Consider the following 161,983-nt stretch of genomic DNA (forward strand, 5'->3'; position numbering starts at 1 on the left):
TTCCCCCATGATGTTCTCGGTCATCCGCGTCCGTGCGATGGGGGCGATAGCGTTGATGGCGATGCCGTTGCGGGCACCTTCGATGGCGAGAACGTGCATCATGCCGATGAGGCCCATCTTGGCCGCGCCGTAGTTGGCTTGACCGAAGTTCCCGAAAAGTCCGGTGCCGGAAGTGGTCTGAACGATCCGTCCGTAATTCTGTGCCCGCATGATCGGCCACACGGCCCGCGTCACGTTGAATGCGCCGGCGAGGTGTACCGATATGACCGCATCAACCTGCTCGGCGGTCATGTTCTTGAAAGCCGCGTCGCGCAGAATCCCCGCGTTGTTCACCAGAATATCGACCCGGCCGAAGGCGTCCATGGCCGTTGCCACGATCGCGGCGCCGCCGTCCTCGGTGGCCACCGAGTCCCCGTTGGCGACCGCGGTGCCGCCCGCGGCTGTGATCTCGTCGACCACGGCCTGGGCCGCCGACGTCGACGCGCCGCTGCCGTCCACGGCGCTGCCCAGGTCGTTGACCACGACGCGGGCACCGCGCCGTGCGAGCTCGAGGGCGTGACAGCGGCCAAGCCCGCCACCGGCGCCGGTGACGATGGCCACCTGGTTATCGAAAGTCATTGACTGCATAGGTGAGAGGTTACATTTACTCAATCGAGAGCAGTAATTTGCATTGGAGGGGACATCCATGGGCGGCCCGACTGAACTGCTGCCGCATGCGCGTCGGCGCGCCGAGGCGCTGCGGCCCCGGTACCGCGCCGCCGGCCTGTGGACCGGGGAACCGTTCGACATGGTGCGCTCCGCAGCCGCCCGGCATCCCGGCCGTCCAGCGGTGGTGGACCGAGGCGCCGAACTCACCTACGGCGAGCTGGACGAGCGCATCGATTCGGCCGCCGTGGCCATGGCAGACGCCGGTGTCGTGCCGGGCAGCGCGATCGTCTTGGTGGTCGGCAACGACGTTGACTCGGTGGTCGCGATCCACGCGGCGTTGCGGGCGGATGCGATGGTGCTGCTCGTGCCGCGTAGTGCCGGGGCCAAACACGTCGCCGACATTCTCACCCGCACCCGGGCGCGGCTCGGCGCGGCGCCGAACTGGACGGCGGTCTCCGAGCCGGAATTATCCGGGCTGTGCCGTTGGATCGAACTCGGTGCCGGTGAGCGCTTGGCCAGCGATCCGCCGCGCCCGGCGCGGCCGGCCGACGAACCATCCTTCGTGCTCTACACCTCGGGTACGACGTCTCGGCCAAAGGGCGTGATCCACTCGCTCAGCACATTGGCCAAAGCGTCGGCGAACTACATTGCGGCGGCGGGCCTGGGTTCAGAAGACCGGATTTTTCTGATCAGCCCGCTGGCGTCGGTCACCGGTGTCTTGCAAGCGCTGTTCATCGGACCGATGCTCGCAATACCGGTGATTCTCGAGGACCGTTGGAACCCGTCGGCGACGTGCGATCTGCTGGTCACCTCGGGTGCGACGTGGTACGGCGGTCCGGACCGGCTGCTCGACCGGATACTCGATGAGGCCGTGGCGCGCGACGCCGTCGTCCCGCTGCGGGCGGTTTATCTCGGCGGCACGACGCTGGACCGGCGGATCGTCGAACGCGTCGAAGACGAATTCGGCATCGTCGTCATGCGTGCGTATGGGTCCTCGGAGGCACCGGTAAGCACCTCCGGTCTGCGGGGCGAGTCGCGGGCGGTGCGCCATGCCGACGACGGAGTGGCGCTCGACGATGTCGAAGTGCGCGTCGGATCCGCGGCCGAATCCGCCGAATGCTGCATCAGGGGGCCGCACACGTTCCTCGGATACACCGACGCCGAGGACGACAAGATGGCGTTCGACGGCGACTGGTTCCGCACCGGCGATGTGGCGGACATCGTCGGCGACCGGGTGCGGATCGTCGGCCGCATCAAGGACATCGTGATTCGCAACGGGCTGAAGATCCCGGCGGCCGAGGTGCAGGAGGCCGTTTCTCGGATCGCCGGGGTCCGCGAGTGTGCGGCCTATGCGGTCGCCGACGACACCACCGGAGAGCGGCTGGCCATGGCAATTGTGCTCGAACCCGACGTCGATATCACTCTGGCCGAGGTCGCCGTCGCTCTCGTATCCGAGGGGATGCCGAAATACAAACTGCCGGAAGAACTCGTGCTGTGGGACGAGCCGCTTCCAATCAACGCCAACGGCAAGATCGACCGCGCGAAGCTTGACGAAGGGTCGGTCGGGCGGCGCCGTTTGCTCGCCGACCGTCTCGCGACTGCGGGATAACGGGCAGCCGGCGAAGCTTAGGCGCGTGCCGGGCGGAATACCGGTACGACGAATCCATCGCCGTCTTCGCGGAAGGCAACCATCAGATCCATGTCTGCGCGCAGGTCTTCGATGGCGCAATCCTCGACGACGGTCATCAGCCGTGGCCCCTCTTCGAGGTCCACCATTGCCAGTACGTACGGAACATGGGCGTCGAAGGGCGCGGCGTTCTGGTGGATGACGCTCCAGGTGTACAGCCGCGCGCGTCCGGTGGCCGGCGCCAATTCGACGTCCTCGCACCAACAGTGCGGGCAGAACGGCCGTGGGTACAACGAGGCCCGACCGCAGGACCGGCATCGGTTGACCGTCAATCTGCGGTCCTGCGCGGCCGCCCACCAGGCCTGTCCGTCGGTGTCGATCGTGGGCCGATCGGGTGCCGTCACTACTGCCTCCCGAGAATCATCGTGGCGCTGTGGGTGAAGAACCCGCCCATGGCGTGCACACAGGCCAACCGGGCCCCGCCGACCTGGCGCCGCCCGCATTCGCCTCGCAACTGCCGCACCGCCTCGACCATGAGGAACATCCCTCGCATACCGGGATGGCAGGAGGCCAGCCCGCCTCCGTCGGTGTTGGTCGGCAGCGCCCCGCCCGGGCGCAGCGCACCGGATTCGATGTACGGTCCCCCTTCGCCCTTGGCGCAAAAGCCCAGATCTTCCACGGTCAGCAGCACGGTGGACGTGAAGGAGTCGTAGAGCTGGCACACGTCGATGTCACCCGGGCCGACGCCCGCCTGCGCGAAGGCTCGCGGGCCCGAGCGGGCGGCGGCCGAGGTCGTGAAATCGGGCCATTGGCTCATGCTGACGTGGGATGTCGCGTCGGCCGACCCTAGAATCCAGATCGGCTCTTTCGCGCAATCCTTGGCCACCCGCTCGCTGGCCAGCACGACGGCGCCACCACCGTCGGTGCGCAGGCACACATGCTTGGAGGTGAACGGGTCGGCCAGCATCGGTGCGCTCGCCACGTCGGCCACTGTGATGCGGTCGCGCTCAAATGCGTTCTCGTTCATGGCCGCCCACTCGTGGGCGGCGACGGCGACTTCCGCCAGCTGGTCGACGGTCGTGCCGAATTCGATCATGTGTCGCCTGGCCGCCATGGCGTACTTGGCGATCAACGTCGCGCCGTACGGCGTCTCGTACTGCAGGACGCCTCCGGTGCCCATGGCGGCGGCGGACGGTCGCACCCGGCGCTTGACGTCCGAGCGCGCGGTCGATCCGTACGTCAACAAGGCGACCTCGATCTGCCCCGCCGCGATCGCTGCCGCGGCGTGACCGGCCATGACTTCCCACGAGGATCCTCCGACGTTGGTCGCGTCGACCCAGTCGGGGCGCAGACCGAGGTACTCGCCGACCTCGACCGGCGGAAGCAACGTCCCATGAGCGCCGAAACCGTCGACGTCGTCCTTCGTCAGGCCCGCATCGACGACCGCGCGCCGCGAGGACTGCGCCATCAGCGCCATGGCGGTCTTATCGGGAACTCGACCGCAGTCGGAAAGGGCTGCGCCCACGATAGCGACGCGATTCGGCGGCATAGCTCATGGTTATCACACCGCCGCCCGCTCGATAACGACAGTTCGCAGAAAGATGGAAACCGCATTCTCGGTCGGCTACCGTGAGCCTATGACGACGGCGCTGCGGGACGCCTTGCGAGGACACCCCCTGGTGCTGTGCCTGGCTCTGCTCAACTCACGCACCCCTGATGTTCCCGCGGTTGCGGCGGCCTGCGGGTACGACGCCGTTTATGTCGATCTCGAACACACATCCACGTCATTGGAAACCGCACAGATGCTCTGCATGAGCGCGCTCGGGGCGGGGATATCCGGTCTGGTGCGGGTGCCGTCGCACGACGCCAGCGTCATTGCCCGTGTGCTGGATGGCGGGGCAGTGGGAGTGATTGTCCCGCATGTGAATTCGAAGAGCGAGGCGGAGGCGGTGGTTCACGCCGCGCGGTTTCCCCCGCTCGGCCATCGATCGATATCGGGTCCCAACGCTGTCAGCGGATTCGGGCAGCGTCCGGCGACACAATTGGTCGAGGTGCTCGAACGGCGCACCGTCGTGGCCGTGATGATCGAGACTCCGCAGGCGGTCGAAGCTTGCGAGTCCATCGCGTCGGTGACGGGTTCGGTATAGATGGCTGTCGGCATCCGGTCCTCCTGAATGGGTTGGCTCACTGCGGCTATTGGTCGTCGTTCGTGCAAATCGGTTCGCGCGGTGACTCGCTCAGCCCGCGGAGCGCTTGCGCGCGCGTGGTGGCCGGAATAAAGTCCCTCGAACTGCTCAGTCGTTTCGTGGGGATGGGTTTGCGGTTCATCTCGGCGGGGACCGACATTGGGATGATGACGGAGGCGGCCACCACGCGCGCGCAAGCGCTCCGCGGGCTGAGCGAGTCACCGCGCGAACCGATTTGCACGAACGACGACCAATAGCCGCAGTGAGCCAACCCATTCAGGAGGACCGGATGCCGACAGCCATCTATACCGAACCCGTCACCGACACGATGGCGTGGACCGGGGCCGACTTCACGAGCAAGGAGGACTTCGCGTTCGACTTATCGGCCCGCAACGTAGCGGCTTTGGAATCGATCCTGGCCAAGACGGCGAACAAGGACCGAGACGACATCACGCCCGAGGACGCACGGCACCCGGATCTCGACGACGATCTGGCCCGGCTCTACCGGGAACTAATGTTCGGCAAAGGCTTGGCCTGCGTGCGCGGCTTTCCGGTCGAACAGCACTCGATCGAGGAACTCGAACGAATTTACTGGGCGTTCTGCACGCACCTCGGGTATCTCGTGTCGAACAACTCCTTCGGTCACCGGATGGTGCGCGTGCAGGAGGAGATCCTGCCGGGTGGCGTACAACCCGCCCGGGGCACCAAATCCCGGGCTGAGCTGGCGATGCACAACGACGCCGCCGACATCCTGTCGCTGCTGTGTGTGTATCCCGCGGCGCAGGGTGGGGAGAGCCAGTTCGCCAGCGGGCCTGCTGCGCACAACCGGGTTCTGGCGGAACGGCCGGATCTGCTCGAAGTGCTCTACCGGGGGTTCCCGCATCATCGCCGCAGCGAGCAGCCCGACGACCAACCCGACGTGACGCCCTATGACGTGCCCGTCTTCTCCCAAATCGACGGACGAATCTGCATCAACTTCACCTACAGCAGCATCCTGCCCGCGATGCACGCCCTGGGCCGTGAGTTCACGCCACAAGAGGTCGAGGCGGTGGATCTACTGCGCAACATCCTGGTCGAGCAGCAAGTCGAATTCCGACTGGAATCCGGCGAGGCCGCGGTGGCCAACAACTTCGCGATGTGCCATTCGCGGTCCGACTTCGTCAGCAGCAATGATCCGAAGAAGGCGCGCTGCTTCCTGCGGGCGTGGATGGAAGTGCCGCGCGAAGACCGCCGACTGCCGATCGGCCGTGAGTACTTCCACATGGAGAACAAGGACCTGCGCCTCGGATACGACGTAGTCGAGGGCCGCGACGGCGCCATCGCCCGCAACGACTACAAGAACGTCAACACCGAACTGGCCGAAATGTTCAAGGCGGCGCAGGCGAAACCCAAAGTCAAGAACACGTGAGCGTTCGTCCGCGTCTGGTTTACGAGCGGTGGACGGATCCCGTGGCCGGCGAGATCCTCGAAAATGCCGACGTCGACCTGGTCAAGCTCGACTTGACCGCGGCCGACACGGACAGCTGGGCCATCTTGGAATCCGCACACGGATACCAGGTCGCCACCCGCACGGACGTGGCCGGCTACGCCGGCGGTGCGCAGTGGCTGGCCGGGCCGGATTTGCTGCGACGGTGTCACAAGCTTCTCGCCGTGTGCTCGGCGGGCGCGGGGTACGACGTCATCGACGTGGACGCGTGCACACGCGCCGGAATCGCGGTGTGCAACAACTCCGGGCCGGGCGCGGAGGCGGTCGCCGAGCACGCGCTGGGCTTTATGCTCGACCTGGCCAAGAAGATCACCGCGGGAGACCGGATGCTGCGAGCCGGTTCCCTCAGCGATCGAATGGTCCTGCGGGGCAATCAGTTGATGGGCAAGACGCTGGGTGTCATCGGGCTCGGGGCGATCGGTGGGCGCCTGGTTGAACTGTGCGCGCCGTTCGATATGGAGGTCCTCGTTTTCGACCCTTACCTCGACGAGGCGAGCGCGCGAGCACGCGGGGTGCGAGCCGTCGCGCTTGCCGAACTGCTCGAGCGCTCGGACTTCGTCCAGGTGACCTGTCCGTTGACCAGTGAGACCGAGGGATTGATCGGCAGTCGGCAGTTCGCGGCGATGAAGCCGACAGCGTTCTTCATCACCACAGCGCGCGGACCCGTCCATGACGAAACCGCGCTCCTCGAAGCGCTCCGCACCGGAGGAATCGCCGGGGCGGGGTTGGATGTGTTCCATGAGGAACCACCGCGCCAGGAAAATCCGTTGCTGCAGCTTGCCAATGTGGTGGCGACGCCCCACACCGCGGGTATCACGGTCGAGGCCACGCGCGATATCGCCGTTGCCACGGCCACGCAGTGGCAGACGATCTTCGGCGGCGGTGTGCCACCACGGCTACTGAATCCCGATGTCTGGCCCCGCTTCTGCGACCGATTTCAAGACGCATTCGGATTTCGTCCCAGCGCCACAGGCGTTTTGGAGAGCGGGGGTCGGATCAGATGAGTCAGTACAAAACGATCGACGTCGAGGTGCGGGATCACACCGCTTGCGTGACCCTCAACCGCCCCGAGGTCCTCAACGCGATCAACGACGAGATGATCGCCGAACTGTCGATCGCATACTCGGAAATCGAACGTTCCCAACAGATCTGGACGGTCATCATTACGGGCGCCGGACGCGCCCTGTGCGTAGGCGCGGACGTCAACAAGGCGGCCGACCACGACATGGACAACGCGGCCGGAATCGACAACCAGGGCGAGCCCATCCTCAGCTCGATGCGCCAGTGGGACGCGCCCCAAGAGGCTACGCCGCCGTGGCTGCAGATGACCAAGCCGATCATCTGCGCCGTCAACGGCATCGCCTGCGGAGCGGGACTGGATCTCGTGACGACCGCGGATATCACCGTCGCGTCGGAGCACGCGACGTTGATGGATCCGCATGTCAGCATCGGCGTGACGTCCGGGCGCGAAGGGGTGCGGCTTGCCCGGATTCTGCCGCTGCCCGTCGCGATGCGGTTGATCTTGATGGGCAAGCACGAACGACTCGACGCCCAACGGGCCTACGACCTGGGTATCTTCACCGAGGTGGTGGCGCACGACTCATTGGTGGACCGGGCGTGGGAGATCGCCGGAATCGTCAATTCAAATGCGCCACTGGCGGTACGAGGTTCGCGGATGGCCGTGCGCAAGGGTCTCACGCTGCCCATCTATGAGGCCGAACTGCTCGCCGAGAACTATCGGATGAAAGTCGCGCTGACCAAGGACGCCGTCGAGGGGCCGCGAGCCTTCCTCGAAAAGCGCAAACCCGACTGGAAGGCGTTGTAGTACCCGCGATCCGAAATCCCCGGAGCCAGTTGTTCACACCATGCCGAAGAACGTTTTGGCGTTGGTGGACAACACCTTCCGCTTTGTCTCCTCGTCCAGGCCCTCCGTCGCCTTATTGGCGACCTCCAGGCTCCTCGGCCAGTTGGTGTCGTTGTGCGGGTAGTCGGTCTCGAACATCAGCTGGTCGGGGCCGACGAGATCGAGGATGCGGAAGGCGACCGGGTCGCCGAAGGTGGAGAAGTAGACGCGCCCCGGCACCTGATTGCTGGGCGGTTCGGTCAACAGGGGATGAATGCCGCCCCAGGCCCGACGGTCCTCCCAGACCTCGTCGACACGCTGCAGGTAGTAGGGAATCCAGCCGGCCTGCGCCTCGGCGAATGCGATCTTGAGGTCCGGAAATTGAACGAGCTTGGCGGAGAACAGCCAGTCGACCAACGCGATCGTGCAGTTGACCGCCATGAGCGCGCTGGTAACCACGTGCGGAGAGTCGGGCGAGGACTTGGTGAGTGAGGAACTCGACCCGATGTGCAACATGATGCCCACTTGGTTGCGCTCACAGGACGCGAAGAAGGGGTCCCAGTAGCCGCTGTGGATGGAGGGCAGGTCGAGACGGCTGGGTAGCTCGGAGAAGCACACCGCGCGCATTCCCTTGGCGGCAACCCGTTCGACCTCCTTGGCGGCGAGTTCGACGTCCCACAGCGGAATGATCCCCAGCGGGATCAGCCGCCCGTTCGAGCTACCCCCCCATTCGTCGATCTGAAAGTCGTTGTAGGCCTCGACGCAAAGTCTGGCGAGTTCCTTGTCCTTGCCGTAGAGAAAACGTTGGCCGCAGAAGCGGACCAGCGTGTTGGGGAAGCAGGCCGAGGCCTCGATGCCTGCGATGTCCATGTCCGCGAGCCGGTCCGCCGGGCGAAAGCAGCCCGGACGCATCTCGTCGTAGGTGATCGGGTCGGTGCTGAGCTCGTCGAGGTCGTAGCCGGCGGCGGCACTGATGAGGGGGATCGGGATGACCGCATCCTCGTAGTGCCAGATATCCGCGTCACGGCCGTCGGGATCCTCGACGAATGCGACATCGGACGTGACGCTCGGGTCCATGCGCCCCTTGGTGCGAACGATTCGCGGCCCGATGTCGCGGTAGCGCTCCGGCAGCCTGCTTGTCCACAGATCGGCCGGTTCCACCAGGTGGTCATCCGGCGAGACGATCAGAATGTCTGCACTCAACGCTGCACTCCTTCGACGGCCCGCGGCTTCAATTCGCGGCGCACTGATTCGTAGAGAGAATGACCGTTTCCACGGTACCGCATGCGATTCGATCCGAGGTACGCGGGGACGCTTGGCTGGCCAGGAACACCCCGCGGTGTCGCGCGCCTGGTAGGGCGCCATCGCGGCCGTGCCCGGAAAGCCTTCTCCGGCAGGGCGGCACGCGCGTCGACAAAACCCGACGGAGGATGGAAACCGTCAATCACGCAAAGCGGCAATCAACATACCCGGGTAGGTAGGACGCACATTTTCGCGTGCGGGCGAGTATTCTTGTTCGCACTATGCCTACGAAGAAGCCCGCCGGCCGCCCGATCGAAACCGGCTTGGAACTTGTTGACAACGACGTCGAGGTGCCCGGCACCTGGCAGCAACGCACGATCGAGCGGCGCCTGAGCACCGCGCGGGCGCGCGCCCTCGCCCGCAGTTCGCGGTTTCTGGCCACCGCCCTGGAGTTGGTGGAGGAGTCCGGTAAGGCCGACTTCACGATCCAGACGCTCATCGACCGGTCGAACCTGAGCTTGCGAGCGTTCTACCAACACTTCGCGGGCAAGGAAGAACTTCTGTTGGCGCTCTACGAGAACGTCACCAGTCAATTCACGGAGGACATCCGGCAGGAGGTCGCCGCGGCCGACGGCCCGATGGAGCAACTCGAGGCGTTCTGCAGGGGCGTCCTGTCCCGCGCGGAATCTTCGGAAGCGGTCGGTGGCCGGGTCATGACGATCTACAACCTCAGCCTGGAGATCGAGCGGCCGGATGACTTTGCCAAGGTGTGGGAACCCCACCAGAAGCTGCTGACGAAGATCATCACGTCGTGCGCCCGGGCCGGGCTGGTGCGCACGGACATGACCCCCGCCCAGCTGACCACGCTGCTGAACACCACCCTCACCGCGCTCGCGCAGATTGGCGTCTTCCACCTGGGTGGCGGCAAGGACCCCAAGCTGACGGAGGACCAGTTGTGGGCATGGTGCAAACAGGCCGTCACGCCGCCCGTCGACGGCGCCAAGGCCCGGCCCGCACGCAAGGCGGCGCCGCGCACCACCGCGGCGCGCCGGGGCAAAAAGTTAACGGGGTAGGCCGAGACCTCGCTGCGCGATGATCGTTCGCTGAATCTCGCTGGTGCCCGCGTAGATCGTGGTGCCCAGCGAGAACCGTAGGGAGTGTTCGAACCGCCCATGCTCTGGGGCGGTCGGCTCGAGATAGCTGCGCAAGCCGTCGGCGCCGACCAATTCGACCACATCTTGGCTGGCGCGTTCGAGCGCCTCGGTGCTGAACAGCTTGGACATCGGGCCCTCGGCCACCGGTATCTCGCCCTGTTCGTGCATCCATACGCATCGTCGCTGCAGCAGCATCGACACCTCGGTCTCCATGGCGACTCGGGCGAGCCGGCGCCGGACGTCGGACTTGGCGATGGGCGGTGCGCCATCATCGGATCGGGTGCTGGTGGCCCAGTGTTCGGCATGATCCAGCAGTCGGATCAGGTGCGGGCCCCACCCCGATGCGTGCTCGTAGCGCAGCGAAAGCCCCAGCACCTCCCAGCCAGCGTCGACTTCGCCGATCCGCCACTCGTCCCCGACGCGGACGTCGCTGTAGAACGTGATGTTGGTCCGTTCTCCGGAGAGAGTCCAGACCGCCTGTGCCTCAAAGCCATCCGAGGCGCAAGGCACGAGAAACATTGTCAGACCTTGGTGCTTGGGCTTGTCGGGGCTCGTGCGTGCGAGCAGGAATATGAAGTCGGCGATGTGACCGTTGGTGGTGAACATCTTTGAGCCGTTGATCACCCAATCCGCATCTTCGCCAGATCCGTCGCGGACCGCCTTGGTGGCGGCCGCCGCGACATCCGACCCGCATTCGGGCTCGGTGAAGCCCAGCGCGATGGTGATGTCGCCGTTGAGGGCCCCGGCCAGAATGCGATCCTTCAACTCGGGAGTGCCGATCTCGCGGATGATCGAGGCCACCATCCGCGTAGTTTCGGAAAGATATACCGGCGCGTCACAACGCATGAGCTCCTCTTTGAGGATCTGCTCGTCCCATGCATCGCGGTTCTGTCCGCCGAACTCGACGGGCCAGCCCGGGGCGAAATACCCCTTGTCGACGAGACCTTTGGCGAACTCGTCGTCGTGGGCGACGCCGCTGCGGTAGATGCGCTCCTCGAACTCGGGGCTCAACACGTTTTGAAGGTGGTTGCGGACGCCGTCGCGGAAGCTTGCCGTGTCGGCATCGAGGTGAAAATGCATATGCATGGGCCAATCTGTCGTCGCACGCAGTCAAGGACGGTGCGTGTGATAATGCTAATCTCAAATCTGAGAGTAACCATATCCGCTTGTGTGAGGGACGTACGGTCGTGGACCTGAGCTTGACGAGTGAACAGCGGCAGCTGGTCGATTCGTTCGCCGCGCTGTTCACCCGTGAGTCGACCTCCGAGCGCATCCGGGCGGCCGAGCCGTCGGGCTTCGACGCCAAACTGTGGAAGGCGCTGCTTGAGACGGGTGCGGTTGAGATGGCAGTCGGTGAGGCCGCTGGAGGATGGGGTGCCTCGGAACTGGAACTCGCGCTGATCGCCGAACAATACGGCCGGGCACTCGCATCCGCGCCCCTCATCGAAGCGCAAGTCGCCGCCCGCGCGCTGGCTGAGGCCGGCCATACCGGCGCCGGGCTGCTGAGCGAGGTCCTCGCGGGCGAGCGACTGGCCACACTCGCGCCCCGTCCCGCACGCGATGGGCGGTTGGAACTGGTCCCGGCAGGGGCGGTGGCAGACTACGTCATCGCCCTCTCGGAGGAACGGTTGCTGGCGGTGCCGGTCGGGGATAACCGGAAAGCGGTGGGAAACCTCGCGTCAATGCCCCTGGCTGACATCACGATTGGCTCAAACGCCGTTGTGCTCGCCGACAGGTCCGCGGCGCGCGAGCTGTTCTCACGGGCGCTCGACCTGTGGCTGACCATGACCGCCGTCGCATTGGCGGGCGCTGCCAAGAGGGCCGTCGAGATCGGCGTCGAATACGCCAGACAACGCCACGCCTTCGGCACCGCAATCGGTTCCTTCCAAGCCGTATCTCACCCGCTGGCCGACAGCGCCACCGCCGCCGACGGGGCCAGGTTGCTCGGGCTCAAGGCGGCATGCGCCTTCGCCGACGAGCCCGATCGCGTTCGCGAACTGGCCGGCATGGCCTTCGCATTCGGGTACGAGACGGCGCGCGACGCGACGCGACGCAGCCTCCACATCCACGGCGGATACGGGTTCGGTATGGAGGGTGACATCCAGTTGTACTACCGCCGGGTCCGCGGCTGGGCAATGGTCATCGGCGATCCCGCGACCGCATTGGACCGCGTCGCCGATGCGCGTTACGGCGCGGTCGCGGGCTGAGTGGGGCCCCGGGGAGCAAGGATCGCGAAGCTCAACGTCGCCCGTGCCGCGAGCCGGTCTCGACCCACGTCGAATACGTCGACACCGACCACGATCATCCTCTTTCCCGCGCGGAGCAGCGTGGCACTCGCGCGCGCGGGGCCCTCGACAATCGGTGCCAGGAAATGGATGGACATGTCCGCGGTGCCCGCCCCGCTACCCTCACCCGCGTGCTTGACGGCGAGTCGCCCGCCGGCCACATCGATGAGCGTGGCGACCAACCCGCCCTGCAACGCGCCGCGGTAGTTCACCAGGTCCGGGCGGTTGTGCAGGTCGACGACGACCGACTCGTCGGTATCGACCACGTCGTAGAAGGGCAGCTGGCCGAACAGGTGACCGGGGATGGTCACCCCCATCGGTTGGGGCGCAGGCTGGCGGGACGACGTGGCGCTCACGCGTCGGACCGGACCTGGTCCTTGGCCGCCAGCACAACCGGGGGAGCGGTTCGCCAGTCCGGTACCCCCTGGGCCTCCCCGGCGGTCGGAACCTTGTCCTCGCGGATCTGCGCCCAGTGTGAGTGATTCAGTTGATGCAACGAGAAACACGACTGCAGCGCGTTGAAAAAGCCCATGTTGTCAACGGACTGGTTTACCGATTCCTTGATCAGCAACGCCGCCATCGTGGGGACCTGGGTGATGCGCCTTGCCAGCTCGAGTGTGCGCTCGGGCAGCTCTTCGCGCTTGAAGATCTTGCTGACCATCCCGATCCGGTAGGCCTCTTCGATTCCGATCGCGTCGCCGGTCAGCATGAGCTCTTTGGTGCGCCGCGGCCCGAACTCCCACGGATGGCCGAAGTACTCCATGCCGCACATGCCCAACCGCGTACCGACCACATCGGCGAAGCGCACCTCTTCGCTTCCGACGATCAGGTCACACGCCCAGATCAGCATCAGTCCCGCTGAGAACACATCCCCATGCACCTGTGCGATGGTGATCTTGCGGAGGTTTCGCCACCGAAGGTTGTTCTGAAAGAAGTAGTGCCATTCCTGCAGCATGGTTCTCTCGGCGCCGTCGCGGGTCCCGCCGTTGATCGTCACCGTGGGGTGCTGGCCCGGCCCCGGACTGAATTCCGCGCGCGCCTGCTTGGAACCGATATCGTGACCTGACGAGAACATCGGGCCCTCGCCGGCGAGGATGACCACGCGGACGTCGTCGTCGGCCTCCGCCCGCGCAAACGCGTCGTCGAGTTCGACCAGCATGCCGCGATTCTGGGCATTGCGCTGTTCGGGGCGATTCAGCGAAATGCGAATGATCATGCCGTCGTCGAAGGTCTCCCACTTCAAGAATTCGTAATCGTTCACCATCGGCCCTGCTTCCTCATCCCGTCCGGTAATGGTGTTATCTCTATATGAGAAGATATGTTCTCACGCGGTGGCCGAACTCGGCCGGAAGGGGTGCCCATGGCGGAGGGCCAACGCAGGCCGCGGGTGATTCTTTGGGGTCCGGGCCAGGTCGGTGTCGGCGCGCTGCGCGCCCTCATCGCGCACCCGGGTCTGGAGTTGGCCGCCGTGGTCGTCCACGCCGAAGCCAAGGACGGCAAGGATGCGGGTGACCTATGTGGAATGCCGGCGACCGGCGTCATCGCCACGCGGGATGTCGATGCCGCCCTGACGACGGACGCGGACGTGGTGGCCTATTTCGCTTCGGGCGACTATCGCTACCGCGAGGCGGCGCAGGACATAGCGCGCTGCCTGCGGTCGGGTAAGGATGTGGTGTGCACCTCACTGGTGCCGATGTGTTACCCACCCGCGGCGGACAGGGAAACCGTCGGCCTGCTCGAGGAGGCGTGCGCCGAAGGCGGCACCAGCTTCTTCAACAGCGGTGTCGACCCCGGGTGGGCCAACGACGTGATCGCGCTGACCATGACGGGCTTCAGCAGCCGCGTCGACGGCATCACCATGCTCGAGATTTTGGACTATGGGCCCATCAGACAACCCGACATCATGTTCGACTTCATGGGTTTTGGCTGCCCCCCCGACCATCCGGCGCCGCTGTTCGACACCGAGCGCCTGGCTGCGTTGTGGGCACCCATCGTGCATCTCGTTGCCGACGGTGTTGGCCTGCCGCTCGATCGCGTCGACACCACCATCGAGAAATGGTTGGCGACAACCCGATACGAGGTCGCATCGGGATGGATCGAGCCTGGCACGGTAGGAGGCATGCGATTCAAGCTGGCCGGAATGGTGGGCGGCGAGGAGCGCGTCACGCTCGAACACGTCACCCGCATGGGAGAGGAAGCGGCACCGGACTGGCCGCGGCACCCGTCACCCCACGGGGGTTACCGGGTCATCATCGACGGCATGCCGACCTACACCGTCGACATCGAGATGCATGGCCGCGGAAATAACATGCGCGGCCTGACCTACGCGACCGTCATGCGCGAGCTGAACGCCATCCCCGCCGTGATGGCCGCGCCGCCCGGGTTGCTGTCGACCCTCGACCTGCCTCTGGTGACCGGCCCGGCCCGCGGCGGAACCTGGCGGGGCGTGCTGCCCGCGAAGGGGAAGCCGTGAGCGAACAGCGCATCGCCCGGACGTCGGCCGACGTGTGGGAGGTGATGCGCACGGCGTCGGCCGTCCGGCGCTACCTCGACGAACCCGTACCCGATGAGGTGATCGAGGCCTGCCTGCGGGCGGCCAGCTGGGCGCCGTCCGGAGGCAATCAGCAGCCCTGGAAATTCGTCGTGCTCAGATCGAGTAGCGTGCGCGACGTGGTCACGGCAGCGGCGCACCGGACATGGGATGTGATGACCGAGTTCTATCGGTTCGCGATGCCGGCGGACGAGGCTGACGACCCCAAATCACGCGTGCTGCGAACGATGGCCGAACACATGAGCGTCGGTGGCGCCGCGCCGGTGCTGGTGCTGTTCTGCGTCCAGCCGCAGCGGGGGACCACCGAACTCCAGCAGGGCGGGTCCATTTTTCCCGCCGTGCAGAACTTCTTGCTGGCGGCTCGCGCGCAGGGCCTCGGCGCCGCAATCACCCTGTGGCACGGGTCCTGCGAGGACCAGCTGCGCTCGATGGTCGGCATTCCCGGCGACTGGAAGATCGCGACGTTGCTGACGGTCGGCTGGCCCAAGGGCGGACATCATGCCGTGCGGCGTAAACCGCTGGACGAGGTCGCGGCCATCGATCGTTGGGACCGGCCTTGGCACAAGACAGGGGAGTGACAGTGGGATACCCCGAGATCTCGTTGTACCTGCGCACCTTTACCGATGGCCCGCAACATGATTGGCGGGCGACGCTGGCAATGGCACGGGCGATGGATGGTGCGGGGATCGACCGTGTGGTCGTCTCCGACCATGTGGTGTTCGGCGAGAAGCTGGAGGCATACGCCGACCCCTCGGTCGGTGGTGCGTCCGGCGGCCGCCAACCTACGGGGCCCGACGGCAGCTGGCTGGAACCGCTCATCGTGCTCACCGCGATCGCTGCCACGACCGAGCGGATCCGGCTGGGGACCTCGATACTGTTGGCCGCCCTGCGGCGTCCCGCGGTCCTGGCCAAACAGCTGGCGACGCTCGATGTGCTTTCCGGCGGTCGCGTCGATCTCGGCGTCGGGGTGGGGTGGCAACGAGAGGAATACGAGGCAGCCGGACTGTCTTTCGCACACCGCGGGCGGCTGCTGGACCACACCTTGGAGGTCTGCAAGACGCTGTGGACCGAACAGCGGGCGTCGTATCACTCGCCCGAACTGTCCTTCGACGCGATCCACCAGATGCCGAAGCCGGTGCAACCCGGTGGTGTGCCGTGTTGGATCAGCGGCACGGTGAACCGCAACGTCGCGCGGCGAATCGCGCGGTTCGGCAGCGGTTGGATTCCCTGGGGCTCGGCATTTGCCGACCTGCCCACCTCGATAAGCAAGATGAAGGACAGCGTCGTCGCCGCCGGTGGCGACGCCGGCAATCTGCAAGTCCAAGGTGTCGCGCGCGCAGTGAAGGGCGACGGCGGATCGATCGACTACCCGGCATCGGTCGCGTCGGTACCGGCGCTGGTCGCGGCAGGCGTCACCGATGTCCGCTTCACGGTGACGGTCCCAGAGGAGGGCGAACGAGCGGTCGAAGTCCTCTCGCCGCTCGTGGAGGCGTTCCGCGACGTCACGCGATGATGCATCGACGTCGCGGGATCGGGCAGGAATCGACGGTGCGGCATGCAGTTGCGTGATCACGCGGGATCCGCGAAACCCGCTGTGATTCTTCATCCTTCAGGGACGGCGGTGAGCTTCGCCGACCTCGAGGCCGGCGCCAACAAGCTCGCGCACTTCATGCGGCGATCGGGGTTGGCCGCCGGGGACACCATCGCCATCCTCATGGAAAACAACGAACACATCCACACAGCGATGTGGGCGGCCAAGCGCAGCGGTTTCTATTACACGCTGGTGAACACCAACCTGAGCCACTCCGAGATCGCCTACGTCGTTGCCGACAGCGGCGCGAAGGCCATCGTCTCCTCGCGGTTGATGCGCGATGCGTGCCGGGAACTGTCCGACCGGCTCGGGGATGGCCTGCCGGCCGTGGCGTTGATGGCCGACGACGACCTCCGGGGCTGGCTGCGCTACCCGGAATGCGTGGCCGCCGAACCCTCGACGCCGATCACCGATGAGCGTGACGGCCGGCTCCTGCAGTACTCCGCGGGTAGCACCGGTCGCCCCAAGGGGATCCGCCGACCGCTGACATCGCCGAACTCCGGCGTTTCGAAGGTGTCGACACCCGTTTTCGAGGCGCTCGGGGTGGGCCCCGACTCGGTCTACCTGAGTCCAGCCCCGACCTACCATACGGCGCCGGCCATGTGGACCATGGCGGCGCAAGCCGCCGGCGCGACAACGGTCCTCATGCAGAAGTTCGACGCCGAACAGGCCCTCGAATGCATTCAGCGACACGGTGTCACGCATGCGCAGTTTGTGCCGACGATGTTTGTCCGGATGCTGCGGCTGCCAGAAGAGGCCAGGACGCGCTACGACCTCTCGACGTTGCGACGCGTCGTCCATGCCGCCGCCCCGTGTCCGCCCGAGATCAAGCGGCAGATGATCGACTGGTGGGGCCCGATCGTGGACGAGTACTACGGGTCATCCGAGGGCGCCGGCATCTCGTTCATCCGTGCCGACGAGTGGCTCGCTCACCCGGGCTCGGTGGGCAAGCCACTTCTCGGCACGCCGCACATCCTCGACGACGACCGTAGCGAGCTCGGCCCTGGACAGATCGGTGAGATCTATTACGAGGGTGGTTATCCCTTCGAGTACCTCAACGACGAAGCCCAGACGGCGGCGGCGCGCAGTGCGCAGGGCTGGGTCACCGTAGGCGATGTCGGCTATCTCGACGACGAGGGCTACCTCTATCTCACCGATCGTCGCAACCACATGATCATCTCCGGCGGGGTGAACATCTATCCTCAGGAGACCGAGAATTGTCTGATCGGTCACCCGCTCGTGGTCGACGCCGCCGTTTTCGGCGTGCCCGATCCGGTGATGGGGCAGTCGGTGACCGCAGTGGTGCAACTGGCGGATCCAGGCCTGGCTTCCCCGGTTCTCGCCGAGGAGCTGATCGCTTGGCTGCGAAATCGGCTGGCGCACTACAAGTGTCCCCGCAGGTTGTACTTCGAGGAGTGCCTGCCGCGCACCGATGCCGGCAAGCTGTACAAGCGGGAGCTGGTCGAGAAGTATGCGGGTATCTCCGGAGGCTAGGCGATCGTCAAACAGGCCTGGTCGAGTCGCCAGGCATACCATCATTGAGCGCTTCGCGGCAGTGGACGCGACAGGGCTCAAAGCATCCGTGGCCCGCCGAAGCCCGGAACCGCCCCTACCGGGATCAGCGCCAGTATGACGGCGAGAAGGATGAAGGAACGCAACGCTTTTGGCGTGGGCTCGCGCTCGATCTCCGGCCTGCCCGCCGCTAAGAGGATGAAGACCACGCCGACATCGAACGTCACGATCGTCAACCAGCGGGTCCAGTCATAGCCGGTCACAAAAACTGGGCAGATCAACAGGAGCCCGCCGGCGACCCACGTCATCCGGCCCCGCAGCGCCTCGACAAACGTGCCGAGCGACACCCCCGATATGGCGCTGAGTCCCCACATGGTCAGCGCGAGGGCACCGGCGCCGAAGATCAGCGAGACCGTGAGACCGAGCATGCCGATGTGGCCGACGGCGCGGACAGCATCGCCGATTCCGTTGTCGTAGTTCGGCATCACGTTGCGGCACACCCAGTCGTGATAGTCGGTTCGAACGGATTGCCCGTCAACAACGTAGTGCAGCAGCGACGCCGGCGACGTGACCGTCGCGAACGGGTTGGGCATCACGTGACGGGGCACCGACGCACAAAGCTGAGCCGCGATGTCGTGGCGGCCGAAGGCCGCCACGGCGGCCGTCGTGCAGACACCCGGCGTCACCGCCAGCAGGGCGCCCGGGCCCCGGCCGTTTTCCAGCGCACCACCCAGGGCGACGATCGCCAACACGGCGCCCAGCGCGAACTGCAGCCCGATCGCCTCGTGTACCAGTGTCAGCGCCGCGATGGCGGCGCCGTAGGCCGCACAGCATGCCATCGCGATATTGCGGGAGCGCACCAACACCAAAGCGGAAGAAAACAACGCCAGGGCGGCCCCGCCGAACAGGTCCGGCCGGGCCGAGTACGCGGCGAACGGGACACCGAAGGGGAGCAACGGGATCAGCAACACAACCATCAGCCCGCGCTCTGACCGGCCGCGACCCAACAACACCACGCCCGCGACCGCTGCCAGACCGCACAGATAGACCGCCGTCGAGAGCCACCGCAAACCGAGCGCGACCGCGAAGTAATGTCCGGGGAGCAAGCGAACCAGTTCACCGGCGAGTCCGCGGCGGACGAACCCATGCGTGTAATCGGCGGCGTAGTACGACATCCAGTACACATCGAGCGGAACGACCTTGATCGCGAACCACAGGACGACCAGGGCCCAAGCCGCGATCGCGGCGGCGCAGGCCGCGTAGCGGCGGTGGTGTGCGCGTCGGTTCGGCTCGACGTCCAGGTTCACCATCCGGTCCGGCCTTCGTAGACGGTGGTGGCGGACAGCCGCAGGTCGGCCAGCGCGCTGCACGCGAGCTCGCGGGCGGTCGCCGCACTGTCGGCCCCGCTTCGGCAGGCGATGACGTTGAGAAACCGGCTACCGTTGAACGTTCCGGTGCTGCAGAACAATTGGCCATGGCTCTGCTCGATGCGGCGACGGGTGACGCCCTGCTCGGCCAGCCGGATGCAGACCTCGGCTGCGTCCGCACCGTCGATGCGGCCCACGGCGGCGTCGAGGTTCCCCAGATTCGAGCAGCCGACCGGAAGTTGGCCGGTCGACATGGCAACGCCTTCGGCGCGCCGGACCAGCCATCGTGGCGTGAACGGAATGAGCGGCAATCCGGCGAGCATTTCGTTGGGTTGCCGTTGCAGCGACGTCAGCAGCGTCTTGACATCCTTACGCACCCGGCTCAAGTCGCCGGCCGCCGCCGCTCCGTCGACGGTGAGCGTGATCGAGGTCAGCGCATTCGCCCGGTCGTCATCGGCGCTGCGGTCGCTGACCGGAAGCACGACCGTCACCGAGCTTCCGTCGGCGAGCACCCTGCCCATCCGGTGGGCCAGCCGGGCCGCGTATGCGACGAATAGGGCGTTGGCGGTTCCGTTTAGGGCGTGCGCGCGAGCTTCCCATGCGGCGGCGTCGGTTTGCAAAGTGACCGATGGCAGGCCCGCGCGCTCGTCGTCGGCCGGTGGGGGCGGACCTGGCCGCGGCATCGTGGGCGGAACCCGGGGACCGGAGGACGCCTTGAACAAGATCCCCAGAGTCGCGATCAGCGCGCGGATGACGCCCGGTACGGCGAGCGCCGCACCGGCCAGGTCCTCGACGACGGCGCGCGCTCGACTACGTGAATTAGGCTGTGGATAGCGATGTTTGCCGCTTTCCGCGTTGACCGCCTCGCTGATCGCCGCTATGAGGCCGAGCCCATCGACCACACAGTGTGATGCCACCAAGGTGACCGCCGCACCGCCACCGTCGAATGGCAGGACGCCAAGGTGGAAGGTGGGGCCGTGCTCGGGATCGACGGGCACCTGCGCGCGTCTTTCGACCCATGCACCGAGCGCCGACCGGGGTCGGCACGGTTCCAGCGCGATATCGGGTGAGCGGCGGTCGGCCACCCAGCGGTGACGCCCGAATGGCAGCGGCGAGCGCTCGATCCGCCGTCCGAGCAGGCCGGTGGCGAGATTGGCGCGGAAGACCCGCAATCGGTCGACATTCACGTCTCGGTCGTATATCCACGTGCACTGCACCGTACTGCCTTGACCGGTGGCGCGCAGCCGTAAGAATGCGGCCTGGTCCAGCAGTGCCAACCTCCGCGCAGCCATCCCGGCTTGGCTACGTCGCGACCCCGCGACACGTCTGCGTGTCCGGGTGCTGACATCGGGACCTCGCGTGGGAGAACGTAAATCCATCAGGTGCGGCTGTGCACCCCGGCGTCGCACACCCTCGTGAACTCGGCACGCATCGTATCGACATAGCGCTGGACGGACTCGCGGGCGACGTCGGTGCCCGGGTAAGCGACCACCAGTTGGGTCCCGGTGTGCATGCGATTGACCCACATGCACACCGTCTCCGACAGCCGGTTGTCGCCCCAGATGCCGGCCCGCAAACCATCGAAGTAGTCACCGAACGGCAGCTTTCGGATGTCGATGAAGGACAACATCGGGACGGGCCGGTCCGGAACCTCGACCTCGTCGGACGTCGTCTCGAGTAGGTGGTAGTAGGGCACCGCGCCGAGGGCCGTGTTGGTGTCAAAGGATGTCTGGGCAGCGATGACCACCTCGTCGAATGACGCACCGGCGGTGGGTATCGCCAACGGGACGAAACTGGCCAGCCACCCGACGGCCGCGGCGTGCGCGGGATCTCGCCGGTTGTCGAACGGGGTGAGGCCGAAGTAGGTGGGTGCGCCGGTCAACCGGTGCTCGGCCAGGGCAGCGCAGGCGAACACCCCACCACTGAAGCGGGCTCCCGCGGCGCGGCACACCGCCTCGAATCGCCGGCCCTGGTCGTCATCGATCAGGTCGAACACTTCGATGGCCCCTGGCGTATCGGCGGACGCCTCGCCCAGTTCCAGGGGAAATCTGGGGAGCAGTCCATTGTTCGCCGCGAGAAACGCCCGCCAACACCGAATTTCGGGCGAATCGACATCGAGGCTCGCAGTGAATGCGCGTTGCCGCGCGCTGTATTCGCGGTGGCTGGGTGCGGGTATCGGCACAACGGGTGACTTCCGCAGCGCGGAGAAATACGCCGTCTGAATGTCCAGGAAAATCACACCCGCCGACATGCCGTCGGCGCGCAGATGATCGACGGCAATGTAGATGGTGAAGCGGTCTTCGCCCTGGATGATTCCGAAGCTGAAGCAGTCCCATTGCAGCGGATCGGGCGTATCGAGAATCAGTTTGCGAATCTGATGCGGCGCCATTTCGCCGAGATCCGTTGCTTCCAACGTGATGGTCTCGGGGTCGGCGATAACGTGGCGAACCACCTCGTCGCCGTCGTCGAAGGCGAACCGGTCATGATAGGCGTCGTGCCGCCGCACATGGCTGTTCAGCGCGTGGGTCATCGCGTCTATGTCGCAGACGCCCCAAATCTCCCAGGCTCCTATGCACAATCGCGGGATATCGCGGCCGCGGTTGACCTGGCGTCGGTAATACCGAAGATGCTGCGACTGCTGATAACTGACCGCCGCCGGATGGTATTGCGCGTCGGCTGCCTGCTCGTAGGTGCTGGCGGTGGGAAACCACGATACGACGGTGCCCTCGGCTGTCCAGTCGTCAACCGTGCCCAGGAACATGCGCGACCTTTCCTCCGTCAGTAGGCGACGCCGGTCCGGATGACCTTAACGTGACCGTGCATTGGTTGCCGGATGAATTCGACCGCCGAGGGAATTGCGCACCACGAGCCCAGCAAGTGGCGCTGCCGCTAGCTGCGTGGAATGCGCAGAAGTGATTTGGCTCACGCTGGTCCGAGTTGACGCCGCGAAAGCAGTCAGAGCGTCGCGGGGCGCAGTCATTGAAGATTCTCCTCGGGCGTGACAATCGCACGAGAATGCAGAAGACTCGCCGATCGCCGTCGTCTTGCCGTGCGAGGTAACCGCAACGCGGATCGCATATTTCGCGCGCGGCTAACTCAAGATAACTAGTAAAAGCCTTTTACTCGACGCCTCGGCCCGACCATCCCCGGATAGCGGGCGCTATCGTGGCGATGCAATTCTTGTCACCCCCGGGCCTGCGGAACGGCGCCGCGATCACCATATCTCAGGTTCGGTTAAGGCGGAATAGTACCGGTCGAAGTAATCTTCTGCCCACGTCATCCATCGGACGAACGGGCCATCCAAAATGCGAAAGGGGCTGCCGCGGTCTCCCTTTGAGTGCGACCGAACCCGACGCGAACGCCCGAGAGATACCACGGCCGGGCTATCCCGATGTGCCGCAACGCCTTACATTCGGCCCAGCGCGCGCTGACGGAGCGGCTGGGAAGGTCGTACGCGTCCGGGCCGCCCTCTTTGCCGCGGAGGCACGCCGGCCAGGCGTCCCGGCACGGGAACCCTTCTGCGTGCTTTGCCAGACCTGGCTGTTGGCAACCGTTTTGGCCGCGAGCGGAAACGCCGGCGCAGGAAGACGATTAGCCACGGGTGTTGCCGAAAGTCAACGGTGGGATCGGAGACCCGTGAAGCCTTGACTCCATACATACAGTGTGTATGTTTATACATACGGTATGTATCTAGGAGGGTGAGGGATAGTGAGTGCCACGCTCGATGCCATTGCGAAGGAACGCGGAGTTGTTTTGGAGGTCTGCTCGGAATTGCCCGCTTCGATGTGGGCGAAGGACAGCGGATGTCCTGGATGGTCTGTTCAGGATCTGGTGTCGCACATGGCGTGTAGCTACTGGTTGGCGGTCGATCCATCGACGTTGCCCGATCCCGGTGGGCTGCCCGCCGAACGCGCCGCTGACCTCTATGTGGAGTCACGTCGCTGGATGACGCCCGCAGACGTCCTGGCCGACTACGAGGCAGTCAGTGCGCGAGGGCTGGAGTTGCTCGCCGCGGTGGAGGGCCAAGACGTCGAGATACCGATTGGGGACGTCGGAACGTATCCGGCCTCGGTGGTGCCCACCACCTTCGTCTTCGAGTCCTTCATCCATCTCCGGTACGACTTGTTCGCTCCGAATGGACCGTTGCAGTCGGATCCGCCCACGGTCGACGAGCTGCGGCTTGGCCCCACGCTCGACTGGATCGAGGCGGCCCTCCCGCAACAGAACACCCAGCTGCTCAACGCATTACGCACTGGAGTCGAGGTCCGGCTTGACGGGTTGTGTGCCCGAACCCTGCGGCTCGGCACCCGGGGCGATGTGACCGCGCGGATCACCTCCGATTCGCAAGCGTTCGTCCGCTGGGTCACTCAGCGCGGCACCTGGGACGGCCTGGCCGTCCAGGCGGACGGGGACCCGTCGGCTCTGGACATCGTCCGCCGGCTCAGGGTGTTCTGACCGACGCCGCCTCCCGCGGTGGCGCCTCCCGCCGCCTTCATACGGTATGTATGAGAATGCATACGGGGTGTGAAAGGTAAGGGTTGCATGGCGCAGGATGGTCGCCGGACACAGGCCGAGCGTGCCGCCGACACGCGGGGCGCATTGATCAGCGCCGCCCGTCCCCTGTTCGCATCGCTGGGATTCGCGGAGGCGTCCCTGGAGACCATCGTGCGAGACGCGGGTGTGACGCGCGGGGCCCTGTATCACCATTTCGCCGACAAGACAGAGCTTTTCGCCGCGGTTTTCGAGCAGGTGGAGGGCGAGATGGCCGCGCGCATGGTCGACGCCGTCGCGGCCGCGGGGCACACCGACCCGGTCGAGATCATGCGATTGTGTGCGGGCCTTTGGTTGGACGCGTGCTCCGATCCCGAGGTTCAGCGCATCGTGCTGCTGGAGGCGCTCGCGGTGCTGGGCTGGGAACGCTGGAGCGACATCGGGCATCGGTACAACATCGGATTCGTGACGGCGCTGCTGAATGACGCGATCGAGTCCGGCAGCATCCCGCGCCAGCCCGTTGAGGCGACGGCCCTAACCGTCATGGGGGCGCTGCGCGAGGCGACGCTTTACATCGCCCGCGCTGACGACCAGCGCCAAGCGCGCGCGGATGCCGGCGCGGTGATGGACCGGCTGCTGAACGCCCTGCGCGACAAGGACAGCTGACTCATCCGTTGTCAGCTTGGCGCTTGCCCGGCCGAAATCTGGCGCGCGATCGCCTTTTTGTCGATCTTGCCGATCGGGGTGGTCGGTAGCGATGCCATGGCGACCAGCACATCGGGCCGGGCGTGGGCGGCCGTGCCGCGCTGATCGAGGTGGGTGTTCAGTTCCGCCAACGTGACCGCCGTGCCGGTGAAAACGACTGCCGCGCAAATCTTCTCGCCGAGGTACGGGTCGGGCAGCGGCACCGCGGCCGCGGAGAAGATCGACGGGTGAGTGAGCATCTGCTCCTCGAGGTCCGCCGCGGAGATGGTTTCGCCGCCCCGGCAGATCACGTCCTTGACCCGTCCGGTGACCGTCAGGTACCCGTCGCGCCGCAGCCGGACCAGGTCACCGCTGCGGAAGAAGCCGTCCTGGTCGAAGCAGCGCTCGTTGTCGCGCTCGGCACGGTAGTAGCCGTTGAGCGTGTACGGCCCGCGCACCAGGAGCTCGCCTTCCTCGCCCGGCGCGACCGGTTCGCCGTCCGCGTCGACCACCCGCAATTCGTCCGCCACGCACAGCGGCCGCCCCTGGGTGTGGTCGACGACCTCGGGCGGATCGCCCGGGCGGGTGTAATTCAGCAGCCCCTCCGCCATTCCGAACACCTGCTGTAGCCCCGGCGTCAACGCGGCACGGATCATGCGGGCGTCGTCGGGCTCCAATTTCGCCCCGCCAACTTGCAAGAGCCGCAGGGACTTCGGCGTCACCGGCTCCCACCCGCAGGCCTGCGCCCACAGCTTGGCCAGGGCCGGCACCAGAGCGGTGACGGTGACGCCGTGGCGCTCGATGGTGGCGAAGGCGGCCTCGGGGCTGGGGTCGGTGCCGAACACAGTGGTGGCGCCCACCGTCATGGCGCCGAGCAGGCCGGGGCAGGCCAACGGGAAGTTGTGCCCCGCCGAGAGCAGCACCAGATAGACGTCGTCGGCGGTGAGCCGGCACACCTGTGCGCTCGCGGTCGCGTTGAACACGTAGTCGTCATGGGTGCGGGGGATGAGTTTGGGGGTGCCGGTGGTGCCGCCCGAAACGAGAAGCAAGGCAGGCGATCCGGGGTCGGCCGGCGGCGTCGGAGGTGGGGCGGTGGCCTGACCGCATAGTTGCGTCCACGAGGTGAACGAGCCCGGCTCACCGTCGACGATGACGTGGGCGAGCGTCGGGTGGTCCGCGACGAGAGCGCGCGCCATGGCGCGGTAATCGAAACCGTTGGCCGCGTCGGCGATCACCAACGCGGTGGCCCCGCTCACGGCGGCGAAGTGCCCCAATTCGGCCGCCCGGTGGCCGGGCAGACACATCACCGGGATGGCGCCCGCCCGCAGCAGCCCGAAGAGCGCCACCGCGAACTGGCAACCGTTCGGCAATTGCAGCAGCACCCGGTCGCCGGGCGCGATGCCCAGTGCCCGCAGTCCCGCGGCGGCGCGGCCGGCGCGCTCGTCGAGCCGCGCGTAGCTCAAGCCGAAGCCGTCCGCGGCGTCGAGCGCGGCGGTTCGGTCGGGCCAGCGCCGCGCGGCGTCGCTGAGGATGCTGTCCAAAGTGCGCCCAGTCCAGTAGCCGGCCGCCCGATACGCGGCGGCGCGGTCGGCGGGGAACGGCACAAACCCTTCGAGGGCCCCGGCCAGGGGTTGCCGTGCGTTCGCGGTCATCGAGGTCCTCAGGCGGGGGGCGTAGTAGCGGTGATTCGTGAGTAAGGATAGGGTAACCACCACAACTTAGGGCAGCCTGTGCTAATTCAGGGAGGGTTCGTGGTGCGTGCCTCGGCGCGCCCGGCAGACGTCCGGGCAGAGGTAGCCGAACTGCTGGGCGTCGGTGTCGACGACGTCCACCCAACCACCAACCTCATCGGTCAAGGGCTGGACTCCATTCGGATGATGACCCTGGCGGGTCGCTGGCGCCGTCAGGGCATCGCCGTCGATTTCGCCACGCTGGCCGAAACTCCCACCCTCGAGGCCTGGGCCAAGCTGGTGACCGCCGAGCCGGCGACCGAGCCAAGCGATCACAAGGCTGCCAGCGAGTCGGCGCCGGGGGCCGACGGCGAGCCCTTCCCGCTCGCCCCGATGCAGCACGCGATGTGGGTCGGCCGGCAGGACAGCCAGCAGCTCGGCGGGGTGGCCGGCCACCTCTACGTCGAATTCGACGGCGGCCCGATCGATCCCGCGCGGCTGCGTGCGGCCGCCAAAGAGCTGGCCCGGCGCCACCCCATGCTGCGGGTTGAGTTCCTGCCCGACGGCACCCAACGCATCGCGGCGGCCGGTGACGAATTCCCGGTCACCGTCGAGGACCTGCGCCACCTGGACGGCGACGGGGTCGATGCGCGGCTGGCCGCCATCCGCGACGCCAAATCGCACCAGCAGCTCGACGGCGCGGTGTTCGAGCTTGCCCTGACGCTGCTGCCGGGCGAACGTTCGCGCCTGCACGTCGATCTGGACATGCAGGCCGCCGACGCGATGAGCTATCGCACCTTGATGTCCGATCTTGCCGCTCTCTACCTCGGTCACGAACTGCCCGCGCTGAGCTACACGTATCGGCGCTACCGCGACGCGATCGAGGCGGAAGAGGCCCGGCCCCAACCGGCCCGCGACGCCGCCCGCGAGTGGTGGGCGCAACGCATCCCGCAGCTCCCGGACCCGCCGGCGCTGCCCACCACCGGAGACCGCGGTTCGCGTAGGAGCGCCCGGCTCTGGCACTGGCTGGACCCGAAGACCCGGGACGCGCTGTTTTCCCGCGCTCATGCCCGCGGGGTCACGCCCGCGATGACGCTGGCCGCCTCCTTCGCCAACGCCCTGGCGCGCTGGTCCACCACCTCGCGCTTCCTGCTGAATGTGCCGCTGTTCGGGCGCCAGCCTTTGCACCCCCAAGTCGACTCGCTGGTCGGCGATTTCACTTCGTCGCTGCTGCTGGATGTGGACCTCACCGGCGCGCGCACCCCGGTGGCGCGGGCCGGGGCCGTGCAGGACGCGATGCGGTCCGCCGCCACCCACGCCGCCTATCCCGGACTGTCGGTGCTCCGCGACCTCAGCCGCCATCGCGGCACCCAGGTGCTGGCGCCGGTGGTATTCACCAGCGCGCTGGGACTCGGCGAGCTGTTCAGCCGAGAGGTCACCGCCCAATTCGGCACACCCGCGTGGATCATCTCCCAGGGTCCGCAGGTGCTGCTGGACGCTCAGGTCACCGAGTTTGACGGCGGCGTGCTGGTGAATTGGGACGTCCGCGACGGCGTCTTCGCCCCGGGTGTCGTCGACGCCATGTTCGCCTACCACATCGACGAACTGCTCAGGCTGGCCTCCGCCGACGACAGCTGGGAGGCGATGGGGCCGCCGCCGCTGTCGGACGCCCAGCGCGCGGTGCGCGACGCGGTCAACGGCCGCACCGCCGAACCCAGCGGAGAAGCATTGCACGACGGGTTCTTTCGGCAGGCCGAGCAACAGCCCGACGCGCCCGCGATATTCGCCGGCTCGGGGGACGTCAGCTACGGGCAGCTGCGCGAGCAGGCGCTGGCGGTGGCCGCCGCGTTGCGCACGGCGGGTGTCGGCCCCGGCGACACGGTCGCGGTGATGGGCCCCAAGACCGCCGAGCAAGTGCCCGCGCTGCTGGGCATCCTGGGCATCGGCGCGGTTTACCTGCCGATCGGCGTCGACCAGCCTCGCGACCGCGCGGAGCGCATCTTGCACACCGGTGCGGTGCGCCTGGCCGTGGTGTGCGGTGGGCAGCGACTGAACCTGAAGGTGCCCGAGCTGTGCCTCGCCGACGTGCTGCGCGACGCGCAGCTCGCGCCCGAGATCCATCCGGCGAGAGTCGATCCCGCTGAGCTGGCCTACGTGTTGTTCACCTCGGGCTCGACCGGGGAGCCGAAGGGTGTCGAGGTGACTCACGACGCCGCGATGAACACGGTGGAGTTCATCGCCCGCCACTTCGACATCGGCCCGGCGGATCGATGCCTGGCCCTGTCCACGCTCGAGGGTGACATCTCGGTGATGGACATCTTCGTGACCCTGCGGACGGGCGGCTCGATCGTGGTGGTCGACGAATCGCAGCGCCGCGACCCCGACGCCTGGGCCCGGCTCATCGACACCCACCAAGTCACCGTGCTGCACTTCATGCCGGGCTGGCTGGAGATGCTGATCGAAGTCGGCCGCGGCCGGCTGTCTTCCGTGCGGGTGATTCCCACCGGCGGGGACTGGGTGCGCCCGGAGCTGGCCCGCCGGCTGCGGGCCGAGGCACCCAACCTACGGTTCGCCGGTCTGGGCGGAGCGACCGAGACACCGGTCCACAACACGATTTTCGAAGTGGCCGACCCCGACGCGCTGCCGGCCGACTGGACCGCTCTGCCCTACGGGGTGCCGCTGACCAACAACGCCTGCCGTGTCGTCAACGAGGCGGGTGACGACTGCCCGGACTGGGTCGCCGGCGAGCTGTGGGTATCCGGCCGCGGCATCGCGCGGGGCTATCGCGGGCGTCCCGATCTCACCGCGGAGCGCTTCGTCGAGCACGCGGGCCGCAGGTGGTACCGCACCGGCGACCTAGCCAGGTATTGGCCCGACGGCACCTGCGAGTTCGTCGGCCGTGCCGATCACCGGGTCAAGATCAGCGGCTATCGCGTCGAACTCGGCGAGATCGAGGCGGCGTTGCGCCGACTCCCCGGAGTGGCCATAGCGGTGGCGGCCCTGCTCCCGGGACCCGGGGGCTCGGAGATCCTGGCCGCCGCCGTGTGCCCCGAAATGTCCAGCGGTGCACAGCCGTCCGCCGAGGGGCTTGCGAAGCTGATGGCCGAACTCGTTCCCGCGCATATGGTTCCGCGCCACTTCGCACTCGTGGAGCGGATCCCGTTCACCAACGCCGGCAAGATCGACCGCCGTGCCGTCGCGCGCCACCTTGGCGCCGCGATTTCCGTGGCCGAGCAGCCCGGCTACCGTCCCCCGGCGACGCCGCTGGAATCGGCGCTCGCGACGCTGCTCGGTGACCTACTCGGCGCGGAGCGGGTGGGGCGTGACGACGACTTCTTCGCGCTCGGGGGTGATTCGGTGCTCGCCACCCAGGCCGTGGGCCGTATCCGCACCTGGCTGGACACCCCGAATGTCATGGTCGCCGACATCTTCGCCACGAGAACCGTGGCGGCACTGGCGAATTTGCTCACCGACCGCGAGCGGGACGACGCGCGGCTGGACCAGGTTGCCGAGCTGTACCTGGAAGTCATCCACCTGGACGCCGACGCGGTGCTGTCGGCCGGTCGACACACCGCGAAAACCGAGACGGCACAATGACATCCGACCCTGTGCTGAGCGTGCCGACGGAGTTCGCATCCTGGATCAAGCGGGTGTCCGGCGGGAGCGCACGCCGACGCGCCGGCGCGACCGTCGTGTTTCCGCACGCCGGCGCCTCCGCGGCAAGCTATCGGTCGGTGGCCGCCGCACTGGCCTTGGGCGGGGACACCTACATCGTGCAGTACCCACAGCGCGCGGACCGGCTCAGTCACCCGGCCCCCGACACAGTGCACGACCTCGCCCGGGGCCTGTTCGACGCGGGGCCGTGGAGTCGCGTCGCGCCGCTTCGGCTGTTCGGCCACAGCATGGGTGCCGTCGTGGCGTTCGAATTCGCGAGGATCGCCGAATCCCACGACACCGCGGTGCAGCGCCTGTGGGTCTCGGCCGGGCCCGCACCGTCGGCGGTCGCCACGATGCCGCAACTCCCCACCTCCGACGACGGCCTGCTCGCCGACATCGCCGATCTCGGCGGCACCGACCCCGAACTGCTCGCCGACGAGGAGTTCGCGGAGTTGTTGACGACCGCGGTGCGAGCCGACTACCAAGCGATCAATCGCTACGAGTGCGCTCCCTGCGTCCGCATTCGCGCCGACATCAGGGTATTGGGGGCGCGCGACGACCACCGCGTCGATCCGGCCGCGCTGCGGCTCTGGGAGAACCACACCGCGGGCGACTTCGAGTTGTTCCTGTACGACGGCGGCCATTTCTATCTCAACGAGCACATCGACGCCGTGGCCGAACGGGTGAACGCCGATGTCTGACAACAGGTTCGACGCGGCGGCCGATCCGGTCGTGATCGTCGGCATGGCCCTCGAAGCGCCGGGCGGCATCGACACCGCCGAGAAGTACTGGGAGTTGTTGTCGCGCGGCCGTGAGGCGCTGGGCCCGTTCCCCACGGACCGCGGTTGGCAGGTGAGCGAGCTGCTCGCCGGATCGCGGCGGAGCGGCTTCAAGGAAATCCATGATCGCGGTGGATTCCTCACGGGTGCAACAACCTTCGATCCCGAGTTCTTCGGCATCTCCCCGCGGGAGGCCGTCGCCATGGACCCCCAGCAGCGCGTCGTGCTCCGCGTCTCCTGGCGCGCGCTGGAGAACAGCGGCATCAATCCCGACGACCTGGCCGGGCACGACGTGGGTTGTTTCGTCGGCGCCTCGGCCACCGGGTACGGGCCGCAGATGGCCAATTTCTCGAAGCACAGCGGGCACCTGCTCGCCGGGACCGCGCTGAGCGTGATCTCCGGCCGGGTCGCGTACACGCTGGGGCTGGCCGGCCCGGCGCTGACGGTGGACTCGTCGTGCGCGTCCGCGCTGGCCGCATTCCACGTCGCGGTGCGGTCGATCCAAGACGGCGACTGCGACATGGCGCTGGCCGGCGGGGTGAACGTCCTGGGATCGCCCGGATTCTTCGTCGAATTCTCCAAGCAACACGCCCTCTCCGACGACGGGCACTGCCGCCCCTACAGCGCCCAGGCCAGCGGAACGGTGTGGGCCGAGGGGGCGGCGATGTTTGTGCTGCAACGCAAATCGGCCGCCTTGCGCGCCGGCCGCGAGGTCGTCGCCGAGGTCCGCGCCACCACCGTCAACCAAGACGGCCGCAGCGCCGGCCTCAGCGCGCCCAGCGGTGAAGCGCAGATTCGCCTGTTTCGCCGTGCCATGACGCAGGCCGGGATTCGGCCCGACGAGGTCGGCATGGTCGAGGGCCACGGCACCGGCACCCGCCTCGGCGACCGCACGGAACTGCGGTCGCTGGCGCAAACCTATGGCGACACGGCACCCGGTTGCGGCGCACTGCTCGGCTCGGTGAAGTCCAACCTCGGGCACGCCCTCGCGGCCAGCGGTGCGCTCGGGCTGGCCAAGGTCGTGGTCGCCGCCGAACACGGGGCGATCCCACCGACTCTGCACGCGGCGGACCCGAGCCCGGAAATCGACTGGGACAGCCAGGGGTTGCGGTTGGCCACGACCCTGACCCCATGGCCGGCGGTCGCCGGCCGACGGACCGCGGCGACGTCGGCCTTCGGCATCGCCGGCACCAACGCACACGTGATCGTCTCCCTCCCCGAGGTCGCGTGATGCTCGGATCCCCACTGCCCGACGGTCGCGTACCCGTGTTGCTCACCGCGCACGACGAAGAGCTGATCGTCAACGACGCCAGAGCGATCCTGGACTATCTGGACCGCACCGACGCGGACCCCGCGGCGATAGGGTCCAGCCTGCTGCGGCTGCGTCGGGTGCGGCGGCACCGTGCGGTCGTCCGGGCGGCCGACCGCGCCGAGCTCGCCGGCGGGCTGCTCGCCCTAACCCGCGGCGAAGAGCACCCGCTGGTGACCCGGTCCTCGCACGGTGTGGCGCCGTGCATCGCTTTCGTGTTTCCCGGACAGGGCAACCAATGGCAATCGATGGGAGCCGAGGCCTATCAACGACTTTCGGCATACCGGGCCGCGGCCGACCGATGCGCGCAGGCCTTCCTCGCTGCGGGACTGCCGTCGCCGTTGCCCTACCTGACCGGAGGGGACGATCGCAACTGGTCGCGGACCGAGATACAAGGAGCACAATTCACCCACGCGGTCAGCCTGGCCTACGAATGGCGATTCCACGGTGTGCTGCCCGCAATCACCGTCGGCCACAGCCTCGGCGAGGTCGCGGCCGCCTACGTCGCCGGGACGATCTCGTTGCCCGACGCGGTCGCCCTGGTCGGAGCCCGCGCCACCATCGTCGACCAGTTGGCGGGTCAATACGCCATGGTCGTGCTCGGGGCCGGGGTCGACGAGGCCGAGTCCCTGATCGCGGAAGCCGCGGGCTGGTTGGAAGTCTCGGCCGTCAATGGCCCCTCGTCGACCGTGGTGTCCGGAGACCGCGACGCCGTGGCGGCCGCCGTGTTGCTGGCCCGGCAGCGGGGGATGTTCGCCCATCAGCTGTCCGTGGACTACCCGGGACACACCAGTGTGCTGCGGCCGTTGCGCGCGCAGTTGACCGAGCGGGTTCCCCGCTCGGCCTTCCGGGACAGCCCGGTCAGATTCGTCGGCTCGACCTTCGGTGCCGAGGTGGGCAGCGGGGCGGACTTCTCTCAGTACTGGTACGAAAATCTCTGTAACACGGTGCGTTTCGATAAGGCGGTCACGGCGGCCCAGAAACTCGGCGCCACCACTTTTGTCGAGTTGTCCGCGCATCCTTCGCTGCTGTACCCGCTCGCGGACCTGATCGACGAGCGAACGAGCGTGGTCGCCGGCTCGGGCCACCGCGAGGGAGCCATCACCGACGTGCTGGCGAAAAACATCGCGACCGTGGCGACCGCCGATCCCGGCTGCCAGTGGGCCAACACCATGCCCGGCGGTGTCCGGCGGCCGCTGCGCGGGTTCCCCAACGCGCCCATGCGGGCGGTCCACCTGTGGGCAGCGCCCGAGCCGCTGATCGACACGGCACCGGCCCCTTCGCTCACCGTCGCCGTCGAGGCCTGGCAACCCGCCCCCCCATCGGACGCTGCGGGTGCCGACATCGGATTCTTCGGCCCTGACGCGGAGGACGCGTTGACGCGGAGGCTGATGGAAGCCGTTGACGCACAGGGCGGTTGCCGGGTGGTCGCGCCGCACGATGCGGAGATCGTCGCCGTCGTCACCCCCGGGCTCGACGAGCGCGACCCCGCATCGGCGATCGCGCAGATCGCCGGCCGGCCGGACGCGGGTCTGCCGGACTACGCCGCACTGATCGGCCCGCGCTGCCGGGCCGTCTGGCTGATCACCGCGGGCGGCGAGAGCATCGACCCGGACGACACCGACGTATCACCGGCACAGGCAGCACTCGGCGCGATGCATCGCAGCGCCGGCTTCGAATTCAGCGACCAGGCCTTCGGGCATCTCGACCTGCCGGGCCGCGACCTCGACGCGCGGAGCGCGCGCGCCGTCGTCGAGGTGCTGCTCGGTGAGGCGGCCGAGGTCGCGCTGCGCGGAAGTGAAGTAACGCGACGGTACATCCGGACGTTCCGGGACTGCCGCGACTCGGCGACCGGTCGGCCGCTGGACGCCGCCGCACTGGACAACGTGGTGATCACCGGCGGCAGCGGCGCCATCGGCCTGCAGTACGCGCGATACTGCATCGAACGGGGGGCGCGGACGGTCACGCTGCTGAGCCGCAACGGTCTCGACCGGGACGTACTGCGCCGGCTGACCGACAATCACGACACCGAGGTACGCGCCCTGCGCTGCGACATCACCGATCCGGTCGCCGTGGCCGAGGCCGTCAGGCACGCCGGCGCGGGGGCGTCGATGCTGATTCACACCGCCGGCATCGCCCAGGCGCGCTCCCTCGCCGCGCTGACCGGAACCGACGTGGCGACGGTGTGTGCCGCCAAGGTGCGTGGCCTGGCCCTGCTGGCGCAGCGGTGGCCGCTGCGTCCGGACTGCCGAATCCTGGCCTGCTCGTCGGTGTTCGGAGTGTGGGGTGGTCACCACCACGCCGCTTATGCCGCCTCCAACCGGATGCTGGACGTGCTGGTCGCCCAGCTGCGCCGCGGGGGTCACGACTGCGTGGCGATCCGGTGGGGACTGTGGCAGGCCGCGGGCGTCGTGGCGGCCGACGAGATAGCCCGCACCGAACGATCCGGTCTGACCGCGATGGTGCCCGACGCGGCGATCGAGGCCGGCTTCCACCGCAATGACGGCGATCCGCTGATCTTCGACGCGGATTTCGACCGGCTCGCGGTGTTCTTCGAAAGCCAGTGCATGCCAACGCCTTTCCGCGTGTCCCGCGGCAGCGACGGGGGAGCGGTCCACCCCGCCGCCAGATCGCTGGCCGACGTGGTGCGCGCGGACGTCGCCGCGACACTGCACCTGGACGACTCGGTCTCGATCGACGCGAGCGCACCGCTGATCGACCTTGGGGTGGATTCCTTGCTCGCACTGGATCTGCGTAAGCGGCTACGCCGGACGGTCGGACGCTCGGTTCCGGTGGCTCGCATGCTCGGCGGGATCACCCTCAACGAATTGATCGATGCGTTGCGCGCCGGCTCCGGTGAGCCGCGCGAAGGCGCGAAACCCGACGTTCGCGAAGCCAGAAAGGTTGGACTCCCCGCGTGACGGACACCACCCAAGCCGGCGCACGGCTCGACGACGAGCGCCTGGAATTGTTGCGCCGCAAGATCGCCGAACGCGGCCTGGCCAGCCCGCCCGCCGCTTCGCCCGTGGCGACCGCCGAAGGGCCGCGCATGTCGGTCGGACAGCACCGCATGTGGTTCGTGCAGTCGCTGGACCCCGACAGCGCGCTGCTCAACGTCTGTGTTTCCTATCGCCTCAGCGGCGCGGTCGACATCCAACGGTTGCGGCACGCGGTGGACGCTGTGGCCGCGCGCCATGCCCTGCTGCATACGACGTACGCCACGGGCGCCGACGGCGACCCGTATCCGGTCATCCGCGAAGAGCTGCGCCCGGAGTGGGCCGAGCACGACCTGTCGGACCTGACCGATCAGTCCCGGCGGTTGCGGCTGGACGTGCTGGCGCAGCGGGATTTCCGTCGGCCCTTCGACCTGGCCACGGATTCACCCCTGCGGGTCACCGTGGCGCGGCTCTCGGCCACCGAGCTGATGCTGTTGATCACCGTCCACCACGTCGCCTGGGACGATGCCTCGTGGGCGCCGTTTTTCGCCGACCTGACCCGCGCGTACGTCGATCCGGACGGCTTCGCCGACGAGCCCCCGCAGGCGGCCCCCCCGCCGGACGAAGCCGCGGATCCCGCCGCGGACCACGAATACTGGCGCCGCCAGATGGCGAATCTACCCGAGCCACTTGAACTTCCGGGTCCCAACGGATCGGTGGTGCCAAGCACCTGGCGGGCCCAACGCACCGCGATGCCGTTGTCGGCGGCCACCGTCGACCGGGCGGCGGCGCTCGCGCGGGAGACGGGCGCCACCCCGTACATGGTGCTGATGGCGGCGTTCGCCGCGTTGGTGCACCGCTACACCCAGTCGACCGACTTCCTGATCGCCGCTCCGGTGCTCAACCGCGGCGTCGGAACGGAATCGGCGATCGGGTACTACGGCAACACCGTGGTGATTCGGCTGCGGCCAGGGCCCCTTCAGACGTTCCGAGAGCTGCTGACCGAGACCCGGGACCGCGCGGTGGGTGCCTTCGCCCATTCGCGCGCCGACCTGGACTGGCTGGTCCGCGAATCCAATCCCGACCGCCGGCACGGCGCCGACCGGATGACCCGGGTGAGCTTCGGGCAGCGCGAGCCCGACGGCGCCGGTTTCTGCCCGCCCGGGGTGCGGTGCGCGCGCGGCGAGTTGCGCGGCCATTTCAACCAGCTGCCACTGAGTTTCATGGTCGAGCTGGACCGCACGGGCGCCGGATTGATCGAAGCCGAATACCTGGTGGAAGTTCTGGATCGGCAACTGGTCGACCAGCTGCTGCGGCACTACGCCGTGTTGCTGGACGACATGCTGACAAACCCCGACACGGCGCTGTCGGCGTGCGCGCTGATGAATACCGACGACGCCGCGTGGCTGCGCCGCGCCTCGACCGGCGACAGATTCGAAACCCCGCCCACCACCTTGCCGGCGCTGGTCGCCCGCCGGGCGGCGCTCTCACCGGCCGCCATCGCCGTCGTGTACGAGGGCCGCGAGTACACCTATCGCGAGATCGACGAAGAGTCGAACCGCTTGGCGCACTGGCTGATCGAGCAGGGCGTCGGCACCGAGGACCGCGTCGCGGTGCTGCTGGACAAGTCACCCGAATTGGTCATCACCGCGCTCGGAGTGCTGAAGGCTGGCGCGGTCTACCTGCCGGTGGATCCCACCTACCCCGAGGATCGGCTGACCTTCATCCTCGGCGACGCCGACGCCAAACTCGTGCTGCGCGAACCCATTCCCGGACTGTCGGAGTACCCGGCCACCGCGCCCAGCGAATTGATCAGGCCGCTGAGCCCGGACAACACCGCCTACCTGATCTACACGTCGGGTTCGACCGGGCTGCCCAAGGGCGTGCCGGTGCCGCACGCACCGATCGCCGAGTACTTCGTCTGGTTCGGTGACGAGTACCGCGTCGACGAAACCGACCGGCTCTTGCAGGTTGCGTCGCCGAGCTTCGACGTGTCGATGGGCGAGATCTTCGGCACGTTGATCATGGGTGCCCGGCTGGTGATCCCGCGGCCCGACGGGCTCCGCGACATCGGCTACCTGACCGATCTGCTGAGCCGCGAAGGCATCACCTCGATGCATTTCGTGCCGTCGCTGCTCGGTCTGTTCCTCTCGTTGCCCGGCGTCAGCCAATGGCGCACCCTGCGCCGAGTCCCCATCGGCGGGGAGGCCCTGCCGGGTGAGATCGCCGACAAGTTCCATGCCACCTTCGATGCGCTGCTGTACAACTTCTACGGCCCGACCGAAACCGTGGTCAACTGCACCAGCTACCCGGTGGAGGGCACCCAGGGCACCCGGGTGGTGCCCATCGGACGCCCGAAGATCAACACGCAGGTCCACCTCCTCGACAACGCACTGCGCCCGGTCCCCGCGGGGGTGATCGGCGAGATATACATCGGTGGAACGCATGTCGCGCACGGCTACCACCGCAGGCCCGGGCTGACCGCCGAGCGATTCGTCGCCGACCCGTTCACGCCGGGCGGCCGGCTGTACCGCTCGGGCGACCTTGCCCGCCGCAACGCCGACGGCGACATCGAGTTCGTCGGACGCGCCGACGAGCAGGTCAAGATCCGCGGCTACCGCATCGAGCTGGGCGAGATCGCCGCCGCCATCTCGGTCGACCCCAGCGTGGGGCGGGCGGTGGTGCTGGCCATGGACCTGCCGCGGTTGGGCAAGAGCCTGGTGGGATACGTCACGCCGGTGCCGGGAGCGGACCCGGAAACCGTTGACGTCGAACGGATCCGAGCCCGGGTGGCCGCGGCGCTCCCGGACTACATGACGCCGGCCGCCTACGTGGCGCTCGACGAGATCCCGATCACGGCCCACGGCAAGATCGACCGCGCCGCGCTGCCCCAGCCCCAGATCGCGGCGGCCGCCGAATACCGCGATCCGGTCACACCCGCCGAACGACGCATCGCCGCATTGTTTTCCGCGTTGCTCGGTCACGACCGAGTGGGGCTCGACGACTCGTTCTTCGACCTGGGCGGCCATTCGCTGGTGGCCACGAAACTGGTCACCGCGATCCGATCCGAGTGCGGGGTGGAGGTCGGCATCCGCGACGTCTTCGAACTGGCGACGGTAAGCGCGTTGGCCGAGCGGGTCGACCGGCTCAGTTCCGGCGAGCTTCGCCAGTCGCGGCCCAAGCTGATCGCCACGGCCCACGACGAGCCGATGCCGTTGTCGGCCTCACAGCTGCGCAGCTGGTTCGCCTATCGCGTCGACGGGCCAAGCTGGGTCAACAACATTCCCTTCGCCGCGAAACTGAGCGGGCCCTGGAACATGGACGCCCTGATCGCCGCCGTCGGGGACGTCGTTGCCCGGCATGAAATCCTGCGCACCTCCTACGTGGAGCTGGATGGCGTGCCGTATCAGGTGGTCGGATCCGCGGGTGACGTTTCCGTGCGCCGGGCCTCCGGCCCCGATCAAGCCTGGCTGCAACGGGAATTGGACGCCGAGCGCAGGCACTGCTTCGAACTGGACCGCGAATTGCCGATTCGGGTCGCGGTGCTGCGCACCGCCGATGACGCCGAGCACGTCCTGTCGCTGGTGGTCCACCACATCGCCTCCGACCACTGGTCGGCCGGGGTGCTGTTCGCCGACGTGATGACCGCGTATCGGGCCAGGCGGGCGGGGGAAGCCCCGGCGTGGGCGCCGCTGCGCGTGCAGTACGCCGACTACGCCGCGTGGCAGGGGGAGTTCCTCGGCGACGCGAGCGGTCAGGAGTCCGCTGTCGCCGCCGAGCAGCGCGAGTACTGGATCCGCCAACTGGCCGGGCTGCCCGAGGACAGCGGGCTGCGGCCCGACTTCCCGCGCCAGCGGGTGCCCAGCGGCGAGGGGGAGTCCGTCGACTTCGGCATCGACGCGACCACCCGCGCCAAGCTCGCCGAGTTGTCCCGCGAGCTGGGCATCACCGAATTCATGCTCTTGCAAACGGCCGTCGCGGTGGTGCTGCACAAAGCCGGTGGTGGGCTCGACATCCCGCTGGGCACCCCGGTCGCCGGGCGCACCGAGGCCGAATTGGATCAGCTGATCGGGTTTTTCGTCAACATCCTGGTGCTGCGCAACGATCTGACCGGCAACCCGACGCTGCGCGAGTTGCTGGCCCGCGCACGGGAAACGGCGCTGGCCGCCTACGCCCATCAGGACCTGCCGTTCGACCGCGTGGTCGACAGCGTCAGCCCGGTCCGTTCGTTGTCGCGCAACCCGCTATTCCAGGTGGTCGTGCACGTCCGCGACCACCTGCCCGCGACGCGCGTGATCGAGCAAGGCTCCGGCGAGGGCGAGCAAGACACGGTGTGCACCTCGCTGGACCCGGTCTTCGACATGGCGCACGCCGACCTCAGCGTCAACTTCTTCGGCACCGACGGCTCTGACGGCGGCGGATACAACGGCAATCTGATCTTCCGCACCGAGCTGTACAGCAGGGCCACGATCGAGCGATTCGCCGGCTGGCTGACTCGGGTGGTCACCGCATTTGCCGACAATGTCGACCAAAGTTTGCGCGACGTGCAGCTGACCGACGCCGCAGAGCGGCACCGCGTGCTGGAGCACTGGAGCCGCGGCGAGCGACCGCCGCACGACCGGCCGCGCACCATTGGGGAATTGCTGGAGCCCAGCCGAGGCTGGGGGACCGGGCGGATCGCGGTGCGCTGCGGCGATCGGCAGCTCGATTACCCAGCGCTGCACCGCCTTTCGGACCGCCTGGCGGCGTTGCTTGCCGCGCGCGGTGTCGGGCCGGGGTCGTTGGTCGGGCTGTCGATGCGGCGCGGCATCGACCTGGTGGTGGCGCTGGTGGCCATCATGAAGGCGGGCGGCGGTTACTTCCCCATCGATCCGGGCTATCCGCGGGCGCGCAAGCAGTTCATGCTCGACGACGTGCGGCCGCCGGTGGTGCTGGCCACGGCCGAAGCGGCGGACACCATCCCCGACGTAGCGGGCGTGGCCGTCATTTCGCTCGACGACGCGCAGGTGCGGGCCGCGCTGGAGAACGGAGATGCCGCTCGGCGGGAACTGCCGCCGCCGCACCCCGACGACCCGATGTTCCTGGTCTTCACGTCCGGATCCACGGGCAAGCCGAAAGGCGCGCTGGGCACCCATCGGTCGATGGCGGCCCGGCTGGACTGGCAGCTGCGGCACTACCCGCCCAGGACGGAGGACGTGCGGCTGGCGCAGGCCTCGATCACGTTCCTCGAGGGTGGCATGGAGATGCTGGCCGGCCTGGCGGCGGGGGCGACGATGATCCTCGCCGACGATGCCGAGCACCGCGACCCGGAAGCCCTCGGCGACTTGATGAGTCGGCACGGGGTCGCGCAGGTGACCGCGGTGCCCAGCCTGGTCTCCGCCCTGGTGGACAGCCGGCCCGACGCGGTGCGGGGGCTGTCCAGACTGGTGTGCGGCGGGGAACCGGTGAGCGCGTCGCTGCTACGACGGCTGGTGTCCGTGTGCGGCGGCACGGAGATCGAGCTGTTGAACAACATCGGCTCCACCGAGACGTCCGGCGCGGTATCCCGCGGGCGACTGGCACCGCCGAATCCGCTCGTGGGCAAGCCGGTTCCCGGGGCGGCCGCCTACCTGCTCGACGACGGGCTGCGGCCGGTGCCGGTCGGCGTCGTGGGCGAACTGTATTACGCCGGCGATCAACTGGCGCGGGGCTACTGGAAACGCCCAGGGCTGACCGCCACCCGGTTCGTCGCCGATCCCTTTGCGCTCGAATCGGGTTCACGTCTGTACCGCAGTGGCGACCTCGCCCGCTGGACCGAGGACGGCCAACTGGAATTCGTCGGACGGACCGACCACCAGGTCCAGGTGCGCGGTTTCCGGGTGGAGCTGGCCGAGGTCGAGGCTGCGCTGGCGGCGGTCGACGGGGTCGCCGCCGCCGCCGCACGCACCTGGGAGCTGAACGGCGGCACCTCCCTGGCCGGATACGTTGTGCCGCAACGGCCAATGGTCGACGACGCACAGAAGGCCTCGTTCGCATCGGAGGTGCGCGCCGCCATCGGCGCGACGCTGCCCGGCTATATGATCCCGTCGTCGTTGACCGTCCTGGACGCGCTACCCAAGACCGAGTCGGGCAAGCTGAATCGGCCCGGGCTGCCGCGGCCGTCCGTCACCACCAGCGGACAAACGGAGCCGTCACGCACCGACACCGAACGCGCGCTGGCCAAGGTGTTCGCCGAGCTGCTGTCGACGCCCGAGGTTGGTCGCTTCGACGACTTCTTCGCGCTGGGTGGGGACAGCATCCTGTCGGTGCAGCTCGCCGCGCGCGCACGGGCCGCCGGCCTGGCGGTGAGCCCGCGGATGATCTTCGAGAACCCGACGGTGCAGCAGCTGGCGGCCGCTCTCGACGGGCAGAACGACACCGAGCACGCCGACGACCGGTTCGAGCCGATGAGCACGTCCGGCCTTTCGGCCGACGACTTGGCTGCGGTGACGCAGCTCTGGTCGTCGCGCGACGGTACGCCATGACGGCCACCAAGGATGTCGCGCCCGACATCGAGGACGTGATGGCACTGAGCCCGCTGCAGGAGGGCTTGTATTCGCTGACCACGCTCGCCGAATTCGCCGACGGCGACGCCGACGACCCGTACGTGATCGGCATGGCCGCCGACATCTCCGGCACGCTCGACGTCGCGCTGTTACGTGATTGCGCGACAAAGATGTTGAGGCGGCACCCCAATCTGCGGGCCAGCTTCTTCAGCCGAGGGATCGCCCACCCGGTCCAGATCGTGCCGTCCAGGGTCGACCTGCCGTGGCGCACCGTCGCCGCGGCGCCCGAGGATGTGCAGGCGCTGGAGACCGGTGAACGCCGGCGCCCGTTCGATCTGGAGCGCGGGCCGGCCATCCGCTTCCTGCTCATCGAATTGCCTTGCTCTCGATGGCGTTTGGTGCTCACCGCCCACCACATCGTGATCGACGGCTGGTCGATGCCGGTGTTCGTCAACGAGATGATGACTCTGTATCGGGCCGGCGGGGACGTGTCCGCGTTGCCCGCCACACCGCGGCCCTACCGCGACTACATCGGCTGGCTGGCCGGCCGCGATCTGCAAGCCAGTCAACGGGTCTGGCGGGAGCACCTGGCCGGCCTTCCGGGCCCCACCCTGCTGTCGGCGGCGCTCGGCTCGGGCGAGGACCGGCGCGCCGGGTTGCCCCGCACCACCGAACTGCGGCTGCCGGCCGCGGCGACCGCCCGACTGGTCGACGGGACGCGATCCCGCGGGATCACCGTCAACACGCTGATGCAAATGGCGTGGGCGCTGGTGTTGTCCAGGCTGACCGACACCCACGACGTGGTCTTCGGGGTCACCATCTCCGGCCGGCCGCCCGAACTGACCGGCGTGGAGACCATGATCGGGCTGTTCATCAACACCGTTCCCATGCGGGTGCGGCTCGACCCGGCCGCAAGCGTCGGCGAGCAATGTCGCGCGGTGCAGCGTGACGCCGCGTTGCTGCGTGAGCACGGCTACCTCGGGCACGCCCAACTGCGCGCGCTCGGCGGCGTCGGGGAGATGTTCGACACCCTGCTGGTCTACGAGAACTTCCCCCTGGACGGACTGGCCGCGGGCGTCGAATTGACCGCAGGCGGTGCGACATTCCGGCCGTCCACCCTGCAAACCCTGTCACATTTCCCGATCACCGTCGCCGCGCACATCGAAGGCGGCGAACTGGTGGTGCTGGTCGAAGTGATCGACGGTGCGCTGGGCGCCGTTCCCGCCGCGGCCTTCGGCCGGCGGGTGCTGACCGCCGCCGAACGGCTGCTGCGGGATTGGGACCGGCCGCTGCGCCAGGTGAGCGTTCTCTTCGACGACGAGGCGGCCCCGCCGCGCGCCGCGGCCCCGCCCGCCCCGTCTGCGGTCGGCATCGACACGAGGTTCGCCGACGTCGTCGCCAAGACCCCGGACAACCTCGCGATCAGCTGGGCGGGCGGCACGATGAGCTACCGCGAACTGGACGCCCTCGCCAACGGCCTGGCCGCCCGCCTCGCGAACCGCGGCGTGCGGCCCGAAAGCCCGGTGGCCATTCGGCTTTCCCGGGGACCCTACTACATCGTCGCGATGCTGGCCGTGCTCAAGGCCGGCGGCATGTGCGTGCCCATGGAGCCGACAACACCCCCGGAACGGGTGGAATCGATCCTGCGTCAATCCGGCGCCGCGATCGTGCTCGACGAGGAGTCGCCGCTGGCCGGCGAACCGCCGGGCGCGGCCTTCCACCCGGTCGAAGTGTCGCCCGGGCAAGCCGCCTACGTCGTCTTCACGTCGGGCACCACCGGAGAACCCAAGGGAGTCATCGGAACTCACGCAGCCGTAAGCGCATACGCCGACGACCACCTGGACAACGTGCTGCGCCCGGCGGCCGCCCGGCTGGGCCGGCCGCTGCGCATCGCGCACGCGTGGTCGTTCGCGTTCGACGCCGCCTGGCAGCCGTTGGTCGCGCTGCTCGACGGTCACGCCGTGCACGTCGTCGACGAGCACACGCAGACCGATGCCGAGGCGCTGGTCGAGGCGATCGCCGAGCACCGCATCGACATGATCGACACCACCCCGTCGATGTTTGCCCAACTCGCGGCATGCGGTTTGCTGAGCACGGTGCCGCTGGCGGTGCTGGCCCTGGGCGGGGAAGCGCTCGGCAAGCCCGCCTGGAACCTCATCCGCGCCGAGTGCGCGCGCACCGGCATGGCGGCCCACAACTGCTATGGCCCCACCGAAACGACGGTCGAGGCGGTGGTCGCCGCCATCGCCGAGCATGACGACCCGTCGATCGGGCGGCCGACCGCGTACACGCGCGGCTACGTGCTGGACTCCGCGCTGCGACCGGTTCCGGGCGGCGTGACGGGCGAGCTGTATCTCGCCGGCGCCCAGCTGGCCCGCGGTTATCTGGGCCGCGCCGCCGAAACCGGGCAGCGGTTCGTCGCCGACCCGTTCGCGACCGGCGAACGCATGTACCGCACTGGCGATTTGGTGCGTCGGGCCCCCAACGGCTCGCTGGTATACGTGGGCCGCGCCGACGCTCAGGTCAAGATCCGCGGCTACCGCGTCGAGCCGGGCGAGATCGCGGCCGCGCTCGAATCGCATCCCGCCGTCCGGCGAGCGGGGGTCGTGGTGCGCCGGCGTCAAGGGGCCGCGCTGCTGACGGCCTACGTGGTCGTCGCCGAAGCGGCGCCCCGGCCGCCGACGGCGGCCGAGCTACGTACGATGCTCGGCACCCGGTTGCCGCGCTACATGATCCCTCAGCGCATCCTCGCGGTCGACGAGATCCCCTTGACGGTCAACGGCAAGCTGGACGAGGCCGCGCTCAGCGCCTTCGACGCCAACGAGCCGGATCCCGCCGAGGCCGCCCCCGCAACGCCGACCGAAGCCGCACTGGCCGAAGTGCTTTCGGAGCTGCTCCACCAGCCGCGAGTCGACGTCTCCGCGGATTTCCTGCAGCTGGGGTTGGACAGCATCACGGCCCTGTCGGTGGTCCAGGCGACCCGGGCACGGGGAATTGCCCTGCGCGCCAGGCTCGTCCTCGAGTGCGCCAACATCCGCGAATTAGCGGAGGCGATCGACTCCGAAACGGCCTCTGCCGCAAGCGATGCCGAAGAGGACACCGGACCCATGCCGGTGTTGCCCAACGGACGATGGCTCTACGAATTCGGTGAGCCGCGCCGCCTGGCGCAGACCGAGGCCATCCGGCTGCCCGACAACGTCACCCGCGAACAACTGGACGCCGCGCTGGCCGGCATCGTGAACGCCCACGAGGTGCTGCGCTCCCGCCTGGACCGGGCCGCCATGACCCTGGTTTCGGCACCGGACACCCACACCGGACTCATCGACGAGGTTGCGACCTCCGACGATCTGCGAGCGGTGATCCCCGCCTACGCGGCCGGGGCCGTCGACCGCCTCGACCCGGAGCGGGGGACGATGCTGGCCGCGGTATGGCTTCGGCCCCCGGCCGGGCCGAGCGTCCTGCTGCTGGCCGCCCATGTCCTTGCGATGGACCCGGCGTCCTGGCGGGTCGTCCTCGGCGAATTGGATTCCGCCCTAACGGCTTTGACCACCAGGCGTGCGCCCGCGCCGATCCGCGAACACACCAGCTACCGGCGCTGGGCCGCCGCCCTCATCGAGCGCGCTCACCGACTGGACACCGTGCAGTTCTGGGCCGCCCAGTCCGACGGCGACGATCCCGACCTCGGCGCCCGGCGGGTCGATCCGCGTCGCGACCGCGCCCGCGATCTGGACGTCCGCATGATCGCCACCGACGCCGACCTCACCCGCCGGTTACTGGGCTCGGGCCTGCCGATGCCCCACCTGTTGATCGCCGCCACGGCGGCGACGGTGACGCGGTGGCGGCGCTCGCGCGACCAGGCCACGCCACCGCCCCTGCTGGCGCTCGAAACACACGGGCGCGCCGACGGTCTCGTCGACGGCACGGGCACGCGCAGCATCGACACCGGCGACACCGTCGGGCTGTTGAGCTCCATCTACCCGATACGGGTGACGTCGACGGGCCCACGAGGCGCGGGGGAGCTGCTGGCGACGATCCCGGGCGATGGGCTGGATTACGGGTTGCTGCGCTACCTGCGCACCGACACCGCCGAGCGACTCGCCCCGCTGCGCCGGCCGCAACTGCTGCTGAACTACATCGGAGCCGCCCATGCCCACGGCGGCACCGCGTTGACGCTGGAGCGGGAGCTGCTGGCCGGGGTGTCGCCACAGCCCGAACCCGATCTCGCGGTCCGCCACGAGCTCACCATCGTGGCCGCCATGCTCACCTTCGACGGGCAGCGGGTGCTGGCCGCGCAGTGGCGCACGCTGCCCGACATTCTCAGTGACGCCGATGTCGCCGAGCTGCAACATCTTTGGATCGACTCGCTACGGGAGATGGCCCCATGAGCACACTTGCGATCCTCGGCGCGGGAGCCAAGGCGGTCGCCGTCGCGGCCAAGGCTTCCGTGCTGCGGGACATGGGTGTCGATGCCCCCGAGGTGATCGCCGTCGAACGTATCGGCGTGGCGGCGAACTGGCAGGCGAGCGGCGGCTGGACCGACGGCGCGCACCGGCTGGGCACCAGCCCGGAGAAGGATGTCGGGTTCCCCTACCGCTCGGCACTGGTGCCCCGCCGCAACGCCGAACTCGACGAGCGGATGACCCGCTATAGCTGGCAGTCCTATTTGATCGCCACGGCGTCGTTCGCCGAGTGGATCGACCGCGGCCGCCCGGCGCCGACCCATCGCAAGTGGAGCCAATACCTGGGCTGGGTGGCCGACCGGATCGGCCTCAACGTGGTGCACGGTGAGGTGGAACGGCTGGCCGTCAGCGGGGACCAGTGGACGCTGCACACCCACGAGACGACCGTGCAAGCCGACGCCCTGATGATCACCGGGCCCGGTCAGGCCGAGAAATCCTTGCTGCCCGGCAATCCGCGCATGCTGTCGATCGCCCAGTTCTGGGACCGCGCCGCGGGTCACGACCGGATCAGCGCCGAGCGCGTGGCGGTGATCGGCGGCGGCGAGACCGCGGCGTCGATGCTCAACGAGCTGTTCCGGCACCGGGTTTCAACCATCACCGTCATCTCGCCGCAGGTGACGCTGTTCACCCGCGGGGAGAGCTTCTTCGAGAACTCGCTGTTCTCCGACCCCACCGATTGGAGCGCGCTGACGCTGGCCGAACGCCGCGACGCGCTGGCCCGCACCGACCGCGGGGTCTTCTCGGCGAACGTGCAGGAGGCCCTGCTGGCCGACGACCGCATCCGCCATCTGCGGGGCCGGGTGGCCCACGCGGTGGGCCGCGACGGGCAGATCCGACTGACCCTGTCCACCAACCGCGGCAGCGAGAACCTCGAGACGGTGCACGGTTTCGACCTCGTCATCGACGGTTCTGGCGCCGACTCGCTGTGGTTCACGTCGTTGTTCGGCCAGGACGTGCTGGACCTGTTGGAGCTCGGCCTGGGCGGACCGCTGACCGCCGACAGCCTGCAGGAGGCGATCGGCCACGACCTGGCCGTCACCGACGTCGCACCCAAGTTGTTCCTGCCCAACCTCTCCGGTCTGACGCAGGGGCCGGGATTTCCCAACCTCAGCTGCTTGGGATTGTTGTCAGACCGGGTATTGGGATCCACGGTGGGTTCGGTGGGCCCGCCCCAGCACACGACAAGGAGACGCGATGAGCATCAACCCCTTCGATGACGAGAACGGCACCTTCTTCGTCCTCGTCAACGACGAGGATCAACACAGCCTGTGGCCGAGCTTCGCCGACAAGCCGGCGGGGTGGCGCGTGGTCTACGGCGAGGCGAGCCGCGCGGAGTGCCTCGACTACATCGAGCAGAACTGGACCGACATCCGGCCGAAGAGTCTCCGGGAATCGATCGAGCGACGCTCGTAACGGGCGGGCGGTGCGCGGCCGTAGCGTCGCCGTACCGTGACCGGCCCGAGACACAATCGCCGGTCACACCAGGCACACTTACACCTACTAACCGTGGTCACGCGGAACCGTGTGGGGGACAAGATCGCTGAGATCCCGCCATGGTGCATGCGTATCGAAGGGGGAACCGTGAAAACCATGAAGAGTATTGCCACCGGCGTGGCGGCGTTCGCCGTCTTAGGGGGAGCCGCCGGTGGCGTTTTCGTCGCGGCACCGATGGATCAGGTGCGGTTGGCCGCGCTCGGCGCGCCGCTCCCGCAGGACCCGCCACCGCCGCCGCCGGCCCCGGGCGCTCTTCCGACCGCGGAGCAGTTGTCGACCCTGTGCGACCAGGCGACCAATCCGGGCGTCTCGTACACCACCAAGAACAACCTGGTGGAGAACGGCATCACCCCCGACGAGGGCCACGTTGCCGATCACGATCTGCGAAAGGCCTACCGCAACGGCAACTTTCCGGAGACCTTCGCCGTGACGAACATCGCGCCGGCCGGCCCGAACATGGCCCAGGCCGACGTGGCGATCTCGGGTCCGAAGTTCGCCGGGCCGGTGGAAAAGCACCTGGTGTTCGTCAATCAGGGCGGCAACTGGGTCCTGCAGCACGACGCCGCCATCGCCCTGATCCAGGCCGCGACCGCGACCAACTAGCCGGCCGCAATTCTGGGCCGCCACACAGCTGGGGCACAGGTTCCGCCTGTTGTCTTCACATGGCGTGGCCGTAACGTAGCCATGCCGCCAGGCGAATCAACAGGAGTAGCAGGCGCGTTGACACCACGCCAGATGCGTGGATCCGTTTCACCAGGCGCGCCCGTCGAAGGGGGAACCATGAAAACCGTCAAGTTGCTCGCCACCAGCGCGGCAGCATTCGCCGTCATCGGGGGTGCGGCCGCCGGCGCGGTCTCCATCGCGCCTTCGATGGACCAGGTGCGGCTCGCAGCGATCGGTGCGCCGTTACCGCAGGATCCGGCTCCGGTTGCGGCCGCCGACCTGCCGACCGCCGATCAGCTGACCGGCGTGCTGAACAGCCTGGCCGACCCGAGCGTCTCGTTCGCCAGCAAGAGCAACCTGGTTCAGGGCGGCATCAGTGGCATCGAGGCGCACGTCGCCGACAAGAAGCTGCAGAAGGCGGCCAAGAACGGCGACCTGCCCCTGTCGTTCGGTGTCACGAACATCCAGCCGGCCGCGGCCGGCTCGGCCACGGCTGACGTCGCGGTCTCCGGCCCGAAGCTGACGTCACCGGTCACCCAGAACGTCACGTTCGTCAACCAGGGCGGCTGGGTGCTGTCGCGGGCGTCGGCGATGGAGTTGCTGCAAGCCGCCGGTCAGTGATCGCCGCGCAGGTCTAACCGCGCGATGCGGACGGGGTCGGCTAGCACGTCGATCGAGGCGATCAGGCCGTCGCGCACGACGAATCCCATGATCGCCGTCGCCTGCCCGGCGACGAAGATCACCGCGCCGGCCGCCCCGTTGACTGTCGCGGCGCGCACCTCGCGGTCCGGGCCCGCATAGCTGCGGGCCAGCTTGGCCACGGTGGGTGCACCCTCGGCGCGGAAGCCGGGGGTGCCGCGGCCGAAGTCCCCGCGCAGCACCACCTCGGGATCCAGCACCGCGACCAGGCGGTCGAAGTCGCCGCTGCGGCCCGCCGCGAAGAACGCGTCGACGGCCTCCCGCTGGGCGGTCGCGTCGCCGTCGGGGGACGGGTCGGCCTGTTCGATCCGCCGGCGCGCCCGGCTGGCCAGCTTGCGGGTGGCCTCCGGCGTGCGGCCGACGATGGGCGCGATCTGGTCGAACGGCACGGCGAACGCGTCGTGCAGCACAAACGCCAGGCGCTGCTCGGGCGGCAACGTATCCAGCACCACGAACAACGCCAGCCCGACCGCGTCGGCGAGCATCGCCCGGTGTTCGGGGTCGAACTCGCCGTCGGCTTCCACGATCGGGTCCGGCAGGACGGCGGCCAGGTCCTCCCGTCCGCGGGCCCGGCGGTCGCGGAGCATGTTCAAACAGATGCGGGCCACCACGGTGGTCAGCCAGGCGTCCAGATTGGCGATCCCGTCGGCGTGGCTTCCGCTCAGCCGCAGCCACGCCTCCTGCACGGCGTCCTGGGCGTCGTCGATCGAGCCCAGCATGCGGTAGGCGATGGCGCCCAGCTGCGGCCGCGCCGCCTCGAAACGCGCCGTCACCGACGCAGCGACGGTCACGTGTCACCGTGGGTTTCCGGCAGGGCGCAGACCCGGTCGCCCGAGAAGCCGGACGAGCCGATACCGAGCGCGAGGTTGAAGCGGGCCCGCAGGTTGCCCAGCGTGATGACGTGGGTGAGCCCGACGAGTTGGGCGGTGTCGAAATGCCCGCGCAGCGCATCGAAAAGCTCGTCGCTGACCTCGACGGGGGTGCGGCTGATCGCGGTGGCGTACTCGAGGATCAGCTTGTCGACGTCGGAGAAGCACGCGGCGTTCCGATAATCGGCCATCGCGAGCAGTTCCTCGTCGGTGATGCCCCACCGGCGGGCGATCTGCGAACCCAGGTCGATGCAGTACTCGCAGTGCACCGTCGTCGCCGCCTTGAGTTCCGCGAGCGCACGGTCGCGGGGGCGCAGGATGTCCAGCTTCGACTCGGCCTGCTCGAGCCTGCCGTACGCGTTGAGCAGCCGGGGGATGTGCGCGTACATCCGCAGCGGTTCCAGCATCCCGGCCGTTTCGAGCCCGGTCATCTGGGCCAGCTTGCGTTTGGTGAAGAAGAAGGCGATCTTGGCGCCCAGACCGGCGTCACGGTCCGAGACTCCTTGCAGCCGAGGCATGGCGGTCCTCCTTGAATGTCGTCCTCACCAAGTCGACACCCGGCGGTGCGCAAACGTGACCGGCTACCGCGGCGGCCCCGGCGCCATGTCCATGTCGAAGATCCGCGCGTGCAGCACCGTGCGGTTCCGCAGAGCCGCGCGGACCGCCCGGTGCAGGCCGTCTTCGAGGTAGGTGACGCCCTTCCACCGCACCGCGTGCGGAAACAGGTCGCCGTAGAACGTGGAGTCCTCCGACAGCAGGCGGTCCAGGGCGAGCACGGTGGTCGTGGTGACCAATTCGTCGAGCCGGATCTGCTGCGGCGGAATCTGGGCCCAATCCCGGTAGGACAGCCCATGCTCGGGGTATGGCTTGCCGTCGCGCACGCCCTTGAAAATCATCGCCCGATCTTCCCCGACGCGTCGCGATCACCCGACCGGTTCATGCTGGAAAGGCTAACCGGAAGAAGCGTCGCCAGCGCCGAAGCGTCGGTAATCGTTGCGGGTGCCGCCGACTGCCCGCCGCCGACCGCCCGCTGGTAACCGTTGGCGCGGCTCGGGACCCGTAAAATGGACCCGGTCAGCGCGGTGCAGGGAGGTGACAACGAGTGGGAAGTGCCGACGATCGGCGTTTCGAGGTGTTGCGTGCCATCGTCGCCGATTTCGTTGCCACCAAGGAGCCCATCGGTTCCAAGACGCTGGTGGAGCGTCATAACCTGGGCGTCTCGTCCGCCACCGTGCGCAACGACATGGCGGTGCTGGAGGCCGAGGGGTACATCACCCAGCCGCACACCAGCTCCGGGCGCGTGCCGACCGAGAAGGGCTACCGCGAGTTCGTCGACCGGCTCCACGACGTCAAGCCGTTGTCCTCCGCCGAGCGCAGCGCGATCCTGAGCTTCCTGGAGTCCGGCGTCGACCTGGACGACGTGCTGCGCCGGGCGGTGCGACTGCTGGCCCAACTGACCCGCCAGGTCGCCGTGGTGCAGTACCCGACGCTGACGTCGTCCACCGTGCGCCACCTCGAAGTGATCGCGCTGACGCCGGCCCGCCTGCTGATGGTGGTCATCACCGACACCGGTCGGGTGGACCAGCGCATCGTCGAACTCGGCGACGTCATCGACGACCACCAGCTGTCCCAGCTCCGCGAGATGCTCGGCCAGGCGTTGATCGGCAAGAAGCTTTCGGCCGCCTCGATCGCGGTGGCCGACCTGGCCGGTCAGCTCCGTGCCCCGGACGGCCTGGGCGACGCCGTCGGCCGCTCGGCGACCGTGTTGCTGGAGTCGTTGGTGGAACACACCGAAGAACGCTTGCTGATGGGCGGGACCGCAAACCTGACGCGCAACGCCGCCGATTTCGGCGGCTCGCTGCGCTCGATCCTCGAGGCCCTCGAGGAGCAGGTGGTGGTGCTGCGGTTGCTGGCGGCCCAGCAGGAAGCCGGTAAGGTGACGGTGCGTATCGGCCATGAGACGGCCGCCGAGCAGATGGCGGGCACTTCGATGGTGACCACCGCCTACGGCACCTCCGACACCGTGTTCGGCGGAATGGGTGTGCTGGGGCCCACCCGGATGGACTATCCGGGAACTATCGCCAGCGTCGCCGCGGTTGCCCTCTATATCGGCGAAGTCCTGGGTGCTCGATGAACGCGCACCCGCGGCACGCGCAGGCGCGGGATAAGGACCAGGTTTAGGAGAGTCAGGCGTGGCACGCGACTATTACGGGCTGCTCGGGGTGAGCAGGAACGCCAGCGACGCGGAGATCAAGCGCGCATACCGCAAGCTGGCGCGCGAACTGCATCCCGACGTCAACCCGGATGAGGCCGCGCAGGCGAAGTTCAAGGACATCAGCGTCGCCTACGAGGTGCTCAGCGACCCCGAGAAGCGCCGGATCGTCGACCTCGGCGGCGACCCGATGGAAAACGCTGCCGCGGGCGGCGGGTTCGGCGGCGGGTTCGGCGGCCTCGGCGACGTGTTCGAGGCCTTCTTCGGCGGCGGCTTCAGCGGCGGCGCGACCTCGCGCGGTCCGATCGGCCGGGTGCGGCCGGGCTCGGACTCGCTGCTGCGGATGCGGCTCGACCTCGAAGAGTGCGCCACCGGGGTGACGAAACAGGTCACCGTCGACACCGCGGTGCTGTGCGACCGCTGCCAGGGCAAGGGCACCAACGGCGATTCCGTGCCGGTCCCGTGCGACACCTGCGGCGGCCGCGGCGAGGTCCAGACGGTGCAGCGGTCGCTGCTCGGCCAGGTGATGACCTCCCGGCCGTGCCCCACCTGCCGCGGCGTCGGCGTCGTCATCCCCGATCCCTGCCACCAGTGCATGGGTGACGGCCGGGTCCGCGCCCGCCGGGAGATCAGCGTGAAGATCCCCGCCGGGGTCGGCGACGGGATGCGGGTTCGGCTCGCCGCCCAGGGCGAGGTCGGACCCGGGGGAGGGCCGGCCGGCGACCTGTACGTCGAGGTGCACGAGCAGGCCCACGACGTCTTCGTCCGCGAGGGCGACGACCTGCACTGCACGGTGTCGGTGCCCATGATCGACGCCGCGCTGGGCGCCACGGTCACGATCGACGCCATCCTGGACGGCATCAGCGAGGTCACCGTTCCGCCTGGCACGCAACCGAATTCGGTCATCACGCTGCGGGGGCGCGGGATGCCGCACCTGCGGTCGGGCACCCGTGGCGACCTGCACGTCCACGTCGAGGTGGTGGTGCCCACCCGGCTGGACCACCACGACACCGAACTGTTGCGTGAGCTGAAGGCCCGGCGCAGCCGCGACGTGCCCGAGGTCCGCTCGACGCACGCCGGCGGCGGCCTGTTCAGCCGGCTGCGCGAGACCTTCACCGGGCGCTAGCCGCCTCCCTTCGCCGAGCGTGGGGTCTATGGACGAATTCGGGGCGGTCTTCGTGTGTAACCCCCACACTCGTCGACGTTAGGAGCAACGCGATGGTCGCGACCCTCTTCTACGTCGATGCACTGCCCGACGTCGGTTCGTTGGCCGTTGTCGACGGTGACGAGGGATTTCACGCCGCCACCGTGCGGCGGATCCGCCCCGGCGAGCAACTGGTCCTCGGCGACGGCGCCGGCGGGCTGGCGCACTGCGAGGTCGAGCACGCCGGCCGCGACGGCTTGCGCGCCCGGGTGCTGAAGCGCTGGAGTGTCGCGGCCGGGCAGCCGCCCGTCACCGTGGTCCAGGCGTTGCCGAAGTCGGAGCGCTCGGAGCTGGCCATCGAACTGGCCACCGAAGCCGGCGCCGACGCATTCCTGGCCTGGCAGGCGGCCCGGTGTGTGGCCAGTTGGCAGGGTGCCCGCGTGGACAAGGGCCTGCGCCGTTGGCGCGCCGTCGCCCGTTCGGCGGCCCGGCAGTCGCGTCGGGCGCACATCCCGCCCGTCGACGGCGTCCTGTCCACCGCGGCGCTGGTCGACCGGGTTCGCGACGAGCTGCGCGCGGCAGGGGTGGTCCTGGCGTTGCACGAGTCGGCCGCCGACCCGCTCGCCCACGCCGATATCGCGGGTGCGGCTTCGCTGTTCCTTGTGGTGGGTCCCGAGGGCGGCATCGCGCCCGACGAGATCGCCGCGTTGACCGAGGCGGGCGCGGTGGCGGTGCGGCTGGGCCCCCAGGTGCTGCGGACCTCGACAACCGCGGCGGTGGCGCTCGGCGCGCTCGGCGTGCTCACCCCGCGGTGGGATACCGCGTCGAACCTGTAGTTTTGCGCGGCCGCCACCATGGGGTCCGCTGGATATGACCGGGGGTGGCGGGCCGGGGCGGTGGCCGACGCCCGGCCGGCGAATGGCGGCTGAAGGCTGACCAACGAGTGGCCCCGGCGTAGACTTAGGCAGCCGAGCAAACCACCGACAACCGAGAAAGCAGGCATCGAGAGCCACGTGACGCCCCGCGAGACCAGCGCTGTTGACGCAGCCGGAGGCCTCCAGGCCAACGCCCAAGTACGCAGCAGCATCGATGTTCCGCCCGATGTCGTCGTCGGCTTGTTGGGCTCGGCGGACGAAAACCTCCGCGCGCTGGAGCGCAGCCTGAACGCCGATCTGCATGTGCGCGGCAACGCCATGACCGTCTCGGGCGAGCCGGCCGACGTCGCGCTCGCCGAGCGGGCGATCTCCGAGCTGGTCGCGATCGTCGCCAACGGACAGCCGCTGACGCCGGAGGTGGTCCGCCACAGCGTCGCCATGCTGACCGGCACCGACAACGAATCGCCGGCCGAAGTGCTCACCCTGGACATCCTGTCGCGGCGCGGCAAGACGATCCGGCCCAAGACGCTCAACCAGAAGCGCTACGTCGACGCGATCGACGCCAACACCATCGTCTTCGGGGTCGGCCCGGCCGGCACCGGCAAGACGTATCTGGCGATGGCCAAGGCGGTCAGCGCGCTGCAAACCAAACAGGTGAACCGCATCATCCTCACCCGGCCGGCGGTGGAAGCCGGTGAGCGCCTTGGCTTTCTGCCGGGCACACTGAGCGAGAAGATCGACCCTTACCTGCGGCCGCTGTATGACGCGCTCTACGACATGATGGATCCCGAGCTGATCCCGAAGTTGATGTCGGCCGGGGTCATCGAGGTGGCGCCGCTGGCCTACATGCGCGGTCGCACCCTGAATTCGGCGTTCATCGTCCTCGACGAGGCGCAGAACACCACCGCCGAGCAGATGAAGATGTTCCTCACCCGACTCGGCTTCGGCTCGAAGATGGTGATCACGGGCGACATCACCCAGGTGGACCTGCCCGGTGGCGCCAGGTCGGGCCTGCGCTCGGCGATCGAGATCCTCGACAGCGTGGAGGACATTCACATCGCGGAACTGACCAGTGCCGACGTGGTGCGCCACCGGCTGGTCTCCGAAATCGTGGACGCCTACGCGAAATTCGAAGAGCCCGGGTTGGCGACCAACCGGGCGGCCCGGCGGGCCTCAGGCTCCCGCGGGCGCCGGTGATGAAGGCTGTGACTGGTTGATGGGCGTCCTATGAGCATCGAGGTCTCCAACGAGTCGGGCGTTGACGTTTCCGAAACCGAATTGATCAGCGTCGCGCGGTTTGTCATCGCCAAGATGGACGTCAACCCCGCCGCAGAGCTGTCGATGGTGCTGCTGGACACCGCGGCGATGGCCGACCTGCACATGCGCTGGATGGACCTGCCCGGGCCGACGGACGTGATGAGCTTCCCGATGGACGAGTTGGAGCCGGGGGGCCGGCCGGATGCCCCGGAGCCGGGGCCGTCGATGCTGGGTGACATCGTGCTGTGCCCCGAATTCGCGGCCGGGCAGGCCGACGCGGCGGGCCACACCCTGGGCCATGAGCTGGCGCTGTTGACCATCCACGGCGTGCTGCACCTGCTGGGCTACGACCACGGCGAACCGGACGAGGAAAAAGAGATGTTCGCCCTGCAGGACCGATTGCTCGAAGAGTGGGTCGCCGAGCAGGTCCAGGCCTACCAACAAGATCGCCAGCAGGAGCGGGACCGTCAATTGCTGGACAAGTCAAGGTATTTCGACAATTGAGCCGACTAAAAGCACTCGGGATCGCGGCCGCGGCCGCCGTCGCCCTGGCACCGGTCTCGGTGGTGGCCACCACGATCGGCGTCGCCGAGGCGGCCCCGTGCGCCGGCGGCGGGTCCAACCCGACCAGCTGCAACTGGTGCCAGTACCTGGTTGCGCAGTATCACACCTCCAACGTGTGCTCCCAGGACGCGCCGCCCCGCCGGGTTCAGCCGCCGCCGAGCCCGGTGCAGATTCCGGAGGTGCCCGCGTACGTGCCGCCGAGCACCGTTCCGGTGCAGGCCCCACCGCTCATCCCTCCGCCGAACCTGCCGCCCGCGAACGCCCTTCCGACGATCAATCCGCCGGGCCCCGACGCGTCGAGGAACGTCTCGGTGGTGGCTCCGCCCCGGGGGCTCGATGTTCCCGCCCAGGCGGTCGCGGCGGCCAAGGCCGCACCGCCGACGCGCGTCAATCCCGCCGACCCGCCGAAACCGCCGAAGCAGGTCGACTTCAACCAGCGGGTGCAGAACGTCGTCAGCACCCACCGGGAGAACGTCGACGTCCTGAAGGTCGACAACCAGCGGCTGGTCCGGCCCCGGCACTGGGACTACGTCGACTACGACGACGCCTTCCGCCGCCCGGCCCTGTACAACCCGCTGAACCAGGCGATGACGTTCCGCTACTCCTACGGCGGCGCCGACCGGGAGGCGTACCTGCCGCCCGGCGCCCGGATCGTGCTCGACGCCGCCACCGTCGGCGTCGTCCCCTTCACGGCGGTCGGTGACGGCTGGGTGGTCTCGGGCAGCTTCTACGGCGGGGGCTCGGTACCGCCGGACGGTTTCAACGGCCCGCCGCCGCCGGACTACAAGCCACCCGAGCCGCCGAAGCTCTACCAGAACGTCTTGGTCTCCGTGCCCGCCGCCAACCAGACGCTGGAGGTCGGCCAGGTGTCGGTGGTGGGCCGGGACGAGAGCCAACCCGGGGGTAGCCAAGACGTCTTCCTGCTCGACGACTCCACGTTGGCCTGGGGCCAGACCAACGACTCCAGCAGCAGCAGCAGCCAGATCAGCGTCACCAAGACCCAGTCGCTGCCGCACGCCGGACCCACCGACGACGGCAGCTTCCTGGTGGTGCTCGCGGTCCGCCCGCACGAGGATCCGACCCAACCCGCCCAGCCCTGGTGGCCCTCGGCGCTGGGCTATGGGGCATTGGGGGTCGTGGTGTGCCTTGGGGCCTGGGCCCTCAACCGAAAGCGGAGCGACGACGACGTGGAGCCGGTCACCACATCGAGGTCTTCCGGCAATTGACCGGTCTGTCCTGGCTGCTCGGCGCGATGGCGCTGATCGCTATCGGCGGGCTGTTCGCCGCGATCGACGCGGCCATCAGCACGGTGTCGCTGGCCCGGGTCCAGGAGCTCGTGCGCGAGGAACGGCCCGGCGCCGTGTCGCTGTCCGAGGTGATGGCCGAGCGGCCGCGTTACATCAACCTGGTCGTCCTGCTGCGGATCACGTGCGAGATCACGGCCACCGTGCTGCTGGTGCTGTTTCTGTACGACAACTTCGGTCTCACCTGGGCGCTGTTCGGTGCGGCGGCCACCATGGTGGTCATCAGTTTCGTGGTCATCGGGGTGGGCCCGCGCACCCTCGGCCGTCAGCACGCGTACTCCATCTCGTTGACGACAGCCGTTCCGCTGCGGCTCATCTCGTGGTTGTTGATGCCGCTCAGCCGGCTGCTGGTCGTCCTGGGTAATGCGCTGACGCCCGGCCGCGGCTTGCGCAACGGGCCGTTCGCGTCCGAGATCGAGCTACGCGAAGTCGTCGACCTGGCCCAGCAGCGCGGCGTGGTCGCCGCCGACGAGCGCCGGATGATCGAGTCGGTCTTCGAACTCGGCGACACCCCGGCCCGCGAGGTCATGGTGCCGCGCACCGAAATGATCTGGATCGAAAGCGACAAGCTGGCCAGTCAGGCGTTGAACCTGGCGGTGCGCAGCGGGCACTCGCGTCTTCCGGTGATCGGGGAGAACGTCGACGACATTGTCGGGGTCGTCTACCTGAAAGACCTTGTCCAGCAGAGCTTTCTCTCGGGTGACGGCGGCCGGGGCATCACCGTGGCCCAGGTGATGCGTCCGGCGGTGTTCGTGCCGGACTCCAAGCCGCTGGATACGCTGCTGCGCGAGATGCAGCGCGACCGCAACCACATGGCCCTGTTGGTCGACGAGTACGGCGCGATAGCCGGCCTGGTGACCATCGAGGACGTGCTGGAGGAGATCGTCGGCGAGATCGCCGACGAATACGACCAGGCCGAGACGGCGCCGGTAGAAGACCTGGGCGACAAACGGTTTCGCGTCTCGGCGCGGCTGCCGATCGAAGATCTCGGCGAGCTTTACGGGGTGGACTTCGACGACGATCTCGACGTCGACACCGTGGGCGGCCTGCTGGCCCTGGAGCTGGGCCGGGTTCCGTTGCCCGGGGCCGAGGTGGTCTCGCATGGCCTGCGGCTCCAGGCCGAAGGCGGCACCGACCACCGGGGACGCGTTCGCATCGGCACGGTCCTGCTGAGCCCGGTCGAGCCCGAGTCCAACGGCTCGGACGGGGAGAGCCCCTCGTGACGTCGAACGTCCGCCCACCGCGAACGTGCGGCCCGCGGCCAGCCACGGGTGCAAGGTCGGCGAGATGACCGAATTCCATTCCGGTTTCGTGTGTTTGGTCGGCAGGCCGAACACCGGCAAGTCGACGCTGACGAACGCGCTCGTCGGCTCCAAGGTGGCGATCACCTCGACGCGGCCGCAGACCACCCGCCACACCATTCGCGGCATCGTGCACCGGGAGAACTTTCAGATCATCCTGGTGGACACGCCGGGCCTGCACCGGCCGCGGACACTGCTCGGCAAGCGGCTCAACGACCTGGTGCGCGACACCTACGCCGAAGTCGACGTGATCGGCCTGTGCATCCCGGCCGACGAGGCGATCGGTCCGGGGGACAGGTGGATCGTCGACCAAATCCGTTCGACCGCACCGAAAACGACCTTGGTCGCCATCGTCACCAAGATCGACAAGGTGCCTAAAGATCGGGTGGCCGCGCAGCTGGTCGCGGTCAGTGAACTGGTCGGCGACTCGGCCGAGATCGTCCCCGTGTCGGCCGCCACCGGTGCTCAGGTGGATGTGCTGATCGACGTGCTGGCCGCGGCGTTGCCGGCCGGCCCGGCGTACTACCCCGACGGGGAACTGACCGACGAACCCGAGGAAGTCCTGATGGCCGAGCTCATCCGCGAGGCCGCCCTGGAGGGCGTTCGCGACGAGCTGCCGCATTCGCTGGCGGTCGTCATCGACGAGGTGAGTCCCCGCGCGGACCGCGACGACCTGATCGACGTGCACGCGTTGCTTTACGTCGAGCGCGACAGCCAGAAGGGCATCATCATCGGCAAGGGTGGGACCCGGCTGCGCCAGGTGGGTACGGCGGCGCGCGGCCAAATCGAGAAGTTGCTCGGCACCAAGATCTACCTGGACTTGCGCGTGAAGGTCGCCAAGAATTGGCAGAGCGATCCCAAACAGCTTGGCCGGCTTGGTTTCTGAAACAGACGCGGCGAACCGCGGCGTCCGGCTTCAGCTGACTGCGGCGACCCGCTGCGCCCGGCTTCGCCGCGGTTGCGATCGCCACCGCCGCGCTTGCGATCGCCGCTAGGCGAGCACGCGGATTGTCTGCAGCGACGGATCCGCCGCGTCGGGAACGTTCATGCCGGCGCGCACACCGGAACACAGGTAATCCAGCACCGCGTCGTTGAGCCGCTCGCCGGGCACCACCGCGGGAATCCCCGGCGGATACGGCGTGCACTGCTCGGCGGCAACCCGGCCCCGCCGGTGGGAACTTGCTCGACGCGCATCCAACTGTGGAGCACCAGATTGGTCCACGGCGAACGGATACCCGCCTTGCCCTCGGCTATGCGATCGCCTCGAGCAATGCGTGTTCGCGCACCGCCGCAAGCGAATTCAACTTTCGAGGATGTGCCGCTTACCGGTTCACCTTCGCGGCGGCGGGGTACCGGCTACCGGCGGCGCTCCCGTTTCGGCGTTCCACCACACCGTCGGTTGTTTGGTCGACCATCCGCACACGGCCTCGAGCTCAGCGGCCAGCGAGATCAGCATGCCCTCGCTGTTGGCCGGCCCCATCAGTTGCACCCCGATGGGCAACCCCTCGGAGGTGAACCCGGCCGGCACGTTGATCGACGGCCAGCCCAGCACGTTCCAGGGAAAGGTCAGCGGGCACGCGGCGATCATCGCGCGGTCGGTGCCGAAGCTGCTCAGCCGGTCGAAGGCGCGGGCCAGCGGTGGCGGTTGGGCGGTCGTCGGAGCCAGGACGACATCGACGATGTCGAAGATCGAACCCACCCGACGCTGCGCGGCTGCTTCGTGCCGCCGCGCGGTGCGCAGAATCGCCTGACCCAGCACATAGCCCATGCGCAGGTTGGCTACCGTGCGAGGGTCGAGCACCACCCCGTCGCCCAGCCGCTCCTCCCAGTCCCGCAGACCGGCGGTGGACCGGGCGAGGAAGTCCCACGACAGCCGCAGGCCGTAGTCGGGATTGCCGGGAACGACGGTGTGGCCGAGCAACTCCAGTTGCTTGGCCACGGCACGCGTCGCGGCCAGGATTTCCGGGTGCAGCTTGGGCCGGAAACCGGTGTACGGGAATCGGGTCGACAGCGCGATGTTGAGCGGTCCGGGTGCGATGCCGACATAGTCGGACGCGGTGATCGGGGGCGGCTTGTGCCGGTCCCCCTCGACGTTGCCCGACGCCGCGTCGAGCACGAGCGCCGCGTCGGCCACCGTGCGGGCCAATACCCCATTGACCGTGATGCCGTTGAACGCATCGGGCAGCGGCCAGGTGGAGATGCGGCCGCGCTGCGGCTTGATGCCCACCAGGTGCGTCCAGGCGGCGGGGATCCGGATGCTGCCGGCCCCGTCGGAGCCGAGCGCCGCGGTGACCAGCCCCGCGGCCACCGCGGCGGCGCTGCCCCCCGACGAGCCGCCGGGGGTGTGCCGTCGCGACCAGGGGTTGCGGGTGTGCCCGAAGCCGGGGCCGCTGGTGAAGGGCCACTGGCCGAGCTCGCAGGTGTTGGTCTTGCCGACGATCACCGCGCCGGCGGCCCTGAGGCGGCGGACCACCTCGGCGTCGTGGGTGGCGGGCGAGACGTAGCCCTCCGTGCCGTACGCGGTCGGCACTCCAGCAACGTCGACGTCGTCTTTGACCGCGATCGGGATGCCGAGCAACGGCGCCGTGTCCCCGGCTGCCCGTCGCCGGTCGGCCGCCGCCGCCGCGGCCAGCGCCGACTCGGTGAGCACCACCCGGAAGGCGTTCAGCGTCGGCTGGCTCGCATGGATGGCGTGCAGGGACCGCCGCACCAGTGTGACCGATGTCACGGACCGATTGGCCAGCTGATAAAGCAGGTCAGTCAACGTGGGCAGGCGCTGGCCACCGGATCCGAAAACGGACCCAGGACCTGACTCGGAAGCGCCAATCACGGGGTACGAGACTAACCGGCGCGGATACCAGCATTGTCGCGGCGGGGTGCAAAACTATTGTGATGCGGCTGTATCGAGACCGGGCTGTGGTTTTGCGCCAGCACAAGCTCGGCGAAGCCGACCGGATCGTCACCCTGCTTACCCGCGATCACGGCTTGGTTCGCGCAGTGGCGAAGGGCGTTCGTCGCACCCGCAGCAAATTCGGCGCACGCCTGGAGCCATTCGCACACATCGACGCGCAGCTGCATCCCGGCCGCAATCTCGACATCGTCACCCAGGTGGTTTCGATCGACGCGTTCGCCACCGACATCGTCAGCGATTACGGCCGCTACACCTGCGGGTGCGCGATGCTGGAAACCGCCGAACGCCTCGCCGGTGAGGAGCGGGCTCCCGCCCCGGCCCTGCACCGGCTCACGGTGAGCGCGCTGCGGGCGGTGGCCGACGGCCGCCGGTCCCGGGACCTGCTGCTGGACGCCTACCTGCTGCGCGCCATGGGCATCGCCGGATGGGCGCCGGCGCTGACCGAGTGCGCGCGGTGCGCCACACCGGGACCGCACCGGGCGTTCCATGTCGGCGCCGGGGGCAGCGTGTGCCCGCACTGCCGTCCGGCCGGTTCGACGACACCGCCGCCGGGCGTGCTGGACCTGATGTCCGCGCTGCACGACGGCGATTGGGAGTTCGCCGAAAAGGCCACGCAATCGCACCGCAGCTACGTCAGCGGGCTGGTGGCCGCGCACCTGCAATGGCACCTGGAGCGGCAGCTCAAAACGTTGCCACTGGTGGAACGGACGTATCACGTCGACCGCACCATCGCCGAACGACGCGCAGCAGCGCTGATCGAGCAGGATTTGGACTGTGGCTAGCAAGGCCGAGCGGAAGTCGGCGTCCGCCGCCTTCCCGCAGCTGCCTCCCGCCCCCGACGACTATCCGGTCTTCCCCGAAAGGTCGACCTGGCCGGTGGTATTTCCCGAGCTGCCGCTGGCCCCAGGCGGTGGCCCGAGCCGGCCGCCACAGCACATCTCGAAAGCGGCGGCGCCCCGGATCCCGGCCGACCGACTGCCCAATCATGTGGCGATCGTGATGGACGGCAACGGCCGCTGGGCCACCCAACGCGGGCTTACCCGTACCGACGGCCACAAGGCGGGCGAGGCGGTCGTCATTGACATCGTCTGTGGCGCAATTGAAGTGGGGATCAAGTGGCTCAGCCTGTACGCCTTCTCCACCGAGAACTGGAAGCGTTCACCCGAGGAGGTCCGTTTCCTCATGGGCTTCAACCGCGATGTGGTGCGCATGCGCCGGGTGAACCTCAAGACCATAGGGGTCAAGATCCGCTGGGTGGGTTCGCGCCCACGCCTGTGGCGCAGCGTGATCAATGAATTGGCGATCGCGGAAGAGATGACCAAGGACAACGACGTCATCACCGTCAACTACTGCGTCAACTACGGGGGCCGCGCCGAAATCGCCGAAGCCACAAAAGAAATCGCCCGCTTGGCAGCCGCGGGCCGGCTGAACCCCGAGCGCATCACCGAGGCGACGGTGGCGCAGCACCTGCAGCGACCCGACATCCCCGACGTCGATCTTTTCCTGCGCAGCTCGGGGGAGCAGCGGTCCAGCAATTTCATGCTGTGGCAGGCCGCCTATGCGGAGTACATCTTTCAGGACAAACTGTGGCCCGACTACGACCGCCGCGACCTCTGGGCTGCCTGCGAGGAATACGCTTCTCGCAATCGAAGATTCGGAAGCGCGTAGTGGGGACCGCAACGGGTCCTCACGGAGAGGATCCGATGCCATCACTGCAGGATCGTCTGGCGTCGGTGCTCGGCGAAGTCCTTCCGGTCGAGGAGGAAACCGACGGGGCCCTGACCGTGCGCCATCGGGGGACCATCGCCTCGTTACGGGTGGTGAACATCGCCGACGACCTCGACCTGGTGTCGTTGACGCAGGTCGTGGCGTGGGATCTGCCGCTGACCAAGAAGATCAGCGATCAGGTAGCCAGACAGGCCCGCGAGAGCAACTTTGGCAGCGTCACGCTCGTCGAGAAGATCAACGATAAAGCCGTGCAACGTAATTCGGGCAAGAGCGCTGCCAAAAGCGCCGACGTGATGCTGCGCTATAACTTTCCCGGCGCCGGCCTGAGCGATGACGCGCTGCGCACTCTGGTTCTGCTGGTGCTGGATTCGGGCGCCGGGATACGTCGCACGTTGACGGGTTAGGGCCCTAGGACACCGCCGATTCGGTCAGGGCGACGGTGACCGATTCCCGGCCGTTGTCGCCGACGCGGGTCCGCAGCAACGAGCCCAGGCGATCTCGATCGTGCCGAGCCGGTCGAGTCGAGTCGACGAACCGCTCGACGACCTCGACGAAGCGATCCGGGTCGTCCTTGAACGGCATGTGCCCCGAGTTTTCGAAGATCTCCAAGCGTGACCCGGGTATCGCGTCGTGGGCTCTCCGGGCATGGTCTACCGGGATCACGAAATCGTCCTCGCCCCAGATCACTTGCACCGGAATGGGTTGCGCCAGATAGCTTCGGTCCAGCATTGTCACGTACTGGCCGCGCCGGTCCACCACCGAACGCAAGGTGCGCGCGAACGCCGAGAGTGCGCGCGGGTCCCGGAAGCCCTCGAGCAGATTCACCACATCGCCGATGTCGTGCCCGAGGCTGGTGGGGCCCAGCACGGTCGCCATGGCCCGCCCGAACAGTCGCATCGCCGGCATCACGCCCGGAATGCGCAGCATGGCCAGGGCCTCGCTGCCCATCGGCATCGCCGCCAACCGCAGGGCCATGCTTACCTCCTGGGCCACGCCACCGCTGCTGACCAGCACGATGCGCTCGACCAGCTCCGGGTATTGATAGGCGAATTGCATTGCCACACCGCCACCGAACGAATGCCCGACCAGGGTGACGCGATCGATGTCAAGCGCGGCAAGCAGGTCTCGCATGCCGTTCGCGAAGGCCGCCAGGGAGTAGTCGGCGCGTGGTTTGTCCGATTCCCCGTGTCCCAGCAGATCCGGTGCGATCACCGTAAACCGCTGCGCAAGTTTGGCGTGTACGGGCTCCCATGACGTGGACTTGTCGCCGACGCCGTGGATCAGCAGCAGGGCCGGTCCCGACCCGGCGACCCGGAAGGCGCGCCGGTGGCCATGGATGGTGCGAAATTGCAGTGACGGAGCCCCGACGTCGCGCACGGGCCGCAGATGGGGCGATGGGTGGTTCCGCATGGTGCTCACTTCCCTGGAGTTCTTGCTTGGCTCGGCCCGTGGGCCACTCATCGGGTAGGAGCACGCGGCGGGCGCGTGTCGGACACTTTTTCTTCAGAACTTTTTTCAGACGTGCCGCGGTCGGTCGGCCCGGGTCAACCTACGACCCGCACTGTGAACACGTGCCGAAGATCTCGATGGTGTGGCTGACGTCGGAATAGCCGTGCTTGGCGGCGATTTGCGCCGCCCACTGCTCGACCTCGTGGTCGCCGACTTCGATGGTGGAACCACAGCTGCGGCACACCAGGTGGTGATGGTGATGCTCGGAACACCTACGGTAGACCGACTCACCGGTGTCGGTCCGCAGCGTGTCGACCATTCCCGCCGCCGCCATGGATTGCAACGTCCGGTAGACGGTGGTCAGCCCAATGTTCTCACCGCGGCGGCGAAGCTCGTCGTGCAACTCCTGCGCCGAGCGGAAGTCGTCGAGGGTGTCCATCAGCGTCGAAATCGCCGCTCGCTGCCGGGTCGAACGCACGCTCGTGCCGGTCAAAGCGTGTCCTCGCTCGCGTGCGCGACGGCGTCCACCACGATGTGCGCCAGGTGGTGGTCGGCAAGCCGGTACAGCACCTCGCGGCCGGACCGTTCGCCGGTGACGACGCCGGCGGCCTTGAGAATCTTCAGGTGCTGGCTCACCAGTGGCTGCGGCACACCGAGCGCGTCGACCAGCTCGTGCACGCAGCGGTGGGATTCGCGCAGCTGCAGCACGATGGCGATCCGCACGGGTGCGGCGAGCGCGCGCAGCAGCTCGCCGGCGGCGTCGAGGATCTCCCGCGGCGGCGGCACGGGGTAGTCGGCCAGTGCGCCGGACCCGGTTCCGCCGTGCTCGTGGGCCACCACGCTCAGGTCACCCGCGGTGGTCGGCATCGGGGAAGGCGGAGAGGGGGACATCGCCATGGGAGAGAGTCATCACCTCGGAAAGTGCCAGGTTGTGGGCGGGATCCGCCGGGAGGTCTCGCGGGCGGCCGACCTCCACTGTCACATGCATGATGACGCATGTCAAAGACCCCGGCGCCGATCGTTACCATGACTGATGCTCTGCGCGCGGCGGTCGATCGCCGCGCGTGCCCGATCAAACCCGGAAAGGGAGTGCACCACGCCGTGGCGTCCGTCATCGACACCGTAGTCAACCTGGCCAAACGGCGCGGCTTCGTCTTTCCCTCGGGCGAGATTTACGGCGGCACCCGCTCGGCGTGGGACTACGGCCCGCTGGGCGTGGAACTCAAGGAAAACATCAAACGGCAGTGGTGGCGGTCGGTGGTCACCGGGCGCGACGACGTAGTGGGAATCGATTCGTCGATCATCCTGCCGCGGCAGGTCTGGGTGGCGTCCGGCCACGTCGAGGTCTTTCACGATCCGTTGGTCGAGTGCCTGAACTGCCACCACCGGCATCGCCAGGACCACATGCAGGAGGCCTACGCGGCCAAAAAGGGGATCGACGACCCCGACACGGTGCCGATGACCGAGATCGTCTGCCCGGATTGCGGCACGAAGGGCCAGTGGACGGAGCCACGCGAGTTCAACATGATGCTCAAGACCCACCTCGGGCCGATCGAGACCGAGGAGGGTCTGCACTATCTGCGCCCGGAGACCGCGCAGGGCATCTTCGTAAATTTCGCCAACATCGTCACCACGGCGCGCAAGAAACCGCCATTCGGCATCGGCCAGATCGGCAAGAGTTTTCGCAACGAGATCACGCCGGGCAACTTCATTTTCCGAACGCGCGAGTTCGAGCAAATGGAAATGGAGTTCTTCGTCGAGCCTTCCACCGCGAAGGAATGGCACCAGTATTGGATCGACACCCGGCTGCAATGGTATGTCGATCTGGGTATCGATCCGGAGAATCTGCGGCTGTTCGAGCATCCCCCGGAGAAGCTTTCGCATTACTCCGATCGCACCGTCGACATCGAGTACAAGTTCGGATTCGCCGGCAACCCGTGGGGCGAGCTGGAAGGCGTCGCCAACCGCACCGATTTCGACTTGTCAACCCACGCAAAGCATTCCGGTGCCGACCTGTCCTACTACGACCAAGTCAGCGACACCCGCTACACCCCCTACGTCATCGAACCGGCCGCCGGTCTGACGCGGTCCTTCATGGCGTTTCTGATCGACGCCTACACCGAGGACGAAGCGCCCAACGCCAAGGGTGTGCTGGAGAAGCGCACGGTGCTGCGGTTGGACCCCCGACTGGCCCCGGTCAAAGCCGCCGTGCTGCCGTTGTCCCGACACGCCGACCTGAGCCCGAAGGCCCGTGATCTGGCCGCCGAATTGCGGGCATGCTGGAACATCGACTTCGACGACGCCGGCGCGATCGGGCGGCGCTACCGGCGCCAGGACGAGGTGGGGACGCCGTTCTGCGTGACCGTGGATTTCGATTCGCTCGAGGACAACGCCGTCACGGTGCGCCAGCGCGACGACATGACGCAGGATCGCGTCCCGATGAACGCCGTGGCCGACTATCTCGCCGCACGGCTCAAGGGCTGCTGACCGGCGGCTGTTCGCGTTCTCAGGACACTTGTCCGGTTAGTCGGCGCGCTCGCCACGCCGGGGTATTAAACGTTTGATAAAAAGCCGCTTCTGGGTAGCCGATTGGCTTAGGCTCATAAAGCGAATGTTGCTCACGTGTCTAGTCGGCATGGGTGGTGTCGGGTTCGTATGCGTGTAGTGGGTGCCGTTGACTCGGTCGGTGGGTTGGGGATGTCGTGATTCCAGCTTTTCTTTTCTTCCCCCCCGAGATCAACTCTGCCCTGATGTATGGCGGCGCCGGACCCGGCCCATTGTTGACGGCGGCCGCGGCCTGGGAATCATTGGCGGCTGACCTGGCGGCCGCGGCGGCGTCGTTTGAGTCGGTAGTGACGGGAGTGGCCTCCGGTCCCTGGACCGGTCCGTCGTCGGCGGCGATGCTGGCGGCGTCGACGCCGTACCTGCAGTGGCTGATCTCGGCGGCGGGGCAAGCCGAGATGGCGGCCGCCCAGGCGACCGCGGCGGCGGCGGCGTACGAAGCGGCGTTCATGGCGACGGTGCCCACGCCGGAGGTCCTGGCGAACCGCATCCGATTGCTCATGCTGATCGCGACGAACTTCTTCGGCCAGAACACCCCGGCGATCGCGATGACCGAGATCGAGTACATGGAGATGTGGGCCCAGGACGTGGCCGCGATGGTGGGCTATCACATCGGGGCGCAGACCGTGGCGGCGACGTTGCCGACGTTCAGCATCCCGCCGACGCTGCTGAGTGGCTTGGTGACGGCGCCGCTGAGCTTCGCGTCCCAGGCTTTCGGGGCCTTCTCGTCGCTGGGCACCGCATTCGTGTCCGAGCTGCAGTCGGTGTTGGGGGCGTTCTTCCCCGGCCTGTCGTCGGTGACGTCGTTGCTGTCGTCGATGCCGGTGACGACGATGACCGCGCTGGCGCCGATCGGGATGTACCCGGCGAGCGCGCTGATGTCCCCGATGATGGTGCTGGCTCACAGCGCGGGACCCGTCGCACCCGCGGCGGCCGGCGTCACCACGGTGGCCGCCGAAGTGCCGCACGCCGCCGCGGGCGGCGTCCAAGGGCTGCAGTCGGCCGGCGGGCTGGGCGTTGCGACCGCCGGGTTGGGCACCGCCCGGTTCGTGGGATCGATCACCGTCCCGCCGACCTGGGAGGGGTCGATGCCGGTGCCGGCGGTCTTGACCAGCCTTGCCGTGCCGGCCCTAGGCGCCCAACTGCCGACGCCGATCGCGACCGGGACAACGTCGTCCGCGCCGTCCGCGGCCTCGGGTTCTGCGCCGGCCATGGCCATGGCGGTCGACGATCGGGGCGCGGACGGCGACAAGACCGACAAGAGGGGACGCCGCGGCGGCGAGAACCCACACGTAGTGCAGTCGCGGCCCAAGGTGGTGCCGCGGACGAAGGGCGGCTAGGGCTGGCTCCGCGCTCTGGGCGAGCCAGGAGAGGCTAGCGTCGCTAGCCACCATGGGCTCGGCGCTCGGAGCGAATGCGCGGGACACCGTCGTCGTGAATCGCGCCAATTGGCAAGGGTTTTGCGTTCGGCCGGCGCGGTATTTATCGCGTCGGTCCACCCTCCACGGCTTGGGCCCGCAAGCCGCGCGTACGCTGCGCAGAAGCAAATCCACGTTTTTCCGGTATTTGCCCCAGGTTTGGCTTACGATGTGCCTGCTTGGTGTTATTGGGTTCGGCCACAGCGTCCGACAACGGCTGTGGAAGGGGGCAACATGCTTTTGCCTCTTGGTCCGCCGCTACCAGATGACTCGGTGTCGGCGGTTCGGGGTGAGTCGGGGATGCTCGGTGGCCTGTCGGTTCCGCTCAAGTGGGGCGTGGCCGTGCCGCCGGATGACTACGACCACTGGGCACCGAAGCCGGATGTGAGCGCCGACGCCATCGACACGGTGGCCGACGCCCCGGCCCCGGCCGTGATCGCGGAGACCAATCAGTGGAACGACTGGCAGCGGTGGGAAGGCGAGACGGAACCCCACTTCGAGATCCCGCGCACCGGCGGTGTGATACCGCATTCACCGGCCGCCGGCTGACCCTCTGGCGGCACGCGAGCGGTTCAGAATCGGCCGCCGCCACCCATGAAGCCGCCGCCGGACGACCCGCCGAATGACGTCGGACTCCAGCCGCCGAACCCTCCCCGCATGCCTCCACTGAGGACATTGCCGATGATGATTCCGCCAAGCATCGCGCCCATGTCGCCGCCCCCGCCACGAGTGACGGCGCGCTGAGCCGATTGCACGTCGGCATTCGCCAACGCCTGGGCCTGGGCGGCCAGCGTCGACGCCGCGTTGGCGTGGGAGATCGCGTCGGTTGGGCTGGTCGCCCGCTTGTCCCGCGCGGCCTGTAGGTGCCGTTGACCTTCGGCGAGCCGGGTGCGGGCCTCGGGGCCGACGCTGCCGCGGCGGGTGTCGATGTAGTCGGAGACCGCCCGCACCCGGGACTCGGCGGTGAACAGCGCCTGCTCCAAGGAGCGGTTGAGCTGCTCCGCGGCGGCCTGCTCCCGGGCCAGGGTGACCAGCAGCCCGTTGAGGTCGGCATCCGCCCTGGCCAACTGGGCGAACGCGCCCAGCGGGTCGGTGGATGCCCCGGCGCGCGCGACGTCGACCGCCCGGGCGGCCGCATCGCGCGCCGCGATCAGGTCGCCGGTGTGTGCGGGCATGTTGGGCTGCGCTTTGTGCAGTAACTCGTTGGCGCGCTTGATGTCCTCCTGAATGTCGGCCATCGTCGACGGCAGCCGATCGATGGCGTGCTGAATGTCGGTGGCCGCGTTGTCCACCGAGTCGAGTAGAGCCCGGGCCTGCCCGAGCGCGGACTCGGCCGCGCGGACGGCGTCCACCAAACCGGCCTGCCGGCCGCCGACGGCCTCGGCGGCCAAATCCCGGGCCGTGCTGATGTTGCGGTCGGCGAATGCCAGCCGCTCCTTAGCCGCCGTGGCGTTGCCGGACACCGAAGTCAGTGCGGCAGCGTCGAATTGGCCATGCAGCTCGGCCAGCCGCTGTTCCGCGGGATCGATGCGGGCGGTGAGCTCGACGTACTGCTGGGTGAGCGCGTCGAGCCGCGACGGTGCGTTGATCACCAGGTCGCGCAGGTTCTCGAAGGCCTCGGTCTGCGACTCCAATTCGCGGTCGGCGCGCGCTGCCGCCACGACTACCCGGGTGAGCAGCTCTCGGCGCTGCGCGGGCGTCTCGGGCACGCTGTCGTCGAGCTGCTGCCGGATCGAGAAAGCTTGGGACAGCGCGGCTTTGGCGTTGTCCACCGCCTCGGTGAACGGCCGGGTCCGGTCCGCGCCGAATTCGGTGATCGCCAGGTCGAGTTCGTTCGCGCTGGTCCGAACGGCGTTGTCGACCTCCACCACCAGCGCGCGTGACAGGTCGTCGAGGGCCTGCAGCGGCACGGAGGCCAGCGCATCGACGTCGGTGGGGTCGACCCGCCGGGCGGCGGCCAATTCGGCCGCACGCCGCCGACGACCGCGGTACCGCATGACCAACAGCAGGGCCGCCAGCGCGACGAGAATGACGGCCAGCGTGACCAGCAGGGCCACCCGGCCCGACGAGCCCGGCGACACGTTGAGCCCGTTCGCCGCCGCGACCGCCGCACCGCTCCAGTCGCCGTTGTGCAGGGCGGGTTCGATCTTGTTGTGCCGCAAGTCGTCGACTTGGCGTGCGTTGACGCTCTTGACCGTGGATGGCACCAGGAACGCGTACGCGCGGCCGGTGGTAGCGACGGCCAGCAGGGCGTCATAGTTGCTTAAATCGCTGGCACGCATCGTGTCCTGTGCCCAGCTCACCGCGCTCTGGCCGGAGAAGTCGTCGACGTAGACCACCCACAGCCGGATGTGGCGATCCGCGTAGAGCCTGCCCACCGCCGACGTGACCGCGGCGCGCCCGGAGTCCGAGAGGGCTCCCGCGTTGTCGGTGACATAGCCCGCCAGCCGGAAGGGCGGTTGCGCGTCGCCGGCGGGGGCCACGAGCAGGCCGCCGCCCAGACCGATCGCCAGGATCGTCGCGATCACGCCAAGCAGGCGAGCAGTGCGCATGACGCCAATTTAGCCTCGCGACAATGCCGGCAAATAGCGGTGCACGGGAGCGGTCCCTGCCCCGCAATCCCTGGCAGACTGTGCGTCGGTGACCACGAATCGGCAAGACCCTTACGACGACTTCGACCGTCAACGGCGGGTACGCGAAGCGCCGAAGACTGCGGGTTTGCCGGGGACGGAAGGCCAGCACCGCACCGACTTCGCCCGCGACCGCGCCCGGGTGCTGCACAGCGCCGCGCTGCGGCGGCTGGCCGACAAGACCCAGGTTGTCGGGCCGCGCGAAGGTGATACTCCGCGGACCCGGTTGACGCACTCGCTCGAGGTCGCCCAGATCGGCCGGGGGATGGCCGTCGGCCTGGGCTGCGACCTCGACCTGGTCGAGCTGGCCGGTCTCGCCCACGACATCGGCCATCCGCCCTACGGGCACAACGGCGAGCGCGCCCTCGATGAGGTCGCCGCCGACTACGGCGGCTTCGAGGGGAATGCCCAGAACTTTCGCATCCTGACCAGCCTCGAGCCGAAAGTGCTTGACGAACAAGGCAATAGCGCGGGGCTCAACCTGACCCGCGCATCGCTCGACGCGGTCACCAAGTATCCGTGGTTCCGTCGTGAACACAAGCGCAAGTTCGGGTTCTACGACGAGGACCGCGAACCGGCGGCCTGGGTGCGCGCCCGCGCGCCCGAGGGTCGGATGTGCCTGGAAGCGCAGGTGATGGACTGGGCCGACGACATCGCGTATTCGGTCCACGACGTCGAAGACGGCGTCGTCTCCCAGCGCATCGACCTGCGCGTGCTGGCCGACGACGACGAGGCGGCCGCGCTCGCCAAGCTGGGCGAGAGCGAATTCTCCAGGGTCAGCGCCGACGACTTCATGGCCGCCGCGGCACGGCTCTCGGGACTGCCGGTGGTCGCCGCGGTCGGCAAGTACGACGCCACACTGGCCGCCTCGGTCGCGCTCAAGCGGCTCACCAGTGAACTGGTCGGTAGATTCGCCTCGGCGGCCGTCGCCACCACCCGGGCCGCCGCCGGTCCAGGGCCGCTGGTGCGCTATCGGGCCGACCTGTTGGTGCCCGACCTGGTGCGCGCCGAGGTCGCCCTGCTGAAAATCCTGGCGCTGCAATTCATCATGTCCGATCCGCGGCATCTGGGTACCCAGGCCCTGCAGCGCGAACGGATCCACCGGGTGGCGCAGTGGCTGTATGCCGGGGCGCCGCAGACGCTCGACCCGGTGTTCGCCGCGGCGTTCACCACCGCCGCCGACGACCGCGCCCGGGTCCGGGTGATCGTCGATCAGATCGCCTCGTACACCGAGGGCCGGCTGGAACGCATCGACGCGCGCCAGGCCACCGGTTAGCCGCGCGTCATCCCTCGGCGGCGTCGCCGCCACCGCGGACTAGGCTGCCCGGCATGACCAAATTCAGCGGTATCGCCACCCTCGCGGTGGGGCTTCCCGTCGTCGCCATGACCGCCTGCAGTTCACCGCAACATGCGAGCACCCAGCCCGGCACCACCCCTCCGGTCAAGAGCGCCCCGCCGGCGTCGTCGGGCGAGACGACGACCGCGGCGCCCAACGGCGAATCGCTCAGCGCGCAACTGAAGACGCCGGACGGGCGGTCCGTCGCCACGGCGACGTTCGACTTCACCGGCGGGTACGTCACCGTAACGGTCAAGACGGTGGCCGGCGGCATCCTGTCACCGGGCTTCCACGGCCTGCACATCCATCAGATCGGCAAGTGCGAGCCCAACTCCGTCGCCCCGACCGGTGGTGCGCCCGGGAACTTCCTGTCCGCCGGCGGCCACTACAACGCGCCCGGGCACACCGGCAAGCCCGAAAGCGGCGACCTGACGTCGCTCGAGGTGCGTTCGGACGGCTCGGCCTACCTGGTCACCACCACCGACTCGTTCACCCGGGACGTGCTGGTGGGCGGCGAGGGCAAAGCCTTGATGCTGCACGGCGCCGAAAACACCGACAACGCCATGGAACGGGTGGCATGCGGCGTCATCGGAACGGGATAGCCGGCCGGCTCGGCGCTCTAGACTGAGCCGATGTCCAGCCCGGCAGGTTCGTGGGGTCACCGCCCGCGCGCGGGCGACGATGACGCCCGGCCCAGGGGCCGGGGCCGCATTCCCGATCGGGACATCGCCGCCATCCGCGAGCGGGTCCGCATCGACGAAGTCGTCGGCGACTACGTCCAATTGCGGCGCGCCGGTGCCGATTCCCTCAAGGGACTGTGCCCGTTCCACGACGAGAAGTCGCCGTCGTTCCACGTTCGCCCCAATCACGGACACTTCCACTGCTTCGGCTGCGGCGAAGGCGGCGACGTCTACGCGTTCATCCAGAAGATCGAGCACGTCACCTTCGTGGAGGCGGTCGAGTTGCTCGCCGACCGGATCGGTCACACCATCAGCTACACCGGGCCGGCGACCAGCGTGCAGCGCGATCGGGGCAGCCGCAGCCGCCTCGTCGCGGCCAACGCGGCAGCGGCGGAGTTCTACGCCGCGGCGCTGGAATCCGACGAGGCGGCCCCGGCCCGCCAGTACCTGACGGAGCGGAATTTCGACGCCGACGCGGCGCGCCGCTTCGGCTGTGGATTCGCCCCGTCCGGATGGGATTCGCTGACAAAGCATTTGGTGCGCAAGGGTTTCGAGTTCAAGGAGCTGGAAGCGGCCGGCCTGTCGCGGCAGGGGCGGCGTGGCCCGATCGACCGCTTTCACCGGCGGCTGCTGTGGCCGATCCGCACCGCGGCCGGCGAGGTGATCGGGTTCGGCGCCCGCCGGCTGTTCGACGACGATCCGATGGAGGCCAAGTACATCAACACGCCCGAGACGCTGCTGTACAAGAAGTCGTCGGTGATGTTCGGCATCGATCTGGCCAAGCGCGACATCGCCAAGGGGCATCAGGCGGTCGTCGTCGAGGGCTACACCGACGTGATGGCCATGCATCTGGCCGGGGTCACCACCGCGGTGGCGTCCTGCGGCACCGCGTTCGGCGACGAGCATCTGGCGATGCTGCGCCGGCTGATGATGGACGACAGTTTCTTCCGGGGCGAGCTGATCTACGTTTTCGACGGCGACGCGGCCGGCCGCGCGGCCGCGCTCAAGGCCTTCGGCGGCGAGCAGAACCTGGCGGGACAGTCCTTCGTCGCGGTCGCCCCGGACGGCATGGATCCTTGCGACCTGCGGTTGAAATCCGGCGATGGCGCGCTGCGCGACCTGGTGGCGCGGCGTACCCCCTTGTTCGAATTCGCGATCCGCACCGCGATCGCCGAGATGGACCTGGACAGCGCCGAGGGCAGGGTCGCCGCGCTGCGGCGCTGTGTGCCGATGGTGAGCCAGATCAAAGACCCCACGCTGCGCGACGAGTACGCCCGCCAGCTAGCCGGCTGGGTCGGCTGGGATGACGTGGCCCAGGTCATCGACCGGGTGCGCAGCCAGGCCAAGAAGTCGCCGGCCCCGTTTTCGACACGCTGACCGTCGAGAGCTTCACCCATCCCGGCTATGCCGCCGTGCGCGCGGCCATCGAGGCCGCCGGCGGAACGTCGAGCGGGGTCACCGGCGGGGAGTGGATCGACGCGGTGCGCCAGCGGGCCGGTTCGGACCTGACCGCGGGGCTGATCAGCGAGCTCGGAGTGGAGGCCGTCCAGGTCGACGACGAGAAGCTGCCGCGCTACATCGCCGGCGTGCTGGCCCGCTTGCAGGAGGTCTGGATGGGTCGGCAGATCGCCGAGGTGAAGTCCAAGCTGCAGCGCATGTCGCCGATCGAGCAGGGCGACGAGTACCACGCGCTGTTCGGCGACCTGGTCGCGATGGAGGCCTATCGGCGCAGCCTGCTGGAACAGGCTAGCGGCGACGATCTGACGATGTGAGGGCCTCGTCGGCCGCCCGTTCGTCGGCCGCCCGCTCCATGATGGCCGTTTGGTCGTCAAGCTCGGCGACGGTCACGAAGCCGGAGTCCGGGGAGATCCGGTTCGCGACCTTGCGGCGGCCCCCTTCGATCATCGACTTGGCCACGGGACTGCTGGTCAGCGCGCGATAGGTGCCGACGATCTGCTCGTAGCGGCGGCGCCCGGCCTTCGAGCCCAGCACGTAACCCAGCCCCAGCACCACGACATACCGGATCAAAAGCGTTCCTCCCGACTAGCGACCGTTCCATCCTGCCTCACCCGGCCCGGTGCGTGCGCGCCCGATCCGTCCTTATGCAGTTGGGCGCGGATATGCCAGTACGCTAGAGTCGTCCCGCGATCGTGTTGATCCCCTGTAGCTCAATTGGCAGAGCGTTCGGCTGTTAACCGATAGGTTCCTGGTTCGAGTCCAGGCGGGGGAGCAAGGCTCCGACTCAGTGTCCGGCGCTCTGGCCGCCGTCTCTCCGGTGCAAGGGCCTCCGGCTCCGAACTCCTCAACCAAGGCGCCAAAGGCCACCATCCGCCCGGGCGTCAGTTGGCCACGGCAGCGTCCGCGACAAGCGGTGACCGGTTCTCCCACCTTTCAGCGTCGAGCCTGTAAATCTGCAGCCAAAGCGCGAGTGCGGGCCTGCAGGGTTACAGCCTCGGCGAGCGGCGCGCATGCGCTGCGAGGCGTCTCATCGGAAAGCCGCTCACTCGTACGCCGGGGTCCATACCGCGTCGAGGACGGCCTGCCGCGGGTCGGCGTGCGTCCGCGTCGCCACCTGGTCGTCGACCGCGGCGTGATAGACGGCCTCGGCGACCGCCGTCGAGATGGCGCGCAAGTCCTTGACGTCCGGCAGCAACGAGTCCCCGCGAGCCGACGGACTTGCCTGTCGCACAACGGCTTTCGCTGCGGCCTGCAGCATTCCCTTGGTGAGCAGCCGGGCCCCCGCCACGATGATGCCCAGCCCGATTCCGGGGAACACCAGCACGTTGTTGGCCTGCCCGATCGTGTAGGTGGTGCCGTCGTATTCGATCGGTGCGACGGGGGTGCCGGTGGTGATCAGCGCCTTGCCGTCGGACCACTGCAGCACGTCGGCCGGCATGGCTTCCATTCGCGAGGTCGGGTTGGACAGCGGGAAGATCATCGGGCGCTCGCACGACGCGGTCATGGCCTGTACGACCTTCTCGGTGAAGGCGCCGAAAACGGTCGAGGAGCCCAGCAGGATCGTGGGGGAGGCGAGCTTGATGGCTTCCACCAAGCCGACCCGGTTCCCGGGAGTCACACCGAGCTGGGCACGGTTCTTCGCATAGGGCACTTGGAAATCCCGCAGATCGTCCATGTCGTCGAACAGCAGGCCCTGCCTGTCGATGGGCCAGATCTGTGCCGTCGCCTGTTCGAGGGTGGCGCCGTCGGACACCATGGCGTCACGGATCTGATCGGCCACCCCGATCCCGGCGGTTCCGGCCCCGAAGACGATGACCCGCTGGTCGCGCATCGGCACACCCGTGAGATGGCAGCCGCCGTACACGGCCGCCACGACCACCGCGCCGGTTCCCTGGATGTCGTCGTTGAACACGCAGTACTTCTCGCCGTAGTCGCGCAGGATCCGTCGCGCGTTCAACGGCCCGAAGTCCTCGAAATGCAGGATGGCCTTGGGGAACAGCCGGTGTGCGACCTCGATGTAGCGGTTGACGAACTCGTCGTACTCCTCGCCGCGGGCTCGCGCGTGCCGATTGCCCAAATAGAACGGATCCTGCAGCAGCTGCTCGTTATTGGTGCCGACGTCGAGGGAGACCGCGATGCAGCGGCGCGGGTCGATGCCGCCGCCGGCGGTGTACAGCGCCAACTTGCCCACCGCGATCTGGATGCCGCCCACCCCCCAGTCGCCGATGCCCAGGATGGCTTCGGCGTCCGTGCACACGATCAGGTCCACGTCGTCGGGCTCCAGCCCGAAGGTTTCGAACGCCGCCTCGATGTCGTCGGGCTCGTCGATGCTCAGAAAGAGCCCGCGCTGTCCGCGGTACTCGTCGGAAAACCGTTGAATGGCCTCTCCGACCGTGGGTGTGTAGACCACCGGCATCAGCTCGGGCAGGTGGTCTTCCAGCACCTTGTAGTAGAGCAGCTCGTGGCGGTAGTGCAACTGCTCCAGTAACAGGTTGCGGCCCAGATCTGTTGCCAGGCTTTGCAATTGATGCCAGACCCGGTCGGCCTGCTCGTCGAGCGTCAGCACCGCCGACGGAAGCCGTCCGGTCAGCCCGAGCTGCCGCCGCTGCTCGTGCGTGAAGCCGACTCCCCGGTTGAGGCTCGGCGCGGCGAGTGCCGGCGGGATCCGCGGTGCGTGTGCGTCGTACATCGCAATCTCACTTCCGGTGACTCGGCCCTGTAGGGCAACCGTAGCGTCGATCGCGGTGAACGCATCTTGAAGAGCGTTTGAAGCGCCGGCAGGGGCCGTCAGCCGCCCACCGCGACGCCCACGCGGCCAGTCGACCAGCCCGGCACCGGCGGCAGGCCCAGATGTTCGCGCAGCGTTGCGCCACGATATGCGGCGCGGAAGCTACCGCGTTCCTGCAACAGCGGTACCACTTTGTCGACGAACTCGTCGAGGCCGCGTGGCGTCAGATGGGGCACCAGGATGAAGCCGTCGCAGGCGTCCAACTGCACATGGCGATCGATCTCGTCGGCAACCTGCGCCGGTGTCCCGACGAACTGCTGGCGACTCGTCACCTCGATGATCAGTTGCCGGATCGACAAGTTCTCGGCCTGCGCGCGGGCCCGCCACGTCGCCGCGACGGTCTTCGGGTCGCCGTGGCGGACGCGTCCCCGGGTGATGTCGGGATTCTCGACGGGGTCGACGTCGGGCAGCGGCCCGTCGGGATCGTAGGCGGAGAGATCGATTCCCCAGACCTGCTCGAGGAAGGCGATCGCCGTCGGGCCGCTGACCTGCTGCTCACGGATGTGACGCGCGTGATCCTCCGCCTCCTCCGGGGTGTCACCCAGCGCGAACGTCGCGCCGGGCAGGACCTTCAGCTGGTCGGGGGCCCGCCCGTAGGCGACGGCGCGGTTCTTGACGTCGGCGTAGTAGCGCTGACCCGCCTCCAGCGATCCGTGCAGCGTGAATAGCGCATCGGCGTGCCGGGCGCCGAAGTCTCGGCCATCGCTGGAGTCACCGGCCTGCAGCAACACCGGATGGCCCTGCGGGCCGGCGGGGAGAGAGGCCACGCCGCGGACGTCGAACTGGGCACCGTGGTGTTCGACGATGTGGATCCGGGCGGGGTCGGCGTAGATGCCGGCATCGACGTCGGTAACCACCGCATCAGGCGCCCAACCGTCCCAGAACCGCCGGGCGACGGTGATGAATTCCTCGGCCCGTTTGTACCGGTCGGCGTGGTCGAGGAACCCGCCGCGGCGGAAGTTCTCCCCGGTGAACGCGTCGGACGAGGTGACCATGTTCCACGCCGCGCGGCCGTCGGAGAGGTGATCCAAGGTCGCGAATTGCCTTGCCACCTCGTAAGGTTCGTTGAAGGTGGTGTTGATGGTGCCGGCCAGGCCGAGCCGATCGGTGACGGCGGCGAGTGCGGCGAGCACCGTGAAGGTGTCGGGCCTGCCCACTACGTCGAGGTCGTGGATCTTGCCGCGGTGTTCGCGCAGCCGCAGCCCCTCGGCCAGGAAGAAGAAGTCGAACAGACCGCGCTCGGCGGTTCGGGCCAGGTGCACGAAAGATTCGAACGCGATCTGGCTGCCGGCGTCCGGATCGGACCACACGGTGGTGTTGTTCACCCCGGGAAAATGCGCGCCGAGAATTATCTGCTTGCGGCGCTTGATCGTTCGCGCGCTCATCCGGTCAGCCCCCATCGTTTGGCGATCAGCTCGTGCGAGCGCAGTCGATCGGTGTGCCGGTGCGTCACGGATGTGATCACGAGTTCGTCGGCCCCGCTCACCCGGCGCAGCAGTTCCAGCCGATCGGCGACCTCGTCGGGATTACCGACGAATTGCGTTGCGGTGCGGTCGGCCACCAGCTCGAGTTCGTCGTCGGTGAGGGGTTCGCAGAGGTCGGGATCGGGGTAGGGGATCGCGCCCTGCCCGCTACGGATGGAGTGGACCCAGCGGCCGTAGCCGGCCGCCAGGTGCCGCGCGGTGGCGCTGTCCTCGGCGACGACGACATCGGCGGAGACCACCACGTAGGGCCTGTCCAGCCGGGCGGACGGCCGGAAGGCGTCGCGGTAGGCGGCGATCGCGTCAAGGGCGGTGCCCGGCGTGATGTGGTAGCTCGCGACGAACGGCAGCCCGCGGGCACCGGCGACATCCGCGCTCTGGCCGCGGGTGCTGCCGAATATCCAGGGTGTCAGCTGCGCGCGTTCGCCTGGGACGGCGTGCAATTCGTGACCGTCGACGCTGTAGGTGCCGTCGAGCAGCGCTTCGATGGCGTCGATCTGCTCACCGAAGTCGGCGGGTTGCGCGCACGGCTGGGCGAGCACCGAGGCCTGGGCCCGCATCCGGTCGCTCTTCATCAGCGCCGTGGGGTCGAACGGCGCGGGGATGACGATGCCCTCGACGTCGGTCCACGGCCGAGGCGCCGACGGGGACGCCGCCGGCGGCGACGCGGCGGCCTCCGTGCGTCGCTGCCCGGATCGGCCCAGGCCCATGTCGATGCGATCCGGGTACAGCGCATCGAGAATGCCGAAGCTCTCCACGACCGCGATCGGTGTCGTGTGGCCGATCTGCACCGCGGCCGAGCCGACGCGGATGTGGTCGGTGGCCGCGGCGATCTGGCCGATCAGCACCGCCGGCGACGAGCTGGCCACCGCGACGAAGTGGTGTTCGGCGAGCCAGTAGCGCTTGTAGCCCCATCGTTCGGCGTGCTGGGCGAGGTCGATGGTGTTGCGCAGCGCCGTCGCGGGGTCGCACCCGGCGGTGATCGGGGACAGGTCGAGGATCGACAGCGGGGTCACAGTCACGGCGCCACCGCCGCGTAGCGGTTGGGTGCGGGAGCCAATTCGAGGCGTTCGCGCAGTGTTTCGCCGTCGCGGTAGGCGGTGCGGAACACTCCGGCACGCTGGAGCAGCGGCACCAGCTCATCGACGATCGCGGGCAGGTCGATCGCGTTGACCGCGGGCCGCAGTCGCACCCCGTCGACGCCGGCGTCCCGCCAGCGCAGGAGCAGATCGGCCAAATCGCTTGCGCTGCCAGCGAACACGTGCGCGTCGGAGGAGATGGCGGCGGGGGGCGTCAATGGGTCTTCCCCCAGCGAGACGACGAGATCGGCGTACACCTTCAGCGCACGCCCCGCCGAGCGCTCCGCTTGGGCGACCTCGTGCAAGATCGAGCGCAGCGAGTCGTCGTCGTGCGGGGTGATCAGCACGACGTCGGAGCCTGCGGCGGCGAAATCGTAGGCGCGCGACGCGTGCGCCAGCGCCAGCACCACCGGCTGGCCCTGCGGCGGCCGCGGGGTGATGGACGGGCCTTTGACGGAGAAGTATTTGCCGGCGAAGTCGATGTAGTGCAGCTTGTCGCGGTCGATGTAACGCCCGGTGGCCACGTCACGGATGACGGCATCGTCTTCCCAGCTGTCCCAGAGCCGCCGCGCCACCTCCAGGGCGTCGGCGGCCTCGTCGAACAGCTCGTCGGTGCCGGTTCGGGTGCCCCGCCCGACCAACGCGGCCTCGTGCGCGGTGGCGCTCACCCGCACCTGCCAGCCCGCCCGGCCGTGCGAGATGTGGTCCAGCGTCGCAATGGCTTTGGACACGTGAAACGGTTCGGTGTGGGTGACGGTCGCGACGGGCACCAAACCGATATGGGTGGTGACCGGCGCGATGCGCGCGGCGACCAGGACGGCATCCGCGCGGCCCGCCAACCGGCGGGGCGATATCTCGGGCCGCCGCCCCGGCTGAACATCGAAGGAGTCGTCGATGGTCAGGAAATCGAGCAGGCCCCGCTCCGCGACCTCGGCCAAGGCTGCCCAGTAGCGACCGCTGAGGTGTCCGCCGCGGGTGGCGTTGTGCGCGAAGGCGGACCGCCACGCGTGTGGGTGCCAGCCGTAGCCGTCCAGCGCAACGGCCAGATGTAGCTCGGTCATGGCACGCCTTCCGATTCGTTACTAACCCACTCTGCAACGCTCGGGGCGACAACGCATTCCATGCCCGCATTAAGTTCACCGTGAGTAATACTTCGCCGAGCTCACACCCGATGCACGTGCGGAAAGGCGTTCGACGACTTGATGATTCGAGGGCTAGGCGACTAGCGGCTGCAACACGGCCCGTAGGTCGCCCGCCTTCGGCACCCCGGCGCTCCGGTAGCGCTGACGACCCTCGGCGTCGAAGATCAATGTGGTCGGCAGCGACAACACCGACAGCCGCTTGGCGGCGGCGGGATTGGCGTCGATATCGATCTCCACGTGCGACACGTCAGGAAGATCGGCACAGACTTGGTCGACCACGCGGCGCACTGACGCGCATGGGCCACACCACACGGCGCTGAAGTGCACCACCGTCGGGCCCGTTTGTGCCAAGCCCAGGTCGGACGTGTCCGGCGGGGAATCGGGGCTGACTTCGCGCAGCACCCCGGAGCGCCGATTGAACATCGCGCCCGCCACGCTGGCGACACCCAGCGCCGCGACCAGCGCCGTCCCCGCGATGACGAGAGTGCTCACGTGGTCCTCAGATGGAGAAGTCTTCGCCGTGCCATACGCCGGCTTCCGGCGGCCTGATGACACGCTCGGACTGTTGTTGTCCGTCGTTGGCTGCCTCCAGCTTGGCTACCCGGGTGAGGAGCGACTGGAGACTGACGCCCACGAGGTCGGGCATCATCGAGTCGTCCGGGCTGCTTCGCCCGTGGCGGCTGATGACCTGTCCGGGTACCCCGGTGACCACGGCGCTCGACGGAACCTCTTTGACGACGACGGCGTTGGCGCCGATCCGGCTGTCGTCGCCGATCTTGATCGCGCCGAGCACCTTGGCGCCGGCGCCGATGATCACCCTGTCGCCGATGGTCGGGTGGCGCTTGCCGGTGTCCCGTCCGCTGCCGCCGAGGGTGACGCCGTGGTAGATGGTCACGTCCTCGCCCACCTCGGCAGTCTCGCCGATCACCACGCCGGTCGCGTGGTCGATGAACAACCCGGAGCCAAGGACCGCGCCCGGGTGGATCTCGACTCCGGTGAGAATGCGGACGACCTCCGCAAACGTCCGCGCGGCGAGCCTGGCGCCGCGATTCCACAGCCAGTGGTTGATCCGGTGCCCCCAGATCGCGTGCACGCCCGGATAGGCGAAGATCACCTGCAGCGTGGTCGGCCGGGCCGGGTCGCGCTCCCTGGCGGCCCGGATGTCACGTCGAATGTCCGCGAACATGGCTAATCCGCCAGGTCGGCGAAGAGCGGGGTGCTCAGATACCGCTCGCCGAAGCTCGGCAGCACCACCACGACCAGCTTGCCGGCGTTCTCCGGACGGCGGGCGACCTGCAGCGCCGCGACCACGGCCGCGCCCGATGAGATGCCGACCAGCAGTCCCTCCTCCCCGGCCAACCGACGTGCCATGTCCAGCGATTCTTCGTTGCCGACCTTGATGACCTCGTCCACCAGGTCCATCTCGAGTACCGGTGGGACGAATCCGGCACCGATGCCCTGAATCGGGTGCGGCCCCTTCTGGCCACCGGAGAGGACCGGTGACGCGGCGGGCTCCACGGCCACGAATTTCGCCGACGCCTTGCGCTCCTTGATGACCTGAGCGACGCCGGTGAGCGTGCCCCCGGTGCCCACCCCGGCAACGAAGAAGTCGATCTTGCCGTCGGTGTCTCGCCAGACCTCCTCAGCGGTGGTCTTGCGGTGGATCGCGGGGTTCGCGGGGTTCTCGAACTGTTGCGGGATGAAATACCGTTGGTCGTTCTTGGCCAGCTCTTCGGCTTTGGCGATGGCTCCGGCCATGCCTTCGGCGCCGGGCGTCAGCACGATCTCTGCGCCGAAGGCCCGCAACAACATTCGGCGTTCGGTGCTCATCGTGTCCGGCATCGTCAGCACGCACCGGTAGCCGCGCGCCGCGCACACCATCGCGAGGGCGATGCCGGTGTTTCCGCTCGTCGGCTCCAGGATGATCGTGTCGGGCTTGATCAGCCCCGCCTGCTCGGCCGCATCCAGCATGGCGACACCGATGCGGTCCTTGACGCTGTTCGCGGGGTTGAAGAATTCCAGCTTGGCGACGACGTCGGCGACCGCCCCTTCGGTGACCCGGTTCAGCCGGACCAGCGGCGTGTTCCCGATCAGTTGTGTGACGTTATCTGCGATGCTCATCTGTCTTCCTCAGGCGATGTCGGTACATGACTCGTCGGTCTGCCAGCTGATGTCGAATTCGATGGCCACGGCCGTGGGGACGGTCAAAGCAATGGGTGTGAATCGATGTGCCACTCCCTCCAGCGCGACGCCGGTCAGCACCCGTCCGGGGAGGCTTTCCGGTGCTGTCGCCGTGACCGTCGTTGTGGACGTACCCGGTGCGGGCCGGAGGTAAAAGTCCGCGCCCGCCTGCACAATGCCGACGATCGTCTCACCGTCGGAATCGACGAGCGTGTGTCCGTCGCCGACGTTGAGCGTCAACGGGATTGGCACTTGAAACGGTCCTATGAGCTCCGAATTGGCGGTTGCTTCGGTATCGACTAGTTGTGGTTCCACCGTATCGCGCGAGGCTTTGCGCGCCCCAGTGATCAGATAATTGTAGAGGTGCACAATTCGATCGGCATTGCGGTAGTGGCGGGAGCCGGTCAGCCAGAAGCGAACATGGTCGATTTTCGGATTGGCCGCGTCGGTCGTCGCGATCAAGCGGTAATGGCGATAGCCACGCCCGCCGCTGCCGTGGCTGCTGGCCGACAGCGTGCTGCCCACCCCGAGCGTGCGTCGATGACGGCCCCTGCCCGCGCCCACCGTCAGCTGCGAGCGCGAAATGTCTTGCCAGGCAACGCCGTCGGTGGACTTCTGTAGTTTCAAGCCGACCGCAGCATCGGCGTCCACCCACACCGAGTAACCGCCGAGTTGGGGTTCGCCGTCGAATTCGAAGGTCAACACGCGTCCGGCCGCCCGGCGTACCTTGACGGGTGCGTTAAGGGGCCGAGTATCCAGGGTCAAACCGTTGGTGAAATGCCAAACCGCGGCCTGGGTGGCGGCGATCGCCTCGTGTTCGCTGATGTGGGCCCGTCCCACGGGGTCGCCCGCGGCCCGAAGTTGCTCGCTCAATTCGGCCGTCGTGCGCATCGGGAAAGAGTTGCGCAGGATCCAGTCGACCTCGGCTTCGTAGTCGCGGCTGCGCAGGTGGGGCAGCGCCGACCAGCTGCCCAGACGGTAGCGGGATGGCTGATGAGGCGCGATGCCGAAGAAGTCCAAGGAATACGCGTGGAGGTTGGGATTGACCCTGATCAGGTCGGTGCGGGCAGAGCTACCATCGTCGAACACGACCGTGTCCACGGTATGGGAGTATGTGCCCCCGCGGTAGCGCGTCATCCGCGCGACTTCGGTTGCCGGCCTGACGAGGACCCGGTGGCGGGTCTCTACCGGCGCGGAGGCGCGGGTGGGTAGTGACATCACTGTCATGGATGGTTTTCTTCCTGAAAGTTTTTGCTGGCGAACGCGCGTCTGGGCCGGGGCGGTGGTAGCCCCATCGGTGGGCAGGGCGCGGGATTTCTACTGCGTCTTCAGAGCGTCAGGAAATCAACAACAGCGACAACAACAGCAGGCGGCGGTGCGCGAAGGAACGAAGCGCGGCTGAACGGCCTGTTGCATGGCCCCCACTATAGGCCCAGACGAATATCACTGTCAGATTGCGGTCGCTTTACGGCCCTTTAATTCAGCGCGGGAGTAATGCTTTGCGCCGCTCCGACAGTCTCCTAGGCTCGGCGCGCGAACCCGGTCACGGCGGGTGATCATGGACCTGCCGCACCACGCTGCAGCACTCGATCGAGCATGGAAGGACCACGATGACGTCGGCTCAAAGCGAGTCTCAGGCACTCGGCGATCTTGCAGCTAGACAGCTTGCCAACGCGACCAAGACCGTCCCGCAGCTTTCCACCATTACGCCCCGCTGGTTGCTGCACCTGCTCAGCTGGGTCCCGGTGGAAGCGGGCCTTTACCGGGTCAATCGGGTGGTCAACCCCGAAGGGGTCGCCATCAAGACCGAAGCGGGCGCCGGCACCGAAGAACCGCTGCCCGAGACATATGTCGACTACGAGACCAGCCCGCGCGAATACACGCTGCGAAGCATCTCGACCCTGGTTGACATCCACACCCGAGTCTCCGACTTGTACTCGAGTCCGCACGATCAGATAGCGCAGCAGCTGCGGCTGACCATCGAGACGATCAAGGAGCGTCAGGAGTTCGAGTTGGTCAACAGCCCCGAATACGGGCTGCTGGCCCAGGCGACTCCGGAGCAGACCATCCAGACGCTGGCTGGCGCTCCGGCACCCGATGACCTGGACGCGCTGATCACCAAGGTGTGGAAGACGCCCAGCTTCTTCCTGACTCACCCGCTCGGAATCGCCGCATTCGGCCGCGAGGCCACCTATCGGGGTGTGCCGCCGCCCGTGGTCAGCCTGTTCGGCGCGCAGTTCATCACCTGGCGCGGCATCCCGCTGATCCCGTCGGACAAGGTGCCGGTGGAGGACGGCAAGACCAAGTTCATCCTGGTGCGCACCGGCGAGGAGCGGCAGGGTGTGGTCGGCCTGTTCCAGCCGGGCCTGGTTGGCGAGCAGGCGCCGGGTCTGTCGGTGCGGTTCACCGGCATCAACCAGTCGGCAATCGCGACGTACCTGGTGACGCTCTACACGTCACTGGCCGTTCTCACCGACGACGCGCTCGCCGTGCTCGACGACGTCGCCGTGGACCAGTTCCATGAGTACAAGTGAGTATCGAGCGGTAGACGCCGAAAGCGACCTGCCCATCAGCGCCGCGGAACTCGCCGCGCTGGCAAGCCAGCTGTATGCGGCCAGCATCCGGCCGGGTCCCGACAGCCCGCCGCAGGCGGCGCCGGTCGCCCCGCGGGGCAGCGTGCCGGACGCCACGGCCGCGACGTCGGCCGGTCAGGCGGCCATCGGGGCCGCCGACGTGTATTCGGCGCCGGTCCCGGCGCTCGGTGTCACCGACATCTACCTTCCGGCTCCGACGTCGCGCGAACCCGAAACCCCGCCGCAGGCGGCGCCGGTCGCCCCGCGGGGCGGCGTGCCGGACGCCACGGCCGCGACGTCAGCCGGTCAGGCGGCCGCCGGGGCCGCCGACGTGTATCCGGCGCCGATTCCGGCGCTGGGTGTCACCGACATCTACCTTCCGGCTCCGGCGACACCGGAACCGAACGCCCCGCCGCAGACGGTTCCCGCCGCGCCCCGTGGCGGCCTGCCGGATACGACCGCCGTGCTCGGCGACTTCGTCGGTTTTGGCGTGCCGGGCCAGGGCGTCGTGCCGACCGTGCCCGGGGCGGTGGCCGGGGCGCCCACGGCGGTCCCCGCGGCTGCGCGTGGGGCGTCGCCGTACTCGGTGCCCTCCTGGGGGTCCGACGCGCCCCCGGTCCCCGACCTGGGCTGGTCGGACGGCGCCGCGCCAACGCCGGTGACGGCCGGAGGTGACGAGCACAATTACTCCTTCCTGAGCGTCGCCGATACGGTGCCGCGGCTGCCCGATGAGCACGAGGTGTTCGACGTCAACGCGATCCGGGCCGACTTCCCGATCCTGAAGGAGGTCGTCAACGGAAAGCCGTTGATCTGGTTCGACAACGCGGCGACCACCCAGAAGCCACAGGTGGTGATCGACCGGCTGTCGCATTTCTACATCCACGAGAACTCCAACATCCACCGCGCCGCACACGAATTGGCGGCCCGGGCCACCGACGCGTACGAAGAGGCCCGCGACACCGTGGCCGATTTCATCGGCGCGCCAAGCTCTGAGAACGTCGTGTTTGTGCGCGGGACCACGGAGGCCATCAACCTGGTGGCGCACGCGTGGGGTGGAAAGCATCTGCAGCCCGGTGACGAGATCGTCATCACTCATCTCGAGCATCACGCGAACATCGTTCCCTGGCAACTCATTTCGCAGAAAACCGGAGCGATCCTAAAGGTTGCGCCGATCGATGATGCCGGTAATCTATTGCTGAGCGAATTCGAGGAACTGCTCGGTCCTCGGACGAAGCTGGTGGCCGCCAGTCAGGTGTCCAACGCGCTGGGGACGGTGGTCCCGGTGGACGAGATCGTGGAATTGGGCCATCGCTATGGGGCTCGGGTGCTTATCGACGCCGCCCAATCGATTCAGCATCTGCCCGTTGATGTTTCCGAGCTCGGCGCCGATTTCCTGGTGTTTTCCGGACATAAGATCTACGGCCCCACCGGTATTGGCGCGCTCTACGGTACCGAGGAGGCGCTGACGGAGACGCCGCCGTGGCAGGGCGGCGGTCACATGATCGCCGACGTCACGATCGAACGCTCGCTATATCAGGGGCCGCCGACCAAGTTCGAGGCCGGCACCGGCAACATCGCCGACGCGGTCGGGCTGACCGAGGCGCTGCGCTATGTGCAGCGGTTGGGCATCGAACGCATCGCGGCCTACGAGCACTCGTTGCTCGAGTACGCGACGCCGCGCCTCGCCGACATTCCCGGTGTCCGTCTGGTGGGCACCGCGACCGAGAAGGCCAGCGTGCTGTCCTTCGTGCTGGCGGGACACGAGCCGCTCGAGGTGGGCAAGGCGCTCAACGCGGAGGGTATCGCGGTCCGCGCCGGGCATCATTGCGCACAACCCGCGCTCCGGCGCCTGGGACTGGAGGCCACCGTTCGCCCGTCGTTCGCGTTCTACAACACCTTCGAGGAGATCGACGTCTTCCTCCGGGCGGTGCGCAGGATCGCCGAGGGCGGCACCAACGTCGGCTGACGGCTCTCGCATGCGGCTAAGTGCCTGTGTACCAACCCAACACGCGCGATGTCAGCAACACGATGCCCAGCGAGACCGCGGCGACAACGGTGAGGCCGATGACCGCGACCACCAGCGGTCGCCATCCGGTGCGTGCGATCTGACGGATGTCGGTGTTGAGTCCCACGCCGGCGAAGGTCAGCAGGAACGCCCATTTCGACACGTTGGCGAGGTTGGCGGTCTGGCCCTTGGTCAGCCAGCCCGCGGTCGCGATCGCGGAGACCACCAGGAAGCCGAGCACGAACTTCGGGAACTTCTCCCAGACGAACGCGGCCTTGGCCTTTGCGCCGGGTGCGACCTCGTCGGCCTGGCCCCGAGCGGCCCAGTAGAGGGCGAAGCCCAGGACCACGAATCCGATCAGCGCGTTACGGGTCGACTTCACCAGTACCGCGATCTTGCCGGCATGGTCGGAGTACAGGTAACCGGTGGCCGTGGTCTCGGCGGTGTTGTCCACCGAAAGGCCTGCCCACAGGCCGAATTCGTGATCGTTGAGCCCGATCGCGTGGCCCAGCGGCGGCAGCACGAACAGCGACACCGCGCCCAAGGCCAGGATGGCCGCGATCGCGTAGCTGACATCGGAGTTGCGGGCCCGAATCGCGCCCTTGGCCGCCACGATGGCCGAGACCCCGCAGATGGACGTTCCGATCGCCAGCAGTGAGCCGAGCTTGCCCGACAGCCCGAACGCGCGCGCCGCGCCGATGATGATCGTTCCGGCGATCGTCATGTCCACCAGAATCTGCACCAGGCTGGCGCCACCGAGCTTGGCGATATCGCCGAGTACGAAGCGCGAACCCAGCGCGACAATTCCGACCTTGAGCCAGAATTCGTAGGTGAGCACGCCGGGCCGGAAGATGGGGTGCAGGCCGATGGTGTTGGTGATCAGCAGCCCGATCACGATGGCCCACAACACGTATTCGATGTCGGGCACGGTCCAGTGGTGATGTTTGGCCAGCGCGTTCCACCACACCTGGGCATACTTACCCAGCACCCCGACCCCGATAAGGAGCAGGATGCCCGGCACGTAGTCGAGCGGGCGGGTGCTGGTGAAAGTGGCCTCGGCCGACGTCTCGTCGGGCTCGGCGCGAAGGGTGCTCATCCGGGTCACCATGGGATCTTCGGAAGCGCGTTGGCCACAGCCAGCGCGACGATCACGCCGGCCACCGCGGTCGCCCACCAGTCCACCGATACCGATCGAACCCGTCTGGGCCGGCCGGTCCGTTGCCCGGTCTTTTCCTCGCGTCCGTCATTCGGACCGCTTTCACCCACAATGACCGCTCCTCGTTCGCCTTTGGCGGCCTAGGTGCCGCACGGCCGCTGACGGAATGGTGGCGTGTCGGGTGGCCCGGACCAAGTGATTAGCTCGCCCTGAATTTTGGGCGCGCCGCCGGCAGTGATCTCGGGCCGCGGTCAGGTTGGCAGGCCGAGCTTCTCGGCGTCCGCACGGTAGCGGTCCACCCACTCATCGGAGCGCTGGTCGGCCTGGCGTTCCAATACCGGTTCGGGGGCCAGCCGCGGGTCGAGGCCGAGCGCCTCCAGAATGGAGGCCACGACCTGAGTCAGGTTGCGCCACAACACCGGGTATGGGATCTCCATCGGGTTGACGCCTTCGTCGGCGAACCAATTCCGCCAGCCCTCGTTTTGGGCGCGCAGCATGGTGACGACGTGCGCGATCGCGCCGGCGTGATAGGTGGCGCGCGCATCGCGAGCCGGGTCCGGCCTGCCTCGCCACACCCGCGTCTGCACCGCTCGCCAGAACGACACCGCCTGCGAAATCACATCGGGCCGATGCACGTAGATGAAGAGCGGCTCTTCGCCCACCACGTCGGTGATGGCGGCCAGGAGACCGTCGCCGCTGCGATTCGGGAGATTCTTCGCACGGTTCAGCAAGAGTGGCGTCTGGTTCCACATCAGCTTGCCGCCCCAAATGCCGTTCGGCGTCCTCCCGACCGTGCGGATGTAGTCGCGCCAGATCTCGGGCGGCGCGAGGTCCGGTGTCCCGGCGTCGAGTGGGTCAAGCAGGCTCAGGATCGATTCGTCCTCCACGCCGGCGAACCACTCGCGCGGCTGGGGCGCCTGGCTGGTGGCGGGCAGGTATTGAAAGAACTCTTGCGGCTCGCCGGCGACGCCGGTCGCGCGCAGCGACTCGACCAGCAGCGTGCTGCCGCTCCGCTGGGACGCCAACACCAGGTAGGAGGACGGGGTATCGGTCACCCGAGTAAGCGTATCCGGGCGCAAATGCTGTTGCTATCGGTGCTTTTAGCCTCATCCTGAACGCAACCCTTGTTTTGAACACCGATAATCCGAACCGTGTCGCTTGGCGGCGATAGCCGAACGGGACGGTGGCCGTGGACGCTCAACTGGGTTGTTGGCAACGGAAGACTCGTCAAGCGACGAGTGGCCATTTAGCGTCTGCGCTGCCGAGGCGTTCCGCGAAATTTGTGACATTCACCGCATGCTGGCCCGCCCGGCTTCGCGCCCCGCCGGCCGGGCACCCGGCGGTCTGACATCTGTCGCCAAGCGAACGGGTGTCATTCTGGGGTTTTAGCTGTTCTCGTGTGCCGCGTATGCAGACGGCACGGGTCCTCTGCCGAGTCTTACTCGCCCTGGCCAATTTTGCTTCGTGTTGATTCCAACCCTGACGCGGTATTGGGTTTGCCCGTAAATTCCTCGCGTGATCTAGGCGCGCAAACGGACATCGCGGTCGGCGTGTAACAACAACCGGTGCTTTCGCGCTGGCTAATTGCCGGCGCATTAATTGCATTACGAGAATGGAACACGGGATTGGGCCACATGGACGGCGGTCGGGCGGAGCGAGCCTTGTGAACGGCTCCACCATCGCGAAGCCCATGAATGCGTTGGGCGAGTTCTTCCTACTCAGCGCCCAGGCGTTGGTCGCCGCGGTGCGGGGGCCGTGGGCGTGGCGGGAATTGCTGGAGCAGATCTGGTTCGTCGCGCGGGTGTCGATCTTTCCGACGATCATGCTGTCGATCCCGTACACGGTCCTCATCGTCTTCGTCCTGAACATCCTGCTGGTCGAGATCGGGGCCGGTGATCTGTCCGGCGCCGGCGCGGGCCTGGCGTCGGTGACGCAGGTCGGGCCCGTCGTCACGGCGATGGTTGTTTCCGGCGCCGGGTCTACCGCGATGTGCGCTGACCTGGGCGCGCGCACCATCCGCGAGGAAATCGACGCGATGAAAGTGATCGGCGTCGATCCGATTCAGGCACTGGTGGTTCCGCGCATCATCGCCGCCACGTTCGTCGCGGTCCTGCTCTACTCGGTGGTCGCGGTCACCGGGTTGACGGGGAGCTACGTTTTCGTGGTCTTCGTTCAGCACGTCACCCCCGGCGCTTTCGTCGCGGGAATGACCCTTGTCACGGGGCTTCCCCAGGTAGTGACTTCGCTGATCAAGGCCACGCTGTTCGGGTTGTCGGCGGGCCTGATCGCCTGCTACAAGGGCCTCTCGGTGGGCGGCGGTCCCACCGGTGTTGGCAACGCCGTCAACGAGACCGTCGTCTTTTCCTTCATGGCGCTGTTCTTCATCAACATCGTGCTCACCGCGCTCGGCGTGAAGGTCACCGCGAAATGACCGACGCAGCGCGGGAACCGTCGTGGATCATCAGCCTTGGCCCCAGGGCCACCGATTACGCCCGCAAGCTCGGTGAACAGACGGCGTTTTACGGCCAATCCCTGGCCAACATCGCCGACGCGGTACGCCGCTATCCGGGCGAGCTGCTTCGGCTGATCGCCGAGATGGGCATGGGCACAGGAGCTTTGGCAGTGATCGGCGGCACCGTAGGCATCATCGGCTTCCTCACCCTGACCACCGGCGCCCTGGTCGCCGTCCAGGGCTACGACACGCTGTCCAACGTCGGAGTCGAGGCGCTGACCGGATTTCTGTCGGCCTTCCTGAATGTTCGGATGATCGCGCCGTGCACCGCCGGCCTGGCCCTGGCGGCCACGATCGGTGCCGGCGCGACCGCGCAACTGGGCGCCATGCGGATCAATGAGGAGATCGACGCGCTGGAGGTGATGGGCATCCGCGCCATCACGTATCTGTCGTCGACGCGGATCATCGCCGGGATCCTGGTCGTCATTCCGCTCTACGCCGTCGCGGTGCTGATGTCCTTCATCGCGGCCAAGTTCCTGACGATTTACAGCTACGGCCAATCGCGCGGGGTATACGAGCACTACTTCTCCACGTTCCTGCGCCCCACCGACTTGTTCTGGTCGTTTCTGGCGGCCCTGACCATGGCGACGGGCGTGATGGTTGTGCACACGTACTACGGTTTCACCGCGACAGGTGGTCCCGCCGGGGTGGGGGAGGCCGTCGGGCGTTCGGTGCGGTCATCGATGATCGTCACGGCGTTTGTCTGCCTGGCGATTTCGTTGTCCGTCTACGGGCAGTCCGGCAACTTCAACCTGTCGGGATGACTGCATGAGCAATCACAGGGAGAGCGGCCCCGGGCAACGGAATCGTGTCCGCCGCAGCAGAATCGACCCGATCTGGTGGGCTCCGACTCTGTTCATCCTCATCGGGGCAATCATCGCGGTGACCGCGGGGGCGTTCTCCGGCAAATTCCAGGAAACGATCCCGCTGACGCTGGTGTCGGACCGGGCCGGACTCGTGATGGAGCAGGGCGCCAAGGTCAAGCTCCGCGGCGTGCAGGTCGGCCAGGTGGGCTCGATCGGCACCGACGTGAAAGCCGCTCAGCTGCAACTCAAGATGCAGCCCGGCCCGTTCAAGTATCTGCCGAGCAACCTCGAGGCGGAGATCAAGTCGACCACGGCCTTCGGATCGAAGTATGTCGACCTGATCGTGCCCGAAAACCCCAGCGCGACCCCGCTCAAGCCCGGCGCGGTGCTGCACTCGCGCAACGTGACGGTCGAAGTCAACACCGTCTTCGAAAACCTCCAATCGGTGGTCCATGCGATCGACCCGGCGAAGCTGAACGCGATCTTGTCGGCCTTCTCGGAAGCGTTGCGCGGCAAGGGCGAGCGGCTCGGCCAGGCCATCACCGGGGCGAACGACGTGCTGCTGACCGTCAACCCCCGCATGGACACCATCGACAAGGACTGGAGGCTGTTCGGCAAGACGACGGCGATCTACTCCGATGCCGCCCAGAACATTTTGTCGATTCTCGATTCGGCGGCGACGACCAGCAACACCCTGACCGAAAACCAGCGGTCGCTGGACACGCTGTTGTTGTCGGCGGTTGGCCTGAGCCAGACCGGCATCAACGTCATCGGCAGGAACGAATCCAACATCGTCCGATCGATCAACCTGCTCGATCCGACCACGGCACTGCTGAACAAATACTCGCCGACCTTCACCTGCTTGTTCCAGGGCGCGCAGTGGTACGTCGACCACGGGGGCCGAGACGCGTTGGGCGGCAACGGCTATTCGGTGATCTTGGACGCCGGGCTGCTGTTCGGTGACGATCCGTACCGGTACCCCAAGCACCTACCGAAAACCAATGCCACCGGCGGCCCGGGGGGCAAGCCCAGCTGCGGGTCGCTGCCCGACCCGAGTGCCAACTTCCCGGTACGTGCGCTGGTCACCGACACCGGATGGGGTGCCGCCCCGAACGAAATCCGCACCAACATGGCCACCGGTAACCCGTGGTGGGCGAACTGGTTCCCGACCACGAAGAACCCGCCCGAAGCGCCGCGCTACTTCTACCGTGGGGGACAACCGCCGCCGTGAAAAGACGAAAGATGTCCGCCATCATCGTGCGCATCGTGGCCTTTACCGCGGTGTGCGCGGTGTTCACATTCACGCTCGTCGCCGTCTTCGGCCAGTTTCGGTTCGAAGACCGCACCGGCTACCACGCGGTCTTCACGAACATCTCCGGCCTGAAGTCCGGCAACTTCGTCCGCATCGCGGGGGTAGAGGTCGGCAAGGTCGGGGACCTGCACCTGCAGCGCGACGGCACCGTCACCATCGGCTTCTCGGTGGACAAAGGCGTGCGCCTCACCGAGGGGACCAAAGTCGCTGTGCGCTATGAGAACTTGATCGGCGATCGCTACCTCGCGCTCGAAGAGGGGCCAGGCTCGCACCGGCTGCCGCCGGGCGCGACGATCCCGTTGGCGCGGACGTCGCCGGCGCTGGACATCGATGCGCTGATCGGCGGGTTCCGGCCGTTGTTCCGGGCGTTGGACCCCGATCAGGTCAACGCCCTGTCCGGTCAACTACTCCGGATCTTTCAGGGGCAAGGCGGAACCGTCGCTTCGGTGCTGGCCCAGACCTCGATGCTCACTTCGACGTTGGCCGGGCGCAGCGAGCTGATCACCGAGCTGATCACGAACCTGAACACCGTGCTGCACACCTTTGCCGTCCGCGACCGCGAGTTCTCCGACGGCCTGGACAAGCTGTCCCAGTTCGTCAACGGCTTGGCTCAGCGCAAGGATGAGATCTCCACCGGGCTCGCCTACGTCAACGCGGCGGCCGGGTCCGTCGCCAACCTGCTCGTCCAGGCCCGCCAGCCCATCAAGGACGTCGTGCACGAGACGGATCGCATGTCCGCGCAGGTGCTCTCCGACCGCGACTACGTCGACAACCTGCTCAAGCAACTTCCCGACATCTATCAGGTTTTGGCCCGGCAAGGCCTCAACGGCGACTACTTCGGCTTCTACTTCTGCGAGGTCCTGATGAAAGTCAACGGGAAGGGGGGCAACCCGATCTTCATCAAGCTGTTCGGCCAGCCGAGCGGGCGGTGCACGCCCCAATGACCAAGTCCAAAACCAAAGCCGGCGGGCGAAGCCCTTGGAAGATCGGCGCGATGGGTGTCTTCATCTTGGTGTGCGTGACGATCGCGGCCTTCAACTACGACAAGCTGCCATTTGTCAAGAACACCAACGACTACGCGGCCTACTTCTCGGAGGCCGGCGGCATCCGGGCGGGTAACTCGGTGCGGGTTTCCGGCATGGGCGTCGGAAGGGTCACCGGCATCAAATTAGAAGGCACAAAGGTCCGGGTGAGCTTCACCGTCCGTAACTTCATCACGTTGGGCGATCGCACGGAAGCCGCGATCAAGACCGAAACCATACTCGGCGCCAAGATGCTCGAGCTCACGTCACGTGGAGAAGGGAAGCTCTCGGGCACCATCCCGCTGGAACGCACCCATTCGCCCTACGACCTTCCGGATGCGCTCGGGGACCTGACGACCGAGATCAGCGGGCTGGACACCGCTCAGTTGTCTTCTGCGTTGACCACTTTGGCGGACACCTTCAGGGAAACGCCTTCGGAGGTCAGGCCGGCGCTGGAAGGCGTGGCCCGGTTCTCCGAGACACTGAACAACCGCGACGCCCAATTGCGCAGCCTACTGGGGAACGCGAACAAGGTCTCGACGGTGCTGGGCCGACGCAGCCAACAGATCGCGGCTCTGGTGGCGGACTCGAATGCGCTGCTGGCCGCGCTGTTGGACGAACGCGACTCCATCGACGCGCTGATGAACAATCTCACCGCGGTGTCACACCAGGTTTCGGGCCTCGTCGATGACAACAGGACTCAGCTGAAGCCCGCTCTCGACAAGCTCAACGGCGTGCTCGAGGTCCTCGACAATCGCAAACAGGACATTCAGGCGAGCCTGCCCAAGTTCAAACGCTACGCGATGTCGTTCGGCGAATGCCTGGGCTCTGGACCGTTTTTCAAGGCCTACGTGGCGAACCTGATCCCCGGCCAGATCAGCGGGCCGACGATCGACGCCCGCATGTACAACCGGTTCCTGGACCCCGAGCAGAAGCTGCCGTCGGAGTCGGTGGACCCGCCGACCGGGACGCCGCCCGTGCCGCCGGAGCAAGTGCCGCACCCGATCTGGTCTCAGCCCCCCTCGCCGGGTCCGGCGCCGGGCCCGCCGCCTGAGCCCGAGCAGCCGCCCGCGAACGGCCAACTGGGGGGACAGTGAAGATAAGCCGCCGCACTCTGCAACGACTGACCGCCGTCAGCCTGGTCGGTACCCTCGCCGTGGCTTCGTTCCTGGTCGGCTCGAAGCTGTGGAAGGAGGTCGAAAGGAACACCTACACGGCGTATTTCACGGAAGCCAACGGCTTGTTCGTCGGCGACGACGTGCGCATCCTCGGGGTCACGGTCGGGGTGATCGACAAGATCGAACCGCAACCCGGTAGCTCCAAGGTGACCTTCTCCGTCGACAAGCAATACGCCATCCCCGCCGACGCCCGCGCGGCGATCCTGTCCCCGTCGCTGGTGACTCCACGGGCCGTCCAACTCGTCCCCGCCTACTCGGGCGGCCCCAGACTGAGTCCCGGCGCGTCGATCCCGCTCGGCCGCACCGCCGTCCCGGTCGAATGGGATGACTTTCGCACGCAGCTGGAAAAACTGACCGACGCGTTGCAGCCCACCTCCCCGGACGGGGTGAATTCCCTCGGTGAGTTCATCAACTCCACCGCCGACAACGTGCGCGGCCAGGGCGACACCGCCCGCGACACCGTGATCAAGCTGTCCGCCGCGATCTCCGCACTCGGCGATCACGCCGACGACATCTTCAGCACCGTGCGCAACCTGCAGCTGCTGGTTTCGGCGCTGTCGTCCAGCAGTGACCTGCTGGCCTCGTTCAACCAAAACCTGGCCACCGTCACGACGCTGCTGACGAACACACCCAACGAAATCGCCAACGCGGTCAAGGGACTCGACGGCGCGCTGACCGATTTGCGCGACTTTCTGGCAGAAAACCGGGAAGCCATGGGCGTTACGTTCGACCGGCTGGCTTCCGTCACCACCGCCTTGAACGACAGCCGCATGGACATCAAGCAGATCCTGCACATCGCCCCGACGGTGTTCCAGAACTTCCTGAACATCTACCAGCCGGCGCAGAGCGCGATGACCGGCATCATCGCGCTGAACAACTTCGCCGACATCCCGCAGTGGATCTGCAGCTCGATCGAGGCGGCGTCCCGGGCCCGGCTCGACCGGGTCTCCAAACTGTGCTTGCAGTACATCAACCCGATCATCAAAAACCGTCTGTACAACTACATTCCGGCGGGGCTCAACCCGTTCGTCGGCACCCAGGCCCGCCCGAGTGAGATCACCTACAGCGAGGACTGGCTCCGGCCCGGGTATACGCCTCCCGCACCACCGCCCGATACACCCCCGCCGCCGCCGGCCGCCGAAGCAGCACCCGCGGAAGCGCCGCCGCCGCCGGCGCCGAGCGGCACGGTCAACTCGACGCAGGTGTTGCGGGACCTGATGCTCCCGGCGGGGGTCTCATGAAGCGGGCACTGATGGCGGTGCTGTGCCTCGTCTGCGCCACAACGCTTTCCAGCTGTGGTGGTTGGAAGGGGCTGAACTCGTTCACCCTTCCCGGGACTTCCGGCAACGGGCCCGGTGCGTACACGATTCAGGCCCAAATGCCCGATGTCGTCACCATTCAGGAAAACACCCGCGTTCGGGTTGACGACGTCAACGTCGGCAATGTGACCAAGATCGAGCTGCAGGACTGGCACGCGCTTGTGACCATGCGCATCAACGGCGATGTCCACCTGCCCGCCAACGCGACGGCCAAGCTGGGACAGACCAGCCTGCTCGGCTCGATGCATATCGAGCTCGCGGCGCCCAAGGACGAGCCGCCGGTCGGGCAACTGAAAGACGGTTCACTCATCCCGCTCTCGCGCGCGAGCATGTACCCAACCACCGAACAAACCCTGGCTTCGGTCTCAATCCTGCTCAACGGCGGCGGAATCGGTCAGCTGCAGGAGATCACGCGGGCGATCGCCAAGGCATTCGCCGGACGCGAGAACGAGATGCGCAGCCTGCTGCACCAACTGGACGAGTTCATCGCACGGACCAACGACCAGACCGACGACATCATCGCCGCAGCCGAGAATCTCAACTCGCTGGTCGGCCAGTTCGCGGACAAGGACGCGGTGGTCGACAAGGCTTTGACGACCGTGCCGAAAGCGCTGAAGGTGCTGGCCGACGAGCGCACCAAGATCGCCGACGCGATCGACCAGCTCGGCCAGTTCAGTGCCATCGCGGCCGACACCGTGCGCCAGAGCAAAGACTCTCTGGTCAACAACCTGCGTAATATCGCGCCGGTGCTGCGGTCGCTCGCCGATGCGGGACCGTCGCTGACCAAAGGGCTGGATGGCTTGGTGGCCTACCCGTGGCCGGCGTCGACGGCGAGGAATTGGTTCCGCGGTGACTACGCCAACCTCACCCTGATCGTCGATCTCACGTTGAGCCGCCTCGACACCGGGTTCTTCACCGGTTCACGGTGGGAGGGCAACCTCACCCAGCTCGAGCTGCTGTGGGGACGGACGATCGGGATGCAGCCCAGCCCCGCTACCGCGGGCAACCCCCTGACCTATCCATATCACTTCGGGGGGTACTGAATGCTGCGTCTGAATCGTCGAACCTGGATACAGCTGGCGATCCTGTCGTTGGTGACGGTCCTGTCTTGTGGCGCAATGGCTTTCAATTACATGAAGCTGCCCGAAACGCTTTTCGGGATCGGGGAGTACGTCGTCACCGTCGACCTACCCGAGTCGGGCGGGCTCTACCAGACGTCTGTGGTCACCTACCGTGGCACTGACGTCGGTCAGGTCAAGTCGGTCGATGTGACCGCGACCGGGGTTCGCGCGGTGCTCGCGATCAGGTCCGGCGTCAAGGTGCCCGCCGACGTCCAGGCGTCGGTGCACAGCCGCTCGGCCGTCGGCGAGCAATACATCGAGCTCACCCCCCAGCCCGGCAAGGACGGCGATCACGGTCGGGCGCTGCGAGCAGGTGATGTCATTCCCGCAGGCCGAGTCGACGTTCCCGTCGACATCGGACACCTGCTCGACGTGACCAACCGTGCGCTGCAGGCGATTCCGCGCGACAACCTGCGCACCGTGGTTGACGAGACGGATCGCGCGGTCGGTGGTCTCGGGCCCGAGCTGTCCAGGATCGTCGACGGGTCGGCGGCCCTGGCCATTGCCGGGGGGCAGACCGTCGGGCCGCTTGCCGCGTTGATCGACCAGACGCCTCCGGTTCTCGACTCTCAGATCCAAACGTCGGATTCGATTGCCCGGTGGGCGAGTCGAACCGCGGCGATCACCGCCCAGTTCAAGGCGCAGGACGCCGCCTTTCGGGACCTGTTGACGCAGGGGACCAACGGGGTGGAGGAAAGTCGCGCGCTGCTCGATCGGCTGTCGCCTGCGCTGCCGGTGCTGTTTGCGAACCTGGTCAGCCTGGGCGACATCGCCGTTGTCTACCGGCATGACATCGAACAACTGTTGGTGCTGTTCCCCCAGGGCATCGCGGCGATGGCCGCAATCGTCGTGCCCAGCTCGAACACCAAACAGGAGTACCGGGGTGCGCAGCTGGACTTCAACCTCAACATCAATCTGCCACCCCCCTGCACGACGGGATATCTGCCGCCGACTCAGCGCCGGTCGCCGGCCAACGTGGACGCGCCCGACCGGCCCGCCGCGGATCTGTTCTGCCGCGTGCCGCAGGATTCGGAGTTCAACGTTCGCGGGGTGCGCAACATCCCGTGTGAGAGCAAGCCGTGGAAACGGGCGCCCACGGTCGAATTGTGCGAAAGCGACGAAGAATACGTGCCGCTCAACGACGGCTACAACTGGAAGGGCGACCCGAACGCCACCTACACCGGGCAGGGCGTACCGATGTACCCGCCGGGACAAGACCCGCGGCTTCCACCGCCGCGGGGCACCGCGCAGCCGGCGCCTGCGCCGCCGCCGCTCGCCGTCGCCACGTACGACCCGGCCAACGGCGACTACATAGGCCCGGACGGGCGCCGCTACACCGAATTCGACCTGGCCCATCCGCGTGCCAAGAACTGGCAGTCACTTCTAGTGCCGCCGGCCTAAGTAAGGAGCAAGATGGCAAGACAGACCGATGAGCGGGTGACCGCCGCGGACGACAGTGAGCTGGCCGTCACCGCGGCAGCCGTCGACGAAGCAGGCGGCGAAAACGTCGACGATCAGGCTGACGAGATCGCCGGGGAGACAACCGAGTCGAGGGGCCGGCTGACCCGCTTACGGCACCGGATTATCCCGCGGCTATCGCACACCGGGCAGGCGTTGTTGGCCGGTGCCCTCGTCGTGGCTGTGCTGGCGGGATTGACCGGTTGGCTTGGCTTCCGGGCCTACCAGAAGCACGAGGCACAAGCACAGCGCGATCTGTTCGTGCAGGTGGCGCGTCAGGGCGCGGTGAACCTCACCACCATCAACTACACGGAGGTCGATGCCGACGTGCAGCGCATCATCGATCTGGCCACCGGAGCCTTCCGTGAGGACTTCGAGCAGCGAGCCAAGCCGTTCATCGAGGTCGTCAAGGCGGCGCAATCGAAATCGGAAGGCACCGTGACCGATGCCGGCCTGGAGTCGCAGCGCGGCGACGCCGCGCAGGTGCTGGTGGCGGTCGCGGTGAAGTCGCGGACCGCCGCCGGTGAGGAGGCGCCACGAGAGTGGCGCATGCGGATCGAGGTCCGGACGGTCGGTGACGATGCCAAAGTGTCGAACGTGGTGTTCGTGCCATGACGACGTTGAGTGAAACCCCCACGCACGATGAGGAACTGGTCGACGCCGACGACGCGAAGACGCCGGAGGACTCCGATGCAGTCGACATCGAGGAGGGCTCCGACGGCGAGACCGGCAGCACGCGGGCAAGGGCGCCGATCGCATGGTCCCGCGTTGTCGCGTACGCGGTGCTACCCGCCTTGGCGTTGCTGCTGGCGCTCGGCGCGGGCTACCTCAAGTGGGTGGTGGCCTCGTCCGATGACCTCGCGCGAGTGCGAGCGGAATCGGTGCGGGCCGCGAGCGAAGACGCCGTCGCCCTGCTTTCGTATAAGGCCGATTCGGTGGAGAAGGATCTGGCCGCCGCCCGCGAGCGGCTGACCGGCGATTTCAAGGACGCCTACACGGAACTGACCCGCCAGGTGGTCATTCCGGGCGCCAAGGAAAAGCACATCACCGCGGTCGCCAAAGTCAGCGCCGCGGCGCCCGTTTCGGTGACGGCGAACCACGCCGTGGTCCTGCTGTATGTGAATCAGACCGTCACCATCGGGGAGGGCGCTCCCACCGACACGCAGCCGGTCATCCGCGTGGCATTGGAGAAGGTCAACGGCCGATGGTTGGTTTCGCACTTCGACCCGGTGTGAGGGGAACGGCCATGAGATGGTTACGCGCGCTACCCGCGGCCGTGCTTCTCGCCGCGGCGGCGCTGCTGGCGCCCGCAAGCGCGCATGCCGACAACAAGCGGCTCAACAGCGCCGTCGTCTCCGCGGTCTACACCTTGCAACACCAGGCGGGCTGCACCAACGACGTCATCAGGGACAACGCGCTGACGCTGGCCGCCCAGTGGCACGCTGACGACATGATGAACAACCGAAACATCAATGACGACATCGGATCCGACGGGTCGACGCCGCAGGACCGGGCCAACGCCGCCGGGTTCCGTGGCAAAGCGTCCGAAACGATCGCGATCAACCCGGCCATCGCCATCAGCAGCCTGGAGCTGGTCAACCAGTGGTATTACAACCCCGACGACATGGCGATCATCCGCGACTGCGCCAACAGCTCCATGGGGGTGTGGTCCGTGAACAGCATGGACCGCACCGTGGTGGTCGCGATGTACGGGCAACCGGGCCCGCGCAATCGATGACAGGTCTAAAAGATTCCTGATGATCTTCGAACCGCCGGGCACGGAGTTGGTCGAGACTTCGCCACGCTTGACCATCGGCCAGCTGGCCGAATTGCGCGGCCTGGACCCGCAATTGCAACTGCTGGATGTTCGCGACTCCGACGAGACGATGCAGGGCATCATCCCCGGCGCGCGGGAGATTCCGCTGCCGAACCTGACGAACTCGCTTTCGGACTTGGATCCCACGGCGCCCGTGGTGGTCTACTGCGCCAGCGGCCGGCGCTCCATGGTGGCCGTTAGCGGGCTTCGGGCTTCGGGGTTCGACGACGTTGCGGACCTGGTCGGTGGCTTTGAAGCCTGGCAGGCTGCCGGGTTCCCGATCGCCATCGGCGATGAGATCGTTTCGGACACACCGCAGGTCGGCCCGCGGGCGGCCAAAGCGTTGGTCGACGCGGGCGCACTGCTGCTCGATGTGCGGGAGCAGGACGAATGGTGTACCGAGCACGCGCCGGCTGCGATGCTTCTCCCGGTCGGGCGCGTGCGCACTCGAGAGGATGAACTGCCTCGTGACCGCCGCATTGTCGTGGTGTGCCGCTCGGGGGGACGGTCGGCGGCGGTGACAGCGTTGTTGCGCCGCTCCGGTTTCGACGCGGTCAACCTGGCGGGTGGCATGTGCGCGTGGGCCGCCGCCGGGTTGCCGATCGTGAGTCACGGCGGCGACACCGGGCTGGTTGTCCAAAGGGAGGATCCCCTCAACTGCGAGACCTCGCTTCAGCAACTGATCGGGGGCGTCGTGACGCCCTCCGCCCACTTCTACGTTCGCAATCATTTCCCAACCCCGGTGCTCGATCCGCAGCTGTATCAACTCGCGGTCACCGGTTTGGTTGAGCGGCGCCTCTGCCTTTCCCTGGACGACCTATACCAGCTGCCGAAACAGTCGCTGGTCACCACGCTGGAATGCGCCGGCAACGGACGGCTTCACTTCGACCCGCCGGTCGACGGCGAGCAATGGGATCTCGGGGCGGCGAGCACTGCCGAATGGACCGGCGTCCGGCTGGTCGACATTTTGGACCGGGCGGGACTGTCCGCTGGCGCCCACGATGTCGTGTTCCGCGGCGCCGACTCGGGTCCGGTCGACGGCGCGAGCGGGCCGGTGCGTTTCGAGCGCGCCCTATCGGTTCGGGATGCCCGCGACGCCGGTGCGCTCGTCGCATATGCGATGAACGGCGAACCGCTCCCACTGCAGCACGGTCGTCCCGTCCGGTTGATCGTGCCGGGCTGGTATTCCGTCGCATCGGTCAAATGGCTGACCGAGATCGCCGTGGTGGACCGCCCATTCGAGGGCTTCTTTCAAACCAACCGGTATCACTACGAATGGGAGCGCGACGGCGATGTCGTGCGGGAGCAGGTTCGCCTGCAGCGGGTCCGCGCCCTGATCGCCCAGCCCCTCGACGGTGCCTCTGTAGCCGCCGGGGAAATCGTCGTGCGAGGAGTCGCCTGGTCGGGGGCGGCGATCATCGACCGCGTCGACGTCTGCGTTGGCGAGGACTCCTGGCAGCCGGCCCGTCTGATCGGCGAACCCCGCCGACACAGCTGGCAGTGGTGGGAGTTGTTCGCGCGCTGTGATCTTCGCGGGTCCACGACGGTGCGGGCACGGGCGACCGACGCGGCGGGCAACACGCAACCCGAACGACCCGAATGGAATCGGTTTGGCTACGGCGGCAACGCGATTCAGACGATCTCCATCGAGGTGCGATGAAACACGCGGGTCGAGATCAGCCCGACAGTTCCGACAAGACCTTGTTGACGTCGGAGGTCGCACCGCGGTTGTAGGGCAGTTTGGACAGCGCGGTGGCCATGGCGCAGGTGTTGGACAGCGCGGCGTAGGTCAGTCCACCCCCGATCAGGGCGGCCACCCACTTCAGCCGCGGCACCGCGACGCTGCCCAGAACGGACGTCAGGACCACCGATCCGGCGACGAGTCGGACCTGTCGCTCGAGTTCCCACCGCTGTGCGCCGCGGTTCACCTCGAAACCTTGGCCCTCCCAATCGGTGATCCCCTTTTCGAGGACCCGCCCGCTGGTCAATCCGGCGTTGCGCAACAGCGTCTGCGCCTGGGTCGAGCGTTGCCCGGAACGGCACACCAGCACGACGTCGTCTTCTTGCCCGAGCCGCCGAGCGATTTCCTCGCCGTGCTGATCCAGTACGTCGAGGGGAACGTTGAGGGACCCGGCGATGTGCGCGGTCTCGAACTCGGCGGGGGTCCGGACGTCGACGACCCATGGAGCTTTGGGTGATTCGATCAGCCTGCGCAGCTCGATCGAGGTTATCGGGTCGGTGGTCGGTGTGTTCATGATTGCTCCCGGTGCAGATTGGTGAGTTAGGGGGTTGTTATCCCGAGCTTTTCGGCGTTGTCGTACTCGTCATCGATGAGTACGACGTCCCGACCTTGACGGTCGAGCAGTGCGGCGGCGATCGATGCGCGGTAGCCGCTGGCGCAATGGATCCATAATTCGCGGTCCTCGGGAAGCTCGCCAAGTCGTTGGGGCAGTTCGTGCAACGCCACGTTGACCGCGTCGCGCACGTGGCCGCCGTCGAACTCGCCGGCTTGGCGGACATCAAGGACCAGGACACGCGCATCGTCGAGCGCCTCGACGACATCCTCGAAGCTCGCGACCCGATAGCTCCGCAGCTCAGATCCGGCAGTGAGCTCGCGGATGTCGCCGGTGGCGCTGCCGGTCAGCCGGTCGACGCCGATGCGGGCGAGCTCGCGCTGGGCCTCGGCGACCTGGTCGGCATCTTCTCCGATCAGGGTTAGTGGCGCGCCCCACGCGTAAAGCCAGCCAACGTAATTGACGAACGAGCCGGAGAACTCGAAGCCATATGTGCCGGCCAAATGTCCTGCCGCGAAAGCGGTCCGGTTGCGCAAGTCGACGACCCATTCGCCGGCGTCGATTCGCGCTCGAAGCTCCTCCGGGCGCACGGGCGCGACGGGGGAGAGGTCCGGTGCTTCTGGTCCCTTCCTGTTGATCACGCCCATGTGCGCGTAGTAGGCGGGATATGCGGAAAGCTCGGCCAGCAGTTGTTCGACGTAGTCCCGTTCGTCCTGGGTGAGTGCCGGATTGGTCTGGCGTTCGTCGCCGATCGTCGACTCGTCGCTGTCGGTGGGGGCGGCCGAACAGAAGCTGCCGAATCCGTGCGTGGGATAGACGGGTGTGCTCGCGGGCAACTGGTCCGCGAGCCGACGAACCGAGCGATACTGCAGCCGGGACAATTCGGCGGCGTGCTCTTCGCCGGCCAGGTCGGTCCTTCCGGTGCTGCCGAACAGCATCGATCCGCCGGTGAACACCCCGACCGTCTGGCCACCTCCGTCGCGGAGCACGTAGCTGACGTGGTGGTGCGTGTGCCCGGGCGTGGACAGCGCTTCGAGGTGGAGCCCGCCCGTGTCGATCCGGTCGCCGTCGCCGACGGGCCGGTGCGGGAACTCAACGTCTTCCCCGGCGGGAAGAAGGTATTCCGCGCCGGTGGCTCGGGCGAGCGCCAGGCCGCCGGTCACGTAGTCGTTGTGAATGTGAGTCTCGAGCACGTGGGTGATGCGCAGGGCTGCGGCCAACTCCAGCACACGGTCGATGTCACGCTGCGGGTCGATGACGACCGCGACCTCGCCGTCGCTCACCAGGTAACTGCGGTCGCCCAATCCCGAGGTTTCGATAACCGAGACGTCCACCATCGTTGTTCCAAGCTGTTCGATTTGCTCACGACCGACCCCTCAAAAGCTAGCGGCCAGCAAACCGGACGGCGCTGGGGTTCCGTCGCGTGCTGCGGGGGCGGTTGACAATCGTGATCCCCTGGTGTGGGCGTTGATAGCGCGCAGGCCACGCTCAAACTGCCATTGCGACCGCGTCGGGTGCGATTAGATCCCGCAAATTGGTTGGGTGCGCAGGCCGACGCCACTTTGAACCCCGGTGATTTCTTCTCCGCCCGATCGGACGAGAGCGGCGGGGGGCTAGCGACTGGACATCGAGTCGGCGTCGCCCGGGTAGACGCGTCGGCCGTCGGGCGCAAAGTCGCAAGCGCACCATTGGCCCCGGTCCTGTGGCCGCCGAAGCTGTGTGCCGCGCTTGCGCATCAGGTGCTGCTTGTACACCTTGTCGCGCTGCTGGGGCGAGAACGCGAAGTCCAAATTGATCGGTAGCCCCGCCCAGTCGACCTGGTCGCCGGGTTGGTCGTCGCCGGCCGCACGCCGCAGCCGGCACTGCAGCGGGCACACGGCCCGCACGGTGTCCTCGAGGGGCCCGTCAAAATCCAGAGCCACTACGTCCCTCCTCGGCGCGACCAATGAGTGAATGGTGCAGCGAGGTTGTTTCAGTGGCAGGTGCGTGACGTTTCCGTCGTATTACGAGTCGGGCGGAAGCACGGCGCCTAGTAGACGTCGCGGTGGTAGCGCTTGCCGGCGCTCAACGACCTGACGTACTCCTTCGCCGCGTCGGGGTCGAGGCTGCCGTGTTCGGCGGCGACCTCGCACAGCGCGCGGTCGACGTCCTTGGCCATCGGGTCCGCGGTCCCGCAGACGTAGAGTTGCGCCCCGTCCTGCAGCCAGCGCCACAGCTCCGCCCCACGGCTGCGCATCAGGTGCTGCACGTAGATCTTGTCGCGCTGGTCCCTCGAGAACGCCAGGTCCAGCTCGGTGAGCAACCCGTCGGCGTGCATCTGCTCGATCTCGTCGCGGTAGTAGTAGTCGGTGGCGGCGTGCTGCTCGCCGAAGAACAGCCAATTGGGACCGGTGTGCCCGAGCGCGCGTCGTTCCTGCAGGAACCCGCGGAACGGCGCGATGCCGGTGCCCGGACCGATCATGATCATCGGCGTATCCGGGTCGCCGGGGGGCCGGAAATTGCTCGATGGCTGCAGATAGACGGCGACGCGATCGCCGGGGGAGCGGTCGGCAAGGTAGGTCGAACAGACTCCGCGCCGCGGGACTCCCTGGAAGTTGTAGCGCACCGGCGAGACCGTCAGGTGGACCTCTTGGGGGCATTCCTTCGGGCTCGACGAGATCGAATACAGGCGCGGCTGAAGGCGTTTCAGCACCCTCAGCCACTCGTGGGCCGAGGCGGAGACCGGGTGCTGCGCCAGCAGGTCGATCGACTGGCGACCCCACGTCCAATCGGTCAGCGCGGCTTTGTTTTCCGGCTTCAGCAGCTCGGCGAGTTTCCGGTCGCCGGTGCGCTCCTGCACGAACCGCACCAGGTCCCGGCTGATGTGGGCGATCTCGATTCGCTCCGTGAGCGCCGAGCGCAACGACATCAGACCGTGCTCGCCGACCTCGACCGGGGTCTGCCCGTCCAGGCCCGTGACGGTCAGCCATTCATCGACTAGCTGGTCGCTGTTGCGCGGCCACACCCCGAGCGCATCGCCGGCCTCGTAGCTGATCGTGCCCTCGGGCACTCGAAACACCAACTGCCGCACGTCCTTTGCCGATTCCGGCCGGCCCAGCTTGATGTTCTGGGCCATGTCGGTGATCAGCGGATGCTTCTTGGTGTACCCGGCCGTTCTGGACCCGTCGGCCGGTCGGGGCGGCGCGGCGACCGTCGAGGTGGCCACGGCCGGCGCAACCCCGTCGTGGCCCACCGGTGCGGGCGTGCGGGACAGCGCATCGATGACACCGTCAAGCCACCTGGCCGCGGCGTCGTCGTAGTCGGGTTCGCAGTCGACCCGCTCGATGATGCGCGTCGCGCCGAGCTGGGCCAGCCGCTCATCGAGCTTGCGCCCATGACCGCAGAAGTCGTCGTAGTTGGAGTCGCCCAGCGCCAGCACCGCGTAGCGGGTGGCGGTGAACCGTGGTGCGGCGTCTGACGTCAACGCTCGCCAGAGCCCGGCGCCGTTGTCGGGCGGCTCTCCGTCGCCGGTGGTGCTGGTGACCAGCAGCAGCTGCCGCGTCGTCGGCAGTTCGCTCACCGGGAAGTCGTCCATGCTGTGCAGCGCGACGGGCAGCTGTTTCTCGCCCAGCCGCGCCGCGATGTCGGCGGCGAGTTCCTCCGCGTTGCCGGTCTGCGATGCCCAGAGCACGACGACGGGCGCGCGTTCTGCGGGTTTGGCTCCGGGCGGCTCGGTGGTCGGTGGCTTGACCGTGGGGGCCGGCGTTGCCCGCGTCGTGTCGTTGCGCGAGAACAGGCCCGCCAGCAGGCCATCCACCCACAGCCGGGTGCCCGAGTCGAAGGGAGCGCTCAGGGGCAGCGTTGGCACGCCGGACGCGCATCGACCGGCATCCGACCGAAGGGCGGTCAGCATTCCGGCGAGATAGGAGCGGCCGAGCTCATCGAATTCCGGCACGGGCCTTGTTGCCACACCGAGCAAGGCGGCGAGGGCATCGACCTGCGACACGCTGATTTTCGGTAGCTCCGTGGGCGCGGGTGCTGGTGCGTCGGCATCCACCGATGGCTGAGGTTCAGTGCCCCGATTCGCCACCGGGACGGCGACTTTAGCCAATGCGACGGCGCAGGCTTTGAATTCCGGCTGGTTCGAGATCGGGTCCACCGCGTCGTTGGTGACCGCGTTGATCGCGAGGTATTCGCCGAACAGGTCGTTCCAGTGGAACGGTGCGAAGCAGTTGCCGGGCCGCACCCGGTCGCTGATCGCGGCGGGCAGCACGGCGCGACCGCGGCGCGAAGCGATTTCGATCGCGTCACCCTCGGCGACGTGCAGCCGTGCCGCGTCGTCGGGGTGGATTTCGACGAAAGGCCGGGGATTGAGCTTGTTGAGCTTGGCGACCTTGCCCGTCTTGGTCAAGGTGTGCCACTGATGCGCCAAGCGACCGGTGTTCAACAGGAACGGGTAGTCGTCGTCGGGCATTTCCTCGGGCGGCAGGTGCGGGCGGGCGAAGAACGCCGCGCGGCCGTTCTCGGTGGGGAAGGCCAGCCGGGGAGTGCTGCCGTCCTCGCGGACCAGCCGGGCCTGACTGACACCGTCGTTGAGGTAGCGAATGGGGCTGCGGTCGCCGGCGCCCCCGGGTGCGCACGGCCACTGCAGTGGGCCCCGGCGCAGCCGCTCGTAGCTGACCCCCCGCAGGTCGTAACCGGTCTTCGGATTCGAGAACCGTTTGATCTCTTCGAAGACTTCCTCGGCCGAGTTGTAGCTGAAAGCGTCCGAGAATCCCATCTCGCAAGCGACCCGGGCGATGATCTGCCAGTCGGGCATCGCATCTCCCGGCGCCCTGACCGCCGGCTGGAACAGCGTCATGTTGCGCTCGGAGTTGACCATCACGCCCTCGGCTTCCGACCACAGGGCCGCCGGCAGGAGGACGTCGGCGTATTCGTTGGTTTCCGTTTCTCCGAAGGCGTCCTGCGCGATGACCAGCTCGGCGCGCTCCAGGCCGGCCAGCACGGTCCTGCGATTGGCCACGGAGGCAACGGGGTTCGTGCAGACAATCCAGCACGCCTTGATGTCGCCGCGGGCCATCCGGGAGAACATGTCGATGGTGCCGGTGCCCACGTCCGTGTGGAGCGTTCCCCGTGGGATGCCCCACTGGTCTTCGGTGAAGGCCCGGTCGACCGCGGACAGGACCGAGCGCTGTCCGGGCAATCCCGGTCCCATGTAACCCATTTCGCGGCCGCCCATCGCGTTGGGTTGCCCGGTGAGGGAGAAGGGACCGCTGCCGGGTTTGCAGATCGCACCGGTGGCCAGGTGCAGGTTGCAGATGGCGTTGGTGTTCCAGGTGCCGTGGGTGCTCTGGTTGAGGCCCATGGTCCAGCAGCTCATGAAGTTGTTGGCTTCGCCGATCATGCGGGCCGCCGCGCGAATGTCGTCCTCGGGAATCCCGGTGATGTCGCTGACCGCGTCGGGGGTGTACTGCTCCAGGAAGCTGGGCATCACCTCCCACCCCTCGGTGAACTCGGCGATGAATTCGGGATCGGTGTGCCCGTTCTCGACGATCAGGTGCAGCAACCCGTTCAGCAGTGCGAGATCGGAACCGGGGGCGATTTGGAGGAACAGGTCGGCCTTGTCCGCGGTCGCCGTACGCCGCGGATCGACCACGATCAGCCTGGCGCCTGCCTTGACGCGCTCCATCATCCGCAAGAAGAGGATGGGATGGCAGTCGGCCATGTTCGCGCCGATTACGAAGAAGACGTCGGCGTGGTCGAAGTCTTGGTACGAGCCGGGCGGCCCGTCGGCGCCCAGCGAGAGTTTGTAACCGGCACCGGCACTGGCCATGCACAGCCGCGAGTTCGACTCGATCTGGTTGGTGCCGATGAAGCCCTTGGTCAGTTTGTTCGCCAGGTACTGCGCCTCGATGGACATCTGGCCCGACACATACATGGCAAAGGAATCCGGGCCGTGCGCGTCGATGATCGCGCGTAAACGGTGCGCGGACTGGGCAATTGCCCGCTCGATGTCGACGGGCTCGAGTGGCTCGCCACGGTCGGCGCGCAGATGCGCCGATTCGATTCGTCCAGGCGCCCCGAGCAAGTCGGACGTGGTGGCGCCCTTGGTGCACAACCGGCCGAAGTTGGCCGGATGTTGTTTGTTTCCAACAGACTTCCCGATGTGGCGCCGGCCGCTCTCGGGGTCGGTTGTGACCTGCAACACCATTCCGCAGCCCACGCCGCAGTATGCGCACACGGTGTTCACGGCATCGTTGTCGGACGCCATGGACTCGGTGGCCACGCCTACCTTCCCTCCATTGAGCACAATGGGCTTACGTGAATGGTGCGACGAGGATGTTTCGGCACCGGGTATCGGGAGTTTCCCCCGTTTTACGGCTTCCTCTCACCGGCCTAAGCGCGTCCGTGAACTTTCGGGAATGCCGCATAACCCCAGGTCAAGACGGGTCATCATCGACCCGCCGACCCCGGTCAAGGCTACCCGCGGGGCCCGATGCCTGAGCTATCAGAACGGGGTCTCGGACCAAATAAACGGGACATTCACAGCCTTCGCTAAGCTCACCGAGTGCGTCAGCTGATTGTGATCCTGTTGATCCTGCTGGCCTCCGGTTGCGGCGGGCACCAAGCCAGTTCGCCGCCAACCCCATCCGAGACGTGCAAGGACTCCGACGGGCCGGCGCCCGCGACGGTGCAGCGGGCCATCGCGTCGGTGCCGATCACCATCCCCGGTAGCAGCTGGGTAGAAATCGCTCGGGGACATGCCAAGAAGTGCCGTCTGTATTGGGTGCAGATCATTCCGACCATCGCCAGCGAGTCCACCGGACAGCAGCTGCTGTTCTTCGACCACAACACGCCGCTGGGCCCGGCGACCCCGAATCCCAAGCCGTACATCACCGTCTTACCGCCGGCCGATGACACTGTTGCCGTTCAATACCAATGGTTGAAGGGCAACGATCAGCCGTGCTGTCCCACCGGCAGCGGGACGGTGAAGTTCGGGATCGGCCCGGACGGCAGGCTGAAGGCGCTCGGCCCGATCCCGAATCAATAGTGTTGTGTCACAACATGAGGGAGCGGCGACTCAGTTCGCGGCGACGTCGGCGAGGTTCTCCGGGTGCAGCATCTCGGCGTAGCGCAATTGCTCGGGGATTCCGAAACCGTCGACGAGCGTCTCCGCGTGCGGTCGCAGCGCGCGGCATCGATCGTTGATGCCCCGGGTAACTGCCTTGGCCCGCTCGGTGGACAGGTACCGATGCTCGATGTACCACGCCTTGTCGTCTTCGATGACCGAAAGCGCGTACAGATCGCAGAGGATGCCGAGCAGTTCGCGGGTTTCCTCGTGCGGGCAGGCATCGATGCCGGCGACGAACGCCTCGAGCACCACCCGGTCGATGTGTGCGGACGCCGCGTGTAAAACGTGGTCCTGCACCGCGTTGAACGCGTCGAACTCCGACATCTCCTTGGATTTTGCCTGCAGCCGACGGGCCACGGACGCCAGCAGATATTCCTCGCGGTCCTCGAACATCTTGATCTGCGTGCCGCGGTTGAAGAGGCTGCCCTCTTCCTCGCTGTCCTGCCGGGCATCCACGATCGTTTGGATAATCGTCTCTGCCGCAGTCCGTTTGACGACGCGCTCACCGACGGTGTTGGCGGCGAAGCGCACCCATTCGACGGGGCTCATGCTGCGGATGTCATCGGCGTAGGCCGTCAGCAGCTCCTTGGCCACCAACTGCGTCAGTACGTGGTTGTCGCCCTCGAACGTGGTGAAGACGTCGGTGTCGCCGCGCAGCGCGACCAACCGGTTCTCGGCCATGTAACCCGCGCCACCGCAGGCCTCGCGCGCCTCCTGAATCGCCCGCGATGCGTGCCAGGTGTTGGCCGCTTTCAGCCCGGCGGCGCGGGCCTCCAGCTCGCGCTGCTCGTCGGCATCCACCGCGTCCGCGGTCTGGATGTCGTGACACTTGCTGACCAGCTCGTTCTGGGCGAACTGCAACGCGTATGACTTCGCAATCAAGGGGAACAGCCGGCGCTGGTGCACCAGGTAGTCCATGATGAGCACTTCGGACTCGTCATCGGGCGCGCTGAACTGCTTGCGCTGCAACGCATATCGCGTGGCAATGTCCAGCGCGACGCGGGCGGCGGCGCCGGCGCTGCCGCCCACCGTGATCCGTCCGCGCACCAATGTGCCCAGCATGGTGAAGAACCGGCGGTTGGTGTTCTCGATCGGCGAGGTGTAGGTGCCGTCCGGCGCCACGTCGCCGTATTTGTTGAGCAGGTTCACCCGCGGGACCCGGACGTGGTCGAACACGATGCGACCGTTGTCCACGCCGGGGAGGCCGCCCTTGTACTCGCAGTCCGACGTCGTCACGCCGGGCAGGTCGTTGCCCTCCGCGTCGCGAATCGGCACCAGCACGCAGTGCACGCCGTGGTTGACCGGTTCGCCGTCCTCCGTCGTGATCAGCTGGGCGAATACCGCTGCCATGGTGGCCGTTTCGGCCGCCCCGCCGATGTAGTCCTTACGGGCGGTGGGCGTCGGAGAGTCGATGATGAATTCCTCCGTGGCCGGGTCGTAGGTCGCGGTGGTCTCCAACGACTGAACGTCGCTGCCGTGTCCGGTCTCGGTCATCGCAAAGCAGCCCCGCAATTCGAGGCTGATGATCTTCTTCACGTACGCCTCGTGGTGGCGCTCGGTGCCCAGATTTTCGACGGCACCGCCGAACAACCCCCACTGGACGCCGGCCTTCACCATCAGCGACAGATCCGACATGGCGAGCATCTCGATCATTGTGATCGCCGCACCGATGTCGCCGGTGCCGCCGTGCTCCTTGCGGAAGTTGTCGGCGGCGGCACCGAAGGCGGCCATGATCCTCATCTGCTCGGCCACCTTGGTGCGCGCAATCACGGTGTTCGGGGTGTAGTGCGGCCGGAAGAGGTCCTCGCTCATGGTGGACCGCAGCTGGTTCCTCGTGTCGCGCCAACGCCCGTCGAGGGCGTTGCGCAGCTGGTCGGCAATGGTGGTGGTCTTTGGCGCCATAACCCGACCGTATCCTGCGGCTCGCGCTGCGGGAATAACAACCCGACCCGTTTTCGCCGACGACACATCCGGGGCCGGGCCGTGCCCCGTTTTCACCCAGCCGACCGGATCGGCGATACCTTCTCCGGTATGGCACATCGGGTCCGCGCGGCGTGCGCGTTGCTCGCCCTGGCGCTCGCCGGCTGCGCGCCGGCGCACCCGCACGCCCCGGCGGCCCCGCCGCGGCCGATGTTGGCCTATCTCGGTCAGGCGCAGGTTCCGTTCAATGCGAGCTTCGACGGGACGGTCATCGGCGGTTTGTCGGCGCTGAGCTATGACGCGGGCCGTCAGCTCTATTACGTCATCAGCGACGACCGCTCGAAGAAGAACCCGGCCCGGTTCTACACCGTGCAGTTGTCCCTGTCGGACAGGGGAATTGACAGGGTCACCTTCACCGGCACCCGTCCGCTGCTGGACCGTACCGGTCAGCCCTTCCGGCCGCTCACCCTGGATGTCACGCCACCGGTCGTCCCGCCGGACCCCGAGGGCATCGCGTTCGACCCCGCCCGGCAGCGGCTGTACTGGTCCTCCGAGGGCGAACGGATCACCTCCGGGCCGGTGTTGCTCGACCCCTGGATCCGGACCGCCGCGCTCGACGGCGCCTACCTCGGCGAGTTCACCCTGCCGGCCAATCTGGCGATGTCCACGCAGAACGTGGGCCCTCGCCGGGATAAGGCTTTGGAGGGTCTGGCGCTGACACCCGACGGCCGGACGCTGTACGCCGCGATGGAGGACCCCGGTTACAACGACGGCCCGACCGGCGGCGACGGTCACCGTGTGCTCACCCGGATCACCAAATTCGACGTCGCCACCGGGGTACCGACCGCCCAGTACGCCTACCCGATGGAGCCGCCCGTCCCGCCCGCCGAACTCAACGGCGTCTCCGACCTGGTCGCGCTGTCGGACACGACGTTTCTGGTGATCGAACGGGCCGCCGCCACCCCGCCGACCGTGCGGATCTACCGGGCCGAGATCGGCTCCGCCACCGACGTTTTGGCGCTCCCGTCACTGGGCGCGGACGTGACCCCGATGAGCAAGACGCTGGCGGTCGACTTGTCCGCCACGCCGGGACTGTCGCCGCTGGACAATGTCGAGGGCATCACGCTGGGACCGAAGCTGCCCGACGGTCGCCAGTCGGTGGTGCTGGTCAGCGATAACAACTTCTCCCCGAGTCAGGTCACTCAGTTTCTGTTGTTCGCGATGTGAGGGTCCCGCGGCCGCAGCCGGTAGAGGGTGAAGCCGGCCGCCGCGACGCCGAGCAGGACAAGCATCGTCATGTCGAACAGCCACCAGCCGCTGTAGTGGGTCCACGTCTGGCAGTCGGCGGCCAGGGGGTCGACGCGGCGCAGGTTGGCGGTGGACGCCGATGCGGCGAAGCCCCAGCGGGCGGGGACGAACCAGGAGATCTGTTGCAGGCCCCACTTGCTCACCAGCTGAACGAGGCTCCCGTTGAAGAGCGCGGAGGCCAGGATCACCGGAAGCAGCAGCGGCAGGACTTCGCGCAACGACTTGCCCATGGTCGACAACGCCAGCCCGACCGCCGCGGACACGATGGCCGTCACCGCCACGCTCACGTACAGCTCGAGGGTGGCGTTGTGCAGCAGGGCCGCGCCACCCGCCGGTCCGCCCTTGTCGGCGATGACAATGGCGAACACGATGGCCGTCAGGATCGCCGCGGCGAGGCTGAACACCAGGATCTTGGCGGCCAAATAGGCCACGGTCGACAGCCCGAGCGCCTGCTCGCGGCGGAAGATGCGATGCTCGCGCACCACAGTGCGGATCGTCAGCGCGGTGCCGATGATCACCGCGGCGAGGTTGAGCGCGGCCAGGATCTCGATCGCTTCGTGCGGGTGGGCGTCGCCGGCATGGGGCCGGGTCAGGCCCGAATCGCCCGGGATCAGCAGCGTCAGACCCGCCAGTGCGAACGGCAGGAGCACCAGGAACCCGACGTAGAGGCGGTCGGCGAAGAGCAGCCGGACGTCACGACGGGCCAGCAGCCGGATCTGACGACCCAAGGGGGCTTCGGCGGGCGGCGGCGCCGGTGGCGCGATCTCGGGCGGCGGGGGAGCCGCCGGGGGACGGGCGCGAAATGCGCGGTGGACGCCGTCGGGGTCGGCGCTGACGCGGGCCAGCACTTGCGGCCAGTCGGCGGTGCCCAGCGCGGATTCGACGTGTGCGGGCGGCCCCAGGAACGCCGTCGTACCGGCCGAGCTCAGCGTCAGCACCTCGTCGCACAGGTCGAGGTTCGCCAACGACGTCGGCGACGACACGGCCGCCACCACCACGCAGCCAATGTCGGCCTGGCGCCGCAGCATCGCCATGACGTGACGTTGTTGCTCCGCATCCAGGCCGGCGGTCGGCTCGTCGACGACGAGCAGCGTCGGCCGGGTGAGCAGCTCGACCGCCAGCGCGGCACACCGGCGCACCTCGGGCGAAAGCTTGCCGATCCGGGTGGACCGGTGCTCCGAGAGATCCAGTTCCTCGAGGACTTGGCCGATCACGCGGTCGCGTTGCTCCGGTGAAACGTCCTGCGGCAGGCGCAGTTCGGCGGCGTACGCCAACGCCTTTTCGACGGTGAGCTGGCGGTGCAAGCGGTCCTCGGGCGAGACGATGCCGATGCGGGTGCGCATCGACGCCGGCTCCGCATGCACGTCGTGGCCGTCGACCGTGACGCGCCCGGAGCTGGGTTGCCGGGTGCCGGCGAGCAGCCCGAGCAGGGCGGAGTTGCGGTTGGCCGACGGCCCGACGACGACTGTGAACATGCCCGGACGCGCCGAGAACGAGATGCCCGACAACATGTCGCGCCCGTCTACCGTCAGCCCGAGCTGGTACGCGGTCACCCCGAGGGTGCGGGCCTCGGCTTTGAGCGGCAATCGATAAGTGGCATTTCCAGATTCCGCGGCGCCGACGGCCGCACGCGGAACGCGGAGTTTCGAGGTGATCATCCGCTCGATCAGGCCCGGTGCCTTCGCCTGCGCATCCGCCGCCAGGATCGGCTCGACTGGCGGTGGAACGGGCGGTGTCGGCTGCGGGTGGGCGGGACGTTCGGCCGCCGGCGGTTGCGGGGGCACCACGCGCATGCGCTGGGTCTCGCGCTCGGTCGGGGCCAGCGGGCTCGGCTCGCCCGGATGAGCGGGTGGCGGGGGGAAGGGAGGAGGCGCCGGGGCCTGCCGCGGCGGGTAAGCGGGCGGTCGAGGCGGGGTTTGACGAGGCGGGCCGGCCGGGTGAGCGATCTCGAAAACCAGCCGCGGACCGCGCTGCGGATCACCGACGCTGATCGCCTGGCCGTTGCGAATCGCGACGGTCGAGGCCCGTGCGCCGTCGACGAAGATGCCGTTGTGGCTCAGGTCGATCGCCACCCAGTGAGTGCCCGCGAACCGCAGCACCACCTCGGGGCGGGGCGCCGGGGGCGGCGAGGTCGGAGTTCCGAGGCGCTCGAGGGCGATGTCGCTGCCCGGGCCGTAGCCGACGATCACGTCGCGGCCGGGGGAGAAGTCGAATCGCGCCGACCCGACCCACACGGTCAACGGGGAGGCTCTGAAACCGGAAGCCTCGGGCCGCATGGCCGCCACCTTTCGTCGCACCGGTCAGATCGACCTAGTGTCTACCCGCCGGCCGTCGTCCATCCACGTGGGTCCGCCCGTCACAGCGCGTTGCGGCGCCCCGCCAGCGACGCGTTGTCGAGAAGCCGGCGCAAGACCTCGACCGCGTCGGTCAGCACCTGGCGGTCGCCCGGCTCGAGCAACGCCAGTTGCGGTTCGATCGCGGCGGCACGGTCGGCGCGAACCGCATTGAGCGTGCGCTTGCCCTGGGGGGTGATGCGGATGCGGACGGCGCGGGCATCCCCCGGGTCGACGGTTCGGGTGACCAGGCCGGCGTCCTCGAGCCGGCGCACCTGGGTCGTCATGGTCGGTTGTGAGCAGTGATCGACCGCCGCGAGGTCGCCGATCCGGGCTTCGCCGTGGGCTTCGATGGAGGCGAGCAGTCTGGCCTGCGCCGCCGGCAGCGGCATTTGGATGCGCTGGGTGGCCAGCCTGTTGAGCCGCGCCACCACGGCGAGCAGATCCGCTCCCAGCTGCTGGGCCTCGATGTTTGCGGTCTCGACAACTCTGTCCATGTGTCCATAGTTCCATAGCTTTGCTAAGCGAGGCGAAGACGCGCGGTCCGAATGGTGTCGGGAGTGTCGAGTGTGACGAACCGAGTTGGGACCACGGCCTGGCAGAATCGGTGAAGTGAAAGTCCGCCACCCCGTCCGTGCGCGCCGTCGGGGCGGACCTTTACATCCGGCGGAATTGGCCCAGGCCTCGGTCATGGGGGCGCTTTGCGCGGTGATCGCGATCATCGCCGGTGTCATCCCGTTCGCCCAAGGATTGGCGCTGCTGGGCACGGTGCCGATGGGGCTGCTGTCCTACCGTTACCGGTTCCGTGTGCTGGTGGCCGCGACGTTTGCTGCCGGAATGATCGCCTTCCTCATCTCCGGAGTGGGCGGCGCCGTGACGGTCGTCAACTGTGCCTACATCGGCGGCCTGACCGGATTCGTCAAGCGCAGGGGCAGGGGCACACCCACGGTGCTCGTCTCCTCCCTGATCGTCGGGGTCGCCGTCGCCGGGGCGACTGTCGGTGCGTTGGCCGTGCTGAACCGGTTGCGGCATCTGATCTTTGAGGTGATGTCGGCGAACGTCGACGGTGTGGTCGCGTTCCTGGACCGGGTGAATCTGCGATGGCTCGGCGCCGACGTCAAGCGGTGCTTCGACTTCGGGCTGCATTACTGGCCGTGGCTGATGCTCGGCTACGTCACTTATGGCGTCATGGTGTCGTCGTGGATCGGTTGGTGGGCGCTTTCCCGCCTGCTGGACCGGATGGGCAACGTGCCGGACGTGCACAAGCTCGACGCCCCGGACGAGCCGCCCGGCGCAGCGATCGGGCCCGTTCCGGTGCGGCTGGATAGGGTGCGGTTCCGCTACCCCAATGCCAGGCAAGATGCCTTGCGGGAGCTCAGCCTCGACCTTCAGGTCGGAGAACATGTCGCGGTCGTCGGCGCCAATGGGTCTGGCAAGACCACGTTGACGCTCATCTTGGCGGGCCGGCAACCGACGTCGGGCACGGTGCACCGCCCGGGCGCGGTGGGGCTCGGCATGTTGGGCGGTACGGCGCTGGTTCTGCAGCACCCGAAGAGCCAGGTCTTGGGAACCCGCGTGGCCGATGATGTGGTGTGGGGGCTGCCCCCGGGAACCGAGGTCGACGTCGACCATCTGCTGCAGGAAGTCGGTCTCGGGGGTTTTGCCGAGCGCGATACCGGCGGCCTGTCCGGCGGCGAACTGCAACGCCTCGCCCTGGCCGCGGCGCTGGCGCGGGAACCGGCGCTACTGATCGCTGACGAGTTCACCAGCATGGTCGACCAGAGGGGCCGAGAGGTCCTGTTGAACGTGCTGGCCGGCCTTCCCAAGCGGCATCGGACCGCCCTGGTGCACATCACGCATTTCGACAACGAGGCCGCGTCGGCGGACCGGACCATCAACCTGAGTGACTCCCCGGATAACACCGGCATGGTCGAGACGGTTCCGGCCCCGCTGCCTGCCACCGCGTTCCGGCGCGGCCCAAGCAAGCCGGTGCTGGAAATCGTTGGCGTCAGCCACGAATACAACAGCGGGACACCGTGGGCGAAGACCGCCCTGCGCGACATCAATTTCGTCGTGGAACAAGGCGACGGGATTTTGATTCACGGTGGCAACGGTTCGGGCAAGTCGACGCTGGCGTGGATCATGGCCGGACTGACCGTTCCCACGGTCGGCGCCTGCCTGCTCGACGGTGAGCCGATCCGGGATCACGTCGGCGCGGTGGCGTTGTCGTTTCAGACGTCGAGGCTGCAATTGATGCGCAGCCACGTCGGCCTGGAAGTTGCTTCGGTGGCGGGCTTTTCGCCCCACGACGAAGGCCGGGTGATCGCCGCCCTGGCGGCGGTCGGGCTGGAACCCGCGATGGCCAGGCGGCGCATCGATCAGCTCAGCGGCGGCCAGATGAGACGGGTGGTGCTGGCCGGACTCCTGGCGTGCTCGCCGCGCGTGCTGATCCTCGACGAGCCGCTGGCCGGGCTGGACGTCGGGAGCCAGCGCGGCCTGCTGCGGCTGCTGGCGGATCTTCGCCGTCACCGCGGGCTGACCGTCGTCGTCATCTCGCACGACTTCGTGGGCTTGGAAGCCGTCTGCCCGCGAACCCTGCACGTGCAGAACGGCGCCCTGCAAACGGTGTCGGCCAGCGCGACGGCCGGGGGTGTGTCGTGACCGCACCTTCGTCCCCGACGCGCGGCAAGGAGCGGCGCACCGCGCGCCCGGTGGTGCTGTTGGTTCCGGTGCCCGGCGGGTCCGCGATCCACAGCCTGTGGGCCGGCACCAAACTTCTCGTGGTGTTCGGTGTTGCGGTGTTGCTGACCTTCTACCCGGGCTGGGTGACGATCGGGTCGGTGGCCGCGTTGGTGATGACGGCGATCTGGATCGCCCACATTCCCCGCGGTGCGCTCCCGTCGGTTCCGCGCTGGCTGTGGGTCCTCATCGCGTTGGGCTTCGTGACGGCCGCGCTGGCCGGTGGTAGTCCGGTGGTGTCGATCGCGGGGGTTCACCTGGGGCTCGGCGGGGCGTTGAACTTCCTGCGGATCACCGCGTTGTCCCTCGTCCTGCTCGGTCTGGGGGCGATGGTGTCCTGGACGACCAATGTCGCCGAAATCGCCCCGGCGCTCGCGGTTTTGGGCCGCCCGCTCAAGCTGGTGCGGATCCCGGTGGACGAGTGGGCGGTGGCCCTGGCCCTGGCGCTGCGCGCCTTCCCGTTGCTGATCGAGGAATTTCAGGTGCTCTACGCCGCTCGTCGATTGCGGCCCAACCACATGGCACCGACGCGTAAGGCCCGGGTCAAGCAGACGGCCGGCAACTCGATCGACCTGGTGGCCGCCGCCATCGTGGTGACGTTGCGCCGCGCCGACGAGATGGGTGATGCGATCACCGCCCGGGGCGGCATCGGCCAACTCTCAGCCGCTCCGGCCCGGCCGAAAATGGCCGACTGGTTGACGCTCGCGGTGACCATCGCGGTGGGCGGTGCCGCGGTGGCGATCGAGACGATATTCCACCTGACTCGCTGATCGTTCGCGTAACGTGAGCGCGTGGCCGACATACGCCGGACTCGCTCGATCGCGGCCCGCATCGGCGACATCTGGGAAATCCTTGCGGACTTCGGGTCGATCAGTTCGTGGGCCGGCAACGTCGACCACTCGTGCATCCTGTTCTCCGGACCCAACGGATCCGCCGTCGGCACCGCCCGGCGCGTCCAGGTCAAGCGCGACGCGCTCGTCGAGCGCATCACCGAGTTCGACCCGCCCCGCGCCCTCGGCTACGACATCGAAGGCCTGCCCGCCCGACTCCGCAGGGTGTCCAACAGCTGGACGCTCGAATCGACCGCCGGCGACTCGGCCACCACCCTGGTCGCCCTCACCAGCACGGTCGAAATCGGGCCGCACGCAATGCAAAAGCTGGCCGAGCGCGCCCTGTGCCGCTTTCTGGCGCGACAGTCCGAACTGATGCTCGCCGGCCTCGCCGACCGATTGGAGCATGCCCGTGTCTGACCGCCCCGATGTCATCGTCATCATGACCGACGAGGAACGCGCGGTACCGCCCTACGAGGCCCCCGACGTGCTCGCGTGGCGCGATCGAACGCTGACCGGCCGCAAGTGGTTTGACGATCACGGTGTCAGTTTCACGCGGCACTACACCGGCTCACTGGCCTGCGTGCCGAGCCGACCGACCATCTTCACCGGGCAGTACCCCGACCTGCACGGCGTGACCCAGACCGACGGCATCGGAAAGACCGCCGACGACTCACGGATGCGCTGGCTGCGTGCAGGCGAGGTTCCCACGCTCGGAAATTGGTTCCGGGCGGCCGGTTACGACACCCACTACGACGGCAAGTGGCACATTTCGCACGCCGATCTCCTCGAGCCCCGGACCGGTCGGCCGTTGGCGACCAATGACGACAACGGGGTCGTCGACGCCGCCGCCGTGCGGCGCTATCTGGAGGCAGACCCGTTGGGCCCGTATGGTTTCTCCGGCTGGGTCGGGCCCGAGCCGCACGGGGCGGCGCTGGCCAACGCCGGTGTGCGGCGAGACCCGCTGATCGCGGACCGGGTCGTCGCCTGGCTGGCCGACCGCTACGCCCGCCGCCGCGCCGGCGACCCCGCCGCCTTGCGGCCGTTCCTCCTGGTGGCGAGCTTCGTCAATCCCCACGACATCGTGCTCTTCCCGACGTGGTCGCGGCGGAGCCCGGTCAGGCCGTCGCCGCTCGACCCTCCCGCGGTGCCCGCCGCGCCGACCGCGGACGAAGACCTGTCCACGAAGCCCGCCGCGCAGATCGCCTTTCGCGAGGCGTACTACTCCGGCTACGGCCCCGCGGCCGCGATCGACCGAACCTACACGCGCAACGCGCAGCGCTACCGCGACCTGTACTACCGGCTGCACGCCGAGGTGGACGGACCGATCGATCGCGTCCGGCGGGCCGTCACCGAGAGCGGTTGGGGCGAGGCCATATTGGTGCGCACCGCCGATCACGGCGACCTGCTCGGGGCCCACGGCGGTCTGCACCAGAAGTGGTTCAACCTGTACGACGAGGCCACCCGCGTCCCCTTCGTCATCGCGCGCGTCGGCGAGCGCCGCACGCGACCACGGCAAGTCACGGCGCCGACCTCGCACGTCGACCTGGTTCCCACGCTGCTGGCGGCCGCAGGCGTCGATGTCGCGGCGGTCTCGGCAACGCTGGCCGAGTCGTTCTCCGAAGTGCACCCGCTACCCGGACGGAACCTGATGCCCGTCGTGGACGGTGCGCCGGCCGACGAGACCCGCGCCGTCTACCTGATGACCCGCGACAACATGCTCGAAGGGGACAGCGGTGCTTCGGGATTGGCGCGCCGCTTGCAGCAGACGGTCAATCCGCCTGCGCCGCTGCGCATCCGGATCCCTGCACACACCGCCTCCAACTTCGAGGGGCTGGTTGTCCGCGTCGACGAGGCGACCGCCGCCGGTGCCGCAGGCCACCTGTGGAAGCTGGTGCGCACCTTCGACGATCCGAGCACCTGGACCGAACCGGGGGTGCGGCACCTGGCGGCCAATGGGCTTGGGGGAGAGGCGTACCGGACGTCTCCCCTCGACGATCAGTGGGAGCTGTACGACCTGACCTCGGACCCGGTCGAGGCGGTCAACCGCTGGGCCGACCCTGACCTGCACAGCCTGCGTCAGCACCTGCGGACGCAGCTCAAACACGCGCGGGCCGAATCGGTACCCGAGCGAAACCGGCCGTGGCCGTATGCGTCTCGCCGGCCGCCTAGATCACGTCCGTCACGGCTCAAGCGCCTCTTCCGCCGGCGGACGTAACGCCAGGGCGGAAACTCGGCCCGAATTGCGCCATGGCGTTACGCGCGCCGCGCCGCTAGGTGCGCATCCTGTCGATGAGGTTCGACAACACCACAATGCTTTCGCTGCGCTCGATGTCCGCGCTGGACCGGATGCGCTCGAGGGCGGCCTCCAAGTGCCGCATGTCGCGAGCCAGCACGTGCAGGATCGCGTCCGACGTGCCGGTCACCGTCGCCGCGCTGGCTACCTCGGGGATGTCGACCCAGGCGGCGCGCAGCCGGTCGGGCGCGATCGTGCCGTGGCAGAAGACCTGCACGTAGGCCTCGGTGTTCCAGCCGAGTGCGTTGCGGTCGACGACCGTGGTGAAGCCCTTGATGACGCCGGTGTCCAGCATCCGGTCGACGCGGCGCTTGACCGCGGGCGCAGACAAATTCACCTTCTCGCCGATTTCGGCGAACGTGGCCCGCGCATGCTCGGTCAGTTCGGTCAGGATGCGGGAGTCGGTCTCGTCGAGGCGCTCCATCGCCCTCCGTTTCGGTCGCGCGCAACAAATCGATGCCAGTGGCATTCTAGCGCAATAAACCAAGCATAGACACGCAACAGCTAGCGTTTGATTGTGTACCGAGGCGCCAATACCGTTGATTTATGACGGAACAGTACGTCGCGGCGCCCGCGCCCTCCCCGGCGCGACCGGGGCACATTCGAACGCCAACCGCCCGCCGCTACGCGATGACGCCGCCGACCTTCTTCGCGGTCGAGTACGCGATCAACCCGTGGATGGACACCTCGACGCCGGTCGACGTCGGGCTCGCGCACGCGCAATGGGAGGCGTTGCGCGCGACCTACCGCCGGCTGGGCCACCGGGTGGACGTGATCGAGCCCGCGGCCGGACTGCCGGACATGGTGTACGCCGCCAACGGCGGATTCATCGCCGGCGACGTCGCGATCGTCGCGAAGTTTCGATTCGCGGAGCGCGCCGGTGAATCGCGCGCCTATGCCGACTGGATGTCATCCATCGGGTACCGGCCGGTGTCCACCCGTCATGTCAACGAGGGACAGGGCGACCTGCTGATGGTCGGGCAAACGGTATTGGCGGGCTACGGCTTTCGCACCGACCGGCGCGCGCACCCGGAAATCTCCGCGGCGCTTCGCCTGCCCGTCGTTTCACTCGAATTGGTGGATCCGCGTTTCTACCATCTCGACACCGCGCTGGCCGTGCTCGACGACCACACGATCGCGTTCTACCCGCCGGCGTTCAGCGCCGCCGCCCAGGATCAACTGCAGGCGTTGTTCCCCGACGCGATCGTGGTGGGAAGCGCCGACGCGTTCGTCCTCGGCCTCAACGTCGTGTCTGACGGACGGCGCGTCGTCTTGCCCGCGGCCGCAACCGGATTCGCCGCGCAACTACGTGCCGCGGGCTTCGAGCCCGTCGGCGTCGACCTCTCTGAGCTCCTCAAGGGAGGCGGTTCGGTCAAGTGCTGCACATTGGAGGTCTTTCCATGACGATCCTCGCCCCGACTCCGACCGAAACCGATGCCGCCATCGAGCTGGTCGAACGCCATGCGGCGCACAACTATTCGCCGCTGCCGGTGGTGGCCGCCAGCGCGGAGGGCGCATGGATCACCGACGTGGAGGGTCGGCGTTACCTGGACTGTCTGGCCGCCTACTCGGCGGTGAACTTCGGCCATCGCAACCCGGAGATCACGGCAGCGGCCCACGCCCAGCTCGACACCGTCACGCTGGTGAGCCGCGCTTTCCATTCCGACACCCTTGGCCCGTTCTGCGCCGCTTTGGCCCGGCTGTGCGGCAAGGACCTGGTGCTGCCGATGAACTCGGGCGCCGAAGCCGTGGAGAGCGGTCTCAAGATCGCCCGCAAGTGGGGCGCCGACGTCAAGGGCGTCCCCGACGGTCGCGCAAACATCATCGTGGCCGACAACAACTTTCACGGTCGCACGATCAGCATCGTCAGCTTCTCCTCGGATCCCACGGCGCGGGACGGTTTCGGGCCGTTCACGCCGGGGTTCCGCTCGGTGCCCTTCGGCGACGCAGACGCGCTGGCGTGTGCGATCGACGACGACACGGTCGCCGTGCTGCTGGAACCGATTCAGGGCGAGGCGGGCATCGTCGTTCCGCCCGACGACTACCTGCCCGCCGTTCGCGCCGTGTGCAGCGAGCGCAACGTGTTGATGATCGCCGACGAGATCCAGTCCGGCCTGGCGCGTACAGGCCACACATTCGCCTGCGACCACTGGGGCGTGGTGCCGGACGTCTACCTGCTCGGTAAGGCGCTGGGCGGCGGCGTGGTCCCCCTGTCGGCGGTGGTCGCCGACCGCGAGATCCTGGGCGTGCTGCATCCCGGTGAACACGGCTCCACCTTCGGCGGTAACCCGTTTGCCGCCGCCATCGGCACCACCGTGGTGTCCATCCTGCGGCGCGGAGAATTCCAGGCCCGTTCGGCGGTTTTGGGGGCACACCTGCACGCGCGTCTGCGCGCACTGCTGGGTCACGGCGTGCTGGAGGTGCGCGGGCTGGGGTTGTGGGCCGGGGTCGACGTCGACCCGCGGCTCGGGACGGGCAAGCAGATCAGCCTTCGACTGGCCGACCGGGGCGTGTTGGTGAAGGACACGCACGGCTCGACGTTGCGGTTCGCGCCACCTTTGGTGATCGGCGAGCAGGAGATCGACTGGGCGATCGAGCAGTTCGCTTCTGTGCTGCGGGAGGCTGGCCCATAATCAGCTGATCGAGCAAGGAGGGGTAATTGCAACCCACGTCGATCAGTCTGAAGGAGCAGATGCTGCGGCGCCGACCGGTTGTCGGCACGCCCGTCGCGTACGGGGCCGCGGACCACCTCAAGCGGAGCATCGGCACTTTCCAGCTGACCATGTTCGGGGTCGGCTCGACGGTCGGGACGGGCATCTTCTTCGTCATGTCCCAGGCCGTGCCCGAAGCCGGCCCCGCAGTGATCCTCTCCTTCCTCATCGCCGGGGTCGCGGCCGGACTCGCGGCGATCTGCTACGCCGAATTGGCTTCGGCCGTGCCGGTTTCCGGGTCGTCGTACTCGTACGCGTACACCACCCTGGGCGAGGTGGTGGCGATGGGGGTGGCGGCCTGTCTGCTGCTCGAATACGGAGTCTCGACCGCCGCCGTCGCGGTCAACTGGAGCGGCTACCTCAACAAGCTGCTCGGCAACGTCTTCGGCTTCCAGTTGCCGCACGCGCTGTCGGCCGCGCCGTGGGATGCCAGGCCGGGCTACGTGAACGTGCCCGCGATCATCTTGATCGCGATGTGCGCGTTGCTGCTCATCCGAGGCGCCAGCGAATCGGCCAGGGTCAACACGATCATGGTGCTCGTCAAGCTGGGCGTGCTGATCATCTTCGTGATCGTGGCGTTCACGGCGTTCGACGCGCACCATTTCCACGACTTCGCGCCCTTCGGCGTTGCGGGAATCGGCTCGGCCGCCGGCACCATCTTTTTCTCCTATATCGGGCTTGACGCCGTGTCCACCGCGGGTGACGAGGTGAAGGACCCGCAAAAGACCATGCCGCGCGCGCTGATTGCGGCTCTGGTGACCGTGACGAGCGTGTACGTGTTGGTCGCGGTGGCCGCGCTGGGGACCCAGCGCTGGCAGGACTTCGCCGGGCAGCAGGAGGCCGGGCTGGCCACCATCCTCGACAACGTCACGGGCGGCAGCTGGGCCGGCACCATCCTGGCTGCGGGCGCGGTGATTTCGATCTTCTCCGTCACCCTGGTCACCATGTACGGGCAGACGCGGATCCTGTTCGCGATGGGCCGCGACGGCCTGCTGCCCACCCGATTCGCGCGGGTGAACACGCGCACGATGACGCCGGTGGGCAACACGGTGATCGTCGGCGTCGCGGCCTCCGCCCTGGCCGCCTTCATACCGCTGGACAAGCTCGCGGACATGGTGTCCATCGGGACGCTCACCGCGTTCGTCGTCGTCTCCGCCGGAGTGATCATCTTGCGCGTGCGCGAGCCCGACCTGCCGCGCGGCTTCAAGGTGCCCGGTTATCCTGTCACGCCCGTCCTTTCGGTGTTGGCGTGCGGATACATCCTCGCGAGCCTGCATTGGTACACCTGGATTGCCTTCGGTGGCTGGATCGCGCTCGCGTTAGTCTTCTACTTCGTGTGGGGCCGCCATCACAGCGCGCTCAACGCCGAAACGCTCGAGCGGGACGCGCTGTGACCGTCGTCGTGGGCTACCGGGCCGGCAAGGTCGGGCTCTCCGGGCTGCATCTGGGCGTGCGCATCGCGCGGACCCGCGGCACCTCGCTCACCGTGGCGACCATCGTGCCCAAGCCGTGGCTGACACCCTCGCGCGCCCGCGTCGACGCCGAGTACGAACTATGGGCCGACACCATGGCCGCGGAGTCGGCGAAGGAGGCCGCCCGGTTCATGGAAACGGTGGGCGACGGGATAGACGTCACGTACCTGCACCGCGCGCACGGATCGGTATCCGGGGGACTCCTCGAAATAGTCCACGAGGTGGACGCCGACGTGCTCGTGCTGGGGTCGTTGCCCAGCGGCGGGCGTGGGCAAGTGCTGATCGGCTCGACCGCCGACTGGCTGCTGCACGCCTCGCCCGTGCCGGTGGCGATCAGCCCGCGCAATTACCGCTCGCACCAAGGCACGTTGACCCGGCTCAGCTGTGCCTATTCGGCCACCCCCGACTCGGTCGACGTGGTGAAGCGCTGCTATGACTTCGGACAGCGATTCGGCGTGCCGGTGCGAGTGATCACCTTCGCCGTTCGCGGCAAGACGATGTATCCCCCGGAGGTCGGGCTCGAGGTCGAGGATCAGGTGCTGGCGGCCTGGGCCGCCCAGGTGCGCGACATCCTCGAGGAACTCAAGACCGACCAGATCGTGAGCGAAGACGTTGCGCTGCAGGTGGTTACCGGACGCAGCTGGAAAGAGGCACTGGCGAAGGCGGATTGGCAGGAGGGCGAGATACTCGCGCTGGGCACCCGGCCGCGCGGTGACATCCGGCGGGTCTTCCTCGGTTCGCGCAGCGCCAAGATCATCCGGGAGAGCCCAGTGCCGGTGCTGGTGCTGCCCGGCTAGCGCTGCGCCGCGGCGTTGGCGGCCGCTTGGGCCTTGCCCAGGGTGGTCGCGACATCGCCCCGGCCCAGGAACATTTCATCGAAGTACGGCCGCAGGGCGTCGTTGCCGGCCGCGAAGCCCGCACCGCCGGGTGCCGCGATGCGCGGCCCGTTGAGCACGGCGAAGAAGGGCGTGACGTCGACGCCCCGGGCGGCCCAGTAGTCGAAGTAAACCGGTTGGGCCAACAGGACCGCCGGGATGGCCGCGCCCTCGCGCCCGAGGAACTCGTTGCCCTCCTTGCTGCCCATCCAGGTCAGGACCTGACGCACCGCTTCGGGATGTTTCGTCGCGGCATTGCCCGCCGCCGCAATGCCATTGGTGACGCTCACCCGGCCCACCGGGCCGGCCGGCATCATCGTCACGCCCCAGCGGAAGCGGGCATCGCGGGCCACCGGCGCCAGGTTGTAGGTGCCGGATTGGAAGAGCGCCATCCTGCCGGCTAGGAACTGGTTGCGGGAGAAGTCCCCGTTGTCGTTGGTGTCCGAGGCGGGCGGCGCGACGTGGTCGTCGTTGATCAGGCCAACCAGGTAACGGAAGGCCCGCACCGCACCCGGATTGTCGAACGCGAACTGGTCGCCGCGCTGGAAAACGCCGCCGGCCGAACCGATGTAGTTGAGGTAGATGCCCTGCGGGTCGTTGGCGGCGTTGTAGCCCCACTGCCGAACCCGTCGGGCGTCGAAACCGGCTGTGTTTCCGGCGTGTCCGTCCGCGTCCACCGTGAGCCGGGCCAGCATGGGCCGCAACGTGTCACCGCCGTCAGCGCTCCACCGCAAACCGCTCAGCTGGGCCGGTTCGACACCGGCCGCGGCGAGCAGGTCCGCGTTGTAGTACAGCGCGATCCCCGCATCGGTCAGCTGCGGCACACCCCACAGCACGCCGCCGCGGGTGAATTGGTCGACGACCGCCGAATCCCACGCCGAGGCGGACCCTGGCTTGAGGGCGGCGCCGATGTTTATCAGCCGGCCGCTGTCGGCGTAGGCGGCCAGGTAAGCGTTGGAGAGCCAGAAGATGTCGTCGGCGCTACCGCCGGCGACATCGGTGCGCAGCGTGTCGAAGTACGTCGAATACGACACCACGCTGGTGTGCACCACGATGTCGGGATGCGCGCGGTTGAACGCCGCGAAGGACTGCCGGTAGGCCGCGGCGATCTGGTCGGCCCAGACCCGCACCGTCACGACGACCTTGCCGCCCGGGGGCTGACCGGAGTAGTCGAGCAACACCGCGGTCGCGCCCAACAGAACAGCCACCAGGGCGAGCGCCCCGGCCATCAGCGTCGACACGCGAGGCCGGCTCATGATGTGCGCCCAGATTGCCGTGGTGGTCGTAAGGCGCCGAAAATCACAGCCCTGACCGCAATCTCGATGCGCGGCCTGGTCATTTGAGCCCCGAGACGACGATCGAAGCGACGATGTGACGCTGGAAGACCACGAACAGCGCGATCAACGGGACGATGGCGACCGTCGTCGCCGCCATCACCAACGTCCACTGGGCGTTGAACCGCGATTGCAAGTCGGCCGTCGCCACCGTGAGCACCCGCCACTTGTGCCCGCTGGTGATCACCAACGGCCACATGAAGTTATTCCACTGCGAAACCACCGTGATCAACGTCAGAGCAGCCAGGACCGGCCGGCTGGACGGGATGACCACGTGCACGATGACGTCCAACGTGTTGGCGCCGTCCAGGTGGGCGGCGTTGACCAAGTCGTTCGGGATGATGCGAAAGTGCTCGCGTAGCAGGAAGATCGCGTACGGCGAGCCGAACATGAAGGGCAGCACCAACGCCCAGAACGTGTTCCGCAGGCCGAGTTGGGCCATCATCAGATACAGCGGCACCACCGTCACCGTCCCCGGCACCATCAACGTCGCGATGTACACCCAGAACAGCGCGTCGCGCCCGGGAAAGTCCAACCGCGCGAACGCGTATCCCGCCAGCACCGAAAAGGTCATCTGGCCCAGCAGGATCACGGCGGTCATCAACGCGGTCACGGCGGCCGCCCGGCCGAATCCGGCTCCGCCCAGGTCGGCGTAGTTGGCGAGCGTGAACGGCCGCGGCAGCTGCAGGGGCGTGCCCGTGGCGAACTGGTGCGCCGAGGTGAACGAGGTGAGCAGGCCAAGAGCGAACGGCGCCAAGGTGATCAGCGCACCGAGGATGAGCCCGGCGTAGATGACGAGCCGCCTAGGTGAGGTCATAGCTGATCCGCCGCCGGAAATACAGGTGTTGCACCATGGTGACGCCGATCAGGATGACGAACAACACCACCGCCATCACCGACGCGCGCCCGATGGCCGCGGAGCCGAACGCCTCGGCGTAGATGCGGTGGGCCACCAGGTCGGTGCTGCCGCCGGGCCCGCCGCCGGTCAGCGCGTAGACCATGTCGAAAACCTGTGCGGTGCTGACGATCCCCGTTACGAGGACGAAGAACGTGGTCGGCCGCAGCATGGGCAGGGTGATGCGCCAGAACCGTTGCCAGGCGGTCGCGCCGTCGGTGCGCGCGGCCGCGTGGATGTCGTCGGGGATGGCCAGCAAGCCCGCCAGGAACGACAGCGAGACGTATCCGACGTTCGTCCATACGACGACGGCCGAGACGAGCGGCAGCGCGAAGCTGGGGTCCGACAGCCACTCGATGCTGTGGCCCAGCAGGGTGCTGACGGCGCCGTCGGTGGGAGCAAGAATCCAGCGCCACAGCACCGCGATCGCCAGCGGGGCGCAGATCCAGGGCAACACGTAGAGGGTGCGGAACAGGCCGGTGCCGGGAAGCTGGCGGGCCAACATCGACGCGGCCAGCAGACCCAGCACCGTCTGCGCCGGAACCACGATCGCCACGAAGAGGGCGGTGACGATCAGCGAGTTGGCGAAGGTGCGATCGGTCAGCACCGACCGCCAGTTCGACAGGCCTACATAGTGCAGCGGCCCGAGCAGGTCCCATCGGTACAGGCTCAACCAGATCACCACGAGGATGGGCAGCAGCAAGAAGGCGAGCACACCGAACAGGCTGGGCGCCAGCAGGGCATAGCCCAGCGCGGTGGAGCGAGGCTGTGTCCTCCGGACGCCGCTGGCCATGGAGGTAATTAAAGCGGGCGGCGCCCGGGTTTGGGGTGAACGGCCGTTACGGTGGAACGGTGACACCGAACCGGGGGATCGATGCCGACTTCCTCAACCTGCCCCGCCATGAGCTGGCCGATGCCGCGCTGTCATCGGCCACCGCGGCCGGTGCCAGCTACGCCGACCTGCGGGTTCACCGCATCGTGTCCGAGATCATCCAGCTGCGCGATGGTGAGCTGGAGACGGCGGTCGTCAACCGCGAGCTCGGGTTGGCCGTGCGGGTGATCGTCGACGGCACGTGGGGATTCGCCTCGCACGCGGAGCTGGCGCCGTCGGTCGCGGCCGAGACCGCGCGGCACGCCGTGCAGGTGGCCACCACCCTGGCGACGCTGAACCGCGAGCGCGTCGAGCTGGCGCCTGAACCGGTGTACGCCGACGCCACCTGGGTCTCGAATTACCGGACCGACCCGTTCAGCATCCCGGTGGCCGACAAGATCGACGTGTTGGAGGACTACTCCGGTCGGCTGCTCAGTGCCGATGGTGTCGACCACGTGTCGGCCATCCTCACGGCCGTCAAGGAACAGTCGTTTTACGCCGACACGTTCGGGTCGTCGATCACCCAGCAGCGGGTGCGGGTGCAGCCCTCGCTGGAGGCGGTGACCGTCGACGCGGCGGCCGGCAGCTTCGACTCGATGCGCACGCTGGCGCCGCCGACCGGGCGCGGCTGGGAAGTGCTGGCCGGCGACGAGGTGTGGAACTGGACGGACGAGCTGGCGCAATTGCCGTCGCTGCTCGCCGAGAAGGTCAAGGCGCCCAGCGTGATCGCGGGGCGCACGGACCTGGTGATCGACCCGTCCAACCTATGGCTGACGATCCACGAATCCATCGGGCACGCAACCGAATACGACCGGGCCATCGGCTACGAGGCCGCCTACGCCGGAACGTCGTTCGCCACGCCCGACAAACTCGGCACCATGCGGTACGGCTCACCGGTGATGAACGTGACCGCCGACCGCACCGTCGACCACGGCCTGGCGACCATCGGTTACGACGACGAAGGCGTGGCGGCGCAGAGCTGGGATCTGGTGCGTGACGGCATCTTTGTCGGCTATCAGCTCGATCGGGTGTTCGCTCCGAGACTTGGACAACCGCGGTCCAACGGCTGCTCGTATGCCGATTCGCCGCATCATGTGCCGATCCAACGGATGGCCAACGTGTCGCTGCAGCCGGCGCGCGAGGACGTCAGCACCGCCGACCTCATCAGCCGTGTGCAGGACGGCATCTACATCATCGGCGACAAGTCGTGGTCAATCGACATGCAGCGCTACAACTTTCAGTTCACCGGCCAGCGGTTCTTCCGCATCCGCGACGGCCGCCTGGACGGCCAGCTGCGCGACGTGGCCTATCAGGCCACCACCACCGATTTCTGGAACTCGATGGAAGCCGTGGGCGGCCCGTCGACGTGGCGGCTCGGCGGCGCATTCAACTGTGGGAAGGCCCAGCCCGGTCAGGTCGCCCCGGTCAGCCACGGCTGTCCGTCGGCGCTGTTCCGCGGCGTCAACGTGCTCAACACCCGGACCGAGGGCGGCCGATGATCCGCGCCGGCGACGATGCAGAACGAAGCGATGCTGAGGAGCGGCGCCGATGATCAGCGCGCAGCATGTCGTCAACCTCGTCCTCGAGGAGGCCGCCAAGCTCGGCGGCGCGAGCGAGACCATGGTGCTCGTCACCGACAAGGTGGAGGCCACGTTGCGATGGGCCGGCAACTCGATGACCACCAACGGGGTTGCGGTCAACCGCAGCATCACGGTGATCTCGATTGTCCGCCAAGGATCCGGCGCGCGCATCGGCACGATGGTGTCGGCCGAGGTCGATCCCCGGGTGATCCCCGAGCTGGTGGCGGCGTCGCAGGAGGCGGCCCGCTCGGCGCCCGAAGCCGGCGATGCCGCGCCGCTGCTGGCCGACACCGGGGTGCCCGCCGATTGGAACGCGCCGGTGCCCGGCACCGGGCCCCTGGTGTTCGCCGATGTCGCCGACTCGTTGAGTCGCGGATTCGAAGGCGCCGACCGGCTGTACGGCTTTGCGCACCACAGCGTTTCGACGACGTTCCTCGCGTCGTCGACGGGGGTGCGCCGACGCTACACCCAGCCCGCCGGGGCGGTGGAGATCAACGGCAAACGCGGCGAGGCAAGCGCCTGGGCGGGTATCGGCACGCCCGACTTCGTCGACGTGCCAATGGATTCGCTGCTCGAGGAGCTGTCGATGCGCCTCGGTTGGGCCGAGCGCACCGTGGAGCTGCCCGCGGGCCGGTACGAGACGATCATGCCGCCGTCCACGGTCGCCGACATGATGCTTTACCTGGCGTGGTCGATGGCCGGCCGCGGTGCGCGAGAGGGCCGCACCGCCTTTTCGGCGCCCGGCGGCGGGACGCGGGTGGGGGAGCGGCTCACCGAGTTACCGCTGACGCTGTTCTCCGATCCGATGGCGCCGGGTCTGGCGTGCACACCGTTCGTCGCGGTGAGCAGCTCGTCGGAGACGATGTCGGTGTTCGACAACGGCATGGAGATCGGCCAGGTGGATTGGATCCGCGACGGCGTGATCAACGCGCTGGCCTACCCGCGCGCGACGGCCGCCAAATTCGACGCCGAGGTCGCGGTCGCCGCCGACAATCTGGTGATGACGGGCGGGTCGGCCGAGTTGGCCGACATGATCGCGGCCACGGAACGCGGACTGCTGCTGACCACGCTGTGGTACATCCGCGAGGTCGACCCCACCACGCTGTTGCTCACCGGGCTGACCCGTGACGGTGTCTACCTGATCGAGGACGGCGAGGTGAACGCCGCGGTCAACAACTTCCGCTTCAACGAGAGTCCCCTGGACCTGCTGCGGCGGGCCACCGAGGCCGGGACGAGTGAGAAGACCCTGCCCCGGGAGTGGGCGGACTGGGCCACCCGGGCGGCCATGCCGTCGCTGCGGATCCCGGACTTCCATATGTCGTCGGTGAGCCAGGCCCAGTAGGCGATTGCCGCTCGGCCGGCGGCGTTCTAGCGTGTGACGAATGGCGGCTCCGGTTTCGGTCCAAACAGATCATTTGGCGCGGTTGGTGGCCCTGTCTCCGGGCGCCCCGGCGGAGGCGCGCATCGCGGCGCTGATTCGGCGGGTCTGTGCCCAGACGTTGTCACTGCCGCCGCTGCCGGCGCCCGTCGAGGCGGGCGGGCCGGAATCGGACACCGAGGTCGTCGTGGCCGAGTTCGCCGAGCAGTTCAGCGCCGACGTGTCCGCGATCACCGGCGAGCAGCGGTCCCGGCTGGTGAAGCAGTTGGGCGACGGCGCCTTCGGCGTGGTGGTCTCGATGTATATCGCCGACTTCGTCCCGCGGGTGCGGGCGGGGCTGGAGGCTCTCGGCGTCGGCTCGGAGTACTTGGGCTGGGTGAACGGCAGCGTCGCGTGGGATCACACCACGAATCCGGCGAATCTGGTGTTCAACGATTTCTTGCCCGCGGTGGCCCGGATGCGCGCGCTCGACCCGGTCACCTCAGAGATGGTCCGGCTGCGCGGGGCGGCTCAGCACAACTGTCGGTTGTGCAAGTCGCTGCGTGAGGGCACGGCGCTGGACGCCGGCGGTTCGGAGACGCTCTACGACGAGATCGGTCGCTTCGAAGCCTCGCGGTTGCTCGACGACCGCGTCAAAGCAGCGCTGCGCTACACCGATGCGTTAATTTGGACCCCTGCGCACCTCGCCGTCGACGATGCCGCCGAGGTGCGCTCCCGGTTCTCGGATGCCGAGGCCGTCGAGCTCACCTTTGACATCATGCGGAATGCAAGCAATAAGGTCGCCGTCGCTTTGGGCGCCGATGCGCCCCGCGTCGAGCAGGGTACCGAGCGTTATCTGCTCGGTACCGACGGGCAGACCGTATTCAGCTGACTCCCGCCCGGGCTGCCACGGTCGACCGCCGCCCAGCCGCCAGCTGCGTAATCGCAGCTCAAAAAGCTTTTGGTTTGCGCATGCCGCCTCGGCTGGCGTGGATCGGACGACCGACGCAGGCCCGGTGCGAAGTAGCGAATGTTAACCATCCGTACACGGCCGCGCAAACAAAAGTTCTCCACTCGGGCCGCTGCTACTGGCTAAATTTATGTCCCGACACCAAAACTCATATGTGAACTCATATGTGCTGGTGATCTCAGATGGCAGCGCCGCCTGAGTTGACGACTATCGACCGCGTGACTGCAAGCCGTGGCCCGTTATCTCGGTTAGCAGTCACCACACGAAGGCTTGGTTGCGTCGGAGGGCGAGATCGCTCCCACGCAGAGGGAGGTCCGGAATGACAACCACCCGTTCGCGGTCGCGCATGCGAGCGTCATCGGTCTGGGCTGCCGGCGTCACGCTGGGGGCCTCGATGCTCGGCGGCGCGGTGCTGTCGGCACCGCAAGCGTCGGCGTCCTGCAATCTGAGTCCGAAAGACGACCAGTACATCCAGCTGCTCGCTCAGAACAAGATGGTGCACAACGCCGATTTCAGTGACTGCACCGAGGCCGCCGAAGGGCGGTGGTTCGCCGACCAGGTGCGCAACCACCCCAATCCCTTTGGGGAGGCGCAAGAGTTGGTCAACATGATCACGAACACGACCTCGATGAACCAAGCGCAGGCCGAGTGGGAGGTCGAGTCGGCCATCTACGTTTATGCACCCGACATGATCCCCAAGATCAAGGATCAGGCCGCGCACGCGGACTGGCCCAAAGAGTAGCGACTCGGGCTTCACCAGCTAACTCAATTTAGATTACCGATACCGCCCGTATCGGTGAGTTACGCACTGCATGTGATTGCTGATCGGCGGTAGTCATCGATCGCACGAGCGTTCTCCGCCGCGCAAAAAACCTTCAGCTCACCGAGGTTTTGGCTAACTGCTGTTCATTGATTGTTCGACGAACGCGTCGTTTGCCGCGTTTGGCGACGGTGGTACCCGACGTTTAGCGCGAAAGGACAGTTAGCAAATTCTACGAAGAGGGGGTCCGGAGAAGTGAGGATGACACGATCGCGCGAGCAGGTGTTGGCGGCGGGGGCCGCCGGGGTTGCGCTGGGAGCAGCGATGTTCGGTGGTGCTGTGCTAGGAGCGCCGCACGCGTCGGCGTCGTGCAACATGTCCCCGGCCGACGACCAGTACATCAAGCTGCTGGCGCAGAACAAGATGGTGCACAACGCCGACTTCAACGATTGCAGCGAGGCGGCAGAGGGACGTTGGTTCGCGAGCCAGGTACGGGCCAACCCCAACCAGTTCGGCGAGGCCCAGGAGCTGGTCAACATGATCACCAGGACCACGCCGATGAGCCAGAAGCAGGCCGAGTGGGAGGTCGAGTCCGCTATCTACGTCTACGCGCCGGACTTGATCCCGAGGCTCAAGGATCAGGCCGCGCGGCAAGCGCCCGGCCAGCCGGCGCCGATGTGATGCCCCGTCGAGCCCGCCGCCTTTTTCGAGGGCGGCGGGCTTCGAGCATGCCCGGCGGACGACGACCCCGAGTTGGGCTACGGTTTCCTACGGAACATCGCTAGGGGCGGTAGCTCAGTTGGTTAGAGCCGCGGACTCATAATCCGTTGGTCGCGGGTTCGAGCCCCGCCCGCCCTACTTCAGAGGTGTATGACCTCGGCTGATGTGTGACATTTCGTCTTCGGCTGATGGGTGACAGTGTTTCGGCTGATGCGTGACACCTACTTCGGTTGATCCGTGACACTCCCTGGATGAGGGAGTTGAGCGTGGCCGAGCAGAGGTATCAGGCCGTGCTGGCAGTGATCACGCGACGGGCTGTCGGTAGCAAGCTATTGCCTAGTCGTAATTCGCTACAACATATCCTTCATTCGGTGGCGGGGTCGGATGACGGCGACCGGCTATAGATCATGCAACGAAGGAGTTCCGGGTGTTCAGTGGACCGGCGGAAGACCTTCTCAAGATCCGGGAGCGGATCGACAGTTATTGCGATGCTGTCAGTCGGAGCGCACTCGACGATTACCTGGCGTGCTGGACCGAGGACGGCGCCCGGCTCGGGGAAGGCGGTGAATGTCGTGGCATAGCGGAGTTGCGCGCCCATTGGGACGGCATCTGGCAGGCCCTGTCGAAGATGGCGTTCATGGCGCAGGTCGGCGCGATCGAGGTCACCGGTGATGACGCACGTGCCCGGTCGTACTGCCTGGAGATCATGCAGTTTAGAGGCGGGGGCACGCGCCGCTTGATCGGAACGTACGACGACAAACTGCGGCGCGTCGACGGCCAATGGCTCTTCCGTGAACGCAACTACCGCGTCTTTCTCGTCGAGGATCCGACTGACCCGAAGGGTGAAGCGTGACCGATGTCGACACCATCGACCACTTCACCGACGTCCACCGGCGGCGGAATGTGCACCTCGGCGAAAGATTAAAAGGAGCGTCACGGTGAGCGGTCTGCGCATCGGCGTTATGCACAATACGATCAACTCACGGTTCGGGCCGAAGCCGCTGATTCAGGCCGATTACATGACGGGCTTGGCTGCGGGCTCCGACTCGTTTTGGGTGGCAGACCATCTCAATTCGGTCCTGCCGCCGTCAATGTGGAAAGCGGAGTACGTTGGCGCAGCCAAGATCATCCCCAAGATGGATGCGCATGTCGAGCCGTGGACGATGCTGGGCTATCTAGCCGGGCACAACAAGATCGGTCGGATGACGCTGGGTGTGGCGGTGACGGACACGGGCCGGCGAAACCCCGCCGTCACTGCGCAGGCCGTGGTGACCTTGCAGCACTTGACGCGCGGGCGCGCCATTCTTGGCATTGGGACTGGCGAACGGGAGGGTAACGAACCCTACGGAGTGGAGTGGTCGAAACCGGTCAGCCGCTTCGAAGAGGCGATGGCCACTATCCGCGCGCTGTGGGACTCGAATGGTGAACTCGTCAGCCGGGATTCGCCGTTCTTCCCGTTGCACAACGCAACGTTCGCCTTGACTCCCTTCAGGGGCAAGTGGCCTGAAATTTGGATCGCGGCCCACGGTCCACGAATGATCCGTGCCGCGGGCAAGTACGGGGACGGCTGGTTTCCCGGGACCACCCGGGCCGACGAGTACGCCAAGCAACTCAACGACTTGCGAGCGGCCGCGTCGGACGCCGGGCGCGACCCCATGTCGATCACCCCGGCCGGTATCCGGTTCATTCTCACCGGACGCGCACAGGACGAGATTGACGAGATTTTGGACTCCAACTTGGTGAAGCTGTTCGTCCTCAACTCATCGGCCGAGGATTGGGAAAGGCATGGCGCTAAACATCCGATGGGCCCGGAGTTCAAAGGGGTGCAAGACCTCATCCCGCAGTTGATCGACGAGGAGACTGCGCTCAAGTACGCGGCGGTGGCCCCCCGGGGGTTGGTGAAAGAGCTATTCGCGGTCGGGATGCCGGACGAGGTCGTCGATCAACTGGCGATGTTCAGGGATAGCGGTATGCAATGCCTCGTCGTCGGCAACATGGGCGCGCTGCATCCCAAGCTCTCGCGGAGTGCCGCGGCGATGATGCCGTACCTCAAGGTCCTACGGCGACTGAAGAAACTCTGACGGTCGAAGCCCAACGTCGCGTGGCCTAAAGGTGGGCCCTGTTGGGGGTCTGCCACTCGTGGCGTGGGGTATCGCTGAGCTTCTTTGCCCAACTGCGTTCGAATTGGTGAATCGATGGCCTTCAGAACCACATTCGCGCCTACATGCTTCTCAACGGCAGCATCGAAGCAGGCCTCGGCTTGGCGCCGCGCAGCGGCTGGTGTCTCGACTGGGTAGTTGAGATCCCGAGTCACCGCGTGGAATCGACCTTGGTCAACACCAGCGCGGCTTCGTTGTACGGAAACAGACGGTAGAGCATTTTTGATGGCCCCGTAACGATCGCTGCGCCCTCGGCCTTACCCACAAGACGAGGATTGATCAGCGCGGTACTCCTGCCGCGCCTGTGCAGTACCGCCTGTCCGCCGGCAAAAACATTCTTCACCCAGTCCGAATGCAGCCCGTACCCGATAAGGACGACGAAGCCATCGGGGGTGGGAAAGACCAAGAGCGGCGTTCGATAACGCCTGCCTGATTTGCGTCCGACATGTTCGAGCGTCCCTTGGTACGGAAGCCACGGCGTGATCGACCGAGCAGCTGGATTGGTGACTCGACGATTGAACTTGGCGACGGCCCTTGGCACCCGCATGGCTCCTCATCCTCAGCTAAGCGGGCACCAAGGCGCTAATGTCCTCGGGCTAGCAGCTGCGCATATCTTTCTGGTCCTCACCTCGGCGCAATGCGCGCTATCGTCTGCGAGTGACCATATCGACTCCGGTAAGCGCAGCGGTCGTGACATTGCTCGCGATGACGGCTGGGCTAACGGCGCCGGTCGGCGCCGCCGACCCGACACCCCAGCAGTCGCCGTTCCCGACAGGGAAGGCCGGCACCAGCATCCACGTCACGGAATACAGCGCCGCGACCGCCGACGTCACGCTCAACAACGCGACCTGGGTCTCGTCCGGCTGCACCGTTAGCGGAGGCGGCTGTACCGTCATCGAGCTCACCATCGTCGGCAAGTCCGACACACCGTTCAGCTACGGCGAGACCTACGTGACCGCCGCGTCTTCGCCATGGCGGCAAGACCCCTACCGCGACACCGAGGGCGGCTCATCCGGGGTTGACTATCAGAAGATCAACAAGACGCCGCCCCTGCGCTCGGGCAGTGTCGCCAACGGCCAGACCGCCCACGGATACATCGCCTACGACGGCAATGTCAAGCAGGGCGACGTCTACATCGAGTTCAATGACCCCAACGCTCCGGCGGCGCCCACCCCATTAGCGGGTTGGAAAGTGCACACCTAGCGGTTGCGGCCCGGCGGCAGTTGCAGCGGCGTCTCGCCGATGTCGAGGATAGAATTCCGGCGTCGGAGGTCCAGGCGGCCCCGATCGTGAAAGTCGGTGGTGCGGTGATCGAGTCGGGTAGCGACCGCGCGCTGGAGGTCATGCGTTCCGACGAGGAGGCGGCCAGGGGTTATCGGGAGTGGCTGGCTGCAGCGGAGCGGGCCGGTCAAAGAGTGCTGCGGCAGCCGGACGGTACCTATGTGTTGTGGCGGCGCGACGACGTCCTCGCGGCCATACGCGACGGCGAGGTATTCGCCAGCCGCCAGGGCGAGCTGATGCCCGGCAATCCGCCGTTCGGTCCGTACCGGAAGATCATGGTCGAGCAGTTGTTCACGCCCGGCAATTCGCGCGACATGCTCAGGCCCGTGCGGGTGATCGTGGAACGATGCGTCGACGCCGTCGCGGCGCAGCTGGACCGCTGCGACGGTGCGGGTGTCGCCGAGGTCGTCTGGCGCGCGGCATTCGTCACGGTCTGCGGGCTGCCGACCGACCTTGCCCCGGACGCGGTCAACGCGGAGCTGGTGGCCAAGATCCGCCGAGCGCCGCAGGGCGGCCCCGATGTGCTCAGCCTCCTGGCCACCGAACCGCTTTCCGACGATGAAGTGCTGGGACTGATGGCCTCGGTGGGCCGCGGCCTCATCTTCGCGTCGTTGGCTATCCGGGCCGGACTGGCGGTACTGGCGCGCCAGCCGATGCTGCAGCAGGAACTACGCGAACATCCGCACCGGCAACGCCGGTTCATCGAGGAGCTGCTGCGGTTGGACGGCGGGGCGAAGACCGTGTCCCGCATCACGAGTCGCAGCGTGACAGTCGGCGAAACGACGATCCCGGCCGGGTCTCGCGTCGAGTTGTATGTCGGATTCGTTCACCGCGACGAGGCTGACGAGATGTCCGGCCAGGACATCAAACTCGATGGCCCGCAGAGAAATTGGAGCTTTGGGGGAGGCCCGCACCGGTGCCCGGCGTCGCATCTCGCCCGGGACCTGCTGAGCGTTTTCTTCGAAGTATGGCTCGCCAAGATCCCGTTTTTCGGGTTCGACTGGGACAGCGGCGATGTGCCCAAGGCGTGGTATCCCAAGCCCTACAGCCCGTCGCCGAGTGAGGTTTTCGACGGTTGGTTCCCGGTTCACGTGCCGCTCAGGTGGCGACCGGAACGGTGACTTGGGCCGAGAGCGAGGCCGTGTGCAATGTCACCCTTGAAGCCGAGGGTGTGCGCCAGCGCCACGTACTGATCTGCATACGCCCGATAGCCCTGCGCGTCGTCCTGTGCTCGCGCCAGTAGAGCACGCATCTTCAGCAGGCGCGGTTGGTAGACCACAAACCCAGCTTCGACAGGAACTTCCGCCAAGGCCTCGATGGCGTTGTAAGCCTCGATCAGGTCCTCGTCGTTGCCCCCCCGAAGGAGAGATTCGACGAGAACGCTGGTGGCCGCACCGAGATATATCGCCGGTCCAGTTTGGCGCAGCTCAGTGATTACCCGACGCGAGAGCGCAATCGCGCCGTCGAGGTCCATTGTCCGGGCTTTGTCCGCCGCAAAGTGGAGGTCGATGATCGGTATGGTCCCCAGGATGAATCGCTCAGCCAACGCAGCAGATCGTGCTTCCGCGAGCAGCTTGAGGCCGGCCGGCCGATCAGCGCTGTCGTTGGCCACAAGGGCGATGCCACGTGCCAGTTGCGCTGCATGCACCGCGAAATCTTCACTGCATCATTGAGCGGTTCGCAGCGCCTCCGCGGTGTCTTTCAGTGCTACTGCGTCGGCCGATAACGCCCCGGTGGGGATACCCAACATGTACTTGAACATGACTATCGAGACGTACGTGGTCGGATCAACGCGAGCGAATGCCATAGCGTCGTCGAAGTCAGTCTCCCAATTCGGTTGTCCCAGAGCGCATCGCGCCGATGCCCGCATCGCCGTAGCAAACGCGAGAGGTGAGCCGGTCAAGAGATTGCCCTTGATGGGATCGCCGTCGGCCAGATCGATCACGCGCTGTGCCAGCTGCAGCGCGTCGGACATTTTGCAGGCCTCGTAATTGGCATAAATCGCGGGATAGAGCAATCCAACGGTCAGCTCCGGGCTGCCGATCGCATCTATCAGTCCGACGTACTCGGATATGAGGGGCAACGACTCTCGATTGCGAGCATGGGTCGCATGCTGCATCAGTAAGCCGGCCATACCCAAGGCCAGCGGCACCTGGGTATCGGAGGTTGCGCACAGGTCGCGCAGCTCCTGGAAGTCGGCATGGGCGACGTTACCGCCGGCCCTCCAGGCGCTGCCACACAGCAGGGCGCGAGGCGCCACGCGCATCACAGTTCGGTGGGGTTCGTCGGTGGGCATCAGGTCTGCCAACTTTTGCGCCTGTTGCCAACTCATACGCGCGGCATTGATGTCGCGATTCGTGAACCAGGTTCCGGCACGCATATGCCAGCCGAAAGCTTCACGGAGGTCCCCCGCTGCCTCGAGGTGGGCCGCGATCAACGCCGCATTCTCATCCAGCGCCATGGCGTTGCGTTGCTCGATAGCCGCGGCCAGGCGTCGATGAAGTTCTGCGCGAGGCAGTTTGAGCTGCGATTGGTAGGCCACCGCCTGGACCAGCGGGTGGCGGAACGCATACTCTGCTCGGGGCGTGAACCTCACCTGGTCGATGAGCTCCGCGTGGACGAGTTCGGCCAGTGCTGCTTGGGAGTGGCCGTCAGTTTCGCCCTGCACGATGGCCAGAAGTTCGGCGCTGAATCGAGATCCGATTACTGTTGCGGCGTTGAGTACTTGCTTTGCCGAGCTGGTCAATCGATCGATGCGCGATCCGATCGTCGCCTGCAGAGTGGGAGGCACGCTGACGTCGCCCACGTCCTGCTGCCGTTGATACGCGCCACGTTCGCCGACGATGACGCGTCGCTCGGCGTATTCGCGCACGATCTCTTGGACGCAGAAGGGATTTCCGGCCGATCGCTCGATGATGCGTTTCGCCAGCTCGCCGACAGACGGATCGGAGCCTATGAGCTCGGCTGTCATTGTTGATGCCGCGCAGTCGTCTAGGGGGTGGAGAGTGAATCCCCGGAAACCCGGTGCGCGCGTCAGGGGACCGTCGTACTCCGGGCGGTAGGTGACGACGCCCATCGACCCTGCCTCGGGGATTACTGTCAAGAAGTCCGCGAGCATGGCCTCGCTGGTCTCGTCGATCCAATGGGCGTCCTCGATGATGTAGAGAGCTGGGGTGCTCCGGGCCAGCGCAGCGGTTTTGAACAGTGCGGCTAGTCGTCGCCGCCGGGCGTCCGCTGAGACGTTGGGAACTGGCGCCTCCGGATCTCGGATGCCGAGCAGATCGTCGACCAGTACGAGATCTTCGGGGTCCGCTCCGGCGAGTTGAGTTCGCAGCGCCGATCGGGCGGTTACGGGGTCGCGTTCGTCTATTCCGAATCGGTCGCGGGCGAGGCGGCCGACTACCGTGAAGGCGATCGCGCTGGCATGTGACTCGCAGAAGGTGGAAAACACCCGCACGCCATTGGTTTGGGCGATTTTCACTAACTCGCGAGAGATCCGGCTTTTGCCGATTCCTGCTGGCCCCGAAATACCGACGATGCAGCCGCGCCCGTCGACAGTCTCACGTATGGCCGCTGTGAGGGCTTCGATTTCGTGATCTCGGCCGACAAGTGTGGATTCAATACGGGCTGCCAGCGGTTTCCTCTGAGCCATCGCTCGCAGGCGCCGTGCAGGGACGGGTTCCGATGCCCCCTTGATGGTCACCATCTGCGGATCGTCGAGCACGGTCACGTGTTCGACAAGGCGCGAGGTGACTTCGCTGAGCATGACGCCGCCCGGGGGAGCGGCCGCCTCCATCCGCTGGGCCATCCCCACCTGCACTCCAATCGCCGTGTAACTCGAAGGGCTGGAACCGATTTGGCCTACGACAACGTCACCGGAGTTCAGTCCGATCCGAAGCGAAAGCGTGACACCATCGCGGTGCTGCACTTCGTTGGCTAAGGTTGCCACTTCCGTCTGTATTTCTAGAGCTGCGATACAGGCGCGGATTGCGTGGTCTTCCAATGCGATCGGGGCGCCAAAGAGCGCCATGATGCCGTCGCCGGTGAACTTGTCGACCGTGCCGCCGTAGCGTTGAATGACTGCTCCGCATCGGTTGAAAAGTTCGCCCATAACGTCGTGCAGTCGTTCGGTATCCACAATGGCGGCCAGGTCCATCGAGCGAACCACATCGGCGAAGAGGACCGTAACCTGTTTGTGCTCGGCCGGTGTGGCAGCGACCTCGATCGGGGACCCGCAGGCATCGCAAAAGCGGGCACCGGCGCGAGGCTCGGTGCCGCACCCCCGGCATGCTGACCCCGTCATCTGATCATTTCCGCACTTCTCGAGGTGGCCGCCGTTCAAGCGTAACGGCCAGAGTGGCACTGGACAGTCGATCGAGACGCCTCATGCCGAACCACCGCAACCCGGTCGTACGTTTGCCGGGGTCGATAAAATGGTCGTTCATGCTCGGCGGGACCGAACAACGGAGCCCTTGACCGATGGTCACCATCCTGGCGTATACGTCGCCGGCCCAGGGGAACCTGTATCCGCTTGCTGCGCTACTGGTCGAACTTCAGCGGCGCGGTCATCGGATCGCGTTGAGGACCCTCGCTGCTGGCGTTCCCACCGGCCTCGAGCTCGGATTCGAGACGTCCGCGATCGATCCAAGGATCGAAGCAGCGGTTATGACCGACTGGATGGCTCCGAACACGCGAACCGCATTGAAGGTGGCCTTCGGAGTCTTCGGCCAGCGCGCGGCCTATGAGATCGAGGACCTGCGCAGTGCCATCGCGACCGCAAATCCCGATCTGCTAGTGGTTGACGCGAACTGCTGGGGAGCCGCTGCGGTGGCAGACGCCGGTCCCGTGCCGTGGGTGTCCTTCTGGCCGTTCACACCATTCCTGCGATCGCGTGGCACGCCGCCTTTTGGCCCGGGTTTGCGGCCGTGGCCCGGCCTGCTCGGTCGGCTGCGGGATGGGGCGCTCCGTCCCCTGGTGACCGCGCCATTCGAGCGCGCGCTGCTTGGGCCGCTGAGAGGGGTACGTGAGGCCGCAGGCGCGGTGCCGGTTCGCAGTGTCGACGAACTGCTCAGGCGCACACCATTGATGCTCGTCGCCACCGGCGAGCCGTTCGAATATGCGCACCCGGATTGGGGCGACTCGATCGAGCTGATCGGGCCGTGTGAGTTCGACCCGCCTGTTGCGCCGCCCCGTTGGCTCGATGACATCGACCGCCCCATCGTGTTGGTCACGACCTCGTCTGATCGCCAGGGTGACATCCGATTGCCGGTTGTCGCGATGGCAGCGCTGGCCGCCGAGCCGGTCCATGTCGTCGCCACCTACCCGGCGGGCGTGCCCGACGGCATCGCGGTGCCGGCCAACGCCACGGTGCGCGAGTTCGTGCCGCATCGAATGGTGCTGAGTCGCGCCGTTGCCGCGATCACCCACGGCGGGATGGGCAGCACGCAGAAGGCCCTCGCGCTTGGCGTCCCCGTATGCGCCGTGCCCTATGGCCGCGACCAGTTCGAGGTCGCTCGGCGGGTCGAGGTGTCCCACAGCGGAACGCGGCTACCTGCCAGGAAGCTCACCCCGGCGAGGTTGAAATCCAAGGTATTGCAGGCGATGTCAATGACCAGCGGCGCGCGGCGCGTCGCCGATGGATTCAAAGCAGCGGGTGGGGCCGTGCGCGGCGCGGACGTCATGGAGCGGCGCTTACTAGGGATTCGGTAATGATCTTGGCCTGCTCTGGCGGCTCACGCACGGTGGGCTTTTGCAAGGTTGGCGACGACTAGAGCCCAATATGGCCGCAGAGAGTGCGGGCCGGCCATGTCTGGCTTTTCGGGGCCAAGATCTTCCGACAGCGCGACCTGCGTGCGAGTCGGCGCTAATCGGTTTGTCAGGCTTTTCACATGAACGAACGGTGTCCCTGCGGCAGTGGCAAAGGCTATCGCGCGTGTTGCGGGCCGCTCCACGATGGCGAGCTACCGGCCCGAACGGCCGAGGAGTTGATGCGATCGCGGTATTCGGCCTTCGCCCGCGGTGACGCCGACTACCTGTTTCGCACGTGGCACCCGCGCACGCGCCCGTCCGACGTGACCATTGACCCGGCCATCACCTGGACCGGCCTGAAAGTGACCGACACGGCCGCGGGCGGCCCGGAAGACGATCGTGGGGAGGTGGAATTCACGGCCCGGTTCGAGTCCGCGGGCCGCGCCGGCAGCCTGCACGAGCGCAGTCGCTTCGAGCGCCGCGCCGGGCGATGGTTCTACCTCGACGCCGTGGCGGAAGAGGCATAGCCGCCGGCGCGCCGGGCAACAGCGCCGCCTCGCGGACTGACCAGGCAATGTTGAGCGAGTGACGGGACTCGAACCCGTGTGGACGGCTTTGCAGGCCGCTGCCTAGCCACTCAGCCACACCCGCACGACCGCCACCATGCCAGCGCAAGCGGCCGTTGCCCAGCCATTTCCTCGCTCCGATTATTTCGACGGATAGCAGTGTCCGCCCCAGCATGAGTGACGATAAGTTACCCATATGCGCGGCGTTCGCCTGATTAGTGCGGTCCTGACCGTCCTCACGGTGGGGTTCTTGCCGGCGGCCCCCGCCGGTGCGCAGCCGCCGTCCAAGCTCACCGATCACATCACCGACAGCGCCGGAGTTCTGACGGATCCCGGTCGGGCGGCGGTGAGCTCGGCGATCGACCGGCTCTACCGCGATCGGCACATTCAGCTGTGGGTGGTCTACGTCGACAATTTCTCCCGGTTCAAACCCGAGAACTGGGCCGACCGAACCCGCAACGCCAGCGGGCTGGGTGGCAACGACGTGCTGCTGTCGGTGGCCACGAACACCAAGCTCTACGCCTTCTCGGTGCCGCCGCAAGTGCCGGGCCTCACGGATGCCGAGCTGGACACACTGCGCAGCAAGCGAATTGACCCTGCGGTGAACGCGAAAGATTGGAGCGGCGCCGCGGTCGCCGCGGCCGACGGGTTGGACAAATCGGCGAGCACGTCGAAGCCGATCTGGCAGCTGATCGCGATCAGCCTCATCATCGTCGTGGTTCTGGTCATTGTGGTTCTCGCGTTCTACCGCGTGCGCCACCGCCGCGCCGCCCGTCGCGAGAGTCAGTCCGGCATCGAGGGGCGCGGCGACTCATCGAGGGACGCGCTGTCGAACGCGGACGCCCGGCTGCGTCAGATCACCGACTACGTCACCCGGCATGGCGCCAGCGTCGGCGCCGAGGCGCAGACTCGATTCCAAGAGGCCAAGCGGTATGTGGCGGCGGCGCACGCCAGGGAAGCAATTAACGCCGCCGAGGCGATCGCCTACGCGAACCGGGCATCAACGCTGGCCGCTCAGGCGCAAACGCTGGCGAACGCCGACGTATTGGCGGCACACCGTCGTCGGGGTGGTGGCACCGCAGCTAGACAATGACGGGTGGCATCACCGACCGCCTCAGAAGCACCCGCTCACATGGACTCGCCGTCCGCCCCCGACGCAGACATTCACGGGCGGCGGTGGGGGCGGAAAATCTTGCGGCAGTGGCGCATAGGCGTCCGGCGGTGGCACATTGGCGTTGACGGTGTCGGCAATGTTCGTGCACCCGCTCACTGAAACCCGTCGGCCGACGCTTGCGCACACGTCCGCGTTGGCCACCCCGGACGGCCGCACCACGGCGTACGTCTCAGGGATTGCGGCGAGGGCCAATACCGCTATCCCCCCTGCGGTCCACGACCGTGCCCTGACATTCATCGGCATCTCCTCGTTCTGACCGGCGGCGAATTAGGGGCCGCAACACGATTACGTGCCCGACCCGACTCAGGGAGTCGCGCCGCCCTGCCCGAGTAGCGGGGTCCACTGGCAACGCTGCCTGATATCGGCCAGTGGCTGACGGATGTTCTCAAGATCGGCCTGCTCCTGGGGGTTGGCGTTGAAGTACTGCTGCACCTCGTCGCGGATCTGGTCCTTGGGCCGATCCTGCAGGTCGGTGTAGAAGCCGTTCAAGTCCGGATGTGTGAACAGGTAGGTAGAGAGCGACGCGGCCACGCCAGCCGCGACGCCGGCGACGTCCGCCGCCGTGCAGTTGGCGGGTCGAGGCGCCGGATCAGCCGCGGCGGTCCCCGCGCCAGCGCATACCAGCGTGCCGCTGATCGCGCCTGCTCCGATCAGCCCGACCAGCAACCGGCGCGCTCCGTTCAAAGTGAGTCGAGGTGCAGTTGGCATGGTGTTAACTCTGGACCCGGATCGAGGTCGCTCACTCGGGCCGAAAGTCACTATTAGCGCGGCCAACCGTCACCCAGGGGCCGGAGACGGCGGACTGGCGGCCGGGGGCTGCAGACACCGCTTGGCGTCCGGGGCAATTCAGCTGGATGCGTCGGCGGGCAACAGCGAGCGAGTGATCCGACCGCTCTGGAAACGAATTTGATGTGCGGGACGGCGCAGTGCCTCAACCGCGGTGTCTGGGTGAACGATGACTCCGCCACCGGACGGAATCCCGAGCCCGGTGGCGGCTCCGTTCAGAGATTCGATCGTCCGCGACAGCCGAGCCCATTCGGTTCGCTCGTCGTGTGCGTCGACGACCATGGGAACGAGGTCGAACACGCCGAACAGCTCAGGTGCGGAAGATTGCGGCGTCTCGACGATTCCGTAGCGTCCCAGCTGGACCGCACCGGCCGAAACGCCCACCAGGAGCGCGCCGTGGGTATACCGGTCCAGAATCGCCCCTTTCATGCCGGTCTTCTCGAAGGTGTCCCAGCCCAGGCGCACGTCCCCGCCGGCGAGGATGATCAACTGGGCGCTCGCCAGGAAGTTGCGATCGTCGGGGCCGAAGGACGAATCGATCATGCGGCGAGTGGTGATTCCAATCGCATCCATGGCCGCCTCGAAGATCTCGTAGTACTCCGGACGATCTCCGTTGGAGGCGCCGATGTATGCGGCGCTCAGGGGGTTGGCTCGGGCCAATCCGTCGACGGCCGCCTCGAGGAGCAGCCGGTCCCGCTGTTTCCAAAAGAGCAGCTGACTGTCCGCCAGGAGATAGAGCGGTTGTTGTCGGGGCGCCGTGTCACCCACCGTCGGGCCTGATCGCGGTGACCTCGTCGAACCGCGCGAGGGCCGCGTCGAGGTCCGCCTCGTCGAAGATTTCGCAGCGGTCGATAAGGTCACCGTCGACCGTCTGGACTTCTATGCCCCGCCACTCGGCGTCGAACCCATCCTGTGAAACACCCTGAGCCACATGGGAGCAGACCATGCCGAGGTCAGTCAATCGATGGACGGCTTCGATGCGGAAGGTGAGGTCGGTGGTCAGTTGCCACAGCGAACGCAGGGATGCGTTCAGGCCGCCTTCCTCAAATATCCCCGGGCGTCGGTGATCGACATTCACCCAATCCGGCGTCGTCGGAAACAGCTCGCGCCGGTTCATCGCGGCGTAGGAGCCTGCGATGACCGACCAAGTGTGCGCGTGCGGGGCCGCTTCACCGGCGAGGTAGCGGGCATCTAGTTCTTCGAAGGCGGCGTCGATGTCGTCGGGATCAAAGAAGACGTGGGCCGAAATGCGCAGGTCCGCGTCGAGCTCCGCGACTCCAAGCATTTCGATGACGAACTCTCCATGCTCGAGGTCGGAGTTGAAAGATCGAACGATAATGAGGGCGAGCCGCTCCCCGCGAGTCGCAATGACCGTCAGCGTCACGTGTGCCAAGCCCTGGGCGAGGGCTTGCATGTTCGCGATGACGACGTCCCGACCGTCCCATAAGCCGACATTCACCACTCGGCGGCGGTCGTCGACAACGCTTTCGCCAGAGAGGATTTCGGCCACAGCTGCCCAGTCGCGAGCCGCCGAGTGCGCGAAGAGCCACTCTTCTGCCCGGCTTGCCGCATTCTCTAGGCTCGGTCTTGGCCGGCTCAGCTCGTCAAAGCGCGCGAGGGCGGCGTCAACGTCCACATCATCGAACATCTCGCAGCGATCGACCCTGTCTCCCCGGAAAGTGAAAAAGACGACCTCTCGCCACTCCGCGTCGAAGCCGTCCTGGGAGGTGCCATACCCGGTATGAGTAATGACGGCTCCAGCGTTTGTCAGCCGGTGCACCGTCTCGATGCGCATCTTGAGATCGGGTGCGACATCCCAGGTGGCTTGGACATACGGGACGATGTTGCCGGGCTCGAACGTTATGCCGCGCCGATGGTCGATGTTGACGAAATCCGGCGTGGTCGGCGGCATCTCGTGCCGGTTGAGCCCCGCGTACGTCTGCGCCATGAGCGACCACGTGTGCCCTTCATACGCCGCCTCGCCTGCGAGGTAGCGGGCATCGAGTTCTTCGAATGCGGCGTCTAATTCGTCGAGATCGAACAGGATGCGTGTCGCAATCCGGTTTTCGGCATCCAGCTCGACAATGCAGAGCAGCTCGACGTTGAAGTCTTCGGGCCCTTCGTCCAGCGAGAATCGCGTACGTCTGAGGAGAAGTCTTTCGCCGCGGGTCGCGATGATAATCGATGTGACGTGGGTGACCCCGATCTCGGAAAGGCTTCGCATGTTTGCGACGTCAGAATCTCGGCCTCGCCGAATGCCGGCGTTCACGGTCCGCCGGCGGTCGTCATTGGCCACGTCATCAGCCAGCATCGCCCCCAGGGCTTTCCAGTCACCTGCCGCGATGTACCCCCAGAACTGTTGATCGGCACGGGTTGCCGCGTTTTCCAATCGCCGCGGCTGCTGGTGCAGTTCGTCGAAGCGTGCGATGGCGGCGTCGAGTTCCGTCTCGTCGAAGACTTCGTATCGGCTGAGCAGATCACCTTCGAAGGTGAAGATGGTGATCGTTTGCCACTCGGCGTCGAAGCCTTGTTGTGAAGTCCCCTTCACCACTTGCGTGGCGACGGCTCCGAGTTCGGTCAGCCGATGCACACTCTCGACGTAGACGTGTACCTGCGGAAGAAGATCCAGATTGGCGCGAACAGTTGCGGCCAGATCGGCGCCCTCGATCGTCACGCCCCGGCGATGGTCGATGTATACGACATCCGGCGTCATCGCGGGAAGTTCGTGCCGGTTGAACTGGGTGTGGCCCTGGGCGACCAGCGACCACACGTGCGCGTGGGTGGCCGCTTCGCCGGCGATGTACCGGGCTTCGAGCTCGGCCACGGCGCCGTCGAAGTCGTCGGCATCGAAGATGGAGTGAACAATCATCCGGTTGTCCCCGTCGATCTCCACGACGCCGACCATATCCGCACTGATCTCCCCGGGCTCACATCCCAGGGCGGAGGACCAAATACGAGTGAGGGCAAGGCGTTGCCCGCGAACCGCGAGGACCGTCGAGACAATGCGCTCGAATCCGACCTCAGCCACTGCTCGCAAGTTTGCGATATTGATATCTCGCCCGCGTAGTACACCGGAGTTGACCACCCGACGGTTGTCGTGCGACACAGCATTTTCGGCGAGTACCTCGGTCATCGCGGTCCAGTCTCGCGTCGTGAGGCAGTCCCAAAACCGTTCGCTCACCTGGCTTGCCGCATTGACCGGGCGGTGCGACCGCGACTGCAGCTCATCGAATCGGGTAAGTGCGGCGCCGAGGTCCGCTTCGTCGAACACCTCGCAATGCTTGAGCATGTCGCCATCAACGATCAAAAAGAGGATCTCTCGCCACTCGGCGTCGAAGCCGTCCGGCGAGGTCCCGTTCGCAGCGTGGGTGACGACGGCGCCTTGCCGATTCAACCGATGCACCGCGGCAATTCGGATGGTCAGATCAGGCGTCTGATCCAACGCGCTACGGAGGAATTCGACCAGCTGGCCGGGCGCCCACGCCGCACCTCGCCGATGGTCGACATCTGCGAAGTCGGTTGTCATCATTGGTAGTTGACGCCGGTTGATCGCTGCGTACGCCTCCACGATGGCAGACCATGTGCGCTCGCAGGCGGCCGCTTCGCCGGCGAGGTAGCGCGCATCGAGCTCAGAGAAGGCCGAATCGACGTCATCGGGATCGAATACGACGGTCGCGGCGCATCGATTGTCGTCGTCGATCTCGACGACACCGAGTGCCGCAGCTTGAAATGGTGCGGGTACTGCGTCTTGGCTCGCGAACGTGAAACGGAAGAGCACGAGGTTCTTTCCGCGAGTCGCAACGACGGCCGCGCGCACATCACTCATCCAGACCTCTGCGGTGGCCCGCCAATTCTCCATCTCGATATCACGACCGCGTCGGATTCCGGCATTGATGACGGAGCGGCGGTCGTCTGAGAAGAAGTCAGCCGCGATTAGTTCCGCCATGGCCTCCCAGTTGTGGCTGGCAAAATGTGTCAGGAACTGCTGGACGACCCGGCTTGCCGCATTCTCTGCCGAAGGTGGCGGCTGGCTGAGCTGATCGAACTGCTCGATCGCGGCGTCCAAGTCCGTCTCGTCGAAGAGCTCGCACCGCGTGAGTTGGTCGCCATCGACTACGAGTAGTTGAATCATGCGCCATTCGACATCCAAGCCGTCAGGTGAAAATCCTTGCGAGTCAATGGTGACGACCGCTCCGGCTTTGTTGAGCTGGTGCACTGTTTCGATCGTGACGCGGAAGTCCGGGGTGAGATCGAAGAAGTTTTCCAGAGCAGGGTTCAGCTCGCCGGACGCGAACGGCGTGCCCCTCCGGTGGTCGACGATGAGCCAGTCCACGGGGGTGAGTTCATGACGGTTGAACATCGCGTAGATGTTCGTGATCACCGACCACGTGTGCGCGTGAGCTCTCGCCTCGCCGGCGGAATACCGGGCCTCAAGCTCTGCAAAGGCCGAGTCGATGTCTTCCGGGTCGAAGGAGACGAGCGCGACGATCCGACCGTCCGTGCTTATTTCGATGATGGAGAATCCCTGCAGCTGGAACTCCGCGGTCGTCTGTCCTTGTCCCACGAAGAGGAAACGAAGGAGCGCAAGGTGTTCTCCACGGGTAGCGACGACGGACCGCCTCACGTTAGTGGCCAGGATGTCGGCAGTGCCACGCCAATTCGCTATCTCGGCGTCTCGGCCATGTCGATTCCCTAAGTTCACGACCCTACGGCGATCTTCTGAGGTCATGTCTTCCACGAGCAGCTGCGCCATTGCATCCCAGTTGGTGGCCGCATAATGCGCCAGGAAGTGCTCGGCCACCCGGCTCGCCGCATTCTCCAGCCGCTGCGTTGGACTGGTGAGTTCCTCAAACCTCGCAATCGCGGCGTCGAGGTCCGCCTCGTCGAAGACTTCGGAGCGGCTGACGAGGTCACCGTTGACCGTCACCAGGCTGATTCCTCGCCATTCAGCGTCGAAACCCTCGCGGGAGGTTCCATGCGCGACATGGGTGTAAACCGCTCCCGCGTCGCTCAGCCGATGCACCGCCTCGGGATAGGTTCGAATTCTTTGGTCGAGATCCCATCCCGCGCGGACGTATTCAATCAGCTCACCGGGGGCGTGAGCTGTCCCTCGGCGATGATCGACGCTCGCGAAATCGGCTGTGGTGGCGGGCAGTTCGTGTCGGTTGAGCGCGGCACAGCCCTTTATGATGACCGACCAGGTGCGCGCATGGGCGGCCGCTTCGCCTGCAATGTAACGGGAATCGAGCTCTGCCAAAGCAGCGTGAATGTCGTCGGTATCGAAGAAGACGACTGAGGTGATCAACCCGTTGGAATTGAGTTCGAGCACGCCGACCACTTCGGTGAGAAATGCGTCGAGGCCGTCATCGCGATCGGCGAAGCGCAGGCGCATGAGGGTAAGTCGCGTGCCGCGAGTCGCCACCAGGGTTGCCGTCACGCTCGCGGGCCAGAGACCGGCGACTGTCCTCATGTCGGCGATCTGAGCGTCTCGACCATGTTGGGGGCCCGCGCCTACTACACGACGGCGATCGTCGTATACGAGGTTGTCGTCCAGCATCGTCTCCATCGCGTCCCAGTCGCCGGCGGCGAAGAACGCCAGATACCGCCGACCGGCTTGGGTGGCGGCGTTTTCCAACTGGCGCGCCGGCTGGCTGAGCTGATCGAAACGTGCAAGCGCAGCGTCAACGTCGGTTTCGTCGAAAAGCTCGGTGCGGCTGATCCGGTCGCCGTCAAAGGTCACAACGTCAACGACCTGCCACTCCGCATCGAAACCCTCTGGCGAGGTCCCGATGGCCACGTGCGTTAACACCGCGCCGAGATCGCTCAGCCGGTGCACAGCCGCCATGTAGATCCTGGACTGTGGCGAGAGTTCCCAACTGGCAAGGAGGTACGCGGCTAAATCACTCGGACCGATGGGGGCGAGTCGTCGGTGGTCGATGCTCACCCAGTCGGGCGTCACGGCAGGGATTTCCCGCCGGTTCAACGCCGCGAAGGCTTCGGTAATCAGGGACCAGGCGTGCGTGTGGGCGGCCGCGTCACCGGCGAGGTAGCGCGCGTCGAGCTCCGCCATGGCGGCGGCGTAGTCCTCGAGATCGAAGACGACCCGTGCCGACACCTTCCCGTCGGCGTTGAGCTCGAAAACGTCGTACACATCGGTGTGAAACGCCTCCGGCCCCGTGTCCCGACCCCACGTTTGACTACGGCAGAGCGCCAAGCGGTCGCCTCGGGTGGCGATGACGTCAGACGTCATGGTTTTGACGCCGATTTCGACCGTTGCCGCCATCTCTTCGAGAGTGGCCTGACGGCCTTCTCGGGTACCGGAATTCACCGTCCGACGACGGTCGTCATTGGAAATGTCCTCGGCCAGAAGGCCCGACATCGTGTCCCAATCGCGCGCCGCAAAAAGCGTTTCCAAGCGTTTGTGCGTTTGGCTTGCCGCGTTCTCGAGCTGCACTGTCGGCTGGCCCAGCTGGTCGAACCGCGCGAGCGCGAATTCCAGGTCTTCCTCGTCGAATAACTCGCAGCGGTTGATCGCGTCGCCTTCGACGGTCAGAAGGAAGAGTTCCCGCCACTCGGCTTCGAAGCCCTCCTGTGACGTTCCGTGCGTCACGTGGGTGAGTATGGCTCCGAGCTCGGTAAGTCGATGGACGGCCTCGATGTGGGTCGCGCCGTCTTGAGCGAGCTGCCACGCGGCGCGGACGTAGGCGATCAGGTCACCGGGTGCGAACGCCGCCCCCCTGCGATGGTCGATGCTGACGAAGTCCGCTGTTGTCGCCGGCATCTCGAATCTGTTGAGCGCGGCGTAGGCCTCCGTGATCACCGTCCAGGTGTGCGCGTGGGCGGCGGCGTCGCCGGCGAGGTAACGCGCGTCGAGTTCGGCGAGGGCGGCATCGACGTCGTCGACGTCGTAGACAATTACCGCCGTAATCCGCCCCCCGGAATCGACCCCGACGATGTTGAGGGCATCGTTTTGGATCGTCTCGGGGTCGCTGCCCGACGCGCGCATGCGCAAGAGCGTGAGCGACGTGCCGCGGGTCGCCAGGACCTGAACCATTTTCAGCGTGAAGCCGACATCGACCAACGCCCGCCCTTCTTCGATCCCGGCACTGCGTCCAAGCCGGAGACCGGCATTCACCACACGCCGGCGGTCGTTGTAGAACAAATCGTCGGCCACTATCGCGGTGATCGCGTCCCAGTCGCGAGCGGCCAGCAGATGCATCAGGCGCTCGTAGGTTTGGCTCGCCGCGTTTTCCGGCCGTGGTGCGGACCGAGTGAGCTTCTGGAACGTGTCGACCGCCGCGTCGAGGTCCGTCTCTTCGAAAACCTCTACTCGACTGATCATTTCGCCGTCGACCAGCATCAGGTCGACGCCGCGCCATTCCGCCGTGAAGCCGTCGCGTGATGTTCCATGTCCTGCCCACGTGAAAACAGCGCCGAGGTCGTTGACGCGATGCTCTGTTTCGACGTAGATGTCGAGCTGTTGGTCGAGATCCCAGCCCGCACGGATGTACTCCAGACCCTCACCGGGCGCAAACGTCGCCACCCGACGGTGGTCGATAGTCACCGCGTCCGATGTTGCGGCCGGCAGTTCGCGCCGATTATGGGCAGTGAGAGCCCCGGTCACCACCGACCATGTGCGCGCGTACGTGGCCCCTTCGCCGCCAATGAAGCGTGCGTCGAGTTCGGCGACCGCGGACTCGATGTCTTCGAGGTCGAACGTGGCCACGTTCGCGATCCGGTCATCGGCGTCGATCTCGACGACGTTGAGGGCGTCGTTTTCAACGGCCCCGGGGTCGCGGCCGGAGGCCCGAGTGCGGGCGAGCACCAGACGCTTCCCGCGGATCGCCACGGCGCTCACCATCGAGATCGTGAAGCCGACTTCGGCGGCCGCCTGCAGATCTCGCACGACGGCACTTCGACTGTATTGAGTCTCGGCACTCACGACCCGCCGGTGATCGATGCCGACGTAGTCGTCGGCGACGGTGTCCGCCAGTGCATCCCAGTCGCGGGTCGCGAAGTGCGACCAAACATGCTCGAACACCAGGGCCGCCGTGTTCTCCAAACGCCGCGCGGGGGGCCGCTCCGCTTGGAACCGGGCTTCGAGCTCGGCCATTGCGGCATCGATGTCGTCGATGTCGAACCACAGGTGCAGCCCGATTCGTCCGTCGTCGTCGAGGCCGAACAATTGCAGCGAGTCGTCGCGCGGCGCACCGGGACTGGTGTCCGCCATGTGCACTTCCAATCGCGTGAGCGCCAGTCGCTCACCGCGCACGGCGACGGTTGCGTGACCGTGCCATACACCGCCCAGCGCGCGCGTGCTCCTGACGACATCGTTGACCCATTGGGAAGGCGTGACCACTGTGCGGGGGAATCCGACGACCTTGCGCCGACTCTCGAGGACGATCTCGGGCGCGAGTCGTCGCTCAGTTTCCTCCCAGGCTTCCCGGTCGATTGCGGCGTCCATTTCGCGCACCGAGCGGACGCATTCGTTGTCAAGTTCGACGGACGGTGGCGCTTCTTGCGGCGCTTGGGGAACCGCGACGACACGATCGCCGACCAGGCCGCGTGCCCTTTCGGCCAGCGCGCCCGCGCCCTTCCGTTCGTACAATTCGACTGCCCGCTGCGCGGCGGCACGCGCACCCGCGACGTCGCCGGCCGCCCCCAACGCTGTTGCCAGCGCGAGGCATGCGTCGCCGTGATCGACCAAAGCGTCGGTGCGCTCGGCCAGCGCGACGGCCTCCTGGGCAAGCCGCCGCGCCTCGTCGTGGTCACCGCCGCGCGACAGCAGCCGTGCTCGAAGCGTGCGCCAGGCGATCGACGCCTTCAACGCGTGGCCGGCCAGGCGTTCGCTCTCCGCACACAATTCGTTAGCCTCGGCATCCCGATCGAGCGCCAGGCACGTGCGGCCCAACAACGCCGCGGTCTCGGCGGTGTCGGCATCGAGACCCATGCGACGAAAACCGTTGTAGGCCTTGCGCAGGTACGCCTCGGCCGCGGCCGGCTCGTCGACCACCAGCTCGACGATTCCGGCGAATTGCTCGACCTCGACGAGGGCATGGCGAAGGCCGAGCTCGGTGACGGTGCGGCGGGCCGAGTCGATCATGCGTCGCGCCGCCGCGGCCCGCCCGCGGAAGGCCTCCAACACCGCCTGGCAGCGTGTCGACGTCGCCTCGACCGCGGGCGAGTCGGTGGTGATGCGCAGCAGCCGCACCACGTCCAGGCACCGGCCTCCTGCGCGCGGCACCGGGTTGGGGCCCCAGAGCGCGGCGAGTGGCGCCTGGGCCAGCACCGCGTTCACCCGGCGGTGTTCACGGGCGCGCCGCGCCGCGGTGAGGGCGTCGTCCAGGGCGATCTCACAGTCGCCGATCCTGCCCAGCCGGGCCAGGCACCCGGCACGAACGGTGTGCGCCTTCGCTTCTCCTGCGGCATCGCCCAATTCCGCCAGTTTGTTGGCGGCGGCGCCCACCGCGGCCTCGACCTCGTCGAGCCGCTCGGGGTGAATCAGCATCGACAATTGGCCGTCGAAGCATGTCGCCCATGCGGCAAGTTGGGCGGAACCGACCGTGGCCGTTTGCAATTGAGCGACGGCACTGGCTGCCGACGCCACGTCACCCGCGGCCAGCAGGGCCTCGCAGCGCGCGATCAGCAGCGCGGCAACCTGGTCGTCGCGGTCGGGCAGCTCGTCGTCGATCTCTTCCAGGGCGTGCAATGCGCGGTCGTAGAGGTCGGCCGCGCCCTCGTAGGCGAGCCGCGTCATCGCCTGATCCGCCGCGCGCCGGCAGTATTCGACCGCCTTCGCCGCGTTGCCCGCCCACGCGCATTCGAAGTAGTGATACGCCAGTTCGGCGAGCAGTTCCTCGTCGGCGCCGGGCTCGCTTTCCAACGCGGTGGCGATGCGTTGGTGCAACCGCATGCGCCGCACCGACGGCAATTCGGCCAGCAGCGACTGCCGAACCAGCGCATGGTTGAACCGGTACCGGCCGCCGGGCTCTTCGATGACGATGCCTGCCTTACACGCCTCGTCGAACGCATCGACCAGGTCGTCGCCGACCACGCGTTCGACCAGTTCCAGCGCGAACCGGCTCCCGACGACAGCGGCCGCGGCGAGCGCCTTGTTGGTCTCTGCCGGAAGCCGCGAAAGACGGCGGCTCACCGCCTCGCGCACCCCCTGGGGCAGGGTGCTCTGGTCCCAGCGGCCGCCGCTTTCGTCCACGTGGCGCAGCGCCTCGATGAGGAAGAAGGGGTTGCCTCCGGTGACCGAGGCCAATGCCCGGGCCAGCTCTTCGTCGTTGTAGCCGGCCTCCGCGACGTAAGCGGTCACGTCGTCCTCGTCGAGACCGCTCAGCGCCAAACGGCTGGCGGTGCCGTCGCGGTGCAAGTCGGCGAGCATCGCGGCCAGCGGGTGGGCGCGGTCGAGATCCGTGCTGCGATACGTGCCGATGATCTGCAGCCGGGCCTGCTCACCGAAACGCAGCAGATGCCGCAACAGCAGCAGCGTGGGCTTGGCCGCCCAGTGCAGGTCGTCGAGGATCAGCACGACGGGCGCGCGCGCGGAAGCCATCGCCAGCAGCGCGACGACCGCGTCGAACAGCGCATAGCGTTCTGTGTCCGGATCGGCCCGCGTCGGTGCCGCCAGATCGGGGAGGACATCGGTCAGCCCGGGAATGAGCGTGAGTAGCGCCTCCACGCCACGCAGCCCGCGGAGCCCGCTTGCACCCAGGCACGGCACCAGCGAACGCAGCGCTTCCGCGAAGGGCTGGTACGGGGCGCCGAGGTCCTCGTCGCATCGGCCGTAGATCACGAGTGCGCCCTGGTCGTGGGCCTGCCGGGACCACTCGCCGGCCAGGCGTGTCTTGCCGACCCCCGGTTCCCCGGCGATCAGCATCGCGTTGGTCCCCCCGGCGAGCGCGGTCTGCCAGCCCGAAGCCAGTCGCTCGAGCTCGTGGCCCCGCCCGACGAACGGGCCGCGCCCGGCGAGCACCGCAGGCAGGCTGGGGCGTTCCAGCGGCGGCTCGGTGGTAGCCGCCGGACCGGGGTCGTCGGCGGTGAGCAGTTGAAGCTCGAAAACGTGTTCCGGGCGCGCAAGGTTGCGCAGTTGGCGAGTTCCCAGGTCGGCCAGCACAACGTCGTCGGGCAGCGAGTCGATGACGAGCTCCGCCGTCGCGCCCGAGCACAGGATCTGCCCGCCGGCGGCCAGCGACCGCAGGCGAGCGGCGCGGTTGACGGCGCGACCGAAGTAGTCGCCGTCGCGGAGCTCGACCTCCCCGGTGTGCAAAGCCACGCGGATACGCATGGGCTCACGCAGCGCCCACGGCTCGTGCACGATCGCGTCTTGAAGCTCGATAGCCGCGGCGGCAGCCGCCGAGGGCCGATCGAAAACCGAGAACGTCGCGTCACCCTCGCCGCGCGTCTTGATCAGCCGCCCCCCGCGCGACGTCACGACCTGTTCGACGAGCTCGTCGTGTCGTGCCAGTGCCACCGCCATGGCCGCCGCGTCCGCCTCCCACGCGGCCGTCGACCCTTCGATGTCGGTCAGCAGGAAGGTGACAGCACGAGTGACCGACGAAAGCTGCTGTGCGGCAGGTGTTTCCAGCGAGGAGTCTTGTGCGACGATCGCGGCCTCCAGCCGGCGGAGCTCGGGGCCGGGGTCGACGCCCAATTCGTCGGCCAGCAGCGCGCGCGCACGCTGGTATGCGCCAAGCGCTTCGCCCTGCCTGCCGGCGCGATACAGCGCGAGCATGAGCTGGCCCCACCGCCGCTCACGCAGCGGCGCGTCGGCGACGGCGGCCTCGAGCTCCCCGATGATCTCCGCGGCCCGGCCGGTCGCGAGCAGCGCGTCGGCGCGATCCTCCACCAGCGCCGCATGGCCCTCGATCCACCGCGTTTTCTCGGAGGTCCCTCGCCGGCTGTCGGGCAGCTCCGGGATCCCGCGCCAGAGGGCAAGTGCATCCTCGAACCGGGCCACCGCCTGGCCGATGTCACCGGCGGCGGCGGCGTCGCGTCCCAGCCGGGCGGCCGACTTGTACCGCGCGGCGTCCACCTGCGTCTCGGCCAGGGTCCAGCCCGCGCCCGCCGTCAAGACGAAGCCGTCACCCAGCGCGCGACGCAAGGACGAGATGTGGGTTTGCAGCGCCTTGGCCGCGGTGCGCGGTGGGTCCTCGCCCCAGAGCAGTTCGACCAGCGTGTCGGCCGCGACGACGGACCCGCCGTGCAGCCCCAGCATCGAAAGGATCGCGCGAGGTTTGGCGCCCGGGATGACGACGGGCGCCCCGCCTAGCCGAACCTGCAGAGGTCCCAAAACCCCCAGTTCCACCGATGGAAGCGTACTCACATCAGTCATCGTCGGTGCGGCGATTCAATGCATGGTCAAGATCGAGTAAAGCTCGCTTCGCGCCGAAGCCCGCCGCCACCCTAGGGCCGGCCAGTCTGAACCGTTAGGTTTGTATCCATGGGCAATGAAGGGGGAGGTGGTTCGGCGTTCACCTGGCAGGGCCGGCGTGAGTTGGTCAGCCAGATCCATGAGCAGCTCGACGAGCTGGTGGAAGCCCGCGACCAGATGGAACAACTGGTTCGGGTCATCAGCGAAATCGGTTCGGACCTCGACCTCGACGTGACCCTGCACCGAATCGTCAAGGGGGCGATGGAGCTGACCGGCTGCCGCTACGCAGCCCTGGGCATCCGCGCTCCCGATGGCGCCTTCGTCTCCTTCGTGCGCGCGGGGATCGACGACGACACGGCGCGGCTGCTCGGTGATCTGCCGGTTGGTGAGGGTCTCCGGCTCGCCGACGTGAGTGCCCATCCGCAGGCCGGCGCGCTGCAAGACCACGATCCGCCGGTGCGCGCGCTGCTCGGGATTCCGATCACGGTTCGCGGAGCGGACTTCGGCAGCCTCTACCTGGCCGACGACGTGGCCGGCCGCGCGTTTTCCGACTCCCAGGCGGCCGCCGTGCGGGCCCTGGCGACCGCCGCGGCGGCGGCCGTCGACAACGCGCGCCTGTTCGAGCGGGAACGCGAATCCGCCAAGTGGACGAAGGCCAGCCGCGAAATCACCACCGCCCTGCTGTCCGGCGACCCCCAGACCGGGCCGCTCCAGCTGATCGTGAACCGGGCGCTGGAGCTGGCCGGCGCCGAACAAGCGATTCTGCTGGTTCCGAAGGAGCCCGACCTGCCCGCCGACGAGGTCAACACCTTGGTCGTGGCCGCCACCGCGGGTCGATACTCCTCGGAGGTGATCGGTCGTCAGGTGCCGATGGACGGCTCCACCACGGGCGGTGTCGCGCGGCGCGGCCTACCGCTCATCACCGACTCCTTCCAGTACCCGATCGAGGGGTTCACCGACGTCGGTGAACGCTCCGCGATCGTGATGCCGCTGATCGCCGATGGCGCGGTGCTCGGCGTCATCGCCGTCGCCCGGGACCCGCAGCAGTCGCCCTTCGGCGACGATTACCTCGAGCTGGTCAGCGACTTCGCCCGGCACGCGGCCATCGCCCTGGCGCTCGCGGCGGGCCGCGAACACGCTCTCAACCAGGAACTCGCACAAGCGGACAGCGTCGATGAGGCGGTGAACGCCGCGGCGGAGGAACTGCGCCGGCTGTGGCGGGCCCGCCGCGTCGTCGCCGTCACCTTCCCGGCTCAGAATTCCTCCACCGGAACCGCCTATGGCCCACCGCAAGTCGTATCTGTCGGTGAGGCCGCGCAGTGGGAAGACCTGCCGACCCATACCCAGCGCATGCTCAGCCAGCTGCGTGAGGGCGACCTGCTCACGCCCAGCACAGGTGAGCCCGGGACGGCGGGCATCGCGCTGCAGCACCCCGAGGGCGTACTCGTGGTCTGGATCGATCTGGCCGAACGTCGGTCGTTCACCCTCGAAGACCAAACCCTGCTGACCGTGCTGGCGGGCCGGCTCGGCCAGGGCCTGCAGCGCGTCCATCAGGTCGATCAGCAGCGCGAAACCGCCTTGGCGCTGCAGCACGCGATCCTGGGTCCCGCTGATCTGCCACACGGGTTCGCCGTGCGCTATCAGGCCGCCAGCCGGCCCCTGCAGGTGGGCGGCGACTGGTACGACATCGTCGAGCTCGACGACGGCCGAATCGCGATGGTCGTCGGCGACTGCGTGGGGCATGGCCTGGCCGCCGCGACCGTGATGGGGCAGGTGCGCAGCGCGTGCCGTGCGTTGCTGTTCGAAAACCCAAGTCCCGGGGCGGCTCTCGCCGGGATGGATCGCTTCGCGGCGCGGCTGCCCGGCGCGCAATGCACCACCGCGGTCTGCGCGGTGCTCAACCCCGAGACCGGCGAGCTGGTGTATTCCAGTGCCGGGCACCCGCCGCCCATCCTGGTCCACGCGGACGGCACCACCCAGATGCTCGACGACGGTCACACGATCGCATT

At 67.4% G+C, this 161,983-nt stretch carries 124 protein-coding genes, 3 tRNA genes and 3 pseudogenes; 79 read left to right on the forward strand and 51 right to left on the reverse strand.

Annotated features, from left to right (window positions below; all coding sequences use genetic code 11):
- Positions 1 to 627: SDR family NAD(P)-dependent oxidoreductase (locus A5701_RS02925; protein WP_067748537.1), on the reverse strand; the 627-nt coding region annotated here is incomplete at its 3' end.
- 109 nt (positions 628 to 736) lie between these two features.
- Here A5701_RS02925 and A5701_RS02930 point away from each other — a divergent pair.
- Entirely contained in the window at positions 737 to 2,257 is a 1,521-nt protein-coding gene (locus A5701_RS02930) for a class I adenylate-forming enzyme family protein (RefSeq protein WP_082969664.1), read from the forward strand.
- Between the two features lie 17 nt (positions 2,258 to 2,274).
- Here A5701_RS02930 and A5701_RS02935 read toward each other — a convergent pair whose 3' ends face one another.
- Both A5701_RS02935 and A5701_RS02940 read right to left on the reverse strand, forming a co-directional pair.
- Positions 2,275 to 2,679 carry a Zn-ribbon domain-containing OB-fold protein gene (locus A5701_RS02935; RefSeq protein ID WP_067748340.1) on the reverse strand — a complete coding sequence of 135 codons (405 nt, stop codon included), beginning with the start codon at positions 2,677 to 2,679 and terminating at the stop codon, positions 2,275 to 2,277.
- The gene (locus tag A5701_RS02940; RefSeq protein WP_067748342.1) at positions 2,679 to 3,824 is read right to left on the reverse strand and encodes an acetyl-CoA acetyltransferase; all 1,146 of its coding nucleotides are present in this window, start codon (positions 3,822 to 3,824) and stop codon (positions 2,679 to 2,681) included. The genes A5701_RS02935 and A5701_RS02940 overlap by 1 nt, the downstream gene beginning before the upstream one ends.
- A gap of 52 nt (positions 3,825 to 3,876) precedes the next feature.
- Between A5701_RS02940 and A5701_RS29255 the strand changes: the two are divergent.
- The 4 genes and pseudogenes from A5701_RS29255 (at position 3,877) to A5701_RS02965 (ending at position 7,772) form a co-directional block, all read left to right on the forward strand.
- Positions 3,877 to 4,718: pseudogene (locus tag A5701_RS29255) on the forward strand (HpcH/HpaI aldolase/citrate lyase family protein).
- 32 nt (positions 4,719 to 4,750) lie between these two features.
- Positions 4,751 to 5,869 (forward strand): TauD/TfdA family dioxygenase, encoded by a 1,119-nt coding sequence (locus A5701_RS02955; RefSeq protein ID WP_067748541.1) that lies wholly within the window; start codon positions 4,751 to 4,753, stop codon positions 5,867 to 5,869.
- The gene (locus A5701_RS02960; protein ID WP_067748346.1) at positions 5,866 to 6,951 is read left to right on the forward strand and encodes a hydroxyacid dehydrogenase; all 1,086 of its coding nucleotides are present in this window, start codon (positions 5,866 to 5,868) and stop codon (positions 6,949 to 6,951) included. Before A5701_RS02955 ends, A5701_RS02960 begins: the two co-directional genes overlap by 4 nt.
- Positions 6,948 to 7,772: an enoyl-CoA hydratase/isomerase family protein gene (locus tag A5701_RS02965; protein ID WP_067748348.1), complete on the forward strand. Its 825-nt coding sequence runs from the start codon at positions 6,948 to 6,950 to the stop codon at positions 7,770 to 7,772. The genes A5701_RS02960 and A5701_RS02965 overlap by 4 nt, the downstream gene beginning before the upstream one ends.
- Before the next feature lie 33 nt (positions 7,773 to 7,805).
- Here the strand turns inward: A5701_RS02965 and A5701_RS02970 are convergent, their stop codons facing one another.
- Positions 7,806 to 8,993: an amidohydrolase family protein gene (locus A5701_RS02970; protein ID WP_067748350.1), complete on the reverse strand. Its 1,188-nt coding sequence runs from the start codon at positions 8,991 to 8,993 to the stop codon at positions 7,806 to 7,808.
- Between the two features lie 320 nt (positions 8,994 to 9,313).
- Here A5701_RS02970 and A5701_RS02975 point away from each other — a divergent pair, with 320 nt between their 5' ends.
- A complete protein-coding gene (locus A5701_RS02975) occupies positions 9,314 to 10,105 on the forward strand; it encodes a TetR/AcrR family transcriptional regulator (protein WP_067748352.1) in 792 nt (263 codons plus the stop codon).
- On the opposite strand, the gene A5701_RS02980 is transcribed toward A5701_RS02975, so the two are convergent.
- On the reverse strand, positions 10,094 to 11,266 hold the full coding sequence (locus A5701_RS02980; protein ID WP_067748354.1) for an acyl-CoA dehydrogenase family protein: 1,173 nt from the start codon (positions 11,264 to 11,266) through the stop codon (positions 10,094 to 10,096). The genes A5701_RS02975 and A5701_RS02980 overlap by 12 nt on opposite strands.
- 107 nt (positions 11,267 to 11,373) lie before the next feature.
- Here A5701_RS02980 and A5701_RS02985 point away from each other — a divergent pair, with 107 nt between their 5' ends.
- Positions 11,374 to 12,393 carry an acyl-CoA dehydrogenase family protein gene (locus A5701_RS02985; RefSeq protein WP_067748356.1) on the forward strand — a complete coding sequence of 340 codons (1,020 nt, stop codon included), beginning with the start codon at positions 11,374 to 11,376 and terminating at the stop codon, positions 12,391 to 12,393.
- Here the strand turns inward: A5701_RS02985 and A5701_RS02990 are convergent.
- Both A5701_RS02990 and A5701_RS02995 read right to left on the reverse strand, forming a co-directional pair.
- Positions 12,372 to 12,788, reverse strand: a complete 417-nt coding sequence (locus A5701_RS02990) for a PaaI family thioesterase (protein ID WP_067748358.1) — start codon at positions 12,786 to 12,788, stop codon at positions 12,372 to 12,374. The two genes, A5701_RS02985 and A5701_RS02990, sit on opposite strands and share 22 nt — an antisense overlap.
- Before the next feature lie 35 nt (positions 12,789 to 12,823).
- Complete coding sequence (locus A5701_RS02995) at positions 12,824 to 13,732, reverse strand: enoyl-CoA hydratase (protein WP_067748543.1); 909 nt, start codon at positions 13,730 to 13,732, stop codon at positions 12,824 to 12,826.
- Between the two features lie 126 nt (positions 13,733 to 13,858).
- On the opposite strand from A5701_RS02995, the gene A5701_RS03000 reads away from it, so the two are divergent.
- The 4 genes from A5701_RS03000 to fadD4 are packed head-to-tail and all read left to right on the forward strand — an operon-like array spanning position 13,859 to position 18,107.
- Positions 13,859 to 14,944, forward strand: a complete 1,086-nt coding sequence (locus tag A5701_RS03000; protein WP_067748548.1) for a dihydrodipicolinate reductase — start codon at positions 13,859 to 13,861, stop codon at positions 14,942 to 14,944.
- Between the two features lie 44 nt (positions 14,945 to 14,988).
- Positions 14,989 to 15,600 (forward strand): nitroreductase family protein, encoded by a 612-nt coding sequence (locus A5701_RS03005; RefSeq protein ID WP_067748545.1) that lies wholly within the window; start codon positions 14,989 to 14,991, stop codon positions 15,598 to 15,600.
- 2 nt (positions 15,601 to 15,602) lie between these two features.
- Complete coding sequence (locus A5701_RS03010; protein ID WP_067748360.1) at positions 15,603 to 16,535, forward strand: TIGR03619 family F420-dependent LLM class oxidoreductase; 933 nt, start codon at positions 15,603 to 15,605, stop codon at positions 16,533 to 16,535.
- Positions 16,536 to 16,577: 42 nt separating this feature from the next.
- Positions 16,578 to 18,107 (forward strand): fatty-acid--CoA ligase FadD4, encoded by a 1,530-nt coding sequence (gene fadD4, locus A5701_RS03015; protein WP_067748362.1) that lies wholly within the window; start codon positions 16,578 to 16,580, stop codon positions 18,105 to 18,107.
- A gap of 77 nt (positions 18,108 to 18,184) precedes the next feature.
- Here fadD4 and A5701_RS03020 read toward each other — a convergent pair whose 3' ends face one another.
- From A5701_RS03020 to A5701_RS03030, 3 genes are all read right to left on the reverse strand, one after another.
- A complete protein-coding gene (locus tag A5701_RS03020; protein WP_067748364.1) occupies positions 18,185 to 19,435 on the reverse strand; it encodes a hypothetical protein in 1,251 nt (416 codons plus the stop codon).
- Positions 19,429 to 20,784, reverse strand: coding sequence for a hypothetical protein (locus tag A5701_RS03025; RefSeq protein ID WP_067748366.1), 1,356 nt, complete (start codon positions 20,782 to 20,784; stop codon positions 19,429 to 19,431). The genes A5701_RS03020 and A5701_RS03025 overlap by 7 nt, the downstream gene beginning before the upstream one ends.
- Positions 20,785 to 20,870: 86 nt before the next feature.
- Positions 20,871 to 22,253 (reverse strand): condensation domain-containing protein, encoded by a 1,383-nt coding sequence (locus A5701_RS03030; RefSeq protein WP_067748368.1) that lies wholly within the window; start codon positions 22,251 to 22,253, stop codon positions 20,871 to 20,873.
- A gap of 947 nt (positions 22,254 to 23,200) precedes the next feature.
- On the opposite strand from A5701_RS03030, the gene A5701_RS03035 reads away from it, so the two are divergent.
- Positions 23,201 to 23,947, forward strand: coding sequence for a maleylpyruvate isomerase family mycothiol-dependent enzyme (locus A5701_RS03035; protein WP_082969657.1), 747 nt, complete (start codon positions 23,201 to 23,203; stop codon positions 23,945 to 23,947).
- 87 nt (positions 23,948 to 24,034) lie between these two features.
- On the forward strand, positions 24,035 to 24,649 hold the full coding sequence (locus A5701_RS03040) for a TetR/AcrR family transcriptional regulator (protein ID WP_067748371.1): 615 nt from the start codon (positions 24,035 to 24,037) through the stop codon (positions 24,647 to 24,649).
- 11 nt (positions 24,650 to 24,660) lie between these two features.
- On the opposite strand, the gene A5701_RS03045 is transcribed toward A5701_RS03040, so the two are convergent.
- Positions 24,661 to 26,319, reverse strand: a complete 1,659-nt coding sequence (locus tag A5701_RS03045) for a (2,3-dihydroxybenzoyl)adenylate synthase (RefSeq protein ID WP_067748373.1) — start codon at positions 26,317 to 26,319, stop codon at positions 24,661 to 24,663.
- Between the two features lie 99 nt (positions 26,320 to 26,418).
- Here A5701_RS03045 and A5701_RS03050 point away from each other — a divergent pair, with 99 nt between their 5' ends.
- The 10 genes from A5701_RS03050 (at position 26,419) to A5701_RS03095 (ending at position 48,780) form a co-directional block, all read left to right on the forward strand.
- Positions 26,419 to 29,934 carry a non-ribosomal peptide synthetase gene (locus A5701_RS03050; RefSeq protein ID WP_067748375.1) on the forward strand — a complete coding sequence of 1,172 codons (3,516 nt, stop codon included), beginning with the start codon at positions 26,419 to 26,421 and terminating at the stop codon, positions 29,932 to 29,934.
- The gene (locus A5701_RS03055) at positions 29,931 to 30,695 is read left to right on the forward strand and encodes a thioesterase II family protein (RefSeq protein WP_067748377.1); all 765 of its coding nucleotides are present in this window, start codon (positions 29,931 to 29,933) and stop codon (positions 30,693 to 30,695) included. The genes A5701_RS03050 and A5701_RS03055 overlap by 4 nt, the downstream gene beginning before the upstream one ends.
- Positions 30,688 to 32,004: a polyketide synthase gene (locus A5701_RS03060; protein WP_067748379.1), complete on the forward strand. Its 1,317-nt coding sequence runs from the start codon at positions 30,688 to 30,690 to the stop codon at positions 32,002 to 32,004. The genes A5701_RS03055 and A5701_RS03060 overlap by 8 nt, the downstream gene beginning before the upstream one ends.
- A complete protein-coding gene (mbtD, locus tag A5701_RS03065; RefSeq protein WP_067748381.1) occupies positions 32,004 to 35,003 on the forward strand; it encodes a mycobactin polyketide synthase MbtD in 3,000 nt (999 codons plus the stop codon). The genes A5701_RS03060 and mbtD overlap by 1 nt, the downstream gene beginning before the upstream one ends.
- Positions 35,000 to 41,521 carry a non-ribosomal peptide synthetase gene (locus A5701_RS03070; RefSeq protein ID WP_067748383.1) on the forward strand — a complete coding sequence of 2,174 codons (6,522 nt, stop codon included), beginning with the start codon at positions 35,000 to 35,002 and terminating at the stop codon, positions 41,519 to 41,521. The genes mbtD and A5701_RS03070 overlap by 4 nt, the downstream gene beginning before the upstream one ends.
- Complete coding sequence (locus tag A5701_RS03075; protein ID WP_067748385.1) at positions 41,518 to 45,927, forward strand: non-ribosomal peptide synthetase; 4,410 nt, start codon at positions 41,518 to 41,520, stop codon at positions 45,925 to 45,927. Before A5701_RS03070 ends, A5701_RS03075 begins: the two co-directional genes overlap by 4 nt.
- Positions 45,924 to 47,219, forward strand: coding sequence for an NADPH-dependent L-lysine N(6)-monooxygenase MbtG (gene mbtG / locus A5701_RS03080; protein WP_067748388.1), 1,296 nt, complete (start codon positions 45,924 to 45,926; stop codon positions 47,217 to 47,219). The genes A5701_RS03075 and mbtG overlap by 4 nt, the downstream gene beginning before the upstream one ends.
- Complete coding sequence (locus tag A5701_RS03085) at positions 47,197 to 47,415, forward strand: MbtH family protein (protein ID WP_067748391.1); 219 nt, start codon at positions 47,197 to 47,199, stop codon at positions 47,413 to 47,415. Before mbtG ends, A5701_RS03085 begins: the two co-directional genes overlap by 23 nt.
- Positions 47,416 to 47,583: 168 nt before the next feature.
- A complete protein-coding gene (locus A5701_RS03090; RefSeq protein ID WP_067748393.1) occupies positions 47,584 to 48,099 on the forward strand; it encodes a hypothetical protein in 516 nt (171 codons plus the stop codon).
- A 177-nt stretch (positions 48,100 to 48,276) separates the two neighbouring features.
- Complete coding sequence (locus A5701_RS03095; protein WP_067748395.1) at positions 48,277 to 48,780, forward strand: hypothetical protein; 504 nt, start codon at positions 48,277 to 48,279, stop codon at positions 48,778 to 48,780.
- Here the strand turns inward: A5701_RS03095 and A5701_RS03100 are convergent.
- From A5701_RS03100 to A5701_RS03110, 3 genes are all read right to left on the reverse strand, one after another.
- Positions 48,774 to 49,649 (reverse strand): sigma-70 family RNA polymerase sigma factor, encoded by an 876-nt coding sequence (locus A5701_RS03100; protein WP_067748397.1) that lies wholly within the window; start codon positions 49,647 to 49,649, stop codon positions 48,774 to 48,776. The two genes, A5701_RS03095 and A5701_RS03100, sit on opposite strands and share 7 nt — an antisense overlap.
- Positions 49,646 to 50,245 carry a carboxymuconolactone decarboxylase family protein gene (locus A5701_RS03105; protein WP_067748399.1) on the reverse strand — a complete coding sequence of 200 codons (600 nt, stop codon included), beginning with the start codon at positions 50,243 to 50,245 and terminating at the stop codon, positions 49,646 to 49,648. The genes A5701_RS03100 and A5701_RS03105 overlap by 4 nt, the downstream gene beginning before the upstream one ends.
- Positions 50,246 to 50,308: 63 nt before the next feature.
- Entirely contained in the window at positions 50,309 to 50,623 is a 315-nt protein-coding gene (locus A5701_RS03110) for a type II toxin-antitoxin system VapB family antitoxin (RefSeq protein ID WP_067748401.1), read from the reverse strand.
- Positions 50,624 to 50,829: 206 nt separating this feature from the next.
- On the opposite strand from A5701_RS03110, the gene hrcA reads away from it, so the two are divergent.
- From hrcA to era, 8 genes are all read left to right on the forward strand, one after another.
- Positions 50,830 to 51,861, forward strand: a complete 1,032-nt coding sequence (gene hrcA / locus A5701_RS03115) for a heat-inducible transcriptional repressor HrcA (protein WP_067276375.1) — start codon at positions 50,830 to 50,832, stop codon at positions 51,859 to 51,861.
- A gap of 58 nt (positions 51,862 to 51,919) precedes the next feature.
- Positions 51,920 to 53,065 carry a molecular chaperone DnaJ gene (gene dnaJ / locus A5701_RS03120; RefSeq protein ID WP_067748403.1) on the forward strand — a complete coding sequence of 382 codons (1,146 nt, stop codon included), beginning with the start codon at positions 51,920 to 51,922 and terminating at the stop codon, positions 53,063 to 53,065.
- A gap of 92 nt (positions 53,066 to 53,157) precedes the next feature.
- The gene (locus A5701_RS03125) at positions 53,158 to 53,919 is read left to right on the forward strand and encodes a 16S rRNA (uracil(1498)-N(3))-methyltransferase (RefSeq protein WP_067748405.1); all 762 of its coding nucleotides are present in this window, start codon (positions 53,158 to 53,160) and stop codon (positions 53,917 to 53,919) included.
- A gap of 177 nt (positions 53,920 to 54,096) precedes the next feature.
- Entirely contained in the window at positions 54,097 to 55,155 is a 1,059-nt protein-coding gene (locus tag A5701_RS03130) for a PhoH family protein (RefSeq protein WP_067748407.1), read from the forward strand.
- Between the two features lie 30 nt (positions 55,156 to 55,185).
- On the forward strand, positions 55,186 to 55,719 hold the full coding sequence (gene ybeY, locus A5701_RS03135; protein ID WP_067748409.1) for an rRNA maturation RNase YbeY: 534 nt from the start codon (positions 55,186 to 55,188) through the stop codon (positions 55,717 to 55,719).
- Complete coding sequence (locus A5701_RS03140) at positions 55,716 to 57,005, forward strand: hypothetical protein (RefSeq protein ID WP_067748411.1); 1,290 nt, start codon at positions 55,716 to 55,718, stop codon at positions 57,003 to 57,005. The genes ybeY and A5701_RS03140 overlap by 4 nt, the downstream gene beginning before the upstream one ends.
- Positions 57,002 to 58,306 (forward strand): hemolysin family protein, encoded by a 1,305-nt coding sequence (locus A5701_RS03145; RefSeq protein ID WP_067748413.1) that lies wholly within the window; start codon positions 57,002 to 57,004, stop codon positions 58,304 to 58,306. Before A5701_RS03140 ends, A5701_RS03145 begins: the two co-directional genes overlap by 4 nt.
- A 64-nt stretch (positions 58,307 to 58,370) precedes the next feature.
- Positions 58,371 to 59,270, forward strand: coding sequence for a GTPase Era (era, locus tag A5701_RS03150; protein ID WP_067748552.1), 900 nt, complete (start codon positions 58,371 to 58,373; stop codon positions 59,268 to 59,270).
- A gap of 105 nt (positions 59,271 to 59,375) precedes the next feature.
- On the opposite strand, the pseudogene A5701_RS27195 reads toward era, so the two are convergent.
- Together A5701_RS27195 and A5701_RS03155 are read right to left on the reverse strand one after the other, a co-directional pair.
- Positions 59,376 to 59,549: pseudogene (locus tag A5701_RS27195) on the reverse strand (ornithine decarboxylase); the annotation flags it as partial.
- A 165-nt stretch (positions 59,550 to 59,714) separates the two neighbouring features.
- A complete protein-coding gene (locus A5701_RS03155; RefSeq protein WP_067748415.1) occupies positions 59,715 to 61,214 on the reverse strand; it encodes an amidase in 1,500 nt (499 codons plus the stop codon).
- Between the two features lie 62 nt (positions 61,215 to 61,276).
- Here A5701_RS03155 and recO point away from each other — a divergent pair, with 62 nt between their 5' ends.
- Genes recO through A5701_RS03170 form a run of 3 tightly spaced genes read left to right on the forward strand, consistent with a single transcriptional unit; the run spans position 61,277 to position 63,427 of the window.
- Positions 61,277 to 62,077, forward strand: a complete 801-nt coding sequence (recO, locus tag A5701_RS03160; protein WP_067748417.1) for a DNA repair protein RecO — start codon at positions 61,277 to 61,279, stop codon at positions 62,075 to 62,077.
- A complete protein-coding gene (locus tag A5701_RS03165) occupies positions 62,070 to 62,963 on the forward strand; it encodes a decaprenyl diphosphate synthase (protein WP_067748419.1) in 894 nt (297 codons plus the stop codon). The genes recO and A5701_RS03165 overlap by 8 nt, the downstream gene beginning before the upstream one ends.
- A 35-nt stretch (positions 62,964 to 62,998) precedes the next feature.
- Complete coding sequence (locus A5701_RS03170; protein WP_067748555.1) at positions 62,999 to 63,427, forward strand: hypothetical protein; 429 nt, start codon at positions 62,999 to 63,001, stop codon at positions 63,425 to 63,427.
- Between the two features lie 4 nt (positions 63,428 to 63,431).
- Here A5701_RS03170 and A5701_RS03175 read toward each other — a convergent pair whose 3' ends face one another.
- From A5701_RS03175 to A5701_RS03185, 3 genes are all read right to left on the reverse strand, one after another.
- Positions 63,432 to 64,433 (reverse strand): alpha/beta fold hydrolase, encoded by a 1,002-nt coding sequence (locus tag A5701_RS03175; protein ID WP_067748558.1) that lies wholly within the window; start codon positions 64,431 to 64,433, stop codon positions 63,432 to 63,434.
- Positions 64,434 to 64,572: 139 nt separating this feature from the next.
- Positions 64,573 to 64,965 carry a Fur family transcriptional regulator gene (locus A5701_RS03180; protein WP_082950230.1) on the reverse strand — a complete coding sequence of 131 codons (393 nt, stop codon included), beginning with the start codon at positions 64,963 to 64,965 and terminating at the stop codon, positions 64,573 to 64,575.
- Positions 64,962 to 65,369: a helix-turn-helix transcriptional regulator gene (locus A5701_RS03185; protein WP_067748423.1), complete on the reverse strand. Its 408-nt coding sequence runs from the start codon at positions 65,367 to 65,369 to the stop codon at positions 64,962 to 64,964. Before A5701_RS03185 ends, A5701_RS03180 begins: the two co-directional genes overlap by 4 nt.
- A 192-nt stretch (positions 65,370 to 65,561) precedes the next feature.
- Between A5701_RS03185 and A5701_RS03190 the strand changes: the two genes are divergently transcribed.
- The 3 genes from A5701_RS03190 to A5701_RS03200 all read left to right on the forward strand — a co-directional run bounded on the left by A5701_RS03190 (position 65,562) and on the right by A5701_RS03200 (position 69,001).
- Positions 65,562 to 66,959 (forward strand): glycine--tRNA ligase, encoded by a 1,398-nt coding sequence (locus A5701_RS03190; RefSeq protein ID WP_067748561.1) that lies wholly within the window; start codon positions 65,562 to 65,564, stop codon positions 66,957 to 66,959.
- A gap of 215 nt (positions 66,960 to 67,174) precedes the next feature.
- Complete coding sequence (locus A5701_RS03195; protein ID WP_067748425.1) at positions 67,175 to 68,374, forward strand: PPE family protein; 1,200 nt, start codon at positions 67,175 to 67,177, stop codon at positions 68,372 to 68,374.
- Positions 68,375 to 68,752: 378 nt separating this feature from the next.
- Positions 68,753 to 69,001, forward strand: coding sequence for a hypothetical protein (locus A5701_RS03200; protein ID WP_067748427.1), 249 nt, complete (start codon positions 68,753 to 68,755; stop codon positions 68,999 to 69,001).
- 23 nt (positions 69,002 to 69,024) lie between these two features.
- On the opposite strand, the gene A5701_RS03205 is transcribed toward A5701_RS03200, so the two are convergent.
- Positions 69,025 to 71,004: a YgcG family protein gene (locus tag A5701_RS03205; protein WP_067748429.1), complete on the reverse strand. Its 1,980-nt coding sequence runs from the start codon at positions 71,002 to 71,004 to the stop codon at positions 69,025 to 69,027.
- An 88-nt stretch (positions 71,005 to 71,092) separates the two neighbouring features.
- On the opposite strand from A5701_RS03205, the gene A5701_RS03210 reads away from it, so the two are divergent.
- The 3 genes and pseudogenes from A5701_RS03210 (at position 71,093) to dnaG (ending at position 74,870) form a co-directional block, all read left to right on the forward strand.
- Positions 71,093 to 72,358, forward strand: a complete 1,266-nt coding sequence (locus A5701_RS03210) for a deoxyguanosinetriphosphate triphosphohydrolase (protein WP_067748431.1) — start codon at positions 71,093 to 71,095, stop codon at positions 72,356 to 72,358.
- A gap of 53 nt (positions 72,359 to 72,411) precedes the next feature.
- On the forward strand, positions 72,412 to 73,020 hold the full coding sequence (locus A5701_RS03215; protein ID WP_067748433.1) for a superoxide dismutase family protein: 609 nt from the start codon (positions 72,412 to 72,414) through the stop codon (positions 73,018 to 73,020).
- Positions 73,021 to 73,050: 30 nt separating this feature from the next.
- Positions 73,051 to 74,870 (forward strand): annotated as a pseudogene (dnaG, locus tag A5701_RS03220) (DNA primase).
- Here the strand turns inward: dnaG and A5701_RS03225 are convergent.
- The gene (locus tag A5701_RS03225; RefSeq protein ID WP_067748435.1) at positions 74,845 to 75,126 is read right to left on the reverse strand and encodes a hypothetical protein; all 282 of its coding nucleotides are present in this window, start codon (positions 75,124 to 75,126) and stop codon (positions 74,845 to 74,847) included. The pseudogene dnaG and the gene A5701_RS03225 sit on opposite strands and share 26 nt — an antisense overlap.
- A 129-nt stretch (positions 75,127 to 75,255) precedes the next feature.
- Between A5701_RS03225 and A5701_RS03230 the strand changes: the two genes are divergently transcribed.
- A tRNA-Asn gene (locus A5701_RS03230) sits at positions 75,256 to 75,328 on the forward strand.
- A gap of 270 nt (positions 75,329 to 75,598) precedes the next feature.
- Here A5701_RS03230 and A5701_RS03235 read toward each other — a convergent pair.
- The 8 genes from A5701_RS03235 to A5701_RS03270 form a co-directional block, all read right to left on the reverse strand.
- The gene (locus tag A5701_RS03235) at positions 75,599 to 77,245 is read right to left on the reverse strand and encodes an NAD-dependent malic enzyme (protein WP_067748437.1); all 1,647 of its coding nucleotides are present in this window, start codon (positions 77,243 to 77,245) and stop codon (positions 75,599 to 75,601) included.
- A 98-nt stretch (positions 77,246 to 77,343) separates the two neighbouring features.
- Positions 77,344 to 78,729: an NtaA/DmoA family FMN-dependent monooxygenase gene (locus A5701_RS03240; RefSeq protein WP_067748563.1), complete on the reverse strand. Its 1,386-nt coding sequence runs from the start codon at positions 78,727 to 78,729 to the stop codon at positions 77,344 to 77,346.
- Positions 78,726 to 79,847 carry an LLM class flavin-dependent oxidoreductase gene (locus A5701_RS03245; protein ID WP_067748440.1) on the reverse strand — a complete coding sequence of 374 codons (1,122 nt, stop codon included), beginning with the start codon at positions 79,845 to 79,847 and terminating at the stop codon, positions 78,726 to 78,728. Before A5701_RS03245 ends, A5701_RS03240 begins: the two co-directional genes overlap by 4 nt.
- The gene (locus tag A5701_RS03250) at positions 79,844 to 80,965 is read right to left on the reverse strand and encodes an LLM class flavin-dependent oxidoreductase (protein ID WP_067748442.1); all 1,122 of its coding nucleotides are present in this window, start codon (positions 80,963 to 80,965) and stop codon (positions 79,844 to 79,846) included. Before A5701_RS03250 ends, A5701_RS03245 begins: the two co-directional genes overlap by 4 nt.
- A gap of 153 nt (positions 80,966 to 81,118) precedes the next feature.
- Positions 81,119 to 81,538: a thioredoxin family protein gene (locus A5701_RS03255; RefSeq protein WP_067748444.1), complete on the reverse strand. Its 420-nt coding sequence runs from the start codon at positions 81,536 to 81,538 to the stop codon at positions 81,119 to 81,121.
- A gap of 7 nt (positions 81,539 to 81,545) precedes the next feature.
- Positions 81,546 to 82,232 carry a serine O-acetyltransferase gene (gene cysE, locus A5701_RS03260; protein ID WP_067748446.1) on the reverse strand — a complete coding sequence of 229 codons (687 nt, stop codon included), beginning with the start codon at positions 82,230 to 82,232 and terminating at the stop codon, positions 81,546 to 81,548.
- A 2-nt stretch (positions 82,233 to 82,234) separates the two neighbouring features.
- Complete coding sequence (gene cysK, locus A5701_RS03265) at positions 82,235 to 83,167, reverse strand: cysteine synthase A (protein WP_067748448.1); 933 nt, start codon at positions 83,165 to 83,167, stop codon at positions 82,235 to 82,237.
- 9 nt (positions 83,168 to 83,176) lie between these two features.
- A complete protein-coding gene (locus A5701_RS03270; protein WP_067748450.1) occupies positions 83,177 to 84,454 on the reverse strand; it encodes a thioester domain-containing protein in 1,278 nt (425 codons plus the stop codon).
- Positions 84,455 to 84,837: 383 nt separating this feature from the next.
- On the opposite strand from A5701_RS03270, the gene A5701_RS03275 reads away from it, so the two are divergent.
- Both A5701_RS03275 and A5701_RS03280 read left to right on the forward strand, forming a co-directional pair.
- Positions 84,838 to 85,761, forward strand: coding sequence for a family 2A encapsulin nanocompartment shell protein (locus tag A5701_RS03275; RefSeq protein WP_067748452.1), 924 nt, complete (start codon positions 84,838 to 84,840; stop codon positions 85,759 to 85,761).
- Positions 85,748 to 87,766, forward strand: coding sequence for a family 2A encapsulin nanocompartment cargo protein cysteine desulfurase (locus A5701_RS03280; protein WP_067748454.1), 2,019 nt, complete (start codon positions 85,748 to 85,750; stop codon positions 87,764 to 87,766). The genes A5701_RS03275 and A5701_RS03280 overlap by 14 nt, the downstream gene beginning before the upstream one ends.
- Before the next feature lie 16 nt (positions 87,767 to 87,782).
- On the opposite strand, the gene A5701_RS03285 is transcribed toward A5701_RS03280, so the two are convergent.
- The 3 genes from A5701_RS03285 to A5701_RS03290 form a co-directional block, all read right to left on the reverse strand.
- On the reverse strand, positions 87,783 to 88,913 hold the full coding sequence (locus A5701_RS03285) for a YeiH family protein (RefSeq protein WP_067748456.1): 1,131 nt from the start codon (positions 88,911 to 88,913) through the stop codon (positions 87,783 to 87,785).
- On the reverse strand, positions 88,907 to 89,071 hold the full coding sequence (locus tag A5701_RS27895) for a hypothetical protein (RefSeq protein ID WP_156669889.1): 165 nt from the start codon (positions 89,069 to 89,071) through the stop codon (positions 88,907 to 88,909). The genes A5701_RS03285 and A5701_RS27895 overlap by 7 nt, the downstream gene beginning before the upstream one ends.
- A gap of 141 nt (positions 89,072 to 89,212) precedes the next feature.
- Positions 89,213 to 90,016, reverse strand: coding sequence for a Stf0 family sulfotransferase (locus A5701_RS03290; protein WP_067748458.1), 804 nt, complete (start codon positions 90,014 to 90,016; stop codon positions 89,213 to 89,215).
- Positions 90,017 to 90,624: 608 nt separating this feature from the next.
- On the opposite strand from A5701_RS03290, the gene A5701_RS03295 reads away from it, so the two are divergent.
- The 12 genes from A5701_RS03295 to A5701_RS27200 are packed head-to-tail and all read left to right on the forward strand — an operon-like array spanning position 90,625 to position 103,165.
- A complete protein-coding gene (locus A5701_RS03295; protein WP_067748460.1) occupies positions 90,625 to 91,392 on the forward strand; it encodes an ABC transporter permease in 768 nt (255 codons plus the stop codon).
- A complete protein-coding gene (locus A5701_RS03300; protein ID WP_067748462.1) occupies positions 91,389 to 92,237 on the forward strand; it encodes an ABC transporter permease in 849 nt (282 codons plus the stop codon). Before A5701_RS03295 ends, A5701_RS03300 begins: the two co-directional genes overlap by 4 nt.
- A gap of 4 nt (positions 92,238 to 92,241) precedes the next feature.
- Positions 92,242 to 93,510: an MCE family protein gene (locus A5701_RS03305; protein ID WP_067748464.1), complete on the forward strand. Its 1,269-nt coding sequence runs from the start codon at positions 92,242 to 92,244 to the stop codon at positions 93,508 to 93,510.
- An 11-nt stretch (positions 93,511 to 93,521) separates the two neighbouring features.
- On the forward strand, positions 93,522 to 94,535 hold the full coding sequence (locus tag A5701_RS03310; RefSeq protein ID WP_067748466.1) for an MCE family protein: 1,014 nt from the start codon (positions 93,522 to 93,524) through the stop codon (positions 94,533 to 94,535).
- 50 nt (positions 94,536 to 94,585) lie between these two features.
- Entirely contained in the window at positions 94,586 to 95,710 is a 1,125-nt protein-coding gene (locus A5701_RS03315) for an MCE family protein (protein WP_369807378.1), read from the forward strand.
- Positions 95,707 to 97,032 carry an MCE family protein gene (locus A5701_RS03320; RefSeq protein WP_067748470.1) on the forward strand — a complete coding sequence of 442 codons (1,326 nt, stop codon included), beginning with the start codon at positions 95,707 to 95,709 and terminating at the stop codon, positions 97,030 to 97,032. The genes A5701_RS03315 and A5701_RS03320 overlap by 4 nt, the downstream gene beginning before the upstream one ends.
- Positions 97,029 to 98,153 (forward strand): MCE family protein, encoded by a 1,125-nt coding sequence (locus tag A5701_RS03325; protein ID WP_067748472.1) that lies wholly within the window; start codon positions 97,029 to 97,031, stop codon positions 98,151 to 98,153. The genes A5701_RS03320 and A5701_RS03325 overlap by 4 nt, the downstream gene beginning before the upstream one ends.
- A complete protein-coding gene (locus A5701_RS03330; RefSeq protein WP_067748474.1) occupies positions 98,154 to 99,632 on the forward strand; it encodes an MCE family protein in 1,479 nt (492 codons plus the stop codon). It begins immediately after the preceding gene.
- Positions 99,633 to 99,644: 12 nt separating this feature from the next.
- Complete coding sequence (locus A5701_RS03335; protein WP_156669890.1) at positions 99,645 to 100,304, forward strand: Mce protein; 660 nt, start codon at positions 99,645 to 99,647, stop codon at positions 100,302 to 100,304.
- On the forward strand, positions 100,301 to 100,924 hold the full coding sequence (locus A5701_RS03340; RefSeq protein ID WP_067748476.1) for a hypothetical protein: 624 nt from the start codon (positions 100,301 to 100,303) through the stop codon (positions 100,922 to 100,924). The genes A5701_RS03335 and A5701_RS03340 overlap by 4 nt, the downstream gene beginning before the upstream one ends.
- A gap of 11 nt (positions 100,925 to 100,935) precedes the next feature.
- Positions 100,936 to 101,427, forward strand: coding sequence for a CAP domain-containing protein (locus A5701_RS03345; protein WP_067748478.1), 492 nt, complete (start codon positions 100,936 to 100,938; stop codon positions 101,425 to 101,427).
- Positions 101,428 to 101,446: 19 nt separating this feature from the next.
- A complete protein-coding gene (locus A5701_RS27200; protein ID WP_082969658.1) occupies positions 101,447 to 103,165 on the forward strand; it encodes a molybdopterin-dependent oxidoreductase in 1,719 nt (572 codons plus the stop codon).
- A gap of 16 nt (positions 103,166 to 103,181) precedes the next feature.
- Here the strand turns inward: A5701_RS27200 and A5701_RS03355 are convergent, their stop codons facing one another.
- From A5701_RS03355 to A5701_RS03370, 4 genes are all read right to left on the reverse strand, one after another.
- Positions 103,182 to 103,760, reverse strand: coding sequence for a rhodanese-like domain-containing protein (locus tag A5701_RS03355; RefSeq protein WP_067748480.1), 579 nt, complete (start codon positions 103,758 to 103,760; stop codon positions 103,182 to 103,184).
- Between the two features lie 26 nt (positions 103,761 to 103,786).
- On the reverse strand, positions 103,787 to 105,133 hold the full coding sequence (locus A5701_RS03360; RefSeq protein WP_067748570.1) for a rhodanese-like domain-containing protein: 1,347 nt from the start codon (positions 105,131 to 105,133) through the stop codon (positions 103,787 to 103,789).
- 279 nt (positions 105,134 to 105,412) lie between these two features.
- Positions 105,413 to 105,721 (reverse strand): hypothetical protein, encoded by a 309-nt coding sequence (locus tag A5701_RS03365; protein WP_156669891.1) that lies wholly within the window; start codon positions 105,719 to 105,721, stop codon positions 105,413 to 105,415.
- Positions 105,722 to 105,828: 107 nt separating this feature from the next.
- Positions 105,829 to 110,049, reverse strand: a complete 4,221-nt coding sequence (locus tag A5701_RS03370; protein WP_067748576.1) for a bifunctional nitrate reductase/sulfite reductase flavoprotein subunit alpha — start codon at positions 110,047 to 110,049, stop codon at positions 105,829 to 105,831.
- A gap of 312 nt (positions 110,050 to 110,361) precedes the next feature.
- Here A5701_RS03370 and A5701_RS03375 point away from each other — a divergent pair, with 312 nt between their 5' ends.
- Complete coding sequence (locus A5701_RS03375; RefSeq protein WP_067748578.1) at positions 110,362 to 110,829, forward strand: LppP/LprE family lipoprotein; 468 nt, start codon at positions 110,362 to 110,364, stop codon at positions 110,827 to 110,829.
- Between the two features lie 30 nt (positions 110,830 to 110,859).
- Here the strand turns inward: A5701_RS03375 and A5701_RS03380 are convergent, their stop codons facing one another.
- On the reverse strand, positions 110,860 to 112,812 hold the full coding sequence (locus A5701_RS03380; protein ID WP_067748482.1) for an acyl-CoA dehydrogenase: 1,953 nt from the start codon (positions 112,810 to 112,812) through the stop codon (positions 110,860 to 110,862).
- A 129-nt stretch (positions 112,813 to 112,941) separates the two neighbouring features.
- Here A5701_RS03380 and A5701_RS03385 point away from each other — a divergent pair, with 129 nt between their 5' ends.
- Positions 112,942 to 114,057 (forward strand): esterase-like activity of phytase family protein, encoded by a 1,116-nt coding sequence (locus A5701_RS03385; protein WP_067748484.1) that lies wholly within the window; start codon positions 112,942 to 112,944, stop codon positions 114,055 to 114,057.
- Here the strand turns inward: A5701_RS03385 and A5701_RS03390 are convergent.
- Together A5701_RS03390 and A5701_RS03395 are read right to left on the reverse strand one after the other, a co-directional pair.
- The gene (locus A5701_RS03390; protein ID WP_067748580.1) at positions 114,033 to 116,414 is read right to left on the reverse strand and encodes an ATP-binding cassette domain-containing protein; all 2,382 of its coding nucleotides are present in this window, start codon (positions 116,412 to 116,414) and stop codon (positions 114,033 to 114,035) included. The two genes, A5701_RS03385 and A5701_RS03390, sit on opposite strands and share 25 nt — an antisense overlap.
- An 80-nt stretch (positions 116,415 to 116,494) precedes the next feature.
- A complete protein-coding gene (locus tag A5701_RS03395; RefSeq protein ID WP_067748486.1) occupies positions 116,495 to 116,968 on the reverse strand; it encodes a MarR family winged helix-turn-helix transcriptional regulator in 474 nt (157 codons plus the stop codon).
- Positions 116,969 to 117,161: 193 nt separating this feature from the next.
- Between A5701_RS03395 and A5701_RS03400 the strand changes: the two genes are divergently transcribed.
- Genes A5701_RS03400 through A5701_RS03415 form a run of 4 tightly spaced genes read left to right on the forward strand, consistent with a single transcriptional unit; the run spans position 117,162 to position 122,258 of the window.
- Positions 117,162 to 119,132 carry an ABC transporter ATP-binding protein gene (locus tag A5701_RS03400; protein WP_156669897.1) on the forward strand — a complete coding sequence of 657 codons (1,971 nt, stop codon included), beginning with the start codon at positions 117,162 to 117,164 and terminating at the stop codon, positions 119,130 to 119,132.
- Positions 119,129 to 119,980: a CbiQ family ECF transporter T component gene (locus A5701_RS03405; RefSeq protein ID WP_067748490.1), complete on the forward strand. Its 852-nt coding sequence runs from the start codon at positions 119,129 to 119,131 to the stop codon at positions 119,978 to 119,980. Before A5701_RS03400 ends, A5701_RS03405 begins: the two co-directional genes overlap by 4 nt.
- A gap of 21 nt (positions 119,981 to 120,001) precedes the next feature.
- Positions 120,002 to 120,460 carry an SRPBCC family protein gene (locus A5701_RS03410; RefSeq protein ID WP_067748492.1) on the forward strand — a complete coding sequence of 153 codons (459 nt, stop codon included), beginning with the start codon at positions 120,002 to 120,004 and terminating at the stop codon, positions 120,458 to 120,460.
- Entirely contained in the window at positions 120,453 to 122,258 is a 1,806-nt protein-coding gene (locus A5701_RS03415) for a sulfatase-like hydrolase/transferase (RefSeq protein WP_156669892.1), read from the forward strand. The genes A5701_RS03410 and A5701_RS03415 overlap by 8 nt, the downstream gene beginning before the upstream one ends.
- A gap of 55 nt (positions 122,259 to 122,313) precedes the next feature.
- Here the strand turns inward: A5701_RS03415 and A5701_RS03420 are convergent, their stop codons facing one another.
- Positions 122,314 to 122,760, reverse strand: coding sequence for an Lrp/AsnC family transcriptional regulator (locus tag A5701_RS03420; protein WP_067748496.1), 447 nt, complete (start codon positions 122,758 to 122,760; stop codon positions 122,314 to 122,316).
- 122 nt (positions 122,761 to 122,882) lie between these two features.
- Here A5701_RS03420 and ddaH point away from each other — a divergent pair, with 122 nt between their 5' ends.
- From ddaH to A5701_RS03440, 4 genes are read left to right on the forward strand one after another with little or no spacing between them, the layout of a single operon-like run.
- Positions 122,883 to 123,740: a dimethylargininase gene (gene ddaH, locus A5701_RS03425; RefSeq protein ID WP_067748498.1), complete on the forward strand. Its 858-nt coding sequence runs from the start codon at positions 122,883 to 122,885 to the stop codon at positions 123,738 to 123,740.
- Entirely contained in the window at positions 123,737 to 124,969 is a 1,233-nt protein-coding gene (rocD, locus tag A5701_RS03430; RefSeq protein ID WP_067748500.1) for an ornithine--oxo-acid transaminase, read from the forward strand. The genes ddaH and rocD overlap by 4 nt, the downstream gene beginning before the upstream one ends.
- A gap of 59 nt (positions 124,970 to 125,028) precedes the next feature.
- Positions 125,029 to 126,441: an amino acid permease gene (locus A5701_RS03435; protein WP_067748582.1), complete on the forward strand. Its 1,413-nt coding sequence runs from the start codon at positions 125,029 to 125,031 to the stop codon at positions 126,439 to 126,441.
- Positions 126,438 to 127,316 carry a universal stress protein gene (locus A5701_RS03440; protein ID WP_067748502.1) on the forward strand — a complete coding sequence of 293 codons (879 nt, stop codon included), beginning with the start codon at positions 126,438 to 126,440 and terminating at the stop codon, positions 127,314 to 127,316. The genes A5701_RS03435 and A5701_RS03440 overlap by 4 nt, the downstream gene beginning before the upstream one ends.
- Here A5701_RS03440 and A5701_RS03445 read toward each other — a convergent pair.
- The 3 genes from A5701_RS03445 to A5701_RS03455 form a co-directional block, all read right to left on the reverse strand.
- Positions 127,313 to 128,650 (reverse strand): extracellular solute-binding protein, encoded by a 1,338-nt coding sequence (locus tag A5701_RS03445; RefSeq protein WP_067748504.1) that lies wholly within the window; start codon positions 128,648 to 128,650, stop codon positions 127,313 to 127,315. The two genes, A5701_RS03440 and A5701_RS03445, sit on opposite strands and share 4 nt — an antisense overlap.
- 79 nt (positions 128,651 to 128,729) lie before the next feature.
- Positions 128,730 to 129,545, reverse strand: coding sequence for a carbohydrate ABC transporter permease (locus A5701_RS03450; protein WP_067748505.1), 816 nt, complete (start codon positions 129,543 to 129,545; stop codon positions 128,730 to 128,732).
- Positions 129,532 to 130,416, reverse strand: coding sequence for a carbohydrate ABC transporter permease (locus tag A5701_RS03455; RefSeq protein WP_067748507.1), 885 nt, complete (start codon positions 130,414 to 130,416; stop codon positions 129,532 to 129,534). Before A5701_RS03455 ends, A5701_RS03450 begins: the two co-directional genes overlap by 14 nt.
- A gap of 59 nt (positions 130,417 to 130,475) precedes the next feature.
- Here A5701_RS03455 and A5701_RS03460 point away from each other — a divergent pair, with 59 nt between their 5' ends.
- From A5701_RS03460 to A5701_RS03495, 8 genes are all read left to right on the forward strand, one after another.
- Positions 130,476 to 131,993 carry a TldD/PmbA family protein gene (locus tag A5701_RS03460; protein ID WP_067748585.1) on the forward strand — a complete coding sequence of 506 codons (1,518 nt, stop codon included), beginning with the start codon at positions 130,476 to 130,478 and terminating at the stop codon, positions 131,991 to 131,993.
- Between the two features lie 49 nt (positions 131,994 to 132,042).
- Complete coding sequence (locus tag A5701_RS03465; protein WP_067748508.1) at positions 132,043 to 133,416, forward strand: TldD/PmbA family protein; 1,374 nt, start codon at positions 132,043 to 132,045, stop codon at positions 133,414 to 133,416.
- Positions 133,417 to 133,456: 40 nt separating this feature from the next.
- Positions 133,457 to 134,323 (forward strand): carboxymuconolactone decarboxylase family protein, encoded by an 867-nt coding sequence (locus A5701_RS03470; RefSeq protein ID WP_067748509.1) that lies wholly within the window; start codon positions 133,457 to 133,459, stop codon positions 134,321 to 134,323.
- 397 nt (positions 134,324 to 134,720) lie between these two features.
- Positions 134,721 to 135,143, forward strand: coding sequence for a hypothetical protein (locus A5701_RS03475; RefSeq protein ID WP_231968841.1), 423 nt, complete (start codon positions 134,721 to 134,723; stop codon positions 135,141 to 135,143).
- Positions 135,144 to 135,422: 279 nt separating this feature from the next.
- Positions 135,423 to 135,842 (forward strand): hypothetical protein, encoded by a 420-nt coding sequence (locus tag A5701_RS03480; protein ID WP_067748511.1) that lies wholly within the window; start codon positions 135,423 to 135,425, stop codon positions 135,840 to 135,842.
- Positions 135,843 to 135,945: 103 nt separating this feature from the next.
- Positions 135,946 to 136,019, forward strand: a tRNA-Ile gene (locus A5701_RS03485).
- Positions 136,020 to 136,308: 289 nt separating this feature from the next.
- Entirely contained in the window at positions 136,309 to 136,734 is a 426-nt protein-coding gene (locus tag A5701_RS03490; protein ID WP_067748513.1) for a nuclear transport factor 2 family protein, read from the forward strand.
- A gap of 85 nt (positions 136,735 to 136,819) precedes the next feature.
- A complete protein-coding gene (locus tag A5701_RS03495; protein ID WP_067748515.1) occupies positions 136,820 to 137,962 on the forward strand; it encodes an LLM class flavin-dependent oxidoreductase in 1,143 nt (380 codons plus the stop codon).
- A 229-nt stretch (positions 137,963 to 138,191) separates the two neighbouring features.
- On the opposite strand, the gene A5701_RS03500 is transcribed toward A5701_RS03495, so the two are convergent.
- Positions 138,192 to 138,587: a nitroreductase family deazaflavin-dependent oxidoreductase gene (locus tag A5701_RS03500; RefSeq protein WP_067748517.1), complete on the reverse strand. Its 396-nt coding sequence runs from the start codon at positions 138,585 to 138,587 to the stop codon at positions 138,192 to 138,194.
- 158 nt (positions 138,588 to 138,745) lie between these two features.
- On the opposite strand from A5701_RS03500, the gene A5701_RS03505 reads away from it, so the two are divergent.
- Complete coding sequence (locus tag A5701_RS03505; protein WP_067748593.1) at positions 138,746 to 139,243, forward strand: hypothetical protein; 498 nt, start codon at positions 138,746 to 138,748, stop codon at positions 139,241 to 139,243.
- A gap of 86 nt (positions 139,244 to 139,329) precedes the next feature.
- A complete protein-coding gene (locus tag A5701_RS03510) occupies positions 139,330 to 140,442 on the forward strand; it encodes a hypothetical protein (RefSeq protein ID WP_156669894.1) in 1,113 nt (370 codons plus the stop codon).
- Here the strand turns inward: A5701_RS03510 and A5701_RS28710 are convergent.
- Together A5701_RS28710 and A5701_RS03515 are read right to left on the reverse strand one after the other, a co-directional pair.
- Positions 140,409 to 140,969, reverse strand: coding sequence for a hypothetical protein (locus A5701_RS28710; RefSeq protein ID WP_231972753.1), 561 nt, complete (start codon positions 140,967 to 140,969; stop codon positions 140,409 to 140,411). The genes A5701_RS03510 and A5701_RS28710 overlap by 34 nt on opposite strands.
- 18 nt (positions 140,970 to 140,987) lie before the next feature.
- Complete coding sequence (locus A5701_RS03515) at positions 140,988 to 143,624, reverse strand: adenylate/guanylate cyclase domain-containing protein (RefSeq protein WP_255396783.1); 2,637 nt, start codon at positions 143,622 to 143,624, stop codon at positions 140,988 to 140,990.
- A 176-nt stretch (positions 143,625 to 143,800) separates the two neighbouring features.
- Here A5701_RS03515 and A5701_RS03520 point away from each other — a divergent pair, with 176 nt between their 5' ends.
- A complete protein-coding gene (locus A5701_RS03520; RefSeq protein WP_067748521.1) occupies positions 143,801 to 145,030 on the forward strand; it encodes a glycosyltransferase in 1,230 nt (409 codons plus the stop codon).
- Positions 145,031 to 145,209: 179 nt separating this feature from the next.
- Positions 145,210 to 145,596, forward strand: coding sequence for a YchJ family protein (locus A5701_RS03525; RefSeq protein WP_067748524.1), 387 nt, complete (start codon positions 145,210 to 145,212; stop codon positions 145,594 to 145,596).
- A 53-nt stretch (positions 145,597 to 145,649) separates the two neighbouring features.
- Here A5701_RS03525 and A5701_RS03530 read toward each other — a convergent pair.
- A tRNA-Cys gene (locus tag A5701_RS03530) sits at positions 145,650 to 145,720 on the reverse strand.
- Positions 145,721 to 145,831: 111 nt separating this feature from the next.
- Here A5701_RS03530 and A5701_RS03535 point away from each other — a divergent pair.
- Positions 145,832 to 146,728, forward strand: a complete 897-nt coding sequence (locus A5701_RS03535; RefSeq protein ID WP_067748525.1) for a TPM domain-containing protein — start codon at positions 145,832 to 145,834, stop codon at positions 146,726 to 146,728.
- 21 nt (positions 146,729 to 146,749) lie between these two features.
- On the opposite strand, the gene A5701_RS28715 is transcribed toward A5701_RS03535, so the two are convergent.
- The 4 genes from A5701_RS28715 to A5701_RS03555 all read right to left on the reverse strand — a co-directional run bounded on the left by A5701_RS28715 (position 146,750) and on the right by A5701_RS03555 (position 159,818).
- The gene (locus A5701_RS28715; protein ID WP_231972755.1) at positions 146,750 to 147,046 is read right to left on the reverse strand and encodes a hypothetical protein; all 297 of its coding nucleotides are present in this window, start codon (positions 147,044 to 147,046) and stop codon (positions 146,750 to 146,752) included.
- 66 nt (positions 147,047 to 147,112) lie between these two features.
- A complete protein-coding gene (locus tag A5701_RS03545) occupies positions 147,113 to 147,475 on the reverse strand; it encodes a hemophore-related protein (protein ID WP_369807379.1) in 363 nt (120 codons plus the stop codon).
- A gap of 180 nt (positions 147,476 to 147,655) precedes the next feature.
- Positions 147,656 to 148,363: a Type 1 glutamine amidotransferase-like domain-containing protein gene (locus A5701_RS03550; RefSeq protein ID WP_067748529.1), complete on the reverse strand. Its 708-nt coding sequence runs from the start codon at positions 148,361 to 148,363 to the stop codon at positions 147,656 to 147,658.
- Entirely contained in the window at positions 148,356 to 159,818 is an 11,463-nt protein-coding gene (locus A5701_RS03555) for a BTAD domain-containing putative transcriptional regulator (RefSeq protein WP_231972758.1), read from the reverse strand. The genes A5701_RS03550 and A5701_RS03555 overlap by 8 nt, the downstream gene beginning before the upstream one ends.
- 225 nt (positions 159,819 to 160,043) lie before the next feature.
- On the opposite strand from A5701_RS03555, the gene A5701_RS03560 reads away from it, so the two are divergent.
- On the forward strand, positions 160,044 to 161,983 hold a 1,940-nt coding region (locus A5701_RS03560), incomplete at its 3' end, for a SpoIIE family protein phosphatase (protein WP_067748535.1).

This window comes from Mycobacterium sp. E3305 (assembly GCF_001666785.1).
Taxonomy (GTDB): Bacteria; Actinomycetota; Actinomycetes; order Mycobacteriales; family Mycobacteriaceae; genus Mycobacterium.

Bases quoted from the DNA above. Each gene is read 5' to 3' on its own strand.
- A5701_RS02940 (WP_067748342.1), bottom strand. From the start codon at position 3,824: ATGCCGCCGAATCGCGTCGCTATCGTGGGCGCAGCCCTTTCCGACTGC.
- A5701_RS02955 (WP_067748541.1), top strand. From the start codon at position 4,751: ATGCCGACAGCCATCTATACCGAACCCGTCACCGACACGATGGCGTGG.
- A5701_RS02965 (WP_067748348.1), top strand. From the start codon at position 6,948: ATGAGTCAGTACAAAACGATCGACGTCGAGGTGCGGGATCACACCGCT.
- A5701_RS02975 (WP_067748352.1), top strand. From the start codon at position 9,314: ATGCCTACGAAGAAGCCCGCCGGCCGCCCGATCGAAACCGGCTTGGAA.
- A5701_RS02980 (WP_067748354.1), bottom strand. From the start codon at position 11,266: ATGCATTTTCACCTCGATGCCGACACGGCAAGCTTCCGCGACGGCGTC.
- A5701_RS02990 (WP_067748358.1), bottom strand. From the start codon at position 12,788: ATGGGGGTGACCATCCCCGGTCACCTGTTCGGCCAGCTGCCCTTCTAC.
- A5701_RS03005 (WP_067748545.1), top strand. From the start codon at position 14,989: ATGCGCACGGCGTCGGCCGTCCGGCGCTACCTCGACGAACCCGTACCC.
- fadD4 (WP_067748362.1), top strand. From the start codon at position 16,578: ATGCAGTTGCGTGATCACGCGGGATCCGCGAAACCCGCTGTGATTCTT.
- A5701_RS03020 (WP_067748364.1), bottom strand. From the start codon at position 19,435: ATGGTGAACCTGGACGTCGAGCCGAACCGACGCGCACACCACCGCCGC.
- A5701_RS03025 (WP_067748366.1), bottom strand. From the start codon at position 20,784: ATGGCTGCGCGGAGGTTGGCACTGCTGGACCAGGCCGCATTCTTACGG.
- A5701_RS03030 (WP_067748368.1), bottom strand. From the start codon at position 22,253: ATGTTCCTGGGCACGGTTGACGACTGGACAGCCGAGGGCACCGTCGTA.
- A5701_RS03040 (WP_067748371.1), top strand. From the start codon at position 24,035: ATGGCGCAGGATGGTCGCCGGACACAGGCCGAGCGTGCCGCCGACACG.
- A5701_RS03045 (WP_067748373.1), bottom strand. From the start codon at position 26,319: ATGACCGCGAACGCACGGCAACCCCTGGCCGGGGCCCTCGAAGGGTTT.
- A5701_RS03055 (WP_067748377.1), top strand. From the start codon at position 29,931: ATGACATCCGACCCTGTGCTGAGCGTGCCGACGGAGTTCGCATCCTGG.
- A5701_RS03060 (WP_067748379.1), top strand. From the start codon at position 30,688: ATGTCTGACAACAGGTTCGACGCGGCGGCCGATCCGGTCGTGATCGTC.
- mbtD (WP_067748381.1), top strand. From the start codon at position 32,004: ATGCTCGGATCCCCACTGCCCGACGGTCGCGTACCCGTGTTGCTCACC.
- A5701_RS03075 (WP_067748385.1), top strand. From the start codon at position 41,518: ATGACGGCCACCAAGGATGTCGCGCCCGACATCGAGGACGTGATGGCA.
- mbtG (WP_067748388.1), top strand. From the start codon at position 45,924: ATGAGCACACTTGCGATCCTCGGCGCGGGAGCCAAGGCGGTCGCCGTC.
- A5701_RS03085 (WP_067748391.1), top strand. From the start codon at position 47,197: ATGAGCATCAACCCCTTCGATGACGAGAACGGCACCTTCTTCGTCCTC.
- A5701_RS03095 (WP_067748395.1), top strand. From the start codon at position 48,277: ATGAAAACCGTCAAGTTGCTCGCCACCAGCGCGGCAGCATTCGCCGTC.
- A5701_RS03105 (WP_067748399.1), bottom strand. From the start codon at position 50,245: ATGCCTCGGCTGCAAGGAGTCTCGGACCGTGACGCCGGTCTGGGCGCC.
- A5701_RS03110 (WP_067748401.1), bottom strand. From the start codon at position 50,623: ATGATTTTCAAGGGCGTGCGCGACGGCAAGCCATACCCCGAGCATGGG.
- A5701_RS03125 (WP_067748405.1), top strand. From the start codon at position 53,158: ATGGTCGCGACCCTCTTCTACGTCGATGCACTGCCCGACGTCGGTTCG.
- ybeY (WP_067748409.1), top strand. From the start codon at position 55,186: ATGAGCATCGAGGTCTCCAACGAGTCGGGCGTTGACGTTTCCGAAACC.
- era (WP_067748552.1), top strand. From the start codon at position 58,371: ATGACCGAATTCCATTCCGGTTTCGTGTGTTTGGTCGGCAGGCCGAAC.
- recO (WP_067748417.1), top strand. From the start codon at position 61,277: ATGCGGCTGTATCGAGACCGGGCTGTGGTTTTGCGCCAGCACAAGCTC.
- A5701_RS03170 (WP_067748555.1), top strand. From the start codon at position 62,999: ATGCCATCACTGCAGGATCGTCTGGCGTCGGTGCTCGGCGAAGTCCTT.
- A5701_RS03175 (WP_067748558.1), bottom strand. From the start codon at position 64,433: ATGCGGAACCACCCATCGCCCCATCTGCGGCCCGTGCGCGACGTCGGG.
- A5701_RS03185 (WP_067748423.1), bottom strand. From the start codon at position 65,369: ATGGCGATGTCCCCCTCTCCGCCTTCCCCGATGCCGACCACCGCGGGT.
- A5701_RS03200 (WP_067748427.1), top strand. From the start codon at position 68,753: ATGCTCGGTGGCCTGTCGGTTCCGCTCAAGTGGGGCGTGGCCGTGCCG.
- A5701_RS03205 (WP_067748429.1), bottom strand. From the start codon at position 71,004: ATGCGCACTGCTCGCCTGCTTGGCGTGATCGCGACGATCCTGGCGATC.
- A5701_RS03215 (WP_067748433.1), top strand. From the start codon at position 72,412: ATGACCAAATTCAGCGGTATCGCCACCCTCGCGGTGGGGCTTCCCGTC.
- A5701_RS03235 (WP_067748437.1), bottom strand. From the start codon at position 77,245: ATGTACGACGCACACGCACCGCGGATCCCGCCGGCACTCGCCGCGCCG.
- A5701_RS03240 (WP_067748563.1), bottom strand. From the start codon at position 78,729: ATGAGCGCGCGAACGATCAAGCGCCGCAAGCAGATAATTCTCGGCGCG.
- A5701_RS03250 (WP_067748442.1), bottom strand. From the start codon at position 80,965: ATGACCGAGCTACATCTGGCCGTTGCGCTGGACGGCTACGGCTGGCAC.
- cysE (WP_067748446.1), bottom strand. From the start codon at position 82,232: ATGTTCGCGGACATTCGACGTGACATCCGGGCCGCCAGGGAGCGCGAC.
- cysK (WP_067748448.1), bottom strand. From the start codon at position 83,167: ATGAGCATCGCAGATAACGTCACACAACTGATCGGGAACACGCCGCTG.
- A5701_RS03270 (WP_067748450.1), bottom strand. From the start codon at position 84,454: ATGACAGTGATGTCACTACCCACCCGCGCCTCCGCGCCGGTAGAGACC.
- A5701_RS03275 (WP_067748452.1), top strand. From the start codon at position 84,838: ATGACGTCGGCTCAAAGCGAGTCTCAGGCACTCGGCGATCTTGCAGCT.
- A5701_RS03280 (WP_067748454.1), top strand. From the start codon at position 85,748: ATGAGTACAAGTGAGTATCGAGCGGTAGACGCCGAAAGCGACCTGCCC.
- A5701_RS03285 (WP_067748456.1), bottom strand. From the start codon at position 88,913: ATGGTGACCCGGATGAGCACCCTTCGCGCCGAGCCCGACGAGACGTCG.
- A5701_RS03300 (WP_067748462.1), top strand. From the start codon at position 91,389: ATGACCGACGCAGCGCGGGAACCGTCGTGGATCATCAGCCTTGGCCCC.
- A5701_RS03305 (WP_067748464.1), top strand. From the start codon at position 92,242: ATGAGCAATCACAGGGAGAGCGGCCCCGGGCAACGGAATCGTGTCCGC.
- A5701_RS03310 (WP_067748466.1), top strand. From the start codon at position 93,522: ATGTCCGCCATCATCGTGCGCATCGTGGCCTTTACCGCGGTGTGCGCG.
- A5701_RS03315 (WP_369807378.1), top strand. From the start codon at position 94,586: ATGGGTGTCTTCATCTTGGTGTGCGTGACGATCGCGGCCTTCAACTAC.
- A5701_RS03325 (WP_067748472.1), top strand. From the start codon at position 97,029: ATGAAGCGGGCACTGATGGCGGTGCTGTGCCTCGTCTGCGCCACAACG.
- A5701_RS03330 (WP_067748474.1), top strand. From the start codon at position 98,154: ATGCTGCGTCTGAATCGTCGAACCTGGATACAGCTGGCGATCCTGTCG.
- A5701_RS03335 (WP_156669890.1), top strand. From the start codon at position 99,645: ATGGCAAGACAGACCGATGAGCGGGTGACCGCCGCGGACGACAGTGAG.
- A5701_RS03340 (WP_067748476.1), top strand. From the start codon at position 100,301: ATGACGACGTTGAGTGAAACCCCCACGCACGATGAGGAACTGGTCGAC.
- A5701_RS03345 (WP_067748478.1), top strand. From the start codon at position 100,936: ATGAGATGGTTACGCGCGCTACCCGCGGCCGTGCTTCTCGCCGCGGCG.
- A5701_RS27200 (WP_082969658.1), top strand. From the start codon at position 101,447: ATGATCTTCGAACCGCCGGGCACGGAGTTGGTCGAGACTTCGCCACGC.
- A5701_RS03355 (WP_067748480.1), bottom strand. From the start codon at position 103,760: ATGAACACACCGACCACCGACCCGATAACCTCGATCGAGCTGCGCAGG.
- A5701_RS03370 (WP_067748576.1), bottom strand. From the start codon at position 110,049: ATGGCGTCCGACAACGATGCCGTGAACACCGTGTGCGCATACTGCGGC.
- A5701_RS03380 (WP_067748482.1), bottom strand. From the start codon at position 112,812: ATGGCGCCAAAGACCACCACCATTGCCGACCAGCTGCGCAACGCCCTC.
- A5701_RS03385 (WP_067748484.1), top strand. From the start codon at position 112,942: ATGGCACATCGGGTCCGCGCGGCGTGCGCGTTGCTCGCCCTGGCGCTC.
- A5701_RS03390 (WP_067748580.1), bottom strand. From the start codon at position 116,414: ATGCGGCCCGAGGCTTCCGGTTTCAGAGCCTCCCCGTTGACCGTGTGG.
- A5701_RS03395 (WP_067748486.1), bottom strand. From the start codon at position 116,968: ATGGACAGAGTTGTCGAGACCGCAAACATCGAGGCCCAGCAGCTGGGA.
- A5701_RS03400 (WP_156669897.1), top strand. From the start codon at position 117,162: ATGGGGGCGCTTTGCGCGGTGATCGCGATCATCGCCGGTGTCATCCCG.
- A5701_RS03420 (WP_067748496.1), bottom strand. From the start codon at position 122,760: ATGGAGCGCCTCGACGAGACCGACTCCCGCATCCTGACCGAACTGACC.
- ddaH (WP_067748498.1), top strand. From the start codon at position 122,883: ATGACGGAACAGTACGTCGCGGCGCCCGCGCCCTCCCCGGCGCGACCG.
- rocD (WP_067748500.1), top strand. From the start codon at position 123,737: ATGACGATCCTCGCCCCGACTCCGACCGAAACCGATGCCGCCATCGAG.
- A5701_RS03435 (WP_067748582.1), top strand. From the start codon at position 125,029: ATGCTGCGGCGCCGACCGGTTGTCGGCACGCCCGTCGCGTACGGGGCC.
- A5701_RS03445 (WP_067748504.1), bottom strand. From the start codon at position 128,650: ATGAGCCGGCCTCGCGTGTCGACGCTGATGGCCGGGGCGCTCGCCCTG.
- A5701_RS03450 (WP_067748505.1), bottom strand. From the start codon at position 129,545: ATGACCTCACCTAGGCGGCTCGTCATCTACGCCGGGCTCATCCTCGGT.
- A5701_RS03455 (WP_067748507.1), bottom strand. From the start codon at position 130,416: ATGGCCAGCGGCGTCCGGAGGACACAGCCTCGCTCCACCGCGCTGGGC.
- A5701_RS03465 (WP_067748508.1), top strand. From the start codon at position 132,043: ATGATCAGCGCGCAGCATGTCGTCAACCTCGTCCTCGAGGAGGCCGCC.
- A5701_RS03470 (WP_067748509.1), top strand. From the start codon at position 133,457: ATGGCGGCTCCGGTTTCGGTCCAAACAGATCATTTGGCGCGGTTGGTG.
- A5701_RS03475 (WP_231968841.1), top strand. From the start codon at position 134,721: ATGACAACCACCCGTTCGCGGTCGCGCATGCGAGCGTCATCGGTCTGG.
- A5701_RS03480 (WP_067748511.1), top strand. From the start codon at position 135,423: ATGACACGATCGCGCGAGCAGGTGTTGGCGGCGGGGGCCGCCGGGGTT.
- A5701_RS03500 (WP_067748517.1), bottom strand. From the start codon at position 138,587: ATGCGGGTGCCAAGGGCCGTCGCCAAGTTCAATCGTCGAGTCACCAAT.
- A5701_RS03505 (WP_067748593.1), top strand. From the start codon at position 138,746: ATGACGGCTGGGCTAACGGCGCCGGTCGGCGCCGCCGACCCGACACCC.
- A5701_RS03515 (WP_255396783.1), bottom strand. From the start codon at position 143,624: ATGACGGGGTCAGCATGCCGGGGGTGCGGCACCGAGCCTCGCGCCGGT.
- A5701_RS03520 (WP_067748521.1), top strand. From the start codon at position 143,801: ATGGTCACCATCCTGGCGTATACGTCGCCGGCCCAGGGGAACCTGTAT.
- A5701_RS03525 (WP_067748524.1), top strand. From the start codon at position 145,210: ATGAACGAACGGTGTCCCTGCGGCAGTGGCAAAGGCTATCGCGCGTGT.
- A5701_RS03535 (WP_067748525.1), top strand. From the start codon at position 145,832: ATGCGCGGCGTTCGCCTGATTAGTGCGGTCCTGACCGTCCTCACGGTG.
- A5701_RS28715 (WP_231972755.1), bottom strand. From the start codon at position 147,046: ATGAATGTCAGGGCACGGTCGTGGACCGCAGGGGGGATAGCGGTATTG.
- A5701_RS03555 (WP_231972758.1), bottom strand. From the start codon at position 159,818: ATGCTGGGGCTGCACGGCGGGTCCGTCGTCGCGGCCGACACGCTGGTC.